The organism is Sphingobium sp. YR768 (genome assembly GCF_900111125.1).
GTDB lineage: Bacteria > Pseudomonadota > Alphaproteobacteria > Sphingomonadales > Sphingomonadaceae > Sphingobium.
On record NZ_FOGE01000001.1, the window covers coordinates 222,186 to 444,514 of the forward strand.

Annotated in this window: 230 protein-coding genes, 1 tRNA gene and 1 other annotated feature (2 of these 232 cut by a window edge); of the genes, 100 read left to right on the top strand and 131 right to left on the bottom strand. The window is 63.7% G+C overall.

Translation table 11 applies throughout. The features are described from left to right. Positions 1–435, top strand: partial view of a type I restriction endonuclease gene (locus BMX92_RS01075; RefSeq protein WP_093010601.1) — the final stretch only. 636 nt of this gene lie to the left of the window's left edge; the window shows 435 of its 1,071 coding nt (coding positions 637–1,071); its start codon lies beyond the left edge, outside the window; the stop codon is at positions 433–435. Between the two features lie 218 nt (positions 436–653). On the opposite strand, the gene BMX92_RS01080 is transcribed toward BMX92_RS01075, so the two are convergent. Next, positions 654–2,126, bottom strand: coding sequence for a SulP family inorganic anion transporter (locus BMX92_RS01080; RefSeq protein WP_093011273.1), 1,473 nt, complete (start codon positions 2,124–2,126; stop codon positions 654–656). Between the two features lie 70 nt (positions 2,127–2,196). Continuing rightward, positions 2,197–2,252, bottom strand: a sequence feature (sul1 is cis-regulatory element that is thought to sense ions involved in sulfur or methionine metabolism; They are found in Alphaproteobacteria). Between the two features lie 211 nt (positions 2,253–2,463). Beyond that, positions 2,464–3,336: a metallophosphoesterase family protein gene (locus BMX92_RS01085; RefSeq protein ID WP_093010603.1), complete on the bottom strand. Its 873-nt coding sequence runs from the start codon at positions 3,334–3,336 to the stop codon at positions 2,464–2,466. A gap of 69 nt (positions 3,337–3,405) precedes the next feature. On the opposite strand from BMX92_RS01085, the gene BMX92_RS01090 reads away from it, so the two are divergent. Further along, positions 3,406–4,299 carry a diacylglycerol/lipid kinase family protein gene (locus tag BMX92_RS01090; protein ID WP_093010605.1) on the top strand — a complete coding sequence of 298 codons (894 nt, stop codon included), beginning with the start codon at positions 3,406–3,408 and terminating at the stop codon, positions 4,297–4,299. Between the two features lie 94 nt (positions 4,300–4,393). Here the strand turns inward: BMX92_RS01090 and rpsI are convergent, their stop codons facing one another. From rpsI to BMX92_RS01110, 4 genes are all read right to left on the bottom strand, one after another. After that, positions 4,394–4,936: a 30S ribosomal protein S9 gene (gene rpsI, locus BMX92_RS01095; protein ID WP_093010607.1), complete on the bottom strand. Its 543-nt coding sequence runs from the start codon at positions 4,934–4,936 to the stop codon at positions 4,394–4,396. After that, a complete protein-coding gene (rplM, locus tag BMX92_RS01100) occupies positions 4,936–5,415 on the bottom strand; it encodes a 50S ribosomal protein L13 (RefSeq protein WP_084438944.1) in 480 nt (159 codons plus the stop codon). Before rplM ends, rpsI begins: the two co-directional genes overlap by 1 nt. Positions 5,416–5,562: 147 nt before the next feature. Beyond that, the gene (locus BMX92_RS01105) at positions 5,563–6,345 is read right to left on the bottom strand and encodes a hypothetical protein (protein WP_093010608.1); all 783 of its coding nucleotides are present in this window, start codon (positions 6,343–6,345) and stop codon (positions 5,563–5,565) included. Beyond that, the gene (locus BMX92_RS01110; protein ID WP_093010610.1) at positions 6,342–7,376 is read right to left on the bottom strand and encodes a COX15/CtaA family protein; all 1,035 of its coding nucleotides are present in this window, start codon (positions 7,374–7,376) and stop codon (positions 6,342–6,344) included. The genes BMX92_RS01105 and BMX92_RS01110 overlap by 4 nt, the downstream gene beginning before the upstream one ends. A gap of 137 nt (positions 7,377–7,513) precedes the next feature. On the opposite strand from BMX92_RS01110, the gene BMX92_RS01115 reads away from it, so the two are divergent. Beyond that, complete coding sequence (locus BMX92_RS01115) at positions 7,514–9,547, top strand: hybrid sensor histidine kinase/response regulator (protein ID WP_256213235.1); 2,034 nt, start codon at positions 7,514–7,516, stop codon at positions 9,545–9,547. A gap of 12 nt (positions 9,548–9,559) precedes the next feature. Here the strand turns inward: BMX92_RS01115 and BMX92_RS01120 are convergent, their stop codons facing one another. Then, positions 9,560–10,192, bottom strand: coding sequence for a 2-dehydro-3-deoxy-6-phosphogalactonate aldolase (locus BMX92_RS01120; protein ID WP_093010614.1), 633 nt, complete (start codon positions 10,190–10,192; stop codon positions 9,560–9,562). Beyond that, on the bottom strand, positions 10,189–11,094 hold the full coding sequence (locus tag BMX92_RS01125) for a 2-dehydro-3-deoxygalactonokinase (protein WP_093010616.1): 906 nt from the start codon (positions 11,092–11,094) through the stop codon (positions 10,189–10,191). Before BMX92_RS01125 ends, BMX92_RS01120 begins: the two co-directional genes overlap by 4 nt. A gap of 138 nt (positions 11,095–11,232) precedes the next feature. Here BMX92_RS01125 and BMX92_RS01130 point away from each other — a divergent pair, with 138 nt between their 5' ends. From BMX92_RS01130 to BMX92_RS01145, 4 genes are all read left to right on the top strand, one after another. Continuing rightward, a complete protein-coding gene (locus BMX92_RS01130) occupies positions 11,233–13,035 on the top strand; it encodes an IlvD/Edd family dehydratase (protein ID WP_093010618.1) in 1,803 nt (600 codons plus the stop codon). 169 nt (positions 13,036–13,204) lie between these two features. Beyond that, entirely contained in the window at positions 13,205–14,782 is a 1,578-nt protein-coding gene (locus BMX92_RS01135; RefSeq protein ID WP_093010620.1) for an aldehyde dehydrogenase (NADP(+)), read from the top strand. Then, positions 14,779–15,702, top strand: a complete 924-nt coding sequence (locus BMX92_RS01140) for a Gfo/Idh/MocA family protein (protein WP_093010622.1) — start codon at positions 14,779–14,781, stop codon at positions 15,700–15,702. The genes BMX92_RS01135 and BMX92_RS01140 overlap by 4 nt, the downstream gene beginning before the upstream one ends. 19 nt (positions 15,703–15,721) lie before the next feature. Then, positions 15,722–16,462 carry a FadR/GntR family transcriptional regulator gene (locus BMX92_RS01145; protein WP_093010624.1) on the top strand — a complete coding sequence of 247 codons (741 nt, stop codon included), beginning with the start codon at positions 15,722–15,724 and terminating at the stop codon, positions 16,460–16,462. 106 nt (positions 16,463–16,568) lie between these two features. Here the strand turns inward: BMX92_RS01145 and BMX92_RS01150 are convergent, their stop codons facing one another. From BMX92_RS01150 to BMX92_RS01165, 4 genes are read right to left on the bottom strand one after another with little or no spacing between them, the layout of a single operon-like run. After that, positions 16,569–17,258 carry an aspartate/glutamate racemase family protein gene (locus tag BMX92_RS01150; protein WP_093010626.1) on the bottom strand — a complete coding sequence of 230 codons (690 nt, stop codon included), beginning with the start codon at positions 17,256–17,258 and terminating at the stop codon, positions 16,569–16,571. 47 nt (positions 17,259–17,305) lie between these two features. Next, entirely contained in the window at positions 17,306–17,971 is a 666-nt protein-coding gene (locus tag BMX92_RS01155) for an NAD(P)(+) transhydrogenase (Re/Si-specific) subunit beta (RefSeq protein ID WP_093010628.1), read from the bottom strand. Continuing rightward, entirely contained in the window at positions 17,968–18,246 is a 279-nt protein-coding gene (locus BMX92_RS01160) for an NAD(P) transhydrogenase subunit alpha (protein WP_143066696.1), read from the bottom strand. The genes BMX92_RS01155 and BMX92_RS01160 overlap by 4 nt, the downstream gene beginning before the upstream one ends. Positions 18,247–18,271: 25 nt before the next feature. After that, entirely contained in the window at positions 18,272–18,379 is a 108-nt protein-coding gene (locus BMX92_RS01165) for an aa3-type cytochrome c oxidase subunit IV (RefSeq protein WP_177184892.1), read from the bottom strand. Between the two features lie 168 nt (positions 18,380–18,547). Between BMX92_RS01165 and BMX92_RS01170 the strand changes: the two genes are divergently transcribed. The 4 genes from BMX92_RS01170 (at position 18,548) to BMX92_RS26780 (ending at position 21,928) form a co-directional block, all read left to right on the top strand. Beyond that, on the top strand, positions 18,548–19,996 hold the full coding sequence (locus tag BMX92_RS01170) for a sigma-54-dependent transcriptional regulator (protein WP_093010634.1): 1,449 nt from the start codon (positions 18,548–18,550) through the stop codon (positions 19,994–19,996). 80 nt (positions 19,997–20,076) lie between these two features. Then, positions 20,077–20,703, top strand: coding sequence for a hypothetical protein (locus BMX92_RS01175; RefSeq protein WP_093010636.1), 627 nt, complete (start codon positions 20,077–20,079; stop codon positions 20,701–20,703). Positions 20,704–20,707: 4 nt separating this feature from the next. Then, positions 20,708–21,193 carry a GNAT family N-acetyltransferase gene (locus tag BMX92_RS01180; RefSeq protein ID WP_093010638.1) on the top strand — a complete coding sequence of 162 codons (486 nt, stop codon included), beginning with the start codon at positions 20,708–20,710 and terminating at the stop codon, positions 21,191–21,193. Between the two features lie 381 nt (positions 21,194–21,574). Beyond that, a complete protein-coding gene (locus BMX92_RS26780) occupies positions 21,575–21,928 on the top strand; it encodes a hypothetical protein (RefSeq protein WP_143066697.1) in 354 nt (117 codons plus the stop codon). Positions 21,929–22,081: 153 nt separating this feature from the next. Here BMX92_RS26780 and folP read toward each other — a convergent pair whose 3' ends face one another. Next, positions 22,082–23,209, bottom strand: a complete 1,128-nt coding sequence (folP, locus tag BMX92_RS01185) for a dihydropteroate synthase (protein WP_093010640.1) — start codon at positions 23,207–23,209, stop codon at positions 22,082–22,084. Between the two features lie 123 nt (positions 23,210–23,332). Next, complete coding sequence (locus BMX92_RS01190; RefSeq protein ID WP_093011276.1) at positions 23,333–24,460, bottom strand: site-specific DNA-methyltransferase; 1,128 nt, start codon at positions 24,458–24,460, stop codon at positions 23,333–23,335. Between the two features lie 289 nt (positions 24,461–24,749). Here BMX92_RS01190 and BMX92_RS01195 point away from each other — a divergent pair, with 289 nt between their 5' ends. Beyond that, positions 24,750–25,088 (top strand): ArsR/SmtB family transcription factor, encoded by a 339-nt coding sequence (locus BMX92_RS01195; protein WP_093010642.1) that lies wholly within the window; start codon positions 24,750–24,752, stop codon positions 25,086–25,088. 222 nt (positions 25,089–25,310) lie between these two features. On the opposite strand, the gene BMX92_RS01200 is transcribed toward BMX92_RS01195, so the two are convergent. Together BMX92_RS01200 and BMX92_RS01205 are read right to left on the bottom strand one after the other, a co-directional pair. Continuing rightward, positions 25,311–25,631 (bottom strand): hypothetical protein, encoded by a 321-nt coding sequence (locus BMX92_RS01200; RefSeq protein ID WP_093011279.1) that lies wholly within the window; start codon positions 25,629–25,631, stop codon positions 25,311–25,313. Between the two features lie 64 nt (positions 25,632–25,695). Next, a complete protein-coding gene (locus BMX92_RS01205) occupies positions 25,696–26,154 on the bottom strand; it encodes a hypothetical protein (RefSeq protein WP_093010644.1) in 459 nt (152 codons plus the stop codon). Positions 26,155–26,267: 113 nt separating this feature from the next. On the opposite strand from BMX92_RS01205, the gene betI reads away from it, so the two are divergent. The 3 genes from betI to ahpF all read left to right on the top strand — a co-directional run bounded on the left by betI (position 26,268) and on the right by ahpF (position 29,366). Further along, positions 26,268–26,906: a transcriptional regulator BetI gene (gene betI, locus BMX92_RS01210; RefSeq protein WP_093010646.1), complete on the top strand. Its 639-nt coding sequence runs from the start codon at positions 26,268–26,270 to the stop codon at positions 26,904–26,906. Positions 26,907–27,045: 139 nt separating this feature from the next. Next, positions 27,046–27,609, top strand: a complete 564-nt coding sequence (gene ahpC / locus BMX92_RS01215) for an alkyl hydroperoxide reductase subunit C (protein WP_093010648.1) — start codon at positions 27,046–27,048, stop codon at positions 27,607–27,609. Positions 27,610–27,785: 176 nt separating this feature from the next. Beyond that, the gene (ahpF, locus tag BMX92_RS01220; protein ID WP_093011282.1) at positions 27,786–29,366 is read left to right on the top strand and encodes an alkyl hydroperoxide reductase subunit F; all 1,581 of its coding nucleotides are present in this window, start codon (positions 27,786–27,788) and stop codon (positions 29,364–29,366) included. 42 nt (positions 29,367–29,408) lie between these two features. Here ahpF and BMX92_RS01225 read toward each other — a convergent pair whose 3' ends face one another. After that, positions 29,409–30,710 (bottom strand): MFS transporter, encoded by a 1,302-nt coding sequence (locus tag BMX92_RS01225; protein ID WP_256213236.1) that lies wholly within the window; start codon positions 30,708–30,710, stop codon positions 29,409–29,411. Between the two features lie 252 nt (positions 30,711–30,962). Here BMX92_RS01225 and BMX92_RS01230 point away from each other — a divergent pair, with 252 nt between their 5' ends. Continuing rightward, complete coding sequence (locus BMX92_RS01230) at positions 30,963–33,386, top strand: TonB-dependent receptor (protein WP_093010650.1); 2,424 nt, start codon at positions 30,963–30,965, stop codon at positions 33,384–33,386. A 51-nt stretch (positions 33,387–33,437) separates the two neighbouring features. Here BMX92_RS01230 and BMX92_RS01235 read toward each other — a convergent pair whose 3' ends face one another. Together BMX92_RS01235 and BMX92_RS01240 are read right to left on the bottom strand one after the other, a co-directional pair. Further along, positions 33,438–34,112: a L,D-transpeptidase family protein gene (locus BMX92_RS01235; protein ID WP_093010652.1), complete on the bottom strand. Its 675-nt coding sequence runs from the start codon at positions 34,110–34,112 to the stop codon at positions 33,438–33,440. 89 nt (positions 34,113–34,201) lie between these two features. Then, positions 34,202–35,083, bottom strand: coding sequence for a LysR family transcriptional regulator (locus BMX92_RS01240; RefSeq protein WP_093010654.1), 882 nt, complete (start codon positions 35,081–35,083; stop codon positions 34,202–34,204). A 220-nt stretch (positions 35,084–35,303) separates the two neighbouring features. Here BMX92_RS01240 and ilvD point away from each other — a divergent pair, with 220 nt between their 5' ends. Together ilvD and BMX92_RS01250 are read left to right on the top strand one after the other, a co-directional pair. Continuing rightward, on the top strand, positions 35,304–37,154 hold the full coding sequence (gene ilvD, locus BMX92_RS01245) for a dihydroxy-acid dehydratase (protein WP_093010656.1): 1,851 nt from the start codon (positions 35,304–35,306) through the stop codon (positions 37,152–37,154). 319 nt (positions 37,155–37,473) lie between these two features. Then, positions 37,474–38,574 carry a glycosyltransferase 61 family protein gene (locus BMX92_RS01250; protein ID WP_093010658.1) on the top strand — a complete coding sequence of 367 codons (1,101 nt, stop codon included), beginning with the start codon at positions 37,474–37,476 and terminating at the stop codon, positions 38,572–38,574. Between the two features lie 61 nt (positions 38,575–38,635). On the opposite strand, the gene BMX92_RS01255 is transcribed toward BMX92_RS01250, so the two are convergent. Further along, positions 38,636–39,898, bottom strand: coding sequence for a right-handed parallel beta-helix repeat-containing protein (locus tag BMX92_RS01255; protein WP_177184893.1), 1,263 nt, complete (start codon positions 39,896–39,898; stop codon positions 38,636–38,638). Positions 39,899–40,308: 410 nt separating this feature from the next. Between BMX92_RS01255 and BMX92_RS01260 the strand changes: the two genes are divergently transcribed. The 4 genes from BMX92_RS01260 to BMX92_RS01275 all read left to right on the top strand — a co-directional run bounded on the left by BMX92_RS01260 (position 40,309) and on the right by BMX92_RS01275 (position 44,848). Beyond that, positions 40,309–42,495, top strand: coding sequence for a penicillin acylase family protein (locus BMX92_RS01260; RefSeq protein WP_093010662.1), 2,187 nt, complete (start codon positions 40,309–40,311; stop codon positions 42,493–42,495). A gap of 47 nt (positions 42,496–42,542) precedes the next feature. Beyond that, positions 42,543–43,217 (top strand): glutathione S-transferase family protein, encoded by a 675-nt coding sequence (locus BMX92_RS01265; protein WP_093010664.1) that lies wholly within the window; start codon positions 42,543–42,545, stop codon positions 43,215–43,217. Positions 43,218–43,222: 5 nt separating this feature from the next. Next, positions 43,223–43,891: a hypothetical protein gene (locus BMX92_RS01270; RefSeq protein WP_093010666.1), complete on the top strand. Its 669-nt coding sequence runs from the start codon at positions 43,223–43,225 to the stop codon at positions 43,889–43,891. 108 nt (positions 43,892–43,999) lie between these two features. After that, positions 44,000–44,848, top strand: a complete 849-nt coding sequence (locus BMX92_RS01275) for a sulfite exporter TauE/SafE family protein (protein ID WP_093010668.1) — start codon at positions 44,000–44,002, stop codon at positions 44,846–44,848. A gap of 69 nt (positions 44,849–44,917) precedes the next feature. Here BMX92_RS01275 and ndk read toward each other — a convergent pair whose 3' ends face one another. From ndk to BMX92_RS01295, 3 genes are all read right to left on the bottom strand, one after another. After that, positions 44,918–45,340, bottom strand: a complete 423-nt coding sequence (gene ndk / locus BMX92_RS01280; protein ID WP_093010670.1) for a nucleoside-diphosphate kinase — start codon at positions 45,338–45,340, stop codon at positions 44,918–44,920. 991 nt (positions 45,341–46,331) lie between these two features. Then, the gene (locus tag BMX92_RS01290) at positions 46,332–46,769 is read right to left on the bottom strand and encodes a DNA polymerase III subunit chi (protein ID WP_093010674.1); all 438 of its coding nucleotides are present in this window, start codon (positions 46,767–46,769) and stop codon (positions 46,332–46,334) included. 81 nt (positions 46,770–46,850) lie between these two features. Next, complete coding sequence (locus BMX92_RS01295; RefSeq protein WP_093011288.1) at positions 46,851–48,296, bottom strand: leucyl aminopeptidase; 1,446 nt, start codon at positions 48,294–48,296, stop codon at positions 46,851–46,853. Between the two features lie 164 nt (positions 48,297–48,460). Here BMX92_RS01295 and BMX92_RS01300 point away from each other — a divergent pair, with 164 nt between their 5' ends. From BMX92_RS01300 to BMX92_RS01325, 6 genes are all read left to right on the top strand, one after another. Next, a complete protein-coding gene (locus BMX92_RS01300; protein WP_177184894.1) occupies positions 48,461–50,740 on the top strand; it encodes an LPS-assembly protein LptD in 2,280 nt (759 codons plus the stop codon). An 88-nt stretch (positions 50,741–50,828) separates the two neighbouring features. Continuing rightward, the gene (locus BMX92_RS01305; RefSeq protein WP_093010679.1) at positions 50,829–52,214 is read left to right on the top strand and encodes a peptidylprolyl isomerase; all 1,386 of its coding nucleotides are present in this window, start codon (positions 50,829–50,831) and stop codon (positions 52,212–52,214) included. Beyond that, the gene (gene pdxA, locus BMX92_RS01310) at positions 52,192–53,229 is read left to right on the top strand and encodes a 4-hydroxythreonine-4-phosphate dehydrogenase PdxA (protein ID WP_093010681.1); all 1,038 of its coding nucleotides are present in this window, start codon (positions 52,192–52,194) and stop codon (positions 53,227–53,229) included. The genes BMX92_RS01305 and pdxA overlap by 23 nt, the downstream gene beginning before the upstream one ends. Next, complete coding sequence (rsmA, locus tag BMX92_RS01315; protein WP_093010683.1) at positions 53,222–54,058, top strand: 16S rRNA (adenine(1518)-N(6)/adenine(1519)-N(6))-dimethyltransferase RsmA; 837 nt, start codon at positions 53,222–53,224, stop codon at positions 54,056–54,058. The genes pdxA and rsmA overlap by 8 nt, the downstream gene beginning before the upstream one ends. 25 nt (positions 54,059–54,083) lie before the next feature. Next, positions 54,084–54,632 carry a pseudouridine synthase gene (locus tag BMX92_RS01320; RefSeq protein ID WP_093010686.1) on the top strand — a complete coding sequence of 183 codons (549 nt, stop codon included), beginning with the start codon at positions 54,084–54,086 and terminating at the stop codon, positions 54,630–54,632. 138 nt (positions 54,633–54,770) lie between these two features. Next, on the top strand, positions 54,771–55,055 hold the full coding sequence (locus BMX92_RS01325; protein WP_093010688.1) for a hypothetical protein: 285 nt from the start codon (positions 54,771–54,773) through the stop codon (positions 55,053–55,055). Between the two features lie 373 nt (positions 55,056–55,428). On the opposite strand, the gene BMX92_RS01330 is transcribed toward BMX92_RS01325, so the two are convergent. The 10 genes from BMX92_RS01330 to ptsP all read right to left on the bottom strand — a co-directional run bounded on the left by BMX92_RS01330 (position 55,429) and on the right by ptsP (position 68,356). After that, positions 55,429–55,947, bottom strand: a complete 519-nt coding sequence (locus BMX92_RS01330; protein WP_093011291.1) for a tetratricopeptide repeat protein — start codon at positions 55,945–55,947, stop codon at positions 55,429–55,431. Between the two features lie 77 nt (positions 55,948–56,024). Continuing rightward, a complete protein-coding gene (locus tag BMX92_RS01335) occupies positions 56,025–57,200 on the bottom strand; it encodes an RsmB/NOP family class I SAM-dependent RNA methyltransferase (RefSeq protein WP_093010690.1) in 1,176 nt (391 codons plus the stop codon). 135 nt (positions 57,201–57,335) lie between these two features. Beyond that, positions 57,336–58,793: an IMP dehydrogenase gene (gene guaB / locus BMX92_RS01340; protein ID WP_093010692.1), complete on the bottom strand. Its 1,458-nt coding sequence runs from the start codon at positions 58,791–58,793 to the stop codon at positions 57,336–57,338. 160 nt (positions 58,794–58,953) lie between these two features. Continuing rightward, the gene (locus BMX92_RS01345; RefSeq protein WP_093010694.1) at positions 58,954–60,576 is read right to left on the bottom strand and encodes a family 43 glycosylhydrolase; all 1,623 of its coding nucleotides are present in this window, start codon (positions 60,574–60,576) and stop codon (positions 58,954–58,956) included. A gap of 173 nt (positions 60,577–60,749) precedes the next feature. Continuing rightward, positions 60,750–62,699: an ATP-dependent zinc metalloprotease FtsH gene (ftsH, locus tag BMX92_RS01350; RefSeq protein ID WP_093011293.1), complete on the bottom strand. Its 1,950-nt coding sequence runs from the start codon at positions 62,697–62,699 to the stop codon at positions 60,750–60,752. 82 nt (positions 62,700–62,781) lie between these two features. Further along, entirely contained in the window at positions 62,782–62,973 is a 192-nt protein-coding gene (locus BMX92_RS01355) for a hypothetical protein (protein WP_093010696.1), read from the bottom strand. Between the two features lie 147 nt (positions 62,974–63,120). Beyond that, a complete protein-coding gene (tilS, locus tag BMX92_RS01360; protein WP_093010698.1) occupies positions 63,121–64,065 on the bottom strand; it encodes a tRNA lysidine(34) synthetase TilS in 945 nt (314 codons plus the stop codon). After that, positions 64,056–64,982, bottom strand: a complete 927-nt coding sequence (locus BMX92_RS01365) for a YbgF trimerization domain-containing protein (protein ID WP_093010700.1) — start codon at positions 64,980–64,982, stop codon at positions 64,056–64,058. Before BMX92_RS01365 ends, tilS begins: the two co-directional genes overlap by 10 nt. Positions 64,983–65,057: 75 nt before the next feature. Next, positions 65,058–66,005: a helix-turn-helix domain-containing protein gene (locus BMX92_RS01370; protein ID WP_093010702.1), complete on the bottom strand. Its 948-nt coding sequence runs from the start codon at positions 66,003–66,005 to the stop codon at positions 65,058–65,060. Positions 66,006–66,079: 74 nt separating this feature from the next. Continuing rightward, positions 66,080–68,356: a phosphoenolpyruvate--protein phosphotransferase gene (ptsP, locus tag BMX92_RS01375; RefSeq protein ID WP_093010704.1), complete on the bottom strand. Its 2,277-nt coding sequence runs from the start codon at positions 68,354–68,356 to the stop codon at positions 66,080–66,082. A gap of 161 nt (positions 68,357–68,517) precedes the next feature. Between ptsP and BMX92_RS01380 the strand changes: the two genes are divergently transcribed. Both BMX92_RS01380 and BMX92_RS01385 read left to right on the top strand, forming a co-directional pair. After that, positions 68,518–69,675: a pyridoxal phosphate-dependent aminotransferase gene (locus BMX92_RS01380; protein WP_093010706.1), complete on the top strand. Its 1,158-nt coding sequence runs from the start codon at positions 68,518–68,520 to the stop codon at positions 69,673–69,675. A gap of 154 nt (positions 69,676–69,829) precedes the next feature. Beyond that, on the top strand, positions 69,830–70,996 hold the full coding sequence (locus BMX92_RS01385; RefSeq protein ID WP_093010708.1) for a pyridoxal phosphate-dependent aminotransferase: 1,167 nt from the start codon (positions 69,830–69,832) through the stop codon (positions 70,994–70,996). A 213-nt stretch (positions 70,997–71,209) separates the two neighbouring features. Here BMX92_RS01385 and BMX92_RS01390 read toward each other — a convergent pair whose 3' ends face one another. Next, positions 71,210–72,304 carry a hypothetical protein gene (locus BMX92_RS01390; RefSeq protein ID WP_093010710.1) on the bottom strand — a complete coding sequence of 365 codons (1,095 nt, stop codon included), beginning with the start codon at positions 72,302–72,304 and terminating at the stop codon, positions 71,210–71,212. 131 nt (positions 72,305–72,435) lie between these two features. Continuing rightward, positions 72,436–73,305: a LysR family transcriptional regulator gene (locus BMX92_RS01395; protein WP_256213237.1), complete on the bottom strand. Its 870-nt coding sequence runs from the start codon at positions 73,303–73,305 to the stop codon at positions 72,436–72,438. 93 nt (positions 73,306–73,398) lie between these two features. Between BMX92_RS01395 and BMX92_RS01400 the strand changes: the two genes are divergently transcribed. Then, entirely contained in the window at positions 73,399–74,847 is a 1,449-nt protein-coding gene (locus BMX92_RS01400) for an amidohydrolase family protein (protein ID WP_093010712.1), read from the top strand. A 248-nt stretch (positions 74,848–75,095) separates the two neighbouring features. Next, positions 75,096–76,364 (top strand): oligogalacturonate lyase family protein, encoded by a 1,269-nt coding sequence (locus BMX92_RS01405; protein WP_256213238.1) that lies wholly within the window; start codon positions 75,096–75,098, stop codon positions 76,362–76,364. A gap of 84 nt (positions 76,365–76,448) precedes the next feature. On the opposite strand, the gene BMX92_RS01410 is transcribed toward BMX92_RS01405, so the two are convergent. From BMX92_RS01410 to BMX92_RS01430, 5 genes are all read right to left on the bottom strand, one after another. Beyond that, the gene (locus BMX92_RS01410; RefSeq protein WP_093010714.1) at positions 76,449–76,916 is read right to left on the bottom strand and encodes an SRPBCC domain-containing protein; all 468 of its coding nucleotides are present in this window, start codon (positions 76,914–76,916) and stop codon (positions 76,449–76,451) included. Next, a complete protein-coding gene (locus tag BMX92_RS01415) occupies positions 76,913–77,419 on the bottom strand; it encodes a VOC family protein (protein WP_093010716.1) in 507 nt (168 codons plus the stop codon). The genes BMX92_RS01410 and BMX92_RS01415 overlap by 4 nt, the downstream gene beginning before the upstream one ends. After that, complete coding sequence (locus tag BMX92_RS01420) at positions 77,419–78,216, bottom strand: VOC family protein (protein ID WP_093010718.1); 798 nt, start codon at positions 78,214–78,216, stop codon at positions 77,419–77,421. Before BMX92_RS01420 ends, BMX92_RS01415 begins: the two co-directional genes overlap by 1 nt. A 112-nt stretch (positions 78,217–78,328) precedes the next feature. Further along, positions 78,329–78,691 (bottom strand): DUF1428 domain-containing protein, encoded by a 363-nt coding sequence (locus BMX92_RS01425; protein ID WP_093010720.1) that lies wholly within the window; start codon positions 78,689–78,691, stop codon positions 78,329–78,331. 23 nt (positions 78,692–78,714) lie between these two features. After that, positions 78,715–79,155 (bottom strand): VOC family protein, encoded by a 441-nt coding sequence (locus BMX92_RS01430; protein ID WP_093010722.1) that lies wholly within the window; start codon positions 79,153–79,155, stop codon positions 78,715–78,717. A gap of 111 nt (positions 79,156–79,266) precedes the next feature. Between BMX92_RS01430 and BMX92_RS01435 the strand changes: the two genes are divergently transcribed. Next, positions 79,267–79,950 carry a winged helix-turn-helix transcriptional regulator gene (locus BMX92_RS01435; protein ID WP_093010724.1) on the top strand — a complete coding sequence of 228 codons (684 nt, stop codon included), beginning with the start codon at positions 79,267–79,269 and terminating at the stop codon, positions 79,948–79,950. Here the strand turns inward: BMX92_RS01435 and BMX92_RS01440 are convergent. Further along, complete coding sequence (locus BMX92_RS01440; protein ID WP_093010726.1) at positions 79,925–80,245, bottom strand: DMT family transporter; 321 nt, start codon at positions 80,243–80,245, stop codon at positions 79,925–79,927. The genes BMX92_RS01435 and BMX92_RS01440 overlap by 26 nt on opposite strands. A 211-nt stretch (positions 80,246–80,456) precedes the next feature. Beyond that, entirely contained in the window at positions 80,457–81,197 is a 741-nt protein-coding gene (locus BMX92_RS01445; protein ID WP_093010728.1) for an SDR family oxidoreductase, read from the bottom strand. 98 nt (positions 81,198–81,295) lie between these two features. Here BMX92_RS01445 and BMX92_RS01450 point away from each other — a divergent pair, with 98 nt between their 5' ends. Next, positions 81,296–81,730 (top strand): winged helix-turn-helix transcriptional regulator, encoded by a 435-nt coding sequence (locus tag BMX92_RS01450; RefSeq protein ID WP_093010730.1) that lies wholly within the window; start codon positions 81,296–81,298, stop codon positions 81,728–81,730. Positions 81,731–81,733: 3 nt separating this feature from the next. Here BMX92_RS01450 and BMX92_RS01455 read toward each other — a convergent pair whose 3' ends face one another. From BMX92_RS01455 to BMX92_RS01465, 3 genes are all read right to left on the bottom strand, one after another. Continuing rightward, on the bottom strand, positions 81,734–82,630 hold the full coding sequence (locus BMX92_RS01455; RefSeq protein ID WP_093010732.1) for a hypothetical protein: 897 nt from the start codon (positions 82,628–82,630) through the stop codon (positions 81,734–81,736). 86 nt (positions 82,631–82,716) lie between these two features. Next, positions 82,717–83,730, bottom strand: a complete 1,014-nt coding sequence (locus BMX92_RS01460; protein ID WP_093010734.1) for an NAD(P)H-dependent flavin oxidoreductase — start codon at positions 83,728–83,730, stop codon at positions 82,717–82,719. A 305-nt stretch (positions 83,731–84,035) separates the two neighbouring features. Then, positions 84,036–85,301 (bottom strand): aspartate kinase, encoded by a 1,266-nt coding sequence (locus tag BMX92_RS01465; RefSeq protein ID WP_093010736.1) that lies wholly within the window; start codon positions 85,299–85,301, stop codon positions 84,036–84,038. 513 nt (positions 85,302–85,814) lie between these two features. On the opposite strand from BMX92_RS01465, the gene ubiG reads away from it, so the two are divergent. The 3 genes from ubiG (at position 85,815) to BMX92_RS01480 (ending at position 89,002) form a co-directional block, all read left to right on the top strand. Next, positions 85,815–86,549, top strand: coding sequence for a bifunctional 2-polyprenyl-6-hydroxyphenol methylase/3-demethylubiquinol 3-O-methyltransferase UbiG (ubiG, locus tag BMX92_RS01470; protein WP_093010738.1), 735 nt, complete (start codon positions 85,815–85,817; stop codon positions 86,547–86,549). 101 nt (positions 86,550–86,650) lie between these two features. Continuing rightward, a complete protein-coding gene (locus BMX92_RS01475; RefSeq protein ID WP_093010740.1) occupies positions 86,651–87,253 on the top strand; it encodes a YdeI/OmpD-associated family protein in 603 nt (200 codons plus the stop codon). A 174-nt stretch (positions 87,254–87,427) separates the two neighbouring features. Continuing rightward, positions 87,428–89,002, top strand: a complete 1,575-nt coding sequence (locus BMX92_RS01480; protein ID WP_093010742.1) for an ABC-F family ATP-binding cassette domain-containing protein — start codon at positions 87,428–87,430, stop codon at positions 89,000–89,002. Here BMX92_RS01480 and BMX92_RS01485 read toward each other — a convergent pair. From BMX92_RS01485 to BMX92_RS01495, 3 genes are read right to left on the bottom strand one after another with little or no spacing between them, the layout of a single operon-like run. After that, positions 88,996–90,522 carry a DHA2 family efflux MFS transporter permease subunit gene (locus tag BMX92_RS01485; protein WP_093010744.1) on the bottom strand — a complete coding sequence of 509 codons (1,527 nt, stop codon included), beginning with the start codon at positions 90,520–90,522 and terminating at the stop codon, positions 88,996–88,998. The genes BMX92_RS01480 and BMX92_RS01485 overlap by 7 nt on opposite strands. A 14-nt stretch (positions 90,523–90,536) precedes the next feature. Further along, entirely contained in the window at positions 90,537–91,673 is a 1,137-nt protein-coding gene (locus BMX92_RS01490) for an EmrA/EmrK family multidrug efflux transporter periplasmic adaptor subunit (protein WP_093010746.1), read from the bottom strand. Next, complete coding sequence (locus BMX92_RS01495) at positions 91,666–93,180, bottom strand: efflux transporter outer membrane subunit (RefSeq protein WP_093010748.1); 1,515 nt, start codon at positions 93,178–93,180, stop codon at positions 91,666–91,668. The genes BMX92_RS01490 and BMX92_RS01495 overlap by 8 nt, the downstream gene beginning before the upstream one ends. 89 nt (positions 93,181–93,269) lie before the next feature. Here BMX92_RS01495 and BMX92_RS01500 point away from each other — a divergent pair, with 89 nt between their 5' ends. Both BMX92_RS01500 and BMX92_RS01505 read left to right on the top strand, forming a co-directional pair. Continuing rightward, positions 93,270–93,941, top strand: coding sequence for a TetR/AcrR family transcriptional regulator (locus BMX92_RS01500; RefSeq protein ID WP_093010750.1), 672 nt, complete (start codon positions 93,270–93,272; stop codon positions 93,939–93,941). 53 nt (positions 93,942–93,994) lie between these two features. After that, positions 93,995–94,618, top strand: a complete 624-nt coding sequence (locus BMX92_RS01505) for a response regulator transcription factor (RefSeq protein WP_256213246.1) — start codon at positions 93,995–93,997, stop codon at positions 94,616–94,618. On the opposite strand, the gene BMX92_RS01510 is transcribed toward BMX92_RS01505, so the two are convergent. From BMX92_RS01510 to argH, 4 genes are read right to left on the bottom strand one after another with little or no spacing between them, the layout of a single operon-like run. Beyond that, complete coding sequence (locus BMX92_RS01510; RefSeq protein ID WP_093010754.1) at positions 94,604–95,356, bottom strand: precorrin-2 dehydrogenase/sirohydrochlorin ferrochelatase family protein; 753 nt, start codon at positions 95,354–95,356, stop codon at positions 94,604–94,606. The two genes, BMX92_RS01505 and BMX92_RS01510, sit on opposite strands and share 15 nt — an antisense overlap. Beyond that, a complete protein-coding gene (gene lysA / locus BMX92_RS01515) occupies positions 95,356–96,618 on the bottom strand; it encodes a diaminopimelate decarboxylase (RefSeq protein ID WP_093010756.1) in 1,263 nt (420 codons plus the stop codon). Before lysA ends, BMX92_RS01510 begins: the two co-directional genes overlap by 1 nt. 23 nt (positions 96,619–96,641) lie before the next feature. Beyond that, entirely contained in the window at positions 96,642–96,899 is a 258-nt protein-coding gene (locus tag BMX92_RS01520; RefSeq protein WP_093010758.1) for a hypothetical protein, read from the bottom strand. After that, complete coding sequence (argH, locus tag BMX92_RS01525) at positions 96,896–98,266, bottom strand: argininosuccinate lyase (RefSeq protein WP_093010760.1); 1,371 nt, start codon at positions 98,264–98,266, stop codon at positions 96,896–96,898. Before argH ends, BMX92_RS01520 begins: the two co-directional genes overlap by 4 nt. Before the next feature lie 43 nt (positions 98,267–98,309). On the opposite strand from argH, the gene BMX92_RS01530 reads away from it, so the two are divergent. From BMX92_RS01530 to BMX92_RS01565, 8 genes are all read left to right on the top strand, one after another. Further along, positions 98,310–98,891 carry a TlpA family protein disulfide reductase gene (locus tag BMX92_RS01530; protein WP_093010762.1) on the top strand — a complete coding sequence of 194 codons (582 nt, stop codon included), beginning with the start codon at positions 98,310–98,312 and terminating at the stop codon, positions 98,889–98,891. Between the two features lie 254 nt (positions 98,892–99,145). Continuing rightward, a complete protein-coding gene (locus tag BMX92_RS01535; protein ID WP_093010764.1) occupies positions 99,146–101,782 on the top strand; it encodes a TonB-dependent receptor plug domain-containing protein in 2,637 nt (878 codons plus the stop codon). 67 nt (positions 101,783–101,849) lie between these two features. Beyond that, positions 101,850–102,347: a RidA family protein gene (locus BMX92_RS01540; protein ID WP_093010766.1), complete on the top strand. Its 498-nt coding sequence runs from the start codon at positions 101,850–101,852 to the stop codon at positions 102,345–102,347. Between the two features lie 111 nt (positions 102,348–102,458). Then, complete coding sequence (locus BMX92_RS01545) at positions 102,459–104,045, top strand: flavin monoamine oxidase family protein (RefSeq protein WP_093010768.1); 1,587 nt, start codon at positions 102,459–102,461, stop codon at positions 104,043–104,045. A 2-nt stretch (positions 104,046–104,047) separates the two neighbouring features. After that, complete coding sequence (locus tag BMX92_RS01550; protein ID WP_093010770.1) at positions 104,048–104,446, top strand: c-type cytochrome; 399 nt, start codon at positions 104,048–104,050, stop codon at positions 104,444–104,446. Next, positions 104,443–105,573, top strand: a complete 1,131-nt coding sequence (locus BMX92_RS01555; protein WP_093010772.1) for an aminotransferase class I/II-fold pyridoxal phosphate-dependent enzyme — start codon at positions 104,443–104,445, stop codon at positions 105,571–105,573. The genes BMX92_RS01550 and BMX92_RS01555 overlap by 4 nt, the downstream gene beginning before the upstream one ends. Beyond that, entirely contained in the window at positions 105,570–106,829 is a 1,260-nt protein-coding gene (locus BMX92_RS01560) for an aminotransferase class V-fold PLP-dependent enzyme (RefSeq protein ID WP_093010774.1), read from the top strand. Before BMX92_RS01555 ends, BMX92_RS01560 begins: the two co-directional genes overlap by 4 nt. An 18-nt stretch (positions 106,830–106,847) precedes the next feature. After that, on the top strand, positions 106,848–107,279 hold the full coding sequence (locus tag BMX92_RS01565; protein ID WP_093010776.1) for a RidA family protein: 432 nt from the start codon (positions 106,848–106,850) through the stop codon (positions 107,277–107,279). A gap of 6 nt (positions 107,280–107,285) precedes the next feature. On the opposite strand, the gene BMX92_RS01570 is transcribed toward BMX92_RS01565, so the two are convergent. The 6 genes from BMX92_RS01570 to BMX92_RS01595 form a co-directional block, all read right to left on the bottom strand. After that, the gene (locus BMX92_RS01570) at positions 107,286–107,480 is read right to left on the bottom strand and encodes a Trm112 family protein (protein WP_093010778.1); all 195 of its coding nucleotides are present in this window, start codon (positions 107,478–107,480) and stop codon (positions 107,286–107,288) included. After that, complete coding sequence (locus BMX92_RS01575) at positions 107,477–108,091, bottom strand: LON peptidase substrate-binding domain-containing protein (RefSeq protein WP_093010780.1); 615 nt, start codon at positions 108,089–108,091, stop codon at positions 107,477–107,479. Before BMX92_RS01575 ends, BMX92_RS01570 begins: the two co-directional genes overlap by 4 nt. Before the next feature lie 5 nt (positions 108,092–108,096). Continuing rightward, the gene (locus BMX92_RS01580) at positions 108,097–109,008 is read right to left on the bottom strand and encodes a tetratricopeptide repeat protein (protein ID WP_093010782.1); all 912 of its coding nucleotides are present in this window, start codon (positions 109,006–109,008) and stop codon (positions 108,097–108,099) included. A 144-nt stretch (positions 109,009–109,152) separates the two neighbouring features. After that, positions 109,153–109,506 (bottom strand): DUF2141 domain-containing protein, encoded by a 354-nt coding sequence (locus BMX92_RS01585; protein ID WP_093011302.1) that lies wholly within the window; start codon positions 109,504–109,506, stop codon positions 109,153–109,155. Positions 109,507–109,580: 74 nt separating this feature from the next. After that, on the bottom strand, positions 109,581–110,309 hold the full coding sequence (locus BMX92_RS01590) for a sterol desaturase family protein (RefSeq protein ID WP_093010784.1): 729 nt from the start codon (positions 110,307–110,309) through the stop codon (positions 109,581–109,583). 166 nt (positions 110,310–110,475) lie between these two features. Then, entirely contained in the window at positions 110,476–111,366 is an 891-nt protein-coding gene (locus tag BMX92_RS01595; RefSeq protein ID WP_093010786.1) for a prephenate dehydratase, read from the bottom strand. 162 nt (positions 111,367–111,528) lie between these two features. Here BMX92_RS01595 and BMX92_RS01600 point away from each other — a divergent pair, with 162 nt between their 5' ends. Continuing rightward, positions 111,529–112,149 (top strand): c-type cytochrome, encoded by a 621-nt coding sequence (locus BMX92_RS01600; protein WP_093010788.1) that lies wholly within the window; start codon positions 111,529–111,531, stop codon positions 112,147–112,149. 6 nt (positions 112,150–112,155) lie between these two features. Beyond that, entirely contained in the window at positions 112,156–112,770 is a 615-nt protein-coding gene (locus BMX92_RS01605) for a GNAT family N-acetyltransferase (protein WP_218145726.1), read from the top strand. Positions 112,771–112,892: 122 nt separating this feature from the next. Here BMX92_RS01605 and BMX92_RS01610 read toward each other — a convergent pair whose 3' ends face one another. After that, positions 112,893–113,927, bottom strand: a complete 1,035-nt coding sequence (locus BMX92_RS01610; RefSeq protein WP_093011305.1) for a S66 peptidase family protein — start codon at positions 113,925–113,927, stop codon at positions 112,893–112,895. A gap of 14 nt (positions 113,928–113,941) precedes the next feature. Next, positions 113,942–114,385: a cupin domain-containing protein gene (locus BMX92_RS01615; protein WP_093011308.1), complete on the bottom strand. Its 444-nt coding sequence runs from the start codon at positions 114,383–114,385 to the stop codon at positions 113,942–113,944. 57 nt (positions 114,386–114,442) lie between these two features. Between BMX92_RS01615 and dapE the strand changes: the two genes are divergently transcribed. Beyond that, positions 114,443–115,582 (top strand): succinyl-diaminopimelate desuccinylase, encoded by a 1,140-nt coding sequence (gene dapE / locus BMX92_RS01620; protein ID WP_093010792.1) that lies wholly within the window; start codon positions 114,443–114,445, stop codon positions 115,580–115,582. Between the two features lie 1,216 nt (positions 115,583–116,798). Here the strand turns inward: dapE and BMX92_RS01625 are convergent. The 4 genes from BMX92_RS01625 to BMX92_RS01640 all read right to left on the bottom strand — a co-directional run bounded on the left by BMX92_RS01625 (position 116,799) and on the right by BMX92_RS01640 (position 121,052). Further along, positions 116,799–118,484: a putative bifunctional diguanylate cyclase/phosphodiesterase gene (locus BMX92_RS01625; protein WP_093010794.1), complete on the bottom strand. Its 1,686-nt coding sequence runs from the start codon at positions 118,482–118,484 to the stop codon at positions 116,799–116,801. Between the two features lie 101 nt (positions 118,485–118,585). Then, positions 118,586–119,134 (bottom strand): Smr/MutS family protein, encoded by a 549-nt coding sequence (locus BMX92_RS01630; RefSeq protein WP_093010796.1) that lies wholly within the window; start codon positions 119,132–119,134, stop codon positions 118,586–118,588. A 3-nt stretch (positions 119,135–119,137) separates the two neighbouring features. Next, a complete protein-coding gene (locus BMX92_RS01635) occupies positions 119,138–120,391 on the bottom strand; it encodes a murein transglycosylase A (RefSeq protein WP_093010798.1) in 1,254 nt (417 codons plus the stop codon). A gap of 7 nt (positions 120,392–120,398) precedes the next feature. Beyond that, positions 120,399–121,052 (bottom strand): Tim44/TimA family putative adaptor protein, encoded by a 654-nt coding sequence (locus BMX92_RS01640; RefSeq protein WP_093010800.1) that lies wholly within the window; start codon positions 121,050–121,052, stop codon positions 120,399–120,401. Between the two features lie 192 nt (positions 121,053–121,244). Here BMX92_RS01640 and secB point away from each other — a divergent pair, with 192 nt between their 5' ends. From secB to BMX92_RS01660, 4 genes are all read left to right on the top strand, one after another. Then, positions 121,245–121,745 (top strand): protein-export chaperone SecB, encoded by a 501-nt coding sequence (gene secB / locus BMX92_RS01645; protein WP_093010802.1) that lies wholly within the window; start codon positions 121,245–121,247, stop codon positions 121,743–121,745. A 153-nt stretch (positions 121,746–121,898) separates the two neighbouring features. After that, positions 121,899–123,488 carry a murein biosynthesis integral membrane protein MurJ gene (murJ, locus tag BMX92_RS01650; protein ID WP_093010803.1) on the top strand — a complete coding sequence of 530 codons (1,590 nt, stop codon included), beginning with the start codon at positions 121,899–121,901 and terminating at the stop codon, positions 123,486–123,488. A 17-nt stretch (positions 123,489–123,505) separates the two neighbouring features. After that, complete coding sequence (gene trpS, locus BMX92_RS01655) at positions 123,506–124,510, top strand: tryptophan--tRNA ligase (protein WP_093010805.1); 1,005 nt, start codon at positions 123,506–123,508, stop codon at positions 124,508–124,510. A 264-nt stretch (positions 124,511–124,774) separates the two neighbouring features. Next, a complete protein-coding gene (locus tag BMX92_RS01660) occupies positions 124,775–125,434 on the top strand; it encodes a DUF4136 domain-containing protein (RefSeq protein ID WP_093010807.1) in 660 nt (219 codons plus the stop codon). An 82-nt stretch (positions 125,435–125,516) separates the two neighbouring features. On the opposite strand, the gene BMX92_RS01665 is transcribed toward BMX92_RS01660, so the two are convergent. Continuing rightward, positions 125,517–126,836: a family 1 glycosylhydrolase gene (locus BMX92_RS01665; RefSeq protein WP_093010809.1), complete on the bottom strand. Its 1,320-nt coding sequence runs from the start codon at positions 126,834–126,836 to the stop codon at positions 125,517–125,519. Between the two features lie 217 nt (positions 126,837–127,053). On the opposite strand from BMX92_RS01665, the gene BMX92_RS01670 reads away from it, so the two are divergent. Next, positions 127,054–128,289, top strand: coding sequence for a dicarboxylate/amino acid:cation symporter (locus BMX92_RS01670; RefSeq protein WP_093010811.1), 1,236 nt, complete (start codon positions 127,054–127,056; stop codon positions 128,287–128,289). An 8-nt stretch (positions 128,290–128,297) separates the two neighbouring features. On the opposite strand, the gene BMX92_RS01675 is transcribed toward BMX92_RS01670, so the two are convergent. The 4 genes from BMX92_RS01675 to mutM form a co-directional block, all read right to left on the bottom strand. Further along, positions 128,298–128,906: a peptidylprolyl isomerase gene (locus BMX92_RS01675; RefSeq protein WP_093010813.1), complete on the bottom strand. Its 609-nt coding sequence runs from the start codon at positions 128,904–128,906 to the stop codon at positions 128,298–128,300. Between the two features lie 44 nt (positions 128,907–128,950). Continuing rightward, complete coding sequence (gene dnaA / locus BMX92_RS01680; protein WP_093010815.1) at positions 128,951–130,357, bottom strand: chromosomal replication initiator protein DnaA; 1,407 nt, start codon at positions 130,355–130,357, stop codon at positions 128,951–128,953. Between the two features lie 420 nt (positions 130,358–130,777). Further along, a complete protein-coding gene (rpsT, locus tag BMX92_RS01685) occupies positions 130,778–131,041 on the bottom strand; it encodes a 30S ribosomal protein S20 (protein ID WP_093010818.1) in 264 nt (87 codons plus the stop codon). 116 nt (positions 131,042–131,157) lie between these two features. Beyond that, positions 131,158–131,970 (bottom strand): bifunctional DNA-formamidopyrimidine glycosylase/DNA-(apurinic or apyrimidinic site) lyase, encoded by an 813-nt coding sequence (gene mutM / locus BMX92_RS01690; RefSeq protein ID WP_093011311.1) that lies wholly within the window; start codon positions 131,968–131,970, stop codon positions 131,158–131,160. 80 nt (positions 131,971–132,050) lie between these two features. On the opposite strand from mutM, the gene BMX92_RS01695 reads away from it, so the two are divergent. Genes BMX92_RS01695 through BMX92_RS01725 form a run of 7 tightly spaced genes read left to right on the top strand, consistent with a single transcriptional unit; the run spans position 132,051 to position 137,966 of the window. After that, positions 132,051–132,782, top strand: coding sequence for a class I SAM-dependent methyltransferase (locus tag BMX92_RS01695; protein ID WP_093010820.1), 732 nt, complete (start codon positions 132,051–132,053; stop codon positions 132,780–132,782). 7 nt (positions 132,783–132,789) lie between these two features. Next, positions 132,790–134,328: a 2-polyprenylphenol 6-hydroxylase gene (gene ubiB, locus BMX92_RS01700; RefSeq protein WP_093010822.1), complete on the top strand. Its 1,539-nt coding sequence runs from the start codon at positions 132,790–132,792 to the stop codon at positions 134,326–134,328. Then, positions 134,307–135,167, top strand: a complete 861-nt coding sequence (locus BMX92_RS01705; protein ID WP_218145723.1) for a nucleotidyltransferase domain-containing protein — start codon at positions 134,307–134,309, stop codon at positions 135,165–135,167. The genes ubiB and BMX92_RS01705 overlap by 22 nt, the downstream gene beginning before the upstream one ends. Continuing rightward, a complete protein-coding gene (gene coaBC / locus BMX92_RS01710) occupies positions 135,164–136,408 on the top strand; it encodes a bifunctional phosphopantothenoylcysteine decarboxylase/phosphopantothenate--cysteine ligase CoaBC (RefSeq protein ID WP_093010826.1) in 1,245 nt (414 codons plus the stop codon). Before BMX92_RS01705 ends, coaBC begins: the two co-directional genes overlap by 4 nt. Beyond that, positions 136,383–136,838 carry a dUTP diphosphatase gene (gene dut / locus BMX92_RS01715; RefSeq protein WP_093010828.1) on the top strand — a complete coding sequence of 152 codons (456 nt, stop codon included), beginning with the start codon at positions 136,383–136,385 and terminating at the stop codon, positions 136,836–136,838. Before coaBC ends, dut begins: the two co-directional genes overlap by 26 nt. Positions 136,839–136,842: 4 nt before the next feature. Further along, positions 136,843–137,613: a HesA/MoeB/ThiF family protein gene (locus BMX92_RS01720; protein WP_093010830.1), complete on the top strand. Its 771-nt coding sequence runs from the start codon at positions 136,843–136,845 to the stop codon at positions 137,611–137,613. Continuing rightward, entirely contained in the window at positions 137,601–137,966 is a 366-nt protein-coding gene (locus BMX92_RS01725; RefSeq protein ID WP_093010832.1) for a DsrE family protein, read from the top strand. Before BMX92_RS01720 ends, BMX92_RS01725 begins: the two co-directional genes overlap by 13 nt. Before the next feature lie 3 nt (positions 137,967–137,969). Here the strand turns inward: BMX92_RS01725 and BMX92_RS01730 are convergent, their stop codons facing one another. The 3 genes from BMX92_RS01730 to BMX92_RS01740 all read right to left on the bottom strand — a co-directional run bounded on the left by BMX92_RS01730 (position 137,970) and on the right by BMX92_RS01740 (position 139,005). Beyond that, positions 137,970–138,149, bottom strand: coding sequence for a hypothetical protein (locus BMX92_RS01730; RefSeq protein ID WP_143066699.1), 180 nt, complete (start codon positions 138,147–138,149; stop codon positions 137,970–137,972). A gap of 74 nt (positions 138,150–138,223) precedes the next feature. After that, the gene (locus BMX92_RS01735) at positions 138,224–138,415 is read right to left on the bottom strand and encodes a helix-turn-helix transcriptional regulator (protein ID WP_093011314.1); all 192 of its coding nucleotides are present in this window, start codon (positions 138,413–138,415) and stop codon (positions 138,224–138,226) included. Then, a complete protein-coding gene (locus BMX92_RS01740) occupies positions 138,412–139,005 on the bottom strand; it encodes a hypothetical protein (RefSeq protein WP_093010836.1) in 594 nt (197 codons plus the stop codon). The genes BMX92_RS01735 and BMX92_RS01740 overlap by 4 nt, the downstream gene beginning before the upstream one ends. Positions 139,006–139,104: 99 nt before the next feature. On the opposite strand from BMX92_RS01740, the gene BMX92_RS01745 reads away from it, so the two are divergent. Further along, positions 139,105–140,037: an IS1595 family transposase gene (locus BMX92_RS01745; RefSeq protein WP_093010838.1), complete on the top strand. Its 933-nt coding sequence runs from the start codon at positions 139,105–139,107 to the stop codon at positions 140,035–140,037. Between the two features lie 249 nt (positions 140,038–140,286). Here BMX92_RS01745 and BMX92_RS01750 read toward each other — a convergent pair whose 3' ends face one another. The 4 genes from BMX92_RS01750 to BMX92_RS01765 all read right to left on the bottom strand — a co-directional run bounded on the left by BMX92_RS01750 (position 140,287) and on the right by BMX92_RS01765 (position 142,724). Continuing rightward, complete coding sequence (locus BMX92_RS01750) at positions 140,287–140,532, bottom strand: hypothetical protein (RefSeq protein WP_093010840.1); 246 nt, start codon at positions 140,530–140,532, stop codon at positions 140,287–140,289. 14 nt (positions 140,533–140,546) lie between these two features. Beyond that, positions 140,547–140,870, bottom strand: a complete 324-nt coding sequence (locus tag BMX92_RS26790; RefSeq protein ID WP_143066700.1) for a hypothetical protein — start codon at positions 140,868–140,870, stop codon at positions 140,547–140,549. 594 nt (positions 140,871–141,464) lie between these two features. Continuing rightward, positions 141,465–142,142: a hypothetical protein gene (locus BMX92_RS26795; RefSeq protein ID WP_143066701.1), complete on the bottom strand. Its 678-nt coding sequence runs from the start codon at positions 142,140–142,142 to the stop codon at positions 141,465–141,467. Between the two features lie 147 nt (positions 142,143–142,289). Beyond that, the gene (locus BMX92_RS01765; RefSeq protein WP_093010846.1) at positions 142,290–142,724 is read right to left on the bottom strand and encodes an ExbD/TolR family protein; all 435 of its coding nucleotides are present in this window, start codon (positions 142,722–142,724) and stop codon (positions 142,290–142,292) included. 174 nt (positions 142,725–142,898) lie between these two features. Here BMX92_RS01765 and thrS point away from each other — a divergent pair, with 174 nt between their 5' ends. The 3 genes from thrS to infC all read left to right on the top strand — a co-directional run bounded on the left by thrS (position 142,899) and on the right by infC (position 145,870). Beyond that, positions 142,899–144,914 carry a threonine--tRNA ligase gene (thrS, locus tag BMX92_RS01770; protein ID WP_093010848.1) on the top strand — a complete coding sequence of 672 codons (2,016 nt, stop codon included), beginning with the start codon at positions 142,899–142,901 and terminating at the stop codon, positions 144,912–144,914. Next, positions 144,904–145,182, top strand: coding sequence for a hypothetical protein (locus BMX92_RS01775; protein ID WP_093010850.1), 279 nt, complete (start codon positions 144,904–144,906; stop codon positions 145,180–145,182). Before thrS ends, BMX92_RS01775 begins: the two co-directional genes overlap by 11 nt. A 154-nt stretch (positions 145,183–145,336) precedes the next feature. Further along, positions 145,337–145,870: a translation initiation factor IF-3 gene (gene infC, locus BMX92_RS01780; RefSeq protein ID WP_093010852.1), complete on the top strand. Its 534-nt coding sequence runs from the start codon at positions 145,337–145,339 to the stop codon at positions 145,868–145,870. A 99-nt stretch (positions 145,871–145,969) separates the two neighbouring features. Here the strand turns inward: infC and BMX92_RS01785 are convergent, their stop codons facing one another. After that, positions 145,970–146,842 carry a helix-turn-helix domain-containing protein gene (locus tag BMX92_RS01785; RefSeq protein WP_093010854.1) on the bottom strand — a complete coding sequence of 291 codons (873 nt, stop codon included), beginning with the start codon at positions 146,840–146,842 and terminating at the stop codon, positions 145,970–145,972. A 120-nt stretch (positions 146,843–146,962) separates the two neighbouring features. Here BMX92_RS01785 and BMX92_RS01790 point away from each other — a divergent pair, with 120 nt between their 5' ends. Next, on the top strand, positions 146,963–147,736 hold the full coding sequence (locus BMX92_RS01790; RefSeq protein ID WP_093010857.1) for an SDR family oxidoreductase: 774 nt from the start codon (positions 146,963–146,965) through the stop codon (positions 147,734–147,736). A 30-nt stretch (positions 147,737–147,766) separates the two neighbouring features. Here the strand turns inward: BMX92_RS01790 and BMX92_RS01795 are convergent, their stop codons facing one another. The 6 genes from BMX92_RS01795 to pabB all read right to left on the bottom strand — a co-directional run bounded on the left by BMX92_RS01795 (position 147,767) and on the right by pabB (position 153,270). Beyond that, entirely contained in the window at positions 147,767–148,882 is a 1,116-nt protein-coding gene (locus BMX92_RS01795; RefSeq protein WP_093010860.1) for a zinc-binding dehydrogenase, read from the bottom strand. A 67-nt stretch (positions 148,883–148,949) separates the two neighbouring features. Next, positions 148,950–149,624 carry a peptide-methionine (S)-S-oxide reductase MsrA gene (gene msrA, locus BMX92_RS01800; protein ID WP_371262264.1) on the bottom strand — a complete coding sequence of 225 codons (675 nt, stop codon included), beginning with the start codon at positions 149,622–149,624 and terminating at the stop codon, positions 148,950–148,952. Continuing rightward, positions 149,608–149,760, bottom strand: coding sequence for a hypothetical protein (locus BMX92_RS27240; protein WP_177184895.1), 153 nt, complete (start codon positions 149,758–149,760; stop codon positions 149,608–149,610). Before BMX92_RS27240 ends, msrA begins: the two co-directional genes overlap by 17 nt. Positions 149,761–150,056: 296 nt before the next feature. Further along, positions 150,057–151,259 (bottom strand): pyridoxal phosphate-dependent aminotransferase, encoded by a 1,203-nt coding sequence (locus BMX92_RS01805; RefSeq protein ID WP_093010863.1) that lies wholly within the window; start codon positions 151,257–151,259, stop codon positions 150,057–150,059. Between the two features lie 188 nt (positions 151,260–151,447). Continuing rightward, positions 151,448–152,071: an aminotransferase class IV gene (locus tag BMX92_RS01810; RefSeq protein ID WP_093010869.1), complete on the bottom strand. Its 624-nt coding sequence runs from the start codon at positions 152,069–152,071 to the stop codon at positions 151,448–151,450. Positions 152,072–152,079: 8 nt separating this feature from the next. After that, positions 152,080–153,270, bottom strand: coding sequence for an aminodeoxychorismate synthase component I (pabB, locus tag BMX92_RS01815; protein WP_093010872.1), 1,191 nt, complete (start codon positions 153,268–153,270; stop codon positions 152,080–152,082). Between the two features lie 92 nt (positions 153,271–153,362). Between pabB and BMX92_RS01820 the strand changes: the two genes are divergently transcribed. Beyond that, positions 153,363–153,740, top strand: coding sequence for a DUF983 domain-containing protein (locus tag BMX92_RS01820; RefSeq protein WP_093010875.1), 378 nt, complete (start codon positions 153,363–153,365; stop codon positions 153,738–153,740). Here BMX92_RS01820 and BMX92_RS01825 read toward each other — a convergent pair. Further along, entirely contained in the window at positions 153,737–154,180 is a 444-nt protein-coding gene (locus tag BMX92_RS01825; RefSeq protein WP_093011320.1) for an acyl-CoA thioesterase, read from the bottom strand. The genes BMX92_RS01820 and BMX92_RS01825 overlap by 4 nt on opposite strands. Before the next feature lie 190 nt (positions 154,181–154,370). On the opposite strand from BMX92_RS01825, the gene BMX92_RS01830 reads away from it, so the two are divergent. From BMX92_RS01830 to BMX92_RS01840, 3 genes are all read left to right on the top strand, one after another. Next, entirely contained in the window at positions 154,371–155,621 is a 1,251-nt protein-coding gene (locus BMX92_RS01830; RefSeq protein ID WP_093011323.1) for a YceI family protein, read from the top strand. Between the two features lie 134 nt (positions 155,622–155,755). Further along, positions 155,756–156,106, top strand: coding sequence for a Rap1a/Tai family immunity protein (locus BMX92_RS01835; protein ID WP_093010878.1), 351 nt, complete (start codon positions 155,756–155,758; stop codon positions 156,104–156,106). A gap of 142 nt (positions 156,107–156,248) precedes the next feature. Continuing rightward, positions 156,249–157,619, top strand: a complete 1,371-nt coding sequence (locus BMX92_RS01840) for a class II 3-deoxy-7-phosphoheptulonate synthase (protein ID WP_093010881.1) — start codon at positions 156,249–156,251, stop codon at positions 157,617–157,619. Between the two features lie 71 nt (positions 157,620–157,690). Here BMX92_RS01840 and BMX92_RS01845 read toward each other — a convergent pair whose 3' ends face one another. Then, complete coding sequence (locus tag BMX92_RS01845; RefSeq protein WP_093010884.1) at positions 157,691–158,029, bottom strand: DUF2322 family protein; 339 nt, start codon at positions 158,027–158,029, stop codon at positions 157,691–157,693. Between the two features lie 333 nt (positions 158,030–158,362). Between BMX92_RS01845 and BMX92_RS01850 the strand changes: the two genes are divergently transcribed. Beyond that, complete coding sequence (locus tag BMX92_RS01850) at positions 158,363–158,749, top strand: hypothetical protein (RefSeq protein WP_143066702.1); 387 nt, start codon at positions 158,363–158,365, stop codon at positions 158,747–158,749. Positions 158,750–159,174: 425 nt separating this feature from the next. Here the strand turns inward: BMX92_RS01850 and BMX92_RS01855 are convergent, their stop codons facing one another. After that, a complete protein-coding gene (locus BMX92_RS01855; RefSeq protein ID WP_093010890.1) occupies positions 159,175–159,960 on the bottom strand; it encodes a TerC family protein in 786 nt (261 codons plus the stop codon). A gap of 221 nt (positions 159,961–160,181) precedes the next feature. Here BMX92_RS01855 and BMX92_RS01860 point away from each other — a divergent pair, with 221 nt between their 5' ends. Together BMX92_RS01860 and BMX92_RS01865 are read left to right on the top strand one after the other, a co-directional pair. Beyond that, the gene (locus BMX92_RS01860) at positions 160,182–161,204 is read left to right on the top strand and encodes a class 1 fructose-bisphosphatase (protein WP_093010893.1); all 1,023 of its coding nucleotides are present in this window, start codon (positions 160,182–160,184) and stop codon (positions 161,202–161,204) included. A 372-nt stretch (positions 161,205–161,576) separates the two neighbouring features. After that, entirely contained in the window at positions 161,577–163,454 is a 1,878-nt protein-coding gene (locus BMX92_RS01865; protein ID WP_177184896.1) for an acyltransferase family protein, read from the top strand. Positions 163,455–163,457: 3 nt separating this feature from the next. Here BMX92_RS01865 and BMX92_RS01870 read toward each other — a convergent pair whose 3' ends face one another. Beyond that, on the bottom strand, positions 163,458–164,351 hold the full coding sequence (locus tag BMX92_RS01870) for an N-formylglutamate amidohydrolase (protein WP_093010896.1): 894 nt from the start codon (positions 164,349–164,351) through the stop codon (positions 163,458–163,460). A 141-nt stretch (positions 164,352–164,492) separates the two neighbouring features. Here BMX92_RS01870 and cpdR point away from each other — a divergent pair, with 141 nt between their 5' ends. Further along, positions 164,493–164,870: a cell cycle two-component system response regulator CpdR gene (gene cpdR, locus BMX92_RS01875; protein ID WP_093010899.1), complete on the top strand. Its 378-nt coding sequence runs from the start codon at positions 164,493–164,495 to the stop codon at positions 164,868–164,870. 21 nt (positions 164,871–164,891) lie between these two features. Here the strand turns inward: cpdR and BMX92_RS01880 are convergent, their stop codons facing one another. After that, positions 164,892–166,223 (bottom strand): dicarboxylate/amino acid:cation symporter, encoded by a 1,332-nt coding sequence (locus BMX92_RS01880; protein WP_093011329.1) that lies wholly within the window; start codon positions 166,221–166,223, stop codon positions 164,892–164,894. Positions 166,224–166,351: 128 nt separating this feature from the next. On the opposite strand from BMX92_RS01880, the gene BMX92_RS01885 reads away from it, so the two are divergent. Further along, positions 166,352–166,426 (top strand) — tRNA-Val (locus tag BMX92_RS01885). A gap of 73 nt (positions 166,427–166,499) precedes the next feature. On the opposite strand, the gene BMX92_RS27245 is transcribed toward BMX92_RS01885, so the two are convergent. Beyond that, on the bottom strand, positions 166,500–166,664 hold the full coding sequence (locus tag BMX92_RS27245) for a hypothetical protein (protein ID WP_177184897.1): 165 nt from the start codon (positions 166,662–166,664) through the stop codon (positions 166,500–166,502). A gap of 102 nt (positions 166,665–166,766) precedes the next feature. Between BMX92_RS27245 and BMX92_RS01890 the strand changes: the two genes are divergently transcribed. Continuing rightward, positions 166,767–167,402, top strand: a complete 636-nt coding sequence (locus tag BMX92_RS01890) for a 5'-methylthioadenosine/S-adenosylhomocysteine nucleosidase (protein ID WP_093010902.1) — start codon at positions 166,767–166,769, stop codon at positions 167,400–167,402. 3 nt (positions 167,403–167,405) lie between these two features. On the opposite strand, the gene BMX92_RS01895 is transcribed toward BMX92_RS01890, so the two are convergent. The 5 genes from BMX92_RS01895 to petA form a co-directional block, all read right to left on the bottom strand. After that, positions 167,406–168,443 carry an endonuclease/exonuclease/phosphatase family protein gene (locus BMX92_RS01895; protein WP_093010905.1) on the bottom strand — a complete coding sequence of 346 codons (1,038 nt, stop codon included), beginning with the start codon at positions 168,441–168,443 and terminating at the stop codon, positions 167,406–167,408. Between the two features lie 63 nt (positions 168,444–168,506). After that, positions 168,507–169,040 (bottom strand): adenine phosphoribosyltransferase, encoded by a 534-nt coding sequence (locus BMX92_RS01900; RefSeq protein ID WP_093011332.1) that lies wholly within the window; start codon positions 169,038–169,040, stop codon positions 168,507–168,509. Positions 169,041–169,112: 72 nt separating this feature from the next. After that, positions 169,113–169,961, bottom strand: coding sequence for a cytochrome c1 (locus BMX92_RS01905; RefSeq protein WP_093010908.1), 849 nt, complete (start codon positions 169,959–169,961; stop codon positions 169,113–169,115). A gap of 14 nt (positions 169,962–169,975) precedes the next feature. Further along, on the bottom strand, positions 169,976–171,268 hold the full coding sequence (locus BMX92_RS01910) for a cytochrome b (RefSeq protein ID WP_093010911.1): 1,293 nt from the start codon (positions 171,266–171,268) through the stop codon (positions 169,976–169,978). Positions 171,269–171,279: 11 nt separating this feature from the next. Further along, positions 171,280–171,846 carry a ubiquinol-cytochrome c reductase iron-sulfur subunit gene (petA, locus tag BMX92_RS01915; protein WP_093010914.1) on the bottom strand — a complete coding sequence of 189 codons (567 nt, stop codon included), beginning with the start codon at positions 171,844–171,846 and terminating at the stop codon, positions 171,280–171,282. A gap of 208 nt (positions 171,847–172,054) precedes the next feature. Here petA and BMX92_RS01920 point away from each other — a divergent pair, with 208 nt between their 5' ends. From BMX92_RS01920 to BMX92_RS01930, 3 genes are read left to right on the top strand one after another with little or no spacing between them, the layout of a single operon-like run. Then, positions 172,055–172,513 (top strand): tRNA (cytidine(34)-2'-O)-methyltransferase, encoded by a 459-nt coding sequence (locus tag BMX92_RS01920; RefSeq protein ID WP_093010917.1) that lies wholly within the window; start codon positions 172,055–172,057, stop codon positions 172,511–172,513. Further along, the gene (gene hemF, locus BMX92_RS01925; protein WP_093010920.1) at positions 172,510–173,394 is read left to right on the top strand and encodes an oxygen-dependent coproporphyrinogen oxidase; all 885 of its coding nucleotides are present in this window, start codon (positions 172,510–172,512) and stop codon (positions 173,392–173,394) included. The genes BMX92_RS01920 and hemF overlap by 4 nt, the downstream gene beginning before the upstream one ends. Continuing rightward, positions 173,394–173,978: a GNAT family N-acetyltransferase gene (locus BMX92_RS01930; RefSeq protein ID WP_093010923.1), complete on the top strand. Its 585-nt coding sequence runs from the start codon at positions 173,394–173,396 to the stop codon at positions 173,976–173,978. The genes hemF and BMX92_RS01930 overlap by 1 nt, the downstream gene beginning before the upstream one ends. Here BMX92_RS01930 and BMX92_RS01935 read toward each other — a convergent pair. Beyond that, positions 173,975–174,769 carry a hypothetical protein gene (locus BMX92_RS01935; RefSeq protein WP_143066703.1) on the bottom strand — a complete coding sequence of 265 codons (795 nt, stop codon included), beginning with the start codon at positions 174,767–174,769 and terminating at the stop codon, positions 173,975–173,977. The two genes, BMX92_RS01930 and BMX92_RS01935, sit on opposite strands and share 4 nt — an antisense overlap. A 77-nt stretch (positions 174,770–174,846) precedes the next feature. On the opposite strand from BMX92_RS01935, the gene lipB reads away from it, so the two are divergent. From lipB to BMX92_RS01950, 3 genes are all read left to right on the top strand, one after another. Continuing rightward, the gene (gene lipB / locus BMX92_RS01940; protein WP_093010929.1) at positions 174,847–175,548 is read left to right on the top strand and encodes a lipoyl(octanoyl) transferase LipB; all 702 of its coding nucleotides are present in this window, start codon (positions 174,847–174,849) and stop codon (positions 175,546–175,548) included. 62 nt (positions 175,549–175,610) lie between these two features. Further along, positions 175,611–175,892 carry a hypothetical protein gene (locus BMX92_RS01945; RefSeq protein ID WP_093011335.1) on the top strand — a complete coding sequence of 94 codons (282 nt, stop codon included), beginning with the start codon at positions 175,611–175,613 and terminating at the stop codon, positions 175,890–175,892. Between the two features lie 91 nt (positions 175,893–175,983). Beyond that, positions 175,984–176,676, top strand: coding sequence for a hypothetical protein (locus BMX92_RS01950; RefSeq protein WP_093010932.1), 693 nt, complete (start codon positions 175,984–175,986; stop codon positions 176,674–176,676). Positions 176,677–176,721: 45 nt separating this feature from the next. Here BMX92_RS01950 and queE read toward each other — a convergent pair whose 3' ends face one another. The 26 genes from queE to BMX92_RS27635 all read right to left on the bottom strand — a co-directional run bounded on the left by queE (position 176,722) and on the right by BMX92_RS27635 (position 198,895). Further along, complete coding sequence (queE, locus tag BMX92_RS01955; RefSeq protein ID WP_093010935.1) at positions 176,722–177,369, bottom strand: 7-carboxy-7-deazaguanine synthase; 648 nt, start codon at positions 177,367–177,369, stop codon at positions 176,722–176,724. Positions 177,370–177,382: 13 nt separating this feature from the next. After that, positions 177,383–178,075 (bottom strand): 7-cyano-7-deazaguanine synthase QueC, encoded by a 693-nt coding sequence (queC, locus tag BMX92_RS01960; RefSeq protein WP_093010938.1) that lies wholly within the window; start codon positions 178,073–178,075, stop codon positions 177,383–177,385. Between the two features lie 57 nt (positions 178,076–178,132). Continuing rightward, positions 178,133–178,552 carry a DUF3617 domain-containing protein gene (locus tag BMX92_RS01965; protein WP_093010941.1) on the bottom strand — a complete coding sequence of 140 codons (420 nt, stop codon included), beginning with the start codon at positions 178,550–178,552 and terminating at the stop codon, positions 178,133–178,135. A gap of 209 nt (positions 178,553–178,761) precedes the next feature. Continuing rightward, positions 178,762–179,670: an Hsp33 family molecular chaperone HslO gene (locus tag BMX92_RS01970; protein ID WP_256213239.1), complete on the bottom strand. Its 909-nt coding sequence runs from the start codon at positions 179,668–179,670 to the stop codon at positions 178,762–178,764. Positions 179,671–179,932: 262 nt separating this feature from the next. Next, entirely contained in the window at positions 179,933–180,859 is a 927-nt protein-coding gene (gene argF, locus BMX92_RS01975) for an ornithine carbamoyltransferase (RefSeq protein WP_093010947.1), read from the bottom strand. A gap of 117 nt (positions 180,860–180,976) precedes the next feature. Beyond that, positions 180,977–182,173: an aspartate aminotransferase family protein gene (locus BMX92_RS01980; RefSeq protein WP_093010950.1), complete on the bottom strand. Its 1,197-nt coding sequence runs from the start codon at positions 182,171–182,173 to the stop codon at positions 180,977–180,979. 155 nt (positions 182,174–182,328) lie between these two features. Further along, positions 182,329–182,727 carry a flagellar export chaperone FliS gene (gene fliS / locus BMX92_RS01985; protein ID WP_093010953.1) on the bottom strand — a complete coding sequence of 133 codons (399 nt, stop codon included), beginning with the start codon at positions 182,725–182,727 and terminating at the stop codon, positions 182,329–182,331. 18 nt (positions 182,728–182,745) lie between these two features. Next, a complete protein-coding gene (fliD, locus tag BMX92_RS01990; protein WP_093010955.1) occupies positions 182,746–184,161 on the bottom strand; it encodes a flagellar filament capping protein FliD in 1,416 nt (471 codons plus the stop codon). An 82-nt stretch (positions 184,162–184,243) separates the two neighbouring features. Further along, a complete protein-coding gene (locus tag BMX92_RS01995; RefSeq protein ID WP_093010958.1) occupies positions 184,244–184,696 on the bottom strand; it encodes a hypothetical protein in 453 nt (150 codons plus the stop codon). A 97-nt stretch (positions 184,697–184,793) separates the two neighbouring features. Then, complete coding sequence (gene flhB, locus BMX92_RS02000; RefSeq protein WP_093010961.1) at positions 184,794–185,930, bottom strand: flagellar type III secretion system protein FlhB; 1,137 nt, start codon at positions 185,928–185,930, stop codon at positions 184,794–184,796. 1 nt (position 185,931) lies between these two features. Next, positions 185,932–186,714, bottom strand: coding sequence for a flagellar biosynthetic protein FliR (gene fliR / locus BMX92_RS02005; RefSeq protein WP_093010964.1), 783 nt, complete (start codon positions 186,712–186,714; stop codon positions 185,932–185,934). After that, positions 186,711–186,983 carry a flagellar biosynthesis protein FliQ gene (fliQ, locus tag BMX92_RS02010; protein WP_093010967.1) on the bottom strand — a complete coding sequence of 91 codons (273 nt, stop codon included), beginning with the start codon at positions 186,981–186,983 and terminating at the stop codon, positions 186,711–186,713. The genes fliR and fliQ overlap by 4 nt, the downstream gene beginning before the upstream one ends. Before the next feature lie 132 nt (positions 186,984–187,115). Next, positions 187,116–187,886 (bottom strand): flagellar type III secretion system pore protein FliP, encoded by a 771-nt coding sequence (fliP, locus tag BMX92_RS02015; RefSeq protein ID WP_093010970.1) that lies wholly within the window; start codon positions 187,884–187,886, stop codon positions 187,116–187,118. 1 nt (position 187,887) lies between these two features. Next, positions 187,888–188,151, bottom strand: coding sequence for a FliO/MopB family protein (locus tag BMX92_RS02020; RefSeq protein WP_093010973.1), 264 nt, complete (start codon positions 188,149–188,151; stop codon positions 187,888–187,890). 73 nt (positions 188,152–188,224) lie between these two features. Next, positions 188,225–188,560, bottom strand: coding sequence for a flagellar motor switch protein FliN (gene fliN, locus BMX92_RS02025; protein WP_093010976.1), 336 nt, complete (start codon positions 188,558–188,560; stop codon positions 188,225–188,227). After that, positions 188,557–189,441, bottom strand: coding sequence for a flagellar motor switch protein FliM (locus BMX92_RS02030; RefSeq protein ID WP_093010979.1), 885 nt, complete (start codon positions 189,439–189,441; stop codon positions 188,557–188,559). The genes fliN and BMX92_RS02030 overlap by 4 nt, the downstream gene beginning before the upstream one ends. A gap of 111 nt (positions 189,442–189,552) precedes the next feature. Continuing rightward, positions 189,553–190,218 (bottom strand): flagellar basal body-associated FliL family protein, encoded by a 666-nt coding sequence (gene fliL, locus BMX92_RS02035; RefSeq protein WP_093010983.1) that lies wholly within the window; start codon positions 190,216–190,218, stop codon positions 189,553–189,555. 27 nt (positions 190,219–190,245) lie between these two features. Further along, a complete protein-coding gene (locus tag BMX92_RS02040; RefSeq protein WP_093010986.1) occupies positions 190,246–191,637 on the bottom strand; it encodes a hypothetical protein in 1,392 nt (463 codons plus the stop codon). After that, a complete protein-coding gene (locus tag BMX92_RS02045) occupies positions 191,634–192,065 on the bottom strand; it encodes a hypothetical protein (RefSeq protein WP_093010989.1) in 432 nt (143 codons plus the stop codon). The genes BMX92_RS02040 and BMX92_RS02045 overlap by 4 nt, the downstream gene beginning before the upstream one ends. Then, a complete protein-coding gene (locus tag BMX92_RS02050) occupies positions 192,062–193,390 on the bottom strand; it encodes a FliI/YscN family ATPase (protein ID WP_093010992.1) in 1,329 nt (442 codons plus the stop codon). Before BMX92_RS02050 ends, BMX92_RS02045 begins: the two co-directional genes overlap by 4 nt. Next, on the bottom strand, positions 193,387–194,046 hold the full coding sequence (locus tag BMX92_RS02055; RefSeq protein WP_093010995.1) for a FliH/SctL family protein: 660 nt from the start codon (positions 194,044–194,046) through the stop codon (positions 193,387–193,389). The genes BMX92_RS02050 and BMX92_RS02055 overlap by 4 nt, the downstream gene beginning before the upstream one ends. Then, a complete protein-coding gene (gene fliG, locus BMX92_RS02060; RefSeq protein WP_093010998.1) occupies positions 194,039–195,055 on the bottom strand; it encodes a flagellar motor switch protein FliG in 1,017 nt (338 codons plus the stop codon). The genes BMX92_RS02055 and fliG overlap by 8 nt, the downstream gene beginning before the upstream one ends. Next, complete coding sequence (gene fliF, locus BMX92_RS02065) at positions 195,048–196,817, bottom strand: flagellar basal-body MS-ring/collar protein FliF (RefSeq protein ID WP_093011001.1); 1,770 nt, start codon at positions 196,815–196,817, stop codon at positions 195,048–195,050. The genes fliG and fliF overlap by 8 nt, the downstream gene beginning before the upstream one ends. Positions 196,818–196,820: 3 nt before the next feature. Further along, positions 196,821–197,180 carry a flagellar hook-basal body complex protein FliE gene (fliE, locus tag BMX92_RS02070; protein ID WP_093011004.1) on the bottom strand — a complete coding sequence of 120 codons (360 nt, stop codon included), beginning with the start codon at positions 197,178–197,180 and terminating at the stop codon, positions 196,821–196,823. A 14-nt stretch (positions 197,181–197,194) separates the two neighbouring features. Next, complete coding sequence (locus tag BMX92_RS02075; RefSeq protein WP_093011007.1) at positions 197,195–198,499, bottom strand: sigma-54 interaction domain-containing protein; 1,305 nt, start codon at positions 198,497–198,499, stop codon at positions 197,195–197,197. A gap of 93 nt (positions 198,500–198,592) precedes the next feature. Beyond that, on the bottom strand, positions 198,593–198,895 hold the full coding sequence (locus tag BMX92_RS27635; protein WP_218145727.1) for a hypothetical protein: 303 nt from the start codon (positions 198,893–198,895) through the stop codon (positions 198,593–198,595). Between BMX92_RS27635 and BMX92_RS02080 the strand changes: the two genes are divergently transcribed. The 3 genes from BMX92_RS02080 (at position 198,813) to mdoH (ending at position 203,273) form a co-directional block, all read left to right on the top strand. After that, complete coding sequence (locus BMX92_RS02080; protein ID WP_093011010.1) at positions 198,813–199,619, top strand: flagellin N-terminal helical domain-containing protein; 807 nt, start codon at positions 198,813–198,815, stop codon at positions 199,617–199,619. The genes BMX92_RS27635 and BMX92_RS02080 overlap by 83 nt on opposite strands. Positions 199,620–199,833: 214 nt before the next feature. Then, positions 199,834–201,321 (top strand): glucan biosynthesis protein, encoded by a 1,488-nt coding sequence (locus BMX92_RS02085; protein WP_093011338.1) that lies wholly within the window; start codon positions 199,834–199,836, stop codon positions 201,319–201,321. A 65-nt stretch (positions 201,322–201,386) separates the two neighbouring features. Next, complete coding sequence (gene mdoH / locus BMX92_RS02090; protein WP_093011013.1) at positions 201,387–203,273, top strand: glucans biosynthesis glucosyltransferase MdoH; 1,887 nt, start codon at positions 201,387–201,389, stop codon at positions 203,271–203,273. Between the two features lie 296 nt (positions 203,274–203,569). Here the strand turns inward: mdoH and BMX92_RS02095 are convergent, their stop codons facing one another. From BMX92_RS02095 to BMX92_RS02130, 8 genes are all read right to left on the bottom strand, one after another. Further along, positions 203,570–204,301 carry a sigma-70 family RNA polymerase sigma factor gene (locus BMX92_RS02095; protein ID WP_093011016.1) on the bottom strand — a complete coding sequence of 244 codons (732 nt, stop codon included), beginning with the start codon at positions 204,299–204,301 and terminating at the stop codon, positions 203,570–203,572. Between the two features lie 14 nt (positions 204,302–204,315). Beyond that, complete coding sequence (gene flhA / locus BMX92_RS02100) at positions 204,316–206,436, bottom strand: flagellar biosynthesis protein FlhA (protein WP_093011019.1); 2,121 nt, start codon at positions 206,434–206,436, stop codon at positions 204,316–204,318. Between the two features lie 8 nt (positions 206,437–206,444). Then, positions 206,445–207,263 (bottom strand): flagellar biosynthesis protein FlgJ, encoded by an 819-nt coding sequence (locus BMX92_RS02105; protein ID WP_093011022.1) that lies wholly within the window; start codon positions 207,261–207,263, stop codon positions 206,445–206,447. A gap of 144 nt (positions 207,264–207,407) precedes the next feature. After that, positions 207,408–207,716: a hypothetical protein gene (locus tag BMX92_RS02110; RefSeq protein WP_093011025.1), complete on the bottom strand. Its 309-nt coding sequence runs from the start codon at positions 207,714–207,716 to the stop codon at positions 207,408–207,410. Positions 207,717–207,728: 12 nt separating this feature from the next. Next, positions 207,729–208,007 (bottom strand): flagellar biosynthesis anti-sigma factor FlgM, encoded by a 279-nt coding sequence (gene flgM / locus BMX92_RS02115; protein ID WP_093011028.1) that lies wholly within the window; start codon positions 208,005–208,007, stop codon positions 207,729–207,731. 46 nt (positions 208,008–208,053) lie between these two features. After that, positions 208,054–208,620 (bottom strand): flagella basal body P-ring formation protein FlgA, encoded by a 567-nt coding sequence (locus tag BMX92_RS02120; RefSeq protein WP_093011031.1) that lies wholly within the window; start codon positions 208,618–208,620, stop codon positions 208,054–208,056. Between the two features lie 65 nt (positions 208,621–208,685). Further along, positions 208,686–209,183: a flagellar motor protein MotB gene (locus BMX92_RS02125; protein WP_093011034.1), complete on the bottom strand. Its 498-nt coding sequence runs from the start codon at positions 209,181–209,183 to the stop codon at positions 208,686–208,688. Continuing rightward, a complete protein-coding gene (locus tag BMX92_RS02130; protein ID WP_093011037.1) occupies positions 209,180–209,848 on the bottom strand; it encodes a MotA/TolQ/ExbB proton channel family protein in 669 nt (222 codons plus the stop codon). The genes BMX92_RS02125 and BMX92_RS02130 overlap by 4 nt, the downstream gene beginning before the upstream one ends. A 255-nt stretch (positions 209,849–210,103) precedes the next feature. Between BMX92_RS02130 and flgB the strand changes: the two genes are divergently transcribed. From flgB to BMX92_RS02195, 13 genes are all read left to right on the top strand, one after another. After that, positions 210,104–210,472: a flagellar basal body rod protein FlgB gene (gene flgB / locus BMX92_RS02135; RefSeq protein ID WP_093011340.1), complete on the top strand. Its 369-nt coding sequence runs from the start codon at positions 210,104–210,106 to the stop codon at positions 210,470–210,472. Positions 210,473–210,474: 2 nt separating this feature from the next. Continuing rightward, on the top strand, positions 210,475–210,885 hold the full coding sequence (gene flgC, locus BMX92_RS02140; RefSeq protein ID WP_093011040.1) for a flagellar basal body rod protein FlgC: 411 nt from the start codon (positions 210,475–210,477) through the stop codon (positions 210,883–210,885). Then, entirely contained in the window at positions 210,882–211,541 is a 660-nt protein-coding gene (locus BMX92_RS02145) for a flagellar hook assembly protein FlgD (RefSeq protein WP_093011043.1), read from the top strand. Before flgC ends, BMX92_RS02145 begins: the two co-directional genes overlap by 4 nt. Positions 211,542–211,583: 42 nt before the next feature. After that, complete coding sequence (locus BMX92_RS02150) at positions 211,584–212,420, top strand: flagellar hook-basal body complex protein (RefSeq protein WP_093011046.1); 837 nt, start codon at positions 211,584–211,586, stop codon at positions 212,418–212,420. 29 nt (positions 212,421–212,449) lie between these two features. Continuing rightward, the gene (locus tag BMX92_RS02155; protein WP_093011049.1) at positions 212,450–213,193 is read left to right on the top strand and encodes a flagellar basal body rod protein FlgF; all 744 of its coding nucleotides are present in this window, start codon (positions 212,450–212,452) and stop codon (positions 213,191–213,193) included. Positions 213,194–213,273: 80 nt separating this feature from the next. After that, the gene (gene flgG / locus BMX92_RS02160) at positions 213,274–214,062 is read left to right on the top strand and encodes a flagellar basal-body rod protein FlgG (protein ID WP_093011343.1); all 789 of its coding nucleotides are present in this window, start codon (positions 213,274–213,276) and stop codon (positions 214,060–214,062) included. A gap of 8 nt (positions 214,063–214,070) precedes the next feature. Then, on the top strand, positions 214,071–214,754 hold the full coding sequence (locus tag BMX92_RS02165) for a flagellar basal body L-ring protein FlgH (RefSeq protein WP_093011346.1): 684 nt from the start codon (positions 214,071–214,073) through the stop codon (positions 214,752–214,754). A gap of 17 nt (positions 214,755–214,771) precedes the next feature. Then, positions 214,772–215,872, top strand: a complete 1,101-nt coding sequence (locus BMX92_RS02170) for a flagellar basal body P-ring protein FlgI (RefSeq protein ID WP_371262265.1) — start codon at positions 214,772–214,774, stop codon at positions 215,870–215,872. Further along, positions 215,872–216,201, top strand: a complete 330-nt coding sequence (locus tag BMX92_RS02175) for a rod-binding protein (RefSeq protein ID WP_093011055.1) — start codon at positions 215,872–215,874, stop codon at positions 216,199–216,201. The genes BMX92_RS02170 and BMX92_RS02175 overlap by 1 nt, the downstream gene beginning before the upstream one ends. Further along, positions 216,198–217,532, top strand: a complete 1,335-nt coding sequence (flgK, locus tag BMX92_RS02180; protein ID WP_093011058.1) for a flagellar hook-associated protein FlgK — start codon at positions 216,198–216,200, stop codon at positions 217,530–217,532. Before BMX92_RS02175 ends, flgK begins: the two co-directional genes overlap by 4 nt. Before the next feature lie 17 nt (positions 217,533–217,549). Further along, positions 217,550–218,395, top strand: a complete 846-nt coding sequence (locus BMX92_RS02185) for a flagellin (RefSeq protein WP_093011062.1) — start codon at positions 217,550–217,552, stop codon at positions 218,393–218,395. A gap of 120 nt (positions 218,396–218,515) precedes the next feature. Beyond that, positions 218,516–219,379, top strand: coding sequence for a flagellar motor stator protein MotA (gene motA, locus BMX92_RS02190; protein WP_093011065.1), 864 nt, complete (start codon positions 218,516–218,518; stop codon positions 219,377–219,379). Between the two features lie 3 nt (positions 219,380–219,382). Next, positions 219,383–220,435, top strand: a complete 1,053-nt coding sequence (locus BMX92_RS02195; protein WP_093011068.1) for a flagellar motor protein MotB — start codon at positions 219,383–219,385, stop codon at positions 220,433–220,435. Positions 220,436–220,619: 184 nt separating this feature from the next. Here the strand turns inward: BMX92_RS02195 and BMX92_RS02200 are convergent, their stop codons facing one another. Then, positions 220,620–221,507, bottom strand: coding sequence for a bestrophin family protein (locus BMX92_RS02200; RefSeq protein ID WP_093011071.1), 888 nt, complete (start codon positions 221,505–221,507; stop codon positions 220,620–220,622). 20 nt (positions 221,508–221,527) lie between these two features. Next, positions 221,528–221,764, bottom strand: coding sequence for a hypothetical protein (locus BMX92_RS02205; RefSeq protein WP_093011074.1), 237 nt, complete (start codon positions 221,762–221,764; stop codon positions 221,528–221,530). A gap of 226 nt (positions 221,765–221,990) precedes the next feature. Between BMX92_RS02205 and BMX92_RS02210 the strand changes: the two genes are divergently transcribed. Beyond that, positions 221,991–222,329 carry the beginning of a LysR family transcriptional regulator gene (locus BMX92_RS02210; RefSeq protein ID WP_093011077.1) on the top strand. 552 nt of this gene lie beyond the right edge of the window, so only the first 339 of its 891 coding nucleotides appear in the window; the start codon lies at positions 221,991–221,993; its stop codon lies off the right edge, out of view.

Here is a 222,329-nt window from a genome sequence, read left to right on the forward strand (position 1 = left end):
CGAATGATCCCCAATACGATTGGGTCCATCATTCGCGACCGCGTCAACGAACGGCTATCGTCCGCCCTCAACGCTTCTGCACCGGTAGCGGTGGCCCCCGAAAAAACTGACAGTTCCGTTCCGGAAGACGGCATTGTCACCACCCAGGAAGAATGGAGCGGCTTCCATATCGTGCAAGCGATCGCATCCCGTCTTATCGACCCCAAGCGGGTCGTCATTCGTGATAGCAAATCCTACTGCGCAATCCTGCTGGACGATAATAATCGGAAGACTGTCGCGCGCATGTGGTTCAATTCGCCGACGACCCGCTATTTTGGCACATTCCAAGGCAAAGATGAAACGCGACACCCTATGCCGGAACTGACAGGCATTTATCAGTTACTTCCTCAGATCGAAGCCCGGTTGCGTGAACTGGATGACAGCATCCCGGCATAGCGCCCCTTATGATCGCCGCATGGGTAGCCATGTTTTCGAGACTTGATATCCTACATGACTACATTTGATTACATCGGATACTCCATTAGCGACCATATACTGCCAAACCATCGCTCGTAATATAATTTCCAATATTTGTTCTGAAATGTCAGAATTTGCGGGAAATATGCGAAGTTAAGTGTACAATTTCCTATTTCACACACTCCTCACCCGCGCCGCTATCGCCCCACCCCCGGCGCCAGCCGGTCGACCAATATCGCGCTGGCGTCATTCAGGCCGATCACCTCCACCGTGATGCCGTGATGGCGCATCCGGGTGACGACGTCCTCCAGCGCGCCGACCGCCGTGATGTCCCATAAATGGCTGGCGGTCAGGTCGATCCGCACATGCCGGGCCGTGTCGCGCAGGTCGAACCGGTCGGCGAAGATATCGGCGCTGGCGAAGAAGATCTGGCCTGACACGCGGTAGGTCCGCCTGTCGCTCGCCGCGTCATAGCTTGCGCGCACATCCATCAGGCGCGTTACCTTGAACGCGAAGAAGACACCGCTCAGCAGCACGCCCACCGCGACGCCCGCCGACAGGTCATGCGTCGCCACCGTGACGATGACGGTGGCGACCATGACGATGCCCGACACTTTGGGATGACGGGCCAGATCGCGGACCGATCCCCAGGAAAAGGTGCTGATCGACACCATGATCATGATCGCCACCAGCGCCGCGACCGGCACCTGCGCGACCCATGGCCGCAGCGGCACCATCACCAGCAACAGGAAGACCGCCGCGACCAGCGTCGACAGGCGCCCGCGCCCGCCATAGCGTATATTGCCCACCGTCTGCCCGATCATCCCGCACCCCGCGATGCCCCCGAACAGGCCCGCCGCGACATTGGCCAGGCCGAGCCCAGTGCACTCCCGCGCCTTGGAACTGGTAGTTTCGGTCAGATCGTCCACCACGCTGGCGGTCATCATCGATTCCAGCAGGCCCACCGCCGCCATGGCCAGCGCATAGGGCGCGACGATGCGCAGCGTCTGCCAGTCGAACGGCACCATCGGCAGCGCGAAAGAGGGCAGCGAGGATGGCAGGCGGCCAAGATCGGCAATGGTGTGGATCGGCATCGGAAAGGCGATGCTGATACCGGTCAGCACCATTATGCAGATCAGCGGTGACGGGATGGCGGTGGTGATGCGCGGCGCCAGATAGATGATCGCCAGCCCGCCCGCGATCATCGCATAGCTGTGCCAGCTCACGTCCAGCATCTGCGGCACCTGGGCTGAAAAGATCAGAATGGCCAGCGCATTGACGAAGCCGGTCCGCACCGATCGCGACACGAAGCGCATCACCACGTCCAGCTTCATCAGGCCGAACGCAATCTGGAACAGCCCGGCCAGCACCGTGGCGGCGAGCAGATAGTGGAGCCCATGGGCATGGACCAGCGCCGCGGCGACCAGCGCGACCGATCCCGCCGCACCGGAGATCATGGCCGGACGGCCACCGGCAAAGGCGATGACGATCCCAATCATGAAGGATGCGAACAGGCCGACTTCGGGGTCGATCCCGGCGACGAAGGAAAAGGCGATGACTTCCGGGATCAGGGCAAAGGTGCCGACCATACCGGCGAGAATGTCGCGCCGGGCATTGGCCGCGCCGCTGAACCATTCGGCGCGATAGCGTGAAAGGGTGATGTTGTTCATGATGATGCGTAACCGACGATTGTCGCGGGGAAGGCCGCAGCGGGGCGCGGCAATATCACTGGGCGACATACGTTGTCCGGCGGATCGGCGGCCGGAATAGCCACCCGGAATTTCACCGGGTCCATACGAATGGCTGCTTCCCTAGCGATCCTGCATCCAAAGCACAATCGGCGCGGCTGCTGTCCTACGGAGAAGGGGACAGGATATTATGGCCGACGTTCTTTCCTATCGTCGGTCGCCACAACCCTGCCAACGCCCGTACGATAATTTCCAACATTTGTTCTTAAATGTCGAAACTTGCGGGAAATGTGCGAAGTTAAGCGCGCGATTTCCTATTTCACGCCCGCCGCGCCGCAGCCTCGCCAACGGTCGGCCCGTCCACCATATCGCGCGATGCCCAGCCCGCCTCGCCATGCCGATATTCGACATGGCTCGCCCGGCGGAAGGCCGCGCCGTCCCACACGATCACCTGTAATTCCATCTCGTTATTGCGCCGGACATGCAACCAGTTGAAGCTCTGCGGCTCTGCATTGCGCAGCCGGGTGGAAGTCGCCGTGCCCGCCTGTATCACCAGCGCGCCACCGCTATGCTCCACCATCTTCTGCGCGGCTTCCGCATAGGTCCGGTGGAAATGCCCCGCCAGCGCCACATGCACCCCCGCCTCGCACGCCGCCCGCACCGCATCCTCATGCTGCCCCACCGCCTCGCTCCATTCATTCCCCTTGCCGATCGGCATGGAAAAGAGCGGATGATGGGTCACGAGGATGCGGGTCTTGTCCGGCGGCACCCGGGCAAAGCGGTCGCGCAGCAGGTCCATCTGCGCATGGTTGATCCGCCCATCCTTGATCGTCAGCGACCGCGCGGTGTTCAGGCCCAGTATCGCGACCTCCCGATCCTCGTAAAAAGGGCAGAGGTCATGGCTGATATAGCGTTTGTAGCGATCGAGCGGCGCGCCGAAGCGCCGAACCACATCATAGAGCGGCACGTCATGATTGCCCGGCACGACCAGCGTCCTGAGCCCCGCCGCGCGCAGCCGACCCAGCCATCCTGCTGCCTGCTTGAACTGCTCGACCCGCGCCCGCTGCGTAAAATCGCCGCTGATCACGACCAGATCGGGCCGGCGCTCCTCCAGCCAGGCGGTGGCGGCATCCACGATCCGCTGATCATTGGCGCCAAAATGAATGTCGGAAAGATGCGCGATACGAGCCATGCCAAGGTAACGAATCCACGCGATATGGTTTCCCCCGGACCCGAATCCCTTTCGCGGAGTTATTGCGGCATGGAAACGAAACCGCTGCCCAAGGAAGCCATCCTCGTCGTCAACGCCCATAGCCGTCGCGGGCAGGATCTGTTCGCGCAGGCAAGGGACGGGCTGGAGGCCGCCGGCGTCCGCCTGATCGAGGCGCATGCGGTGGAAGAGCCGGAGAAGATGGCCGCCACCGTCCGCGCCGCCGTGGACAGCGGCGCGCCCATGGTCATCGTCGGCGGGGGCGATGGCTCCATGTCCGGCACGGTGGACGAACTGGTCGGCAAGGATATCGTCTTTGGCGTGCTGCCGCTCGGCACCGCGAACAGCTTCGCCCGCACGCTCGGCCTGCCGCTCGATCTGGACGGCGCGGTGAAGGCCATCGCCACCGGCCAACGCCGCCGCGTCGATCTGGGCATGATCGACCAGGATTATTTCGTCAACGCCGCGTCCCTGGGCCTGTCGCCCATGATCGGCCGTACCGTGCCGCACAAGCTGAAGCGCTATCTGGGGCGGATCGGCTATCTGCTCTGGGCGGTCAAATGCTCGGTCGGCTTCCGCGCCTTCCGCCTGACGATCGATGACGGCCAGAATGCCCGGCGGATGTGGTCGACGGAGGTCCGCATCCTCAACGGCCCCTATCATGGCGGGGTGGAGCTATCCGACAATGCTGCGGTCGATACCGGTGAAATCGTGGTGCAGGCAGTCGTCGGCCGCAGCAAGCCGCGCCTTGCCTGGGACTGGTACGCCAAATTCTTCAAACTGCGCGACCGCGACGCCCATACGGAGGAATTTCACGGCAAATCCTTCCGCATCGAAACCAAGCCCCGCCAGCGCATCTCCATCGACGGCGAAGTGCTGGCGAAAACGCCGGTAACGGTAAAAATCGCAGCGGGCGCGATCGAAGTGGCCGTGCCCGCCACTTAAGCCCCTCCCTTCAGGGGAGGGGCTTAAAGGATCGGCACAACAAAAAAGGGACCGGAAAACGGCCCCTTCTCTGTTTTCGATGTTCCGAAGAAACTTAGCGCTTCGAGAACTGGAAGCTCTTGCGCGCCTTCGCCTTGCCGTACTTCTTACGTTCGACAACGCGGCTGTCGCGGGTCAGGAAGCCTTCGGCCTTGACCGCGCTGCGCAGGGCAGGCTCATACTTGGTCAGCGCCTGGGCGATGCCATGCTTCACGGCGCCGGCCTGACCCGACAGACCACCACCCTTGACGGTAGCGATCACGTCATACTGACCTTCACGCTCGGTCACGCCGAACGGCTGGTTGATCACCAGACGCAGGGTCGGACGGGCAAAGTAGATTTCCTGATCGCGGCCGTTGACCGTGATCTTGCCGGTGCCGGGCTTCACCCACACGCGGGCCACGGCGTCCTTGCGGCGGCCGGTGGCATAGGCACGGCCGAGACCGTCGATTTCCTGGGCGCGCAGCGGCGCCGAGGGCTGAACCGGGGCGACGGGCGCGTCGACGGCATCCGAAACCGGAGCAGCGGCAACCGGAGCGGCAGCGGCTTCAGCGGCGATCGCCGCGAGGTCGGACAGAGACTGGCGGTTATCGGTCATTATGCACCCACCTTGTTCTTGCGGTTGCGCGACGCGAAGTCGAGCACTTCGGGGTTCTGGGCTTCATGGGCGTGCTCGGCGCCGGCGAAAATGCGCAGGTTGCGCATCTGCTGACGGCCCAGCGGACCACGGGGGATCATACGCTCGACGGCCTTTTCCAGGACACGCTCGGGGAAACGGCCTTCCAGAATCTTCTGGGGGGTGGTTTCCTTGATGCCACCGGCATAACCGGTGTGCTTGTAGTACACCTTGTCGGTCAGTTTGCGACCGGTAAACTTCACCTTGCCGGCGTTGATGATGATGACATTGTCACCGCAATCGACGTGGGGCGTGAAGCTGGTCTTGTGCTTGCCGCGCAGGATATTCGCGACAGTCGAAGCGAGGCGACCCACGACGAGGCCTTCGGCGTCGATCAGGATCCACTTCTTTTCGACCGTTGCCGGGGTTGCCGGCTTGGTGGTCTTCATCAGCGCCTTCATGGTGCCAATACTCCAGAATGAAAAAATGAAACCGGACGCCGTTGCCGACGTCCGGAAGTGGGGCGCTAATGACGACTGCACCCCGCGAAGTCAAGAGATTCGGCGCGTTTCACGACGGGTAAAATAATACCATGCTTGATGAGCGCCTCATTTGGCCGGAGTCAGGCTCCGGCTTTCGACCAATGGCTGGCCGCCCGCGATCAGGCTGCGCTCCTGATTTTCGACAAGGCCGGTGGTGCGCGAGAGATGATAGCGGATGGCCACCTGCACTCCCTCGCCCGCCAGCTTTTCCTCCAGAACCAGCCCATTGCCGTCCTGCTTGGCAACCGTCAGCATGCCCTCCACCGGCACCGGGCGGACCAGCGGCGATCCCGCGACGGTGCGGACGCCCCGGCCCGCGCCATCCTCGACATCGCTCGCGGCGAACAGGAAGAGCGGCTGCAACTCGCCCGCCAGCAGCGCCAGCCGTCCTTCCGGAGAGAGGCTGGCGAACAGCGCCTGCACATTTTTCGCCGCGCGCTGCCGGTCGCTGTTCCCGGCGGCCAGCATGGCGTCGACACCGGCCTGCACCTTCGCCCAGACCGCATCCAGATCATCGACGGCGACGATCTTGCCCGCCGCATTCAGCCGGAAGCGCATCGCGACGCCGATCAGCGGTTCCAGCGCGGCGCGATAGGGCACGGCCCCGGCGGTCGCCGCATCGGTGTCGATCGCGCGCAAGGTGGCGGTGACGCTATAGCCCTCCCCCGTCCGCTCGAAGCGCAGGTCGCGCGTGGCGGTAAAGGCGCTGACCTTGCCCGCGATCGGCCGATGCTGTTCTATCCGATAGACCAGCGCATGGTCGACCGGCGGCGCAAAGGGGACCGCGACAGTCCCGGCCGTTGCGGGCGCGGTAAGGGCGAACGATGCAAGGGCGAACAGCATTTTCATGACCGGCGACCGCCAATGGCATGGGCGCCCCATGCGGTAGCGGCCACGACCAGCGCCCCCACCGCCTGATGCAGCACGGCGAGCGGCAGGGCGATACCGCTGATGACGGTGGCGATGCCCAGCAATATCTGTGCGCCCAGTGCTGCCTGGATCGCGATCGATGCGCCGCGCTGCCCGGCCCGCTTCGCCCGGCGCGCCAGTATGAACAGGGCGACCGCAGCGACCCAGGCCCACCAGCGATGCAGGAAGTGGACGAGATAGGGATCGGACGAGATGGTCGCCCAGAGCGATCCCATCCAGCTAATCCCCTCCGGCACGAAATGATCGTTCATCAGCGGCCAGGTGCTGGAAACATAGCCCGCATCCAGCCCGGCGGTGAAGGCGCCCAGCATCAGTTGCACCATCAGCACCAGCAGCACGACCAGCGCGAAGGGGCGCAGCGTTGCGGGTTTCGCGCGTGAAGAGCGCGCCAGCGCGAGCAGGTCGAGCGCGGTCCAGATCAGCCCGCCGATGATGAACAGCGCGGTCAGCAGATGCACCGCCAGTCGGTAATGGCTGACATCGGTCCGCACCGACAGGCCGGACTTGACCATCCACCAGCCAATCGCCCCCTGCAACCCGCCCAGCGCCAGCAATGCAACCAGTCGCGGACCATAGCCCGCCGGAATGGCGCGCTTCCACGCGAACCAGATCAGCGGCAGCGCGAAAGCCACGCCGATCAGCCGCCCCAGCAGCCGGTGCATCCATTCCCAGAAGAAGATGAACTGGAAATCCGACAGGGTCATGCCCTGCCGCAACTGCTGATATTCCGGAATCCGCTGATAGAGGCGAAACGCCTCCATCCATTGATCGTGCGTCAGCGGCGGGATGGCGCCCGTAATCGGCTTCCACTGCGTGATCGACAGACCGGATTCGGTCAACCGGGTGATGCCCCCCACCACTACCATGCAAAAGACCAGAAAAGCCACGATCAGCAGCCAGCGGGCAATGGCGGCAGGCCGCGCGGAGCGGGAAAATGCGGTCGAACTCATGGCCCCGGTCCATGCGCCCAAGCCCTGTCCTTTTCAAGCCATCGGACATGGACAAAGGGTCCAAGGAAAGGTTAGCCGGGGATACAAAGATCAGCCGATGCGTATCTGACTGACAGGGTATGAAGCAGGATATGTCGATGACCAGTGCGCCAACAGGCACAGCCGCGATGATCGCCGCGCAGGGGCCACTGGGCGCCCTGACCGCCGCGATCGATGCGCCATCGCCGCTCGGCCCGGTCAATCAATGGTCGCCTGCGCTGATATCGACCGTGCGCATGATGCTGTCGTCCAAGGCTGAAATCGTGTTGTTCTGGGGCCCGGACTTCTGCGCTCTTTATAATGAAGCCTATGCCCCCACGATCGGCGACAAGCATCCCCACGTTCTGGGGCGGGCAGGTCGGGAGGGCTGGGCCGAATTATGGGACGATCTTGGCCCGTTGCTGCAATCCGTTCAGGAAACGGGCGAGACATTCCATGCCAAGGATCGGCAATTCTATATCGAACGGGATGGCGGACGCGGCGAGGACGTCTATTTCGACATCAGCTATTCACCTGTGTTCGAAGCCGACGGATCGATCGGTGGCGTGCTGTGCATCGTCAGTGAGACGACCAAGCGCGTATTGGCCGAGCGGGCCATGCTGGCCGACCGCAACCGGCTATGGGCGCTGGCCCACGATCCGTTCCTGATCGCCGACACGGCAGGCGTCTGGATCGCCGCCAGTCCGGCCTGGACGGACATATTGGGCTGGAGCGAAGAGGAATTGATCGGCCACACGTCGCAATGGATGGAGCATCCCGACGATGTGTCGGCCACCCGCGAGCGGATCGATGATCTGGCCCATGGCCAGCCAGTGCTGCGTTTCGACAACCGGTTTCGGGCGAAGGACGGCAGCTATCGAACGTTCAGTTGGACCGCGGTTCCCGAAGGCGACCTGATCTACTGCGTCGCTCGCGACGTGACCGAACATCGCGCCCATGCCCTCGCGCTGGCGGACGCAGAATCGGCGCTGCGCCAGGCGCAGAAGATGGAGACGCTGGGCCAGCTCACCGGCGGAGTCGCGCATGATTTCAACAATCTGCTCCAGATCGTGACCGGCAATCTGGACCTGCTCCAGCGCGCCCTGCCGGAAAGCGACGATCGGCTGCGGCGCATGGCGGACCGGGCCATGGCAGGAGCCGAACGCGCCGCAATCCTGACTCAGAGACTCCTGGCCTTTTCCCGCCGACAACCGCTTGATCCCCGCCCGATCGATCCTGCCCGCCTGATGGGCGCCATGTCCGATCTGCTGTTCCGGACATTGGGGGAAACCATTGCCGTCGAAACCATCGCAGCGCCCGACTGCTGGTCGATCGAGGTCGATGTCAACCAGATGGAAAATGCGTTGCTCAATCTGGCGGTCAATGCCCGCGACGCCATGCCGGATGGCGGACGCCTGACCATCGCCGTCGACAATGTCGCGATCGGAGCGGACGACCCCGACATCGGGCCGGGTCAATATGTTGCGATCACGGTCACCGATACGGGCGAGGGCATGGACGCCGATACGCTGGCGCATGCGATCGAGCCCTTCTTCACCACCAAGGAGGTCGGCCGTGGCACCGGGCTTGGCCTTTCCATGGTCTATGGCTTCATCAAACAGTCTGGCGGCCATGTCCGGGTTCAGTCCGCGCCCGGCCAGGGGACGCGCGTGTTGCTCTATCTGCCCCGCCATCATGGCTATGTCGCGGCGAATGAAGATGAAGCGCCCGACCGTGCCAGCACAGCCGTCGGCGGGCACGAAACCATCCTGCTGTGCGAGGATGACGACAATGTCCGCGCCTACTCGGTCGAGGTGCTGCGGGAACTGGGCTATCGGGTGATCCCGGCCATCGACGGCGCTGCGGCTTTAGCCGCGCTGGAAGCGACGGAGGAGCCGGTCGATCTTCTCTTCACCGATGTCGTCCTCCCCGGCGGCATGACCGGGGCCGATCTTGCTCACGCGGCCGCGCTCCACCAGCCGGGATTGCGGACGCTGTTCACCACTGGCTATGCGCGCGACGCGATTGTCCATCATGGCCGCTTGGACGCAGGCATCGACCTGTTGCCCAAACCCTTCAGCTACAGCGATTTGGCCGCCAAGGTCCGCGAAGTGCTGGACCGGCCCGAAGATGTCGCGCAACGAGCCAGCTGACGGCGTAAGGCTTCAGCCTCTGGTCGCCTTCCACGCGGCGACCAGATCGCGGCCGCGCTGGCCCACGATCGCCGCGTCATCCCCCGGCTTGTAGAGCGCGCCGCCCACGCCAATGCCCTCACAGCCACCGGCCAGCCATTCGCCGATCGTGTCCGCGCCCGTGCCGCCCACAGCCCAGACGCCGACATGTTTGGGCAGTACATCCTTGACCGCCTTCACATAGGCCGCGCCAAGCCGTGCGGCGGGGAACAATTTGATCCGCTTCGCGCCTGCGCCGATCGCAGCGAAGGCTTCGCTGGGAGTCATAAATCCGGGCAGCAATTCCAGCCCCAGTTCCGCGCCGCGCCGGATGACGTCGGGGTTGGTGTTGGGCGTCACCATGATCCGGCCGCCCGCCTGATGCAGCTGCTCCACCGCCTCGACGCTCAGCACCGTGCCGCCGCCGATCAGGGCGACGTCGCCAAAAGCAGCTTGCATGGCGGCAATGCTCTTGAGCGGCTCAGGCGAATTGAACGGCACTTCGAGGATACGGATGCCCGCTTCGACCAGCGCAGCGCTGACGTCCAGCGCTTCTTCCGGCTTGATGCCGCGCAGGATGGCGCAGACCGGCGGTGCGCCATCGGCCAGCAATTCGTCCAGGGTCATGCCGTCACTTCTCCCAAATATCCAAGCCCGGCGAGCGCGCAGGCATCGCCATCGATCGCCGCAGAGCCGACACCCTGCGCCTCCAGCGCCTGCGCATAGCGGGCAGAAAGCCGCTTGTCGCCGATCAGCAGCACGTCGACATCCTCGCCCAGGCTGGCGCGCACTTCAGCGACTTCGCACCCGATCAGCAAGCCGGACAAATAGCCTAGCGCCCAGTCGGCAGAACGCCCGGCACGCAGCCGCATCGCGCGCGCCGCGAACAGCGACTGTAACAGCTTGCCGACGCCCGCCTTTTCCAGCCCCTCGGCAAAGCCGGCGGCCTCTTCCGCAGTATCCGCCACCTCGACCTTCGGCCCAAGGGTCGACTGGTCGCGCAGCAGCGCGAACATCTCGCCAGTCGGTATCGTGCGGAAAGCGACGACACGACCATCCTCGACCAGCGACCATTTATTATGGGTGCCGGGCAGCACGATCAGATGCCGCCCCTGCGCCAGCGCAGGATCGCGCAGACAGGCGCCGAAAATCTGCGTTTCCTCGCCCCGCATCACATCGGGGATGCCGTCCGCGCCTTCGCAAGCCAAACCGGCCATGATCGCCAGCGGCGCGCCGCGCCAGTCGAAGCGGACCGCCGCCTGCCGCCATGTCGCGGCATCGGCCGGACAATCGGCATAGGGCGCCTCCACCCAGCCATCGCGCGCGCCGACCATGCCGCACAGAGTGATGGATTCGGGCGTTCCGTCCGCCAGCCAGGGCGCGATCGTGTCGGCAAAGGCGGCCTCCGCCGCCCGCCCGACCGCGCCGATTCCCGGCCCGTCGCGACGGGCGACGATCACCCCATTTTCCACCCGGAACAACCGCAGCCGACTTGTCCCCCAATCACCGATCACGGCATAATCGGTCATCGGGCACCTCTCCGAAGAAAATTTATGGTAGCGCTCACATTTCCCCACTTCGGGTTCTTGAAATTCTATTTGTATGAGTATATCAGGACGGTGAGCGCGTCAACGCGCCATGCCCTATTTTTGCGTCAGGATGCCCCGATGAGCGATTCGCCAAAGACTGCCCCCAAGCTGCGCAGCCGCGCCTGGTTCGATAATCCAGAGAATATCGACATGACCTCGCTCTATCTGGAGCGTTATCTGAACTTCGGCCTGTCTCTTGAGGAATTGCGCAGCGGCAAGCCGATTATCGGCATCGCCCAGACCGGCAGCGACCTGTCGCCCTGCAATCGCCATCATCTGGTGCTGGCCGAACGCATGCGCGAGGGCATTCGCGAAATGGGCGGCATCGCGCTGGAATTCCCGGTCCATCCGATTCAGGAAACCGGCAAGCGCCCGACCGCCGGTCTGGACCGCAACCTGGCCTATCTGGGCCTGGTCGAAGCCATGTACGGCTACCCGCTCGACGGCGTGATCCTGACCAGCGGCTGCGACAAGACCACCCCGGCGCTGCTGATGGCCGCCGCCACCGTCAACATCCCGGCGATCGCCTTGTCGGTCGGCCCGATGCTGAACGGCTGGCACAAGGGCGAGCGCACCGGTTCGGGCACCATCGTATGGCATGGCCGGCAGTTGCTGGCCGCCGGCAAGATCGACGATGAAGGATTCATCAAGCTGGTGGCGTCTTCCGCGCCCTCGACCGGTTTCTGCAACACCATGGGCACCGCCAGCACCATGAACGCGCTCGCCGAAGCGCTGGGCATGATGCTGCCCGGCAGCGCGGCGATCCCGGCCCCCTATCGCGACCGTCAGGAAGCGGCCTGGCGCACGGGCAAGCGCATCGTCGAAATGGTGCATGAGGATCTCAAGCCCTCCGACATCATGACGCTCGACGCATTCCACAACGCCATCGTCGCCAACTCGGCGATCGGCGGCTCCACCAACGCGCCGATCCATCTGGCCGCGATCGCCCGCCACATGGGCGTGGACCTGCCGCTCAAGGATTGGGAAACGGTCGGCCACAAGGTGCCTCTGCTGGTCAACATGCAGCCGGCCGGCGAATATCTGGGCGAGGATTATTACCGCGCCGGCGGCCTGCCCGCCGTGATCAGCCAGCTGATCGACCAGGGCCTGATCAAGGAAGGCGCAATGACCGTCAATGGCAAGACCATGGGCGAAAATTGCAAGGGCGTGGAGATCGAGGACGAAAAGGTCATCCGTCCGTTCAACCAGCCGCTGAAGGACGAAGCCGGCTTCCTGGTGCTGACCGGCAACCTGTTCGACGAAGCGGTCATGAAGACCAGCGTCATCAGCGAAGAATTCCGCATGCGCTATCTGTCGAACCCCGAGGATCCCGAAGCCTTTGAAGGCCCGGCAGTCGTGTTCGATGGCCCCGAAGACTATCACCACCGCATTGACGATCCGTCGGTCGGCATCACCGCCGACACGCTGATGTTCATGCGCGGCGCTGGCCCGATCGGCTATCCGGGCGCGGCGGAAGTCGTGAACATGCGTCCCCCGGCCTATCTGATCACCGAAGGCGTGTCGGCCCTGCCCTGCATCGGCGACGGTCGCCAGTCGGGCACGTCGGGCAGCCCGTCGATCCTGAACGCTTCACCCGAAGCGGCGGCGATGGGGGGCCTCGCTCTGCTGGAAACCGGCGACCGGGTCCGCATGGACCTGAAGAAGGGCGTCGTGAACGTCCTGATTTCCGACGAGGAACTGGAAGCACGTCGCGCCAAGCTGGTCGCCGAGGGCGGATTCAAATATCCGGCTTCGCAGACCCCCTGGCAGGAAATCCAGCGTTCGGTGGTCGGCCAGATGAACACCGGCGCGATCCTGGAAGGCGCGGAGAAATATCAGCGCATCGCCCAGACCATGGGCCTGCCGCGCGACAACCATTGATCGGGCACTAATCCGGCACTCAACCGTCAACGGCGCGTCATCAGAAAGGGGCAACAGGACATAATTTCCGTGCAGCCATGCTCGAAATCATATCCTGCCACCCCCATCTGACGCACGCGCCGTTCCGGCAAGATTTTCAAACCTTTCCACGACATTTCGGGAGATATCCATGTTTAACGGAGCCATTCTGGTCGGTGCCGCCGAGCGCACCGGCGGTGAGCCTTTCTTCGCGGTCGATCCTTCGACCGGCGCCAAGGGCGACGTCGCCTTCCACAACGCATCGACTGCCGATGTCGCCGATGCCTGCGCGCTGGCCGACAGCGCGTTCGAGAGCTTTTCGACCCTGTCGCCTGAAACCCGCGCGGCTTTCCTGGAAGCGGTTGCCGATCAGATCGTCGCCATCGGCGACCTGCTGATCACCACCGCCATGAGCGAAACCGGCCTGCCCCGTGGCCGTCTGGAAGGCGAACGGGGCCGCACCGTTGGCCAGTTGCGCCTGTTCGCCTCCTATGTCCGTCAGGGCGACTGGCTGGACGTCACCATCGACAAGGCGCTGCCGGAACGCGCGCCCCTGCCCCGCAGCGACCTGCGCCGCGTCAACCAGTCGGTCGGCCCGGTCGCCGTGTTCGGCGCGTCCAACTTCCCGCTCGCCTTCTCGGTTGCGGGTGGTGACACCGCATCGGCCTTCGCCGCCGGCAGCCCGGTCGTCGTGAAGGGCCACCCGGCTCACCCCGGCACCGGCGAACTGGTTGCCCGCGCCATCGCCGCCGCAGTCAAGGCCAGCGGCCTGCATGAAGGCGTCTTTTCCTACCTGCCCGGCACCACCAATGATCTGGGCGGCGCGCTGGTCGCCGATCCGCGCATCAAGGCGGTCGGCTTCACCGGTTCGCGCGGCGGCGGCATTGCGCTGATGAAGATCGCCGCCAACCGCGAAGAGCCGATCCCGGTCTATTCGGAAATGTCGTCGATCAACCCGGTCGTGCTGCTGCCGGGCGCTCTCGCGGCCCGCGCCGAAGCGCTGGGCACCGCCTTTGTCGGTTCGCTGAGCCTGTTCGCCGGCCAGTTCTGCACCAACCCCGGCATGGTGATCGCGCTCGACAGCCCCGATCTCGACCGCTTCGTCGCTTCGGCAGCGACGGCCCTGTCGGCCAATCAGCCCCATGTCATGCTGACGCCGGGCATCCACGCCGCCTATGAAAAGGGCGTCGAGGCGCTGGCCGGCGCGGAAGGCGTCACCACCGTCGCGCGCGGCGCGGAAGCCGAAGGCGTGAACCTGGCGCAGTCCGCCCTGTTCGCTACCAGCGGCGAGCAGTTCCGCACCAACCCGGCGCTGTCGCATGAGGTGTTCGGTTCCTCGTCGATCCTGGTGAAGTGCGCCACGATCGAGGAAGTGATCGCCACCATCGCCCAGATGGAAGGTCAGCTGACCGCCACGCTCCAGATGGACGCAAGCGACACCGACAATGCCGCCAAGCTGCTGCCGACCCTGTCCCGCAAGGTCGGCCGCGTGCTCGCCAATGGCTGGCCGACCGGCGTCGAAGTGACCCATGCCATGGTCCATGGCGGTCCCTTCCCGTCCACCTCGGACGGCCGCACCACCTCGGTCGGCACGCTGGCCATGATGCGCTTCCTGCGTCCGGTCTGCTATCAGGACGTGGTTGATGCCGTGCTGCCGCCCGCGCTTCAGGACGCCAATCCCTGGGGCCTGACGCGCCGCATGGAAGGCAAGCTGGAAGTGGCCGCCTGATGATCCGGGCAGGTCTCGTCGGACTCGGCAAGATCGCGCGCGACCAGCACCTGCCCGCGATCGAGAAGATCGATGGCATCGAGCTGGTCGCCGTCGCCAGCCGCAACGCGCAGGGCGAAGGGGTAAATAATTACCCCGACCTCGGCGCGATGCTGGCGGGCGAACCCGATCTGGATGCCGTCATCCTCTGCCAGCCGCCGCAGGTCCGCTATCATGCGGCCCGGCAGGCGCTGCTGGCGGGCAAGCATGTGTTCCTGGAAAAGCCGCCGGGCGCGACCGTGTCCGAAGTGGAGGCGTTGACCGCGCTGGCCAGGGCGCAGGGCGTGACGCTCTATGCCAGCTGGCACAGCCGCTACGCCGCCGCCGTGGCGCAGGCCAAGGCCTGGATCGCAGAGCGCAAAGTCGAGCGGATCGATATCCAGTGGCGCGAAGATGTGCGCCACTGGCATCCGGGTCAGCCCTGGATATGGGAAGCGGGCGGTTTCGGCGTGTTCGATCCGGGCATCAACGCCCTGTCGATCCTGACCGAGATTGTCGGCGAACCGATCACGGTGCTGTCGGCTTCGCTGGAAGTGCCGTCGAACAAGCAGGCGCCGATCGGCGCGACGCTTGAGCTGGCGACGACGTCGGGCGCGGCGATCGACACCGTGTTCGACTGGCGCCAGACCGGCCCCCAGACCTGGGACATTGCGGTCGACACCGACAAGGGCAGCCTGCTCCTGTCGGAGGGCGGCAATACGCTGCGTCTGGACGGTGAAGTGCAGATGAAGGCGCCGGACGAGGAATATCCGACCATGTACCGGCGTTTCGTCGGGCTGGTGGCGGACAAGGCGATCGACGCCGACACCGCGCCGCTGCGTCTGGTGGCCGATGCCTTCCTTTGCGGACGGCATTGCCCTACGGCTGCATTTGAGGACTGATATCAAAGGAAGAAGAGGCATGGGGAGCGCGCGCAAGGAAGGACCGTTCGGATCGGACGAGGGCGCGCTCCGCATCCATCAGGCGATCGCCCGCGATCTGGGCACCGCCATATTGACGGGCAAGTATAAGCCCGGCGACCTGTTCGAGGGCGAGATCGAGGCGTCCGAGCGGCTGGGCGTGTCACGCACCGCCTATCGCGAAGCGGTCCGCATTCTGATCGCGCGGGGGATGGTAGAAAGCCGCCCCAAGGCGGGCACCCGAGTCCTGCCGCGCAACCGCTGGAATGTTCTGGACCCCGAAATGCTCGCCTGGATGTTTGCGGGCGAGCCGGACCCGGATTTCATTCGCGATCTGTTCGAACTGCGCGGTGTGATCGAGCCGGCGGCGGCCGAGTTTGCTGCGCGCCGGCGCACCGATGAACAATTGGCGACCATGGATGCCGCGCTGGAGGAGATGGGCCGTTATGGCCTGTCGACGCCCGAAGGCCGCGCCGCCGACCAGCGTTTCCATCATGCGATATTGGCCGCCACCCGCAATGATGCCTTGTCCGCTCTCGCCAGTTCGGTCGGTGCAGCAGTGAGTTGGACCACCAAGTTCAAGCATCGCAAGAAGCTGATGCCGCGCGATCCCCTGCCCGACCATCGCGCCGTCTATCAGGCGATCGCCGCCCGCGACACGGCGGCGGCGCGCGCGACCATGGCCGAACTGCTGCGGCTGGCGCTGGCGGACATGGATATCGCCATTACCGAGCCGGGTTGATCCGGGGAACGCCGTGTTCCTGCGAAGGCAGGAACCCAGGCCCGCGCTTGCGATAATCCCCGCGTTCCGAACTGGGCTCCTGCTTTCGCAGGAGCACGTTCCGGCATCAGCCCAAGATAAAGTCCACGCCTGCCTTCGCATGTATGCCGGTGCAGTCGTGGATCGGCAGCACATTGGCCTTCACATCGACGATCATCTCCAGTTCGGTGCAGGCCAGCACCACGGCCTGCACATCTTCCTTGGCGATGTCGGTCAGTTCCGATTTCATATAGCGTTCGGATTCCTTGCTGACCTTGCCCAGGGTCAGTTCGTCATAGACGATGCGGTCGATCCGGTCGGCCAGTTCCATGTCGGCGGGCAACAGCGATACGCCATGGGCGACCAGACGCTGGCGGTAGAATTTTTCGGTCATGACATTGCGGGTGCCGATCAGCGCGGCCTTCTCGATCCCGTCGGCCTGCATCCTGTCACCCACCACTTCGGCGATGTGGATGATGGGAATGCCGACCTCTGCCTGCACCTGATCATAGACGCGATGCATGGAATTGGCGCAGATCAGGATGCTGCCGGCCCCGCCCTGCTCCAGCCGGCGAGCGGAAGCGATGAGTTGCCCGGCGGCGCAATCCCAATCCTGCTGCGTGGCGCAGCGGGCGACTTCGGCGAAATCCAGGCTGTCGATCAGCAGGGGGGCGCTATGCTGGCCGCCCAGCGCGCGATGCACCGCCTTGTTGATGATCTCATAATAGCGGGCGGTGGACGTCCAACTGAGACCACCGATAAGGCCGAGTTTGCGCATTGCTTCTCCAGGGGGCGCGGCCGGAACTGGCCGCTATCGCCCAAGGGTTAGGGCAGGCCCGGCGCGCGGGGCAAGCCCCCAGATGCCGCCGGTCCCATCTTCCTCACGCGCCAGCCCAGCGTCAGGCTGCCCGAGGCGGCGAGCGCACCGCCCATCACCATGGCGCTGTTGCCGATCGCAAGGCCCAGCATCGCCCCGGCCCCACCCGCGCCGGCGATGAGCCATAGCCGCACCAGCCCGTCGCCGATCCGCCCCGTCCAGCCCGCCAGCAAGGCCGCGAAGAGCTGGACCGCGCCGATCAGGCCGCCGATGATCGCACAGATCGCGGCAGCCCCCTCAAGATCGAATGGCCCGCGATTGCGCAGGATCGCCGCCGCCAGCGCCATCGCCGCCGCGCCCAGCAGGCCCAGACCAAGGCCGATCAGGATCGGCAAGACCGCCTGCGCGGCGCGACGGACCAGCAGCAAGCCGATGCCACCGCCGATGATGACCGCACCGACCATCTCCGGCAGGTTGACGACATCATGGCTGTAGACGGCGGCGGCGCAGGCCAGCACCAGACCAGCCAGCGCCAGCCGATTGCCGCGCCGCTGCGGGCTACGCATGGCGATAAGGAAGAGCAGGCCCGCCAGCAGATAGACGCCTGCCACGAAGGGCGACGGATCGACGCCATCGATCCGGATGCCCAGCAGAGCGGCGACCGGCCCGGTCATGGCGCGTCATCCTCCGCCTGATCCGGTTGCCACCCCTCGCCCGCGCCAAAGGCCAAAATGCCCGCGATACTGGCGCAGACCACAGCCAGCAACGCCAGATAGCGCGCGGCCACGCTGCCGGTTTCGGCGGCGGCGATCAGGGCGCCGACCAGAAGCACGGACGCCATTCCCGTACCCAACGTGGGCAGAAAATCGACGACCGCCCGCCGCGCGGCGAAGAAGCCAGCGGCGCAGGCGACAACGAACAGAGGCAGCAACGCGAGAGGAGCCGTCATCGGCGCGCTGCCCATGAAATCCAGATCAGGTGGAAATCAGCAGGACCACCAGCGCAGCCAGAGCGACGCTGACGATCGTGCCCCATTTCACGAAGCCGACAAAGCTCGCATAGGTCTGATCCGCAGCCTTCATATTCCCGTCCGACGCCATATCCTGTCCCCTGTTGCGGTGCTTATCCTGCCTCTCATATCCACTCGGCCCGCCCCCCTCAACCCGCGTGCCAAGAAAATGACAGTCGGTTAAGCCCACCTTTACCCGCGCGCCCTAGCATCGGTCCCCTGTTGCAGATGAGGGGTTTGAATGACGCGCGACGGCGTACCGATGCTGATGCTGATCGACGACGAGCCGGCCCAGAGGCGGCTGGTGTCGGTGCTGGCCGCGCGCGCGGGATGGCGCACGATCTTCGCGCCGGATGGCGAAACCGCCATTGCCACGCTCGGCACGCAGGACGGGATGCAACTGGATGCGATCGTGCTGGACCAGTGGAGCCCGGACTATGAGCCCTCTGGCCTGATTCGCGAAATTCATGCGCGCCGCCCCGCATTGCCGATCCTGATCCTGACGGCGCATAATAATGTCGCCGTCGCCGTGGAAGCGATGCGGGCGGGCGCCACCGATTATCTGTCCAAGCCGATTGCGCCGGAACGGCTGCTTGCCGCGCTCAACGCCACTTTGGTCGAAGGCGCCAGCGCGGGCGAATTGCGGCCTCTGACCGAAAAGATCACTGCCCCCCTCTCCTTCGAGGATGTCGTCGGTTCCGCGCCCCAGTTTCGCGCGGCGCTGGCCATCGCGGCAAAGGCGGCGCGCGCCCGTGTGCCCGTGCTGATCGAGGGGGAAAGCGGCGTCGGCAAGGATGTGATCGCCCGCGCCATCCATGCCGCCTCCCCCCGCCACAAGCAGGCGATGGTCACGGTCAATTGCGGCGCGATCCCCGCCAATCTGGTCGAATCGGAATTGTTCGGCCATGAACGCGGCGCCTTTACCGGGGCGTTCGAACGGCATGTCGGCAAATTCGCCAGCGCCGACATGGGCACCATCTTCCTGGACGAAGTCAGCGAAATGCCGCTCGACGCGCAGGTGAAGCTGCTATGCGTGTTGCAGGATGGCGAAGTGCAGCCGATCGGCGCACGGCGGCCGGCGCATGTCGATGTCCGCGTGATCGCCGCGACCAACAAGCGGCTGATCGAGGAGATCGAAGCGGGGCGCTTCCGTGAGGATCTCTATTATCGGCTGAATGTCGTGCAACTGACCGTGCCGCCGCTGCGCGAGCGGATGGGGGATATTCCCGCGCTCTGCCGCCATCTGCTCACCCGCATCGCGACCCAGCCGGGGCTGCGCGGGCTCGGCCTGACCGATGATGCGCTGGCGCTGCTGATGCAGCATGGCTGGCCGGGCAATGTCCGCCAGTTGCAGAACGCCCTGTTCCGCGCCGCTGTGCTGTGCGAGGGCGACGCCCTGACCGCGCAGGATTTCCCGCAGATTGCGGCCCAAATTCAGGCGCAGGGTTCGCAAACCGTCCACCCGCTGCGCCCCCGTGCTGCCTCCCAACCACATCGCGACGGGGCGGGCATCACCCTGTTCGAAGGGGACGGCCATGTCCGGCAACTGGCGGAGATCGAGGCGGACGTCATTCGCCTGGCCATCGGCCATTATCGCGGCCGGATGACGGAGGTCGCCCGGCGGCTGGGGATCGGCCGTTCGACCCTGTATCGCAAGCTGGCCGAACTGGGCATCGACAGCGCAGCTTAACCGGCGTCTGTTGTCGCACCGCCGCGCGATGTGATCGTGCGACGTTGAAATCCGGTGGCGGCTATGCTTTTGAATGAGGCATGAGACACGCCCCCCTCGCCTATTGCCTGCCCGTCCTGCTGCCAGTTCTGCTGATCGGAGCTTGTGGCCGCACCGAACCGGTGGGCGACTTGCCCAGTCAGGAGGAACTGGCGGCCGCCGCCAATGCCGCCGCGGCCAGCGCGCTGGCCAACCAGCAGGCCGAAGCGCAGGAACAGGCCGAGAATCGCAATTATGTGAATATGGCGCACGGCTTTTCCGTCACGCTGCCCGAAGGCTGGGTGATGGACAAGGCCGCCAGCAATGCCGAAGGCATCGTCTATCAGGACCCCGGCGCCGGGGCGGACGTGCGGGTTTTCTGGCAGAAGAATGACGGCGACCAGACGCTCCAGCAGATTGTCGAGGCGATCAACGACAGCGCCGAAGGGGTGGATGGCGATTTCGTCGGCGAGACGGAATATCGCGGCACCGCCAATGATGGCGAAGGCAATAATGTGTCGCTGCGCCTGCTCAAGCAGCCCGACGGATCGATCGTCACCGCGACCTTCGTCTATCCCGAAATGCTGAGCGAACAATATCAGGCCATGGCCGACACGGCGCTGGCCAGCCTGCGCCTGTTCACGCCGAAGGCCGAGGCGGAAGAGGCGGCGCCCAAGCCCGCCAACTGAACCGTTGGTCCGCATCGCCCCCTTCACGCCTGCCGACCAGCCGGCGATCCTGGACCTGATCCTGTCGATCCAGCGCGACGAATATGGCATCGCGATCAGCGCGGCGGACCAGCCGGACCTGATCGACATTGAGGGCTTCTATCTGCCGGGTGCGGGCGGCTTCTGGGTGGCGCATGAGGACGACCGGCTGGTCGGCACGATCGCGCTCAAGGATATTGGCGGGGGTCAGGCCGCGCTGCGCAAGATGTTCGTCGCGGCCAGCCACCGCGGCGCGGCGGCGGGTGTGGCGCAGGGACTGCTCGACACGCTGATCGCGGCGGCCGGGGCGCGGGGTCTGTCGCACATTTACCTCGGCACCACGGATCGCTTTCTGGCCGCGCATCGCTTCTATGAAAAGAACGGCTTTGCGCTGGTGCAGCCCGAAACCCTGCCGTCCGCCTTTCCCAGAATGGCCGTCGACAGCCGCTTTTATGCGCTGACCATCGCCTGACTGGCGGCAGCGGGGAAGGCCATGAAATAGGAAACGCGCCGCTTAACTTCGCATATGTCCCGCGGATTTTGACATTCCGGAACAAGAGTTGGACATTTTATTTCGCGGAGGGATGTGCTGCGAATGTTCGGGTGACACCCTAATGGAGGGTGCCGGAATAGGATACAGCGGCCTTGCCGGGGGAGGAAGTGCATAGATCCTAGATAGACGGTGGGCGCTGCCAACGCGATTCAGACGTCGCAAATTCATACGCTACAGAATTACCAACTCTGACCAAAATTAGACGGTCGGTCGTGGCTGAGACGTGATAAATTAACAGTCATCGAATGATCACTACATGCTATGTGGGCTATACAGTTCCTCAGAAATGACAGGACGACGATGGACTACAATGCACTGAGCGATTATTTAACATCTCTACAAAACAAACGTTCAGACAATATCACAATTGAATATGATGAGATAAAAGATCTTCAATATAACTTATACGATAGTTATGTTGACGCTATAGAATTTCCGATGAATCACCTCCGATATGGCGCAAATATAACTCGCGAAGAAGCTCACTCTTATTCCAGAATTCTATGCCGCCTGTTTTCGCCGTCCATGATTGAGCAACATTTGCCCGCCCACAGACGGGCAGCAGCCTATAGAGCTACATCAGAACTTGCCGCCGCTATGGAACGTGTCGCTGCTGGGAAGCGTGCGAGAAAGCTATTCGGCATTTTCGGATAATGTCGTTTGGCGGCTTAAGAGCCATCAGAGTGGGACAGTGCGCGACAAGCCCTGTCACTCTGACTAGATGCATGAAAGAGCCAGCCGGAAGGTTTCCTAAAGCCGCTCGAACCGTCGTTTCCAGCCCCATTATAGGCCAACCCCGCAACCCAATCAAACCGCGCTCAGCCCCGCATCGGCCAGGCCCCGCCACAGGTGCAGCGCCTGTACGCTTTCGCGGACATCATGCACGCGCACCATCTGGGCGCCCTGTTCCGCCGCGCGGAAGGCCAGGGCGACGGAGCCGCCCAGACGCTCCGCCGCCGGCGCTTCGTTGGACAGTGCGCCGATCAGGCGCTTGCGGCTGCCCGCGAAGAGCAGCGCGACGCCCAACCCCTGAAAGGTCGCGAGGCCGTTGACCAGCGCCAGATTGTCGGCCAGCGACTTGCCGAAGCCCAGCCCCGGATCGACCATGATCTTTTCACGCGGGATGCCCGCCGCCTCCGCCACCGCAATCCGGGCTTCGAGATGGTCGAATATATCGGCCACGACATCGCCATAGCCGCCCGGATTCGCATGGGGATCGTCACCGGCCGAGGGGGCGTGCATCAGGATGACCGGGCAACCGGCCGCCGCCACCACTTCCAGACTGCGGGGATCATGGGCCAGCGCGCTGACATCGTTGATGATTCTGGCCCCTGCGGCCAGCGCCGCCTCCATCACCGCCGCCTTGCGGGTGTCGACCGACACCGGCAGGCCCGAAGCCGCCAGCCGCTCGATCACGGGGACGATGCGGGCGATCTCATCCCCTTCCCAGACCTTGGGCGCCTTGGGCCGGGTCGATTCGCCGCCCACGTCGATCAGCGCGGCGCCGCCCGCCGCCATGGCGAAACCGGCGTCGGCCGCCGCCTGCGGATCGGCCATATGCTTGCCGCCGTCGGAGAAGCTGTCGGGCGTGACGTTCAGGATCGCCATCACCTGAGGCGCGTCGAAGCGGATGGTGCGATCGCCCAGATGGAGCGGCGGGCGGACGGCGGAGATATGGGCGGCCAGTTGCCGGGCGCGCCGGGCGAGCGGATCGGGCAGCGCGGCGATCGCGTCCTCGAACCCGGCGACCGGCACGGTGACGCGCGCGATCCGGCGGGCGCCGTCCAGCGCGGTCAGTTCATAGCCCTGAAACCAGAGCAGCCCGTTGGCCATCCGCGCCGCCGCGCCATCCGGCAGGCCGATCGGGCTCGGCACGAACCAGACGGGCTTGAGGTAGAGGCGGGCGTGGGGCGGGATGGTGGGCAAGAAGGACATCTTTATTCCCGTTCGCCCTGAGCGAAGTCGAAGGGCGGTGCTGAGCGAAGCGAAGCCGCTTCCCTTCGGTCGGCGGAAGGCTTCGACTTCGCTCAGCCCGAACGGAATTGCAAGTTTGTGCTTTTAGGGTTCGTTGGCGAGCAGGTAGGTCTGGCGCAGGCTGTCGATCGGCGCGAGTTTGCCGTCCACCTCGACATGCCAGAAGGTCCAGCCATTGCAGCTTGGCGCGCCTTGCAGGGTGGCGCCCATCTTGTGGATGGAGCCGCTGTCGGTGCCGACGCAGAGCGATCCGTCGGCGCGGACCACCGCCTGCCAGCGGCGCTTGCTGTCGGTCAGCACCGCGCCGGGGTTCAGATAGCCGGTTTCGACCAAAGTGCCGAAGGCGACCTTGGGCTGCTGACGCGCGGTCTGCATGATGGTGAGCGAGGATTCGTCGAGCGGCAGGGCGGCTTCGATGCGCTCCAGCGCGACTTCGATATAGTCCGGTTCGCGCTCAATGCCGATCCACTGACGGCCCAGGCGCTTGGCGACCGCGCCGGTGGTGCCGGTGCCGAAGAAGGGATCGAGCACCACATCGCCCGGCTTGGTGCAGGCGAGCATGACGCGATAGAGCAAAGCCTCGGGCTTTTGCGTCGGGTGCGCCTTGGTCCCGTTGCGCTTCAAGCGTTCCTGCCCGCTACAGATGGGCAGCACCCAGTCGGAGCGCATCTGCAACTCGTCATTGAGCGTCTTCATCGCTTTGTAGTTGAACGTATATTTGGCATCTTCGCCCTGGCTGGCCCAGATCAGCGTTTCGTGGGCGTTGGTGAAGCGGGTGCCCTTGAAATTGGGCATGGGGTTGGACTTGCGCCAGATGATGTCGTTCAGGATCCAGAAGCCTTCATCCTGGAGCGCGGTGCCGACGCGGAAGATATTGTGATAGCTGCCGATCACCCAGATGCTGCCATTGGGCTTGAGGATACGGCGCGCTTCGCGCAGCCATGCCTTGGTGAAGCGGTCATAGCTGCCCAGCGTGTCGAACTTGTCCCAGTCATTGTCGACCGCGTCCACCCGGCCGCCTTCGGGGCGGAACAGGTCGCCGCCCAACTGAAGGTTGTAGGGCGGATCGGCAAAGATCATGTCGATGCACGCATCGGGCAGCTTGGCCATTTCGGCGATGCAGTCGCCGCGCAGCAGGCGGTTCGCCTCGATCTCGACGGGCGCAATCGCCTTCTTCCGCCGCGGCGCTGCAACGCGCTCCATAACACCCATGATCTTGGCCCCCATTTCGTCTTGAGGAACTGCGATGAGTCCTCGGGAGTCCGGCGTCAAGATCAGCGACTTAGCCGTCGGGCTTCAGAAAAAGGTTAACAAGGGGCGGAACGAAGCGTGGACCCACAAGATGTAGAGTCGGTCGAGTCGCCACAGACTCCATATGGGGCGGTGTGACTCAAAAGACTCAGCGATGACAGGCCTGCGACTTTTTTTGGTTAACGCCGCTTTGGCACCATTTGGCGCACCGAAACTTGACCAATTCATAACCCGATGATTATGGGAACGCATGAATCAGTCCCTCTCCTCCCCCGACCATCAGTTGGCCACCGACGCCCTGTTCAAGGCCCTGTCCGACGGCACGCGCCGCGCCCTGCTGGAGGCGCTGGTGCGCGACGGCGAACAGAATGTGCAGACCCTGACCGACGGGTCGGGCGTATCCCAGCCGATGGTGTCGCGCCATCTGGCCAAGCTGAAGCGTGCCGGCCTTGTGACCGCGCGCCGCACCGGGCGCGAAACCTGGTATGCCGCGCGGGTGAAGGGGCTGGGTCCGGTGATCCAGTGGATGGCCGTGCATGGCGCGCTATGGTCGCAGCGCTTTACGGCGCTGGAGGGGCTGAGCGGGTAGAGGGCGCATCGTAGAGGATCGCGCCTCAACTATGATCCGCTCGCCCTGAGCCTGTCGAAGCCTGTCCTGAGCGCCTGCCTTGGCAGGCAGTCGAAGGGGGCTTTACTTCTTCCGAAGAAAGAGCAGGGCTTCGACAGGCTCAGCCCGAACGGAGTTTAAGTAATCTCGAACTGACAGGCGATGCCCTGATGTTTGAAAACCATCCCTCCGACGCCCGACGCCTCAATTGCCGTCGGCGTCGACCTCGAACGTGACCGGCTTGCCGCGGGAGGTGGGTTCCCATCCTGCCTCAAGAGCCGCGCGGATGCCGCGTGTGATGATCGCGTCGTTGATCTGGAGGCGGCCGGGTTTCAGCCCCTTTACCAGACGTTTGGGCGGAGGAAATTCCAGCAGGGCGCCGCGCTGCATATCCACCTGCATCAGCGCGACGACCATGCCCAGCCAGCCGTCAAAATCATTGCGCTGCGGTTCGCGCCGCAGTTCCCATTCATATTGGATGCCATCGACGGTCACGACACCGCAGAGCGTATTCACATGTTGCATGGCCGCGCCCATATCATGCTTCTGATCCCGTGCCACCCATGCGCATGCGCTTTGCGGCCTGTGCTTATCGGCAATAGCCCTCCTGCCCCGGCACGACGATCAGGCAGTCCTGCTTGCCAGCCAGATATTTGAAGCCCGTCTCGTCGCCAGTGCCGGGGCGGATCGCCAGATCCTTCCCGTCGCGGACGAATCGGATGGTCGATCCTTCGGCCACGCCCGGATAATCCCCCTGCCGGTCGAGATTATCCTTGTTGGTCAACGCATAATGGCCCGGCTTCCCGTCCTGTGCGGGCTGGATATCCAGGAAAAGCCCTTCCGGCCCGGTCCATTTTCCGACCCAGTCGTCCGTCGGCAGGCGCGCGTCCGCGACGCCATTGACCGGCGCCGCGTCGGCATCATCGACATTCTCGATCGTCGGCGCTGCCGCCATATTATTGGCCGTCGCCTGATTGTCCGTGCCTCTGGCGCATCCGGCCAGCAGCACAGGCAGAGCCAGCGGAATCAGAAGGGCGCGCATCATCATAACATCTCCTGAAGGGACTATTTCTATCGAAACCCCTTTCCCGCCCGGTTCGATCCCTTGTCACCTGCCTGTCATAGGCTCAAAGGGTGGCGTAGGGCGCCGGGGGGTACAGAATGACGCAGAAGCGGGAGAATAAAGTGGGCAGGACGCGCGAGCGGGCGCGCTTCGTGCGCGAGGCGGCGGATGTCCGGCGGCAGGCGCTGATCGAGGCGACGGCGCGATGCCTGGCCGAAAAGGGCGTTGGCGGCACATCGGTTCGTGCCATCTGCGCGCGCGCGGGCGTCTCGTCCGGCCTGCTGACCCATTATTTCGACGGTGTCGACGCACTGATCCTCGCCACTTATGCGGAGGTCGGTGCGAAAGTGTCGGCCGCGCTGGATGCGGCGATCGAGGCGGCCGGGGACGATCCGAAGGACCGGCTAAGCGCCTGCCTTCAGGCCAATTTCAAGGCGCCGATCCTGGACCCGGACCTGCTCGCCACCTGGATCGCCTTCTGGAGCCTGGTCAAGTCCGATGCGCAGATCGCCGCCGTCCATGCCGATGTCTATGGCGGATCGCGCGCGCAGATGGAAAGTCTGCTGCGCGCCGCTGCGCCGGCGATGAGCGAGGCGCAGGCGCGCATTGCGGCGATCAGCCTGACGGCGCTGGTCGATGGATTGTGGCTGGAACTCTGCCTCGACCGATCGGCCTTTTCGCCCGAAGAGGCGCAGGCGATGGTTGAGAAGGCAATGCGGCAGGCAATCGCCATATAAGTCGATCCGGTCGATCAATAGGATCGGCTGTGATCGCTTTTCTCACTTAACCCATCCGAGAAAACCAATTTCCCCCGAATCGTCCGCATCCCTACATGGGTCAGGCAACAGCAACCCCGTTAAAGGAACTGGACAGCCCATGGCTCTTATCAACACCCCCCTGAAGCCCTTCAAGGCGACCGCGTACAAGGAAGGCAAGTTCGTCGACGTTACCGATGCCGACGTGAAGGGCAAGTGGGCCGTATTCTTCTTCTATCCCGCCGACTTCACCTTCGTCTGCCCGACCGAACTGGAAGATCTGGCCGACATCTACCCGACCCTTCAGGGCATGGGCGTGGAAGTCTATTCGGTGTCGACCGACACCCATTTCTGCCACAAGGCCTGGCACGACACCTCGCCGGCGATCGGCAAGATCAACTATTTCATGCTGGGCGACCAGAACCACGACATTTCGAACCAGTTCGGCGTTCTGCGTGAAGGCGTTGGCCTGGCCGACCGTGGCACCTTCGTGCTCGATCCCGAAGGCGTGATCCAGCTGGTTGAAATCACCCCCGAGGGCGTGGGTCGCAACGCGGCCGAACTGCTGCGCAAGATCAAGGCGCTCCAGTACTGGACCAGCCATCCGGGCGAAGTCTGCCCCGCCAAGTGGGAAGAAGGCGAAGCCACCCTGGCGCCTTCGCTCGACCTGGTCGGCAAGATCTAAATAAAGTCCTGAGAAGGCCCCTGCCGGACCGGGTCGAGAATACTCCCCGGCCCGGCGGGGTTTTTATACCGAAATTCATCGCTATCTTTGACGCCGGGCCTTCGGGTCGCACCATCCCGGCGACTAGATAGTCGCGTGCCCCGCTGCGGCGCGCCAACCCCATGGAGAAGCACAAGATGTTGGACGCAAATCTCAAGGGCCAGTTGAAGGCCTATATGGCAAACATCACGCAGCCCATCGAGCTGGTGGCGTCGCTGGACGATGGCGCGAAGTCGCGCGAAATGAACGAATTGCTGACCGAGATCGCCGAACTGTCGGACAAGGTTTCGGTCGTGAGCGGTAACGACAAGCGCAGGCCCAGCTTCATGATCCGCCGCGTCGGCACGGATATCGGCGTGACCTTCGCGGGCCTACCGATGGGGCATGAATTCACCTCTCTGGTGCTGGCGCTGTTGCAGGTCGGCGGCCATCCGTCGAAGGCGGCGCAGGATCTGATCAGCCAAGTCAAGGATCTGGACGGCGATTTCGCGTTCGAAACCTATTTCTCGCTGTCGTGCCAGAACTGCCCCGACGTGGTGCAGGCGCTGAACCTGATGAGCGTACTCAATCCGCGGATCAGCCATGTCGCCATCGACGGCGGGCTGTTCAAGGATGAGGTGGATGCGCGCAAGGTGATGGCCGTGCCGACCATCTTCCTGAACGGCGAACCCTTTGGGCAGGGCCGGATGGAACTGGAACAGATCGTCGCCAAGATCGACAGCGGCGCCGAAGCGCGTGCCGCTGAAAAGATCAAAGCGCAGGATCCGTTCGAAGTGCTGGTGATCGGCGGCGGCCCCGCAGGCGCGGCATCGGCTATCTATGCGGCGCGCAAGGGCATCCGCACGGGTGTCGCTGCGGAGCGCTTTGGCGGTCAGGTGCTGGATACGATGGATATCGAGAATTTCATCTCGGTCAGCCGCACCGAAGGCCCCAAGCTGGCGTCGGCGCTGGAAGCGCACGTCAAGGACTATGATGTCGAGATCATGAACCTGCAAAAGGCGGCCAAGCTGATCCCGAGCAAGGTCGAGGGCGGCTATCATGAAGTCGTGCTGGAAAATGGCGCGTCGCTGAAGGGCCGCACCATCATCCTGTCGACCGGCGCGCGCTGGAGGCAGATGGGCGTGCCGGGCGAAGACGAATATCGCAACAAGGGCGTGGCTTACTGCCCGCATTGCGACGGCCCGCTGTTCAAGGGCAAGCGCGTGGCGGTGATCGGCGGCGGCAATAGCGGCGTCGAAGCAGCCATCGACCTGGCCGGCATCGTCGCTCATGTGACGCTGATCGAATATGACAGCCAGTTGCGGGCCGACGCGGTGTTGCAGCGCAAGCTCGCCAGCCTGCCGAACGTGAAGGTCATCACATCGGCGCTGACGACCAAGGTCGATGGCAATGGCGAGCGGGTGACGGGCCTGTCCTACAAGGACCGCAACCATGGCACCGAACATGATGTCGAACTGGAAGGCATTTTCGTCCAGATCGGTCTGGTGCCGAACACCGAATGGTTGCAGGACGCGATCGCTTTGTCGCCACGCGGCGAGATCGAGATCGATGCGCGCGGCGAAACCAGCCAGCCGGGCATCTTCGCGGCGGGCGACTGCACGACGGTTCCCTATAAGCAGATCGTGATCGCCATGGGTGCGGGATCGACGGCGGCCCTTTCCGCCTTCGACTATCTGATCCGCCTGCCCGCCAGCGAAGAGGCCGCGCAGGCGGCGTAAGGCATAAACCATGCGTTCCCCGGCGCAGGCCGGGGAACAGCCCTAAATCGGCCTGTCCTGTAACGAATCGGCAGATTTGCGTCTCCCCAACACGCTCGGCGCGGTTTCTGGCAGCAGCGCCAGCACCGGCAGCACGCAGAGCGCCACCACTGCGATCATAGCGCCCGGCGCCGGTGCCCAGCCGCTGCGTTCCACCAGAAGATGCGCCAGCCAGGGCGTCAGCCCGCCGAACAGCGCGGTGGCGCTGGTCGCGCCGAAGGCGAGGCCGCTCAGCCGCCCTTCTCCCGGAAATTGCTCTGCGGTGGCGACCGCCCCCACCGCGCTGACCGCCCCGCCCAGACAGGCGAGAACCACCGCGCCGGCCAGCGCCATGGCAAAGGCCCCCTGCATCATCGCAAACATCAGCATGGGTAGCGTCATGCCCGCCAGCGCGAGCCCCACCAGTACCGGCCGTCGCCCTATGCGGTCGCTCAGCCAGCCGGTGAGCGGCGTCACCATGATCACGGCCAATGCCGCCAGCGTCGCCAGCCATAGCGCATCCGCCTCCCCCGTGGTCCCCATGGCGGACAGGAAAGCGGGGACATAGGTGATGCCGACATAATAGCTGATCGATCCCAGCGCCGAAATCGCGAACCCCCGGCCGATCGCAGCGCGATGATGGCGGAGGCTGTAGCGCAGCGGATTTTGCGGGATCGTGGCTTCCGCCCGCTGGCGGAGAAAATCGGGCGTCTCCTCCATGGTCGATCGCGCCAGCAGGATCACCCCGGCCAGCGCCGCTCCGACCCAAAAGGGAATGCGCCATCCCCATGCCGCCAGCGCGGCTTCATCCAGCGAGGCGACGACGATCGCCGAAACGCCCGCCGCCAGCAGTGCGCCCACCTCGCTCGCCGCCGACGCCAGCGACGTCACCAGACCACGCCGCTCGGCCCGCGAACCTTCCAGCAGATAGGCGACAACGCCGGTATATTCGCCGCCGACGGAGAAGGCCATCAGACAGCGCAGCCCGATCATCAGCCATCCCGCCATCGGCCCGACCTGCGCATAAGTGGGCAGCATGGCCGTCGCCAGCATCGCCGCCGTCATCATACCCATCGACAGCAGCATGGCCCGCCGCCGCCCGTGGCGATCGCCGATATGGCCGAAGATGATCGCGCCGACCGGACGCATCAGATAGGCGATGGCAAAGCCCGCCAGCGCATCGCCCAGTCCGACCGCGCCACCGCCAAAGAAAGTGCGGGACAATAAAGTCGCAAGATAGAGATAGAGGGTGAAATCATACCATTCGACAATGGTGGACAGGCCCGCGATCAACAGCGACCGGTTGGACATGCGATCGGCCAGCATCGGCCCTCCTTCTCTGCTCGTCGCGGCATCGACGCGCATCGTGCCGGAAAAGCGGCGCCAGTCCAACCACGCATCGGCGCAGGAATCGCATCACCCGCTGCCCGCTACGCCATGCACCGCGATCCGACCGAGAGAAATGTACTAAATTGTAACCGGCCGGACATTCATTGCTAACGCCTCGCAATGAATATTGCATAATCTGGCAATCATTCGCATTAGCGCCCTGAGAAAAGACTGATTCAGGGAGTTTCCATGTCAAAATCCGCCCATGCGTCGAAGCTGACGCCCACTTTCCTCGCACTGAGCTGCGTCGGCATGGTGTCGATGCCGCTGGCTGCCGCCGCACAGGAGCAGGGTGCCGGCGAAGGCCAGAAGCTGGGTTCGGTGACCGTCACCGACAGCGCGATCGACGAGCAGGGCTATAAGGTCGACAAGCCTTCCTCCCCCAAATATACCGCGCCGCTGCTGGACACGCCCAAGAGCGTGACCGTCATTCCCGCGCAGCTGATCAAGGACACCGCCGCCGCGTCGCTGACCGAAGCGCTGCGCACCGTGCCGGGCATCACGCTGGGCGCTGGTGAAGGCGGCAATCCGCTGGGCGACCGCCCGTTCATCCGCGGCATGGATTCGCAGGCCAGCACCTATCTGGACGGCGTGCGCGACGTCGGCGCGCAGAGCCGCGAAGTCTTCGCGGTCGAGCAGATCGAAGTCGTCAAGGGTTCGGACAGCAGCATGGGCGGTCGCGGCAATGCCGGCGGCTCCATCAATCTGGTCACCAAGGCGCCGACGGCGGATCGCTTCGTCGCGGCCACCGGCGCGCTGGGCAATGCCGATTACAAGCGCGCGACGATCGACATCAACCAGTCGATCAACGATTTCGTCGGTGTGCGCCTGAACGCCATGTGGCATGATCAGGATGTCGCCGGTCGCGACGCCATCTGGTCGAAGCGCTGGGGCGTCGCGCCCTCGATCAAGCTGGGCCTTGATGGCCCCACCAGCCTGACCATCAGCTATTATCATCTCGAAACCGACGAGCTGCCGGATTCGGGCATCCCCTATCTCTATACCATCAACAACGCCCCCACCGGCGTGACCGAAACCGGTCCGGCCAAGAGCTACACTAATTCCGCCGGCGAGACGGTGTCGGTTCCGCGCGGCGCCTATTATGGTCTGGCCGATCGCGATTTCCGCAAGACCAATGTCGACAACCTGACCTTCCGCTTCGAACATCAGTTCGACGGCAATGTCACCCTGCGCAACACCAGCCGGTACGGCACCAGCAAGCAGGGCTATGTCTGGACCCAGCCCGACGACAGCCAGGGCAATGTCGCCAATGGTCAGGTGTGGCGCCGCATCAACAGCCGCTACAGCGAAACCTGGGGCCTGCTGAACCAGACCGACCTGTCGGGCGAATTCACCATCGGCGGCATCAAGAACAGCTTCGCCGCCAGCGCGGAATTCAGCGAAGAAGTCGCCTGGAACGGCAGCTATGTAAACTCGACGGGCGGAACGATTGCCACCGGCACGTCCTTCACCGTATTGGAAGGCGGACGTTGTGGTGCGGCATCGACCGCGCTTTACAATTGCACCAGCCTGACCGATCCCAATCCCTACGACCCTTGGGTCAGCTATCTGAATGATAAGTCATCGGTCGAAGCGCCGATTACGCTGAGCGCCCAGAAGACCTGGACCAAGTCGGCCACCACGACCAAGTCGGCGTCCTTCTTCGACACGATCAGCTTCAGCGATGCGCTGTTGCTGAATATCGGCGGCCGTTACGATCGCTATGAAACGACGGTCACGCCGGGCCTTGCCCTGGCATCGACCGCGAACCGCGTCAGCTACAAGCGCACCGACGACCTGTGGACCTATAATGTCGGCCTGGTCTTCAAGCCCGCGTCGAACGGCAGCATCTATGTGTCGACCGCGACCGCCGCGACGCCTCCGGGTGCTTTCCTGGCCAATGGTTCGGAGGGCAATGCGCTCAACACCTCGTCGCAAGCGCTGACCGACGCGCTGAAGGTGGAAAAGACCAAATCCTATGAAGTCGGCACCAAGTGGAACCTGCTGAACGACAGCCTGGCGCTGACGCTGGCCGCATTCCGCACGGAAACGAAGAATGCCCGCGCTACCGACGCCAATGGCACGGTCAGCTTCATCGGTGAACGGCGCATCCACGGCATCGAATTCAGCTTCAACGGCAATATCACGCCGGAATGGAATGTCTTCGGCGGTTACACCTATATGGACTCGGAAATCGTCGACGGCGGCTATACCGCGACGTCGGGCGTCTATGCGCCGGCCGCGACCACCGGCAAGCGCTTCCCCAACACGCCCAAGCACAGCCTGACGACCTTCACCAATTACAAGATCATCCCTGCCTTCACCGTGGGCGGCGGCGCGATCTATATGGGCAAGGTCTATGGCGGCTATGCAGACACCCGGTCGGTCAACAGCAGTGGCGAAGTCGTCATCGGCAAGACCCTTGCCCGTATGGTGCCCAGCTACTGGCGCTTTGACGGCAACGCCTCCTACAGCTTCAGCGACGCGATCCAGTTGCAGGTCAACGTCCAGAACGTGCTGAACAAGCGCTATTATGACAAGGCCTATAGCTCGCATTATGCGAACCAGGCGGCGGGTCGCACGGCCATCGCCACGCTGAACATCAAATATTGATGATGGATCAGGGGGCTGCCAACCGCAGCCCCCTTTTCTATCTAGTGGATATCAGGGGTGCGAGAGGCGTAGCCCGAAAATCGCCGGATCGATTTCCAGCATCGGCACGCCGTCCTGTTCGGCATCGGGCGGCGCGATCATGCCAGATCCCCTACCGGTCCCGAAACTCACCACCGCGCTGCCGGGATCGCTCAGCACCAGCGGATCGAGCTTCAGCGCCGCCGTCAGCCGCGCCTGCGTCACTTCGACCAGCGTGCCCATCCGGGTAAGCGTGAAGAGCTGGCGGGCGAAGGCATAGGGCAGACGGATGCAGCCATGGCTGGCCGGATAGCCCGGATTATGCCCGGCATGCAGCGCAATCCCGTCCCAGGTCAGGCGCTGCATGAATGGCATGGGCGCATTGCTGTACAGGTTGGAGCGGTGCCATTCCCGCTTTTGCAGGATCGGATAGGCGCCGGTCGGGGTGCGATGCCCCTTCATGCCCGTAGAGACGCTGGCGATGCCGATCAGCCGGTCGCCGCGATAGACATGGACGCGCTGTTTTTCGATGCTGACGATCATGTAGAGCGGACCGTCGCTGCCGCCCTCCTCCAGCCAGCGATAGCCGCCCGGCGCCAGTGCAGCGTCCGCCAGCATATCCGCCGCGCCAGCAGACGACGCGGAGAGCAATCCGGCCGCGAGCCCAAGGGCTAACAGGCGCAAGGGCGGGAGGCGGAAAACATGCATAATGCTTTCTTAACCATGCAAAGCAGCAGCGCCAGCCCCGTTTCGGGCACGGGCTGTCCGGTCCCGCCTTGGGACAATATTTGCGCGGATCAGTCCTGCGTCAGCGATCGGATCAGCGCTGCGGTCACGCCATAGGTGGCGGTGGCGCGCAGGCGTGCGGCATCGGCATGGGGCGCCACCAGCAGGCCGATGGTGCGGGTCAGGGTGAAGCCCGCCAGGTCCGGCATGGATATCCCCGACTGGGCGAAGCAGGCGGGCATCACCGTCACACCCAGCCCCGCCCGCACCAGCGCCAGCGCTCGATCGTCATTCGCGGTCTTGGCGGCGAAGAAGGGGCGCACGCCGCGCGCGGTGAAATGACGGCTGGTATCGGCCAGCGCCTCACAATTGCGGCGCGCGATCATCACATTGTCGGCCAGCGCCTCCGCCGGCACGGAGGAGGTGGCGGCCAGCGGGTGATCCAGACTGAGCGCCAACCGATAGGCTTCATCGAACAGGGGTTCGGCGACAAAGCGATCATCCTCCGTTCGCACCAGCGTCAGCGCCAGATCGATCCGCCCGCGCGCCAGCCGGTCGATCAGGTCGCGTTCGCGTGCTTCGACAAATTCGACCCGCTCCGTCGCCGCATGGGGGCGCAGCGCGCGCGCCAGCGCTTCATGCCAGGCGGTGGGGATGGTCGTCAGCATGCCCAGCCGGATCGTCGCCTGCGCATCCTGCCCATGGACCGATCGTTCAGCCTGATTGAATTCCGCCTCGATCCGCCGGGCGTGGACGGCGAAGCGGGCGCCGGCGGGCGTCAGTTCGACGCGCCGGTTGCTGCGTTCGAACAGGGCCGTGCCCAGCGACCGTTCCAGCTTGGCGATGCCGACCGACAGGGTCGGTTGCGATACATGGCATTGCGCCGCCGCCCGGGAGAAATTGCCATGGTCGACCACGGCCAGAAAATAGCGGATGGGATAGCGATCGATCATAGAGAATATCTATGGCGGTATAGAGTCTGTTTGGGAATGCGCCTTTGGCGCATCCGCGCGGGCAATGCCGCTTGCGCTGGCCCACGCGCCGGAATGTCGGGCGAGTGCGATAATCGGACGCAAGAAAATGACGCAATGCATCCAAAAAAGGAATAATATGTTTCAAAGCCCGGTTCCCGGCTGTAGAGGGACCGCGAATATTCCCTGAAGGACCTGAGTCATGCCTGCCTATCGTTCCCGTACCACCACCCACGGCCGCAACATGGCGGGCGCTCGTGGCCTCTGGCGTGCGACGGGCATGAAGGACGAGGATTTCGGCAAGCCGATCATCGCCATCGCCAACAGCTTTACCCAGTTCGTGCCCGGTCATGTCCACCTGAAGGATCTGGGCCAGCTGGTCGCGCGCGAGATCGAGGCCGCGGGCGGCGTCGCCAAGGAATTCAACACCATCGCGGTCGATGACGGCATCGCCATGGGCCATGGCGGCATGCTCTATTCGCTGCCCAGCCGCGACCTGATCGCCGACAGCGTCGAATATATGGTCAACGCCCATTGCGCCGACGCGATCGTGTGCATCTCCAACTGCGACAAGATCACGCCCGGCATGTTGATGGCCGCGATGCGCCTCAACATCCCCGTCGTCTTCGTGTCGGGCGGGCCGATGGAAGCGGGCAAGGCGACCGTGCGCGGCAAGAAGGTCGCGCTCGATCTGGTCGACGCGATGGTCGTCGCCGCCGACGAAAATTACACCGATGAAGAAGTGAAGACCATCGAACGGTCCGCCTGCCCCACCTGCGGCAGCTGTTCGGGCATGTTCACCGCCAATTCGATGAACTGCCTGACCGAAGCTTTGGGCCTGTCGCTGCCGGGCAATGGTTCGACGCTGGCCACCCATAGCGATCGCGAGCGGCTGTTCCGCGAGGCGGGGCATCTGATCGTCGACATCACCAAGCGCTATTATGAGCAGGATGACGAGAGCGTCCTGCCGCGCAACATCGCCAATTTCGCCGCGTTCGAAAATGCGATGAGCCTGGATATCGCCATGGGTGGCTCCTCCAACACGGTGCTGCATCTGCTGGCCGCCGCGTTCGAAGGCGGCATCGACTTCACCATGGCGGATATCGACCGGCTGTCGCGCCGCGTGCCCTGCCTGTGCAAGGTCGCACCGGCCAAGAATGACGTCCATATGGAGGATGTCCACCGCGCAGGCGGCATCATGGCGATTTTGGGCGAACTGGAGCGTGGCGGCCTGATCGATGGATCGCTGCCGACCGTGCATGCGCCGACCATGTCGGCCGCGCTCGCCCGCTGGGATATTGGCCGCACCAATAGCGAGGAAGTGCGCAACTTTTATCGCGCAGCGCCCGGTGGCGTGCCGACACAGACCGCCTTCAGCCAGTCCGAGCGCTGGGAAGAGCTGGACACCGACCGTGAAAAGGGTGTGATCCGCTCTGTTGAGCATGCCTTTTCCAAGGATGGCGGCATCGCCGTGCTCTATGGCAATCTGGCGCCCGAAGGCTGCATCGTGAAGACGGCGGGCGTAGATGAGAGCATCTTGGTCTTCCACGGCACGGCGCGCGTCTATGAAAGCCAGGATGCGGCGGTCGCCGGTATCCTTGGCAATGAGGTGAAGGCGAACGACGTCGTCGTCATACGCTATGAAGGGCCCAAGGGTGGCCCAGGTATGCAGGAAATGCTGTACCCGACCAGTTACCTCAAGTCGAAGGGGCTGGGCAAAGCCTGCGCGCTGATCACCGACGGGCGCTTTTCCGGCGGCACGTCGGGCCTGTCGATCGGTCACGTCTCGCCCGAAGCGGCCGAGGGCGGCATGATCGCGCTGGTCCAGACGGGAGACCCGATCGTCATCGATATCCCTGCCCGCGTCATCAAGGTCGATCTGGACGACGCGCTGCTGGCCGAACGCCGCGCCGAGATGGAAGCGCGCGGGGCCAAGGCGTGGAAACCCTTCGGCCGCAAGCGCGAAGTCTCCCCGGCCCTGCGCGCCTATGCCGCGATGACCACCAACGCCGCCAAGGGCGCGGTGCGCGACGTCAGCCAGATCGAACGCTGATCCCGGAAGGGCGGCGGCCTGTGCCGTCGCCTTCCCCTAAAATGGCTTTGTTGCGTCACAAGGTGATGGCTTCCGTTTTGGCCCGCCTATGATGTTGCGCTGAAGCGGCACGGGGACGCTGAAAGTGTGGTTTATACCAACATGTGCGCTGCAATCCTCAATCGGTTCTTAGAGATCAGAATGCCCAACACCGTCAGAACGGCGTAATAATGACAAGTGATTAGAAGATTGACCTTCCTAGGCGCTATGTGACAAGGCCGTTGACAGTCCATGTAACACGTCTACAATCCTTATTAATTTCAGCATTATAGGCTTTTTGATGATCTCTCACGATGGATTCAATGGCCGCGCTGTCATCGAAATGGTTCATAATGCAATTGTTTGCCCCCTCGTGACGCTGGAGACAGCAAAGAGCAGGGGTGAACTCGGGACATTCGATGGCGGGGTCTATTTCCCGGACGGCCGGATTTGCGATACTGGCGTACAGGTAAAGGGGCGTTTCAGGAATGTCACAGCGCCACTTTCCATTGCAGACGTCAAGACGAAAATGGCTGGAAAGCATATTTTTGGCGGGCTGTTGCATGGTTGGCATTTTGGTCATTTCGTGACTGAGAGCATTGCGCGACTTTGGGCCATTCGCGAGCTTGAAGGCGACTATGAATCACTGGTCTTCTACGATCGCCATCTCGGTCGAACGCCACCCAATTTCGCTGCTGCTTTTATCAAGTCTTTAGGATGGCATGGCCCCATCACTATCGTGGCTGAGCCGACACAATTCGAATTGCTGGCAGTGCCATCGCAGATTTGCGATGTGCCGACGGGCTATGCCAATGGCCATCCCATGGTGCGCAGGCTGTTTGACCCGTTGAAGTCCCAGCCTCTAGACGGCCCCGAGAAGATTTACGTGTCCCGATCCAAACTCGGTCACTCCAAGGGCGGCTTCTTTCTGGAGGAGAACATCGAGGCAAATCTGATCGCCGAGGGCTATGAGATTGTGCACCCTCAGGAACTGAGCATCGCGGAGCAATTTCGTCTTTACCGGTCAGCGAAAAAAATCGTCGCTGCAGAAGGCTCACCGGTTCATCTGATGTCCTATGCGTGCGAACCCGATCAGGACATATTCGTCATCTGGCGACGTGGCGTGCATTCTATCTATCTGCGATTGATGGAATCCTTCGGCGGGCCCGACATAAAAAATCCCTCCTGCATAGACCGGCTGATCTATCCGAACGACGGTAGCGACTATCTCAAGGCCAGAAGCGTGATTGATTTCGCCAAGCTGCGCGATCTGCTTGTAAATCGCGGGTTTATTTCTGGGGAACGATGGTCGAGTCCTCAAGGGGATATGCTAGAGGCCATGGTTGAGAAAGCGCTGCGGCCCAGAGGCGGCATGACATTCTCGCAGCGCGCTTTTCGCTGATAGCGGAAGGCTTCGCCAGAAAGGCGCGGTCCCGGATATGATACCGGCCCGCGCCCGACTATCATTCAGGATTGGTCAATTGGGGGGCAAGGCGCGCTCTCATATTCTTGTTCCCGTTGATCACATTGCCTGAGGAGGCGGCTGTTCGGTTCGGCACTTTGGCAAGGAAGGTCCACATCACGCCACCATCCGAACCATCGCCCTGGCTGTGCTTGGGCTGGACCGTACCAGACTCCCCGCCATCGGTGGACAGATAGATGGCGCCATTGCTGTAAATATAGCTTTTCGGTTTATAACGGGCCGCTGGCTTCCATGCCTGATAGCCCCACCGGGCACGCACGCCATAATTTTGCGTCATTCGGGCCTGATTGTCATCCGTCACATTGTTGATGACGGTGTTATTCTGTCCGGCACCGCCATATCCGCCCATGACATTGATGCCCGATGCAGTCGCTCCACACCTTGGCTTGTAATATTTGTAGGTCGGAACAAGGCATTGGCCATTATTCTTGGTTGTGTTGCGCGTGATCAGGTTGTTGGAGCCAAAGACGCCGATCCCGCTGAAGGCGCAACCGATGGCCTCATTATTCTGCACCACGCTGTTACTTCCGCTCATGGAAAAGCAGTTGTCGCCGGTTCCGCTGGCGCGGTTGCCTGTCCAAGTGATGTGGTGCGTGGAATAAGTGGCGCCCAACAGTTCCAGTCCGTTACTGGTCGTCCAGTTTCCCCTCGCCAGAACATCATGGGATCCTCCGTTGATGGAAACCCCGAACGCCGCGTTATTCTGAAAATGGTTGTCGAGAATGCTGATCTGGGAGGACTCTGCGCCTATGATGATGGCGGAATTCGAACTATTTTCCCATGTCCCATTCTGGATCAGACCTTTGCTGGCACCGTAAAATACGAAGGACCCCGCATTCTTCGCGCCCCCGCCGATCCATTGGAAGCCTTCCGACGACGATCGGCCGGCGCCTGCACCGCGACCTTGCCCATCGAACAAACATCCTCGGATGGTGGTGCGCGGCGCTGACGAATTGACGAACCGGCCCGAGGTCGCGACTGACTGGATAATGGTACCGCGATCGCAGATGAGCGCTGCGTCAGCGCCGCTGACCTGAATCTCTCCGGAAACGCGATAAGGCTTCCCGGTATTCGGCATTCTGACCTGTTGCCCCTTCCCGAAGCTGTTCCGAAGAATTTCGGTATAATCGGTCGTGGGAGACGTCTGGGGCAGCAGTTTGAGGATATTCACCGGCTCGCGCGCCTGTGCGCCGGACCCGAGGAGCATGGCTCCCAAAGCGAGCATTGCATAAGGCTTCACCATTTCAACTCCTGCCGCCATCAGTTGCTGATAACGGTTAAACGAGGCGTAAGGTTGCGCCAGCCAGCCCCGTTATCAAGCCTTGGGCATGTTGTGGTGTCAGGCTCTGGCGGTCAACGAGATGCGGGCCTTTGATCGGGCATCCGCCCCAGAGGATTCGTCTATCATCCTGTTGTGCGACACATGCCCGCTTCGGCATATATGCCGGCAGCACAGACCGTGCCGTTCGATTATCCACCATCCGCTCATTGAAGGTTCATCCAGACGCCCTATATAGGTCTTGTCACTTGTCACTTCTTCCCCCCTTTGGAGTGACACCTCCCTGAACCTTGGCCCCGCCGTGCAGCTTTTGCTCCGGCGGGGTTACTTTTATCCCGCTGGCGCGGGCGGCGCTTCCGGTCTAGCGATGGGCCATGAAGCCCCTTCGCACGCTGTCGCTCCTCGCCGCCCCGCTCCTCTTCATCCAGCCGGTTCTGGCCCAGTCTGACCCCATGCCCGACCCCATGGCCGGATGGCGCACGCAGGCGGCCCGCGTGAGTATCGTCCGAGACGACTGGGGCATCGCCCATATCCATGGGAAAAGCGATGCAGATGCGGTGTTCGGCATGATCTATGCCCAGGCGGAGGATGATTTCCCCCGGATCGAGGCCAATTATCTGACTGCGCTGGGCCGCACCGCCGAAGCGGAGGGGGCAGCCGCCCTATGGCAGGATCTGCGCGCACGGCTCTATATGGACCCAGCCAAGCTGCAAGCGGACTATGCCGCCAGCCCCGTATGGCTGAAGCGGTTGATGACCGCCTGGGCCGACGGGCTGAACTATTATCTGGCGACCCACCCGCAGGTGAAGCCGCGCGTGATCACCCGATTCGAACCCTGGATGGCGCTCAGTTTCACCGAGGGCAGCATCGGCGGCGATATCGAGCGCATTCCGCTCGATGATCTCAAGACTTTCTATGCCGGCCCCGGCGGCCCGGCGATCGCCATGGCGGACCCGGACCCGGAACCGCGCGGATCGAACGGCTTCGCCATTGCCCCGAAGAAGAGCGCCAGCGGCCATGCGCTGCTGTGGATCAATCCGCACACCAGCTTCTTCTTCCGGTCCGAATTGCAGATGCGCAGCGATGCCGGACTGAACACATATGGCGCGGCGACCTGGGGCCAGTTCTTCATCTATCAGGGCTTCAACGAAAGCGCGGGATGGATGCACACGTCCAGCACGGTCGATGCGGTCGACGAATTTCTGGAAAGCGTCACCCGCCATGACGATGGATCGCTGACCTATCGCTATGGCACGCAGGACCGGCCGGTGAAGAGCAGCGACATCACCCTGTCCTATCGCACCGAGAGTGGCGAGATGGCGCAGCGCCGCTTCACCACCTATGCCACCCATCATGGCCCGGTCATCGGCCAGAAGGATGGCAAATGGATCGCCTTCGCCATGATGGACAAGCCGATCGCGGCGCTGGAGCAATCCTATCTGCGCACCAAGGCGCAGGATTATGCCCAGTTCCTGAAGGTCGCGCAGCGCAAGGCCAATTCGTCCAACAATACGATCTTCGCCGACGCGAAGGGGACGATCGCCTATCTCCATCCGCAATTTATCCCGCTGCGCGACGACCGGTTCGATTATCGCAAGCCCGTCGACGGCAGCGATCCGGCGACCGACTGGAAGGGGCTGACGCCGATCGACAAGGTGCCGCATCTGCTGAACCCGGCGGGCGGCTGGATCCAGAATACCAATAACTGGCCATGGTCCGCGGCGGGCAAGGATAGCCAGAAAGCATCCGACTTCCCCCGCTACATGGATATGGTGGGCGAAAATCCCCGTGGCGACCATGCTGTCATGCTGCTGGAGAAGGGGCAGGGATTCACGCTGGACACGCTGACCACTGCCGCCTTTGATTCCTTCCAGCCTGCCTTTGCGCGGTGGGTGCCGGACCTTGTGCACGACTGGGATGCGCTGCCTGCTACCGCCCCTCTCAAGGCGAAACTGGCCGAACCCGTCGCGGCGCTGCGGGGTTGGGATTATCGCTGGAGCCTGGAATCGATCGCCAACAGTCTCGCCTGCCTGTGGGCCGAGGATTTGCGGCAGTGGACGCTGACGCAGAAGGCGGACGACGACCAGACCCTCTATGATCGGATGAATGCCACGCCGTCCGCCGAACGGCTGCGCCTGCTGTCCGGCGTGATCGACCGGATGCAGAAGGATTTCGGCGGCTGGCGCACGCCCTGGGGCCAGATCAACCGCTATCAGCGGCTGACCGGCGCAATCACCCAGGATTTCACCGATGAGGGCGCCAGCCTGCCCGTGCCCTTCCCGTCCGCGCGCTGGGGATCGCTCGCCTCCTTCGGCGCGAAACCCTATCCCGGCACCAAGCGCTGGTATGGCACCAGCGGCAACAGCTTTCTGGCGGCGGTGGAATTCGGCAAGCGGGTGGAAGCGAAGGCGATCAGCGTCGGCGGCGAAAGCGGCGATCCCGCTTCCCCCCATTTCAACGACCAGACGCAGCGCTATATCGACGGGCAATTGCGCCCCGTCTATTTCCACGCCGACGAACTGGCCGGCCATGTCGCGCGGACATATCGGCCGGGAGAATGACCGACAGGCTCTCGACACCGGCTTCCTGCCCCGTCTAAGACTATGCCATGATGAAGCTCTTTATCGGTAACAAGGCCTATTCGAGCTGGTCGCTGCGCGGCTGGCTGGCATGCAAGCTTTCGGGCCTGCCTTTCGAGGAAGTGGTCGTCCCCCTCTATGACGAGGCATGGGAGAAGCGGCGCGAAGGCGACGAGTTCGCCCCCTCCTCCGGCAAGGTGCCGATCCTGTGGGATGGCGATGACATCGTCGTCTGGGACAGCCTGGCCATCGTCGAATATCTGAATGAGAAGACGGACAAGGAAGCATTCTGGCCGACCGATCCGGCCGCACGCGCCATGGCCCGGTCGATGGCGGCCGAAATGCACAGCAGCTTCGCCGCGCTGCGCCGCGAGCACAGCATGAACATCCGGCAAATCTATCCCGCCGTGCCGCCGTCCGAGGGCGTGGCGCAGGATATTGGCCGCATCATGCAGCTTTGGGCACAGGCCCGTGCCCGTCATGGCGGCGATGGCGAATTCCTGTTCGGCCAGTTCAGCGCGGTGGACGTGATGTTCGCGCCGGTCGTCACCCGCTTCATCACCTATCAATTGCCGGTCGCCCGCTTTGCCGAAGCCTATATGGCCGCGATCATCGCCCATCCATGGATGCAGGAATGGATCGGCGGCGCGCAGGCGGAAGATTGGGTGATCGACCGGTTCGAAGCCCCGCCCCAGCCGGTATAATCCGCATGAGCGACACGCCCGACAGCCCGACACCGGAAAGCCCCAAGCCTGAAAGCCCCAAGGAAGCGCGCGCGGCCGAAGCTGCCGCCATTCGCCGCCGCTGGATCACGCTGGGCGAGGTCATCGCCGTGCTGGCGGTGTCGATTTCCGCCCTGACTTTGTATCTCAACTGGTCGGACAAGCGGGACGAGCGCGCCGACAAGGCATCGGAAAGCCGCAAGGCATCGAGCCGCGCGTCCGCGCTGGTGCTGAATGCGCAGACGGTGAAGGATGACCGGATCGTCCTGAAACCCACCGATCCCGACCAGATCATCCAGAGCCAGACCATAGCCTTCCCCCGCGCGCTGGGCGTTGACCCGGTCGACACCACCGGCGATCCGCGCATCGAGGCGGGCTGGTTCGCCGACCCGCTCAAGAAGGCACGGGCGAAGGCGAAGCTCCCCGACGACAGCGTGGGCGACGAGCGACTGCCGGTGGCGATCACCACCCGCTTCGTGGTCGGCGGCGATGCCTATGAGAATGTCGCCCTCTATGACATCGGCTATGGCATAGCCGGGCGCTGGATCGCGGGACACAGCCTGTCGCTGCGCGGCCTTTCGCGCGTCGAAACGGTGAAGGCCAGCAACGCCCAGGCGCGGATCGACGCGCGCTGGGCGCGGCTGAGCCAGAAATAGCCCAAGCCCTGCTTCACCCCCTGAAACCCGAAACCCGCTTGTCTTGGCGGCCGCAACCGGCTGGAAGACCGGACGCAGGGTTGGGACAATAAGGATAAGACGCGCATCATGAATCTGATGGCATCGATCGACTTGTTTCACGCGATCGCCGGCCTGCTGGTCGGCCTGCTGGTGGGCGTGACCGGGGTTGGCGGCGGATCGCTGATGACGCCGCTGCTGGTGCTGATGTTCGGCGTCAGCGCGAAAACGGCGGTCGGGACCGACCTGCTGTTCGCGGCGATTACCAAGATCGTCGGATCGACAGTCCATAGTCAGCGCGACACGATCGAATGGCCGATCGTGCGGCGCATGGCTGCGGGCAGCATTCCGGCTGCCATCGTCACGCTGCTGATATTGGGCTGGATCGGCGACATCGGCAAATCCAGCGAACATATCATTCTCTATTCGCTGGCGAGCCTGCTCGCCGTGACCTCGGCGGCTGTCATCGGTCGCAAATGGCTGTTCCGCCATCGCGGTGACCTGGGCGCCAGTCATTCCCACGCCGCCATCCTCTATGGCACGACGGGGCTTGGCGCGCTGATCGGCGCAGCGGTGTCGCTCTCATCAGTCGGCGCGGGCGCGATCGGGGTGACGGTGCTGCTGTTCCTCTATCCCCGCCTGCCGGTGGCGCGCATCGTGGGATCGGACATCGCCCATGCCGTGCCGCTGGCGCTGATCGCGGGCGCCGGCCACTGGCTGATGGGCGACGTCAACGCCGTGCTGCTGATGAACCTGCTGATCGGATCGATACCCGGCGTGATCGTCGGCAGCTATATGTCGTCCCATGCGCCGGACAAGGTGTTGCAACCGCTGCTGGCCGCCGTGCTGGCGGTGAGTTCGTGGCAGCTTTTCGTGAAGGCGCGGACGCCCGATCCGGTCAAGGTAGAGGCCCCCGCACCAGCCCAGCCTCACCCCTGACCCAAAGAAAAAGCCCGGCCGCTCCATGGGGAGCGCCGGGCCTTTTTCATCCGTCAGGATGATCGGCTATCAGCCGACGATTTCTTCCGGCTTGAAGAAATAGGCGATTTCGATCGCAGCATTTTCTTCGCTGTCCGAACCATGGACCGAATTGGCTTCGATCGATTCGGCCAGTTCCTTGCGGATGGTGCCGGCGTCGGCATTGGCGGGGTTGGTGGCGCCCATGATGTCGCGGTTGCGCTTCACGGCGTCTTCGCCTTCCAGAACCTGGACGACGACCGGGCCGGAAATCATGAAGGCGACCAGATCGGCGAAGAAGGGGCGTTCCTTATGAACGGCATAGAAGCCTTCGGCCTGTTCGCGGCTCATGCGGATGCGCTTGGAAGCGACGATGCGCAGACCGGCTTCCTCCAGCATCTTGGCGACCGCGCCGGTCAGGTTGCGACGGGTCGCGTCGGGCTTGATGATCGAGAAAGTGCGCGTGACGGCCATGGCCCTCAATACTCCAGATGGTGGGAAATAAAGTTGCGCGCCCTTTAGACGCGGGCGGGCCGGGCCGCAAGAGGCTTAACCGTGCGGGGGCGGAGTGGGATTGAGGGAGGAGATAGGGCGGCGGCCGTGGGTGGGAGTGTTTCACACCGTCATCCCCGCGCCCCGAAGGGCGGCCGCAGGCCAACGCGGGGATCCATCTCTCGCCTTTTCCCCTGCTGCCAGGTTCGGAGATGGGTTCCCGCTTTCGCGGGAATGACGAAGTTGGGTGGTTAGCTGCCGTTCCGCCATCGGCGCACAATGACGTTTACAATGGCCCTTGATCCGAGACCTACAGCCGCAATACTAAGTGCCGCCCCGACGAAAACTAGCCCGTCGGGAATGCAATCGAGCTGATTTTCTGGCGCGCATTGGCCTAAAGAGACGATAAGGAAGGCTTCGCTAAGGAGGGGCACGGCGGCAACGATCGCCAAACCGCATCCCAGCTTGCCACCAATGCTTCTGCCACTTTCGTAAGCTCGGCGCTTCATCGCGTTACAATAGGCCAACGGCGAACTTCCGCAACTGGTCGCCGGCTGCCTGACCGAATTTCAGAGGATGACGCCTTGACGATAAGCCAGCTTCGCGTTGCCGAAAATGCGCGTGCCGCGCCGGGTAACATCAAGGCTGATTTGCTCGCGTTCAATTCGCGTCATCAGCACTCCAACGCAATCATACTCTCCCAAGCCGATATCCCGGCTCGTCTCGACATGGAGAGCCAAGCGAACAGGATCAGGTCCGTAGTTTCGCACTATGGCGTCGTCGCCATAAAAGCGCTTGATGGTGTCCGTTATAAATGATGCCTCAACGGCACTGACCGGGGCTGGAGCAACTGGCGGCATGGGAGAATGAGAGGCGGGCATAATCCCAACATAACGGATAGGAGAATGTCCGCAATCGGGTCCAAATAACTGACACCTTAACAGCCAACTTTGGTCGAAACCAACCCGCCCGCTTAAGGCCCCTGCACCCATTTGCGGCCTTCCTGCCGCCAGAAGCGGGGTTCGACGCCGTCCGCCTTGCTGAGCGCGCGCCAGCTCGACCGTGCCCCGTCGATCGTGTCGGCGTCGAAGAAATAGAAGGCGCGCTCGAAGTCCAGTGCTTCCTCCCGCCAGATGCCGTCGGCCAGCGCGATGTGGGCCGCGCCGTTGAGGGCCACGCATTGCCCGCTCAGCAGGATCGGCTGATGCGCCTCCCCGCCCTCGCCCGTCCGGCCATGGGCCAGGAAGCTTTCGGGCGGGCCGGCCCACAGGCCTTGCGAAATCCGCTCCAGCCGTTCGGGCTCCTGCGCCACCACCAGCAGGCGCGCGCCCATGCCCAGGATGCGGCCCGCAATGGCGGGCAGCACCTGATCCACGGGATCGCGGCTAAGCTGATAGAAGTCGACCTGCATGGGCGGAGCCTTGGTTGAAGGAGTGGCGCGTTCCTGCGCAGGGCGGAACTGGGCTCCTGCCTTCGCAGGAGCACCGATCCCTTACGCCTCGAACTTGTCCGCGACCAGACGGTCGATCAGGCGCACGCCATAGCCGGTTGCGCCCTTGTCCCAGGTGCCGCCGGGCTTGTCGGACCAGACCATGCCGGCAATGTCGAGATGCGCCCATTTCACGCCCTCTTCGACGAAGCGCTTGATGAACTGGGCGGCGGTGATCGATCCGGCGAAACGGCCGCCGATATTCTTCATGTCGGCGATCGGGCTGTCGATCAGCTTGTCATAGGCGGCCGACAGCGGGAAGCGCCACAACTGGTCGCCGGTCGCCTTGCCCGCCGCGATCAGATCGTCGGCAAGGCCATCGTCATTGGCGAAGAGGCCGCCATATTGATCGCCCAGCGCCACGATCATCGCGCCGGTCAGCGTCGCCAGATCGATCACGACCTCCGGCTGATAGGTGCGCTGCGCCCAGGTCAGCGCGTCGCACAGCACCAGACGGCCTTCGGCGTCGGTGTTCAGCACTTCGATCGTCTGGCCCGACATGGAGGTCACGATGTCGCCGGGGCGCTGGGCATTGCCGTCCGGCATATTCTCCACCAGCCCGCAAATGCCCACGACATGCGCCTTCGCCTTGCGCCCGGCCAGCGCCTTCATCGCGCCGGCGACGGCGCCCGCGCCGCCCATGTCCCACTTCATGTCTTCCATACCGGCGGCCGGCTTGATCGAGATGCCCCCGGTGTCGAAGGTCACGCCCTTGCCGACGAAGACGACGGGCTTTTCAGATGCGCCATTGGTGCCGTCCCATTCCAGCGCCAGCAGACGGGCTTCGCGCACCGAGCCCTGCGCCACGCCGAGCAGCGATCCCATGCCCAGCGCTTCCATCGCCGCCTTGTCCAGCACGGTGATCTTGATGCCCAGCGCTTCGAGCGGGCGGCAGCGTTCGACGAAGCTTTCGGGATAGAGGATGTTCGCCGGTTCCGACACCAGTTCGCGGGTGAAGGCCACGCCCTCGGCGATCGCCGCTTCCTTCGCCCAGGCGGCGTCCGCGCCGGTCGCGACCAGCGTCAGCGTCTTGAGCGTCGGCTTGGCCTTTTCGGGCTGGCGGGTGCGGTAGGTGTCGATGCGCCAGCCGCGCAGGCGTGCGCCGAAGGCCAGCCGGGCGGCCTGTTCGCCGGTCGCGCCGCCGAAAAACTCGACGGCGGCATGAACCGCCCCGCTGGTCGATAGCTTGGCGGTCAGCGCGGCGCCGGCCTTTTCATAATCCTGCTCGCCGGCCGACCCCACGCCCAGCAGCAGCACGCGCAGCGTCTTGCCGCCTTCTTCCACGAAGCTCTCGAAGCTCGTCCCGGTTTCGCCCGTGAAGCGCGACGCGGCAGCCCCCGCCGCCAGCGTCGGCGCGGCGGCCAGCGGCAGCGCATCGAATCCGCCCTTGGGCACGATGAAGGCCAGAGTATCGGCATCGGGGCGGGTCGGGCTGAACTGGATATCCATCGGGGCTATGCTTCCTCTTATCTTGATCGGCGGGAAAACCGCCTTCTTGCCTGTCAGATAGTGCGGCTTTCCCCGTCTGGCAAAGCCGTTCGACCGATTTTGCATGGCCATGGATGCAGCGGGCGATTGCGGACCGGCCCGCTGTGCGATAGGCGAGATGTCCGATGCGCCCGTCTATAAGGCCCGACCGCTTGCGAAACACCCTGTTCCTTCTTTCCTTCCGCGCCGCATTGCTGGGCGGCGCCGCGCTCGCGGCCAGCCAGTCCGCACTGGCGCAACAGCTTAACGAGCCGCAGACCCCGATCAGCGCGCCCGACGCGCCCGTCCCCGACAATGAGGATGAAATCGGCTTTGCCGCCGACGCGCTGCAATATGACAGCAACAACGAAGTCGTCACCGCGACCGGCAATGTCCAGTTGCTGCGCGACGGCAATCGCCTGCGCGCCGACAAGGTCGTGTGGGATCGCAACAGCGGCAAGGTGGAGGCGCAGGGCAATGTCTCCGTCATCGATCCCGAAGGCAACACCGCCTATGGCGACCGATTCGACGTGACCGACACGCTGAAGGACGGCGCGGTCGACAATATGCTGCTGGTGCTCCAGTCGGGCGGTCGACTGGCGTCGCAAAAGGGGGAGCGGGTCAACGGCGTCTATACGCTGCACCATGCCTCCTATACCGGCTGCACGGTCGAGGGCGGCGATGGCTGCCCCAAGGAACCGACCTGGCAGATCAACGCCGTACGCGTCATCTATGACCCGGTGCGGCAGCGCGTGACGTACAAGAACGCCAATATCGAACTGTTCGGCCTGCCGCTGATCCCGCTGCCCGGCCTGTCTCATCCGGTCGGCGATGGCGGCGCCAGCGGCCTGCTGGTGCCCAATCTGCGCTATGACCGCAACAATGGCTTCGAAGCGGCGCTACCCTATTATTTCAAGCTGGCGCCCAATCGCGACCTGACCGTCACGCCGCATGTCTATACCGAAACGCTGCCGATGCTGGAGACGACCTATCGGCACCTGACCGATCGGGGCGCCTATCAGATCACCGGCTATGTCACCCATGGCCGGCGCGTGGGCATTGGCGACACCGATACGACGACCGCCAATACCGAAAAGGATATTCGCGGCTATCTGGATGCCAGCGGCAAGCTGCAACTGTCGCCGGAATGGAGCATCGACGGGTCGATTCGGGCCGTGACCGACCGCACCTTCCTGCGCCGCTACGATATCAGCCGCGAAGACCGGCTGCGCTCGACCATCGGCGCGCAGCGCATGGATGACGACAGCTATCTGTCGATTCGTGGCTGGGTGGTGCAAACGCTGCGTACAGGCGATTCGCAGGGGCAGACCCCGATCGCCCTGCCGGTCGTCGATTATCGCAAGCGCATCAAGGACCCGTTGCTGGGCGGCGTGCTGCAATTGCAGGCGAACACACTGGCCATCACCCGCACCCATGGGCAGGACACGCAGCGCGCCTTTGCCGCGGCCGAATGGAATTTGCGCACGCTGACGGGGATGGGTCAGGAAGTGACCTTCACCGGCTATCTGCGCGGCGACCTCTATCATAGCGGCGACAATGATCTGACGTCCGTCGCCAGCTATGCCGGCAGTCCGGGCTGGCAGACGCGCGGTATCGCCGCCGCCGCCGTAGACATGCGCTGGCCGTTCGTGGGTGAAGCCTTTGGCGGCGTGCAGCGCATTGCCCCGCGCGTCCAGATCGTGGCGTCGCCCCATATCGCCAACCTGTCGCTGCCCAATGAGGATGCGCGCGCGGTCGATCTGGAGGACAGCAATCTCTTCGCGCTCAACCGCTTCGCCGGTTATGACCGCTATGAGGATAGCTCGCGCATCACCTACGGGCTGGAATATAGCCTCGACCTGCCCAATTTCTCGCTACAGAGCAATGTCGGCCAGAGCTATCGCCTCGACAGCCGGGAAAGCATCCTGCCCGATGGCACCGGCCTGTCCGATCGCACGTCCGACATCGTCGGCCGCACGACGATCCGCTACAAGGATTTCATCAGCTTCACCCATCGTTTCCGGCTGGACAAGGACAATCTGTCCGTCCGCCGCAACGAGATCGACGCCACCGTCGGCAGCAAGAACACCTATGTGATGGCGGGCTATCTCCGCCTGAACCGCGACGTGATTTCGGGACTGGAAGATTTGCAGGATCGCGAGGAACTGCGCCTGGGCGGCCGGGTGCAATTCGCGCATTTCTGGTCCGTGTTCGGATCGACCGTCATCGACCTGACCGATGCGCGGGAAGACCCGATCAGCGTGTCGGACGGATATCAGCCGGTGCGCCATCGGCTGGGCATCGCCTATGAGGATGATTGCCTGACGCTGGGCTTCACCTGGCGGCGCGACTATCAGACCAATGGCGACGCGCGGAAGGGAAATGGCTTCGCGCTACGTCTAGCTTTCCGTAATATTGGCATATAAGGGTCACGCATCCCGTGTTCCCTGTCAGGGCTGGTTAAGGCGGACCGGCGCATCACGCGCCGTACCGTATTGGAGATTTTTGCCGACGATGCTGTCTGTCGTTCCCTCGCCCAACCGCCTGTCGCATGGCGTTCGTTCGGGCCTGCGCACCCTGCTTCTGTCCTCGGCGCTGCTCAGCGCCGTCGCCCAGCCTGTCCTGGCACAGACGGTCGGCGACGATGACGGCGTCGGGGCGCAGCAGCTCAACCTGCCCAAGGACGTCACCGTTTTTGGCAAGAGCGACCCCAATGTCCGCAAGGCGACCGCGATCGTCAACGGCCGCATCATCACCGGCACCGACATTGACCAGCGGCTTGCGCTGATCATCACCGCCAATGGCGGCAAGGTGGCGGATGACGAGAAGGAGCGGCTGCGCGTGCAGGTGCTGCGCAACCTGATCGACGAAACGCTGCAAATTCAGGAAGCCGCCGCCAACGACATCAAGATCGACCCGGCAGAGGTCAACCAGAGCTATGAGCGGGTGGCGAGCAATTTCCGCCAGTCGCCGGCCCAGTTCGACGGCTATCTGCGCGAAAAGGGCAGCTCGGCCGCCAGCATCAAGCGCCAGATCGAAGGCGAACTGGCCTGGAGCCGACTGCAACGCCGTAATATTCAGCCCTTCGTCAACGTGTCGGAGGACGAAGTGAAGTCGGTGGTCGACCGGCTGAACGCGGCCAAGGGTGCCGATGAATTCCGCCTCGGCGAAATCTATCTGTCGGCCACGCCGGAAAATCGCGAACAGATCGTCGCCAACGCCCGCAACATCATCGAACAGATTCAGAAGGGCGGCAGCTTCCAGGCCTATGCCCGGCAATTCTCCGAAGCGTCGACCGCTGCGGTCGGCGGTGATCTGGGCTGGATCAAGCCGGGGCAGTTGCCGAGCGAACTGGCGACGGCCGCCGCAGACATGCAGGTCGGCCAGATTGCCGGCCCAATCGAAACCGTGGGCGGCGTGTCGATCATCTATGTGATGGACAAGCGCAAGGTGCTGACCGCCGATCCGCGCGATTCGCTGCTCAGCCTGAAGCAATTGTCGGTCCTCTTCCCGCAGGGCACGAGCAAGGAGACGGCCAGCGCCAAGGCCGCCGCCTTCGCCGCCGCGGTCAAGGAGATCAAGGGTTGCGGCCAGGCGAATGAGATTGGCGGAAAGATCGGCGCCGATGTCGTCGACAATGACAATGTGAAGATCCGTGACCTGCCGCCGCAGTTGCAGGACATTCTGCTGAACCTTCAGGTCGGCGAAACCACGCCGCCCTTCGGCTCCATCACCGATGGCGTGCGCGTGCTGGTGGTCTGCGGCCGCGACGATCCGGCATCGGCCAATGCGCCCAATCCGGACCAGATCATGGCCCAGTTGGAAGAAGAACGGGTCAACAAGCGCGCCCGCATCTACCTGCGCGATCTGCGACGCGATGCCATCATCGAATATAACTGACACCGGCGCGCCGGATCGAACCGATCTGGCGCCCTTCGCCGTCTCGCTGGGCGATCCGGCGGGCATCGGGCCGGAAATCGTCGCAAAGAGCTGGGTGATGCGCGAAGCGCGCGGCCTCCCGACTTTCTTTGCGGTCGGCGACATTGCTTCGCTGCGCGCGGTCTGGCTTGGCCCGATCCAGACGATCAGTTCGCCCGAGGAAGCCGCCCATGTCTTCGGCAACGCCCTGCCCTGTCTTCAGGTGGCCGAAGCGGGTGAGATCGTGCCGGGCAGCCCCAGCATCGATGGCGCACGCACCGCATTTCAGGCGCTGGAAGTCGCGGTCGGCCTCGCCCGGTCCGGATCGGCGGCCGGCATCGTCACCGCGCCGGTGGGCAAGGAACAACTGTACGGCGTGGGCTTCACCCATCCGGGCCAGACCGAATTCGTGGCGGAACGCTGTGGCGTGGCGCCGCATAATGCGGTGATGATGCTGGCGGGGCCTTCGCTGAAGGTCGTGCCGATCACCATCCACATCGCGCTGGCAGATGTGTCGAGCGTGCTGACCATCGACCTGATCCGCGCCCGTGCGATGACCACGGCCAAGGGATTGCAGCGCAATTTCGGCATCGCCCGCCCGCGCCTCGCCGTCGCCGGGTTAAACCCGCATGCGGGCGAAAATGGCGCGCTGGGCCGCGAAGAGATCGACGTGATCCGACCGGCGATCGAACTGCTGCGCGCCGATGGGCTGGACATTGTCGGTCCGCTGGCGGCCGATGGCATGTTCCACGCCCGCGCCCGCGAAACCTATGACGCGGCGCTGTGCATGTATCATGATCAGGCGCTGATCCCGATCAAGACGCTGAATTTCGACGATGGCGTCAACATCACGCTGGGCCTGCCGATCGTGCGCACCTCACCCGATCATGGCACCGCCTTCGGCATTGCCGGCACCGACAGCGCCAATCCGGGCGCCATGATCGCCGCGCTCAAGATGGCAGCCGAAGCGGCCCGCGCCCGCATCGCTCATGGCTGATACCCGCCCCTCTTTGCCGCCGCTGCGCGACGTGATCGCGCGCCATGGCCTGGCCGCCAGCAAGGCGCTTGGCCAGAATTTCCTGCTCGACGAACAATTGCTCGATCGCATCGCCGCCATTCCCGGCCCGCTGAAGGACGCCCCCGCGTTCGAGGTCGGCCCCGGCCCCGGCGGCCTGACCCGCGCCATCCTGCGCGCGGGCGCCCGTCTGGTGGCGGTGGAGCGCGACCATCGCTGCCTGCCCGCGCTGGCCGAACTGACCGAAGCCTTCCCCGATCAGCTTCGCGTCATTTCCGGCGATGCGATGGAGGTGGACGCCCATGGCGAAGCGGGCGCGGGCGCGCATATCATCGCCAACCTGCCCTATAATGTCGGCACGCCCCTGCTGGTCGGCTGGCTGTCGGCTGACTGGGCGCCGCTGCCCTGGTGGAACAGCCTGACCTTGATGTTCCAAATGGAGGTGGCCGAGCGCATCGTGGCGAAGCCGGGCACCGACCATTATGGACGCCTCGCCATACTGTCCCAGTGGCGCAGCGATGCGCGTATCGCGATGAAAGTGCATCGCAGCGCCTTCACCCCGCCGCCCAAGGTCATGTCGGCCGTGGTCCACATCACGCCCAAGCCTGCGCCAGACGGCGTGCAACTGAAGTTTCTGGAGCGCCTGACCGCCGCCGCCTTCGGCCAGCGGCGCAAGATGATGCGCCAGAGCCTCAAGGGCCTGCCCGGTGCGCTGGAGGCGCTGGAAAGCCTGGGCATCGACCCGCAACGGCGCGCGGAGACGGTGAGCGTCGAGGAATTCGTCGCTATTGCGCGGATATTGAGCCAGTGACGGCGGACAGAGGCGCGGCCAGCCCATGTCCCGCCTGATCCTGTTCAACAAGCCCTATGACATGCTGTCCCAGTTCACCGACCGGGGCAGCGAAACGACGCGCGCGACCCTGTCGGACTGCATTTCCATCCCCGGCGTCTATCCGGCGGGGCGGCTGGATCGGGACAGCGAGGGCCTGTTGCTGCTGACCGATGACGGCCGCCTGCAATCGCGCATCGCCGATCCCAAGTTCAAGACGGCCAAAACCTATCTGGTGCAGGTGGAAGGCGAGATTGGCGAGGAGGCTCTCACGGCGCTGCGACGCGGCGTGCAGTTGAAGGACGGCCTCACCCGCCCGGCCGAGGCCGAACGCATCGCTACCCCTGATCTGTGGCCGCGCGATCCCCCGATCCGCGTGCGCAAGAGCGTGCCCGATGGCTGGATCAGCCTCACCATCCGCGAAGGCCGCAACAGGCAGGTACGGCGCATGACCGCTGCCGTGGGCCATCCCACGCTGCGGCTGGTGCGCTGGCGTATCGGCGACTGGACGCTGGAGGGCATCGCGCCGGGCGAATGGCGCGAGGTGCGGGTTTAGGGCGGGGAGCGACCAATGGTGATCGTTCCGCAAGATAATCCTGATTCTTGAAACCGGCCATTCATTCAGAAGGCAGGTAGAAGGCCGAATGCCGAGCGGACGTTGCGCTCTTTGGAATTTTGGGGAACGATATTCAGTATGACCGCAACCAAGATCACCACCCTCGATGACGGCTCGTCAGTTCTTGAAGCCTTCGACTACCGTTCTGAGTTCGCGTTTGATGATTTCGCATCATGGATCGCCGATACGCTCATTATCAATCCCATTTCTGGCGAGATTGGGGACGATACGGAACCTTTCAACTTCGAGTGGAGCGGCTCCGTTTTCAAAGCTGATTGGAACGATCAACATGGATGCTTCATCGCATTAGCGGATGGCCCGAATGAGGCGCTTAGACAGATACAGAGCGCTTTATCCTTCTGACGGACGGCAAATGTATACGTCCGTTGATGAGCGGATTGTTGCCTAACGATTTTTCCGTGCATCGTCCGCTATCGCCGGTCATCACTTCAAAAGCCAACCGTCCCCAATCCACCCATAGCGGACCTTATTCCCCCTCCCGTAAACGGGAGGGGGTTAGGGGGTGGGCTGGCGCTGGGTTGCAAATGCCCACCCCGCTGCGACTAAATTCGCTGCGCTCATTAAGTCTCGCCGCCCCTCCCGCCTGCGGTAGGGGCAATAAAAGCGTGACCTGCGCCAATCATCCAAATCCGGCATTTGTCGGCACTGGGATGGGTCCACGCTACTTAAAAAGTAAGATTCCGGCGCAGCCCTCTCTCTCCGCCTCAAGCCCCGATCAGGGCTTTTCGACCGGCGCGGCCTTGGGCTCCGGCGCAGCGGTCTTGTCGGTCATCGCGACGGCGGGTGGGCCTTTCTGGATCGCGGCGGCGAGTTTGCCGACCGGGGCGCAATCGCCCTTGCACAGGGCCTGCGCCTTGGCGAGGACATCCTTGGCGCTCGTCACGGCGCCCTTTTCCATCATCGCTTCGCCCTGTCCGGACAGGGCCGCGATATCGGTCGGGTCGAGCAGCAGCGCTTCCTTGTAGAGGCGGATCGCCTTGCCCTGAAGCCCCTGGGCGCGCGCCACTTCGGCCAGTTCGACATAGGCCGTGCGGTTGCGCGGATCGATGACCAGTGCGCTTTCCAGCGCATCGGTGGCCCCATCCAGATTGCCGGCCCGGCGTGCGGCCTCCCCAGCCTTCTGCCATTCCACCGATTGCGGACTGATCTGACTGTCGGGCTTCTGGCTCAGCCCCACGCTCGACACGGTGGTCAGAACGACGGCAAGGGCGATCGAGGCAGGGGTGAAACGCATCATTATCTCCAGCCATGTTTCAGGCGCTGATTCCACGCAATAGTCGCGATTTTGCGCGCCTTTGTCCATGGTCTGTTTCAAGTCCCCCGCTTGAGCCGCGCGAAGTAGAAGCCGTCGCTGCCATCATGCGCCGGCGTCAGCAACAGCCCCGCCCCATGCCGGCGCCCCACCGGCAGGTCGATCGGGTCCGCCACCCAACCGGCATGGCGCGCGAGGAAGGCGTCCGCCTGATCGCGCCCCTCCCGGTCCGTCAGGGCACAGGTAGCATAGAGCAGCACGCCATCGGGCGCCAGCAGCGGCGCGGCGAAATCGAGGATGCGGGCCTGCTCCGCGACGAGCCGGTCCAGCCGCTCCGGCGTCAACCGCCAGCGCGCCTCCGGATTGCGACGCCATGTGCCCGTGCCGGAGCAAGGCGCATCGACCAGCACGATGTCCGCCTGCCCCTTCAGGCTGTCCAGCGCCCGCGCTTCATGGCTCTGGTCCAGCAGCAGCGTTTCGATGAAGGTCGCCCCCGCCCGCTCGGCCCGTGGCCCCAGCCGCGCGAGGCGCGACCGGATCGTGTCGGCGGCGATCAAAGTCCCCTTGCCCGCCATGGCGGCGGCCAGCGCCAGCGTCTTGCCACCTGCGCCCGCGCACAGATCCACGACGGTCATGCCCGGCTGCGCGCCGCAGGCCTGCACGATGAACTGGCTGCCGGCATCCTGCACCTCGACCAGACCCTGTTTCCAGGCGATATTCTGTTCGATCGGGAAGCCTTCGGGCAGGCGGCGGCCCTGCGCAAGCCCGGCGATGGGATCGGCATCGGGCAACAGCGCAGCGAAATCGGCCGGCGTCCCTTTGAGCGCATTGACCCGCAGGTCGACCGGGGCACGGCCGAGAAGCGCGTCCTGCTCCACCGGCGATGCCAGCCAGGGCATCAGCCAAGCGGGCACGGCGCCCGGCGCCGCGCCTGGCTCGCCCGGTGCTATCGGTTCGGGCGCATGGGCGCTGCCATCGAACAGGGCGGCGATTTCGGGCAGGTCGTGCGCCAGCCCGACCATCGCCATCCGCCCGTCATCGGGCCGTTCGGCCGCGCGGCGAATCGCGCGATAGACATGGTCGCGCACCGCCCGCCGGTCCCGCGAGCCGGCATAGCGGCGGTCCTTGAAGTAGCGGGCGATCAGCGTGTCGGCGGCGGGGCCGCCGTCACGAGCGGACGCGATAATCGCATCGAGCAGTTCGATCGCCGCCTGAATACGAGCCGATGGGGTCATATCCTCCCCCGCAGGGGGAGGGTGGTGGAGGGGACGGGCGGCAGGCGCAGCGTCAGGAGAGGCTGCGCCAAGCGGCGCGCCCCCTCCACCACTGGCTGCGCCAGCGGTCCCCCTCCCCGTACCGGGAAGGAATGATTAACGGGTCGGATAATTGGGCGCTTCCCGCGTGATCGTCACATCATGGACATGACTTTCGGACAGGCCCGCATTGGTGATCTGCACGAAACGCGCGCGTTCCTGCAAATCCTTGATCGTGGCGCTGCCGGTATAGCCCATCGCGGCCTTCACGCCGCCGACCAGCTGGTGGATAACATCCTTGGCCGGGCCCTTGAACGGCACCTGACCTTCGATCCCTTCGGGGACCAGCTTCATCTGGTCCTTGATGTCCGCCTGGAAATAACGGTCAGCGCTGCCGCGCGCCATCGCGCCGACGCTGCCCATGCCGCGATAGCTCTTATAGGCGCGGCCCTGATACAGGAAGGTTTCGCCCGGCGCTTCGGCCGTACCCGCCAGCAGCGAGCCGACCATGACGCAGCCTGCGCCCGCCGCGAGCGCCTTCGCCACGTCGCCCGACGTGCGCAGGCCGCCATCGGCGATCACCGGCACGCCATGCTTCGCGGCTTCTTCCGCGGAATCCATCACGGCGGTCAGCTGCGGCACGCCCACGCCCGCGACGACACGGGTGGTGCAGATGGAGCCGGGGCCGATGCCGACCTTCACGCAGTCCGCGCCCGCGCCGATCAGCGCCTTGGTCGCTTCGGCGGTGGCGACGTTGCCCGCGACCACCTGCACATGGTTGGACAGCTTCTTCACCGCTTCCACAGCGACCGCGACCTGACGGCTATGGCCATGGGCGGTGTCGATGACGATCAGGTCGCACTCCGCGTCGATCAGCGCCTTGCTGCGCTCCAGCCCCTTCTCGCCCACGGTGGAGGCGGCGGCGACGCGCAGGCGGCCGGTGCCGTCCTTGGTCGCCTGCGGATAGGTGACGGCCTTTTCGATATCCTTGACGGTGATCAGGCCGACGCAATGATAGGCGTCATCCACCACCAGCAGCTTTTCGATGCGGCGCTGGTGCAGCAGGCGCTGCGCCTCTTCCTGACCGACGCCGACCTTGACCGTGGCCAGATTGTCCTTGGTCATCAGTTCGCTGACCGGCTGGTTGGGGTTTTCGGCAAAGCGGGTGTCGCGATGGGTCAGGATGCCGACCAGCTTGCCGCTCTGCTCCACGACCGGAATGCCGCTGATCTTGTGTCGCTGCATCAGCATCTGCGCATCGGCCAGCGTGGCGCTGGGCAGGATGGTGATGGGATTGACGACCATGCCGCTTTCGAAGCGCTTGACCGCGCGCACCGCATCGGCCTGTTCCTCGACCGTCAGATTGCGATGCAGCACGCCGATGCCGCCCAGCTGCGCCATGACGATCGCCATGTCGGCCTCCGTCACCGTGTCCATGGCGGACGACAGGATCGGAATGTTCAGCTTGATCGCCTTGGTGACATAGGTGGACGTGTCCGCCTGGCTGGGCAGCACATCGGATTCGGCGGGCTGCAACAGCACGTCGTCAAAGGTGAGGCCAAGGCGGATGTCCATGGAAAAAGCCACTTTCTTCTATGCGGACCGGACGGAGGAGAAACCGATCGCTGGGGATTTGTGGCGGCCCATGTAACCACTCCGGCGCCAAACGGCCAGACCCCTTGGGGATTTTGTTTACGCCTTTCTTGTCATCCCGATCCCGGCAGCCAGCCTGTCGCTACGCCCCCTGCCCATCCCGTCCGCGATAGAGCAAATTGGAAAAGCGCGCCTGCCCGTTGCCCGACACAAACAGCGCCGGGCGCAGGCTCAGGAAACCATCCGCCAGATTGTGATTATAGCTCGACACTTCATAGGAAATGATCTTGCGCCACGCCTTGCCGGCGCCGCGAATATAGAAGCTGGCGACATTATCGTCATTGACGACCCGCAGTGAAAAGCGGCTGCCCACAGCCGGTCCGGGCGGCGGATAGCCCTGTTCCTGCCCGACCTTGTAATTGTGCAGCGCGCCCGCATCCGATCCCAGGCCGACAAAATATCGGGCGTTGTAGAAGAGAAGAAGCCCTGCCTGCGCGCCGCCCTCCAGTTCGACATCGACACGCACTTCATAGGAGCGGTCCCCGGCGATGAAGGCCAGCGGCGAGGATTCCGCCGGCCCCTTCCCCTGCGCCTTCAACGTCAGCGCGCCATCCTTGAAAGCAACGCGATCAAGATAGTCCGCGCCGGGCGCAAAGAAGGCCAGTCGGCTCCCCATGTCGTCCGGCTTGAACGGACCGGACAGGGCAAGCCCCGGTCGGTCGGCGCGCCGGGCCGCCGGCATGGGCAGCGCCGCCGACAGGTCACCGCCGGTCATGCGCGGCCAGCCATCCGCATCCCAGACGAACGGTTCCAGCAGCATCTGCCGCCCCAGCGTGCGATAGCCATTTTCATAGCCATGATAGGCCAGCCACCAATCACCCGCTGGTCCCTGAACCGCCGTGCCATGGCCACGCGACCACCAGGATTCGTCGGCGCGCGCCGTCCGCACGATCGGGTTATGCGGGCAATTTTCCCAAGGACCGTTGATCGATCGGGATCGGGCGACGATCACCATATGGCTGGTCGGCGGCCCCGCCGTACCGCCTTGCCCGGAAAACAGATAGAACCAGCCGTCACGACGCAGTATCTTGGGGCCTTCCAGCGCCACCCCCTCGATGATCCAGTCCTCCGGGATCGGCCAGCCCGCATAAACCTGCTCGACCGCCCCCTCCCGGCGCAGCCCGTCATCGCTGATCCGCACCCGCGCGCCACCGTTCAGGAACAGATAGCGTTTGCCATCCTCGCCCACCGCATGGCCGGGGTCGATATAGCCCTTGATGTCCATGTCGACGGGCTCGCTCCACGGCCCCTCCATCCGGTCGGCATGGACGACGAAAATCTTGCAGGGAATGGCCGGCCCTGCTTCAAAACTGGGATCGGCCGGGTTGAACACCGGAATATAGATGAAATAGCGGCCGTCATGTTTCGCGATGTCCAGCGCCCAGACGGAGCCGAGCGGCACGGTCAGCGCTGGCCCCACCGGCCGCCAGTTCACCAGATCGCGCGAATGCCAGATCACGACCGCCGGGAAATAGTCGAAGGAAGAGAAGGTTGCCCAATAATCGGCGCCATCCTTCAATATGTTGGGATCAGGCCGATCCCCCGACAGAACCGGGTTCAGGAAGCGCCCATTGCCCAGGTCCGCCAGCCGCTCACCTTCGGCACCACGGCGCCAGACCGGACTGGTGGCACAAACCTCCGCCGCCTTTGCCTCACCCAGCCCCGGCATAGCCAGCCCGGCCGTCGAAGCCAGTCCCAGGAACATCGCGTCACGCCGGGAATGGACCAAGAAATTTCCCCTAAAATTTGTCTGTAGTAGCCCCTGCTTTTGATCCGCCCGCCGTCACAACACAATGACCTGAAACGTAAAAAGGGCCACAAACGAAAAGGGGGCGCGGCCATCACGGCCACGCCCCCATTTTTCGCCTGTCCTGCGCCTTATGCGCCGGCCGGGGTCGGATCGCCGAACGGCCCCTTGCGCTTGCGCGTGCGGGGGATGGAGGAGCCTGCCGCCGGGATCACCGAAGGCTTGATCGTGGTGCCGTCGTCGCGGGTGATCTCGCCCTTGTCGAGCAGGGTCTTGATCTCTTCGCCGCTCAGCGTCTCATATTCCAGCATGGCGTTGGCGAGCAGGTGCAACTGGTCCTCATGGCCCTTGAGCAATTCCTGCGCGCGGGCATAGCCCTGCTCCACCAGAGCGCGGATTTCGGCATCGATCAGCTTGGCCGTCTCATCCGACATATGGACGCGCTGGCTCTGCGAATAGCCAAGGAAAGTCTCGCCCTGCTGCTCTTCATATTGCAGCGGACCCAGCTTGTCGGACATGCCCCACTGGGTCACCATGTCGCGCGCCAGTTTGGTGGCGTACTGGATGTCGCCCGAAGCGCCGCTCGACACCTTGTCGTATCCGAAGATGATTTCCTCGGCCACGCGGCCACCCATGGCGACGGCCATGTTCGCGTGCATCTTGTCGCGATGATAGCTGTAGCTGTCCCGTTCCGGCAGGCGCATCACCATGCCCAGCGCACGGCCGCGCGGGATTATCGTCGCCTTGTGGATCGGGTCGGACGCCGGCTCATGGACCGACACGATGGCATGGCCCGCCTCATGATAGGCGGTCATTTTCTTCTCGTCGTCGGTCATGACCATGGAGCGGCGTTCCGCGCCCATCATTACCTTGTCCTTGGCCGATTCAAACTCGTCCATCGCGACCAGCCGCTTGCCACGCCGGGCGGCGGTGAGCGCCGCTTCGTTGACGAGGTTGGCGAGGTCCGCGCCGGAAAAGCCCGGCGTGCCGCGCGCAATGGTGCGCGGATTGACGTCCGGCGCCAGCGGCACCTTCTTCATATGGACGGCCAGAATCTTCTCGCGACCCTCGATGTCGGGACGGGGCACCACGACCTGACGGTCGAAGCGACCCGGACGCAGCAGTGCGGGGTCCAGCACGTCGGGGCGGTTGGTGGCGGCAACGATGATGATGCCTTCATTGGCCTCGAAGCCGTCCATTTCGACCAGCAGCTGGTTCAGCGTCTGCTCGCGCTCGTCATTGCCATTGCCCAGGCCCGCGCCACGATGGCGGCCGACCGCATCGATTTCGTCGATGAAGACGATGCAGGGCGCGTTCTTCTTGGCCTGTTCGAACATGTCGCGCACGCGGCTTGCGCCCACGCCCACGAACATTTCGACAAAGTCGGAACCGGAGATGGTGAAGAAGGGCACGCCCGCCTCCCCCGCGATGGCGCGGGCCAGCAGCGTCTTGCCGGTGCCGGGCGAACCGACCAGCAGAGCGCCCTTGGGGATCTTGCCGCCCAGACGCGCGAACTTGCTCGGGTCCTTCAGGAACTCGACGATTTCCTGCAATTCCTCGCGTGCTTCGTCGATGCCGGCAACGTCATCGAACGTCACCTTGCCATGCTTTTCGGTCAGCAGCTTGGCCTTGGACTTGCCAAAACCCATCGCGCCGCCCGCGCCGCCGCCCTTCTGCATCTGGCGCAGCACGAAGAAGGCGATGCCCAGGATCAGCAGGAACGGCAGCGACTGGAACAGCAGATATTGCCAGAAGCTGGGCTGCTCTTCGGCCTGACCGCTATATTTGACATTATAGTCGTCCAGCATCTTGGTCAGGCCCGGATCATTGACCGGGATGGTGGTGAATTTCTGTCCGCTAGTGAGCGTGCCGCTGATCTTGTCGGCGGCGATGGCCACGTCCTTGACCTGGCCTTCCTGCACCTTCGAACGGAATTCGGAATAAGCGACGCCCGAGCCGGCCGTGGAAGCCGTGCGGGTTTCGAACAGCGATACGAACAACAACAGGGCGACGATCACGCCAGCCCAGATCATCGCACTTTTCATCCAGGGATTGCCCTGCGGGTCTTTCTCGTCGTTCATCATCACTCTCTTTCGCCAGCCAAGATAGGGCACGCCCGCAAAATCGCAAGCGAAGGCGGCGATATGTGTATGTTTAGGGCCCTCAGGCCCCGAGCAACCCGCTCAGCCCGACATAGCCCAGCGCCAGCGCCAGTCCCGCCGACAGGCCGCACAGCAGATAGCCCATATAAAGCAGCAGCGGCGGATGCGGCTTCGCCAGCTTCCTGTTCCGCTGCGCTGCTGAAAGAATGACGCTGGCCAGCAAGCCATAGGTCAGCGCTGCAAATTCCACCATGGTCCGATATTCCCCGTAAATTATGCAGGCCGATTAACCATAAGGCGGGTTAAGAAAATATCATTGCAGCGCAGCAAAGCGGCGAATCGTGGGAGTTCAGCGGCCGCCCGTGGAACCTTTCCGTAACGATATTTTGGCGTGCGTTCGTCAGCGACGTGGAGGCGCGGCGCGCAAGGTCCAATGCACCCCGCCCTTCAACAGCCAGTCACCCAGACTCGCCTGTCGCCCCGCCATCGCTTCGGCCATCGCCCGGTCCAGGCTGTCGCCGCGTGGCGACGGCGCCTTCGCCAGCGTCAGCATATGCAGAACCAACCGACGCAGATATTCGCGCGGCAGGTCGGTGCGATCCAGTCGCCATTCCGCGCCTTCCGCCCGGACGTGATCGGCCGCCAGCGTGGCGACGGTCCAGTCGAGCGCCGCCTCCGCCTCCGCCAGTGCGGCCGCGCTGCGGGCCGCCGCCTCCGGATCGAGCCAGTGCGCATCCGCCAGCGCAAGGCGCATCGCCGCCCGGTCGAAACGGGGATCGGCATTGGACGGATCATGGACATGCGGCAGGCCTTCCGCCGCCGCCAGCGCCTGAAGCATCGGCTTGCGCATGCCCAATAGTGGCCGGACCACCCGCCCGGAACGGCCGCGCACCCCCGCCAGCCCACCGACCCCTGCGCCCCGGTTGAGCCGCATCAGCAGGGTTTCGATCTGATCATCGGCATGATGCGCGGTCATGATCCAGTCGATGCCGCGATCAGCGCGCCAGGCCTCGATCACCCGATAGCGCATCGTCCGTGCCCAGGCCTGAACATTGCCCTCCAGCGGCGCGTCGGGGATCAGCGTGGCGTGATCGATCCCGTGGCCCGCGCACCAGCGCGCGACCATCGCCGCTTCTTGCGCAGACTCCTTGCGCAACTGATGATCCACAGTGACGGCCGCGACCCGCTCCGGAAAGGCCTGCACCGCGAGGAAAAGCAACGCCATGCTGTCCGGCCCGCCCGACACGGCCACGCCAAAGCGCGCCGCCGGATCATGTCCGACCAGCGCCTGCGTCGCCGCGATCAGCCGCGCCTTCAGCGCCGCGCTATCCTTGCTTAGCTGCACTTCGCCTTGACGCGGCCCTTGTCCATCATGCCGCGCAGGCTGGAGGACAGATTGTCGCCATAGACCTGCTCCAGTTCCTCATAGACCTTGCAGGCGTCGGTCGGCTTCTTGAGCTGGATCAGGGCTTCGCCCAGATAGGTCAGGCTGTCGGGCGCACGTTCGCCGCGCGGGCGCTTCTGGTAATTTTCATAGAAGGCGACCGAGGCGAGCGCCGGCTTGCCATCGTCCAAATAGGCGCGACCCAGCAGATTCTGCGCCTTGCTGGCCACCGAACTGCTGCCATATTTGTCGACCGTCGCCTTCAACTGAGCCTGCGCTTCAGGGTAGAATTTCGCGTCCCACAGACGGAAGCCATAATTATAGGCGTCGCTGGCCGCATCCGATGTGCTGGGCCGTTCGATCGCGGCGACGGCCGCCTTGCGTTCGTCGCTGGCCGGGGCGGGCGCTGCCGGCTTGGGCGCGGCGGGCTTCGCGGCCGTCGGCTTGGCGGCAACAGGCGCTGCGGCGGGATCGACGGCGACGGGCGCGGACACGCTGGGCCGGGGTGCGGTTTCAGCCTGGGCCAAACGCGCGTCGGTATCCGCCTTGTAGCGGTTGAAGGACTCTTCAAGCTGACGCAGCTTGTAGCTATTTTCTTCCGTCTGCCCGGTAATGGCGGCCAGTTGCGATTCCAGCGCCCCGACCCGTGCGGTCAGGTCCGAAATCGGCGTGCCCGACGGCGTACCCGGCATCACGGTCGGCGCGGCGGGGCGCGTAATCTCCGCCTCCAGCGGCGTACCGGCCGGGAATACCTTGCGCTGTACGGCGCGCATTTCCTTTTCCAGCCGGTCCACCCGACCTTCGACAGATGACTGTGCGATGGCCGGTGAGGCGACCGCCATCAGGACGGCCGTTGTGGCAAAAAGGGCGTTACGCATGATGATCCCCGACTAACTTTGTCGCCTTAACCATAAGGCGTAATTTTCCGCGGTAAAGCGCGACGTGTGGCGGGTTCAACCGGCGGTCGGCTGAACGCTGCCCGCCCCGGCTCCGCCCGGTGCAGGCGCAACCGGCGCAGCCTGCGGCACCGGACTGTTCAGCGTGGGCGTACCGGTGGCGGGCGACCGGCGCGGAGCCGGGCGCGATGCCGGTGCAGCGGGTTCGGGCGCCGCCGCCGGAGCGGTCCCCCGCGCCAGCAGCGCTTCGGCGTTTACCGGCACATCGGCGATGGTGCGGTCTGCCGCGCCCAGCGGCGGGATCGGCTTGCCACCGACCGTCACGGACAGCGCCTGCGGACGGCCGGTCAGGATCATCGGCCCTTTTGCGGCGGGCGGCAGGGTGAAGCTCTCGCCCTTCTTCATCAGCCCGTCCTTCAGCCGTTCGCCCGCTTCGTCATAGATGCGCAGCCACACATCATCGACAGCGGTGAAGACGACCGGCTGGGCAGCTGCCGGAACCGGCGCGGCGCCGGTGGGACGCGCGGCAGCGGGCGCCGCCTGTTCCTGTGCGATTTCCTCGCCGGTCGGCGGCGTCAGCAACTGGGTGCGCCAGATGGTGTAGCCTGCGATCAGCAGCACGACGATCGCCGCCACCACCCAGGCCAGCCGACGCGGCGGCACACGCGCCGGATCGACCGGCTCGAAAGCCTCATACCGATTGGCCCCGATATCGCTGGCATGGACGCCATGACGCACCTCGGCGGCGATCGCCACCTCGTCCAGATCGACGGCGCGCGCATAAGCACGCGCAAAACCAACGGCATAGGGAATGCCCGGCAGCGCGGCATAATCGTCCCGCTCCACCGCCTCCAGCTGGCGCTGCGCGATCCGGGTACGGGTCGCGACATCCTGAATCGAAAGACCCTGCGCTTCCCGCGCCGCACGCAACTTTGCGCCCGGCGTAGTGAGCTGCGCTTCCGGCACGCTATCCGCGCCGGTATCCAGTTGATTTTCTTCTGCCATGCTGCTCCGCGACCTTTTGGGCTGCGCCTTGTCTCACTGTGGGACGGGCCTTGTCAACGCCGCGTCCCGGCAATTCAGCTCAGTTCGATATTCCGCTCGACAGCCCATTGGGTCAGGGGCGTGCGGATATCCGTCACCCCGCCGTCCAGCCATTCGCGCATCATATCCTGCAATTGCTGCGCGTCGATCGCTCGGATCATCGCCTTGACCGGCCCTACCGACGCCGGCGTGATCGACAGGCGACGGATGCCAAGGCCGATCAGCGCCATCGCCTCCAGCGTGCGCCCGCCCATTTCGCCGCAGACACCGACGGGCACCTGATGCGCCACGCACGCCTTCACCACCCGGTCGAGGAACCGCAGGATCGCGATGCTCAGCCAGTCATAGCGTTCGGCCAGCTTGGGATGCGCCCGGTCGGCGGCGAACAGGAACTGGGTCAGGTCATTGGTGCCGATCGACAGGAAATCGACGCGCGGCAACAATATGTCCAGCACCTCGGCCAATGCCGGCACTTCCAGCATCGCGCCATATTTGACCGCGATCGGCAGCTTCTTCTTCTGCGACTGCAACCATTCGCGCTGATGCTCCACCAGCGCGCGCGCCTGTTCATATTCCCATGGCTCCGACACCATCGGGAACATGATGTTCAGCACCTTGCCCGCGCTACCCTCCAGCAACGCGCGCGCCTGCACCTTCATCAGCGCGTCGCGATCCAGCGCCAGCCGCAGCGCGCGCCAGCCCATCGCCGGATTATCCTCCAGCTCCTCGTCGCCATCCCGCGTCATATAGGGCAGCGCCTTGTCGCCGCCGATATCGACCGTGCGGAAGATCACCGGGCGGTCGCCTGCCGCGTCCAGCACATCCTTGTACAGGCGCTGCTGCTTTTCCCGCTGCGGCAGGGTGGCCGACACCAGAAACTGGAATTCGGTGCGGAACAGGCCGATGCCGTCGGCGCCAACGATATCCAGCGCCTGCGCATCCTCGCGCAGGCCCGCATTGACCATCAGTTCCACCCGCTGCCCATCGGTCGTGACCGAAGGCAGATCGCGCATCGCGGCAAATTCGGCCCGACGCTTCTGGGTTACGTGCAATTTGCTCTCAAACGCCTCGTCCATGTCGGCGCTAGGACGGATCAAAAGCGTGTTTTCCGCGACATCCATCAAAATAAGGTCGCCCTCATTCAGCTGATGCCGCACATCGCGCACCCGGCCCAGCACCGGCACGCCCATGGCGCGCGCGACGATGGTGACATGGGCCGTCAGCGACCCCTCCTCCAATATGACACCCCGCAGCCGCCGCCGGTCATATTCCAGCAGTTCCGCCGGCCCCAGATTTCGCGCGATCAGGATGGCGTCCTGCCGCAATCCCATCGTCGCCGCCGTACCCAGTTGCCCGGACACGATGCGGAGCAGGCGGTTCGCCATATCCTCCAGATCGTGCATCCGGTCCTGCAACAGCGCGTCGTCAATCTGCCGCATCCGCATCCGGGTGCGTTGCTGCACATGCTCGATCGCCGCCTCGGCGGTCAGTCCGCTGTCGATTGCCTCGTTGATCCGACGTATCCAGCCTTCGTCATAGGCGAACATCTTGTAGGTTTCGAGCACCTCCTGATGCTCGCCCTCGGTGCCGAACTCGGCCGCGCCGGTCATCCGGTCGATCTGCTCGCGCATCTTGGCAAAGGCGGAAATGACGCGCGCCCGTTCCGCCTCCGTATCCTCGGCCACCGTATGCTCGACATGGATGCGCGGCTGATGGAACACCGCATGGCCTCGCGCCATGCCCATCACCAGTTGCAGGCCGTGCAGCATCGTCGTGCTGGTGTCGGCCACGCGCGAATCCGCCGGGCCGTCATCGGCCAGCTCGGCATGGGCGATCAGTTCGGACAGCACCATGGCGACCGTCTGCAACGCCTCAATCTCGACCTCTTCATATTTGCGCGGATCAGCATGCTGCACGCACAACACGCCGATGGCGCGTTCCCGCCGCACGATCGGCACGCCCGCGAAACTGTGGAACAGTTCCTCCCCGGTTTCAGGGCGATAGGAAAAGTCGGGATGCGCCGCTGCCTCGTCCAGGTTCATCACCTCGACATTGGTAGCGATCAGGCCGACCAGCCCTTCCCCCATCGCCATGCGGGTGACATGCACCGCTTCCTGCTTCAGCCCGCGCGTCGCGAACAGCTCCAGCACGCCCTCGCGCACCAGATAGATGGAGCAGACCTCGCTCGACAGCGATTCGCCGATAATCTCCACCACCTTGTTCAGTTTCGCCTGCGCGCTGGTGCGCGCGGCCATCACTTCCTGAAGGCGGACGAGGATCTGACGGGCGGCGGCGGCGGGGGAGCTTGGCATATTTGTTGCGCTATCAGATTGATGCGCCCACTTCCAAGGCGTTTCCTATTATCCGCGCCGCAATATTGTTGAGCAGAGCTTATTTGCATGGCGGGAACAATCTGTACAATCGTTCAACGGAACGAACGGGCCTCCATCGGCCCGGCAGGGAGAAATGGGACATGGCCACGCAACTCGACTCCGATTTTAAACAGGATCTCGCCGAACGGGGCTATTCGCGCCGTCAGATGGCGAAGGCCGCCGCCCTGCTGGGCGCAGCCGCCGCGACCATCCGCGTCACCGGCGCCGCCGCGCAGCAGGCGGCCAAGGCTGTCGCCGGGGCTGTGCGCATCGGCGCCAATGAATGCTGGACCGGCCCCTTCCCCGTCGCTGCCGAAGCTGCCTTCAAACTGGTGAAGGAAGGCAATCGCTACGAACCGGACAATGAGCATCAGAAGCTGTTCGACGCCGTCGCTTCGGTCGAGGGGATTCCCGCCGATCGCGTCGTCGCCTGGCCCGGTTCGTCCGATCCGCTGAGCCGCGTCGCCGTCGCCTATGCCTCCCCCACGCGCGGCATCGTCACCGCCGATCCGACCTATGAAGCCATCTGGCGCACTGCCGACTGGCTGGGCGCGAAGGTGACGAAGGTGCCGCTGACCAGCGATTACGCCCATGATGTGAAGGCGATGTTGGCAGCCGATCCCAATGCCGGCGTCTATTATATCTGTTCGCCCAATAACCCGACCGGCACCGTCACGCCGGTCGCCGACATCGAATGGCTGGCCAATAACAAGCCCAAGGACGCGATCCTGGTCGTCGACGAAGCCTATATCCACTGGGTCGACGGCCCCAATGCCGCCAAGCTCGCCGCCACCCGCGACGACGTGCTGATCCTGCGCACTTTCTCGAAACTGTTCGGCATGGCCGGCATGCGCCTCGGCCTGACCTTCGGCGCGCCCAGCTTGCTGGAAAAGATGATGCGCTATGACGGCGGACAGGTGACCGGCATGCTGCCGATGACCGCCGTCGCCTGCGGCACCGCCTCCGTCACGCAGGCCGCACTGATCAAGGCCCGCCGCGCCGAAATGAACGCCGCCCGCGAAAAGGCGGTCAGCCATCTGACGACCAAGGGGATCAAGGTCATCCCCGGCAGCCAAGCGAACATGTTCATGATCGACTGGGGCAAGCCCGCCAAGCCGATGCTGGACGCGCTGCTGGCGCAGAATGTCCAGATCGGTCGCAGCTGGCCGATCTGGCCCAATGTCTCGCGCGTGTCCGTCGGATCGATGAAGGAAATGGAGGCGTTCAACGCCGCCATCGACAAGGTGTGGAAGGCCTGATGTCTTTGCGGGATGCGCCGGAAGAGGCGCGGGCCGGTGCCGTAAAATTTTCCGCAGGAAAATAAAAAACAACGGGCGGCGCATTGCGGAAATGCGCCGCCCTTTCGTCTTCCCCCATGTGATTTGAACCGATTTTCAGACGGGGACGGAAGACATGACCATGATGCTGAACAAGGATGCTCAGGAAGACCTGATCGAGCGCGGCTATTCGCGCCGTCAGTTGGGCGAAGTCGCCGCGCTGCTGGGCGCCGGCGTTGCCGCCAGCTCGCTGCTGGGTGGCGCTGCCATGGCGCAGCAGCAGGCTGCACGCGGCGTCAAGGGTGCGGTGCGCATCGGCTCCAACGAATGCTGGACCGGCCCCTTCCCCTCGGGCGTGCAGGCCGCCGCCGAAGCCGCTTCGTTCGGCAACTGGTACGACCCGGACAACTATAAGGGCGACCTAATCACCACCGTCGCCGCCGTCGAAGGCATCCCCGAAGCGCAGGTCATGCCCTGGCCGGGTTCGGGCGGCCCGCTGGTCAGCATCGTCGCGGCCTATTGCTCGCCCACCAAGGGCCTGGTCACTGCCGACCCGACCTTCGAATCCGCCTGGCGCACCGCCGATTACATGAAGGCACCCATTGCCAAGGCGCCCCAAGCGATCGGCAAGGGTCATGACGTGAAGGCGATGCTGGCCGCCAACCCGAACGCCGGCCTCTATTATATCTGCACGCCGAACAACCCGACCGGCACCATCACGCCGCTGGCCGACATCAAGTGGCTGCTGGACAACAAGCCGGCCGACGCCATGCTGCTGGTCGACGAAGCCTATATCCACTTCTCCGAAGCCCCCAGCGCCGCTTCGCTGATCGGCAACCGCAAGGACATCATTGTCATGCGGACCTTCTCGAAGCTGTTCGGCATGGCCGGCGTCCGCCTCGGCCTGACCTTCGCCGATCCCGAAGTGCAGAAGCGCATCTCGCTGTTCGGCCCCTCGGCCGGCGGCCTGGCGATCACCGCCATGCATTGCGGCAATGCGGTCTACAAGGAAGCCGCTCTCATCAAGGCGCGCCGCAATGAAATGATCGGCAACCGCGACGAAACCATCGCATGGCTGGCCAAGAAGGGCCTGGAAGTCCATCCCGGCAGCCAGGCGAACATGTTCATGGTCGACTGGAAGAAGCCGGCCAAGGAGATGCAGGCCGCGCTGATGGCCACCCCGGAAAAGGTGCAGATCGGCCGCAACTGGCCCATCTGGCCCAACGTCTCGCGCGTGACCGTCGGTTCCGCCGACGACATGGCCAAGTTCCGCGCCGCCGTGGACAAGGTCTACAAGGCGTAAAACGTCTCTCACTGTCACGAAGGAAGGGCGTCCGGGCAACCGGGCGCCCTTTTTATTGGCTATCGGCCCACGGCACCGATCTCGACACTCTTCGAGCCGCCCTAGCCGGAGATGAGTTTACCTTGATCCGTTCGTTTCGAGCGAAGTCGAGAAACGCTCGCACTGCGCTCGAAACGAGCGGAGGTGATTGGACAGACCTGATGCCAACTCGCTCTAAAAGCCGTTCAGGCTGTCGGGCAGCGTCTCGGTCGGCGGCGTGCCATAGCCATTATTAGCCGCCTTCGCCGCGCCCAGCCGATTGAGCGCGTCCGCCGTCCCGGCCCGGATACGCTGGATGCGATCGTCCGTCATCACACTGTCGTCCGACAGCAGCCGTGCCGACGCTTGCAGACTGTCGGCGCTCGTCACCTGACGAAAATAGAAATCCGGCGGGAATCCACGTTCGGATGCGGCATTCTCGATCAGCGCGGCGGCCCAGTCGAACCCGATGCATTGGTCGAAATCGCGGGCCATATGCGACACAGCCAGCCGGTTGTGGCAGTCGCGGCTGTAATCGGCCGCGCCGGTCATTCCAGTTGCGGTATAGACGCGATCAAATTCGCTGACCGCCGTCTGGAGATCGGCATCGTCCAGTGCCGGGATGACCGATGCGGCCGGCGTTTCCATGCCCATGGGCGGCTGCGCAGATGCGTCATAGGCAGGCGCATCGTTGATCGGCTCCGGCGTATCATAGGCGGTCGCCGCCGCATCGGGCCGGTCCATATGGTCGATCGCGTAGACGATCACCATCCCCACAACCCAGAATAGCAGCAGATAGACGACCGGCTTGCGCAGGCGGCGGAGCAGCCGGCCGACATGCCACCAGCCATTCTGCCCGCCCGTCTTGCGCCCGGCACTGGCGGTCCGGGCGACATGCGGCGTCGGCCGGGCCGAGGGGCGGGCGCCCGGATCGAACACCTCCTCATATTCGCCCTCGATAATGCCGTCATCTTCGACCGGGCGCCGGCGCGCCCGCCGTGCCATGTTGAGCGGAATGATCGCCATCAGCGACGCGATCACCAGTCCGGCGATCGCGGGCAACAGGAAGGCCAGCCCCGGTGCGACGAACAGCAGTGCGAAGAACCAGTGCCATCCCCAGACATTCTTGGCGCACAGGAAGGCCGCAATGGTCAGCGGCAGGGTGAAGCGGAAATAGAGGCACAGGCCGATGATGAACAGGGCGCCCAGCACGCCCAGATATGTTTCCAACCCCTGCAGGGATGCGACGACCTGCGCCACGGCATAAAGCGCGATGAATATCCCCGGCATCGATCCCCCTGACGCTTGTCCTGCCCCGCATGCAGCGGGCCTGCCCTCATCTGCGGCCAGCCCGCCATAGCCGCCGATAATCACGATTTCCTAAATTTATCCATGGCTTTCGCGAAATAGGGCAATGGAATTCACACGGTTGATATCAGCCCCGTCGCCCGCGCCCGCAGCACCGCGATCATCTCCCGCCCCAATTCGGCCAGCGCGCCCTCTCCTTCCCGCGCATAGAGCGCCACTTGCATCGGCGCGACCGCGCCCAGATCGAAACGCCGTGCCAGCCCTGCCTCGCTCACTCCCGCCAGCGGCAGCAACGACACGCCCACCCCCGCCGCCACGGCCGCGACCACGCTCTGTAAGCTGCTGCCGGAAAAGGCGACGAACCAGCGCCGCCCCTCCCGCTCCAGTTGCGCGAACATCTCTTCGCGATACAGGCCGCCCGCCGGGAAACAGACCAGCGGCAGCGCCTCTTCCGCCATCGCCTCCGCGCCAGCCGCGGCGAACCAGCCCAGCGGTTCGGCAAAAGCCGCGCGACAATCCGGTCCGGCGACAGCCTCCTTCACGATGACGATATCGAACTCCCCCTGCCGGTATCGCGCGGCCAGATCGCGGCTCAAGCCCGTGGTCGCGTCCAGCCGGACATGCCGGTGCGCCCGCGCAAAGGCGGCAAAGGCCTGCGCCATTGCGCCCGTCGCCAGATCCTCCGGCAGGCCGATCGAGATCGCCGCCGTCCCCGCCGGATCGCGCAGCAACAGCGCGGCGTCTTCACTCAGCAGCAGGATGCGCCGGGCATGACCGATCAGCCGCTCGCCCATCGCCGTCAGCCCCACCGGCCGCGCCGACCGGTCGACCAGCGCATGCCCCGCCATTTCCTCCAGCCGGGCCAGTTGCTGGCTGATGGTCGACTGGGTCATGTTCAGCCGCTCGGCCGCGCGGGTGAAATTGCCGCTGTCGGCGATGGCGACAAAGGCGCGCAGCAGGCGGGGATCGAACATGGCAGCCATTATCAATCCGAATGATAATCATTCCAACATCTAATTTGCGCATGATCATGCATCCCTTATGATCGCGCCTTTCCCACGGAGCGCGCGCCGACGATGAAGAGACTGCTGGCCACCACCCTGCCCCTGATCGCGCTCATCGCTGCCCCTGCGCGCGCCGCGCCGCAGCAGGGCGACATGATGATCCGCCATGTCTCGGTCATCGATGTCGAACATGGCCGCGCCAATGCCGATCAGGCCGTCGTCCTGCGCGGCGCGGATATCGTCGCGGTCGGCCCGGACAAGGCGATAGCCAAGGCGTGGCGGGCAACCGGCGCGATCGAGGGCAAGGGCCGCTTCCTCATCCCCGCACTATGGGACATGCACGTCCATTTCGGCGGCGGCCGGGACCTGATCGAGGAGAATAAGGCGCTCCTCCCCCTCTATGTCGCCCATGGCATCACCACCATCCGCGACTGTTCCGGCGACCTGCCCGACAATGTCCTGCAATGGCGCCACGACATCGCCAGCGGCAGCCTGTTCGGCCCGCGCCTGCTCACCTCCGGCGCGAAGATCGAGGGGATCGCCCCTGTCTGGAAGGGCACGATCGAAGTCGGCAGCAAGGCCGATGTGGACGCCGCCATCACCCGGCTGCAACAGCGCGACCATGTCGACTTCGTGAAGATCACAGACAGCACGTTGAAGCCCGACCTGTTCCTCTATGCCGTATCACAGGCGAAGGCGCATGGCCTGCGCAGTTCGGGCCATATCCCGATGGCGCTGACCGTCGGGCAGGCGGTGGATGCGGGCATCAGTTCGATCGAGCATCTCGACTATGCCTATAAGGCGGGCGTGAAGGATGAGGCCGCCATTGCCGCCGATTTCGCCGCCGGCCGCATCGACCGGGCGGAAGCCAATCGCCGCCTCGACAGCGGTTTCGACAGCGACACCGCCATGGCCGCCTATCGCAATTTCGCCGCGAAAAATGTGTTCGTCACGCCGACGCTCAACGGCAGCCGCATCCTGACCTATCTCGATCGCGATGCCCATGCGAACGATCCCTATCTCGCCTATATCGGGCCGAAGCTGCGCAAGACCTATGACTGGCGCATCCAGCGCGCCGCAGGGGCCGACGCCGCCGCCATCGCCGCGCGCCACGATCATTTCGAACGCATGGCCGCCATATTGCCGCTGCTGCAACAGGCTGGCGTCACGATCATCGCCGGCACCGACGCAGGCTTCCTCAACAGCTTCAACTATCCCGGCATCGGCCTGCATGACGAATTGTCGCTGTTCGTGAAGGAGGGGCTCACCCCGGCCCAGGCGCTCTCCGCCGCCACCCGCGCCGGCCCCGCCTGGTTCGGCCAGCTCGACCGCTATGGCAGCGTGGAGGCGGGCAAGGCCGCCGACCTCGTCCTGCTCGACCGTAATCCGTTGCAGGATATCGAGGCCACCCGCGCCATCGCCACCGTCGTCATGCGCGGCAAAAGCTATGACCGCGCCGCGCTGGACGTCATGCTGGCCGACACGAAGGCCAAGGTCGCGAACTGGAACAAGACGCCCTGAAACGCTGCCGTTTCGCGTCGTCCAGCACTGCGCCATGATTTGAACCGTGACGTTCGGTTCCCCGGCGCAGGCCGGGGTCCAGTGCCACGCAAGGGGCTGGACCCCGGCCTGCGCCGGGGAACGCCAGATATGTGTCGATGTCTGCGCACAATGCCATTGTCCGCGCCAAGCAAAATGCTATCCCTTCGATTGCATCAATTTCCACCATGCGTTACCACGTTCCACAAAATGGATATGTGGAGACGAAGATGCGTGGAAAAGGGCTGACCTTGATGGGCGTTTTGCCGCTGCTGGTCGCGGCGGCCCCGGCACCTCAACCAGCCAGCTGGATCGACACCACCGGCCACCGCATCGTCCGCGTCGATGATCGCCCCGGCAATTACGGCCTCTATTTCAACTATAACCCGTTCACCCCGGACGGGAAGCGGATGATCTACCTGACGCCGGAGGGCATCCGCGTTGCCGACACCAGCAACTGGACCACGAAGCTGGTGCTGAAGGAAAAGATCGACCGGTTGCTCTTCGTCGGCAATCGCGCGCCGGTCGCCTATTACAGCACCAGTCCGATCGGCAATGAAGCCGCCTCCACCATCTGGTCGGTCGATCTCGACACCGGCCAGCGCCGCCGCATCGCCGACCTTCCGGGTGGCCGCATCGCGTCGATCAATGCCGACGATACGCTGCTCGCCGGCCATCGCGAGCTAGCCCCGCCGCCCGCCGCCATCGCCGCGCAGGGCAATCGCGATCCGAAAACCGGCTCCCCCACCTATGCCGCCAATGGCCCGGACGGAAAGCCCCTGCCCTTCGCCGTCGCCAAGGAACAATGGATGGCCAAGCGCCTCGCCGCCGGGGTGCCGATGGAAATCTTCACCATCGACATCCGCACCGGCGAACGCAAAACCGTAACCCAGTCGAACGACTGGCTGAACCATGTCCTTTTCTCGCCATCGGACCCGACCCTCCTATCCTATTGCCATGAAGGACCGTGGCAGAAGGTTGACCGCATCTGGACCATCCGCACCGACGGCAGCCAGAAGACGAAAGTGCATCAGCGCACATTTCAGGGCGAAATCGCCGGCCATGAATATTGGGCGCCGGACGGCCGCACCATCTGGTATGACCTCATCCAGCCGATGGGCGTACGCTGGCTCGCCAGCCTCGACGTAGTGAGCGGCAAGCGCATCTGGTACAGACTGGGCGAAGGGCAAGGCAGCTATCATTACAGCTCCTCGCCGGACAACCGCCTCTTTTCCGGCGACGGCAATGATGAGGGGAAATATATCAGCCTCTTCCATACCCGCGCCGACACCAATCCGCGCGTGCCCGATACGCTGGACGGCGACAGGCTGATCGCGGCCGGCGACCTGCAGACCGAGCGGCTCGCCGACCTGTCGAAACAGGATTATACGCTGGAACCCAACCAGCATTTCACCCCCGACGGCAAATGGCTGGTCTACCGCGCGAATGTGGAGGGCAAGCCGGCCATCTATGCGGTGGAAGTGGCGAAAGCGCAGTAACAAAGCGACGTGCTCCTGCGAAGGCAGGAGCCCAGTTCAGACCGTGGGACTGGGCTCCTGCCTTCGCAGGAGCACATTGTAGCGTCAGGCGCTCGCGGCCGAGGTCTCACACAAGGCTTTGAATTGCGCCATCATCTGGTCCCAGCCGGGATGGAAGCCCATTTCCTCATGCCGGGCCTTCGCCTCCACGTCCCAATGGCGGGCGGTGGCGGTGAAGCGTGTGCCTTCACCCTCATCCTCGAACCGCCAGAGCGCGGTCATGAAAGGCGTCTGCGGCACCCAGCCCGACGCATAAGCATCGGTCGTCACCGCCAGTGCGTTCGGCACCACTTCCAGAAACACGCCCTCCATCGGCCCGGTTTCCTCGCCATCGGGGCCGAACATCTGCACCGCGCTCCGCCCGCCGGGGCGCAGATCCTGTTCGATCACCTCGGCCCGCCAGGGCTTGGGGCAGAACCATTCCTCCTTCAGGTCGACCCACACTTTCCAGCATATGTCACGCGGCGCGGCGATATGGCAGGTGACCGACAGTTCTTGGCTTTCGCTGCTCATGCTATTTCCCCCTTGGCCGCTTTCCCTTCGAAGGCCGCCTGCATCGCGGCGGTGTCCAGCTTCCGCATGGTCATCATCACGCCCATCATCCGGGCGATCCCCTCGCGGTCGTCGGTCTTGTAATTGTCCATGATCTGCCGCGTCACCAATTGCCAGCAAAGGCCATATTTGTCCGTAACCCAACCGCACGGCCCATCCTTGCCGCCATCGGCGGTCAGCGCGTCGAAATAGCGGTCCAGTTCCGCCTGATCCGCGCAGGCGACGGACAATGACACCGCCTCATCGAACTGAAATTGCGGACCGCCGTTCAGCGCCTGATAGCTTTGCCCGAAGAGTGAAAACTCGACCAGCAGCACGCTGCCACCCGGCAACGGCGAAGGCGGCGGATTGTCCTGCGGATAATAGCTGACATGGTCGATCGATCCGCCAAAGACGGACACATAATATTGCGCCGCCTCCAACCCATTGCCGTCGAACCAGAGACAGGGGGTGATCTTGTCCATCACGCCGCCCCCTTCATGCCCACCAGAGCGAACATAGCGCCCTGCGGATCGGTCGCCTGAATGATCCAGCCGCCGCCCGGCACCTCCATGGGGCCGTTCAGCACCGTGCCGCCGCCCGCCTTCACCTTCTCCACCGCGACATCGATATCGCCGACGACGAAGTAGAAGAGCCAGGCGGGTCGCGGCATTTCCTTGGGCAACGGCATGATGCCGCCCGTCATATCCTGAAAATCGCTGCCGCCGCTCTGGGACACAAGCTGGTAGCTGCCCATCTCGCCCATATCCATGGCGTCGCCCGTCGTCCAACCGAACTGGCCAGTGTAGAAGGCCAGATCCTTGCCGAAGTCACCGGCATAAAGTTCATGCCAGCCGACATGCCCCGGCGCCATCGGCGGCGGACCATCCATGCCGTCGGGACTGGAGCCCTTCAGCAGCATGAACACCGCGCCGCCCGGATCGGCCATCACCACAAAACGGCCGACGCCGGGTATATCCTCCGCCGCCCGCATCACCTTGCCACCGGCCGCACTCAGTCGCTCCGCGTCCGCATCGACATCTGCCGAACCGACATAGCCGCCCCACCAGGGCGTCATGCCACAATCCTTCGCCTCAGCCGGGATCGCCATGACCCCGCCTAGCGGCCCGGCGCTGCCCGACACGACATGATAGGGCTCGCCCAAATCGCCGCCAAAGGGCGCGTTGGTCCAGCCGACCACATCGCCATAAAAAGCCAGCGCCGCTTCGGGATCGCTGGTCATCAATTCATACCAGAAGAATTTGCCGCTAAAGTCGGTCATGATGTTTCTCCTGAAAAAGGGGGCAGGTGTCGTGCTCCTGCGAACGCAGGAGCCCAGGGTCGAACCAAGTGCCCTACATCCCGGGCTCCGGCCTTCGCCGGAGCACGACCTTCTAAGCCTTCGCGTCCAGCAGCACCTCGAACCCGCCATAAATCAGCCGCGCGCCGATGAAGGGCATGTCCTCGCCCTCCTTGGGCTGCATGCGTTCATCCTTCATGACTTTTTCGGCCCCGGCATCGCGGGTTTCCTTGTCAGGCCATTCGATCCAGGAAAAGACGACTTCCTCATCTTCCTCCGCGATCACGGCTGTTCGGAAGTCGTTGACCTTGCCCGGCTTGATATCGTTCGCCCAGCATTCCACCACGCGCAGCGCGCCATATTCGATGAAGATCGGCGCGGCATAGGCCGCGACCTCACGATAGCGTTCCTTGTTGCCCTTGGGCACCGGGATCACGAAACCGTCCATATAGGCCATTTTCTCTCTCCTCTTCGGCTTGCTTATGCTTCGGCGGGCTGACCGGCCGCCATCATCGCCTCCATATCCATCCACATCACTTCCCAGATATGGCCGTCCAGATCGGCGAAGTTGCGGCCGAACATGAAGCCATGATCCTGCCGGGGGTTGGGTTCGCTGCCGCCCGCCGCCAGCGCCTTGTCCACCGTCGCATTCACCGCGTCGCGGCTCGTCTCGCTCAAACACAGCAGCACCTGGGCGGTTTCATGCGCATCGGGAATGGCGCGCGGGGTGAAGCTGCGGAACCGGTCATGGGTCAGCAGCATGACATGGATCGTCTCGGAGAATGTCAGCATCTGCGCATTGTCGTCAGCGAAATCCCGGTTCGGCACCGCGCCGACCGCTTCATAGAAAGCTATCGCGGCGGGCAAGTCACTGACCGGCAGGTTGACGAAAATCATCTTCGGAGCGGGTTCATTGGCCATCACGCTTCTCCTCTGAATTTTCAGGCGATCGCATGATCCTGCGACTCACCGCTTGAACTTTGTGCGCCCGATGATTATTTTCTGCAACAGTTAAGTTAGAAAAGATAACTAATGAGTCAGAAACGCGCCTATCAGGACGGATGCGCCGTCGCTCACGCCCTCGACATCATCGGCGATCGCTGGGCGATGCCGATCATGCGCGAACTGATGCTGGGGCCAAAGCGCTTCACCGATCTGCGCGCCGGTCTGCCCGGAATCAGCGCCAATGTGCTGACGCAAAGGCTGGAGGAACTGGAAGCCTCCAGCATCCTGATCCGTCGCCGCCTGCCCCCGCCCGCCGCCAGCCAGATTTACGAACTGACCGATTGGGGCCGCGAGTCGGAAATATTGTTTCAGGTGCTGGGCCGCTGGGCCTGCCGATCGCCCACGATGCAGCCGGGCAAGCCGATGAGTCCGGTGTCGGTGGTCCTGTCGATGCGCACGATGATCGACCGCAGCCGCATCGGCGATCTCGATGCCACGATCGGCTTCCGCTTCGGCGAGGAAGAATTTCGCGCCACGCTCGGGGAGGGCAACTTCCTGATCGACCGGGGCGACGTGGCCGGTGCGGACACGATCCTGCGCGGCGACCAGAATGCGCTGGTCGCGGTCCTCTATGGCGGCGCGCGCTATGCCGACATGGCGGGCGCCCTGACGGTGGAGGGAGACACGGCACTGGCCGAACATTTCGCCACGCTCTTCCCCCTGCCCCCCAAGGCGCCCGATATGGTCAACCCTGCGCAGACAGCTTCATAAGCACCAGACCGCACAGGATCAGCCCGGCCGCCACAAGCCGCGCCGGGCTGATCGCCTCGCCCAGAAAAGCGACCCCCACCGCGAACGCGCCCAGGGCGCCGATCCCCGTCCAGATCATATAGGCCGTGCCCAGCGGCAGGCTGCGCATCGCCAGCGACAGCAGGCCGAAACTGGCGATCATTGCACCCAGCGTGATCAGGCTGGGGATCAGTCGCGTGAACCCCTGCGACTGTTTCATCGCAAAGGCCCAGATGATTTCCAGCAGACCGGCAAAAAATAACGCAATCCAGGCCATGACGGCTCTCCTTCAAGAGAGCCGGGCCGTCCCGGACTTGAAACCCGCGCGATGCAGGGGAGGACGTGGCCTCGCTTGTCGGGAAGACAGATAGGCCTGCCCTATACAGGAGGCAAGCCCAGCAATCACCGTGCTCCTGCGAAAGCAGGAGCCCAGTGTCGAACGATGTGCCCAGCATTCTGGGCTCCTGCTTTCGCAGGAGCACTGATACTCAATGCCCTCCGTTCAGCATCCCGAACACCTGCGCGAATTCGCCGCGCTTCGTGGCTTCACTCAGGAACTTCACCCGCTCGACATGGATTTCGTCCGGCGTCGGTTCCTGCCGCAGCAGCGCCATGGTTTCGGCGATGAAGCCCGCCAGCGGCATCATCTGGTCATTTTCGGCATGGCCGGGCATCAAGTCGGTCTGCACGCCGGGCGGCACGATCTCGACCACGTCCACGCTGGTCGCCTTCAACTGTTCGCGCAGCGCGATCGACCAGCCATGGATCGCCGCCTTGGTCGCGCTATAGGTCGGCGTCGCCGCCAGCGGGACGAAAGCCAGCCCCGACGACACGGTCAGGATCGTCGACGCCGCCTGCGCCTCCAGATGCGGCAGCAGCGCATGGGCCAGCCGTATCGGACCTAGCAGATTGGTCGCCACCGTGGCTTCGGCGATGGCCAGGTCGATCTTTTCCTCCGCCACCATGATCCCGGCGTTCAGCAATATGGCGTCGAGCGACGGGAAATCCGCGACCAGCTTCGCCGCGAAGGCGATGATCGCCGCCGGATCTTCCATGTCGAGCGTCATTGCCGCCATGCCGGGATGCGCCGCCACGACTGCGTCCAGCGCCGCCTGCCGCCGCCCGGCGATGATCACCTGATTGCCCGCGGCATGGAATTCATGCGCCAGCGCCGCGCCGATGCCCGATCCGCCGCCGGTGATGAGGATGGTGTTGCCTGCATTTTTCATGGGGAAGCTCCTTCAATTGGCTTGAAAGGCAATTTAGACCTATACTCTCTTTTGGAAAGTAGGCACCGTAAAGTGCCGTAGTCACCCTAAGGTAAGAAATGGCAAATCCGCTCGAAACCCGCTTTCACGACGCCGATATTGCGCAGGCAGAGCATTATCTGGCGCATGAACCGCCCACCGATATCGACCCGCGCATCGAACGACTCGTCAACGATCTGATCGGCCGCATCGCCGACAAATGGACGTTGCTGGTGCTGGAACTGCTGGAGGAGAAGGGCACGCTGCGCTTCACCGAAATCGGCCGACAGGTGGAGGGCATCAGCCAGAAGATGCTGACCCAGACGCTGCGCCAGATGGAGCGGGACGGCCTGCTGACCCGCACCGTCCATCCGGTGGTGCCGCCGCGCGTCGATTATGCGCTGACCCCGCTCGGCAACAGCCTGAGCGCCGCCTTTTGCGGCGTCTGGGTCTGGGCCGAACGCAATCTGGAGACGGTGGAAGCCGCGCGCGCCAATTTCGACGCGCGCGACTGATCGTTACTGGTCGGACGTGGTCGGCACAGGCTGCACCACCAGCTTGGGCACGCTATTGTCCGGCAGCGTGCGCGCGACATCGGGCGGCCCCGCCATCGCCCCAGCCGCCACAGGTGCGGGAGCTGGCGCAGCGGCCGACGGCGGCGCCATATTCTGCACCGCGCTGGTCGAACTGGGCTGCCATCCTTCCGGCGGCACTTCGGCCGGCGGGCGCGGTGGCGGCGGCAGCGGCGTGGGCGACACCACGACCGTCACCGTCCCGCCAAAGCGCGACTGCCATTCCGCCAGCCGCCGCAGATAATCGGCATAGGCGGCGTAAAATTCCTGATAGGGCTTTTCCAGCTCTTTGAGCGCCTGGGGCGCATAGGCCAGAAGCTGATCCGACGGCATCGTCATGATCTTGGCCCCCACCGCGACCGCGACCGGGCAGAAGCCCTTGATCACCGGCGGCAGGGCGAAGAAATTATAGACGACCGTATTGAGCTGCTCGCGCGATCCCACGCCCGACCGGCCAAAGGCCACCCGATAGTTGCGATCCACAGCCGCATTGGCGGCATTCAGGATCGGCTTATGGACGGCCAATATCTGGTTATACTGGGTGCGCGCGGTATCGCCGAACCGGTCGCAATTGAGCGCCGCGACGTTCAGCGCCATGCGCACATGCCACAGCGCCGTGTTCGACGTGATGCCCTTATTGGGCGTCAGATAATCGCCGCTTTCATCCTGGGTCGGCAGCGACATATTGTCGGCCGCCTGATTTGGCGGCACCGGACGCACGGTGGGCACCACCGGCGGCGGCGGGGTCGGCGGCGGTGGCGGCGGCTTTGGCGTCGAACAGGCAGCCAGAACCGCCAGCGACACCAGGGAAATCCGGCCATAGAAACGGCGGGTTGCGGACATCAATTTCTCCGATGGAACTCTGCCCCGGTCATGCCGGGCATTAGGGCCAGAGGAAATATGCCTTATGCTCCGTTCACCGCAAGCCTTCAGGCGGCTCGCCGCTCCAAAGCGGTTGCGGCCTGCGCCATCAGCTCGGCGATGATGTCGGCGACCGGCTCTTCCTTCGTCACCATGCCGACCGACTGGCCCGCCATCAGCGATCCGCCCTCCACATCGCCGTCGATCACCGCCTTGCGCAGCGCGCCGGCCCAATAATGTTCGATCTGGAGCTGCGCCTCCATCATGTCGACTGCACCGCTGTCCAGCAGATTGGCGACTTCGCGCTGCTTGGCGGTGAAGGCTTCGGTGCCCGCATTTTTGAGCGCGCGCACGGGGATGACCGGCAGGCGCGGGTCGATCTGCACGCTGGCGATCGCATCGCGGGCCGACGCGCGGAAGAAGGCTTTCTTGAACGCCGGATGGGCGATGCTCTCGCTCGCGCAGGCGAAACGGGTGCCCAACTGCACGCCGGCCGCGCCCATTTCCAGATAGGCGGCGATCGCCTCGCCCCGGCCGATGCCGCCAGCCACGAAGACGGGCACCTGCTCTGCCATCTCCGGCAGGATTTCCTGCGCCAGCACGCTGGTCGCCACCGGACCGATATGGCCACCCGCTTCCATGCCTTCCACCACCAGCGCGTCGACGCCCGATCGCACCAGCTTTTTGGCCAGCGCCAGCGCCGGAGCGAAACAGATCAGCTTCGCGCCCTTCTGCTTGATCGCTTCGATGCTGCCCTTGGGTGGAAGGCCACCGGCCAGCACGACATGGCTGACATCATGCTTCGCGCATATGTCGATCAGGTCGAACAGTTGCGGATGCATGGTGATCAGGTTCACGCCGAACGGCTTGCGCGTCAGCGCCTTGGTCGCGGCGATTTCCTTGTCCAGCAACTCAGGCGTCATCGCGCCACAGGCGATCACGCCGAAGCCACCGGCATTGGAAATCGCCGACACGAGGTTGCGCTCGCTGACCCAGCTCATCGCCCCGCACAGGATCGCGCTCTCGCACCCGAAAAATTCGGTGCCGCGAGCCATCAGGGAAGCGAGTTTGGCGGTGGTCATACATTCAGCCTTCAAGAATCAAAAAGCATCCCCGAACGCGATGTCCGGGGATGGTAAAGAGAGTCACATGACTTTCTGCAATCCGCCTTTGCGGGGATAACGCCGAAAGTAAAGAGCAACCCGGCTTGATCGATATTTGGCTCAGGCCGAGCCGAAAATGGTATCTTTCGAGAACCTCGGGCCGAGTCACGTGCCTCGGCCCGACGCAGCGTGCTTAAAGCACGTGAGCACCGGAAGCGCAGAAAGTTGAAACGAGGCACGTGACTCATTTCAACGTTTGCAGGCCGGCCTGAGCCAAATAGCGATTAAGCCGCCGGAGCGTCCAGACCATAAGCGGTGTGCAGAACGCGGACGGCCAGTTCCGTCTCGTCCTCGTCGATCAGCACCGAGACCTTGATCTCGCTGGTGGATATGGCTTCGATATTGATGCCGCGTTCGGCCAGCGTCTTGAACATGGTGGCGGCGACGCCCGGATGGCTCCGCATGCCCACGCCCACGACGCTGATCTTGGCGACCTGGGTGTCAGTGATGATCCGGCGGAAACCGATCTCTTCCTTCAGCCCCTCCAGAATGTCGACGCTGCGGGCGAGGTCCGCGCGCGGCACGGTGAAGGTGACGTCCGTCTCCTCCTTCTCCTTGCTGTCATTCTGGATGATCATGTCGACGTTGATCGCCGCATCGGCCAGCGGGCCGAAGATGCTGGCGACGGCGCCCGGCTTGTCGGGGACGCGGGTGACGATGATCTTCGCCTCATTCTTGTCATGGGCGATGCCGGTGATGAGCTGACGTTCCATCTTCGTTTCCTTGAGCTTGGCTTCCAGTTCCTCGTCGCTCACGATCAGCGTGCCGGGGAGGTCGTCCTGGGTGGGATCATCGAAGGAAGAAAGCACCTGTACGACGACGCCTTCCTTCATGGCGAGGCCGACCGACCGGGTCTGGAGCACCTTGGCGCCGACCGAGGCCAGTTCCAGCATTTCCTCATAGGTGACGAGGTCCAGCTTGCGGGCACGGGCGACGATGCGCGGGTCGGTGGTGTAGACGCCGTCGACGTCGGTATAGATGTCGCAGCGATCGGCCTTCACCGCCGCCGCCACGGCGACCGCCGACGTATCCGAACCGCCCCGGCCCAGCGTCGACACGCGGCCATCGGCCATCATGCCCTGGAAGCCGGGGATTACGGCAACCTGCCCCGAACCCATCGCCTGGAGCAGCGCGCCGGTGTCGATCTTTTCCACGCGCGCCTTGGCATGCGCCTCGACCGTGCGGATCGGCAATTGCCAGCCCAGCCAGGACCGCGCGTCCACGCCCATGGCCTTCAGCGTCATGGCCAGCAGGCCGCTGGTGATCTGTTCGCCGGCGGCGACCACGACATCATATTCAGCCGGATCGTAGAGGGCGGAGGCTTCCTTGCAGAAACCGACCAGACGGTCCGTCTCGCCCGCCATGGCCGACACGACGACGGCGACTTCATGCCCCTGTTCGACGACATGTTTGACGCGCGCCGCCACGTTGCGAATTCGCTCCATCCCCGCCATGGAGGTGCCGCCGAATTTCATCACGATGCGCGCCATTTGCTTGTCGAACCTATTCCAGTTTATGAAACAATATGTCCCAAAGGGGCAAAACGGCGCTCCTATTAGCAGCCGCGACGGATATGGCAAGCAATCCTGCCCCCGTTCGGCACCGCCCCTGCCTATCCCCCTTCCAATGTTGGATTTCCTCTGATCTATACTGTCCCATGACAGCCTGTTTCATCCCTTCCGCCATAGCCGCCAAGCCGATCGGAACTGCCGCGCCCCTGTCGCTTGCCCGTCGCGCTTCAGGTGCGTCGGGGGAGCGTGGCAGTGACCCGATGCCAACGCCCTGTGCCGCGTTACAGATGCGCAGGTGGCGCGTCGCAGAGGCGTTATGATGGCGTTTTGCTCCAATAAGCCCGACGACGGTGTGAACTTCGGCCATGTCGCAAAGGATGCGCCTTCAGACAGGCCCCTTCCGGGGCCAGAAGGCTGCTATAATGGTTCCGGATCATGACCCGATGGTCTAGGGACGATCCGGGCCGCGATGCCCGCAGACCAAGGTGCAAGATGACGGATACAGCCACAGCCACGATCGACCCGAAGGAAGCCGCCCATTTCGGCGCCATGGCCGCCGACTGGTGGGACCCCAACGGCTCCAGCGCGATGTTGCACAAGCTGAACCCGGTACGGCTGCGCTATATCCGCGCTGCGATCGACCGGCACTGGCCCGGCAGCGAACAGGCCTTCCGTCCGCTTGGCGGCAAGCGCGCGCTGGATGTCGGCTGCGGTGCGGGCCTGCTGACCGAACCGCTGGCGCGCCTTGGCGCCACCGTCACTGGCCTCGACGCCGCGCCGGAAAATATCGCCGCGGCGCAGGCCCATGCGCAGGGCCAGCATCTGACCATCGACTATCGCGCCACCCCGGTCGAGGATATGGCCGATACCGGCTATGATCTGGTCACATCGATGGAAGTGATCGAACATGTCGCCGATCCCGCCGCCTTTATCGCCGCGCTGGCCGCGAAACTGGCGCCGGATGGCCTGATGATCCTCTCCACGCCCAACCGCACGCCGCTGTCCCGCCTCGCCATGATCACCATCGGCGAAAGCGTAGGCGGTATCCCCAAGGGCACGCATGACTGGCAGAAGTTCATCACGCCCGAAGAACTGACCGCGCTGCTGGAACAGGCCGGGCTGGAAGTGACCGACAGCATCGGCCTCAGCTTCGATCCCGGCCGGGGCTTCACCTTGTCGGCCAACACCGCGATCAACTATCTGCTGACCGCACGGCACAAGAGCTGATCTGCGTGTTCCTGCGAAAGCAGGAACCCAGGGTTTTGCGGACAGCGCTTGCCGCTCTGGGCTCCACATTTCGCAGGAGCACTATATGAGAGGGACGGGACATGACCGACGAGTCCACGAAGGTCGATGCCTATATCGCCGCGCAGGCCGATTTCGCCCGGCCGATCCTCACCCATTTCCGCGCCCTCGTCCATGCCGCCCGGCCCGGCGTGACTGAAGCGATCAAATGGGGCTTCCCCCATTTCATCCATGGCACCAAGAATCTCGCCTCCATGGCCGCCTTCAAAAGCCATGCCGCGATCGGCTTCTGGTATAGCGAGGATCAGACGGAGGCGCGCAGGGAACAGGGCGGCATGGGCCATCTGGGCAAGATCGCCAGCCTGTCCGACCTGCCTCCGGACGAGGAACTGCGCGCCATGCTGGACCGCGCCGTCGCCATGATCGACGCAGGCGCCAAGCCGCAATGGATGGAACGGCGCCAGCCGCGCGCCGCGCTGCCCATTCCCCCGGCGCTGACCGAGGCGATCGCAGCCAATCCGGCAGCGCAAGCCGTCTGGTCCGCCTTCCCGCCCGGCAAGGTCCGCGACTATGCCGAGTGGATCGGCGAGGCGAAGACCGACGCCACCCGCGACAAGCGCATCGCCCAGGCGGTCGACTGGATTGCGGAAGGCAAGGGCCGCAACTGGAAATATGAAAAGCGCTGAATCAGGCGCGACAAGACACAAGGCCTGACTTCACAATAGGCTATCCGCCGCGCCCCTGCTCCGCTATGCTGGCCGACATCGCGCGCCCACGGGCGCTATTCTGAAGGAACGCCGCCATGGACATCAACCTGAACGCTCAGCCCCTCCGCTCTGCCTTCAGGAAAGTTTTCGTCCATGCCTGCCATTCTTCTTTCCAGCCTCTCCTGGTCCGCGCCTGACGGCACCGCCGTCCTTTCCGGCCTCGACTTCGGCTTTACGTCCGAACGCATCGGCCTGATCGGCCGCAACGGCGTCGGCAAATCCACTCTGCTCGCGCTGATGGCGGGAGAGCGCCAGCCTTCGGCCGGGCGCGTCCAAATCGATGGCACTGTCGCAACGCTGCGCCAATCCCCTTTGCCGGATCAGACGATCGCCGACCTGTTCGGCGTCGCCCCGGCCCTCGCCCTGCTCGATCAGGCCGAAGCCGGCACCGCCACCATGGCCGAACTGGAGCAATGCGACTGGACCCTGCCCGCCAGACTGGCGGACGCATTGGCGGAGGCCGGCCTCACCGCCGATCTCATGACACCCCTCACCCATCTGTCCGGCGGCCAGCGCACCCGTGCCGCTCTGGCGGCCTGTGTCTTCGCGCAACCCGACTGGCTGCTGCTGGACGAACCGACCAATCATTTGGATGCCGAAGGGCGGGAAGCCGTCACCGCCCTGCTGAAACGCTGGCGCGGCGGCGCGATCGTGGTCAGTCACGACCGCGCTCTGCTGGACATCATGGATGCCATCGCCGAACTGACCAGCCTTGGCATCGCCCGCTATGGCGGCAATTGGTCGGCCTATCGCGCACGCAAGGATGTGGAACTGGCAGCGGCGCAGGATAGGCTCGACCATGCCGAGCGGCAGGCCTCCACCATCGCCCGCAAGACACAGATAGCCACCGAACGGCAGCAGCGCCGCGACGGCGCAGGCGCACGGCAGGCGGCGAAGGGGGGCTTGCCCCGCATTTTGCTGGGCAAGCGCAAGGAACAGGCGGAACGATCCGGCGGGGACGCCGCCCGTCGCAACGACCAGCAACGTCAACAGGCGCAGGAGACTATCGCAGAGGCGCGCGGCAAGATCGAGATTTTGGCGCCGCTGACCGTCACCTTGCCATCGGCCAATATCCCTTCCAGCCGGACCTTGCTGCGGCTGGAGGGCGTCACGGCTGGCCATGATCCCGCTCATCCGGTTCTTCGCGACCTGAGCCTGACGATCACCGGCCCCGAACGGATCGCCATCACCGGTCCCAACGGCGCGGGGAAATCGACGCTGCTGCATCTGATCGCCGGTCAGATCGCGCCGTTCATCGGACAGGTCCACCAGCCCGAAAACAGCGCCCTGCTGGATCAGGAGGCGAGCCTGCTCGACGGGGAAAACAGCATCGCCGACAATTTCGCCCGGCTGCATCCGGGCGCGACACGCAACGCCATTCACGCAGCCCTGGCGCGTTTCCGGTTCCGGGCGGACCTGGCGCTACAACGGGTCGCGACGCTGAGCGGCGGGCAAAAATTGCGCGCCGCTCTGGCCTGCGTGCTGGGCGGCGACACGGTGCCGCCGCTGCTGCTGCTGGACGAACCGACCAACCATCTCGACCTCGATTCGATCGCCGCGATCGAGCAGGGACTGGCCGCCTATGACGGCGCCCTGATCGTGGTCAGCCACGACAGCGCCTTCCTCGACGCCATCGGCATCACCCGGCGCATCCCTCTACCTCAATGAGCGGCAGAGGTATCCACATTGGCGCGCGGTCTGGGCGCGATCCACACGATCACGGCCGCGGCGAACAGAATGATCGCCGATATGAAGAAGACATGATCGACCGCGATCACGGTGGCTTCCTGTTCGACCAGGTTCGAAATCGTCTGCCGCGCCTGTTCCACCGAGAAACCCAGGTTGGTCAGCACTGACTGGGTCTGGTCGGGTTGCAGAACGGATGCCATTTCGCTGCGCGACACGCGCTGGGAATCGCCCCATTCCGTCAGCACCAGCGACGTCGCGATCGCCGTCGCCATGGTCCGCACGAAATTCTGCAAGCCAGCCGCGGACGCCGTTTCGCTCGGCAGGACCGATCCCAGCGTCAGCGTGGTCAAAGGAATGAAGAAGAAGGGCAAAGCAAAGCCCTGGACGAATTGCGGAATGATCATGGTCCCGAAATCGACGCCGCTGGTCCAATGTGCCCGCACCAGCGACATGATGCCGATCCACGCCACCGCGCAGGAAATCAGCAGCCGCGCGTCGACCTTCGTCATCATCCTGGCGGCGATCGGTGCGGTGAACAGGGCCGCCATCGCCGTCATCGCCGTCACGATGCCGGCCCATGTCGCGGTATAGCCCATCGACATCTGCAACCATTGCGGGATGACGACGATACTGGCGAAATAGGAACCGAAACAGAGCGACAAGGTGAACAGGCCAGAGCTGAAACCGACATGGCGGAATACGCGGAGATCGACCACCGGATGTTCCTCGGTCAATTCCCAGATGACGAACACGAGGAAACCAATAAAGGCCATCAGCGCCAGCGCCACGATCATCGGATCGGCGAACCAGTCATGATCGCGCCCGATATCCAGCATGATCTGAAGACAGCCGATCCAGAAGACCAGCAGGAACAGGCCGACCTTGTCGATCGGGATCTTCGCCGTATCCGTCTCCACCGGCCGCAGCAGCGCCTGCGCGGCGAACACGCACAGCGCCGCGATCGGCAGGTTGATGAAGAAGATCCAGTGCCAGCTCCAATTGTCGCTGATATAGCCGCCGACGATCGGGCCAAGCGCCGGCCCCATCAGCGTCGTCATCGCCCATAGCCCCATGGCGCGCCCGCGCGTTTCGGGCGGGAATATCCGCATCAGCAGCGTTTGCGACATGGGCATGATCGGCCCGCCGCAAATGCCCTGACCAATGCGGCAGGCGACCAGCATCGTCAGCGTGCTGGACAGGCCACACAGCACCGAGAAAAGGCCAAAGCCGATCATCGACAGCGTGAACATGCGCACCACGCCGAACCGCATCGCCAGCCATCCGGTCAACGGCACACAGATGGCCTCGGCCACGGCATAGGATGTAATGATCCATGTGCCCTGATCGGGCGAAATGCCCAGATTGCCAGCGATATGCGGGACGGACACGTTGGCGATCGTCAGGTCCAGCACAACCATCAGGTTGCTCAGCGCCAGAACAAGCCCCGCCAGCGTCCGGCTGCGCGGGGAAAGCCTTGAGAAGATATCGTCGCCAGCCATCGCCGGGGCGCCCCTTATTTTTCGCTCAGGTCGATCTCGACGTCCATGGACAATCCGACACGCAGCGGATGCGCAGCCAGTTCCTTGGGGTCGAGCGCGATGCGCAGCGGCAGGCGCTGCACGATCTTGATCCAGTTGCCGGTCGCATTCTGCGCGGGGATCAGGGACAGGGACGAACCCGTGCCGCCGGAAAAGCCGACGACCTTGCCATGATAGACGACATCGCCGCCATAGAGGTCGGACGTCACGGTTGCGGGCATGCCGACCTTCACGTCACGCAACTGGCGTTCCTTGAAATTCGCGTCGACATAGAGATGGCCGAGCGGAACGATCGTCATGATCGAATTGCCCTGCGCCACGCGCTGGCCCACCTGCACCTGCCGCTTGGTGATCACGCCGTCGATCGGCGCGCGGATGATGCTGCGATCCAGATCCAGCTTCGCCGAATCCAGCTTCGCCTGTGCCGCCATCACCGCCGGATCGGTATCGATGGTCGATCCGCGCACCAGCGCATCATTGGCTTCCAGCTGACCGGTGGCGGCGCCACGGGTCGCCTGCGCCGTCTGGACGCCGGCACGGGCCAGATCGAGCGCCGCCTTCGCAGAGGCATAGCCCTTGCGCGCGGTGGTGACTTCATCACCGGACACAGCGCCGTCATTCACCAGCGCCTCGCGGCGTTGCAGGTCGATCCGGGCCTTGTCGAAATCCGCCTGCGCGGTGGCGAGCTGCGCGCGCGCCTGCACGATATCCGCGCCACGTGCGTCGACCTGCGCAGCGAGCGACTGGCTGGTCGCCTGCATCTGGCGGAAGCGGCGACGCGCATCGGCCAGATCAGCCTCCGCCTGCGCCACGGCGATCTGGGCATTGGTCGGGTCCAGCTTGACCAGAACATCGCCCTTCTTGACGGCCTGCGTATCGCTGACCAGCACCTCGATGGCCTGGGCAGAGATCAGCGGCGTCACCTGCGCCATTTCCGCATTCACATAGGCGTTATCGGTGCCGACATGATTGCGGCCGACCAGCAGATACCAGGCGCCCCATAGCAGCCCGACGACGATCACGACCACCGCCAGACGGATCAGCCATGTCTTGCGCGCCGACTGACGCTCTTCCTGCTTCGCTTCGGTGGTTTCGAGGGCGGCGTCAGCCATGCGGTTGATCCTTGGAGAGGGGTTCGCCGGCGGTGAAACCACCACCCAGCGCACGGATAAGGGCAATATCGGTGGAGAAGGCGCTGGCTTCCAGCCCCGCCAGTTGCTGACGCGCAGCCAGCAACTGATCCTCGACATTCAGCACGTCGAGATAGGTGGAAAGCCCGCCCTTGTAGCGTTTCTGCGCGATGGCATAGGCATCTTCCGACGCCGTGACCGCCGCCTTCGCATCGGTCACGCGCAGGTCCAGCGTCTTGCGGGTGGTGACGGCGTCAGCCACCTCCTGATACGCGCCCAGCACGGCCTTGTCATAAGAAGCGACCGCTTCGTCATAGGTCGCACGCGCGCCACGATATTGCGCGCGCAGCGCCCCGCCATGGAAAATCGGCAGGCTGATCGCCGGCCCCGCATTGCCGAAGATCGAATCCTTCGAAAACAGCGTGTCGGTGAAGGGCCGGTTCGTACCGTTGATCGTGTTGCCAGCGAAGATCGCATCATAGCCGAGAGACTGCACGCCGATCAGCGCGCTCAGTCGCACCGCCGGATAGAAATCGGCGCGCGCCACCTTAATCTTGCTTGCCGCCGCTTCCGCGCGGGCCAGCGCAGCGGCGACATCGGGGCGGCGGGCAACCAGATTGGTCGTCACATCCGCCGGCAGGCCCAGCGGCGCCAGCGCGCCGATCTTCGGCCGGGTGATGGAAAGGCCACGATCCGGCCCTGCGCCGATCAGCGCGGCAATCTGATGCTGGCGCAGTTCGATCGCCATCTTTGCACCGGCCAGCTGCGCCTTGGCAGACGACACGGTGGCGTCGGCCTGACGCACGCTGCCTTGTGTTTCCAGACCATTTTGCCGCCGGTCGGCCACCAGCTTCTGGCTGGCCAGCCGCAGGTCCAGCGTCCGCTGGGCGATTTCCGCATCGTCATGCAGACGGGCGAGGTCGGCATAGGCATCGGCGATTGCCGTGGCGAGCACCAGCCGCGCCTGCTGCGTATCGATCGTTGCGGCGCGCGCTTCGGAAGTTGCCGCCGCCAGCGACGCCTTGTTCTTGCCCCACAAGTCCAAGTCAAAGCCAAGATCCAGCGCCAGACGGCCCGTGCCCAGCCAGCCCTTCGGCACGAAAGCCGAGGGCGTGCCCATATTATAGCTCTGCTTGGTCGCCGCTGCGCTACTCTCGGCATCGACAGTCGGCAGCAGCGCTGCACCCGCCTGCCGCTGCATGGCCATGGCGCTGCGGAAACGGGCATCGGCCATCGCCACGTCGGGGGACGCGCGCAGACCTTCCTCGATCAACTGATCGAGTTGCGGATCACCATAGGCCTTCCACCAGCCATCACCGGGCCAGGCGGCCGGCGCAGCGGCAAGACTGCTGCTGGCGGCGACACTCTGGGCCGACCGCATTTCGGGTTTCGGCCCCAGATCGGGCACCGCCGCGCAGGCAGACAGGATCAGGATAGATGAGGCCACGCCTCCCATGCGGGTGGCCAGGGCAAAGCGACTCAAGGACATATCAAACCGTACCACCTAGTATGAAAATCGCCATTGCGCCCGCTGCAAAGCCTTGTCAACAAAATTAGCGTACTCTATGGTACGTTTTTATGACAGAGCCGCCGCCCCCTCCGATTCCCAGCAAAAGGGAAGCCCGTCGACAGGACCGGCGCGACACGATCCTGAATGTGGCGCAATGCTATTTTCTGGAACATGGCTATGCGGGAACCAGCATGTCCGGCATCGCCGCCGAACTGGGTGGCTCCAAAGGGACGCTCTGGAATTACTTCCCGTCCAAGCCCGCGCTCTTCTCTGCCGTGCTCGACCGGGTGGCAAAGGCCTATCGCGCGCGACTTTCCCAATTGCTTGATCCGGGCAATGCGCTGGAACCGACCTTGCGTGCCGCCTGCCTCAGCCTGCTGACCAAGGTGACATCTCCCGAAGCGATCGCCCTGCATCGGCTGATCGTGGCGGAAGGACGGCGCTTCCCGGAACTGGCGCAGATTTTCTTTGACCTGGCCCCCATGAATACCCGGCTACTGCTGGCGGACTTTCTGTTCGGCGCCATGCAGCGCGGCCAGTTGCGACAGGCTGACCCTGTGGATGCCGCCCGCGCGCTGATGTCGCTGACCATGTCGAACAGCCATCACCAAATGCTCATGGGGCAGATCGAGCAACCCGATCCGTCGCAACTCGAAGCAGATGTCCACTTCGCCGTCGACCTGTTCCTGCGCGCATACGGCATCCATGATGCAGGCGATCCGGCGAACGCCCGCCATTAACCATTTCTTTGCGCGCCGATCCTATCCTTCCTCCGTCAAGAAGGTGGGACATGATTCAGTTCTTCAAGCGTAACCGGAGCCGTCATCCCGACTCGTTGGGTAAGGTTGAAAATGTGCAACCGCAGCGGCGGCTGCGCCTGTTGCTGGTGGATGAAAACCCGACCGCGCGCGCCGTGATCGCCCGCCGCCTTTCGCATCTCAATTATGATATCGTGCTGGCCGAAAATGGCTTTATCGCCCTCACCCTGTTGGTGACGCGCCCGGTCGACGCCATATTGATCGACATGGACCTGACCATGTTGCCCGCCGTGGCGACGATGCAGAAGATTCGCGCCGCCAATCTGGCCGGCAATTCCTGTTTCGTGATGATCGCCGGCCGGCTCGACGGCCAGTCGACGATCGAAGCGCTGGAAGCAGGCGCGGACGACCATGTCGTGAAGCCTTTCGACTTCGATGTCCTCGACGCCCGCTTGCGGCACCTGTGCCATCGCGCCGACGCGATGGGCGCCCTCACCCGCCATAATGCCGATCTGGACGCCCGTATTGCGCGCCGGGCGGTGGAACTGGGCGAAACCCGCGAAACCCTGCGCGAATTGCAGGCGGACCGGGCGCGACTGGTGTCCTCGATCCAGGCGTTGCAGGATGAAGTGACGCGGCTCCAGTCAGCCCCGGCTTAACCAGACCGAAAGCCCCTCCGCCGATTCCACTGGCGGCGCCTCCGCAGCGATCCGCGCCGCATCGGCACGGGCGCGGTCCAATATCGCGTCAGGCGTGCCCGACGGATAATAGACGCGATCGGCCAGCGCCAGCATGCGCGCATCCCTGATCGTCAAATCATCGGGATCGTCCGATCGCAACCGGACATGATGGACAGCGTCAGCCGCACCATCCGATCCCGCCGCCAGCCAAGTATCGACATCGGGATCGCTGCCCAGCGGATCGATCACGCCGCCGGGCGCCAGACCCTGCGCGATCGCCCGACGCCTTTGCCCCGCATCCGGCCATAGCCGCCGCAGGTCCGGCCGGGCCGTGAACAAATGGCGGGCGAGCGATCCAATATGCTGGGGCAGCATCGCCTCCAGCCTTTGCCGCAAGGCCGCCGCCAGTCCCGCCGACGCGCCGCCGGTGCCGATCGCGATCAGCACCGGATCGCGATCCACGATCGCAGGCAGGGTGAAATCGCACAGGGCCGGCCGGTCGGTCGCGTTCACCAGAACGCCGCGCGCCTTCAATCGGGCCACCACCGCCTCGTCGCCATCCGACACGATGGCGATGCGCGCCTCCCCATCATCCTCGCCGACGATGATCGCGCCCGCCCGCTCCAGCAGGCGGCGCTTGGCATCCGCCGCCTCGCCCGCACCGGTCAGGATGACCGGCCTGCCCGTCAGCAACAGGAAGACGGGCAGGCTCTGCATCAGGCGACCCAGTCGGGAATGATGTCCGCATCGATCAGCGCCTGGACCGGCGGCCGCTCCCGCACCACCGCCCATTTGTCGCCCGACACCAGCACTTCGGGCGTCAGCGGGCGGCTATTATAGGTGCCAGCCATGGTCGCGCCATAGGCGCCTGCCGTCATGAAGGCGACCAGATCGCCGGCCTTCACCACATCCATGTCGCGATGCATGGCGAAAGTATCGCCGGTTTCGCAGACCGGTCCCACGACATTGGCTGTTTCGCGCACACCGGCTGGCTTTACCGCGCGGATATCATGCCAGGCATCATAGAGGCTGGGCCGCATCAGATCGTTCATGGCCGCATCGACGATGACGAAGGGCGCCTGCGCGCCCTGCTTCACCCGCACCACGCGCGACAGCAGCACGCCCGCATTGCCCACGATCACCCGGCCCGGCTCGAACATCAGCCGCACCGGCCAGCCCTGCGTCACCCGCGTAACCATCGCGCCATAATCGGCGGGGCTGGGCGGCAAAGGCTGCGAGGGATCATAGGGCACGCCAAGGCCACCGCCCAGATCGGCGGTGCGAATGTCATGGCCCGCCGCGCGCAGTTCCGTGATCAGCGCACCAACCTTGATGAAGGCGGCCTCCAGCGGCGCAAGATCGGTCAACTGGCTGCCGATATGCACGGCGACGCCCTGCACATCCAGACCGGGCAGATCACGCGCGGCGGCATAGCTTTCCAGTGCGCGGGCATAGGGTATGCCGAACTTGTTTTCCGACTTGCCGGTCGAAATCTTGGCATGGGTGCCAGCATCGACATCGGGGTTGATGCGATAGGCGACCGGCGCCTTCTTCCCCATCGACACTGCCACTTGCGACAGCATTTCGGCTTCCGGCTCGCTTTCCAGATTAAACTGGTAGATGCCCTGTTCCAGCGCGATCCGCATTTCATCGGCGGTCTTACCGACCCCGGAAAAGACGATGCGGTTAGCCGGGATACCGGCAGCCACCGCGCGCAGCAATTCGCCGCCCGACACCACATCCGCGCCCAGCCCCAGCTTCGCCAGCGTCGCCAGCACGGCGGCGTTGGGATTGGCCTTGACCGCAAAGGCGATCAGCGGGTCGGCCAGCGCGCTCAGCCCTTCACGGAATACGGCAACATGGCGTTCCAGCGTCGCGGTCGAATAAATATAGACGGGCGTGCCGACCGCCTGCGCGATCGCATCCATCGGCACCTGCTCCACCTGCATGGCGCCGTCGACATAGGTGAAATGATCCAAGGTCTGTTCCTGTAAACTGAAACTTATTGCGGCTGCCGTTCGGGCGGCAGATCGAAACCGTCATCGTCGCGTTTTCGCGACTGGGTCAGCAATTCCACGTTCCGCTCTGGCCGGGCCTGGATGGAAGGCTGCATCAGTTGCGCCGCGGTCGGCGCCGTTGCCGCGCCGTTCGGCACGGCCGGCAGGCTCTGCCCCTTCAGCGGCTTGAGCGGCTGACGCCCGCCACAGGCCGTCAGCGCCAATGCCACCAACGCCAGACCGGCAAGCGTCCGCTTCTTCATGCGCCCAGTTCCTTCCTGGCATCTGCGATCCGCGCCCGCACCTGCGACGGCGCGGTGCCACCATGGCTTTGACGGCTGGCCACAGACGCATCGACTGTCAGCACCGCATAGACCCGATCGTCGATCCGCGCATCAATCTCTTTGAGCGTCGCCAGCGGCAACTGGTCGAGCGGCACCGCCGCCGCCTCGGCCGCTGCCACGGCGCGGCCGGTGATATGATGCGCCTCGCGGAAGGGAATGCCGCCTTCCCGCACCAGCCAGTCGGCAAGGTCCGTGGCGGTGGCAAAGCCGCTTTCGGCCAGCCCCCGCATCCGGTCGGTGCGGAAGGTCACCGTCTCGATCATGCCGGTCATCGCCGCGATCGACAGGCCCAGCAGGTCATGCGCCTCGAACACCGGCGGCTTGTCGTCCTGCATATCCTTGGAATAAGCGAGCGGCAGGCCCTTCATCGTCACGCACAGCGCGTTCATGCAGCCCATGATCCGCCCGGCATGGCCGCGCACCAGTTCGGCCGCATCCGGATTGCGCTTCTGCGGCATGATCGAGCTGCCGGTCGAATAGGCGTCGGGCAGCTTCACGAAGCCGAAGGGCTGACTGGCCCAGATGATGAATTCCTCTGCCAGCCGCGACAGGTGCAACGACGCCTGCGTCGCCGCCATCAGATAATCGAGCGCGAAGTCTCGGTCCGATACGCTGTCCAGGCTATTGTCGGTCGGCTTGGCAAAGCCCAGCGCCGCCGCCGTCATGTGGCGATCGGTCGGGAAGCCCGTCCCGGCCAGCGCCGCCGCACCCAGCGGGCATTCGTCCGCCCGCGCCCGCGCATCGGCAAAGCGGCTGCGATCGCGCCGCACCATTTCATAATAAGCCATCAGATGGTGGCCCAGCGTCACCGGCTGCGCCGATTGCAGATGAGTGAAGCCCGGCATCACCGCATCGGCATGCTCTTCCGCCCGCGCCACCAGCGCATGCTGGAGGCCGAGCAGTCCCGCCTCGACCTCATCGATGGCGTCGCGCACCCACAGACGGAAATCGGTCGCCACCTGATCATTGCGGCTGCGCGCGGTGTGCAGCCGCCCCGCCGCCGGGCCGATCAGTTCGGCCAGCCGCGATTCCGTGACCATATGGATATCTTCCAGGTCCAGATTCACCGGCACGCCGTTCGATTCATATTCGGCAGCGATAGTATCGAGTCCGGCGGAAATCACGTTCGCATCATCCTGCGAAACGATACTTTGTTGGGCCAGCATCGCGACATGCGCCTTGGACCCGGCGATATCCTGTTTCCACAATCGCTTGTCGAAGGGGATGGAGGCATTTATCTCACGCATGATCGATGCCGGGCCGGCCGCGAACCGGCCACCCCACATGCTGTTGGAGCCCTTCCCAGTGATCTCTTCTTCACGCGCGCTAATGATACTGCTCCTGCCTGCCGCTCTGGCGGCCTGCGATAGGCAATCCCCGCCCCCGGAGCAAGCCAATGCCGCCACCAGCGGCGAAGTCGCACCGGCATCGGGTGAGGCCGGCAAGGACAGCGCCTTCAACTATAGACTGGACCGCAGCAAGGCCGGCACGCCCGCGCCCGATTTCGCTTTTCTCGATCCGGATGGTGGCGAAAAGACACTGAAGGATTTTGCCGGCAAGCCGATGCTGGTCAATCTCTGGGCGACATGGTGCACGCCCTGTGTCGCGGAAATGCCCACGCTGGATCGGATCGCGGCGACCTATGGCCCCAAGGGTCTGGCCGTGCTCACCATATCGCAGGATAATCAGGGCCTGAAGGCGGTGAAGCCCTTCTTCGCCAAGCATAACCTGCCGCACCTGAAAGGCTGGGCCGACCCCGAAACCGAATTCGGCTTTAGCTACGCCACCGGCCTTCTTCCCACAACGGTCATCTATGATGCGCAGGGCAAGGAAATGGTGCGCGTGATCGGCGCGATGGATTGGGAAGGGCCTGAAGCCAAGGCGCTGATCGATGCTGCGATGCAATCCTGAACATAATTTGAAACTGCCAAAACGAATGAAGATAAAAAATCCGCCATGCCAGGCGATTGCAAAATGGCTTGCCTACGATACACAATCGTCAGTTGCACCATTACGCACATTGCCAATATCCTACCCTGATTTTCGTTAGAAATAATTGAGAAATATTGCACATTTGATTCAATTTTTTGCAGTGCGGTAGAGGATTTCACAGAACCGTTCGTCGTCCCCCCTTGTCATCGATAATGCATAAACAGGGGGCATGAATGACACGACTGTCCGCACTCAAACTTTCACTTATCCTCGCTTCGTCCTGGTCCGCTTGTGCGGTCGCACAAGAAGCACCGCAGGAACCACAGGCCGATCAGGGCGGCGACATCATCGTCACCGGCACGCGCGCCGTCGGCATTTCGGCGGCCGAATCGGCCGCACCGGTACAGGTGCTGAGCGAAGAAGCCATCAGCCATGTCGGCCAGCCAAATCTCAACCAGGTTCTGACCCAGATGGTGCCGGGCTTCACCGCCCAGACGCAGGGCACCGACCTGTCCAGCTTCTCGCTGTCGGCCCGCCTGCGCGGCCTGTCGCCCAACCACACGCTGGTCCTGGTCAATGGCAAGCGCCGCCACGGCAACGCCATTCTTCAGGTCATCTCCGGCGCGTTCCAGGGTTCGGCCGCGCCCAGCATCGACGTCATACCGCCCGACGCCATCTCCCGCGTCGAAGTCTTGCAGGAAGGCGCAGCGGCCGTTTACGGCACCGACGCGATCGCAGGCGTCCTCAACTTCATCCTGAAGGACCAGACCGACGGCGGCACGTTCAAGGTCACCGGCGGCCAATATTATGACAGCGAGGGCGAACTGTTCTCCGCTTCGGGCAATGTCGGCTTCAAGCTGGGCGAGGACGGTTACTTCAACCTGACCCTGTTCCACCGCCGCCAGGATTATACCACCGTCGGCAAGGGTCAGGTGCTCGTCACCAAGCAGGACGGCACGCTTCAGCCCAACGCACCGGCCCAATGGTCCAACCTCGCCGGCGACGCGCTGTCGGGCATCAATGGCGGCCAGCCCAAGACGAACCTGAACGTCGCCTTCTACAATATGGGCTATGATTTCGGCGGCGTCGAACTCTACAGTTTCGGCGACTATAGCCGCCGCGAAGGCTGGGCCAAGCAAGGCTACCGCCATCCCAAGCGCATCTGCTATGAAACCGGCAACACCGGCGGCAGCGTCACCCCGGCCGCCTATGATCCCGGCATCTGCTATGGCAACACCGGCGTCGTCGGCATGGTACCGCTCCAGCACGTGATCGAAAACGAATATAGCATCACGGTCGGTGCCAAGGGCGAATTCGGCGGCGGCTGGAACTATGACGTCAGCGGCACCTATGGCGCGCAAAAGGACGACATCTGGACGGAAAGCTCGGCGCATCGCGAAATCTGGCAGGAAAGCTACCAGAACCAGCTCAACGGCATTGGCACGGCGAACACGCCCAGCAGCGCCTATGACGGCGGCTTCAAGCTGGCCCAGACCACGCTGACCACCGACATCCGCAAGGAATTCGACGTTGGCATGGCGGCGCCGCTCACGCTGGCCTTCGGTGGTGAATATCGCAAGGATGAATATGAAATCATCGCCGGCGATTCCATCTCCACCTACAAAACCGGCGTTCAGTCCTTCCCTGGTTACAAGGCGAGCGACGCAGGCAAGTTCGATCGCAGTTCCAAGGCAGGTTATGTCAACCTGATCGCCAAGCCGATCGACGGCTGGAGCGTCGATCTTGCGGGCCGTTACGAAGATTATACCGATTTCGGCGACACGCTGATCGGCAAGATCACGACCCGCTACGACTTCTCGGACGCCTTCGCCATCCGCGGCACCGCCAGCACCGGCTTCCGCGCACCGACGCTTCAGGAACAGAAATATTCGACCATCAACGTCGGCCCGACCAGCGCCGTCGCACAGCTGCCGGCCGGCACCCCTGCCGCCGCGCTGCTGGGCTTCGGTCCGCTCGGTCCGGAAAAGTCGAAGAATTTCTCGGCCGGCTTCGTCGTTCGTCCAGTGCCGAAGCTTGCGATCACGGTCGATGGCTATCTTATCAAGATCAAGGATCGCATCACCGGCACCGCGGCCCGCAACGCCGTCCTCAACGGCGTAGCACAGCCCGGCGGCGCGGACATTCTGAACGCCCTGAATGCGGCGGGCATCGTCCTCGATAGCGCCCTCTTCACCAGCGGCACGATCGGCGTGCAGAGCTTCACCAACGGCGTCGATACCCGCACCTGGGGCATCGACTTCTCGGCTAGCTATCCTGTCGCGCTGGACTTCGGTTCACTCAACCTGTCGCTGACCGCCAACTATAACAAGACGAAGATCACCAACAACAAGCTGGGCTATCCGCTGTTCAACGCCGCATCGGAAAGCAATATCGAACGCGCCAATCCGGACTATAAGGTGGTCGCCAACGCCCTGTTCAAGAGCGGCCGCTTCGGCCTGAACCTGCGCGAAACCTTCTACGGCAAGACCAGCGTCTTGGTGCGTCCGGCTTTCACCTCCTCTGCCAACGGGTCTGTCATCATCCCGGACGGCGGTTTCCTGATCGCCGACGGCGCGCTGGTCAATGGGGTGAACGCTAACCAGCTTTACTTCAACGGGGTAGCCAAGGCAGCAGCCATTACCGACCTGGAAGTGAATTACGACTTCACCGACAATGTGACCTTCTCGCTGGGCGCCAACAACCTGTTCAACAAGAAGCCGGAAATCCCCAAGCTGCTCAAGGGCGTGGTCGTTCCGACCGGCGTATCGCCCTATGAAAATGGCTCTGGCTCCTACAGCGCCTCCTACGGCCACAGCGCCTACAGCACTTCGGGCGGTTACTATTACGCCCGCATCGACTTCAAGTTCTAAGCGAAGTCACGAAGGAAGGGTCGGTCCGGCAAGGACCGGCCCTTCATTTTTTAGAAGGGGGATAGCCATGAAAGCAGCGATTGCCGCATTGACTCTGGCCGCCATGGCCACCGGTTCGGCAGTGGGATCGGCTTCGGCCGCGACCGTCGAACACAAGCAGGCGCCCGGCGCCATGATCGCCAGCGCCGCCATCGTGCCGCCCGGCAGCACTTTTTATTATCTGTCCGGCGCTACCGCCGCGCCGATCAACCCGGCCGACACTGACAGCGCGGATGCATTTGGCGATACCGAGGTGCAGGCCATGTCCATCTTCACCAAGATGAAGGCGCAACTGGCCGAAATGGGCCTGACCATGGGCGACGTCGTCAAGCTGACCGTCTTCCTCGTCGGCGATCCCAAGCAGGGTGGGAAGATGGACCGGGACGGCCTGACCCGCGCCTACAAGAAATTCTTCGGCACCGCCGAACAGCCCAACCTGCCGACCCGATCGGCGTTTCAGATTTCCGCGCTCGCGCGGCCGCAGCAACTGATCGAGATTGAAGGCGTCGCGGCCAAAGCCCCCTGAGCCGTTCGGGTCGCACCGACGGACGAAGACAAGACAGGGGCCATAACGGCAGGGAATTGGGGGCGAGACCCCTGCCGCCACACTACTCGCCCGTAAAAACGGGAAGCCAGCATGACAGACAGCACAGCACCCAGCCGTCGCGACCTTTTAACCATGATCGGCAAGGTCGGCGGCGCTGCGGCCATGTATCAGGCGATGACCGCGCTTGGCCATGCCGCCGAAACCCAGTTCACCGGCCCGCCGGTGCTGAGCGGCGCGAAGCCCGGTGCCTCCGTCATCGTGCTGGGTGCGGGTCTGGCCGGCATGGCCGCCGCCTATGAGCTGCAAAAGGCCGGCTATGCGGTCAAGATACTGGAATTTCAGGATCGCCCCGGCGGCCGCAACTATTCGCTGCGCGGCGGCGATAGCTTCACCGAAAGCGACGGCACGGTGCAGAAGGTGCAGTTCGCGCCCGGCAACTATATCAACCCCGGCCCCTGGCGCATCCCGCATCATCACAAGGCGCTGCTCCATTATTGCCGCCAGTTCGGCGTCGCGCTGGAACCCTTCATCCAGCTCAACCATAATGGCTTCATCCATTCTTCCGAAGCCTTTGGCGGCAAGCCGATGCGCTACAAGGAAGTCGCAACCGACTTCAAGGGCCACACGTCCGAACTGCTGGCCAAGGCGGTGAGCGCCAAGGCGCTGGACGACAAGCTGTCTGCCGAGGACAAGGAAAAGCTGATGGAAGCGCTCCGCAACTGGGGCGTGCTCGACAAGAATCTGGCCTATACCAGCAGCCTCAAAGTGTCCGCCCAGCGCGGCTATGATCAGGCGCCCGGCGGCGGCCGCAATGGCGCGCCCACCCCGTCGCAGATCGCAAAATTGCAGGACGTGCTGGACCCGCAGGTCTGGACCGCCATGTCCTTCTATTTCAGCTATGTGATGCAGACGACGATGTTTCAGCCGGTCGGCGGCATGGACATGATCGGCAAGGCCTTCGCGAAGAAGATCGGCAAGATCATCACCTATAATGCCAAGGCGACGAAGGTCGCTCAGTCGGACAAGGGCGTGACGGTCAGCTACAAGGATGTCGCGACCGGCCAGATGCATGATGTCAGCGCCGACTGGTGCGTCTGCACCATTCCGCTGTCGATCATCAGCCAGGTCGATATGCAGGTTTCCCCGGCGCTCAAGGCCGCGATGAAGGCCGTGCCCTATGGCGGCCATGCGAAGATCGGCATGGAATTCAAGCGCCGCTTCTGGGAGGAAGACGACAATATCTATGGCGGTCACAGCTTCACCGACCAGACGATTACCCAGCTTTCCTACCCCAATGACAAGATGTTCGGACAAGGCCCGGCGGTGTTGCTCGGCGCGTTCGCCCGTGGGCTTGCCGGGTTCCAGATCGCCAGCATGACGCCGGAACAGCGCATCGAAACCGCGCTGAAACAGGGGGAAGTCTTCCATCCCCAATATCGCAAGGAGTTCCTCAGCGGCGTGTCCGTGCCATGGACCCGCGTACCGTGGATTTTGGGCTGCACGTCCGAATGGAGCGAGGAAAACCGCAAGGCGCATTACAAGAATCTGGTCGCGCTCGACAATCGCGTCGTTCTGGCCGGTGAACATGCCAGCTATTATGGCGGCTGGATGGAAGGGTCGATCCTGTCGGGCATCGACGCGATCACCCAGATTCACGAACGCGCGCAGGCGGCATAGAGATGCGCGGCACGATCCTTCGCCTCGGTCTGCTGACCGTGCTGGCCGCCGCGCCCGCTCTGGCGGATTCGCCCGGCGGCAGGCCCGCCAAGGTCGCGCTGCCCGACGGGGAACAGGTCTATAATCAGATCTGCGCCGCCTGCCATCTGGACAAGGCGCAGGGCTCGCCCGACGGCACCGTCCCTGCCCTTGCCCATAATGCCAAGCTGGCCGACCCGGATTATCCCGTCACCGTAGTCATGAAGGGTCAGGGCGGCATGCCCTGGTTTTCCGAAATGCTCACCCCAGCGCAGGTCGCCTCGGTCGTCGGCTACGTCCGCACCCATTTCGACAATGCTTATCCCGAACCGATCAGCGAAGCGGACGTGAAGCGCATCGCCGCAAAAGGAAGCGAAGAATGACGGATACCAGCTTCTCCCGTCGCATGCTGATGCGCGGCGCCATCGCGGCGGCCGGAGCGGCCAGCGCCGCCCCGGCCCTCGCCCAGCGCGGGCGCAAGGCCGCCCTGCCCGAAGACCCGGCCGGCATGGTGTCCACGCTGACCGACGCGGTCTATATCAACAGCAACGAAAATCCGCTCGGCCCCTGCGCGGCTGCGCTGGAGGCGTTGAACGGCCTCGACAAGCTGTCCGGCCGCTATGGCATGGCCTTCGCCGCGCAACTGGAGCGGCTGTTCGCCCGGCAGAATGGCCTGACGCCCGAACAGGTGCAGGTCCATCCCGGCTCCTATATGACGCTGCGCTCGGTGGCCCTGACCTATTCGTCACAGGACCGGCCGATCGCCTTTTTCGAACCGACCTTCGACAGCGGCTTTATGGGCAAAGGGAACAAGGTCGTGACCAGCGCCGTCCCCATCCCTCTGTCCGGCGATTTTCGCGGCGACCTGCGCCAGATGCTCGCCGCCGCGCCCAATGCCGGCGTCTATTATATCTGCAATCCCAACAACCCGACCGGCCTCATCACGCCCCGCGCCGACATCGAATGGCTGCTCGCCAACAAACCGGCCGGATCGGTGCTGCTGATCGACGAAGCCTATATCCATTTCAGCGACGCACCGTCCTGCCTCGATCTGGTAGCCAAGGGCGCGGACGTGCTGGTCACGCGCACCTTCTCGAAAATCTATGGCCTTGCGGGCCTGCGCTGCGGCCTCATCGCCGGGCGGAAGGATCTGCTCGACGGCATGGCCGATTATGGCGTCAACATCACGCCCATGCCCGCCGTCGTCGCCGCCGAAGCCAGCCTGCTCGACCCCAGATTGCTGCCGGATCGCAAGGCCTATAACAAGGCTGTGCGCGACGACCTATTCGCCTGGCTGGACCAGCGCGGCATCCGCTATCTGCCCAGCGAAGGCAGTTTCGCGATGATCCATGTCGGCCGCTCCGGCGCAGATGTCACCGCCGCGCTCGCCAGTCAGAAAATCTTCATCGGCGGCGCGCGCAAACATATGGACGACTGGGTCCGCGTCTCCTTCGGCACGCCGGCGGAAATGCAGGCGTTCAAACTCGCCTTCGCGAAAGTCATGGCATGACCCTGTCCCGCCGGCAGGCGCTGGGCGCGGCGATCGCGATCCCACTGGCGGCGCAGGCCGCCCGCGCGGTGACTACCCCGCCCAGCCTGCCGGACCGGACCAGCTTCGCGCCCACCCCCATCGCCTATCTGGACAGCGCCTCCACCCACCCGATCAGCCTGGGCGCTCGGGCGGCGATGGACGCCTATGTCGCGGGCCGCACGCTCGATCCCGCCGCCGCCGCGCGCAAGCCGGTGGATCGCGCCGCCACCATCGCCAAATTCGCCCGACTGGTGAACGCCGACCCCAACGAAGTCTGCTGGGTGCAATCGACCACCATGGGCGAACAGGCGGTGCTCCGTGCGCTAGGCTTCCCGCATCAGGGCGGCCGCATCGTCACCGACACCCTGCATTTCTATGCCGGCTTCCCCATGTATCAGGAACTGGCCAAGCAGGGCGTCGATGTCCACTGGGTGCAGGCCCGCGACGGCCGCATCGCCATGGAGGATATGGCCAAAGCCATCACGCCCGGCACGAAACTGGTCAGCCTCTCGCTCGTCTCCACCTATAATGGCTTCCAGCATGATCTGAAGGCCGTCTGCGATCTGGCCCATTCGGCCGGCGCGCTGGTTTATGCCGACATCATCCACGCCGCCGGGGCTGTCCCGGTCGATCTGCATGGCAGCGGCGTCGATTTCGCCGCCTGCGCCACCTATAAATGGCTGATGGGCGATTTTGGCCTCGGCTTCCTCTACGCCCGGCGCGGCGTGCTGGACAATCTGCCGCTCGCCGATTTCGGCTATTATGGCTTTGCCGCCCCCGGCGCGCCGCCGGGCATCGGCCTGTCGCCGCCGGCCACCCATATCTATCCCATGGACCCGCCGGGCGACACGCCGGTCAGCTACAGCATCCGCCCCGGCACGCTCGGCCATTTCGGCACCGGCACCTATGCGCAGGCGGTGGTTGCCGCGATCGACCATGGGCTCGACCATATCGGCGCGCTTGGCGTTCCTGCGATCCAGAGCCATGCCCAGAGCCTGATCGGCGAATTGCGACAGGGGCTGACCGGAAAGGGCTATCGCCTGATCACCCCGCCCGGCACCACCACGCCCATCCTGACCGCGCTACTGCCCGATGCGAAGGATCGCCTTGCCGACCCGTTGGCCAAGGCGCAGGTCCGTATTTCGCTGCACGACCATCATTTCCGCATCTCGCCATCGATCTTCAACGATGCGACAGATGTCCGCCGCCTGCTCGACGCCCTGCCTCGCGCCTGATTAATGGGAGACTATCCGATGAAGCGCCTTCTTGCCGCCGCCCTGTTGCTGGGCGCCACGCCTGCTCTGGCCCAGCCCGCCACCGCGCCGCAGCCCCTGCCGGCCAAACTGCCCTTTTCGCCCTCGATCCGGGTGGGCGACATCCTCTTTATGTCGGGCCAGATCGGCCAGGTGCCCGAAGGGATGGACAAGCATAAGGAAGGGTTCGACGCCGCCGTCAAAGGCGCGATGGATTCGATCGGCAAGATATTGGCGACCAATGGCCTGGACTATGGCCATGTCGTCAAATGCACGGTGATGCTGGCCGACATGGCCGACTGGCCGCGCTTCAACGCCGCCTATGTCCCCTATTTCGAAGGCAAGCGCCTGCCGACCCGCAGCGCCTTTGGCGCCAGCGGCCTGGCATTGGGCGCACCACTGGAAGTGGAGTGTATCGCCGCGTTCAAATAAGCCCTGTTAAAGGGGCGCGGCCTCCCGCAGGACCAGCACCGGCACGCCATCGCGAACCGGAAAGACCAGTCCTGCGGCATCAGACAGCAGCGCCTGTCGCACCGCGTCCCACCGCAGGGGCGTGCGCGTGACCGGGCAGACCAGTTTCGCCAACAGCCACGGGTCTATCGGCGCTGCGGCTTCTATCGTCGCATCACTCATTGCATCGTCGTCCCGCCGTCGCGCTCGATACGGCCGACGATCTGCATCAACTGGATGATCCGGTCGGCCCGTTCGGACAGCGTATCGGCCTCCAGCAAGGTCTGCTTGGCCGCCGGATCGAAGGGGGCGATCTGTGCGATGCCGTTGACCAGCGCGGTGTCATCCAGCCGCGACACCGCCGTCCAGTCCACGACATAGCCCAGCGCATCGGCGAAGCGCCGCGATTCCTGCTCCAGCGCGGCGCGCTCCACGGCGTGCAGCACTTCATCTTCCTGCGGCGCCTGCTCGACATCCGCCTCGATCTGGCGGAACTGGGTCGATACCGGCAACTCCCGCACCAGCCGGAACCGCGCCAGACCGGTCAGGATGATGTTGAACCGGCCATCCTCCAGCGCCTCGATATGGCTGACATGCCCCAGACAGCCGACATCGAACAGCGGTGGCACAGGCCCACCACCGCGCGGCTGGATCATCCCGATCCGCCGGTCCCGCGCCATCACGTCATGGATCAGCGCCCGATAGCGCGGCTCGAAGATATGCAGCGGCAATTCCATGCCCGGCAGCAGCAAGGCGCCGGACAGGGGGAATATGGAGATACGCGCGATCGGCACGGTCTTTACGAGAACAGGATCTGCGACAGCTTGCGCCGCTGCGCCGAAACCCAGGGATCTTCCAGCCCGACGGCCTCGAAAATCTTGAGCAATTGCGCCCGCGCAGCGCCATCATTCCAGGCCCGGTCGCGCCGCACGATCTCCAGCAGCGCCTCGGCCGCCGCGTCGCGATCCCCATTGGACATCAGCCCGCCGGCCAGTTCGAAACGCGCTTCATGATCGTCAGGGTCGGCGGCGACCTTCGCCTCGATGCCCGACAGGTCGGCAACCGGCTTCGCATCACGGGCCAGTGCGATGGCGGCGCGTGCCTGATCGATCGCGCCATGCTTGGCCACATCGTCGGGCAGCGCGGCGATCACCGCTTCGGCCTCGTCCAACTGTCCCAGCGCGACCAGCGCGCGGGCCAGCCCGGACACGACCTCGACATTGTCCGGCACCATTTCGGCGATCTGGCTGAACACCGACAAAGCACGATCATTCTCGCCGCCCGCCAGCATTTCCTCCCCCATGGCGATCAGCGGGGCGATTTCCTGCAACTGCGCCTTTTCATCCGATTCGATCGGCAATTGGGACAGAAGCTGGTCCAGATACTGCTTCAACTGCCCTTCGGTGCGCGCCTGGCTCAGGTCCGCGACCGGCTGGCCCTGAAATACGGCATAGACGGTCGGTATGGACTGCACGCGGAACTGGCTGGCGATGAAGCCATTCTCGTCGACATTGACCTTCACCAGCTTGACGCCCTTGGGCGCATATTCCTCGCACACCTTCTCGATCACCGGGGTGAGCTGCTTGCAGGGGCCGCACCATTCGGCCCAGAAGTCGACGATCACCAGGCTGGTGCGCGACGGATCGACCACATCGCGGCGAAACGCCTCTACCGCCGCCTTGTCGGCCTCGCTCAATCCCAGGGTCGCCACGCTCTAATCTCCTGCTGTCCATGCGGGTTCGCCCGCCACATAGACGGCAATATGGGGCGCGTCACCCTCCCGGTGCAAGGGAAAGGGTTCAGAAGCTATAGCCGACGCCGATCGCGCCCGCTCATTGGAAAGGCAGCCATGCGATCAGAGGAAATATTTGAGCCTGATCGCCTGCTCTACCGGGGCGCCGGCAATCGCAAAACTGGACGATTTGAAACTCGGCGCGCCAAAGCGGATCGCGGGATTGCGGGAAAACCCCACCCCTTCGCGCGGGATGCCGGCAAAAGTGTCCAGCTTCCCATTGCCATTTTCGTCGTGAATAATGGCAATAGCATAGGTGCCGGGCATGGCCTGCCCCAGCGTCACCGTTCCGCCTTTGGCAGGAACGATGAAATGCCGCTTGTCGGGGTCTTTGTTGCAATCGGGAAAATGGTCGGCCGATCGGGTGACGCACACCAATATCTGCCCCTTGGTCGAACGCAGCCCGTCGATCGCCATGGTCAGCGACTGGGGCTGCCCGGCCGACGCGGCACCGATCGAAAGAAACGCTGCCACCGCCAATAAACTATGCTTCACGTACGCCCTTTCGAAAAATCGCCAAGCCCCCGGTCCGTACCGCACAGGCGATCCCAGACGCGGAAATACAGGCCGTAATTGCAGGCATAGAGATCATGGTGCCGCTGATGATGGCTGGCCGTGATCAGCCAGCCGCCCAGCGGGCCGCGCACCAACCAACGCGGAAACATTTCCCAACCCATATGGTTACTCACACCCATGACGGTCATGATCGTCAGCACCAGTCCCAGCGCGCCGACATGGATGGGGATCAGGAAAACCAGCGCCGGGATGACGATGGCGCCGGTCAGCGCCTCCCAGGGATGGAAACTCATCGCCGCCCAGGCCGTGGGCGGGCGGCTGGCATGATGGACGGCATGGGCAATGCGGAACAGGCGGGGCCGGTGCATCCAGCGATGCGTCCAGTAGAACCATGTGTCATGCGCCGCCAGATAGAACAGAACCGACACAGGAAGCCACCACAGCGGATAACTGTCCACATCGCTGTATATTTTGGTCCAGCCCCGCGCTTGCCAGCCCCAGGCGACAACGCCGGCGGGCACGCCATAGATCAGCGCCGACAGCAGCGACCAGGCGATTTCCCGGCTCATCTGCCGCTCCAGCCCCTTGTAAAGGCCCGGCTGGCGAATGCGCGTGGCCAGCGCAAAGCCGCCACTCGCCAGCAGGTAGCGGACACCGACGATGGCCGTCATCGCCAGAGCAGACAGAAGGATCGCTGCGATCATGGAACGGCTATAGCCTTTGTCCGGCAGAATTGGTCGAGATTTCGTCCAGACGGAGCCGAAAAGCGTGATTTTCGAGTACCGGAGCGCAGCGTACTTAAAGTACGTGAGCACCGGAACGCAGAAAAGCGCGCTTTGCAGGCCCGTATGGGCGGAAGCTCGGCCAATTCTAAGTACGCGGTCGTGCCTGACGATAGCTACCCAGCTGCCGCACCCATTTGGTGTGGAATTCCAGTTCCGCCAGCGCGCGATCGACGGCGGGATCGCCCGGCATGCCTTCGATATCGCAATAAAATTCGGTCGCCGCAAAACTCGCACCACGCTGGTAGCTTTCCAGCTTGGTCATATTGACCCCGTTGGTCGCAAAGCCGCCCATCGCTTTGTAAAGGGCGGCGGGCACATTCTTCACTTCGAACAGGAATGTCGTCATCACCGGGCCGACATTGGCGGTCGGCACCTTGGGATCGCGCGCCAGCACCAGGAAGCGCGTCATATTGTCGTCGCTATCCTCGATATTTTCCGCGACCAGACGCAGGCCATAGATTTCCGCCGCCAGATAGGGCGCGATCGCCCCTTCGCCCGGAATCTTCTTTTCCGCCACCAGCGCCGCCGCGCCTGCGGTATCGGCATAGGCGACCGGCTGGATGCCACGTTCGCGCAAATAATGGCGGCACTGGCCCAATGCCTGCGGATGGCTGATCGCGCTCTTCACAGGCGCGGTATCCGGCGCCATCAGGCAATGGCGAATCCGCAGAAAATATTCGTCGACGATCGACAAGCCCGATTCGGGCAGCAGGAAATGCATGTCCGCCACACGCCCGTGCAGGCTGTTTTCGATCGGAATGATCGCGCGGTCCGCTTGGCCATTGCGCACCGCATCGATCGCGTCTTCGAACGCAAAACAGGGCAAAGGCACGCAGTCGGGCGCATATCCCAGCGCCGCCAGATGGGAGTTGGCGCCCGGCGCGCCCTGATAGGCGACGGCGCGGGCCGGATTGGCGGCAGCCTTTGCAGCAAGGTCGGCAACAATGGCGCGAGCGGGGGCGGGATAATTTTCCATGGACGTGCGCGCGCTTAGGATTTCCGCCCGAAACACGCAAGCGTTCGCATGCAATAGGGATGAACCCGGCTTGCGCCACCGCGTGTCCCCGATTATGGCAACGGTCAAGAGGGGGCGCGACTGACAGTCTCCAGAACAATAAACTAAGGGAAGTCGAGCGAGATGGGCGATCGTTTCAATACCGTAGCGGGCTGGGCTTTGTTTGCGGGGATCATCGCCCTTGGCGGTGCGATCGTCAGTTCGAAATATTTCCATGACGAACGGCCCGAAAAGATGGGCTATGCGATCGAAGGCGTCGAAGCGGAAGGCGAAGGCGCCGCCAGCGGCCCCAGCCTGAACAGCCTGCTCGCCAGCGCGGACGTTGCCGCGGGTGAGAAGGTCTTCGCCAAATGCGCGGCCTGCCACACCGTCAATCAGGGCGGCGCAAACGGCATCGGCCCCAACCTCTACGCCACGGTCGGCGAAGCCATCGGTCAGGGCAAGGGCGGTTTCGCCTTCTCCGAAGCGCTCAAGAGCAAGGGCGGCGAGTGGAGCTTCGAAAATCTCGATCACTGGCTCAAGAGCCCGCGTGAATTCGCCCCCGGCACCAAGATGACCTTTGCGGGCCTGGGCAATCCGGCCGACCGCGCCAACCTGATCGCCTGGCTCAATACACAGGGTTCCAACCTGCCGCTGCCCGCCGCCGATGCGGCCCCGGCGGCCGAAGGCGACAATGCAGCGGCGGGCACTGCCAGCAACGCGGCCGAAGCCCCGGCGGAAAATGCCGCCAACGCCAGCGAGTAAGCGGCGATCCCGGACGCAATCCGGATCGAGGATCTCACGGGCGCGGCGCTGGTCGCCGCGCTCGATGCTCTGGCGGACCTGCGCATCGCCGTCTTTCGGGCCTTCCCCTATCTCTATGAAGGCACACGCGCCTATGAGCGCGACTATCTGACCGCCTATGCCGACAGCCCCGGCGCGCTCATCGTCGGGGCCTTTGCCGGCGATCAACTGGTCGGCGCCGCCACCGCCGCGCCGATGGCCGACCATGCCGCCGAATTTGCCGCACCATTCGAAGCGCGGGGCATCGATATCGGCCGGGTCTATTATTTCGGCGAATCGGTGCTGCTGCCCGAATGGCGCGGCCATGGCGTGGGCCACGCCTTTTTCGACCGGCGGGAGGCGAAGGCGCGGGAACACGGCTTTGCCATGGCCAGCTTCTGCGCCGTCATCCGCCCGGCCGACCACCCTGCCCGCCCCACCGATTACAGCCCCCTCGACCCTTTCTGGCGCAAGCGCGGCTTTGCGCCGGTCGACGGGCTGACCACCCGCTTTGTCTGGCGCGATGTCGGCGCGGCGCAGGACAGCGACCATGACATGCAATTCTGGATCAAGCCGCTGGCCTTAGCATCAAGCCTTAACTAAAACCCGTTCGGGCTGAGCCTGTCGAAGCCCTGTCCTGTTCTTAGAAAAGTGAAACCCTTCGACAGGCTCAGGGCGAACGGATACATAAGTGACCCAGATTTCTCGCACGTTTCTGTAAAGCCCTAGACTACGGCCGGTTCCAACAGGCGGATCGTCCCCGCGCTCGCGTCCATTTCCGCCTGCACGCCGATCGGCAGGCAATATTGGTCCGCGACATGGCCGAACTGGCCGCCCTGAAAGGCAGGAATGCCCAGTGGTTCCAGATGCTGTTGCAGCACTTCCGACAGGGTGAAGCCGCCATAGCTGGCCCCCGCCGCGCCGCAATCGGTGCACTGGCCGAACGCCACGCCCTTGAGCTTGCCAAGCACTCCGGCGAGCTTCAACTGCGTCAGCATCCGGTCGATGCGATAGGGCTGCTCGCCAATATCCTCGATAAACAGGATCGCACCGGTAAAATCGGGCAACCAGGGCGTCCCCATCAGCGCCGCCAGCACGGTCAGGTTGCCGCCCAGCAACCGCCCGCGCGCCACGCCGGGGCGGAAGGTGCGAATGCGCCCGATACGCTGCGCCAGCCGATCCTCATGCCCCTGCGGATTGGCGAAGGTCGGCGTGCCCGCATCGAAGGCGACAGCCCGAAAGGCGTCCCAGCTATATTGGCCCCAGCGGCTCGACGCGACCGGGCCGTGAATCGTGGTGAAGCCCGCCTTGGCGGCGAAGGCCAGATGCAGGGCGGTAATGTCCGAATAGCCGATCAGCAGCTTGGGATTCTTGCGGATCGTCGCAAAATCCAGCAGCGGCAATAGGCGCGCGCAGCCCCATCCGCCGCGCACCGCGAACACCGCCCGCACATCCGGATCAGCGAACATCGCATTGACGTCCGCCGCGCGATCCGCGTCCGTCCCCGCCAGATAGCCATAGCGGTTCGCCAGATGCGGCGCATCCTTGGGCTTCAGCCCCATCGCCCTGATCGTGTCGCGCACCAGATCGAGGTCGAAGGCGTCATCGGTAAAGCCCGCCGGTTCGATCAGGCCGACCGTGTCGCCTTCCCGCAACCGGGGCGGCCGCACCAGCCCCGGCGTTGCCGCCATAGCCGGCATCCACGCCGCCGCCAGCATCGCGCCCAGCCCCATCATCCATCCGCGCCGGTCTGCCTGCATCATCGTCTGCATCGTCAATAGTCGCTCCCATCCTTGTGGCGGTAGGCGCCGCCCGACCAGAGAAGGTCGATATCCGAATAATGGCAATCCCCGGCCGGGGGCCGACCGAAGGCCAGAAAGACGCAATCCGCATCGCCCTCGTTCAGCAGATGATGACCATTGGGCTCGCCCTTGGGGAAAGCCGCCATGTCGCCGGGCGCAAGCGGCGTACGCGCGCCCTCCTCCACCAGCACCGCCCGCCCGGCCAGCAGGACGAGAAATTCATCCTCATCTTCATGCCAGTGGCGGTGCGAGGATGCCGCGCCGGGCTTCAGCACGACATGGCTGACACCGAAATCGCTGAGGCCACTCGCCGGCCCCAGCCTGCGCACCCACCGCCCGGCGACGATGGCCGCATGATCGCCCGGATATCCGGTGCCGTTGCTCTGAACGATGCCATCCAGATCGATTCGGGGCATGGGCTGGTCCTCCTTCTGCCGCTGGCCAAGGGCGCTGGCTTTCGCTAACGCCACGGGATGAGCATGACCAGCAGCAATAATGATGTGGTGGCCCTGGCGCAGCGCCTGCTCGCCTGCCCCTCCGTCACCCCCGCGACCGGCCCCGTCTTCGCTGAGATGGAAGCGATGCTGGCGCCGTTGGGCTTTACCGTCGACCGCTTTGTCGTGGGTGAAGCGCCCGACGGTCCGGTCGAAAATCTGCTGGCATGGCGCACCACGGGCGCGGGGCCGCATTTCGCCTTTGCCGGGCATCTGGACGTGGTGCCGCCGGGTCCGGGCTGGGCCAGCGATCCCTTTGCGCCGGAGATTCGCGGCGACCTGCTCTACGGACGCGGGGCGGTGGACATGAAGGGATCGATCGCCGCTTTCGTCGCGGCGCTGGCCGACCTGCCCGACGATCTGCCCGGCACGATCAGCCTGATCATCACCGGGGATGAGGAAGGCCCGGCCGTCTATGGCACGCTGGCGCTGATGGACCGGATGGCGGCGCGCGAATTGCGCCCGGACATGTGCCTGGTCGGCGAGCCGACATCGTCCCAGCGACTGGGCGACGTGGTGAAGATCGGCCGGCGCGGGTCGGTGAATATGTGGATCAAAGTATCCGGATCGCAGGGCCATGTCGCCTATCCCCATCTGGCCGACAATCCGATCCCGAAGCTGGTGCGCATCCTGACGGCGATCGAGGCGGAAGTGCTGGACGAAGGGACCGACTGGTTCCAGCCCAGCAATATCGAGATCACCGATCTGGACGTCGGCAATGCCGCCCATAATGTGATCCCCGGCGCGGCGACCGCGCGCATTTCGATCCGCTTCAACGATCAGCATAGCGGCGCATCGCTGATCGAGCGGATCAAGGCGATCGCCGCGACCGAAGGCGGCACGGTGGAAGCGCGGATCAGCGGCGAATCCTTCCTGACCCAGCCGGGCGCCTTCAGCGACCTGATCAGCGGCGCCATCCGCGACGTGACCGGCATCGACACCGAATTGTCGACCACCGGCGGCACGTCCGACGCGCGCTTCCTCTCGCGCCTGTGCCCGGTGGCGGAATTCGGCCTCAACAACGCCACCATGCACAAGCTGGACGAAGCGGTCGCGGTGCAGGACCTGCGCGATTTGCAGCGCATCTATGCGCTGGTGCTGGAACGCGCGCTGGGCTGACCGGCGGCGCACCGGACGCGACAGGCCGAAGTTCACAGTGTCGTCGGGCTGTGTGACGCGAAATGCACCTTTCACGCGCCCGCCAAGCGTCAGGAACGCACCTGTCACGCCACACTAGCCGGGGTGGATGCGCCATCGCGACGCGCCTGCGACGCGCCACATAGGCCACAGTAACGCGCCATCTGCGCGACGGGGCGGGCGTGGGAGTGCGAGAGGAAGCCGACGCTTTCATCCCGCAGGATAGATCAGAGAATTTCCAACATGGAAAGGCTGCTGGAGCAGGGTGAGCTATGACGGGAGGCTATGGGCGAGCGCGATCAGTTTTTGCCGTTCGGCTTGCCATCTGTATTTCTCGAAGTCGGCCCTTAATTGTCGACAGGAAATACCTACCCCATGATGCAAGCATGTTAAGGAGGTCGATGCCGACTATACCGCAGGTTTGAACCTGTCTCCGGTAACTTATTCATAATTCAATGTGGATAGCATCGCGCAATGAGTATTTCTTTGTTCAGGCGCTTTGCCCTCTTACCAATCTCATTGTGGCTGATATCCCTTGTGCTTCCAGCCGCTGGTTGGGGCAAAGGAGAGATGGGACCAGGATGGCAAATCCTCCTTTTAGGCTGGATGGGCTTACTCAATGCACAATTCGGATGGGTCGCAAACATAGCATTTGCTTGCTCCATTCCTCCTATCATGAGTGATCGGCAGCCGTCATCGACAGGTCAATTCGTCCTCAGCCTCGCTCTCGCGCTTCCTACTTTACAAGCGCTTTTTTGGTCGAAGGTCCACACCGATCAAGGCGACTATGCAGTCGAAGTTGGGGTCGGATACTATGTGTGGCTATTAGCAATGTTTATTCAGATAATCTTTCTGAATGCGGCACGACGTAGCCCGGATGCGTAACGTCCGTGCGTCTAACCTATGAAATTTATTCAGATGCTAAACGCCTGCATTCGCAGTTTGAACTCCAAAGCAGCCATTCCGCAATCCACCCAACTCCGTCATTCCCGCGCAGGCGGGAACCCATCTCCCAACCTGTCAGCGAGGGGGAAAGGCGAGAGATGGATCCCCGCCTTCGCGGGGATGACGGTGGATATGGAGATGACGGGGGATATGAGGGGCGCCCTCACTCGATCGCCACTTCGAATATGACATGTACAGGGCTTGAGCTGAACAAAGCATCTAACGGGAAGGCAACGCCTCCCCGGCCTACTCCCTACCCCGCATCCCGGGCCAGCAGCGCTGGCTGGCCGCCGAACTGCGCCAGATAATCCTGCTCCCCCGTGGGGCGTGCCAGATGATAACCCTGGAACAGGGTACAGCCGATGATGCGCAGCACGTCCATCTGCGCCTCGCTCTCTATCCCTTCGACCACCACTTCCATGCCCAGCCCCTGGATCAGGCCGACGACGGCGGAACAGATGGTGCGCGCCTCGGCCGAAGTGGCGATGTCGCGGACCAGGCTGCGGTCGATCTTCACCCGGTCGACCGGCAATTCCTTCAGGCGCGACAGGTTGGAATAGCCGGTGCCGAAATCGTCTATGGCGATGCGCACGCCATCCTTTCGCAACCCGCGCAACTGCTCCAGCACGCGCGGCTCCATGTCCATCACCAGCGATTCGGTGATTTCCAGTTCCAGCATGGTCGGCGGCGCGGCGTGGGTGGCGATGGCGTGGCGCAGGCGCAGGAAGAAATCGGCCTGGCCCAGTTCGCGGGTCGAAATATTGATCGCGATCCGCTGGCTGATCCCGGCCTGCGACCAGCGGGCGGCGGTCTGGCACACGCGGCCCATCACCCAGTCGCCCAGCGCGACGATGGTGCCGCTCTCCTCCGCGATCGGCACGAAGGCGCCGGGCATGACCAGATCGCGCTGCGGATGCGCCCAGCGCACCAGCGCTTCGGCGGAAACGGCGCGGCCGCTGGCCACATCGATCTGCGGCTGGAATTCCAGCAGAAACTCGTCCCGTTCCAGACCGCGCAGCAGTTCGCGCTCCAGCTCCGCCCGGTCTTCCGCTTCCAGCGCAAGTTGGTCGGTATAGATTTCGGTGCGGCCGCGCCCCTGATGCTTGGCATGATACATGGCGATATCGGCCGCGCGCAGCAATTCGGTCAGACTGTCCCCATGATCGGGGCAACAGGCGATGCCGATCGACGCGCCGAGATCGACATGCTGGCTGCCAAGATCGAACCGCTCGCCCAGCGCGAACTGGATGGCGCGCGCGATTCGCTGCGCCGCCGCCAGTCCCGACAGATGCGGGAAGAACATGGTGAATTCGTCGCCGGCCAGCCGCCCGATAACCCCGTCGCCGCCACCGGCGCTGACCTGCGCCATTACGACTTCGCGCAGGCGGCCGGCGACGCGCGCCAGCAACTGGTCGCCCGCCGCATGGCCCAGCGTGTCATTGACCGCCTTGAACCCGTCCAGATCGATGAAGAGGAGCGCCCCTATGCCATCGGCAGGCCGCTCCGCCAGCAGCCGCTCCACCTGTCGGCAGAAGCTGGTGCGGTTGGCAAGGCCGGTAATCTGGTCGAACAGCGCCAACGCCTGAACATGGTCCAGATTGGTGCGAACCTGGCTGAACAGGCTTTCCATCGCCACCGACAGGTCCGGCAATTCCTGCCCGATGTCGCCGGGCACCGGCGATTGCAGGTCGCCATGGGCGGCGGACAGCAGACGTTCGGTCGCGGCGTCGATGGCGGTCGCGGTCGTGGCGATGGTGCGCCGGGCCGACGCCCAGCTCATCGTGCCGCATAAAATGGCGATGATCAGCGATCGACCGACCTGTTCCAGATCATCTTCCTGCCCCGGCGTATAGCCCAGCACCAGCGACAGGATGAAGACCAGCGCCCCTGCGGCACAGGCGAAGGCAGCGGCGCGGCTTTTCAACGTCACGCCCCGCATGTGCCTCCCTGCCCCCGCTGTCGGCCCCGATGCGGGACGCCCGATCAGCGGGATATGAAGGACGGTGGTTAAGAAAGGGTCAGCACGGGCGGCGAAAACGCCTATTTCTTGCGGCGCAGGATCAGATAGAGCGCGCCCGTGCCGCCATGGCGCGGATGGGCGACGCGGACGCTGGCGATGCGGTCGGCATAGGGGCTGGTTTCCAGCCAGTGGCCGATTTCGCCGCGGATCGCGCCGCGCCGGGCCTCGCCCCCGCTGGCGGCGGCCTTGGGCGGTTTTCCGGTGACGACCAGCAGCACGCGCGCACCCTGCGCCAGCGCGGCGGACAGCGCATGGTTAAGACGCGCATGAGCCGCCGACAGGCTGTGCCCGTGCAGGTCGATGCTCATTTCCGGGATGATCGCGCCGCTACGGATGCGCCGCTCCCAGCCATTGTCGAGCATCGCGGCGGGCGCTCTTTGCGGCGGCGCAGCGACCGGGCCGGGGGGCGGGACCGTTAACCTTTTCTTGGCCGGCGTCGGCAACGGCGCGACTGGCAGAGGCGCGTGGCGCAGGGACGGCATCGGCACGGGCGCACGGATCGGCCGCACCGAACGGGTCAGCGCGGTCCAGAGCGCCTCTTCCTCGACAGACAGGCGCCGCCGGACCATGGATCAGGGCTTGGCGAGGCGCGCGGCCGATCCGATCGGCAGCAGAATAAGCGCACTGCCCCGCGCCGACATGCCCCCGGCAATGCCACGCGCACGGGCGCCCGCGCCCCAGAAGCTGTCGAACCGATTCGCGCCCTTGATCGCGCCGCCGGTATCCTGCGCGATCCAGATGCCGTTGGGCTCGCTCCGGTCGAGCGAGAGCAGCACCGGCGCGCCCAGCGGGATGAATTTCGGGTCGGCCGCAACGGTGGCTTCGGGCGTGACGGGCACACCCAGCGCGCCGAGCGGACCCGCGCCGGTCAGTTCGCGGAAGAAGACGAAGCTCTTATTCTCGTTCATGATTCCCGCGCCCTCGACCGGGTGGGCGCGCAGATATTGCATGATGTCCTGCATCGACCCGGCCTGAATCAGGCCACGATCCTTCATCAGCTTGCCGATGCCGGTATAGTCGCGGCCATTCTGCCCGTCATAGCCGATGCGCATGACACCGCCGCCGGGCAGGTTCAGCCGGCCGCTGCCCTGCACCTGAAGGAAAAAGAATTCGACCGGATCGGCGGCATAGGCCAGTTCGAGGCCGCGCCCGGCGAGCGTACCCGCCACGATCTGACTGCGTTCGTCATAGGGGACGAACTTGCTGCCCTGCACCTTGCCCCGGATCGACTTGCCCTTGAGCGCATCGTTGAACTGGCCGAGGTCGACATCGATCAGGTCGGTCGGGCGGCGATAGATGGGGACGGCATAGCCGGGCTGCTGGGTGCGCGAACCGGCGATTTCCGGCTCATAATAGCCGGTGACGAAGGCGGTGCCGTCACCGACCTGCACCGCTTCGAAATAGCGGGCGAAAAATTCGGCGGCGGAGGCTTCGGGCCAGCTGGAGGCTGCGGCGCAGCTATTGTTCCAGTCGGACCCGCGCGTCAGGCCGCTCTGGTCGGCGCGGCGCATCAGCGTGGGGCAGGACAGGCGGAAGGCCTGAAGCGCCAGACGGGCGCGCTCGCCCGAAGGCATGAGGCTGGCGATATCCGGCCCGCGCGTCACGCCCATGCCAGCCGCCGTGCTCTTGTCGAACGCGGGGTCGGCAGGAAGATCGACCGGCAAGGTGGGACGCGGCGTGGCGGGCACGGGGCGGGTCGCGCCCTCCCCCGACGGCGCGGGACGCGGCGTCGATGGCCCACCGGCAGAGGGCGGAATGACGCCACCCGCGCAGGCGGACAGCAGCAACGCCGCAAGCAGTGCGGCTCCCGACTGGCGACGCATCATGCTGCGATCATGCTTCGTCGGTTTCGCTGAGCTTCCAGTTGGGATCGGCGCTGCGCATGTCGCGGCTGAAGGTCCAGATATCCTTGGTGCCGATGGCGTCAGTCAGCGATCCGGCGATCACCATGCCATCCTTGTCGCGGGTCACGGCGGAAATATCCGCTTCGAACCGCAGGGTGACTTCGGCGATCCGGCCGTTGATCGAGGCTTCGAGGATCTGCGCTTTTTCGATGCGCACCAGACGATTGTCGAGCACATGGCCATCGGCTTCACGGGCCGCGATCGCTTCTTCGAAGGAGCCCAGCACATCGGCGTCGCACAACCAGGCCAGTTCTTCGCGATCACCGCGCCAGAAGGCTTCCAGCACCATCTTGTAGGCGCTCTTTGCGCCTTCCACGAACTGCGGCACGTCGAAATTGCGATCGGCGGCGATCAGCGCGCGCACGCCGGTTTCGGCACCCGGCGCGATCAGCCCTTCGGCCAGTCGAACCGAATCGCCGCTATTCTGCCCGACGGGGGCGGGCTGAAGTACTGTAACCTTGGGCCGGTCCTCGGCCGGACGCAGCGCGGGCTCCTGCTCATGCCCCGTGCGCTTGCCAAGGACAGAGTAAAGCCGAAGCGCCAGAAAACCGGCAATCATGGCGAGGATTACGATCACATACACGGAAGGCTATACCCTTTTCGTGGGACAATGTTCCGGCCAACATAGGCATGTTTGCGCGCAACTTCAAATAGAGGCTTGCCCTTAACCGTCCTGCGCCGCCATTGCTCCACCCTGCGCGCCCTGCTAAGCGCGCTGATCGAGATATCCGGGGCCTGATCGCCGCCGGATCAGCAAGGAAAGTCAAGGAAGAGCATGGCCGACGAAGCGGATCACATCACCACCAACATCGGCAATGGCGCCGACACCGCGCCGCAGATCGCCCTGATCAGCCAATATGTGAAGGATCTGTCGTTCGAAAACCCGAACGCTCCGGCTGTCTACCAGTGGCAGGACCAGCCGCAGATCGACGTGCAGTTCAACATCGGCGCCGAGCGCGTGGGTGACGAAGTGCTGGAAATCGCGCTGAAGATCGAAGTGAAGGCCGTGGCGCCGCAAGGCACCGCCTTTGCCGCCGAACTGCTCTATGCCGCCCTGTTCGGCATGCGCAACGTGCCCGAAGAGCAGATCCAGCCCTTCATGCTGGCTGAAGCCCCGCGCCTGATCTTCCCCTTCGCCCGCCGCGTGCTGGCCGATGCGATTCGCGATGGCGGCTTCCCGCCGCTGCTGCTGGACCCGATCGATTTCGGCGCGCTGTATCTTCAGCAGGCCGAGCAGATGGAAGTGACCGCAGGCGAGCCGGCCGGCCACGCCTGATTATATACGCAAAACCGTTCGTGCTGAGTAGGGACTGAGCTTGCCGAAGGCCCGTATCGAAGCATCCGTGCAACTGTCCTTCGATACGCCACTTCGACTTCGCTCAGTGGCTACTCAGGACGAGCGGATTTTGCTTATCAAAAGGCTTTGGTCATGAAACTGATCAAAGCCCTCGGCTCCGTCGGGGGCCTCACCCTCGCCAGCCGCGTCCTAGCGCTGGTGCGCGATTCGCTGGCGGCGCGCTATGTCGGCGCGGGCTTCGCGTCGGACGCTTTCAACGGCGTCGCCTTCCGCCTGCCCAACATGTTTCGCGCGCTCTTTGCCGAAGGCGCCTTTTCCGCCGCCTTCATCCCGCTGTTCAACAAGAAGGCAGCGGGCGAAGGCGGATTACCCGCGGGGTATGACTTTGCCGAGCGGGCGCTGGCGGTGCTGCTGCCGGTCCTGATCCTGTTCACCGTCCTCCTGATCGCCGCGGCCTGGCCGATCACCTGGGCATTATCGGGCGGTTTTTCGCGGCAGAACCCGACGGCGGAGCAATTTGCCTTCGCCGTCACTTTGTCGCGCATCACCATTCCCTATCTGGCGCTGATCAGCCTTGCCTCGCTGCTGGGCGGAATCCTCAATTCGCTCGACAAATTCTGGGTCAATGCCGCCGCCCCCATCCTGCTGAACGTCGCGATGATCGCGGGCCTGTGGTTCTTCCACGGCGCCGACGAATATGAGACGGCGCGGGTACAGGCCATGTCGGTGACGATCGGCGGCGCGCTGCAACTGCTGTGGCTGATCTGGGCCTGCAAGCGCGCGGGCGTATCGATGAAGCTGAAGCGGCCGCGCCTGGATGACGACGTGCGCGAATTGCTGCGCAAGATTTTGCCCGCCGCCGCCGGCGCGGGCGCGTCACAGATCAACCTGCTGATCTCCACTGCCCTGTCGGGCTGGCTGCTCGCCTCCGGCTCCATCACCTATATCTATTATGCGGATCGCTTGAATCAGCTGCCGCTGGGGCTGATCGGCATCGGCCTTGGCACCATCCTCCTCTCCACCATTTCGCGCATGCTGTCCAAGGGGCAGGAGGCGGAGGCGATGGAGACGCAGAATCGCGGCATCGAACTGGCGCTGTTCCTGACCCTGCCCGCGACCGTCGCCTTCCTGACCGTGGCCGAACCGATCGTGCGCGGGCTGTTTCAATATGGCCGCTTTACCGCGCAGGATGCGCAGGCTTGCGGCTGGGCGCTGTCTGCCTTTTCGATCGGCCTGCCCTCCTACGTGCTCGTGAAGGTGCTGACGCCCGGCTATTATGCGCGGGGCGACACCAAGACCCCGGTGCGCTACGCGATGCTGTCGATCGCGATCAACATCGTGGGCAATCTGCTGCTGATCCCCGCGCTGGCGCCATTGGGCATCGGCCATGTCGGTCCGCCGCTGGCGACGGCCCTGTCCTCCAGCGTCAATGTGATGATGCTCTACACGACGCTGGTGGCGCGTGGCCATTTCGCGATGGACGCGCAACTCAAGCGCCGCCTGCCACGGCTGGCGGCCGCCGCCATCGTCATGGGCGGAGCGCTTTGGGCGGGCAAAGGACTGTTCGATCCCTGGCTGACGGGCGCGATGGCGCAACGCTATGTGGCGCTCAGCCTGCTGGTCGGGGCGGGCATAGTGCTTTACGGGCTGGCATCCATCGTCACCGGAGCCTATCGGCTGTCCGACATCAAGGCGCTGATGCGCCGCAAAAGTGCAACCTGAAGAAGAAGAGAAGTATAATGCGCGTCCTCTCCGGCATCCAGCCCACCGGCAATCTGCACCTTGGCAACTACCTCGGCGCGATCCGCAACTGGGTGCGCATGCAGGATGAGATGGACGATCAGAGTCAGTGCTTCTTCTTCCTCGCCGACATGCACAGCATCACCGTGCATGAGGGGCGCGAGCAGCGCATCCGCAATGTCCGCGACATGGCCGCCGCGCTGGTCGCCGCCGGGATCGATCCGGACCGCAGCGTGCTGTTCAATCAGGCGCGCGTCCCCGCCCATGCGGAGCTGTGCTGGTTGCTGAACGGCACGGCGCGGATCGGCTGGCTCAACCGCATGACCCAGTTCAAGGACAAGGTGGGCAAGGACCGCGAAGGCGCGTCGATCGGCCTGTTCGTCTATCCGGTGCTGCAAGCCGCCGACATCCTGCTCTATAACGCGACCCATGTGCCGGTGGGCGAGGACCAGAAGCAACATCTGGAACTGTGCCGTGATATCGCGACCAAGTTCAATACCGACTTCGGCGTCGACCTTTTCACCCTGCCCGCCCCGATCATCCCCAAGGAATCGGCGCGGATCATGTCGCTGCGCGACGGTACGGCGAAAATGTCGAAGTCCGACCCCAGCGACATGAGCCGCATCAACCTGACCGACGATGACGACGCGATCATGGCGAAGGTGAAGAAGGCGAAGAGCGATCAGGAAATGCTGCCCGAAACGGCCGAGGGCCTGACGGGCCGTCCCGAAGCCAGCAATCTGATCGGCATCCTGGCGACGCTGACCGGGCGGACGACCGACGCAGTCTGCGCCGAATTTGCGGGCAAGGGCTTTGGCGCGTTCAAGCCGGCGCTGGGCGAAGTGCTGGTCGAAACGCTGCGCCCGATTCGCGAACGTTTCCTGGAGTTGCGCACCGACGATGCGGCGCTCGACGCGATCCTGGACAAGGGCGCGGCCAAGGCGAAGGCAGCGGCCGAACCGACCCTGCGTGCCGCCTATGACGCCATGGGTCTGATGCGCTAACGCGCGGGGGGTCTGATGCGCTGACGCGCGGGGGGTCTGATACGTTGACCCGTACTGATGCATGAAAGCAACAGGGCCGCCCGAAAGGACGGCCCTTTTTTTGTCGGACGACGGAATAGCCGCACTCGCGTCGTCGTATCTGCGAGAACATGGTTCTGCGCCCGTTCGATGGGTTCGTGCGTTCAAACGATGTTCAGTTGCGTTCTGCTATCGCAGGGCGCTAATAAGGACTCAGGCGCATCGCCTGATACAGGACGTAAAAACATGGCTCGTTTCAACAAGATCGGTCTGTTCGCAGCGCCTGCCCTGGCGCTGGTGGCATTGTCGGGCTGCACCACTGGCTTTAAGGCCGATGTCGCTCGTTTCCAGCAATTGCCCGCACCCGCAGGCCAAAGCTATACCGTCGTCGCCGACGATCCCAAGCTGGCGGGCGGTCTCGAATTCGCCCATTATGCCGATATGGTCGGGCAGCGCCTGGCGCAGACCGGTTATGTCGCCGCCAGCGACCCGGCCCGCGCCGACCTGATCGTGCGCGTCTCTTATGATGTCGACAATGGTCGCGAAAAGGTCCGCTCGACCGGAGGCTTCGGCGGTGGTTATGGCGGATGGGGTGGTCCGTGGGGCGGCGGCTTTGGCGGTCGCTGGGGTCGTCCCTGGGGCTATGGCTTCTATGATCCCTGGCTGTTCGGCGGCGCCGGTTATAACGACGTGTCGAGCTACACCGTCTACACCAGCGATCTCAGCATGAAGATCGACCGCGCAGCCGACAATCGCCGCCTGTTCGAAGGCAAGGCGAGCGCCCAGTCGCTGTCGAACAAGCTGACCTATCTGGTGCCGAACCTGATCGACGTGATGTTCACCAACTTCCCCGGCCAGAGCGGGGAAAGCGTGAAGGTGACGCTGCCGCCTGAAAAGAAGAGCTGACGGCAAGTTCGCACGGCATGAAAAAGCCCGGCGCTCCATGGGCGCCGGGCTTTTTCGTTGGGCGGATGGTCGCACCCGTTGCTTACACCGCGTTCTTTCGCGCGATCGCCCCCAATATGGCGGCACTGGGCTTGGGCGTCCGCGCGAAGGTCGTGCGGTCCAGACTGTGCAGCCCGAATTTTGGACCATAGCCAAACACCCATTCGAAATTGTCGACCAGCGACCAGTGGATATAGCCCTTCACCGGCACGCCTTCATCCATAGCCTTCTTCAATTCGGTGAGGGCTGCGGGAATCAGGCGGGCGCGAATCCGGTCGTCACTGGCATTGACCCCATGTTCGGTCACGATCACCGGCACGCCGCTAACCTGATGGGCATAGCGCACCGCGCCAGCCAGCGAAGCCGGATAGACTTCCGATCCCGCGTCATTCACTTCGACGCCCTTGGGCGGAGGCAAACGCCCTTTGTCGTCCCACAGCGACCGTTCATAATTTTGCACGCCAACGAAATCATTGCCCCGCGCCGCCAGCAGCCATGGTTCATAGAGTTTCCGGCGCATCGCATCGCGGATGCTGCTGCGCCCCACAGGCTGATCGTCGATGATCGCCAGGCTTACCCCGACCGGCAGGTCGGACCGCACCGCCTTGATCGCCGCGCGCGCCGCCTTGTGCGCGGCCAGCATATTGGCCGTCGTGGTCGGCACATCCTCGATCCACAGCGCATTGCCGGCCTGAAACTTCGCCACGCCATGGGCCTTCGCCGCAGCGGCCTGCATAGCCCGATCGGCATCCATCAACTTGTCGCCGATGCCGGGCGGCAGCACGATGTCCAACAGTCCGGTCAGGTTCGGCTCATTCAGGGTCAGCGCATGGCTGATCCCGCCCGCCAGATGCCGTGCCGCCCGGTTGCAATAGCGGGCGAAGAGATCCGGCGACTGCGGATTAGCCCAGCCGCCCTGCGCCGCGAACCAGGCCGGCGTCGAAAAATGGTTGAAGGTGACGACCGGCTCCAGCCCGCGCGCCCGGCAGCCTTCAATCATCGCCTTATAATGATCGAGCATGGCGACCGAAAATTCGCCCTGCGCCGGTTCGATTCGCGCCCATTCCAGACTGAACCGATAGCTGTTGAGGCCCATGGCCTTCACCAAATCCATGTCGGTCGGCCACAGGACGAAGCTGTTGGCCGCATCGCCCGAGGATTCGACATAGACGCTGGGTTTGCTGTGCTCCATCACCCAGATGTCGCTGTTGATATTATTGCCCTCGACCTGATGCCCGGCCGTGGCGGCGCCCCACAGGAAGCCCTTGGGGAAAGCCGGATCAACCCCTGCCTTCTTCGCCGCAAGGGCGGGTGCGGCGGCGCTGGCCGCGACGGCCGCCAGCAAGGTTCGACGATCCAGCATATCCTTCTCCCTGTCCGATCCGGATCTATGGTGATCCACTATTTTCAGAACTATTATTCTTAATCTAAAACAACAAGGCGGAAGAATGGGAATCGTCTGGCACCAGTTGCCCGACACCGGGCAGCGCATCATTTTTCGCTGTTCCATCAAGGGGGATAGCGGATAGCCTGCCGCGACCCGTTGCCTTTCAGGCAAGCCTTAGAGGAAAGTCCGCCGCATGTCCCTGACCGTCCGTATCCTGATCGCCCTTGTGCTGGGGCTGGGCTGCGGCATCGCCCTGGCCGAAATGGGCGGGGCATGGGAGGCCGATGTCGTCGCGGTGGCGCAACCGATCGGCAAGGCCTGGCTGGGCGGGCTTCAGATGCCACTGATCCCGTTGATCTTCGCTCTGCTCGTCACCGGCATTACCCAGGCGGCCACGACCGCGCGGACCAATGGCATGGCCGGGCGCGCGATCGGCCTCTTCGCCATCCTGCTGGTCGCCTCCGCCGCCGTCGCCGCGCTGGTCGGCCCGCTGATGCTGCATTTCTGGCCCGTTCCAACGGGAGCCGTCGGGGCGCTGGCGGGCTCTGGCCCGATCGCGGAAGTGCCGGACGTGCGCCCGTCGGCCGAATGGCTGCTGGGCTTCATTCCGGTGAACCCGCTCAAGTCGGCAAGCGAGGGGCAGGTGGTCGCCGTCGTCCTGTTCGCGCTGATCTTTGGCTTTGCCGTCACCCGCATCGCGCAGGAACGCCGCGCAATGCTGACCGATTTTTTTCAGGCGCTGGCGGACGCACTGCTGGTCGTGGTCGGCTGGGTCTTGTGGCTGGCGCCGCTTGGCGTGTTCGCGCTGGCACTGGTCGCGGGCGCACGCTCCGGCCTCGCGACGGCGGGCGCGCTGCTCCATTATATCGGCTTCATCGTGCTGATCTGCGTCGTGGTGACGCTGCTGGTCTATCCGCTGGTGATGATCGCGGGGCGAATCGCCCCCGGCCGCTTCATCCGCGCCGCGATCCCCGCGCAGGCCATCGCCTTCTCGACCCAAAGCTCGATCGCTTCGCTGCCCGCGATGATTCAGGCCTGTGACGGGCCGCTCTCTGTGCGAGAAACGACGCGCAGCATCGTGCTACCGCTCGCCATCTCGCTGTTCCGGATCACCAGCCCGCCCGCCAATCTGGGCGTCGCCCTCTATGTGGCGGCAATGAACGGCGTGGTGCTCGGCCCGACGCAACTGATCATGGGGGTGCTGGTCGCCGCCATCGTCAGTCTGGCGGCGGTGGGCCTGCCCAGCCAGATCACCTTCTTCACCACCACCGGCCCCATCTGCCTCGCCATGGGCGTGCCGGTCGAGGCGCTGCCGCTGTTGCTGGCGGTCGAAACCGTGCCCGACATTTTCCGCACCGTCGGCAATGTCACCGCTGACATGGCGACGGCGCGGATCGTAGATCAGACTGGCGGTCCATCAACGCAGTAATCTGACGTTTAGGGCGCCCGCCGCGCCGTGACGATCTTCACCGGGCTTTCCAGCATCTGCCCCTTCATCACGCCCTCCCCCGCCGTCGGGGATTTCGGGGCGATCAGAATGGCCTTCGCCACATCCAGCCCCTCGACCACATGGGCGAAGACGGCAAAGCCGACATTGTCGCCGGGTGCGTCGGGATGCGCATCCATCGCGGGCATCTTGCCCAGCACGATGAAGAAGTCGCCCGTCGCGCTGCCCGGCGCATAGCGGGCCATCGACAGCGCGCCATCATCATGGGCAAGGCCGGTCTGGGTCGTGGGTTCATGCTTGATCGGCGGCAGGATGCGCTTGGGGTCATTCTGCGCCCCGCCCTGGACGAAGCCATAATCAGGTGCGCCGACGCCGCGATAAAATTGCGCGCCGTCCAGCCGCTTCTGATCGACATATTTGAGGAAATTGCCGCCGGTGATCGGCGCCTTGTCGGCATGGACCGCGATCACGATCCGTCCCTTGTCCGTTTCCAGCGCCACCCGCACATCGCCGGGCGGTGGAGGCGCCGCCGGGGACTGGGCCGCAGCGGGCGAAAGGGTGAGCAGGGCGAGGAGCGCTAGGGCAATCTGGCGAATCATGCCGCCAGCCTAATCGCTCCTGCCGTCAACGCCAGAGGCGGCGTTCAGCCTTCCAGCAGACGCTGCAAGGCGCGGACGTCGGCATCCATGTCGGGATTGCTTTCGCGCAGCGCCTCGATCGTTTTCACGGCATGGATCACCGTGCTATGATCGCGTCCGCCAAAGATACGGCCGATTTCCGGCAGCGAACGCGGCGTCATCTTCTTGGCGAGATACATGGCGACCTGACGCGGCCGGGCGACGGCGCGCGCACGACGTTTGGAGCGCATTTCGGACGGGTCGATCTTGAAATGGGCGGCGCAGGCCTTCTGGATTTCGTCCACGGTCAGGCGGCGGGCATTGGCGCGCACCGTATCGGCCAGCATCTGCTGCGCAAAGTCGAGATCGATCGAGCGGCCGGTCAACTGGCCATAGGCGACCAGCTTGTTGAAGGCGCCCTCCAGTTCGCGCACGTTCGACCGGATCGAGCGAGCGAGGAAATCGATCACCGCGTCGGGCACGGGCGGATCGCCCGCGACCAGCCGCTTCGATTCGAGGATCGCGAGGCGCAGGTCGAGGCCGGCCGGCTGAATATCGGCAACCAGGCCACCGGCCAGACGCGACAGGATACGCGCGTCGATCGATTCGAGCAGTTGCGGCGCCCGGTCGGCGGTGACGACGATGCGCGCACCGCTATCGATCAGGTCGTTGATCGTGTGAAGAAACTCCTCCTGCGTCGATCCCTTGCCCGCGATGAACTGGATATCGTCGATCAGCAGCAGGCGAGCGGCACGCAGCCGGCCCTTGAACGCCATCGTCTCATTGGCGCGCATCGCATTCACGAATTCCATCATGAAGCGTTCGGCCGACATGTAGAGCACCGGCTCCGAGGGCGAATGGCCGGAGAAGGCCGCCGCGATCGAATGCAGCAGATGCGTCTTGCCCTGCCCCGTGCCGCCATGGATGAACAGCGGGGTAAAGCGCGGCTGCGCCTCGCCTGCCATCGCCTGCGCAGCGGAGAAGGCCAGACGGTTGGTGTCGCCGACGATGAAGTCGGCAAAGCCATGGCGCGGCAGGAAGTTGGAGGCGATGACCGTGGGGGCAGCCTCGGCGGGCAAAGCCGCCTCGACATGCACGACTTCCAGCAGGCGAGGGCCGGTGGCGTCTGGCGCCCGGCGCAGGCGCACTTCGCGCACGCCGACCGACGCACTACGCCACGCCATACGCAGGCGGTCGCCAAACTGACCGGACACGAAATTGGCGCTGAAGTCGCTGGCAACCAGCAGGTCCAGCGTCTGCGAATCGGCGCAATAGTCGCCCAGCCGCACAGGCTTGAGCCACTGGTCGAACATGCGCGCGCCAACGTCGCGACGCAGGCCCGAGCGGATGGCCGTCCAGGCGGATTCCAGGCCCATATCTGCCTGGCTTACCTGTCCATCCTGCCAACCTACCACGCGAACATTATCCTTCATTCTTGCCGACCCACTAAATCTATGCCCCCCGTTTTCGGGCAGGAAAACTCGACGCAAGGAACCTTCCCCGGAAACGCCCCCGTTTCCCGAGTTCCTTGCGACAAATGATCTCACATGACGGCCGCTGAGGTGATTCGACGGCGACCGGATTTCAAAAATAGACGGGGCTGCGCGACCGGATCAAGGGCAGCCCGGTTCAAAAAAGTGAAATAAAGCCGTTGACTCGGCAAACCGACGGGAATCGAGGGAAAAGGAAATTATCTTGTTAAAACAACGTATTATTCACAGACATTTATACCGCAGTGCGTCGAATCGCGGGAAATCCGTCGTTACACAAGAGTTACCGATTCGTGAACAAACGACAAAAGGCCCGCTCCGGTAATCCGGAGCGGGCCTTGTACGCTGTCAGGCGTCAAAGGGTCAGGCGATAGCGCCGACAGCCTTCGTCAGACGGCCGAACTTGCGAGCGGCAGTGTTCTTGTGCAGCACGCCGCGGGCAACGCCACGGGCCAGTTCGGGCTGAACGGCCTGAAGGGCGGTGGCGGCGACATCCTTGTCGCCGGCGGTGATGGCGGCTTCCACCTTCTTCACCAGGGTGCGGATCCGGCTGATGCGGGCGCCATTGATTGCGGCGCGACGCTCGTTGCGGCGGATGCGCTTCTTGGCTTGCGGCGTATTGGCCATTCTATTCCTCGGTTCTCGTCAAATCTCGGGAAGAGGCCCGCCGAAATGCCGACATGCCTCGTGAAGGAGCGCCCCTTACAGGGGATAAAGGCAGGCGTCAACCGCCCGGACCCGCGCTATTTCTGGCATTTCGGGCAGAAGAAGGTGGATCTGCCGCCATCGACTCGGCGCTGCACCGTGCCGCCGCACAGGCAAGGCTGACCTTCGCGGCCATAGACGCGCCATTGTTTGGAAAAATAACCCAGCTCGCCATCCGGCCGCGCATAATCGCGCAGTGTGGAGCCACCCGCGACGATCGCGGCGGTCAGCACCTCCCGAATCGCCTCCACCAGCAGGGCGAGTCGCGGCCGACCGATCTTCCCCGCCGCCCGAGTCGGCGCGATGCCCGCCATGTTGAGCGCTTCGCAGACATAGATATTGCCCAGCCCCGCGACGATCCGCTGGTCCAGCAATGCCGCCTTGATCGACGTCCCCTTGCCCTGGAGCGCGGCGGCCAGCATCGCGACGTCGAAATCCGGCCCCAGCGGCTCCGGCCCCATACGGGTGAAGGGCGAATAAGCCGCCCAAGCCTCCGACCGCACCAGATCGATCGATCCGAAACGGCGTGGGTCATTGAGCGAAAGAAGGTGCCCGCTGCCTGTTTCGATCAGCAGATGGTCATGCGCCCCGATTTCTGTGGGATCGATTCGCCAGCGCCCCGACATGCCGAGGTGAAAGATCATCATGTCGCCGCGATCGGTTTCGATAAGGCCATATTTGGCGCGGCGCGACAGGCCCGTCACCCGCGCGCCGGTCATCCGCTGGCGCAGGTCCACCGGGATCGGCCAGCGCAGGTCCGCACGGCGCGGCTCGACCCGCGTCAGCACGCTATCCTGCAACACGGACCGCAGGCCCGCGACGGTGGTTTCGACTTCGGGAAGCTCAGGCATGATCCGCATCTAGTTATCAGCAGGCAGAATAACCAGCTTCATGGCTGGAACAGCGCTGCATCTATGTCTAGAGGGCTATCATGAGCGAAACAGCATCTTTCGGGTATCGCGACGTCGATGCCGCTGAAAAGGCGGGCATGGTCCGCGAAGTCTTCTCCAATGTGGCGGCCAAATATGACCTGATGAACGACGCCATGTCGGGCGGCGCGCATCGATTGTGGAAGGACCAGTTCGTGCGCCGGGTGAAACCGCGTGCCGGCGAACAGATTCTCGACATGGCGGGCGGCACCGGCGACATCGCATTCCGCATGCACAAGCATGGCGCGCATGTCACCGTGTCGGACATCAATCCCGAAATGCTGGCCGTGGGCGTCGAGCGGGCGCAGAAGAAGGGTCTCGATGGCCTGATCTGGTCCGAACAAAATGCCGAGACGCTGACCTTTCGCGATCGGGAATTCGACGCCTATACGATCGCCTTCGGCATCCGCAACGTGACGCATATCGATCAGGCGCTGCGCGAAGCCAATCGCGTGCTGAAGTTCGGCGGCCGCTTTTTCTGCCTGGAATTTTCGACCACCACATGGCCGGGCTTTTCCGACGTCTATGACGTCTATTCGCACAAGCTGGTGCCGCATCTGGGCAAGCTGTTCGCCAATGATGCCGACAGCTATCGCTATCTGATCGAATCGATCCGCCGCTTCCCGCCGATGCCGAAATTCGAAAGCATGATCCGCGAGGCCGGATTCGTGAATATAAAGGTGGAGCCGATCCTGGGCGGGCTGGTCGCGATCCATTCGGGCTGGAAGATCTGAAGCCCGCATGACCGCCCACATCACGCATATCTGGCGCCTCCTGAAATGGGGCCGCACCTTGGCGCGGCATGGCGCGCTGACGGGGATCGAACGCGATCCGCTGACGCCCGGCCCGGTCCGCCGTCTGGTACGGATCGCCCGCTTCGGCGCGCGCGTGCCCAAGCAACCCCGCTATGCCGACGCTTTCCAGTCGATCGGCCCGGCCGCGATCAAGCTGGGCCAGACGCTCGCCACCCGGCCCGATCTGGTCGGCGATCATGCCGCGAACGATCTGCTGCGCTTGCAGGACGCCCTGCCCCCCGTGCCGTTCGAGACGATCCGGGCGCAGATCGAATCCAGCTTCGGCCGTCCGCTGGAGCAGGTCTATAGCCGTTTCGACGAAGTGCCGGTCGGCGCCGCCTCCATCGCGCAGGTGCATCGCGCCGTCACGACCGATGGGCGCGACGTCGCGGTCAAGGTGATCCGCCCCGGCGTGATCGACAAGTTCAACCGCGACATCCAGACCTATGAATGGGCCGCCGCCCATGTCGAGATGCTGGGCGGCGAGATCGCGCGGCTACGCCCGCGCCTCGTCATCGCCAATATGAAGCGCTGGACGGCGCGCGAACTGGATTTGCGCCGCGAAGCCGCCTCCGCTTCCGAACTGGCCGAGGCGATGGAGGCGATGCCCGGCTATTGCATCCCCACCATCGACTGGGACCGTACGACCGGCAAGGTCATGACGATGGAGTGGATCGACGGGATCAAGATTTCCGATCGCGACGCCCTGATCGCGGCGGGCCATGATGTGAAGGATCTGGCCGCCCGCCTCGTCAACGCCTTCCTGCGGCAGGCCATTGCCGAGGGATTCTTCCACGCCGACATGCATCAGGGGAATCTGTTCGTGAAGGCCAATGGCGATATCGTCGCGATCGATTTCGGCATCATGGGCCGGATCGACCGGCGCGCGCGCATGTGGCTGGCGGAGATTCTCTATGGCCTGATCACCGGCAATTATAAGCGCGTCGCGGAAATCCACTTCGAGGCGCAATATGTGCCCGCCCATCATAATGTCGCCGAGTTCGCGACCGCCCTCCGCGCGGTGGGCGAACCGATGCGCGGCAAGCCGGTGCGCGAACTCTCGGTCGGCGGGATGCTGGATGGGCTGTTCGCCATCACCCGCGATTTCGACATGCAGACCCAGCCGCATCTGCTGCTGCTGCAAAAGACGATGGTGATGGTGGAGGGCGTGGCGACCGCGCTCGACCCCGACATCAACCTGTGGGAAACGAGCGGCCCCTATGTGAAGAACTGGCTGCGCGACGAACTGGGACCGGAGGCGAAGGTCGCCGACGCGCTGATCGAGAATATGCGCACGCTCCAGCGGCTGCCGGGACTGATCAGACGGATCGAGGATGCCTTCCCCGAAAAGGGCGGCGCCCCGCCCCCGCCGCCGCTGGGCGAGGTCAAGCTGATCCGCATGGGCGGCGGCTGGCGCTATTCGCTGGTGGCGGCGATCGCGGCGGCGGCCGGGGCTGGCGCTATGTGGCTGAGTTCCGCTATCTGAGTACGATGGACAATGATATCCGAACCATTCCCTTCAGCTTTGTCGCGGAAACGGTAAGCCAGATCGACGCCCGGCTTGATGCGATCGAAACCAATGATCGCGTGGTCATAAGCTGGGCTATCGAAAGCGGCAGTCGGGCGTGGGGCTTCCCCTCGCCCGACAGCGACTATGACTGTCGCTTCCTGTTCGTCAGGCGGGAGGATGACTATCTGTCACCATGGATTCGGCGTGACGTCATAGAAACGCCGCTTGAAGGCGATCTGGACGTGAATGGCTGGGATCTGGCGAAGGCCATCAAATTGCTGCTCAAGGGCAATGCCGTCGTGATCGAATGGCTGATGTCGCCCATAGCCTATCGCGGCGACCCCTGGATGCGGGACACGCTGCTCGATCTTGCCACCCGGTTCACGGATCGCGATGCTGTTGCGCGCCATTATGTGCATCTGGGCGAAGGCCAGCGGAGAAGCTATTTTTCCGACGACAAGGATGTGGCGCTGAAGAAGCTCTTCTATGCCCTGCGACCGGCCGCCGCGCTGCGATGGATGCGCCTCCATGCGGACCAGCGTGTCGCGCCGATGCATTTTCCGACGCTTATGGCGCAATGCGAACCGCCGTCTGATGTCATGCAAATTGCATCGGACCTGATCGCGCTGAAGGCGACATCGAAGGAAATGGGCAGCGCGCCGCTGCCCGCCGCCGTCAAGAATTTTGTCGATAGTGAATTCGCTACGGCTCGCGAAATCTTTGCCCCGCGCAGCAAGACATTGGACGCTGCGGCCAAAGAAGCGGCGGAAGCGCTTTTCCGGACGGCTATACGCCGATATGCACCGAGGCCATGACCCAGCGCGTCCTCCTCATCGTCTCGGGCGGCATTGCAGCCTATAAGTCGCTCGAACTGGTGCGGTTGCTGCGCAAGCGCGGCATTGCCGTGCGGGCGGTACTGACGCAGAGCGCGGCGCAGTTCGTGACGCCGCTGTCGCTGGGCGTACTGACCGAGGATCAGGTTTATGAGGATCTGTTCGACCTGAAGGCCGAGCGCGAGATCGGGCATATCCAACTCAGCCGTCAGGCCGATCTGGTGGTCGTCGCGCCCGCGACCGCCAATATCCTCGCCAGGATGGCGAACGGGATCGCCGACGATCTGGCGACCACCCTGCTGCTCGCCACCGACAAGCCGGTGCTGGCCGTCCCCGCGATGAATGTGCGCATGTGGCATCACAAGGCGACACAGCGGAACCTGCACCAACTGCGGGCCGATGGCGTGCATGTGATGGAGCCGGATGACGGCGCGATGGCCTGCGGAGAGTTTGGGAAGGGCCGCCTGCCTGAACCGGAAGCCATTGCGACGGAAATCGCGCGCCTGCTCGCCTTGCCTCTTCCTGTCGATATGCTGTCGGATCAGCCTGATTTTGCGGGAGATGCCCGGCCGCTAGCAGGCCGTCATATCCTGATCACCGCCGGGCCGACGCAGGAGCCGATCGACCCGGTGCGCTACATCGCCAATCGATCGTCCGGCAAGCAGGGCTTTGCCATCGCCGCCGCCGCCGCGCGGGCCGGTGCGCGGGTGACTTTGGTCGCCGGGCCGGTCCATCTGCTCACGCCTGCCGGGGTCGATCGCGTCGACGTGGAAACCGCGCGCCAGATGCTGGCCGCCGTCGAAAGCGCCCTGCCCGCCGACGCGGCGATCATGGTCGCCGCCGTGGCCGACTGGCGCACCGCCGACGCCGCCGACCAGAAGCTGAAGAAGGACGGATCGGGCCAGCCCGCCCCGCTGACGCTGGTCGAAAATCCCGACATCCTCGCGACGCTCGGCCATCATCCGCAGCGCCCCGCCCTGCTGATCGGCTTCGCCGCCGAAACGCAGCAGATCGCCGACCATGCCCGCGCCAAGCTGGCAAGGAAGGGCGCGGACTGGATCGTCGCCAATGACGTGTCCGGAGACGTGATGGGCGGCGACGCCAATAGCGTCCAGATCGTCACCACCGCCGGCATCGAAACATGGCCGACCCTGCCCAAGGGGGAAGTCGCCGACAAACTCATTGAAAAGGTTGCCAATGCCCTCTCCTCTCGCCCCGATTGATATCCAGCTCAAGCGCCTGCCCCATGGCGAGGGTCTGCCGGTGCCCGCTTATGCCACCGCCCATGCAGCGGGTATGGACGTGGTGTCGGCGGAGGACATGGTGCTGCATCCGGGCGGGCGCCATCCGGTGGCGACCGGCTTTGCCCTGGCAATCCCCGATGGCTATGAAATTCAGGTCCGCCCCCGGTCCGGCCTGGCGCTCAAACATGGCATCACCCTGCCCAACACGCCCGGCACCATCGACGCCGATTATCGCGGGGAACTGAAGGTGCTGCTGATCAATCATGGCGACCAGCCCTTCCCGATCAAGCGCGGCGACCGCATCGCCCAGTTGGTCGTGGCGCCGGTGCAGCTTGCCAGCTTCGTGGAAGTCGATAGTCTCGACGACACCGCCCGGGGACAGGGCGGTTTCGGTTCGACAGGAGTGTGACGCGATGACGATGCTGAGCGACGACCAGCTTGAGCGCTACGCCCGGCATATCGTCCTCAAAGAGATTGGCGGCGCGGGTCAGGCGCGGTTGCTATCCGCCGATGTGGCAGTGATCGGTGCGGGCGGCATCGGCAGCCCGGCAATCCTCTACCTCGCCGCTGCCGGCGTCGGCACGATCCGCGTGATCGACGATGACGCGGTCGCCCTGTCCAACCTTCAGCGACAGATTCTGTTCGGCACGTCCGATATCGGTGCACCCAAAGCGGAAGCGGCGATGGCCGCGGTGGCGCGGCTGAACCCCGATATCAAGCTGATCCCGATCAACGCCCGGATCAATGCCGACAATGCCGACCTGATCCTGCGCGAAGCCGATATCGTGCTGGACGGCTGCGACAATTTCGACACCCGTCTGGTCGTGGCGGATGCCGCGCAACGGCTGCGCATCCCGCTGGTATCGGCGGCGGTCGGGCCGTTCGAAGGACAGCTTGCCACCTATCGTGGCTGGGAAAAGGACAAGCCCTGCTATCGCTGCCTGGTCGGCGCGCCGCAGGATGCGCCCGAACGCAATTGCGCCGAAACCGGCGTGATCGGCGCGCTGACCGGCACGATCGGCAGCCTCGCCGCGCTGGAGGTGATCCGCGCGCTGGTGCCGTTCGGCGCCGACATGGCGGGACGGTTGCTGATCGCCGACCTGCTCTCCATGCGCTTCCGCACGATCGACGTGGCGAAGGACCCCGGCTGCATTGGTTGTGCTGCGTTACTATGCGCCCCTTAAGGATCATCGTCGCCACGGCGGATGCGGAGCGGCTGCGCGGCGCGCTGGTGCTGGCGGCGGCGCAGGCGGCGCTGGGCGGGGACGCGACGCTGTTCCTGCAACTCGATGCCGTCGCCCTGCTGCGCCTGCCCGTCACCGCCCCCCGCGACGAAGCGCATCAGGCCGCCGGATTGCCCTCCATCGCGGCCCTGATCGAGGATGCGCTGGCGCTGGGGGTCGCGATCATCGCCTGCCAGAGCGGGATGGCGCTGGCAGGGCTGTCGGCCGACATGCTGCCTGCGGGGATCGAGACGGGCGGCCCGGTCGCTTTCCTTCAGCAGACCGACGACGACGCCCGGCTGCTATTCGTCTGAAGCTTAACGAATGATCGGCAGATAATGCCACATCTGGCGCGGCGCATCGGCACCGGGCGTGGCCCGCGCCACTGCATCGGGCAGGCTGTCAGTGCGCAATATGGGCAACAGGCCAATATGGGCCGCGCCCCAGAAGGCCGCATAGCAGAGCAGCGCGCTCAGCGCATAACGCATCGCCTTCATCCTGCCTGCCTCCATTTCCGCCGGGGAAATTATCCGTAATGCCCCCGCCGGGCAAGGGCCACGCCCGGACAGGCTCAATCGCACAGGAAAATCGCCTCGATCGTCAAGCCGAACAGGTCGGCAATGCGGAAGGCCAGCGGCAGCGAGGGATCATATTTGCCCGTCTCGATCGCATTGACGCTCTGGCGCGAGATGCCCAGTTGCGCCGCCAGATCGCTTTGGCTCCAGTCGCGTTCCGCGCGCAGCACCTTCAACCGGTTCTTCATCGCCGCCCCCATGGCAGGATGCCCGCCACGATCAAGCCGATATTCCAGAGGATGAAGGCCCACCAGGCCGGTGCATGCGGGGCAAGGCCCGAACTTTCCAGAAAACCCCAGACCGTTGACACCACCAGCAGAAATCCGGTCGCGATCAGCGCCCGCCGGACATGCAGCATCCGCTGATATTCGTCGCTTTCCTCGACGAACAGTCGCCCCATCGCCCAGATGAAGCCGATCAGCGGCAAAGCGGGCAGGATCGCGATCGCCACTGCCAGCGCCCCCTGCGGCGCCAGCCCGCGTTGCAGGTTGATCGCGGCGATCAGAAACAGCGCATAGACGATCCAGAGCGGGATCAGCCGCCGCATATAGCGCATCATGGCCGGCGTCGCATTGCCCGTCAGCCTTATGTACCGGCGCGATTCCCATCCCATCCACAGCAATGCGGCGAAGCCGGGAATGAGCAAGGGCAGCTTGGCATTGCCGGTCAGTTGCAAGACGGTCGCCACCGGCCCCGCGCCGAACATCAGCAGACAGAAAAGCACAACGGCCAGGCCAAGCCGCCAGGGCGCGGGATATGTCATGTCGTCGGTTGCCATGAGCGGCGTCCTTCCTTGATGATGTCAAGGACGCTGGCGTTATTATACTTGACGTACCCACGCAAAACAGCCATATATGCTCCATAAGGAGTTAGATCGATGGTTTCCGCCCTGTCCGCCAAGCATTTCCACGATGAAGAAGCGGCCTACGCTTACGTTGAAGCGCGTATCTGGCCTGAGGGTCCGGTTTGCCCGCACTGTGGCGGAGTGGAACGCATTGGAAAGATGGGTGGCAAATCCACCCGCATTGGAGCCTACAAGTGCTACCAGTGCCGCAAGCCCTTCACCGTGAAGATCGGCACCATCTTTGAGGCTAGTCACGTGCCTATGCATATCTGGCTTCAAGCGATGTATCTCATTGCAGGCTCCAAAAAGGGCGTTTCCAGCAATCAACTCCACCGCATTCTTGGCGTGACACTCAAAACCGCTTGGTTCATGTCGCATCGCATCCGTGAAGCGATGCAGCAGGGCGGGCCGCTTATGGGGCAAGGCGGTGGCGTCGTAGAGGCCGACGAAACCTTTATTGGCCGCGATCCCGATGCACCACCGTCGCGCATGGCTATCCGCAACATGATGCAGGTCGTATCGCTTATCGACCGTGAGACCGGACGCGCGTCTTCCATCGTCTTTACCGGCGATATGAGTGCAGCATCCATCGGCCCCGTGCTTGCGGGAAAGCTATCGCCAGATGCGCATCTCATGACGGACGAGGCTAAGCACTACAAACTGCCCGGCAAGGGTTATGCCGCGCACAGCAGCGTTGCGCATGGCCGTGGGGAGTATGTGAACGCCGATAACGCGGCGATCCACAGCAATACCGTGGAAGGCTATTTCAGCATCTTCAAGCGCGGCATGCGTGGTATTTATCAACACTGCCAGAAGAAGCACTTGCATCGCTATCTGGCGGAATTCGATTTCCGGTACAGCCACCGTGTTGCTCTTGGGTATAATGACAACGACCGTGCCAATGTGTTATTGTCGGGCGTCATCGGCAAACGCCTGACGTACAAGAGGACTAACGCAGGGTTGTAATCCTAGTGCCGAAGCAAAAACAGGAATTGACGCAGGAAGAGCAAAGCAAGCGGTTCCGCGACGAGGTGGAGCGCATGGTTGCCGCTGGCGAACTAAATCCCATAGAGGCAGATTCAGCTTTTGAGTTTTTGGTTCGTAATTCTGCTACCCCTAGAAAGTAGGCAGCATATGGTGTATGCTGCCTGAGTTATGGATATGCAAAACAAATCAAATTGGATCGATCCCGAAGAATTTGAAGCGCGTATTCTTTTACTCGCTCAAACCGCCATCGATAACCCTAAAGGTGGGAGGAACCGGGGTTTTTTGCCTCAGAACCTTGGCAGTAAGATCAAGTATATATTTAGCGTATGGAATAGAATCTAATTTTGAAGATTCATCATCAACGTAGTTTGCTAACTCTTCCCTTAAAAGCAATCCTCTCTTTTCAAGGGCTTCCCCAATAGCGTTAGCTATAAAAATTTGCGCAGTCACAATGTCGGTTTCTTTGAAATCCATACCAAACCCTCCATCTAAATAGGAATGCCTGCCTTGCCGCATTCCTCCCTTTGGACATTCTTCCAGACATAATAGCCGGAATTATCTTGCGCTTGCAGATATGCGGCCACCACCAGCCCGGCTTGCACGCATCTATCAATGCCGGAACCGTTGGTTTCTACAATGCGATATTGCGCAACAGCGTCGCTGGCGACCTGATCACGAATATTGGCCAACTGCACAGGCGGTGCCAAGAAATCATATCCGAACGGAACCGCGCCCGTCCTAAAGGCCAGCGTGCCAAGTACGGCTAACGCCAAAAATCCGCCCGTAACCGCCGCAGCGGTATCACTTCTCATGGGTCAAAACCCCGCGCTCAATGCCCGTCCGAAGCCGGGCGGTTGGTCGCGTGCGAGCGCGAGCAGCACGCCTCCCGTATTCACGCGAGGGCGCTCTTTTATTCCGGGAGCCACCCGACAAAGGGATGACTCGCGCTCAGCACGCAATGTGCGTCAATCCTCACGACCAAGATCGGAATGACGGCGGCAGGCTAGGATATAAGGAATGTCTTGTCCATGATTCTGGATGGAGCTTGCTGCCCCGCAGAGGATCATGTATTGGTGGAGACGTCGGGGATCGGACCCGAGAGGACGCGGATAGGAAGCCAGCGCTCGACGCCAGTCCGCCCCCGGCCATAGGATAGATTATCCACGTCAGGCCCGCCGCGCTCCTGCCCATACAGGCGTTTGGCGGGCCTTCTCTTACCCAGCATCGCCCGTGGATGTGACGTGCTGGCAAATCCCTTGATAGCATGAGCGTTTCGGGCCTCCGTTGTTGATGGAGGCCCTTATCGACCGACTGGAATTGCTCAGCAATGAGCGCATGTGTCGTTCATTTAAAATGTTGATAGAACTAGATAATTAATAGCACGCATAATAGCGCACATTGGCGTGCTATTTCTTTTGGCGACCTGCACGACCAACTCTTTTGTATCTGCCTTTTATCAATTCGCGGGCATCGCGATTGGCCACATATTCAAACCCATCCTCAAATCGCATGTCTCTGGCTATCTCTATCGTACTTAGGCCGCGAGCATGCATTTCGTCCGCCTTCGCCAAAATGGCGTCACGACTTGGAGGATTTCCTCTTTTGAAAGTCGGGGCACGTTCTGAAGGAGTCGGAGGTGGGGCGGGATGCCCGTAGCGTTCGATTAGAATTTTATTGATGTAGGCGGCCCAATCTGACTTTTTGATCCATAGCGGCCTGCCTTCAAGGTAGCCTTTTGGATGGGAGCCTGTGATATACGCCCCCGACTTAATCATTCTATTATCAAGGGAAGGAACAGAATAGGAGTCAACCTGCTCATCTGTATCTTTGGTTCTTACCCACAAAGGGCAATGGCGATACAAGATAGCGGACCTGACATATGCTTGAGCTATTTCATCCAAGGCTGATCGCCTTAGCCAATCATCATCGGCATCACTCGGATCAAGCGTCTTCATTTGCGAAATAAGTTGCCTGTCTAGGTTCGTGAAAGGCCGCTGTTCAAAAATCCTGTAGAGTTCATGGAAGCAATCATTCAGGCGTATGGCGTCAGCGACAGCAATCCCGAAATCACGTATATCATCCATTCCAGCAACATACTGATTGACGGCCTTGCGTCACCCGATTCCATCGCGGGGTATGCGAAGTATAATAACGCCAGGACGCTTTACCTTCGCCACAAAGAGAGAGTCAAGCTTACTTTACACATAAGCAAGCAAGCTTGACCTTCCCGATCAGAATGCGCCGTATCGCTCATTCCCGACGAAGCCCATATTGCTGACGCCCGACCGCTTGATGTCAGCCAGCACCTCATCGACCGTAACATAGCGGGCCGCCGCGTCCGGCTCGAACTGGAGTTCCGGCTCGACCGGAGTCCGCATCGAGGCGGCCAGATATTGGCGAAGGGTCAGCCGATCGACTGCCGCCCCGTTCCAGCGGATCACGCCATCCGCGCCAATCGTCACCTTGTTCTTTACCGGGTCCATCCGAATCGGCAGTTCCTGCGCCTGTGCCGGCAGGTCGACCGCCACGCTATGCGTCTGGATCGGGATGGTGATGATGAACATGATGAGAAGCACCAGCATCACATCGATCAGCGGTGTCGTGTTCAGATCGGAAATGGGCGTCCCCTGATCGCCCGATTGGGGTGTAGCAAAGCGCAAAGCCATACGTCCCTCCTGATGCTGAAATATGATATATCAGTACATGGATGATGCGCCGCATGCAGCATCTTGGCAAGAGGGGTTCTATTGACAGGACCGACCGCCCATTTAAGGGGAAGGCGCGGCATTTCAGCCCGCACAACCTGACATTTCAACAGAAAGACTCCCCCCGTGTCCGCCATGCTCAAGATCACCCTGCCCGATGGTTCCGTGCGCGAAGTCGCGCCCGGCACTACCCCGGCGGATATTGCAGCGGCGATCGGGCCGGGTCTGGCGAAAGCCGCCATTGCCGCGCGCGTCGACGGCGAACTGCGCGATATCGGCCGCCCGCTGGAACAGGATTCGCAGCTTGCCCTCGTGACCGCGAAGGATGAAGCCGACGCGCTGGAACTGGCGCGGCACGACTTCGCGCATGTGCTGGCCGAAGCGGTGCAGAGCCTGTTCCCCGGCACGCAGATCACCTTCGGCCCGGCGACGGACGACGGCTTCTATTATGACGTGATGGCGCCCGCTGATCGTCAACGCGGGCCGTTTAATGACAACGACCTTCCCGCCATCGAAGAAAAAATGCGCGAGATCATCCGTGCGGACAAACCTCTGGTACGCGAGGTTTGGAACCGGGCTGACCTTATCGCGCGCTGGGAAGAGCAGGGCGAGACGTTCAAGGCAGAATGGGCCGCCGAATTGCCCGAAGGCGAGGACTTGACCATCTACTGGTCCGGCCAGCCAAACAGTGCAGGCGCATGGATGGACATGTGTCGCGGTCCACATCTGTCCTCCACCGGCAAGCTCGACCCACAAGCTTTCAAGCTCATGCGTGTCTCAGGTGCCTATTGGCGCGGTGATCAAAAGAATGCGCAATTGACGCGCATCTACGGCACCGGCTGGCTCAACAAGAAGCAGTTGGCCGAGCATCTGACGCGCCTCGAAGAAGCGGGCAAGCGGGACCATCGCAAGCTGGGCGCGGAAATGGACCTGTTCCACCTTCAGCAGGAAGCGCATGGCAGCGTGTTCTGGCACCCCAAGGGCTACCTCATCTGGCGCGAGCTGGAAGCCTATATGCGCCGCGCCATCGATGACGCGGGCTATCGCGAGGTGAAGACGCCGCAGGTGATGGATGCGCGCCAGTGGGAAACGTCCGGCCATTGGGGCAAATATCGCGAGAATATGTTCGTGATCCCCGACGAAGTGCCGAACGTGGAGGATGAAGGCCCGCTGGTGTCGGATGACGCCGACTGGATGGCGCTCAAGCCCATGAACTGCCCGGCGCATATCCTGATCTTCAAGCAGGGGATCAAAAGCTATCGCGACCTGCCGCTGCGCTTCTACGAAAATGGCTGCTGCCACCGCAACGAGCCGCATGGCGCGCTGCACGGCCTGATGCGCGTGCGCCAGTTCACGCAGGACGACGCCCATATCTTCTGCCGCGAGGATCAGATCGTCGAGGAAGTCCGCGCCTTCTGCGCGCTGGCCGACCGCATCTACAAGGATTTCGGCTTCACTTACTCGATCAAGCTCGCCCTGCGCCCCGAAAAGCGCTTCGGCACCGAAGAGATGTGGGACAAGGCCGAAGAGGAACTGCGCAACGCGGTCGCCGCCGCCGGCCTCAACACGCCGGAATTTGGCTGGGAAGAATTGCCGGGCGAAGGCGCCTTCTACGCGCCCAAGCTGGAATGGCATCTGACCGACGCGATCGGCCGCACCTGGCAGGTCGGCACCATCCAGTCGGACCGCGTGCTGCCCGACCGACTCGACGCAAGCTATGTCGGCGAGGATGGCGAACGCCACCGCCCCGTCATGCTCCACCGCGCCATTTTCGGCAGCTATGAACGCTTCATCGGCATCCTGATCGAACATTATGCGGGCAAATTCCCACTGTGGCTGGCCCCGGTGCAGGCCGTCGTCGCGACTATCGTGTCCGACGCGGACGACTATGCGAAGGCCGCCGTCGAGAAGCTGCGCGCGGCCGGCATCCGTGCCGAAATCGACGTCCGCAACGAGAAGATCAACTATAAGGTGCGCGAACATAGCCTCGGGAAAGTGCCGAATTTGCTGGTCGTCGGCCGCCGCGAGGCGGAAGAAGGCACGGTCGCGCTGCGCGAACTGGGCAAGGAAGGGCAGAGCTTCCTTTCGCTGGACGACGTGATCGAACGTCTTGCGAAGGAGGCCCGCGCGCCGGATTTGCGTGGCCTATAATCAAGATCAGCCGGGCAGCGCGGCCTTTACCGCCGCGCTGCTCCTGATCGCCATCGAGACCACTCTCTGGTCTATCGCCGCCACCATATTTCATCATCATCTTCCTGGCTCGCCGCCGACATTTTCTCTTTTCTTCAGTGGCATTGCCTTGATGATTGGCCTGACCCTGCTGCGTCGGCGATGGCCCAGAATAGCGCTGGCCATTGCAGCCCTTATCGCCGCCGCGCCTTTTCTGGCGATTTTGCTGCCACTGTTCCTTGACATCTAAGCCGGCAATGCCGACATGCATTGAGGCAGAAATGCCGCAAGGGTGCGTGATTCCGTTACGACGGAGGCACGCACCCCTTTCGGCTTTGCATAAAAGCCGCTAAGAGCCGTCCGTTTTTGAAACGACCATAGGAGATACTGCTATACGTCCCCCGATGATGCGCCGCCCGCTGGCGCCGCCGCCGAAGTCTGGCCCCCGCTATAACGAATTCATCAACGTGCCCAAGGTGCGCGTGATCGATGATGAAGGCGAAAATCTCGGTGTGATGTTTACGCAGGAGGCGATCGAGCAGGCCTATGAGATCGGCCTCGATCTCGTGGAAGTCTCGCCGAACGCCGATCCGCCGGTCTGCAAGTTCCTGGACATCGGCAAGTTCAAGTACGAAGCCCAGAAAAAGGCGAATATCGCCCGCAAGACCCAGAAGACGCAGGAACTCAAAGAGATCAAGATGCGTCCGAACATCGACGATCATGACTATGATACGAAGATGAAGAAGGTCCATGACTTCATTGGCGAAGGCGACAAGGTGAAGATCACCCTGCGTTTCCGCGGCCGCGAACTCAGCCACCAGCAACTGGGCATGAACCTGCTCCAGCGCGTGGCCGAAAACGTCCAGGAAATCGCCAAGGTCGAAGCCTATCCCCGCATGGAAGGCCGCCAGATGCTTATGGTGCTCGCGCCGAAATAAGGCTGCGACATCGGATGAATTTTCGAAAAGGGCGGCGCCATCAGGCGCCGCCCTTTTTCTTTTCCCGGCCAGTGCGGGACCGAGCCGCCAATCTTTCCGTCAGACGCTCCTTCCGCCAATCGCGCGATAGCGGGATGGCGGCACGCCGAAATGGCGCGCAAAGGCGGTGGAGAAATGGCTGGGCGTGGCAAAGCCCAGTTGCAGGGCGATGTCCGTCACCGGGCGCGTAGTCGCCAACATCTGACGCGCCGCCTCCTCCAGACGCATGGTCAGCACATAATGCCAGGGCGTGGCGCCAAAGGCCTGCCGGAAGGCATCGGTGAAGCGGCGGACATCCATGCCGACCAGCGCCGCCAGCGATGCCAGATTATGCCGCCCATCCAACTGATCCCGGATCGCTGCCGACAACAGCGCGCGGTCCGCCTGCGACAATGCCCCATCGCTGCCGCTTCGCCCCTGGCGGCCATAAAGGTCCATCATGTGCAGCTTCAGCGCTTCGGCCATGGCATGCAGCGCCATGACCGCCAGATCATCGTCCGGTCGCGCCATCAGGTCGGCCATGCGCGTCGCGGCGGCATGAATGAAAGGATCGCGATGCCCGACCCGCGCATTGAACGACGCATCCTTGAGGCATGACGTGGGCAGGCGAAATTCCACGAAGCGCGCATGATCGCCCTGCGCCAGCGCGGCATAGCGGCATTGCGCCGGGATCATCCATATGTCACCCGCCGCCGGTAAAGTCCGGCCAGATGGCCCTTGCGAAAATTCGCACTCCATCCGGTCGAGCCGTCCGCCCAGATGCACGACGATGCTGTGATGCGCTTCCTCGAAACACCAGTCGGTCGCCTGCGCCAGCGTCTCGGTCGCGGACACGATGCCCAGCGCCCCGACCTCCGTCTGCCGCCGTTCCACGATCGCGCGGCTCAGCAAGGGCCGTTTGCCATCCCAGACGCGGAGCTCGCTATCGTTCACCGACTCTCCTGCGCAAAGAGTTTGCGCCAGATTAAGCAAATTCGCCGGAATGCGGAAGCGGGCATGTTTTACGACCGATAAACTGACAGCCCATCATCCAGACAGAAGGACGGAGCTGCCATGACGGACCATCAAATCGCGGGAAAAACGGTGCTGATCGCGGGCGGCGGCAAGAATCTGGGCGGCCTGATCGCCCGCGATCTCGCGACCCAGGGCGCCGCTGCCGTCGCCATCCACTATAACAGCCCCGCCTCCGCCGCCGAAGCCGCAGAAACGGTCGCAGCGGTCCGGGCAACGGGCGCGCAGGCCGAAGCCTTTCAGGCCGACCTGACCTCCGCCGCGGCCGTGGAGAAATTGTTCGCCGATACCGCCGCCGCCCTCGGCAACCCGCACATCGCCATCAACACGGTGGGCAAGGTGCTGAAAAAGCCCTTCACCGAGATCAGCGAAGCCGAATATGACGAAATGAGCGCGGTGAATGCCAAAAGCGCCTTTTTCTTCCTGCGCGAAGCGGGCAAGCATGTGCAGGATAATGGCAAAATCTGTACGCTGGTGACGTCGCTGCTGGGCGCCTACACGCCCTTCTACGCCGCCTATGCCGGCACCAAGGCGCCGGTCGAACATTTCACCCGCGCAGCATCCAAGGAATTTGGCGCACGCGGCATTTCCGTCACCGCGATCGGCCCCGGCCCGATGGACACGTCCTTCTTCTATCCGGCTGAAGGCGAAGAAGCCGTCGCCTATCATCGCTCGGCCGCCGCCCTATCGCCCTTCTCCAAGACCGGGCTGACCGACATCAAGGATATCGTGCCCTGGATCCGGATGCTGGTGTCGGACGGCTGGTGGATGACCGGGCAGACCATCCTGGTCAATGGCGGCTACACCACCAAGTAAAACGGAGGGGGCATCATGCCCCCTCACCCCCTAACCGTTGGGCAGGATCAGATATTTTTCGCCCGTGCGGCGGGCGTTATAGGCCAAAACCGCCTCCCGGCTCAGCGCGTCCTTGAGCGAAATGCGCGCCTTATAGGAGCTGGCGAAGGTCGTGGTCAGATTGTCGCGCACCCGCTGGCGCATCCGTTCTGCCGTCTCCGCCCCGGCGCGCTGGAGGAAAGGGAAGAGCAGCCAGCCACCCACGCTCCAGCCGAACCCGAAACTGCGGGTGATGACCGTGGGCGCCGTGTCGAGCGCACCATAGATATAGGCCTGCTTCAGCACGTCGGAGCCGTAGCGGCTATAGGCCGCGCCCTTGCTGGCGGCGCGTTCCATGGCGTCCAGTATCTGCCCGACCAGCGTGCCGCCGCCGATCGCATCAAAAGCGATGGTCGCGCCCGTCGCCTCGATCGCATCGCGCAGCACCTCGGCGAAATCCGCCTGCGAACTGTCCAGCACATAGTCCGCGCCCAAGGCCCGAAGCGTTTCCGCCTGCGCCGGACTGCGGACGATATTGACCAGCGGAACGCCATCTTCCTGACAAATGCGCACCAGCATCTGCCCCAGATTGGAGGCGGCAGCGGTATGAACGATCGCCTTGTGCCCTTGCGCTCGCGCGGTTTCGACAAAGCCCAGCGCCGTCAGCGGATTGACGAAGGCGGACGCGCCCTCCTCCGCACTTGCCCCGTCCGGCAAGGGCAGCACGGACCGGGCATCGACCAACCGATATTGCGCGAACATTCCGCCCGGCACACAGGCGACCCGCTGGCCCAGCAGCGCCCGCGCCTCGGCCGCGTCGCCCGCCGCGATCACCGTCCCCGCGCCTTCATTGCCGACCGGCATCGCCTCGCCGATTCGCGCCGCCATGGCCCGCACCGCCGCGTCGGGCATCTGCGCCACGATCCGCCCGTCGCCATAATCGGCATTGGCGACATCGGCCGGGCCGAACAACAGCCCCAGATCGGACGGATTGATCGGCGCCGCCTCGACCCGGATCAGTATCTCATGGCCGGTGGGCGGCGGCAGGCTTTCCTCGACCAGTTCGACGGTCAACCGGCCATCCTGCGCCAATGCGGTCATGATCTTGAGGCCGCGCGTTTCGCCCATGGCAATGCTCCTTATGCTGTTGCGGACATCAGGTAGGCACGCCGGCGCCAATGGCAAGCGCGGCGGATCAGGCCGACGGCTTTTCCCGGTAGAGCGCCGGGAACATCGTCTTGAGCGCCGCGATCTTCGGCTTGTCCCAACGCATGATATAAGGATGCCAGGGGTTTTTGCGGGCGAAATCCTGATGGTCGGCCGCTGCATCCTGAAAGCCGGTAAAAGCCTCCACCCGCGTCACGATCGGGTCGCGCCACAGGCCGGACTTGCCCAGTTGCGCCAGATAGGCGCGGGCCGCCCTATCCTGCTCTGCATTCAGCGGGAACAGCGCGCTGCGATATTGGGTGCCGCTGTCGGGGCGCTGATAATATAGCGTGGTCGGATCGGCCACGACCGAGAAGAAGATGCGCAGCAATGTGCCATAGCTGACCTGCGCGGGATCATAAGTCACCCGGACCGACTCGGCAAAGCCGGTGTCGCCCTCGCTCACCGTCTCATAATCGACCCGGCGATCGCGCGGACCACCGGCAAAGCCGGAGACGGCGAGATGGACACCTTTGACATGGGAGAAGACCCCCTCCACGCCCCAATAGCAGCCGCCGGCAAAAATGGCGGTTTCCAGCTTGCGGGTCGGCGCGGCGTCTATCGCAGGAACCGGCGCCAGCAGGGGCGATTGGGCATGTGCGGGGAAAGCGGCGGCAAGCGCCGCGAGAAAGAATAGGGTAAGGGCCTTAGAGCGCCGCACCATGGCTCTGGGTCGCCGCAACAGCGGTGGAGCCGAACATCGGCGGCTCTTCGGGCTGAAGCATGAACATGCCGACAGCGCCGATCGCAAACCCGCCCAGAAAGCGCAGGAACAGGTCGGATTTCAGAAACGCCATCATGGCAAACGCCTTTCTACCTTCTACTGCCGGTCCTACCGGCTATGCGGCTACCTTCATGCGCCTTGCCCCTGACTGAACGGCCGGCCCTGCGTGAGCGGGTTTCGACCAATGTGGGCAGGAGAGCGACGAACGCAGCCTCTTATTCAGTTTCTTTGTGCAACGGGCATATAGAGCGCCCGGCGACAATCGCAAGACGGTGCGGCGCGAAAAAGACCGTTTCCATTTTTTGATCTGACAGAAAAACCGGCGCTTTCACGCCGGTCTTCCCTATGTCGCAACCGCGAAGTTGCGCGTGCTTATTTCAGCGCGGCGCAGGCTTCCTGAATCCGCGTGCAGGCCTTCTTCAGCACCTCGTCCGAGGTGGCGTAGCTGATGCGGAAGGCCGGCGACAGGCCGAAGGCAGCGCCATGCACCGCGGCAACCTTGGCCTCATCCAGGAAATAACCGATCAGCGTTTCGTCGCTGTCGATCAGCACGCCCTTGGGCGTGGTCTTGCCGATTACGCCGCTGGCGTCGGGATAGACGTAGAAGGCCCCTTCGGGCGTCGGACAGTCGAGGCCCGGCGCGTCGTTCAGCATGGCGACCACCATGTCGCGGCGCTTCTTGAACACGGCGTTGCGGTCTTCCAGGAAGTCCTGCGGGCCGGTCAGCGCGGCGACGGCGGCGGCCTGGCTGATCGAGCAGGGGTTGCTGGTCGACTGCGATTGCAGCTTGCTCATCGCCTTGATGATCCATTCGGGGCCACCGGCAAAACCGATGCGCCAGCCGGTCATGGAGAAGGCCTTGGAACAGCCATTGACCGTCAGCGTGCGGTCATAGAGTTCCGGGCAGACTTGCGCGATGGTGGCGAAGGGGGTCGATGCGTACCAGACATGCTCATACATATCGTCGGTCATCACCAGCACATGCGGGTGACGCAGCAGCACATCGGCCAGCGCCTTCAGCTCATCGGCCGAATAGGCCGCGCCCGAGGGGTTGGACGGCGAATTGAGCATCACCCACTTGGTGCGCGGCGTGATCGCGGCTTCCAGCTGGGCGGCGGTAATCTTGTACCCCTGCGACGCCGGGCCTTCGATAAAGACCGGCTTGCCGCCCGCGAAATTCACGATGTCGGGATAGCTGACCCAATAGGGCGCCGGGATGATGACTTCATCGCCTGCATCGACGGTCGCGACCAGCGCGTTGAACAAAGTGTGCTTGCCGCCCGAATTGACGCTGATCTCGCTGCGCTTGTAGATCAGGCCATTGTCGCGCTTGAACTTGAAGGCGACCGCTTCCTTGACGTCGGCGGTGCCGTCCACGTCGGTATAACGGGTCAGATTCTTGCGAATGGCTTCAATGCCCGCCTCTTTGACGAAATCGGGCGTATCAAAATCGGGTTCGCCAGCGGAGAGGCCAATAACGTCCACACCTTCGGCTTTGAGCGCGTTCACGCGGGCGCTCATGGCGAGCGTGGCGGACGGCTGGATGCGACCGAGGGCAGCGGAAGTCTGGCTCATGATAATAATCTTTCTCCAGAGCGATTTCGAAGCAGGTATAAACTGCCTGCTGGCTTGGAAATCGCGACCAAAAACAATAAATCCCCGAGGCCCGCACGATTAGCGGACGCGGCGTCCCTTAGTGCGCAACGGACGATCCGGCAACCAGCCAGATGGGCGTTAATGGCTTTACGGCAGAATTGGAGTGGCTATCGCGCCAGCGTGGCGGCGACCATCCCCCGCGCGGCATTGCCGATGAAGAAGCCGTTCTCCAGATCATAGGGGCGCAGGTCGCCCTCCACCGCCTCACCCATGTCGATCAGGCTCTGGCGTAATATGCCGGGCAAAATCCCGCGCGAGAGCGGCGGTGTCACCAGCTTGTCCCCCCGCTCGACGAAAAGGGACGAAAAACAGCCCTCGGTCAGATAGCCCTGCGCGTCGATCAGCAGCACCTCATAGGTGCCGCCACGCCGCAGCGCATCCTTGTACAGGCTGCGGTCGGTGGTCTTGTGCAGCAGGCGCGGATCCTGCGCGGGCGCATGGCGCGGCACTGCGGCGACCTTCATGATCGCGTCGGGCCAGGCCAGATGATCGCGCACCTCGATCGCCACCGATCCCCGGCGCGACACCATCAGCCGCACCCGACTGCGTTCGCGCAGGCGGAAGGTCGCGGCCTGCAATTCATTGCGGACATCGTGACGATCGAAGCTGAAGCCCAGCGCCTGCGCACTCGCCTTCATCCGGGTCAGATGCAGGTCCAGCAAGCGAACGCCTTCGAGCGGATCGAAAGCCATGGTTTCCAGCAGGTCGAACCGTCCGTCAGCCAATGCCATGGAAAACTTCAAGCTCCAGCGTGCGATGCGTCAACAACGGACAGGAAGCGGCCCTTCGCCAGGCATTCGGCCCATTCGGAATCGCCTTCCGAATCCGCGACAACGCCCGAACCCAGGCCAAGCCGCCCGGTCCCTGCCCCCTCTTCGACGCAAATGGTGCGAATGGCAACATTGAAGGCGGCGTCCCCTTCCGGATCGATCCAGCCCATCGCGCCGGTGTAGACGCCGCGTGAGTGGGGTTCGACCGCGTCGATAATCTCCATCGCCCGCACCTTGGGCGCGCCGGTGATCGATCCGCACGGGAAGAGTATGCGCAGCACATCGACCGGCGACAGGCCGGGCAGAATGCGCGCGCGCACCGTCGACACCAGTTGATGCACGGTGGGATAGGTTTCGACCTTGAACAGGTCCGGCACGGTGACGCTCCCCGCGCAGGACACGCGCGACAGGTCGTTGCGCAACAAGTCGACGATCATCAGATTTTCCGCCCGCTGCTTGGCGTCGCTTGCCAGCCATCGCGCCTGCGCTTCATCCTGCGCCGCGTCGGCCGCGCGGGTTGCCGTACCCTTCATCGGCCGCGCGGTGAGCTGGCCGCGCACCTGCGTAAAGAAGAGTTCGGGCGAAAAGGACAAGATCGTCTGCGTGCCCGTCCGCATGATCCCGCCATAGCCCGCCGCCGCGCGGGGCCGGATCGCGGCATAGAGCGCCATCGGATCGCCTGCGATATCGACGTCGCAGGGGAAGGTCAGGTTGACCTGATAAATGTCGCCCGCCCGGATATAATCCTGCACCTGATCGAAGGCGGCATGATAGGCCGCCTCGTCCACCAGCGGCCTTAGCGGACCGACGGAGGCGCCGGACGGATCGGGCAGCATCGCGGGCAAATCGTCCGGTGCGATCAGCCTGACGCCTTCATAGAGGCCGAACCACAGCAGCGGCTGCCTATTGCCGCCGCGCCGCTGCGCGATCGGCGCCAGCCGCTCTTCCAGCGCCAGCCCCGCCTCATAAGCCATATAGCCCGCCACATGCAGGCCATCCTCGCGCGCATCGGCCAGCCGGTCGAGCGCGGGCTGCACCTCCGCCATGGTCTGCGCCGCGATGATCCCCACCGGATCGCGATAGAGCCGCGCATGCGCCGCGCCCTGCGCACGTGCATCGTCGAACAGGCAGAAGATTTCGTCGGGACCGGGCAGGCGCATGGCGCTTCTTAACAATCTTTACGATCAGCGAAAGGAAATAGGCGCGCGATGCTCTGTTGCGCGCAGGCAGCCGACCCCCTAGCCCCGATCCCATGACCGATCCCGCCCCGCATCCAGACCGCCCGATCGGCCCGGCCATCGCCCATGGGCTGCGCGGCCGCTGCCCGGCCTGTGGCGAGGGGCGGATGTTCGCGCGCTTCCTGAAAACCGCATCCGCCTGCCCGCATTGCGGCCAGTCGCTGGACGGGCATCAGGCGGACGACTTCCCCGCCTATATCGTGATCCTGCTCCTGGGGCATATTCTCTTGCCCTTGATGATAGAGGTGAATGCGGCCTTCGCCATCCCGATGGGCTGGCAGGCGGTGATCTGGCCGACTTTGGCGATCCTGCTGGCAGCCGCGCTGATCCAGCCGGTCAAGGGCGGGGTCATCGCCTTTCAGTGGAGCCGACGGATGGCCGGTTTTCGTTAGGCCGTTTCGGGCATCCGCAGGAAGTTCAGTTCCATCGCCTCGCGCAGCGTATCGTCAATCGACCGGCGCCCTTCGGCCCCGTGCGTGACGACCGTGGTGTCGCAGGTGGCGACGCACACGCCCTTCTGGAACCCGGCCGAGCTGATGGTCCAGCTCGTGCGACCGATATGGCCGATCGCGCAATGCACCTCGAACGGATAGGGGAAATGCGATTCCTCCACGAAGTTCAGGTTCACATTGGCCACCAGCCAGCGCACGCCCTGTTCCTGCGGATGACGGCCCATATGATGGTGGAACCGGATGCGCGCGGTTTCGAAAATGCCGGAAATCGCCACATTATTGATGTGGCCCATGGTATCCAGATCCTGGAACCGCGTGTCGATGCTGGTCACGAAGCGATAGGCTTCGGGGTTCAGACGCCAGGATTCGGGTTTGGCCATGTCCTGTTTTCCTTTGGAATTTTCTGTCACATTGCCATAGCCATCATGGCCAACGATGCAATTGGTCGCAGAAAAATGACGAAACTGCGGCCTTTTGGACACATGAGCAACAATGCGTTTCGACTTGTGAGCATGGACAGCATCGTGCGCCAGACTTAATTTCGCCCGCGACATGACCCAAGGATATCCCATGCCGCAGCGTTACAGCCTCGCCGCCATCATTTTGCACTGGGCGATCGCCGCCCTGCTCGCCTTCCAGATCGCCGTTGGTTGGGCGCTGGAGGGGCTGGGCGCGCATGGCTTCCACCTCTATCAATGGCACAAATCGGTTGGCATGCTGATCCTGGCGCTGACCGTCGCCCGCATCGCCATCCGCTACTGGAAACCCCGCCCAGCCAAGCTGGAAGGCGGCTGGCAGGGCGCGCTCGCCTCCGCCGTGCATGTCGGCCTCTATGCCTTCATGCTGGGCGCGCCGCTGACCGGATGGGCGCTGGTGTCGACCGCGAAGGTGAAGGTGCCGACCCTGCTCTTCGGCCTGCTGCCTTTGCCGCATCTGCCGCTGCCCGCCTCCGTCCATGCGCTGGCGGAAAATGGCCATGGCCTGATCGCCTGGCTGGGCATCGCCCTGTTCCTGCTCCATGTCGCGGGTGCGCTGCGCCACCATGTCCTGATGGGCGATGGCCTGATCTGGCGGATGGTGCCGGGCCGGTCGCCCGCGCTGCTGATCGCTTTGCCCGCGCTCATCCTGCTGGGCTTCGTCGCCGGCCGCGCAATCCTGCCTGCACCACAGGCGCCTGCCGCGCCAGCGCCTGCCCCGCAAGACGACGAAGTCGACAATCAGGTCGCCAACACCGCCGAAGCGGAAGCGGTCAACGCCACCGTCCCGGCCGACAATGCCGTCGCCAACGCAACGCAAGCGACCGTCGCCGAAGAGGAGCCCATCGGCCCTCCCCCCGCCTGGACCGTGCAACCCGGCGGCCGCATCGGCTTTTCGGTCGGCAATGATGGCGACACGATCAGCGGCAGCTTTTCCAAATGGACCGCGCAGATCGCCATGGACCCGGACCATCCCGCCAGCGCCGCGATCAAGGTGACGATCGACATGGCATCGGCCAGCGTGGGCGACGCCTATAAGGACGGCATGCTGCCCGGCGACGAATTTTTCGGCAGCGCCGCCCACCCCACCGCCACCTTCACCGCCAGCGGTGCGGAAGCGACCGGCGCGAACAGCTATCGCGCCCGCGGCACCCTGACGCTCAAGGGCGTGTCGAAGCCGCAGACCATCCGCTTCACCCTGTCCGGCAAGGATACCAGCCGCACGGTGACGGGCAGCGCCACCGTCGCCCGCAGCGCCTTTGACGTCGGCAATGGCGACAGCAGCACCGGCCTCACCCCGCAGGTCGCCGTCACCTTCAGCTTCATGGCGAAGCGGAAGGATTGAGCCAGGCCGACTAGGTGCTCCTGCGAAAGCAGGAGCCAAGGGTCGAACGCATCACCCTGCATCCTGGACTCCTGCTTTCGCAGGAGCACTATGATAGGCGTCGATCGCCCGGCAACGACTGGATACTATAATAGATGCGCCTGCTCCTCCTCTCCGCCGCTCTGGTCATCGCCACCACCCCCGCCCCGATCGCGGCGCAGGCGTTCATGTTCGAAACCGGCGCCACCCTGCTCGCCAAATGCCGCCACAAGGCGCCTGAATATGCGCTCGCCTGCACCGCTTACATCGTCGGCGTGGTGGACGGCATTCGCAAGGACATGTTCATCGGCCGCGCCCGCCCGGTCTGCTGGCCCGACCGCATGAGCGCCGACGACGCCCGGCGCACCGTGATCGCCTATCTGGAGCGCTGGCCCGATCAGCGCAGCGGCCCCGCCTCCGTCCTCGTCAGCGTTTCGCTCAACGAACGCTGGCCCTGTCAGAAGTAAGCGCCGGATATTCAGCGGATCGATCAGGCTGATCGGGACAAATCATTGCGCGCAGCGGCCACCAAACCGCTATAAACTTGCCTTGGCCACCGCGAAAGCGTAGGTGCGCCCCCTATTTTATCAGATGCGAAGGAGACTCGACGTGGCGGCGAAGTGGACGCCGGAAAGCTGGCGGGAGCATAAGGGCATCCAGATGCCCTTTTATCGGGATGCAGACGCTCTGGCGTCGGTAGAGGCCCAGCTTGGCCAGTTTCCGCCCCTCGTCTTTGCGGGCGAGGCACGGAATCTGAAGGCGGATCTCGCCAGGGTCGTGACCGGCGAGGCTTTCCTGCTGCAAGGCGGCGACTGTGCGGAGAGCTTCGCGGAGTTCCATCCGAACAACATCCGCGACACCTTCCGCGTGCTGCTCCAGATGGCGGTGGTCCTGACTTTCGCGTCGAAGCTGCCGGTGGTGAAGGTCGGCCGCATGGCGGGCCAGTTCGCCAAGCCCCGCTCGGCCGATACCGAGACGATCGGCGGCGTGGAACTGCCCAGCTATCGCGGCGACAATGTCAACGACATCGCCTTCACGGCCGAAGCGCGCGAACCGAACCCGCAGCGCATGGTGCAGGCCTATAACCAGTCGGCGGCGACGCTCAATCTGGTGCGCGCCTTCTCGACCGGCGGCTATGCGTCGCTGGATCGCGTCCATGGCTGGATGCTCGATTTCATGGGCCGCTCGCCCTGGGCCGCGAAGTTCGAAGCGATGGCCGACCAGATCGGCCAGGCGCTCGACTTCATGCGCGCCTGTGGCCTGGACGCGGAATCTGTGCCGCAGCTTGGCGGCACCAGCTTCTACACCAGCCACGAAGCGCTGCTGCTGCCGTTCGAACAGGCGCTGACCCGTCAGGATAGCCTGACCGGCGACTGGTACGACACGTCGGCGCACATGCTGTGGATCGGCGACCGCACCCGCTTCGAAGGGTCGGCCCATGTCGAATATCTGCGCGGCATCGGCAACCCGATCGGCCTGAAGTGCGGCCCCAGCCTGGAGCCGGACGCGCTGCTGCGCCTGCTCGACACGCTGAACCCGAAGCGGGAAGCCGGGCGCATCACGCTCATCACCCGCTATGGCCATGACAAGATCGAGGCCGGCCTGCCCAAGCTGGTGCGCGCGGTGATGCGGGAAGGTCATCCGGTCATCTGGTCCTGCGACCCGATGCACGGCAATGTCATCAAGGCGGCCAATGGTTACAAGACCCGGCCGTTCGACCGCATCCTGGCCGAAGTGCGCGGCTTCTTCGCCGTGCACCGTGCGGAAGGCAGCTTCGGCGGCGGCATCCATGCGGAAATGACCGGACAGAATGTGACGGAGTGCACCGGTGGCGCCATCGCGATCACCGACGAAGGCCTGGCCGATCGCTACCACACCCATTGCGATCCGCGCCTCAACGCGGCGCAGAGCCTCGAACTCGCTTTCCTGCTTGCGGAAATGCTGAACGAGGAACTGAAGGAACGCCGCGCCGCGGCGTGATCGACATAGCCTACACAAAAGGGGGCGGGATCGCATGATCCCGCCCCCTTTTTCGTTTCAGGCCCGCCGGATCAGGCGGCGACCACCGCGATAGCCAGCGCCTCGCCGCCGTCCGCGATGGCGATCAGCCGATCGACATTGGGATGCGCACCCGGGCGGTTGCGGGCATCGGGCACATGTTCGGCGAACACTTCCAGCCCATGCGCGGCCGCCACCCTGTCCAGCGCGCCGAACTGCTGCGCCAGATAATGATAGAGCGCCAGCGATCCCTGCTTGCCCGGCTGGTTCTCGATCGTGGCGACGATCGTCCCGGCGGCATCGATCAGGTCGATGCGCTGCAACCCGTCGATCGGCGGCAAAAGCTGAAGGTTATCCTTGAAACTGGCGGTGGGCTGGATCGATGCCGACATAGATGATGGTCCTGCGTTGATGGTCGCGCCGGCCTGTCGCATCTTCCGGGACAGGGTGCAATCAACCACATTTCCATGACTACCAGGATGGGTGGTTAGCAAACGCATCATCCCTACACCGTCATCCCCGCGCAGGCGGCATCCATCTCTCGCCCCTTCACCTTGTTGAGAGGTTGGGAGATGGGTTCCCGCCTGCGCGGGAATGACGAAAATGGGTGGGGAGCAGACTATCGGATTTCAGGTGCAAAGACGCATAAAGCTGTCATGACGCGAGGAGAGATTCTTCGGTGATGCTGAAGAACATCTAAGATCGCACTTGCCATGGGGGACAGAATGCGTGCGAAGAAAGCGATTGTCGGGTGGCTAGGAGACATTCTGCTAAGCTCGAATGCAGGCGCTACATCTGCCACTACGCCGATGATGTTGATGTGCGAAATCACCAAATCCGATGCGCCGGCGTCACTCTATTCGATGGAGGTTACGCTTGACGAGGAAGCCAGAACCGCAGCTTTTGTTACCCTGTCCTCGAAACCTTATAAGTCACCAAAGTTTGCCGCTGAGTTCGATGCCGCAGAGATTAGATTTGTGGAAACGCTTACTGACTGGATGAAGACTTTATTTGTAATTGACCGAAAATCCTTGGCTTTGAAAAGGATCAGCAGCTTCAGCGGAACGATTTACAAAAGCGAAGGTCAGTGCACGCTTATAACAGCTCATTGAGTGTCTACTGATCGTTGGATTCGGTCACCAACACGTCACTTAAACCATCTGTTGGAATGGCGGCTTTCGGCACTGGCGGAGGGGCAACGAATGTCCTTGCGTGGTCGCCTCCAGACCGTCTGCTGCCCGCTCCTCATCCCAGATCCAACACACTTTCCATGTTGGATAATCTCTGATCTATCCTGATCGATGGAACAACCACCACCCTGCACGTCCACCCGCCGCGAAAGGCAACGCGCCACTGTCGCACGGCAGGCCCGTCACTGGCGCATGGCCGTGACCCTCATGCTATCCCATGTGACGCTTCGGGGGCGCTTCGCAGGCGCGTTGCGAGCGCTTCGGGAACGCTTCAGCCCCAAAACAGCCGACGACAGTGTGAACTTTGGGCCGTGACCCTGCCGCCTCTCGTCAGGCAGCCTCCCGCCCTATTCCGCGGCCTTGCGCGCCTGCGCCCGGCGGGCAAAGATGTTGAGGCATTCCACCAGCGTCGAGAACGCCATCGCCGCGTAGATATAGCCCTTGGGCACATGCACGCCGAAACCGTCGGCGATCAGCACCGCGCCGATCATCAGCAGGAAGCCCAGCGCCAGCATCACCACGGTCGGGTTGCGGGCGATGAAGTTGGCGAGCGGGTCGGCGGCGATCAGCATCACCGTCACCGCCACGATCACGGCAATATACATGACCGCCAGATTGTCCGTCATGCCCACCGCCGTCAGGATCGAATCGAGCGAAAAAATCATGTCGAGCAGGATGATCTGCACGATCGCGGCGCCGAAACCGATCGTCGCCACGCCCTTCTTGCCCAGCACGCCGTCACCCGGCGCCGGATCGACGCTGTGATGGATTTCCCTGGTCGCCTTCCAGATCAGGAACAGGCCGCCGCCGATCAGGATCATGTCGCGCCAGGAAAATTGCGTTTCGAAGGTCGGCGCACCATGCATGTCCAGCGGCCCGGAAAAGCCCAGATCGAACACCGGCTGGGTCAGTCCCACGATCCACGCGATCATCGACAGCAGCACCAACCGCATCGCCAGCGCCAGGCCGATGCCGATCTTGCGCGCCTTGGGCCGCTGCGCTTCGGGCAGCTTGTTGGTCAGGATGGAGATGAAGACGAGATTGTCGATGCCCAGCACCACCTCCATCACCACCAGCGCGATCAGCGCGGCAAGGGCTGTAGGGTCGGTGAAAGCGGTAATCAGACTGTCCATGATGCTCCTCTTATGCCGCCGTTCGGCACGGCTGCGCAACAGGGAGCAGGCCGCCGGGTTCCGCCATACATGCTTTGTAACATGACAACGCTAACAAGAGACAGCGGTACGTCGCGTCCGGCTGGACTAGGGCTTTCCAGTCCCTTAGCGAAGATGCGGCATCCTCTTTTCCGATCCGGCCGCCCGGCCGCGATCCCCGATCCTTTCGCGAAAGGCGTTTCATGGCTAGAACCACCCTCACCCGCTTCCTGATCGAACAGCAGCGCGAACATAATGCCCTGCCCGGCGAACTGCGCCTGCTGATCGAAACCGTCGCCCGCGCCTGCAAGACGATCAGCCATGCCGTCGGCAAGGGCGCGCTGGGTGAGGTGCTGGGCAGCCTGACCAGTGAGAATGTCCAGGGCGAGGTGCAGAAGAAGCTGGACGTGATCGCCAATGAATTGCTGCTCGACGCCAATGAATGGGGCGGGCATCTGGCGGCGATGGCGTCGGAAGAGATGGAGACGCTCTATCCCATCCCCAACCGCTATCCCAAGGGCGAATATCTGATGCTGTTCGATCCGATCGACGGGTCCAGCAATATCGATGTCGACCTGTCGGTCGGCACCATCTTCTCGGTGCTCAAGGCGCCCGAAGGCTGCGCCGGGCGCGATGTGACGGAGGAGGATTTCCTTCAGAATGGCCGTCAGCAGGTGGCCGCCGGCTATGCCATCTACGGACCGCAAACGATTTTGGTGCTCAGCGTCGGCACCGGCGTCTATGAATTCACGCTGGACCGCGAAGTCGGCAGCTGGGTCATGACCGATCCGGACATGAAGATGCCGCAGGGCAAGTGCGAATTCGCGATCAACATGTCCAACCGCCGCCAATGGTCGCCGGCCATCACCCGCTATGTCGAAGAGCGCGTAACCGGCGCAGCAGGCCCCTGCGGCAAGGATTATAATATGCGCTGGACCGCCTCCATGGTGGCGGACGTCCACCGCATCCTGAAGCGCGGCGGCATCTTCCTCTATCCCTATGATCACCGCACGCCGGGCAAGGCCAAGCTGCGCCTGATGTATGAAGCCAATCCGATGAGCTATCTGATCGAACAGGCCGGCGGCGCGTCGAGCGACGGCTTCATGCCGATCATGGACCTCCCCGCCAAGGCGCTGCATCAGCGCGTCGGCGTGGTGCTGGGCGACACGGCGGAAGTCGAAGCGGTCGTCGCCTATGGTCGCGAGATGGAAGCGCTGGCGAACTGATTAAAGAAGTTGGGGGAGAGCGCCGATAAAAGCGCTCGATCCCCCAGCCATATCCCACCTGCCGGTCTTACCGGCGGCTCCTCTCCAGAAACTTTTTTATTGGCGGGACATCAGCGCGGATTTTCTAGCGCATCGAAACGACAAAAAAAAGGCTGATCCGAAGACCAGCCTGAAAGTTTTTAGGAGAGGATGCCTGAAAGGCACAGTCCTTTTGTCCTGCGGGGCGGATTTTCGCAAATGCGAAGGACGAAACCATGGTTGCACGAGACGCAACCGGCTTTGCCGAAGGCGCCATAAGAGCAATGGGTGGCGCATGATCCGAGTCGCAGGGACATAAAGCAAATGTCAGGGCTTTGGCGCTAGGCCAGCGACATGCACGGACCGGCCACCCCCAGCACCAGCCAGATTCGCTATCGGCGCGACATTGACGGGCTGCGGGCGCTCGCCATCCTGCCGGTGCTGCTGTTCCATGCGCATGTGCCGGGCTTTTCGGGCGGCTATGTCGGGGTCGACATCTTCTTCGCCATATCCGGCTATCTGATCACCGGCATCATCGCCCGCGAAGTAGATGAGGGCCGCTTCTCTCTGGCCCGCTTCTACGAACGCCGGTTCCGCCGGATCATGCCGGCGCTGGCGCTGATGATCCTGATCGTGCTGGCCGCTGCGGCCCTCCTCTATCTTCCCGGCGATCTGGAGGGCGTGCCGCGATCCGCACTGGCGGCCACGCTATTCGCTTCCAACCTCTGGTTCTTCACCGACACCGGCTATTTCTCCGGCGGCGCCGATGTGAAACCGCTGCTCCACACATGGTCGCTGGCGGTGGAGGAGCAATATTATATCGGCTTCCCGATCCTGCTGATGCTGCTGGCCCGCTTCGCCCCGCACTGGCGCAAGGCGGTGGTGGCGGGGATCGCCGCCGGATCGCTGATCCTTGCCATCGCGATGCAGCGCGACACCAGCGGCTTCACCTTCTACCTGCTGCCGACCCGCGCATGGGAATTATTCGCCGGCGCGCTGCTGGCGCTGGGCGCCCTCCCGCCGATCCGGCCCCGCTGGATGCGCGAACTGATCGCCTGGGGCGGCGTGCTGGCCATCGCCTGCGCCGTCACCCTCTATGATCGCAACACCCTCTTCCCCGGCCTCACCGCCCTGCCGCCAGTGTTGGGCGCGGCGGCGCTGATCCATGCCGCGCCGGGCACCAGCATGGCGCGGCTGCTGGCGCTGCCGCCACTGGTCGGGGTCGGCCTCATTTCCTACTCGCTCTATCTGTGGCACTGGCCGCTGATCGTCTTCACCGAATATGCGACCGACATGCCGCTGTCCGGCGCAACGCGAATCCTGGTGATCGTCGCCGCTCTGGCCGCCGCGATCCTGTCCTGGCGCTTCGTCGAGCGGCCGTTCCGCGACTCCCGACGACTGCCGGCACGCGCCATCTTCCGTTTCACCGGGACGGCCATGGCCCTGCTCTGCATCCTGTCGCTGGCGCTGATGGCGATGGGCGGCTGGCCTGCCCGCTTCACGCCGCAGGTGCTGGCGCAAATGGCGGGACAGGCGGATTTCGCCCCGACCCGCAAGCAATGCCATGACAATTTCATGCGCGACGCAAAGCCCTGCATATTGGGCGCCGACGTCCGCCCCGATGCGATGCTGTGGGGCGACAGCCATGGTGTGGAACTGGCCTATGCTTTGTCCGTGCGGGCAAAGGCACAGGGCCGCTCCCTGATAGAACGCACCACATCCAGTTGCCCGCCCGTGCTGGACTATGAGGCCAAAGACCCGCGCTGCGCCGCCGCCAACCGCGCCACCTTCGACGCAATCCGCGCCGATCCCGGCATCAGGCGCATCTATCTGGCCGCCTTTTGGGCCAATGGCGATTTCGATCGCCCCACCTTCGTCGCGCAACTCGACAGCACCATAGCCGCGCTACGCGCGCAGGGACGACAGGTCGTGCTGATCGGCCCGGTGCCACCTCAGCCCTTCGACGTGCCACGCCATCTGGCCCATCTGGCGCAGGCCGGACGGATGCATCAGGCACAGGGCGTAGCACGCAGCGTCGTGGAGCAACGCACGACGCATCTGCGCGCCGCCTTCGCCCGTTGGCAAAGGCTGGGCGTGCCGCTGATCGACACGCTCGCCGCGCTATGCGACGCACGCTACTGCGCGATCGAACGCAACGGCAAGCCGCTCTATTTCGATTCCCATCATCTGAGCGTAGCGGGCGCGACGCTGGTGGCCGCGCGGGACAACTGACCCTTATTCCGCCGCCAGCGCATAGTCGGCGCGCGGCAATTCCGCCGCCAGCGCTTGCGCGATATTGCTGACCAGCGCCTGCATCCTCGCCACGCCCGGCCCCGGTCGCTCCAGCGCCACGTCCAGATAGAGGCTGCGGTCGATCTCGATCTGGATCGCATGCATGCCCTGCTCCGGCCGGCCATGGCGATCCACCATATGATCGCCGGCATAGGGACTGTTCTGCGCCACGCTGAAGCCATGGCTTTCGGCAATATCGGTCGCCAACATCATCAACCGGGTCGACGCGCTGCGCCCGAACCGATCGCCCAGCACCAGCGCCGGTGCCGATTGCCCCGCTGCGGGCGGCGGCAAGGGCGGCATGGAATGCAGGTCGATCAGGATCGCATGACCATGCGCCTGCCGCGCTGCGGTCATCAGGCGCGCGACCGCGGCATGATAGGGACGATGCAGTTCCTCGACCCTACGCACCGCCTCCGCCCAGAGCATGGGCCGTTGCCATAACTCATGGGCGCCCGGCATGCGACGCGGGAACAGCCCCAGCCCGCCACGCAGCTTGACGCTGGTCTGCAAGGGCACATTGCGCGGCAGATCGGCGATCATGGCGGGATCGATCTCCCGCTCATGCCGGTTAAGGTCGATCATCGCGCGCGGCGACCGCGCGACAAGAACGGAAAATCCGTCCGCAATCAGAGGATGCGCCAGCAGATCGACCCAACGATCCTCCAGCCGACGCAGCATCTGCGGCTGCACCCGCGCTGCCGCGAAGAGATCGTCGGGATAGTCCCGCCCTGCATGGGGCACGGACAATATGACCGGCTGGTCGGGCACAACCGGGCCATAAAGATCGAAAACAGTCTCGGTCAGGGTCGGGGAACGCGGCGCGGGATGGTCCAATGCGGCTCCTTTCACCGGCGCGCAAAAAAGCCTTGCTCGGCTGGATAATATTTACACCTTGTCGCATATAAGCGGGCCACGCGCCACCCCGTTGGCGGCGCGCAATTCGGCGAATCAGCCGCATGGGACTGTGTAGGGGCAATGGTTCGCATATTATTGGCGGAAGATGATGAGAGCATGCGGGTCTATCTCGCCCGCGCGCTCGAACGATCGGGTTATGAGGTGGTGTCGGCCGCAACCGGCATGGAAGCCTTGCCGCATATCAACAGCGATCGGTTCGATCTGCTGCTGACGGACATCGTTATGCCGGAAATGGACGGCATCGAACTGGCGCAGCACGCCGCGCAGGTCGCGCCAGACATGCGGATCATGTTCATCACCGGTTTTGCCGCCGTGACGCTGAAAGCCGGCAAGGCCGTGCCGCAGGCAAAGGTGCTGTCCAAGCCCTTCCACCTGCGCGATCTGGTGCTGGAGGTCGAACGCATGTTCGGCAGCGAAAGCGTGTCGGGCCTGAGCTGACAGGCCCGATCGGGCGGGCCCTCAGTCAGCCACCACTTCTTCCATATCCGGCGTCGGATCGAGCGGGCGCCCTGCCATCGCGGCGTTGAGCCGTTCGCGATCCAGGCCCTTTTCCCAGGCCGACACCACGATCGTCGCCACCGCATTGCCGATGAAGTTGGTCAACGCCCGAACTTCGCTCATGAAGCGGTCGACGCCCAATATCAGCGTCATCCCCGCCACCGGCACCGACGGCACGATCGACAATGTCGCCGCCAGGGTGATGAAGCCCGCGCCGGTCACGCCAGCCGCCCCCTTGGACGAAATCATCGCCACCAGCAGCAGCAAAATCTGCTGCTCCAAAGTCAGATGCACATTGCAGGCCTGCGCAATGAAAAGCGCCGCCAACGTCATATAGATGTTGGTGCCGTCCAGATTGAAGCTGTAGCCGGTCGGCACGACCAGCCCGACCACCGACTTGCGGCAACCGGCCCGCTCCATCTTCTCGATCAGGCTGGGCAGCGCCGCCTCGGACGAAGACGTGCCCAGCACCAGCAGCAATTCCGTTTTCAGATAGCGTATCAGGTGCAGGATATTGAACCCGGCGAACCAGCCCACCGTCCCCAACACCACCAGCACGAACAAAAGCGCTGTCAGGTAGAAGGTCGCAACCAGCCCGGCGAGATTGGCAAGCGTACCGACGCCATATTCGCCGATAGTGAAGGCCATCGCGCCAAAAGCGCCGATCGGCGCCGCCTTCATCAGGAAAGCGACCAGCTTGAACACCGCATGGCTCGCCGATTCGAGCACAGCCATCAACGGATCGGCCTTTTCCCCCACCATGGTCATCGCGATGCCGAACAGGATCGCCACGAACAGCACCTGAAGGATATTCCCGTCCGCCACCGCCGACACCATGGTCGATGGGATGATGCCCATCAGGAAGCCCGTCAGCGTCCGCTCATGCGCCTGATGCGCATAATCGGCGACCCTGCCGGCATCCAGCGTCGCGGGATCGATGTTGAGGCCTGCCCCCGGCTGCACGACATTGGCGACGATCAGACCGACAACCAGCGCGAGCGTCGAGAAGGTCAGGAAATAGCCGAAGGCCTTGGCCGTGACCCGGCCGATCGCGCCCAGTTCCTTCATGCCCGCGATGCCGGTGACGATCGTCAGAAAGATGACCGGCGCGATGATCATCTTCACCAGCTTGATGAAGGCTTCACCCAGCGGTTTCAGCTGCTTGCCAGCATCCGGCCAGAAGTGGCCGATCAGCACACCCAGGGCGATCGCTATGAGAACCTGAACATAGAGCTGGCGATAAAAAGGCAACCGTGGCGCCGTTTCAACCGGCGAAGATGGCGTTGGCAGCATGGATGTCGGCGTCCCCTGTTTGCGCCGCAGCATATGGCCGACCCATGTCCTGTCCAGAAGAATATCGGCATGAATCAATTTCCTGCTTGCGCGAGTCACCGACCCCCGTTATTGGCCCCCTCCACGGCGGGCGTGTAGCTCAGTGGTAGAGCACTGTGTTGACATCGCAGGGGTCGCAAGTTCAATCCTTGCCACGCCCACCATGACAAAGCCCGTCGCTTCAAATGAAGCGGCGGGCTTTCTCTTTTCCAACATTTCAGCGCTGCGGTTGACCGCCTATCCGTTTGCCATGCGGCCCGTGATGATGCGCAGCTTGCGACAGGCTTCGCGCTTACCCGACAGCGCGCGCTCCACCTTGGCCCAGGCCTCTATATCGGCAGCGGTGATGCAATCTTCATCGGTCGAACGAATGTGGAGGGGCTGGATGATGGGAGCACGCATGGTCAACTCTTGGGACTTGAAGGGGTCTCGACTATAGCGCGGCGGCGTGTCAGGAGCATGTCCTCGACATTACAGACAGGCAATACAACCAAGGGACAGGCGATGACGGCGACGTGCGAGCGAATCGGAGGCAGGCGCGTCCTCTTCGTCATGGCCGTGGAGGCCGAATATGGGCCGCACCTGCGCGCCCGCTTCTCGCCCCTGCTGACCGGCGTGGGGCCCGTGGAAGCCGCGCTTGTCACCGGCATGGCGCTTCAGGACCTGGCTCGAAGGGGCGACCTGCCCGATCTGGTCGTCAGCTTGGGGTCAGCCGGATCGCGGGCCTGTCCGCTCGGCGAGATATATCAGATATCCAGCGTTTCCTGGCGGGACATGGATGCGTCCCGCCTTGGCTTTACCAAGGGCGTCACGCCTCTGACCGATCATCCGGTCGACCTACCCCTCGTCACCCCCCTGCCCCTGCCGCTGGCACGCCTGTCGACCGGCGCGAATGTGGTCGGCGGAGAGGAATATGGCGCCATCGACGCGGATATGGTCGACATGGAGACATTCGCGGTCGCGCGAGCCTGTTCGCGATTCGACGTCCCTCTGATGGGCCTGCGCGGCGTATCGGACGGACCGGGCGAACTGGACCATATCGATAGCTGGACCGCCCTGCTGGGCCTGCTGGACGAGCGACTGGCGGCGGCCGTAGATCTGTTGCCGGACGCACTAGGCAGCATCGCCAGCGCCGCCTGATCGTCAGCAACCACCCGGCTGCGACACCGTGCCCTTGGGCCAGGACAGCTGGTAGGTGACCAGAAAGCCGTCATGATCCGACAATTCGGGACCGCTTGGCCCGCCGTCGAACATCGCTTCCACCCGGATCGGCCGAACCGCGACCCGGTCGCCGGGCCAGAAAAATTGCAGATCCTGCGTATCCATCCACGGCTCGTCGCCATCCCAGGACATGCGGACATCGCAGGCGGACGCCGGATCGGCGCAAACCCGGTGCACCAGATTGAGCGACTGGTAGCGGGAGAAATTCTCCCAGCGCGGTTCGGAATGGCGCATGTTGAAATCGCCGCCGAAGATGACGGGATAGGCATCATCATGGGTGCGATCGATGAAGGCCGACGCCTCCAGCGACTGGCGATCATGCGCGGCCAGATTGCGGGGACCGGGCGCGCGCGACGCGCCCCGGCTGTTCATATGGGTGTCGTAGATATCGATCGGCGTCGGCACGCCCGGCACGGCGATCCGAGCGAGGACTATCCCCTTATTGGCCAGACAATCGATCCCCGCACAGGACCGGCGGCCATAAGCATGCATGTCGACATCGACGATCGGATAGCGGGAAGCGATGGCAAGACCGCTGCCGGTGAAATGCAGGCCGATCTCACCCCGCTTGATATGCGATTTGCCCGGTAGCGTGTCCCGCGTCACGCCCTTCGCGCGAGTCGTGCGGCGCGGTCCGGTCACGATCGCGGGATAGCCGGTGGCGGCCACCGCCTTCTTGGCGGCGCCGCTGAACATCTCCTGAAACAGGATGATGTCAGGCGCCTGTCCCGCAACACGCAGGGCAGACAGGCGATCGCCGATGGCGCGCAGCGACGCCGCGCGCCCGGAACGGGCGGGCCAGCCCAGACCCTCGATATTATAGGTCAGCACCGTCAGCCTGGTCGTGACCCGATCCGCATCCGCGCTGACGGACAGGACAGGCGGATGCACTGCATCACAACTGGCCGATCGCAAGGGCAAGGGCGTGGCGCAACCTGTCGCCAGCAGCGTGAGCGCCATTGCGGCGGCGGCAGGCAAAGGGACAATCGTCGGCACAGCCTTCCCCCCACTACTTCTTCGGCGCTATTCGCCCTCGAACGCCATGATCGCCCGCGCCGCGATGCCTTCGGCCTTCAGCGCGGCCATACCGCCTAGATCCGGCAGGTCTATCGCGAATAGAGCCAGCAGGACGCTCGCTCCCTGCTCACGCAGCAGTTGCGCGGCCGCGACCGCCGTACCGCCCGTGGCGATCAGATCATCGACCAGAATGACCCGGCGCCCCTGTGGCACCTGCCCTTCATGCATCTCCAGCCTGTCGGTGCCATATTCCAGGCAATAATCGATGCCGACCGTCTTGCCGGGCAGCTTGCCCGCCTTGCGCACGGGCACGAACCCCTTACCCAGCGCGATCGCCAGCGCCGCGCCCAGAATGAAGCCGCGCGCCTCGATCCCCACGATCAGGTCGGGATCGAGCGGCCGGGCGATATCGGCCAGTTGCGCCGTCAGGTCGCGCAGCCCCTCGCCATCGGCCAGCAAGGTGGTGATGTCGCGAAACTGGATGCCCGGCTTGGGAAAGTCGGGGATGGTGCGGACGAGGTCGGTCAGATCGCTGCTCATGCGCGCCTCCATAGAGAAAGGGCGCGGCTTCCTCAAGAAACCGCGCCCCTCATCTCGTCGATAAGAAGGAGGTCAGGCCGCCTTCTTCTTGTCCGCCCAGATATTCTTGTAGGACATATAGGCCAGACCCGTGGCGATCAGCAGGAAGATGATCGTCGCCAGCCCCGCCGCACGGCGATTCTCCAGCTTCGGTTCGGCCGTCCATGTCAGGAAGGCCGACACGTCCTGCGCCATCTGGTCCACGGTCGGATTGGTGCCATCACTATAGGTCACCTGCCCGTCCGCCGACAGCGGCGGCGCCATCGCCAGATTCAGGTTGGCGAAATAGGGGTTATAATGCAGCCCCTCCGGCGTCTTGGAATCCGGGAACTTCTTGAGCAGTTCGGCCGGCTGTTCCTGGAACCCGGTCAGCAGCGAATAGACATAGGCGGTGCCATGGTGGCGTGCCTTGGTCATCAGCGACAGATCCGGCGGGATCGCATTATTGTTCGCCGCCGCCGCCGCGACATTGTTCGCGAAGGGCTTGGGGAAATGATCGGCCGGAACCGGATCGCGCGTTGCCGGCTCGCCCGTCGCCGGGTCGACCGATGGCGTCTTGATCGCCCATTGCTTGGCGATCGCCTTCACTTCCGCCTCATTATAGCCGAGCGCTTCCAGATCGCGGAAAGCGACGAACTTCAGGCTGTGGCAGGCCGAACAGACTTCCTTGAACACCTGGAAGCCGCGCTGGAGCTGCCGCTGGTCATATTTGCCGAAGGGCCCGTCGAACGAGAAGGACACATGTTTGGGGGCCAGGTGGAATTCATGCTCCACCGTCTTGGCCGGCGGTTCCGTCACGTAGGAATAGGCGCCCACGAGGAAGGAAACGAACAGCCAGCCGGCGAAGAAGAGGCCGACGAGAAATGCGCCGATGCGAACCATAGCTGTCTACCCCTTTATTCGGCCGGGACCGCGGCGGTTTCGCCGTCAGCCTTGGCATATTTGGCCAGCACCGATTCGGTGATCGATCCGGGCAGCGGCAGCGGCTTTTCGAAACGCGCGATCAGCGGCAGGATGATCAGGAAATGCGCGAAATAATAACCCGCGAAAAGCTGCGAGATCATCACATAGGGTTCTTCCGCCGGAGCACCGCCGCAATAACCCAGGACCAGCACGTCGATGATCAGGATCCAGAAGAATTTCCGGAACATCGGGCGATAATGGCCAGACCGCACCGGCGACGTGTCGAGCCAGGGCAGGAAGAAGAGCAGCAGGATCGATGCGAACATCGCCAGCACGCCCAGCAGCTTGGCCGGCACGAAGAAGAAGTCGACGGTGAAGGCGCGCAGGATCGCGTAGAAGGGCCAGAAATACCATTCGGGCACGATATGCGCGGGCGTCGAAAGCGGGTTCGCTTCGATATAATTGTCCGGATGCCCCAGATAATTGGGCGCAAAGAACAAAACGGCCGTAAACAGGATCAGGAAGACGCCGACGCCGAACCCGTCCTTCGCGGTGTAATAGGGATGGAAAGGCACGGTGTCCTGCGGCCCCTGCACTTCCACGCCGGTCGGGTTGGAAGAGCCGGGAATATGCAGCGCCCAGATATGCAGGATGATGACCCCCGCAATCACGAAAGGCAGCAGGAAGTGCAGCGAAAAGAAGCGGTTCAGCGAAGCGTTGCCGGGGGCGAAACCACCCAGCAGCCAGGTCTGGATCGGTTCGCCCACCACGGGTATCGCGCCGAACAGACCGGTGATCACCTTCGCACCCCAATAGCTCATCTGCCCCCAGGGGAGCACATAGCCCATGAAGGCGGTCGCCATCATGAGGAGGAAGATGACGAGGCCCAGCAGCCACACCATTTCGCGCGGCGCCTTGTAGCTACCGAAATAGAGGCCGCGGAAAATGTGGAGATAGACCACGATGAAGAAGAAGCTGGCGCCGTTGGCGTGCGCATAGCGCATCAGCCAGCCGGCGTTGACGTCGCGCATCGTCTGTTCGACGGTGCTGAAGGCGACCAGATCATTGGCGCCATAATGCATCGCCATGATGACGCCGGTGACGATCTGGATCACCAGCGCCACGCCGGCGAGCACGCCGAAATTCCAGAAATAATTGAGGTTGCGCGGCACCGGATAGCCCGCGCCGATCGCGTTATAGACGAGGCGCGGCAGCGGCAGCTTCTCGTCGACCCACTGCATCAGCGGATGCTTGGGGGTATAATGTTCGGCCCATGGAAAGCTCATGTTCGTCCCCCTCAACCCACAAGAATGGCAGTGTCGGAAGTGAAGCTGAACTTCGGCACTTCCAGGTTCTTGGGGGCAGGCCCCTTACGGATGCGGGCCGCCGTGTCGTAGGACGATCCGTGGCAGGGGCAGAAATAACCGCCAAATTCACCGCGATTCTCGCCTTCGCCGGCACCGAGCGGAACGCAGCCCAGATGGGTGCAGACGCCCATGGTGATCAACCACTGCTTCTTGCCGTCGACCGTGCGTTCCTCCAGCGTCTGCGGATCGCGCAGCGTGGACGGATCGACCTTGTCGGCTTCGGCGATTTCGGCGGGGGTCAATTGCCGCACGAACAGCGGCTGGGACCGGAATGTGGTCTTGATCGCCTGACCCGGCTGGATCGCGGACAAATCCACTTCGGTCGAGGCCAGTGCCAGCACATCGGCGCTGGGGTTCATCTGGTCGATCAGCGGCAGGGCAACGACGACAGCGCCGACCCCTGCAAAGCTCACCGCAGCGATGTTGATGAAATCGCGGCGGCGTACCCCTTCTCCGCCGGATAGACTTTGGCCGTCAGAATGCTCTACGCTCGCCATGCACCTCTACCCTTGCAAGACTTCCCTGTACACGCCGGGACGCCCTTAACGGCCCTGTTTATCTAGGGATTTGGGATTTCAGCCTGTGACTGCTCCCGCCTTCCCCCCGGCGTGTTCGAAGGGGTGATAACCGGACTGCGCCGCCTTTGCCAGTCGCAATATTACCTAGCCTGTTGCAAATGCTCCTAATGGACTATGGCGCTGCGCCATGCGTATCGCCCTTTATCAACCGGAAATCGCGGGCAATGTCGGTGCAATATTGCGCCTCGCGGCCTGTTTGTCTGTGCCCGTCGACATCATCATGCCGACCGGGTTCGCCTTTTCGGACGCCCGCCTCAAGCGCGCGGCGATGGATTATGGAGAGTCGGCCGACGTGACCCGCCATGCCAATTTCGCGGCTTTCGACGCCCTGCGCCAGTCGCAGGGCCGCCGTTTGCTGCTGATGAGCGCCCATGCCTCACAGCGCCTGCCCGATGTGCAGTTCCGCGACGACGATATCCTGCTGATGGGATCGGAAAGCGCGGGCGTGCCGGACGATGTGCGCGATCTGGCCGATATCCGCGTCCGCATTCCGATGGCGCCGGGCTTCCGGTCCTTGAACATCGCCGTGTCCACTGGCATCGCCGTCGCCGAAGCCCTGCGCCAGACCGGAAAGTTTCCTGCATGACCAATCCGATTCCTACCGTGCCCTTCGTTCTGGATGCCCGGCAGCAGGCGGCGCGGACATGGTTCGAATCGCTGCGGAACCGCATCTGCGCCGAGTTCGAGGCGATCGAGCGGGAAGCGGGCAGCGACGCCCGTTTCGACTTCACCGCCTGGGACCGGGAGGCTGATGGCCAGGCGCCCGGCGAAGGCGGTGGCGGCGTGCGCGGCGTGATGAAGGGCAAGGTCTTCGAGAAGGTCGGCGTGAATGTGTCGACCGTGGGCGGCGAATTTGCCCCCGGCTTTGCCCAGACGATTCATGGCGCGGCGGACAATCCTGCCTTTTTCGCGACCGGGATCAGCCTGGTCGCGCATATGGCCAATCCGCATGTGCCCGCCGTCCACATGAACACCCGCTATCTGGTGACGACCAAATGCTGGTTCGGCGGCGGCGCGGACCTCAATCCGCCGCTGCCCCGCGACGAGGATACGGCGCATTTCCATGCTGTGCTGAAGGCCGCCTGCGACGGGCATGAGGCGGACTATTATCCGCGCTTCAAAAAATGGGCGGACGACTATTTCTTCATCCCCCACCGCAATGTGCATCGCGGCGTAGGCGGCATTTTCTACGATCATCTCGAATGCACGGACGATGCCGCGTTCGACGCGCATTTCGCCTTCACCCGCGCTGTCGGCGACGCCTTCCTCGCCGCCTTCCCGCCTATCGTGCGCCGCCGCATGGGCGACGCTTGGACGGACGCCGACTATCGCACGATGCTGGAATGGCGCGGGCGCTATGCCGAATTCAATCTGGTGCATGATCGCGGAACCTTGTTCGGCCTCAAGACCGGCGGCAATATCGACGCGATCCTTATGAGCCTGCCGCCCATGGCGAGCTGGAGCTGATGCCGTTCATCCCCATCGAGCCCGGCATGGTGGCGACGGTCGTCACCCATCTGGAGATGCGCGAAAAGCCCCGGCCAGCGCCCATCCCGCCCGCGCCGTTGCGGCTGGTGCCGTGGAAGACGCCCGATCTTGCCGCCTATCGCACCCTGTTCCGGCGCGTCGGGGAGCCATGGCTCTGGTTTTCCCGCCTCGTCATGCGCGATGCCGACCTTCAGGCCATTCTTCATGACCCAGCGGTGGAGGTCTATGCCGTCACCGATCCACGCGGCACCGAAGTCGGCCTGCTGGAACTGGATTTCCGGTCACTGCCGAACTGCGAACTCAGCTTCTTCGGCCTTGTGCCTGAACTCAACGGCAAGGGGCTGGGCCGCTGGCTGATGGCACAGGCCAAATCCCTCGCCTGGCGCAAAGGCGTGGAGCGTTTCTGGGTCCACACCTGCACGCTGGATAGCCCGGCGGCGCTGGGCTTCTATCAGAAGTCCGGATTTACGCCCTATGGCCGGGAGATCGAGACGTTCGCCGACCCGCGACTGGCCGGCGTGCTGCCGCGCGACGCCGCCCCGCATGTGCCGCTGCTGGGTTAGGGTTTCACGCCTTCCAGCTGACGATAGATGCGCGCCGTCAGCACCATCAGATAGACGTTGAGAATACCCGAAGCCAGCGCGACCACCAGATCGGTGATCGCCCGGCCGCTATCCTTGCCCAGCAACAGCGTGCCGACCACGCCGATAGCGGCCTGAACGGCAAACTGGATGATGAAGATCAGCACCATCGAAATTACGAGGAAGACGATCATCCGGCCGGCCTGCCCCCGCGTCAGCGCCAGCGCTTCCCGCAAGGAGGCGATTACGCCGGAGCGGCGGTCGATGATCACGGCGCTGAGCGGCACCAGTCGCGCGCTGGCATAGAGAATCACCCCCGTCATCAGCAGGATGGACAGTTGGACACCCACCCCCTTGCCGATGGCGACAGCCAGCAGCCCACCGACCATAGCCACCAGGAAAATGGCCATCAGCAGGGCAAGCCCGACGATCGCCGATGCCCCCACCAGCACGCCGAGGCGCGACAGGGCAAGACGGATCGCCTCCCCCACGCTGATCCCCGGTCGCAGCGCCAGCGCATAGACGGACAGGGAACCGATCAGCATGACGATCGCGCCGACGATCACGCCCAGACTGACCGATGCGGGAAGCGGCGGCAGCGACTCCAGCGTCTGGCCGGGCTGCAACTGCATATAATTGGCCGGGATCATCTGCTGGACGATGGCCAGCGGCACCGACAGGAACAGCAGCGCTACCGGAAAGAGCAGATGCCCTTCCCGCTTGATGAAGGCCAGGCTTTCTTCCCATGCCTTGCCGATCGACATTGTCGTCATATCTTTCGCCTGATCTCTGTCCGGAAAATGCGGGCCGAGCCTTGATCGCTCGCCCAGTCCAAGTCAAGGAAGCGTCCATGCCCGATCCGATCCTTCAGCCCTTCCCCGCTTCCGTCGAATGGCGGGTGGACACCGCCCCGGTCGACTATCCCACCGCCCTTGCCGATATGGAGGCGCGCGCCAGCGCCATCCATGACGGGGAGGCGCAGGAACGGGTATGGCTGATCGAACATCCGCCGCTCTACACGGCGGGCACCAGCGCCGATCCGGCCGAACTGCTCGATCCGCGCTTCCCGGTCCATGCGGCCGGCCGTGGCGGTCGCTACACCTATCATGGGCCGGGACAACGGATCGGCTATCTCAACATCGACCTGCGCGAACGGGGCAAGGATGTCCGCAATTTCGTCCATCATCTCGAAGGCTGGATGATCGCGGCGCTGGGCGATCTGGGCATCGCCGCCCGCCGCGCCGAAGGACGCATCGGCATCTGGACCGACGATCGGCAGGGGCGGGAGGCGAAGATCGGCGCGCTCGGCATTCGCGTGCGGCGCTGGATCACGCTCCATGGCTTTGCGATCAATGTCGACCCCGACCTGTCCCATTTCGGGGGCATCGTGCCGTGCGGCATCAGCGAGTTCCCGGTCACCAGCATCGCGGCGCTGGGCGGTGACACGTCCATGGCGACGCTGGATGCTGCGCTCAAGGCCCATTTTCCCGCCTTTCTCAGTCGCTTGGCCCGTTGCGGCACGGGGGTTGAGCAATGCGAAACAGGCGGCTAGGGTCGCGCCTTCTTTTCGCCGGGCGGGGGCTGCCGGGCATGACCGCTTTCAAGGAGACCCGGATGCGTCATATCTTTGCCGTCGCGTTGCTCGCCGCCAGCCTTGCCGCCTGTAGCCAAAAGGATGAGAGCGGCAACAAGGTGCAGATGAAGGACATGGAAGTGGTGGATGGCACCGCGACCGACGCCATGACCGATCTGGATGGCGTGCAGAGCGAAGGCACCACCGTCGCCCTGCCCAGCGATAATGCCGCCACCGGCAACAGCGCGGCCAAGCCTGCGAGCGAGAAGCCGACCGCTGAAAAGCCCGCCGGTGAAGATGCCGAAGTGCTGGCCGATCAGTAAGAATGTTCAGCGGCGATACAGCCGTCCGACAGGAAAAGACGGCGTTGGAAGATTGCGCCCTGCGCGCGATATTTCCGGAGAGGCGATAGTGATGATGTTCCGTTCCCCCCTGCGCCCCATGATGGCGGCTTTGGCATTGGCGACCCTGCCTCTGGCTGCCCAGCCTGCCGCCGCGCAATTTTTCTGGTCGCCGCCCGACTTCAGCACCCCGCCGCTGACCGACGCGGCCGCGGCGACCGCCATGGGATTGCCGGGCGCGACCGCCGGAGAAATCAAGGCGGGCCTTGCCTGGAACCTGCGCGCCGCGCTGAATGTCGCCGCGCTGCAATGCGATTTCGAACGCACGCTGCTGACCACCGGCAATTATAACGAGGTGATCGCCCATCATGACGCCGAACTGGACGCGGCGCAGGTAACGATGCTCGGCTATTTCCAGCGCACGGCTGGCAAGGGCAAACCCGGCCAGTCCGCATGGGACATGTATAATACCCGCATCTATTCCAGCTATTCGACGGTGCAGGCGCAGAAGGGCTTTTGCCAGACCGCCGCCCAGGTCGGACAGGACGCCATATTTGCCGATCGCGGCACGCTGGCCGATGTGGCGCGCAAGGGGCTGGGATCGATCAAGAAGTCGACCATCGCGGCTGGCGAGCAATTTTACGGCACGCCCGGCTATGACTACAGCCTCGCCATGCCCTCCTTCGATCCGAAATGCTGGAAGAAGGGCGTGCTGGAACCCGCCTGCCATCAGGCATGGAATAACAAGGTCGGCGTGAAGCCCTGATATGACATGCATTTCCGGCGGGTCGTTACCCGACCGCCGGAAATCTCAGCGCAATCCCAGATATTTATGCGCCTGTACCGTCAGTCGCCATTGCGGCCGGTCCATGACCAGCGCGATCGCGGCGCGGACATTATCCTGTGCATGGGCATCGTCCAGCGGCTGGATCAGATGATGGTCGAACGCCCAGTCGGCCATCCCATCGACATCCGCCAGACTATGGCCCATGCCCGGCTGCGGCCAGACCAGCTTCAATTCATGCCCGAACCGCTGCACCACATCGCTGCCCGCCTTGGGACTGATGCAGATCCAGTCGATCTTCGGATGCGCCGGCAGGGTGCCATTGCTTTCGATCGCAATGGTGAAGCCGCGTTCATGCAGGGCATCGACCAGCGCATCGTCAATCTGCAACATCGGCTCGCCGCCGGTGAGCACGATATAGCGGCCATCCGCCCGGTCGCCCCAAAAGCCAAGCGCAGCATCCGCCAACGCCGCCGCATCAGCGAATTTGCCGCCGCCCAGCCCATCCGTGCCGACGAAATCCGTGTCGCAAAACTGGCAGATTGCCTTTTCCCGGTCCTGCTCTCGCCCGGTCCACAAATTGCAGCCGGCAAAGCGCAGGAAGACGGCGCGCCGTCCCGCCTGAACCCCTTCCCCCTGAAGGGTCAGGAACATTTCCTTGACCGCATAGCTCATGACAATCGCCTGTTCAGGGCCGCGTCGCGTAGACGGTGGGATCGGGCAGGCCCGCTTCCTCATAGCCTTTCGACCGCAGGCGACAACTGTCGCACAGGCCGCAATGCTTGCCGTCCGGCGTGGGATCATAGCAGGACCAACTCAGCCCCGTATCCAGTCCCAGCCGATAGGCTTCCCGCACGATGTCGGCTTTGCTCATATATTGCAGCGGCGTGTTGATGCGGATCGGATGGCCTTCCACTCCCGCCTTGGTCGCCAGAGTCGCCATCTTCTGGAAGGCGTCGATAAATTCCGGGCGGCAATCGGGATAGCCGGAATAATCGAGCGCATTCACGCCGATGAAGATATCGCTCGCCCCGGCCACTTCGGCCAGCCCCAGCGTCAGCGACAGGAAGATGGTGTTGCGCGCCGGGACATAGGTGATCGGAATATCGGGACCGACGCCATCCTTGGGCACGGCGATATCCGCCGTCAGGGCCGATCCGCCGAACGCCGTCAGATCGAGCGGCAGGACGATATGCCGGATCGCATTGAGCGATTCGGCCACGCGCGCCGCCGCGCTCAGCTCGACACGATGCCGCTGATTATAGTCGATCGACAGGGCCAGCACATGATAGCCGGCCTCACGCGCCAAACCGCCTGCGACGAGAGAATCGAGGCCGCCCGAAAGCAGCACGACAGCGAATTTTCCAGCATTGGCAACCATCGGATCGCGCTACCCCTCGGAACGCTCTAGCGCAAGTCGCTGTGCGGATCGCGGCAATCAGCCACAGGCGCCTACGCGCCGCCCTTCGGCGGCAAAGGCGAAGGGCGCGCCATCAGCGATACCCTGCGACCGGATCTGCACCAGATGGGTCGTTTCGATGCGCAGGTCGGTACGCCCGTTACCGGCCGCCGCACAATCATAGGTGACGGACACCGCATTGGGCGCATCGGCCACGGTGAAGCTGCGGCAAAGCGCGGCGCCGTGGCGCACCTGTAGCAATTGCCGCAAATCGGTGACGCACAGCTTGCGGGTTTCCGCGCCGTCGCCTCGGTCACGCAATTCCCACTCGCCCGGCTCCAGCGTGCGCAGAGCCACAGGCCCCGGCGCGTTCGCCGCACCCGGAACCGCTGCCGCAACGGTAGTCGCCATCATAAAAGCCGCCGCAGCGCATAGCTGCCGCAGTTTGGTCCTGCTCATATCCAGCTCATTCGCCAAAAGCCGCCGCCCCTGCGGCCGCGACTGTTCAAGTCTTGCCTGCCAGCCAATTACGGCGATTTCATAACCTAAAAGCTGCGATCCGCCTCAATTACAAATATCGTTAGCGCTCGTTTGGAAATGCGCCTCTGGCGCATCCGCATCGGCATCGAAAATACGCTCTTCCGCGCATTTTCGAAACAAACAGCCAATCAATGGGTCGCGAAACTGTCCAGCGCGAGCGGAAAAATGCGCGAGCAAAAGGCGCAATCCACGCCGATCACGCCCTGATCATCCGCCATCTCGGCACGATCCTCGACAGAAAAGCGGCCGATCACGTCGCGAATATGGGTCAGGTCGCATCGGCATCCCTTGGCCATCGCGACCGATTCGGTCACGCGCACTTCCTCTTCCTCATGGAACAGACGCCACAATATGTCCGTCAGCGGCAAGGCAGGATCGGTCAGTTCTTCGGGCTTCAGCGTTTCGGCCAGCACCTGCACATGCTCCCATTCGGGATGATCATGCCGCACATGCAGCCGCTCGCGCCCAACTTCTCCCTCCGGCAGATGCTGGAGCAGCAGGCCGGCCGCGATGCAGCCCTCCCCCGCCTCATGGCGGGTGGCGATGCGGATCACGCTGGGGATCTGTTCGGACTGGAAGAAATAATGTTCGGCGGCATCGGCCAGCGACTGGCCTTCCAGCGGCACGATCCCCTGATAGCGTTCGCCCGTCACCGCCTGATCGAAGGTGATCGCCAGATAGCCCTTGCCGAACAGGCCGAACAGCGACGGATCAGGGCCCATCTCCGCCAGCCGGTCGGCATCGAACTTGGCATAGCCGCGCAGATCGCCATCCTTATAGTCAGCTACCAGCAGGCTGACGACGCCATGTTCGGTCTGCGCCTGAAGGGTCAGTTGCCCGTCCGCCTGCTTGAGGGTGCTGCCCAGCAAGGCTGCCAGCACCAGCGCCGACGCCAGCAGCCGCTCCACCGGCGGCGGATAGGCATGGGCGGCCAGCACCTGATCCAGCACCGGCCCCAGCCGCACGAGGCGACCGCGCGCGTGGCGCGACGGGATGGTGAAGCCAAGGGCCAGGTCAAGATCGGCGGCAGATGTCAATTCACAGCTCCGGTCGTCCGGCACGCACAGCGCCGGACCAAGATTGGGCATCCAGCAATATGGACGGGCCGCCTAGTGGATTGATTTTGACATTTGCATCCCCCGGCGGCTGGGATGGGTCTGCAAATGTCAAAATCGTAAAATCCACTAGGATCAAATATTTCTAGTGGTCCGAACAGATTCTGACATTCGTGTGCCACATGGCTTCAAGCCATGTCGAATGTCAGAATCGGACCACTAGATAGGAAGCCCGCCCAAAAACTCAACCAAGCCGCCCCAGCGCCCAGAGCAGCACGGATTTCTGGGCATGGATGCGGTTTTCCGCCTCATCCCAGATCAGCGATTGCGGGCCATCGATCACCGCCTCCACCACTTCCTCGCCGCGATGCGCGGGCAGACAGTGGAGGAATTTGGCGTCCGCCTTGGCCCCCGCCATCAGCGCGGGCGTCACCTGATAGGGCATCATCGCCGCCAGCTTTTCTTCCGCATGGGACTGGCCCATCGAAATCCAGGTGTCGGTGACGACAACGTCAGCACCGGCCGCCGCCTGCGCGGCATCGCGGGTCAGGGTGATGGTAGATCCGGCCGCACGCGCCGCATCGGCAAAGGCCGGATCGGGATCATAGCCTTCGGGAATGCCCATGCGCACGTCGAACTTCATGAGGCCGGCCGCCTCGACGATCGAATGCAGGACATTATTGCCATCCCCCAGCCAGGCCCACTGGCTGCCGGGCAAGGCCAGACCATGTTCGACCACGGTCAACAGGTCGGCGACGATCTGGCAGGGATGCGACAGGTCGGTCAGGCCGTTGATCACCGGAACGGTCGCATAATGCGCCATTTCCTCGATCTTGGCATGATCGTCGGTGCGGATCATGATGACGTCGGCCATGCGGCTGAGCACCCGCGCCGTGTCGGCAATCGTCTCGCCACGGCCCAACTGGCTGGTCGCCCCGTCCAGGATCAGCGACGTGCCGCCAAGCTGGCGGATCGCCATGTCGAAGCTGACACGGGTGCGCGTCGAATTCTTCTCGAAGATCATCGCCAGCGTATGGCCGGCGAGCGGCGCATCGGCGTCCACCCAGCCCTTGGGCTTGCCTGCCCGTGCGGCCTTCCGGTCGATGGCATCGGCAATCATGGCGGCGATCGCATCGCCACCTGCGTCGGAAAGATTCAGGAAATGCTTCATGGGTTTCCCCTTTTCTCCATCCTCCGTTCGGTTCGAGTAGCCTTCGAGCGAAGTCGAGAAGGCGTATCGAGAACGGTTCTCGACAAGCTCGAACCGAACGGAATTTAGAGGAGTGTCTTAGGCCGCCTGCGCTGCCGAGAAACTCCGCGCGCCGGCGGAAATCTTCTCGATGCATTCGGCGATATGGCTTTCGTCGATGACGAGCGGCGGCAGCACGCGCAGCACATTCTGCCCTGCCGACACCGTCAGCAAACCATGATGATCGCGCAGATGCCCAACGAAGCTACGGGCGTCAAAGCCCTCCTTCAGCTTGACGCCCAGCATCAGGCCCATGCCGCGCACATCCTCGAACATCTCGTCATGATTGGGGATGAGCTGCTCCAGCGCCGCACGCAGCCGCGCGCCCATCGCCTTCACATGGTCCAGGAAGCCGTCTGCCAGCACTTCCTCGATCACGGCCAGGCCGACCGCCATGGCCAGCGGATTGCCGCCATAGGTGGTGCCATGGGTGCCGAAGACCATGCCCTTAGCCGCTTCTTCGGTGGCAAGGCAGGCGCCCAGCGGGAAGCCCGCGCCAATACCCTTGGCCACCGCCATGATGTCCGGCGTCACGCCATATTGCTCGTGCGCGAAAAAGGTGCCGGTCCGGGCATAGCCGCACTGCACTTCATCCAGCACCAGCAGCAGGCCATGCTCGTCGCACGCCTTGCGCAGGCCGGCCATGAATTCCTGCGTCGCGGGCGTCACGCCGCCTTCGCCCTGCACCGGCTCCAGCAGGAAGCCGGCCGTATTGTCATCGATTTGCGCCAGCGCGGCGTCCAGATCGTTGAAGGGCACGACCGAGAAGCCCGGCAGCAGCGGTTCGAAACCGTCCCGCATCTTGGGCTGGCTGGTCGCGGAAATCGCGCCCAGCGTCCGGCCGTGAAAGGCATTGTCGAAGCTGATCAGTTTGTGCCGGTGCGCTTGCCCATTGGCATAATGATAGCGACGCGCCGTCTTGATCGCGCATTCAACCGCTTCGGCGCCCGAATTGGTGAAGAAGACGGTGTCGGCGAACGTATTGTCGACCAGCTTCTGCGCGAATTGCTCACCCAGCGGCATGCCGTACAGGTTCGACACATGCATCAGCGTCGCGGCCTGATCGGCGATCGTCTTGACCAGCCTGGGATGGCCATGACCGAGCAGATTGACAGCAATACCTGCCGCGAAATCAAGATAGCGCTCCCCGCGCTCTCCGATCAGATAGCAGCCCTCGCCTCGCACCGGGCGAACATCACACCGGGGGTAAACGGGCATGAGCGGCGAAATCGACATGGGCCTTCCCTTTCTGGGCTGATGATGCGCGTCCGATGCGCATTGGTCATAACGCAAAAAGGCGACCCCCGCCGGGCCGCCCTTTTGCGAGCACCGCCTATACAGACGGCCTTATGGTCGCGCAACCCCGCCCCACAGGCGGGATGCTGTTGGAATCAGCGTCCGATCTGCCCCCATGCGTCGGCGATTTCCTCGATCATGGCGCGGGCCTGATCGACCGGCGCGGCCGTCCGTTCCTTGACGCCCACCAGCAGCAGACGACGCGCCTCACGATAGATCTGGGACAGACCGACAGCGACATCGCCGCCCTTGTCATAATCCAGGCTGGATTCCAGCGCGAACAGGATCGACATGGCGCGTGCCTGCTTGTCCGACACCTTCATCCGGTCGCCCTGACGCTCGGCCAACGCCGCCGCTTCCAGCGACAGCAGCAATTCGTCGAACAAGATCTTGACCAGCCCGTGGGGCGTGGCGCTTTCGGTACGGCTGCCCGAATGGACCGCTGCATAACGCCGCGCCGCCGCACCACCTGCATAACCCTGATTGTAGAACATTGTCTGCAAAGTCCCTGATTAACTGTCGCTATTGTTCCAGGCCTCGATCTGCTGATCGAGATAGCTCTGGGTTGCCTTGAGCGCGGTTAGGCGCGTTTCCATCGCCGAATAGATGGCCGTCAGATGCTCCTCATAATTGGTCATCTGCTCGTCCAGCTTTTCAAGCTGTTCGGTATATTGCGTGGCCAGCTTGTCGTAGCGCTCCTGCGCCAGCTTCATCGGGCCATCATCTTTTTCGATATTGTCGCGGACGGTGTCCATGAGCTTGGCCAGACCCGGACTTGCCGTCGTCGACGTCTTGGGATTGACCATGTTGGTCACGCCTTCCGGGTCAGCCTCCAGAGCAGCGGCCAGACGATCCGTATCCAGCGTCAGCGTGCCATCGCGATTGGTGCTCACGCCGATGTCGGCCAGCGTCTTGTAGGTGCCGGTCGCACTAAGCTGCGTCGAGGTCAGCGCCGCAAGCTGGCGCTTCATGTCGCGCACGCTCGACACGCCGTTCAGCACGCCGGCGCTGGATGAATCCGCGCCGGTCGCCGTCGCGGTATTCAGCGCCTTCATCAATGTGTTGTACGCGCTGACATATTCCTTGAGCAGGTCGGCAAGACCGGCGGTCGGCTGCGTCATCGACAGGGTGACGGTCGATCCGCTCGAAACCTTGTTCAGGTCGATCCGCAGATAGTCGATCGCATCGTCGATCGTGTTGCTGGCATATTCATAGGCCACGCCGTCCAGCGTGATCTTCGCATTTTGCGGCGCCGACGTGCTGCTCATCGTGCTGCTGTCGGTGCCGCTCCAGCCCAGATTGGCGAGTACGCTGCCGCTATCAGTGGCGGTGGTGGAAATGCTGAAATCATTGGCCGCACCGGTTTCGCCCTTGAAGACGAGACGAGTGCCGTTCGCATCGGTGACGACGCGGGCGGTCACACCGCTATTCGCCGAATTGATGGCGGATGCCAGGCCGGAATAGCTGTTGTTGGTGGAATCGATGGTGATCGTGGTCGATTCACCCGAAGCCGTCGTGATCGTGAAGCTGCCCGTGCCGACCGCCGTGCTGCTGGTGGCGCCCGCGGCGCTGCTGGACGACAGCACGCGCGCCGTGGCGAGTTGATCGACGGTAAGCTGAGCGGGCAGACCGGACGGCGTGCCGCCGCTCAGCAGGCTGACGGAGGCGATGCTGGTGTCGTTGGAACTGGGCGAGCCGGTATATTCCGCACCGGACAGGACTTGGGTCAGAGCGTCGGCAAAAGTATCGAGCGAACTGATCGCCGACGCGAGCGCGGAAATACGCGACGTGTTCAGCGTCTGGTTGCTGGTGATCGCCGATTGCTTCGGCTGACGGGTCGCACTCACCAGGCTGGACACGAGCGCCGCCGTATCGATGCCCGATCCTGCGCCCAGGCTGGTCAAGATGCTGCTGCCTACCGAAGTCATGGACCGTCCTTTCAAGAGGGTAGAACGGCGGTAGCGAGAAGACCTTTAGGAAAGATTTTCAGCTTGGAAAATCGGGCGAAAATCAGGAAATCGAGGTCGCCTGCTCCACCATGGCCCGCGACAGATGGGCCTGCGCCGCATGGCTGTAGGACGCGCGCTCGACGATCCGCTTGGCCACCGCCTCCGCATGCTCCACCGCTTCCTTGCTGGCGGGCAACAGGGGGACGATCACGATCGGCTTGGGGATCATCGCCTGAATCGCGTCGGCGGCATCGGCAACGCCACCATTGCCCGCATTCAGGTCGGACAATATGTCGGCGATGCGGGCATGGACTTCCACATATTCGGCGATGCTGGCCAGATCCTGGTCCACGTCGGCGACATCCTGCTTCGCCGCAGCCGCGCGCGAATCCGGATTGGGCGCGTCGCTCGCGCGACCCGCCGTGACAGGTTGAACGGCCTGCGCCGGTGCAGACGCGCGAACGACCGTCCGGTCGACCGGCGACAATTCCGCACGGGATATATATTCATCCATGACGCACACCTTAAATGCGTCCCCATGAACCAATTACGGATGGGTGGACCTAAACTTTAATTCACTATGCGATTTTTTTGTAACGCCTTGTCGCGCTTTACATTTTTTTACCGTCGGCGTCGAAACGCAGGTCTTCGGGCACGGTGATGAACGGCCGGTCGAGTTCGCTCGCCATCCGGTTTTCCACGCGGAAGACGAAGGCCAGCACCGTCGCGACCGCCATGTAGAGGCCTTCATTTACGATCTGCCCGGCGCGCGAGGTGAAGTAGATGGCACGGGCTAGATCGGGATATTGCAGCACCGTGACGCCATTCGTATCCGCCAGTTCGCGGATAGCCGCCGCGATCGCATCGCATCCACGCGCCACCACCAGCGGCGCCGCATCCTGCCCCGGCCGATAGCGCAGCGCGACCGCGAAATGGGTCGGATTGGTGATGATGACCGTCGCTTCCGCCACCGCCTTGCGCGTCGATCCGCTCAGCACCTCAAACTGCTTGCGGCGGATATGGCCTTTCAGTTCGGGCGAGCCTTCGCTTTCCTTATGCTCGTCCTTGATGTCCTGCTTGCTCATGCCCAGCCGCTTTGCGCGCTGGAACATCTGCGCCGGCACGTCGATCCCGGCAATCAGGAACAGCCCGCCCGCCATGACCAGGCAGGTAAAGATGAAGATATTGCCCAGATCGGCCATGGCCGGCGCGATCCCCGCCTTGCCCAGCCCGACAATCTCGGTCAGCCGGTCCCAGATCAGCCAGCCGCCGATGCTGCCGAGCAGGCCGACCTTGGCGATCGATTTCACCAGTTCGATCAGCCCCTGCATCCCGAAAATGCGTTTCAGACCCGCCAGCGGATTGAGCTTTTCCGGCTTGGGCGCGAAAGCACCGGGCCGAAAGCCGAGCGATCCGAGCAGAGCCGGCGCCGCGATCGCGGCGAGGAAGGTCGCCAGCATGACGCCAGCCACCGGCAGGGCAATGCCCTTGAGCAGTTCGAAGCCCCGGTCCACCGGCGAGAAATCGACGATATCGTCGCGCTTGAACCGCAGCCCTTCGACCAGCATGTTCGACAGCGCGTCGATTAGCGACGGACCGGTGACGGCAATGCAGCCGATGCCCGCCATCACCACCAGCGCCGTACCCAATTCGCGCGACTGGAGGATATCGCCCTTCTTGGCGGCATCCTGCAATTTCTTCTGTGTCGGCTTTTCGGTCTTTTCGCCGCCCTCATTGCCGCCGGCCATATCAGCGACCCTCCGAAATGGAGCGGGCCTGTTCCAGCCCGGCCTTGAGCGACGCGGTCAGGCCCTCCGCCAGGATCGGCACGGCGACGGCGAGCAGCACCAGTCCCGCCATCATCGCCACAGGCATGCCGACGGCAAACAGATTGAGCGCCGGCGCCGCGCGCGACAGCATCCCCATCACGATCTGCACCAGCACCAGAGCGAAGGCGACTGGCAGGGCGACCGTAACCCCGGCCCCCAGCAGCGAACCGCCAAATTCGATCAGATGCCAGATCGTGTCGTTGGAAATCAGGCCCGCACCCGGCGGAATGGCGACATAGCTTTGCACCAGAAAGCTGATCAGCAGCAGATGGCCGTCCATGCCCAGCAGCAGGAAGGTGGCGAGGATCGACAGGAAGGTGCCGAGCACCTGCGTCGACTGGCCCGATGCGGGATCGACCATCGCGGCGAAATTGAGGCCCATGGCCGTGCCGATCGTCTCCCCCGCGACGAAGGCGGCGGCGTAACCGATCTGCACGGCGAACCCCATCGCCATGCCCGCCAGAACTTCGCCCGCGACCAGCATAACGCCTTCGAAACTCGCGACGCCATCATGCGGCAACTGAATCGTGACGCTGTTGAGCGCGGCAAGGCCAAGCGCCAGCGACAGTATCAGGCGAAGCTGGAGCGGCACACCCGGCGCACCGAAGACCGGCGCAGCAATGAAGGCCGCACCCGGCCGGATCATCGCGATCAGCCAGATCCACAATTGCGTTTCGACGCCGGTGAAACCGGGCGCGATCATTGCAGCAGGTCCGGAATCCGCTCGAAGATTTCGCGGGTAAAGTCGGCGATCAGCACCATGATCGATCCGCCGAACAGGGTCAGCATCGCGCCCACGACCAATATCTTGGGAATGAAGCTCAACGTCTGTTCGTTGATCGACGTCGCCGCCTGCACCATGCCGATGATCAGGCCCGCGATCAGCGCCGGGATCAGGATGGGCGCAGCCGCCAGCGCCGTGATCCACAGCGCCTGCTGGGCCAGCCCCATGAAGAAATCGGCGTTTTCCATGTCAGGATATCCAAAATCCGTTCGGGCTGAGCGAAGTCGAAGCCGTCTGCCGAGCGAAGGCGAGGCCGGAACCTTCGCTCCGCTCCGGCGGGCCCTTCGACAGGCTCAGGGCGAACGGACGTAAAAGTCCCGTCATGTCGCGAATGACCCCGCCAGCGATCCCATGGTCAGCGCCCATCCATCCACCAGCACGAACAGCAACAGCTTGAACGGCATGGAGATGATGGTGGGAGACAACATCATCATGCCCAGCGCCATCAGGGTCGACGCGACGACAAGGTCGATGATCAGGAACGGCAGAAAGATCATGAAGCCGATCTGGAACGCCGTCTTGAGTTCGCTGGTCACGAAGGCCGGCAGCAGGATCGAGAAGGGAATGTCGGCGGGTGTACGGAAAGCAGGCGCCTCTGCCAGATTCTGGAACAGCTTCAGGTCGCTTTCGCGAGTCTGCTTGGTCATGAAGCCATGCAGCACCTTGCCCGACCGGCCGACCGCTTCCTCGATGCTGATCTGACCCTTGCCATAGGGATCGAAGGCCTGCGCGTTGATCGTGTCGATCGCCGGACGCATCACGAACAGCGACAGGAACAGGGCGAGGCCCACCAGCACCTGATTGGGCGGCGTCTGTTGCAGGCCCAGCGCCTGCCGCAGCAGCGACAGAACGATGATGATGCGGGTGAAGCTGGTCATCATGAGCACCAGCGACGGCAACACCGTCAGCAGGCTCATCAGGATCAGGATTTGCAGGGACAGCGACATCGAACGGCCGTCGCCCGAAATCTGGCCCATCGCCCGGCTCAGCGCCCCGCCATTATCTACGGGGGCCGTGGGCACGGCCTGCGCCAGTGCCGGTTCCACCAATGCAAGTCCGGCAGCGATCAGCACGCCGCCGATCAGCAGCATCCTACCGCGCACGATAGGGGTCGCCTTCCGCGATCTTCTCGATCCGGCCGCGGGTCACGGCGACCAATATCTTCTTGCCCTCAAATTCCACCACGGCCAGCTTGCCGAAGGCGCCCATCGGCAGCGCTTCGAGCAGCTTGAGCGAGCGATCTCCCTGCCCTGCCATCATGCCGGGCTGATATTTGCGCCACAGCCACAGCGCGCCAAAGGCCATGCCGCCCACCAGCGGCAGCAGGATCAGCAGTTTGACGAAATACCAGAACATGGATGCCTGCCCGCGACTATGGTTAATATCCGCCTGCGTTCCGCCGTTTCCGGCCCGAACGCAAGCGCAAAAATCAGCCGCGCCGCTCGATGCCGGCCAGCCGATTCTCGGTCGCGGCGATATCGACGATGCGGATGCCATAGCGACCGTTGACCGTCACGACCTCGCCCTTGGCGATCAGCGCGCCATTGACCATGATGTCGAGCAGATCGTCGGCCTGCCGGTCCAGTTCCACGATGCTGCCTTCGGCCAGATCCATGACCTCCGCCAGCCGCAGCGACGTCGACCCGACTTCCACCGACATGCGCACCGGAATGTCGGCCAGCAGCTTGAACTGGCGATTATTGTTCATCCGGCTGACCGGGTCTTCGATCCGGTCCATCCGGGGGGCTTCGCTCATGTCGCTCATTGATCGGGTTCCTGTGCAAGCTTTTCAATCTGGAAGGCGGCGCGCCCATCCTGTTCGCCGATCGTACCATGCGCGACGATGCGGTTGCCGACGATCAGCGGCAGCGATCGGCCGATGGTCACCGGAATGACGTCCCCGACCTTCAATTCCATCAGGTCGGCAAGGGAGAGATTGGGCCGCGCCAGCACGGTGCGCGCGGGCATGCGAATGTCGCGCATCCGGCGAGCGATGCGCGCCTGCCAGACGGGATCTCGATGCTCCTCGTCGGTCGGCATGTTGGTGCCGGTCAGCGCCTCGATCACGCGTAGCGCGGACAGGGGGAACAGCAGGTCGATCGGCCATTCCTGATCGCGGGTGATGGACACGATGAAGCGCTGCAACACCATCTGGTCGCCGGGCTGCGCAGCGGCGGCATAGCCGACCGCGCTTTCGCGCAGGATCAGCCCCTGTTCCAGCGGCAATATATCGGTCCAGGTTTCGACCATCCGGGCGGTGATGGTGTCGGCAAGCCGGGCGATCAGCCGGTCTTCGGTCGGCGTGAATTCGCCGCGCGTGGGCAGCGGGCGATTGCCGATGCCACCATAGAAACAGTCGACAAGGGTCGAGATCATCGCCGCGTCCATGCGCAGCAGCATCTGCCCCTTCAGCGGCAGCAGGCGATAGATGGACAGGCTGCAAAAGGCGGGCACTTCCGCCGTCCACGCCCCGAATTCGAGCACGCGGGTATCCTGCGCCGTCACCAGCGGGCGCACGCCGGCGATCGGTTCGATCAACGCACGAATACGCCGGCCGAGCTTTTCGCCCAGCCGGTCCAGCCCCGACAGCATGATCGGCGCCTGCGTTTCCCCGCGCCCGAAGGCGTAGGCCTTTACGTCCGTCATCTTGGTCCCCTGCCCGCATCAGGTCAGGGGACATCCCGACCCTGTTCAGGCAGGACCATAAATAACGAAAATGGTAAAATTCAGGTTAATAGGCCCCGGTTGCGGGCTGGCTTACTGGATCACGAAGTTCGTGAAATAGACATTATCGACGCCGCCATAGCCTGTCTTTTCCTTCAGAACCGCGTTTACGATATCGCGAATTTTCTTCTGGAGCATCTGCTTGCCCTGCGGCGTGTCGAGCACTTCCTGCGGCTGCTGCGCCAGCATCATCAGCACCTGGCTACGGATCGGCATTTCATGCTGCTTGATCGCGGCAATCACGCGATAGTCATAATAGGTCGACACCGCGACGGTGATCTGGGCGAAGGCGTCCGTGTCCGACATGTTGGACGTGAAGGGCGCCTGAAGCTGGAAATAGGTCGCCTGATAGGCCGACGGATTGGCCGGGGTCGGCAGGTCCATGCCCTTGCCGGGCGCATACCCCGCAGACACGACATGATCGCCACCGGCAGCATGGCCGCCGCCCTCGCCACCACCGCCGCCACCTTCACCGGCCCAGCCATGGGCTGTGGCGATCGCCTGCGCATCCTCACCAGCCAGAACCAGCACGGGCTTGTTGGGATCTTCCTTCGGACCTTCGGCCTTCGGGCTGAAGAAGCCAGCGGCATAAAGCCCGCCCGCCGCGCCCGCACCGCCCAGAGCAACACCGACGACCAGCAACAGGATCATCTTCATGCCCCCGCCCTTCTTCTTCTTGGCCTTCGGCTCATCGCTCATTGCATGGTTCCCCCAGGAAAGCGTCCGTCACGCAAAGCGTGCGCGCGGCAAGTCGCCGGACATGTCGGCGGCCTGTTCATGGTTAAGAACGACCCCGTCGCCACTTCCTTTAAGATCCGATGCGATATTTTCGCGCGATTGTCCCCTGCCCTGCATATGCGACTGGGCGGAGGACTGCCCCATCCCTTGACCTTGGCCCTGACCCTGCCAGCCAGCGGCCTGCCCCTGCTGTTGGGACGAGGTCTGGTTGCCGGTGGAATCCGCGCGCGCGGCCTCCGCGACATGCGGCGCACGCTCGATTTTCACTTCGCTGATCCGCACGGCGGACAGGCCCGCGTCCAGTTTGAGCCGGTCGCTATCCTGCCGCAGCGCCAGTTCCGCCAACTCGGTCGCGACCGTCAGACTGACTGCGGTGCCGTTAGTTCCCTGACGGATATCGACCTGAATCGGCCCCAGATGATCGGCGTTGATCTGAAACCGGCCCTGCGCGCCATTGGCCGACAGCCCGGCTATGTCGCGCGCCAGTCCATCGATCCACTGCCCCGATACGCCCATATCGACCACCTGCGCACCAAGGCTGGCCGACAGGTCGACGGTCGGCATGGTGGCCGTGGGCTGAGCCAACGTCGCTTGTGGTGCGACCGGCGCAGCCGTGCCGCCCTGCGTCAGGTTGGACAATAGGGCAGCGGGCGCACCGGCATCGGCTGACGCGGTCGCCTCTACAGTGTCATTCGCAGCACTTTCCTTCGCGCGCGGCGACCGAACGGTCATATGATCGCGCACCATCTGCAACAGCGACAGCGGTTGGAACTTGCCCGCCTTGGCAGGCTCCTTCGCCTCGGCCGTCTGCGCCGTCGTCACCGCCTGTGCTGCGACTGGCGCGGCGTTCGCGGTTTCACCCTGCGCCGCTTCAACGAGCGATGCAGATTGCGCTATCCCTTGCGGGATATTCGCCATCATCGCCGGTTGGATAGGCGGCGTTGGGGCGAGCGCTACAGGCGCCTGCGCATCATCATCCGCAGCAGCATCCGTCGTCGCGACCTCAGCCTCGTCATTCGTCTGCGCCACATCCTCTTCTGCCTCGACAGGCAGAGCAACTGTCATGTCAGGCACCGCCGCCTCTTTTGCAGCGACAGGCTTTCCCGATGTGTCGACCGGCAACTCTTCGGCAGGCGCGACGATCGCACCGGGGCGGGACGCCAGCGCAGCCGCCACGTCCTGCGTCGGCTTTGCCTCGCTCGCGACGGTCGATGCCGATGACTTCGACGGCGCGCTGGCGTCGGTCGTCCGCGCATCCGCCTTGCGCATCATCCCGGCAAAATCGCTCCGCGACGGCGTGGATGCGCCAGTGGCACTGGCGGTCCCTGCCGTCGCAGCGGCAGGAAAGAGTTTCGCCCGCAGGCTGGTCAATAACGTCATGATCCGTTGTCCTGCGACCTTTGCATCCGGCGATAGCGCGGCAGCGCCGCCAGCTTGTTCTCGCGCCATTCCTCCAGTTCCGCGCGGGCGCGTTCCTTCAGGCGACTGGCGATTTCCTTCTCGCGATTGGCGGCGATGGTCAGGCCCTCATGTGCCTCCACCTTCTTCTTCGCGTCGTACAATGCGCCATCGAGCTGCCGCCCGGCCTGTTCCAGCCGGGTCGCCAGTTCCTGCATCGCCGCGAAGGATGCGCCATTGGCCAGCCCTTCCGTCTCGAACAGTTCCTTGCGGACCTTGCCGAGGCGCTCGATATTATAGGCGATGCCATTGGCCTCGTCCCGCGCACGCGCCGTTTCGGCCACGGCCATGGCGTGCTGGACATGGCGTACGCGGAGCACGCGCTGGCGGCGTCCTACCAGCCCCTTCATGCCCCGAACCCGGCAATCAGCGCAGCAGCGCTGGTATCAAGGTCGATCCGGCTCTTCTGATCCTGCCGAATGAAGTCCAGTATCTCCTGACGGCGACGAACCGCTTCATCGATCACCGGATCATTGCCGGGGCGATAGGCGCCCATCAGGATCAGGTCGCGATTTTCCTCATAGGCGGCCCAGAGGCGGCGATAGCCCGCGGCGGCGATACGATGTTCGTCCGGCACCACGTCGGCCATGACGCGCGACAGCGACTTGCCGATATCGATCGCCGGGAAGATCGCCTGTTCCGACAGGCTGCGCGACAGCACGAAATGCCCGTCGACAATGGCGCGGGCGGCGTCGACGATCGGATCGTCGGTATCGTCGCCATCGGCCAGAACGGTATAGAGCGCGGTGATCGATCCGCCGCTACGGGAATCGACACCGGCGCGCTCCACCAGACGCGGGATCAGCGCCAGCGCCGAGGGCGGATAGCCCTTCATCGCCGGCGGTTCGCCCAGCGCCAGCCCGATTTCGCGCTGCGCATGGGCGCAGCGGGTCAGGCTGTCGATCAGCAGCAGCACCTTCTTGCCACGGGCGCGATAATATTCGGCAATCGCAGTCGCGCGCGCGGCCGCGCGCAGGCGCAGCACAGGCGGATGATCGGCCGGCACGGCAACGACGATGCTCTTGTGCATCGCGTGCTTCAGCTTGGTTTCCAGAAAATCGCTGACTTCGCGACCGCGTTCGCCGATCAGGCCGACGACGACGATATCCGCTTCGGCGCCCGCGATCATCTGGCCCATCAGCACGGACTTGCCGACGCCCGAACCGGCGATGATGGCGATACGCTGGCCCCGCCCGGCGGTCAGCAGCGCGTTGACCGCGCGCACACCCAGATCGAAGGCTTCGGTAACACGGCCCCGATCGAGCACATTGCCCTTCACGCCGTTGAGCGGCCAGGTGCCGCCAGCGATGATCGGCCCCTTGCGGTCGAGCGGCTGGCCCATGGCGTCGACCACCCGGCCGATCAGCCCATCGCCCACCTGCACCATGTTCGCCTGACTGTCCGGCTCGACCCGAATGCCATTTTCCAGCGGCGCGTCGGCGTCCAGCGGAACCAGCAGGGTGCGATCACCCCGAAAGCCGACGACTTCGGCGCGGCAGACCGATCCGTCGCTTGCCAGCACGCGCGCACCCGAACCGATCGGACGGCGGAAGCCGGTGACTTCCAGCATACCCGCATCATGGCTGACCAGCCGACCCACATGGCGCGGCTGGCGGTTCTGCACCTGCAAATGATCGAACAGCGTTTCCGCCTGCGCCAGCGCAGCGCGGATCATGCCTTACCCTCCATGTCGTCCATCAAGGCGCGCAGGCGGGACAGGCGCACATCCGGGCCATCCTCGACCCAGCCGTCAGCGGTTTCCAGCCGCACGCAGCCACGCTGCATGCTCTTGTCCGCAATCATCGGCACGCCGATCGCTTCATTTTTCAGCAAATCCGCATCATCGGGATGCAAATGCAACGCGCTCTTGTCCTGATTGCTCTCGATGAAGGCGGCGACGGTGTCGCAGCGCTGTAGCAGCCGCTCCATATCGATTTCGACTTCGCCGACAATCTGTTCGACCAGCCGGACCACGGTGGCGGACAACATGGTGGACAGCATGCCACTAGGCGCGGGCGCCAGCAGTTCCAGCGCTTCGGTCAGGCGATTGCGCGTTTCAGCGTCAGCGGCACAGGCCTGCGCGGTGATGCGCGATCCCTCGTCAAACCCCTGGGTGAAGGCCTCCATGCGGGCCTCCTCCATCAGGTCGATGCCGGCATTGGGGTCTTCTTCCTCCAGCGCTGCTTCCATCGCGGCGCGGACCGTGGCGGTCTGCTGCGCAGGCAGCGCGGTGTAGAGACTGCGAAAACCGCCGCTTTCCGCCGGACGAAAACCGGCGACCGCAACCGGCGCAAAATCCTGAACCGCTTCGGCACCCCAAATCTTAGACAAAGTCGTTGCCCTTCCCGCCGAGCATGATGGTGCCGGCGTCGGCCATGCGACGCGCGGTGGCGATGATCAGCTTCTGCGCGTCGATCACTTCGGCCAGGCGGATCGGCCCGCGTTCCTCGATCTCGTCGGCAATCGCCTGCGCGGCGCGGGCGGACATGCAGCTAAAGATCTTGCCCTTCAGCATGTCGGTCGTGCCCTTGAGCGCCACCACCAGCACCTGGCTGTCGACTGTGCGCATCAGCGTGCCCAGATTCTTATCATCCATGTCGATCAGGTTATCGAAGACGAACATTTCCTCTTCGATGGTCTGGGCGATCATCTTGTCGCGCTTGGCGACGGCCTTCATGATCCGCTGCTCATTATCCTTGCGGACATTGTTCATGATCGCAGCCGCTTCGACCGTGCCGCCGCGCTGCGACGCCGCGCCCTGCTTGCTGACCGGACCGCGCAGCAGCAACTGCTCCAGATCCTCCAGCGCCTCATTCGACACCGGGCCAAGCGTGGCGATGCGATAGACGATCTCTTCCTGATATTCGGACGGCAGCAATTGCAGCACGTCGGCGGCGACCGGCGCCTCCAGATGCGCCAGGACGATCGCCATGATCTGCGGATGCTCCGATTCGATCAGGACTGCAATTTCCTTGGCATCCATCCACTTCAGCATTTCCAGCTGGGTGGAGCGGGTCGGCGGCGTGATGCGCGCCAGGATGGTTTCGGCGCGTTCCTCGCCCAATGCCTTGGTCATCGCGCCGCGAATATGGCGGGTCGCGCCATAGCCGATGGTGGTGCGCTTCTTCGCCTTGGTCACGAAATGATCGAGCGCCTCGTTCACTTCTTCGGGGTCGACATCCTGCACGTCATACATGGCGTAACCAAGCTGGCGGACTTCTTCCGGCTCCAGTCGCGACAGGATCTGGGCGGCCTCATCCTCGTTGAACAGCATCAGCAGGACGGCGGCGGCGGCGCTGCCCTTGAGCGCCTCGGGACGGCCGGGGACGATCTCAGGCATTTTCCTTTTCCTTCTTTGCGTCGCGCAGCAGGTCGCGGACGACCAGCGCGGCACGATCCGGGTCCTGTTTCACGAAATTGCGGATCAGGTCGGCGCGCTGGACATAGTCATAGGTGGAAGAAATCATGTCGAGCGTGACCGGGGCGTCAGGATCGGCGGGCGCTGGCACGGCCGCCTGCTTGTTCAGTTCGCCCGAAATCTCCAGGCCGATGCGCTCGCCATTGGCGCCACTCGCCCCGGCAGCGGCGTCCGTCAGCGCAGCAGGCACTTGCGGCGCAGCGCGGCGCTTGAGCAGCGGGCGGCCAATGCCGAAGACCAGCAGCAGGACGACCAGCAGCGCAGACACATTGCGCACCAGCGGCGACATCCAGTCCGCTTCATACCAGGGGGCGACCGCTTCCTGCGGCTTGACGAAGCTGCGAGAGGAGAGCGCCACCACGTCGCCGCGCGTCTGGTCGAAACCGACGGCGCCCTTCACCAATGCTTCCAGAGCGGCGATTTCCTGTGCCGAGCGCGGCTTGCCATCCGCGCCATTGTCGAGCGCCACGGCAACCGACAGGCGCTTGACGGTGCCGATCGCATCCTTGGTCACGGACACTTCCCGGCCCAGTTCGAAGCTGCGGTTGAAGGTTTCTTCGGTCTTCATCAGCGGATTGGGCGGCGTGCCAGGCTGCTGCTGCGCCGTCTGCCCCTGCTGCACCGCCTGACCATTGGGATTGGTCTGGGTGACAGTGGGGTTGACCGGCGCCTGATTGCTGATCGCGCCGGGAATGCCGCTGGCTTCACCCGTGCCCTGACCGCGCGGGTCCGATGCCCAGGTGCCCTGTTCGGTGCGCAGCCGGGCTTCATCCTGCGGATAGGTTTCGCGGGTGGCTTGACGCTCGGCGAAATTCAGTTCGGCATGGACTTCGGTGGAGAAATTGCCGTCGCCCAAAATCGGCGTCAGCAGCGCGATCACGGACTGGCGATAGCGATCCTCCATCTTGCCCTGAATGGCGAGTTGGCGGTCGTCGGCGGCATTGCCGTCATTATTGCTGAGCAGCCGGCCATTCTGGTCGACCACCGAAATATCCTCCGGATTGAGTTCCGGAATGGACGAGGCGACGAGGTGGACGATCGCGCTCACCTGCGCATCGGTCAGCGTCCGGCCCTGCGACAGGCGCAGCATCACTGATGCCGACGGCTTGGTCCGGTCGCGCAGGAACACGCTGGGCGCTTCCACGGCCAGATGCACCTTGGCGGTTTCGACGCTGTCGATGGCCTCGATCGTGCGGGCAAGGTCCGTTTCGCGGGCCGAACGCAGCTTTTCATTCTCGACCGCGCGGCTGGCCCCCATCGGCAGGCTGTCGATCATGCTGTTGCCGTCGGGCGCGCTCTTGGGCAGGCCCTGCGCGGCGAGCATCATCTTCGCCTTGAAATAATCGCCTTCGCCCACGGTCATCGCGCCGCTGCTGTCGAAGTCGTACTTGATGCCGCTCTGGTCCAGCACCTGCGCGACGGCCGACTTGTCGGCATCCGGCAGGGCACGGAACAGATCGCGCTGCGGCGGTTCGCGCAGCGCCATCCAGGCCATGCCGGCAACCGCGACGGTGCCGAGCAGGCCCAGCAGCGGCAGGCTCTTCGCCACGGCGGGCTGCTTGATGAAGCCGGTGAAGCGCGCCTTGAGCGCGTCGAAGCCCTTGGCCCCGCCCCCGAAGGAGGAACCGGCGGGCAGAGCAGGCGCTGCGGCGCCGACATTGGTGCTGAGTGCGTTCTCGCTCATGGTTTAGACCGGCATGCTCATAATGTCCTTATAGGCGGACAGGAGTTTATTGCGGACTTGCAGGGTCGCCTCGAAACTGACCGACGCCTGTTGCTTGGCCAGCATGACGGCGGCGATATCCGTGGTTTCCCCGCGCTCGAACGCAGCGGCGGCTTCGCCGGCCTGATTTTGCAGGCCGTTGACTTGATTGAGCGCGCTGTTGAGCGCTTCGGTGAAACCACCGGGCTGCGTGCCCTGCGTGGCGCCCGCGCCCGTCGCCCCGCCGACATTGCCGGTCGAGGAAACATCACGCAGGGCGGCATTTTTTTGCAGGATGGCGTTGCGGATCGCCATCACGCTGTCGGTGGGAGAAATTCCGGTCATGCCCTATCTTCCCCTCAAGCCGCAGCCAGCTCGCGCATCTCGGCGAGCCGATAGCGCAGCGTGCGTTCGGAAATGCCCAGCTTGCGGGCGGCGGCGGCGCGATGGCCGTCGGTTTCGCGCAGGGCGATGCGGATCGCCTCCAGCTTGGAGTGGCGCGCCACATCGCGCAGGCGGATCGGCTCGGCCGGAATGACCAGTTCGACCGGCGCGACGATCGGCTGCACGATCGGTTGCGACGATGCCTGAACCGGCAGCACCGCGATCTGCGGGGCCGACCCCAGATGCAGGTCGCCCCCCTCGATCCGGTCGCCGTCACGCAGCACCAGAGCGCGCTGAAGCACATTGCCCAGTTCGCGGGCGTTGCCCGGCCAGCCATGCGCGCTCATCTTGTCGAGCGCGGCGGCGGTCGGCCAGACGAACCCACCCTTGCCCATATCCTGCAAGCGCAGCAGCATGGCGGCGGCAATGGCGCTGATGTCGCCACGGCGCTCGGCCAGCGGACGCAGTTCCAGCGGCATGACGTTCAGACGCCAGTAGAGATCTTCGCGGAAGCGGCCAGCGGCGACTTCCTCGGCCAGGTTGCGGTTGCAGGCGGCAATAACGCGCACATTGACCGGCACCGGATGAGTCGCCCCGACGGGAAGAACTTCGCCTTCCTGCAAGGCGCGCAGCAGCTTGGCCTGGAGCGCCAGCGGCAGTTCGGCGATTTCGTCGAGCAGCAGCGTGCCGCCGTCCGCCGCCTGAAACAGGCCTTCCGATGCATTGGAAGCGCCGGTGAAGCTGCCCTTCTTGTGGCCGAACAGCATTGCTTCCATCATGGTTTCGGGCAGCGCTGCGCAGTTGACGGCAATGAAGTCATGCCCGTTGCGACCCGACTGGGCGTGCAGGAAGCGCGCCATGCCTTCCTTGCCGGTGCCGGTGTCGCCCTGGATCAGGACCGTCGCATCGCTGCGGGCGACCCGGCCAGCCAGCGTCATCAGACGCGCGCTGCTGCTGTCGCCGATCGCGGGAACCGAAACGGGACGCGCGAGTTCAGCAATCAGGGCAAAGGCAAAGCCCATGTCCGCGATGCCAAAAGCGACGCGCGCAGGCAGGCCGTTAGCAGCGGCAACCAGAGACGGCGCACCGTCGATCAGGTTGATCAATATGTCGCGATGGGTGGCATCACCAATCTCGGTTGCCAGTAAAACCCGACGACTATCCTTTTCTCGCGGGCTGGCGGCATCCACGATCCGTACCGCATAAAGCGCATTCTCGAGCCAGTGCTGCAACCCGGGAACGAGCGCGCAGACGCCACGGCTCACGTCAAGTGATGACATGAACAAAACCCCACATTTTGGCCGGCTTGTACCCCCGTACGCCCCAGTCCCCTTCGATGGTTAATATTTACCGCCGATGTGGTTATCAGATGGTTAATGCCGGTTGCCGCCTGCCGCAGACCGGCAATTTTTTTCCGCCGGAACCGGCAAATTGCCCGGCTTCTGTTTTACGCGCGCGCGTAAGAGGCTGGCGATAGGGTATTTTTCGAAAAAATGATGGCCGGCGCTAAAAGCCTGCGGCACCCCGCCGTTATCCCCTTTCGAGGCCGCAAGCGTCTGATGACAGCGACCTGATGAACGGAAAGGGAATATCATGACTGTTATCGGAACCAACACTGCGGCGCTGCGCTCGGCCAATGCTTCGTCTTCGGCTACCAAGGCTCTCAGCACCGCCATGGAACGTCTGTCGACCGGCAAGCGCATCAACAGCGCCAAGGACGATGCCGCCGGCCTCGCCATCGCTTCGAGCATGACCGCCCAGATCAAGGGCATGACCCAGGGCGTCCGCAACGCCAATGACGGCATTTCGCTGGCGCAAACGGCGGAAGGCGCGCTCGGCGAAGTCAGCAACATGTTGCAGCGTATGCGTGAACTGACCGTCCAGTCGCTGAACGGCACCAACGACGACGACGCCAAGGCAAACATCCAGGCGGAAGTTGCCCAGCTCCAGACGCAGATCACCGACACGCTGACCAACACGGAATTCAACGGCACCAAGCTGTTCGCTTCGGACCAGACCATCTCGATCCAGGCCGGCGCCAACGCCACCGACAAGGTCGACATCGAACTGACCGACGTGCTGACCGGCATGGCCGGCGCACTGGCCGTTGACGCTTCCGCGCCGACCGACGCCGACCTGACCACCTTCGACGATGCGCTGAAATCGATCGCCACGTCGCGGGCCGATCTCGGTGCGGTGCAGAACCGCCTCGAATCGACGGTCAACAACCTGACCAACAACATCACCAACCTGACGGACGCCAAGAGCCGCATCGAAGACGCCGACTTCTCGGCCGAAACGACCGCCTTGGCCAAGCAGCAGATCCTGAGCCAGGCGTCGACCGCGATGCTGGCCCAGGCCAACCAGAGCCAGCAGGGCGTGCTGAAGCTGATCGGCTAAGCCCCAACGAGATTGGCGGGCTGAGGTCATGGTCACCTGACAGTCCGCCAATGTGACCCCCGGCGCATCAACAGTCCCCACCGCGCCGGGGGTTCACACCTTCGATCGAACGACCAACTATATCGAAGCCTCCGTCCCCCCGGGCGGAGGCTTCTTTGCGCCTCCATGGATACAAGGCTTGGCTCGACCGTTCACGCCGTCCATGATGACGTCCATGACCCAGATAGACCGGCGCGCGATGATCGCCGCCACCGGCGCAGCCCTCCTCTTCCCCGACATGCTCTTGGCCCAGACGAAGGCGACCGCCTTCTCCTGGGAAAAGCTGGTCGCGCTGGCGCAGGGGCAAGCGCGCGCGCCCTATCGGGAGACGCCGCTCCATCCCGGCGCGGCGAAGGTGGACTATGACGCGCTGCATGGCGCGCGCTTCCGCGACGATCGCACCTTGTGGGGCGATTTGCCCGGCGACACCGGCATCCGCTTCTTCCCCTTGTCGGCCAATGCCGCGCAACCGGTTTCGATCGCGATCGTGGAGAAGGGCCGCGCCACGCCGCTCCGCTATGACCCGACCATGTTCGATGCGCCTGCCGGCAATGCCGTCGCCGCGCTGGGGCCGGATGCTGGCTTTGCCGGCTTCCGCATCATGAATGCAAAGCGGGACGGCGACTGGCTGTCCTTCCTTGGCTCCAGCTATTTCCGCGCGCCCAGCCCGCAGAAACAGTTCGGCCTGTCCGCCCGCGCCATCGCCATCAACACCAGCCTGCCGGGCAAAGAAGAATTTCCCCGCTTCACCCATTTCTGGCTGGAACGCACCGGCGCCAGCAACGTCACCGTCTATGCCCTGATGGACGGCGCATCGATCACCGGCGCCTATCGCTTCGTCAGCAGCCTGGGACCGGATGGTGTGCGGCAGGATGTCACCGCCGCCCTCTTCCCGCGCCGACCGATCGAGGAACTGGGGCTGATGCCGATGACCAGCATGTTCTGGTATGATCAGGCCAATCGCACGCAGGGCACGGACTGGCGGCCGGAAATCCATGACAGCGATCTGCTGTCCATCGCCAGCGCCGACGGCAATGTGCACGCCCGCCCCATCGTCAATCCGTCCGCCCCGCATTTCAGCGCCTTCAAGGAAGTCAGTCCCAAGGGGTTCGGCCTGCTGCAACGCGACCGCAATTTCGATCATTATCAGGATGATGGCGTCTTCTACGACCGTCGCCCTTCGCTTTGGGCGACGCCGACCAACCCGCTGGGCGCCGGACAGGTGCGGCTTTACGCCTTCCCCACGGACAGCGAATATACCGACAATGTCGCCGGCTACTGGACCCCCGAGGCCACGCCCCGACCCGGCGCCCGGATCGATGTCGGCTACCGGCTCGACTGGACGGCGGCGCGTGCCCCTGCCTCCTCCAGCCTCGCCATTGTCGAAAATGTCTGGCGCGGGCGCGGCGACAAGCCTGACGCCGACCGGCTGGTGATCGATTTCGCGGGCGTGTCGGGCGACGGCAAACCGGATATCTGGGCCGATGTCAGCGGCGGCATGCTCCTCAAACAGGCCGGTTATCCGGTGCTGGGTCAGGACCGGCTGTTCCGCGTGGTGCTCGACATAGCGCGAAATCAGGGGAAAACGGCCGATATTCGCCTGCAATTGCGCCGCGGCAATCGTGCATTCAGCGAATATGTGCATTATGCGCTCGGCGCGTGAAGGGAACCCTCTGGCCAAAGAGGGGTTCTGACGCCTTGGGATAGTAGCAAGCGGGTCTGATCAGCATGGAACAGGGAAGCGCACGGCCGGCGGGGCCGGGTGGCGAAGATGAGCCATTGAAACGGGCCTTCGAACGGGTTCCGCCCGAAAGCCCGCTCGCCATGCCGGAGCAGGATTTCTCCACCGCCCCGCCGCCGGTCGCACGGCGGCGCTTCAATATCGACCTGTGGGCACGGCGCCTGCTGGTCGTCCTGCTGGCGCTGATCCCCGCCGCGATGGCCGCGCATGAAATGCGCCGGTCGATCGGCCTCGATGGCATCGATCCGCTGGAGGGCGTCTATCTCACCCTCTTCATTTCCCTCTTCGCCTGGATCGCCTTCGGCTTTGCGACCGCCACCATTGGCTTCCTGCTACTGACCGTCGGCAAGGGCCGCAGCGTCACGCCCCGTCCGCTGCGCGCATCCGAACCGCTGCGCGGCAAGACTGCCATCCTCCTTCCGGTCTGTAACGAGGATTTTCTGGGCGTGCTGGGCCGCCTGTCGATCATGGAGCGCTCTCTGGCGCAGGTGATGGGCGGCGAACGGTTCGAATTTTTCATCCTGTCCGACTCCAACCCGGAAAATGGCGAGCATGAACGCGGCGCCTATCTGGAAATGCGCGGCTCTTTCTCCCGCCCCGTCCATTATCGTCGCCGCGCGCTCAATATCGGGCGCAAGCCGGGCAATATCGCCGAATGGGTGCAGCGTTTCGGCGGCGGCTACGACTATATGGTCGTGCTGGACGCCGACAGCGTGATGAGCGGCCAGACCATGGCCCGCCTTGCCGCCGATATGGAGCGGCATCCCCATGTCGGCCTGATCCAGACCGTCCCCACCGTGATGGGCGCAGCCACCCTCTTCGCCCGCTGGCAGCAATTTGCCAGCCGCCTGTTCGGCCCGATCTCCGCCGCCGGCATGATCTGGTGGGCCGGGTCCGAAGGCATGTTCTGGGGCCATAACGCCATCGTGCGCGTGCGCGCTTTTGCCCAGAGTTGCGGCCTGCCCGAACTGCCCGGCCGCGCGCCCTTTGGCGGCCATATCATGAGCCATGACATGCTGGAGGCGGCGCTGCTGCGTCGTCGCGGATGGGATGTGCATATGGTGACGGCCGAAGACAGTTTCGAGGAATTTCCGCCTTCCATGCCTGACGTCTTCACCCGCGATCGCCGCTGGTGCCAGGGCAATATCCAGCATGTTCCCTTGCTGGTGAAGATCGCCGGCCTGCATCCGGTCAGCCGTTTCCAGTTGCTGGTGGGCGCCAGCGCCTATTGCACCTCGCCCATGTGGCTGGCGCTGATATTGGTGGTGCTGGGCGGCGCGGCCAGCGGCTTCTGGCCACCCGCCGCCATCCTGCCGTCGGGCGGGCTGCTGGCGGTGACGGCCGTGCTGCTGTTCGGGCCGAAAATCCTGTCGATCCTCTGGGCCATGGCGGACCCGGCGCGCCGCATCGGCTTTGGCGGCGCGGCGCGCATGACGCGCGGCGTGATCGCCGACGTGCTGCTGTCTATCCTGATGGCCCCGGTCGCGATGCTGACCCAGACTATCAACCTGTTCGGCATCCTGATGGGCCGCAAGAGCAGCTGGAACGGCCAGACCCGCGACCGCGACGGCATGGCCATCACCAGCGCGATCTGGCTGTTCAAATGGCATCTGCTGCTGGGTGTTGGCCTGACCTTGCTGGCGATCCGGGCCGGCGCATTGGGCTGGACCCTGCCGGTGGTCGTGGGCCTGTTCGCCGCGCCCGTGCTTGCGGCGATCACCGCGCGAAAGGATCTGGGGCGCAAGGCGGAAGAAAGCGGCCTGTTTCAGGTTGCCGATCCGTGGTGGCGGACACAGGGCTATCGCCCGCTGCGCTTCCGCTGGCCCACGAGCGCCGGTCGACGCTCAAGCCGCCTGCCTGCCAACGACGAATGAGGGACAGGCCATCGCTGTCCTACCAGCCGCCCCTCCACTACATTGCAAATGCCGGCTGACGCTCACCTTCCCCTCGACATTAAATTTCCAACATTTGTCCGAAAATGTCGAAACTTACGGGAAATATGCGAAGTTAAGCGACGAATATCCTATTGACGACCAGCGGCTAGAGCCGGGTGCTCTAAACAAAATCCGTTCGTCCTGAGCCTGTCGAAGGACGCGCGCAACGTCCTTCGACAGGCTCAGGACGAACGGAGACTGGGCGCTTCCAATTTAACGAACGACATTCCAGACGATCAATCGTTCCAGTCGCGCAGCTTTTCCCGCAGCTTGTCGAGCGCAGCCTTCTTGATCTGGCAGACCCGCGCCGCGCCGATATCCAGCGTGTGGCCGATTTCCTCCAGATTCAGTTCCTCGACGAAATAGAGTTGCAGCACCATCGCCTCGCGCTGGGGCAATTCGCCGATACAGGCGGCCAGCGCCTTCTTCAGCGATTCGCGCTCCATCACATCGTCGGCGCGATCCTCGACATCGGCGAACCACATGGACTGGTCCGAATAGACTTCGTCCATGCTGGTATGCTGCACCATCTCGACACTGTCGGCGACCTCGCGATAGGCAGCGGGCTCCAGCCCCATCTCCACCGACATTTCCGCCTCGGTCGGCAGGCGGCCGAGCTTCTGCTCCAGCGCGTTCCGCACCTTGCCCAGTTGCTTGCGCCTGGTCATGGCGGACCGGCACAAGGTCGCCTGCCTGCGCAGATGATCGATCATCGCGCCGCGCACGCGCAACTGCGCATAGGCGGCAAAGCCCAGCCCGCGATCCTCAAAGCTGTTGGCGGCCTCGACCAGCGCGACCATGCCGATCTGGAGCAGGTCTTCGACTTCGATCGCGCTCGATACGCGACCATGGACGTGCCAGGCGATCTTGCGCACCAGCGGCATATATTGCCGGGCCAGCCGTTCCGGGCTGTTTGCGCCGGGCTTGGCATAGGTATGGGCGCCAACCGTGATCTTGTTCATATACATGGCTCAGCCTTTCCTCAGGCCACTCGTTCGCGCTGCGGCAGCGGGTCATGGCGCGGCGCAGGTCGGGATTCGCTTCCTACCACCGCAACCACTTCCACTCCCTTACCGTCGGGGATTTCCAGGAAGGACAGCACCGGCGTTTCGGGCAAATGCGGCTTGAACAGGCGGGCCAGCGCCCGGCGCGCGACCGGCGAGGTGACGATGGCGAAATTGCGGGCCTGCCCCAGCATCGGCCGGGCGGCATGCACCACCGATTCGACGATGCGGTTGGCAAGGCTGGGTTCGATCGGATGCTTGGCATCGCCCGCAACCCGCATGGCCTGCGCCAGCATCGCTTCCAGATCGCCGTCCAGCGTGATGACCGGCAGCGGCATCTTCACCGGGACCAGGCCCTGAATGATGAGCGCGCCAATGCGCTGACGCACCGCTTCGACAAGTTGCTCCGGCGTCATGTCCGGGCGGGCTCCATCGACCATCGCCTCGCAAATGCGGCGGAAGTCCTTGAGCGCAATGCCTTCGGACAGCAGTGCACGGCAAAGCCCGCTGATCTGCGTCAGGCTCAGCAGGCCGGGCGTCAGCCCTTCCACCAGCTGCGGCGCGGCGTCCTTCAGATTGTCGAGCAGCTTGCGGGCTTCGTCCAGGCCGAACATTTCGGCCGCGTTCATCGCGATCAGCTGGTTGAGGTGCGTGGCGACCACCGTCGGCGGATCGACCACCGTATAGCCAGCCACCACGGCTTCGCTGCGCTTGGCCTGCGAAATCCACACCGCGTCCAGCCCGAAGGTCGGATCTTTCGCCGCGCGGCCCTGCACCGTGCCCTCCAGCGCGCCACTGTCGAGCGCGAGCAGATCGTCGGGCCAGATTTCATCTTCACCCACCACGACACCGGCAATGGTGATGCGATACTGGTTGGGCTCCAGCGCCAGATTATCCTTCACGCGGACCATCGGCACGACAAAGCCCAGTTCCTTGGACAGCTGGCGACGAATACCGGTGATCCGGGCCATCAGCGGCGCGCCCTTGCGCTCATCCACCAGCCCGATCAGGCCATAACCGATCTCCAGTCCCAGCACGGCGCCGTCCGACACATCGTCCCACTCGATCAGCGCCGGGTTGGGCGCGGGCGGCAGAGGCGCCGGTTCGGCAGCCTTCTTCTGCTTGGCGGCACGCAATTGCCAGGCGATGCCGCCCGCAACCGCCGCGGCCGGCAGGATGATCATGTGCGGCATGCCCGGCAGGACGCCCAGAAAGCCCAGAATGGCGGCAACCGGAATCCACGCCTTGCCCGTGCCGAACTGGCCGGCGATCTGACCGGACAGGTCGCCTTCGCTCTTGACGCGGGTGACGATGGAGGCCGCTGCAATCGACAGCAGCAGCGCAGGAATCTGCGCCACCAGCGCGTCGCCGATCGCCAGAATGATATAGGTCTGGGCCGCTTCACCGATCGCCAGCCCATGGCTGACCACGCCCAGGATGATGCCGCCGATGATGTTGATCACCAGAATCAGGATGCCCGCGACCGCATCCCCCTTCACGAACTTGCTGGCGCCGTCCATCGAGCCGTAGAAGTCCGCCTCGGTCGCGACTTCCTGACGGCGGATCTTGGCTTCTTCGGGCGTCATCAGGCCGGCATTGAGATCGGCGTCGATCGCCATCTGCTTGCCGGGCAAGGCGTCCAGGGTGAAGCGCGCCGACACTTCGGACACGCGGCCCGCGCCCTTGGTGATGACCACCAGGTTGATGATCATCAGGATCGCGAAGACGAAGATACCGACGACATAGTCGCCGCCGATCAGGAAGTGACCAAAGGCCTCGATCACCTGACCTGCCGCATCCGCGCCCTCATGCCCCTGCACCAGCACGACGCGGGTCGACGCGACGTTCAGCGCCAGCCGCAGCAGGGTCGCGAACAACAGCACCGTCGGGAAGCTGGAAAAGTCGAGCGGCTTGGCGGCATTCAGCGCTACCATCAGCACGGCAAGGCTGATCATGATATTGGTGATGAAACCGATATCCAGCATGACCGCCGGCACCGGCACCATCATGAACACAACGACCATCAATGTCGCGAACGGCAGCACGGCGCCCTTGACGGCGCTCATCCAGATTTTCGCTTTGACTTGGGCAGGGGACATTCTGGCCGTTACCTTCCGAGGGTGGCAAGCATGAGATAGGCGAGACGCGCCGTCTGCGGTTGCGGCTTGACCATGATGTCAGGCTGCTCGCTCAGGCGCTGGGTTTCGATCCGCACATAATCGGCGGGCTGCACCGTCTTCGCCCCGCTGGGCAAAGATGTGTCGGCATATTGGGTGGGACCGCCAAGGCTGTCCGAACTCCTCTGGAGCTTGGCAGCGAAGCGATCGCGAATTTCGGAGAAGCTGCGGGCATTGCCCTGCTTGTCGTAGAAGATCGAACGGTTGGCGCGCGCCGCCGCCGGGAACAGCGATGCGGCCGTGGCGTCGGGCGCTCGATCATGCACCGACAGGAATTTGGATGCCCCGCCCACGCCCAGAAAATGGGCGAGATAGAGATCGACCGGTTCGGCCTCGCGGCCCAGCTTCGATTCCAGATAGGCCTTGTTGTCGGCGGCATGTTCGGCCGCCATGACGGAGGCCGTTTCAGGATGCTTGCGCAGGTCCAGTATCTGCTGGCGCAATTCGGGGTCGGACACGGTGTAGCGGCCGTTGCTGCCCCGGCTGATCGCATCAGCGGCCCAGCCCAGGCCATATTCGGCGCCATGCTTGTCGACAACGGCGAGCCAGCTCTGATCGATGAACTGATAAAGGCCGGTGGCGGACGATGTCGCCGCGCGCGCCGTGGGATTGAGGCTGGATTCGATCTTCGCCTGACCCAGCAGATAGCTGAAGTCCACGCCGGTACGACGGCTCGCCATCGCAATCGCGTTGGTCACGCGATTGCCGGTCGATCCCGACGTTGCCGATATGTCTGCGAAAGCCGACACTGAACCCAAATCCTCACTTTGCTAGCGAGGACATTAGAGCAAGGCTTGTGCCAATATTTGGTTAACGCGGCCGCAAGAAAATGGAGGCAGCACAACGAAAAACGGCGCCCGCAGGCGCCGCTTTAGGATTAACCAAAGAAATTTTCAGCGGCCGTAGGTCAAGGGAGCCGCCCGCGCACCATGCGCCGCCAGGATCGACAGACGCTGGCTGCTATGATCAGCCAGCAGGCTGACTCGTATCCGCGCGCTTTCCAGCAGCGGCATCATCGCGCTCAGCCGCTCGACCACAGCCGGTTCGGATCGCCAGGCGCCGATCGCCCTCACAGCGGAAGCCGCGTGGCTGACGCGATTGCTGGCGGTTTCGATGGCCACCGCATCGCTGCTGCCCAGAACATCGCGGAGATCCTCGAACGCATCGAACAGATCATCCAGCGCAGCAAGACCGAGCGGCATTATGGCTATTCCTTATGCGGCGGATGGCAGGTCGAGTTCGACCATGCGATCGGCAATGGCATTGGCATCGACCGGGTAGTTGCCCGAAGCGATGGCGGACTTGATCGCGGCGATACGGTCCATGTCGACCGGCGCGCCTTCGGCGGCCATGCGTGCAGCAGGACTGGCCGAAGCCGACGCGGAAGCAGCCGTCGTCGATCCGGTAGCCGTGGACGCGCGGGTCTTGCCACCTTCTCGCAGGCTGGTCGCGCCGATCGCGCTGCTGATGCTCTGGCCCACAGAGTTGATCATTGGGTAAAATCCTTCACTCGTCCCTCAGACCCTATAACGGACAAGTTCAAAAACTATTAAATCCCGGAATGCGCACAACCCCCATTTCCACGACTTGGGCGAAAATCGGCGCACTTTTCTTGTCTTCGCGCACCCGGATCGTCTCGCCCATGGCGCCATCTTCGTCGGCGACCATCATCCGCGAGACGCTGAAAGCCGAATTTCCGGCCAAGAGTTGGACGGGATCGCCCTTGCGCACGACATTGTCCTTCGGCGCAACCGGCGCAGCGCGGGTAAAGCGATTGGCGGCCGCATGGCCCGGCAACGGACCCGAAGCGGCGGCCGACGCGCCCGCCACCAGCGGTACGCGGATACGCCAGCCCAGCGCCGCACATTGCACCATCGCCGCGCCGAATATCGGGCCTTCGACGGTCGGCGTCGCCGGACAGGCCGCCAGCCGCAACCGGCGATCGACCGGCGCAGCGGGGCCGCCCGGTTCGCCCAGATTGGCGCCCACGGTCATCGCCACCAGGCTGTCGATACGGTCGAGATTCTCGAATTTCTGCTGCGCCGCTGCGGGCTGGACGTTCGTCAGCGCGGCGGCGGCGAGAAGGATGGACGATACTCGAAACACGGCTTGTCTCCTGATGAGGCGGACAGTCTATCCCGTGATTTCAGCAATATCCGTGCCAACCGGGGTCAGTTGGCTTTCAACGGCGCCGGTGCGATGCGGATCACCTGCCCCTGCCCGCTCTTGCCATCGGCCTGATCCAGGCCGCGAATCGACAGTCGTCCCTGCGCGATGCCATCCGCCCGCAGCGCCCTTGCGACGGCACCCAGACGGGCGGCGGCCAGATCCCATTCGTCGAAGCGCTGACGCGACGGATCGGTGCCATGACTGCGAATTTCCACGCCACCGGCATCCCTGTCGAAACGGCGCGCTACGGCGGATAGACGCGCCCTGCCCGCCTGCGTCAACAATGCCTCACCCGGTGCGAAGAGTTGGGCAGCGGGCAGTTCCACGCCCTGCGCCATGGCCCGGCCGCCAAATTGCTGGCTGACCTGCGCCAGCATGGCGTCACGACGCGATCCGCTAGCCTGAAGCAGCACGAAGAAGGCGAGCAGCAGCAACAGCAGGTCGGCGAAACTCACCGCCCAGCGATTGCGCCGACCGATCGCGGCGGAAGGAGCGATCATGCGACCTCCCGGATGGATGCGCGGCGCAGCGGGGCGTTTTCCCGCCGTGCGATCGCCAGCATCCGGTCCGCCGCTTCCCGCTGCCAGGCCAGTTCCCGTTCGGACAGGTCGGCAAGGCGGGCGGCAATCGGCGCGGCGATGATATTGGCGATGACCACGCCATAGAAGGTGGTGAGAAGGGCCAGCGCCATGGACGGCCCAAGCGCGGCAGGATCGTCCATCGCGGCAAACATGCCGACCAGCCCGACGATCGTACCGGCCATGCCCAGCGCGGGCGCAGCGTCGGCGATAGACAGCCAGACCTTGTGCACGGCGCCATGGCGCTGCGTCCGGTCGGCCAGGGTCTGGACCACCCAAAGCTCGAACATGTCGGTACGGTCGCAATTGGCGAGCTTACGCGCGGCTTCGGTCAGGAAGGGACTGGCAGTCTTCACCCGGTCGGTGCAGGACAGGCCCCGCAACTGCGCCACCTGATCGATCTTCAGCATTGCGGCCCGCGCCGCATCGCGATCCCGAGAGGGATCGGCGGTAAATAGCGGCCGCAATGCCGATAGGGCCCGACCCATCGACCCGGCGCCATTTTGGAACAGGGCCACCAGCGCGATCCCTGCCAGCATGGCCAGCAAGGTCAGCGGATCGAACAAATGGCCGAAAATCGCTATCATGAAAGCCCTGGTCCCTTGCCGTCTCTTCTGTCGTCTCGTCGCCCGGCGGCAACGCCCTGCCGCCGACCGGCAAAAAATTGCCGCCCTTGCCGCCTCTCCCTGCAAGCCCCCTGTTTCCGGGAGATTTCAGCACCATCCTGCGTCACCCACGCAAAATGGCACGGCTCTTGCTGATATCAGGCTGGATCACCCGCAGGAGACGCCATCAGGCTTCAGAACGGCGGGGGGATCAAAACCTTTAGGGCAAAGATGAGCATGTCGGTCGAAGACAATCTGTTCGGGATACATGGAAAGGCGCTGGCGCTTCGTTCGCAGCGCCTGTCCCTGCTCGCGTCGAACATCGCCAACGCCTCCACGCCCAATTACAAGGCCCGCGACATCGATTTCGAGGCGGCGCTAAAGGAAGCGACCAGCCAGACCGGCAAGTCGGCCACCGACGTATCGCAGGCCGTAGACGATGCCATGGGCTATCGCGTGCCGCTGCAACCCAGCCTGGACGGCAACACCGTCGAACTGAGCACCGAACAGACTTTGTTCGCCGAAAATGCGGTCAAATATCGCACCACCCTGTCCTTTCTGGAGGGCCGTATCAACACCATCAACCGCGCGCTGAAGGGAGAATGAGCATGAGCGGCTCAAGCCCCATGAACATTTTCGACATTGCCGGGCGCGCCATGAGCGCGCAGCTCGTGCGTCTGAACACCACCGCTTCCAACATGGCCAATGCCGGCAATGTCACCGGCAGCGCGGCGGAAGCCTATCGCGCGATCAAACCCGTGTTCGAATCCGTGACCGACAGCCCCGGCGTTTCGACCGTAAAGGTCAAGAATGTCGTGACCAGCAGCGCGGAGCCGACCAAGCGGCACGATCCCAACCATCCGCTGGCCGACGCCAATGGCGATGTCTGGGAATCCGCCGTCGATAGCAATGCGGAGATGGTCGACATGATCGAGACCGCCCGCATGTACCAGAATAACGTGCAGGTGCTCAACACCGCCAAATCCCTGATGCTGGAAACCATAAGGATCGGCAAATGACGACGACCTCCACCGTCACCGACAGCGCGGGCCTTTCGGTCTATAATCCCACCGCGACGACCGGCACCGGCAAGTCGGAAATGGGCCAGTCCGATTTCCTGACGCTGCTGACCGCGCAGATGCAATATCAGGACCCGTTCGAGCCGGTCGACAATAGCGAAATGGTGTCGCAGATGGCGACCATCACCAATTCGAGCGGCATCGCGGAGATGAACTCCACGCTCAAATCGCTGGCGTCGGAACTCACCGGCACGCGCCTTGGCGATGCGGCAAGCTGGATCGGCAAGTCGATGCTGGTCCAGAGCAATGTCGCGGTGCCTGACAGCGGCGGCTATTATGCGGGGCAGATCACCCTGTCGTCCGCCAGCGACGCGGTCAGCGTCGATCTGGTCGATGGCGACGGCAATGTCGTCAAGACGATCGATCTGGGCGCACAGAGCGCCGGCGATGTCAGTTTCTACTGGGATGGCAAGGACGACACGGGCGAAACCGCGTCGACATCCTCGCTGCAAGTGAAGGTCAACGGCGGCACGACCAGCAAGGTCGCGACCTGGGCCACGATCGCCGCCGTCCAGTCACCCGCCGACGGTTCCTCCTCCAAACTCATCACCGCGCTCGGCAGCTACAGCCCGTCCGACGCGATCAGCCTGATGTAATTTTCACTACCCACATATCCTTTTCACCCAAGGAGCAACGCCATGTCCTTCTACACCTCGCTATCGGGCCTCAAGGCCGCGCAGACCGACCTTTCCGCCATCTCCAACAACGTCGCCAACGTCGGGTCGACCGGCTTCAAGAAGAGCACGGTTGCCTTCGGCGACATCTTCGCGGCCGCGCCGATGCAGACCACCAACAAGACCGCCGGTCAGGGCGTTCGGGTGCAGGGCGTGAACCAGCAATTCACCCAGGGCACGATCGAAACCACCGACAAGACGCTGGATCTGGCGATCACCGGCGAAGGCTATTTCACCGTCAAGGGTGAGGATGGCACCATCAGCTATACCCGCAACGGCGCGATGGCGGTGGACGACGATCGCTATGTGGTCGACACCACCGGATCGCGCATTCAGGTTTTCGCGGTCGATGCCGACACCGGCGCGCAGACCACGACCGCCAGTTCGACGGCTGACCTGGTCGACCTCCAGATCCCCACCACCTACAAGGGCGAGGAAACCGGCGCACAGCTGACCAGCGTCGGCGTGGGCAAGGATGGTCTGGTTTCGGCCGTCTATGCCGACGGCAGCACCGTCTATCTGGGTCAGGTCGCCATGGCATCCTTCAACAATCAGGAAGGCCTGCGGCAGGAGGGCGACGCCCATTGGAGTTCGACCGCTGACAGCGGCACCCCCATTTTGGGCACCGCCAATCAGGGCATGTATGGCGCGATCAGCTCGGGGTCACTGGAACATTCCAACGTCGACATCACCGAGGAACTGGTGGCGCTGATCTCTGCCCAGCGCAATTTCCAGGCGAACAGCAAGGCGATCGAGGCAGCGAACACGCTGACAACGACTATCGTCAACCTGCGCACCTAAGCATAGCCACGGGATAGGATAGTCAGCCCATGGACCGGCTCGTCAATACGGCACTTACGGCAATGCGCGGCGCGATGGCGCGGCAGGCGTCGATTTCGAACAATCTCGCCAACGCCAATACCGTCGGCTTTCGCGCCGAAATCGCCAATGCCGAGACGCGCTGGATCAAGGGCGACACGTTCGATACCCGGGCGCAGGCTTCGGAACAGGTGATCGCCGCCGACATGGCGCAGGGGGCGGTCACCGAAACCGGCAATCCGCTGGACGTGGCCCTGAATGGCGACGCCTTGCTCGCCGTTCAGGCCGCGGACGGCAGTGAAGCCTATACACGCCGCGGTGACCTTAAAGTATCCGAAAGCGGGCTGTTGACCACCGGAGACGGCCTGCCCGTGCTGGGCGAAGGCGGTCCCATCACCCTGCCGCAGATGGACAGCGTGTCGATCGCGGCGGACGGCAGCATCTGGGGCGTGCCGCTTGGCGGTGATCCCGCCAATCCGCAGCAGGTCGACAAGCTGAAACTGGTCAATGCCGCCGGCTCCAGCATCGCCAAGGGCACGGATGGCCTGTTCCGCGAAGTGAATGGCGGCGCTTTGCCCGGCGATCCGCTCGCCACCGTGACAGCGGGATCGATCGAAGGATCGAACGTCAATTCCACCCAGGCGCTGGTCCAGATGATCGAAGCGAGCCGGGCGTGGGAAACGCAGATCAAGATGATCGATACCGCCAAGCAGCTGGACGATGGCGGCGCTTCGCTGATGCGCCTCGACAGCTGAGGCAGATGGTTAATATTGGCACGCATCTTGCTGTGTCTGACGCATAAGCATCCCTAGGGACGCCGCACGGAGATTGAATGATGACCAACGCCGCCCTTCATGTCGCCCGCACCGGCCTTGACGCGCAGAACACGAAGATGCGCGTGATCGCCAACAATCTGGCGAACGTCAACACGACCGGGTTCAAGAAGGACCGGGCCGATTTCGAGACGCTGGCCTATCAGCAGATCGTGCAGGCCGGCGCCAACTCCGACAGCCAGAACAAATTCGCCACCGGCCTGAACCTGGGATCGGGCGTGACTTTGCAGGGCACCAGCAAGATGAACACGCAGGGCACCTTGCAGGAGACCGGCAATGCGCTGGACATGGCGATCGAGGGATCGGGCTATTTCCAGGTGCAGCAGGCCGACGGGACCATAGCCTATACCCGCGCCGGCAATTTCAGCGTGACCGCCGAGGGCACCGTCGTCACCAGCGACGGCCTGCAACTCATTCCGCAAATCACCGTGCCGCAGGGCGCGACCGCCGTGACCGTGGGCAATGACGGCACCGTATCTGCCACCTTGCAAGGCGAAAGCGAAGCGTCCCAGCTGGGCCAGATCGAACTGGCGAGCTTCATGAACCCGGCCGGGCTTCAGTCGGTCGGTGGCAACCTGCTGGTCGAAACCGCCGCCAGCGGCACGCCGCAGGTCGGCACCGCCGGCCTTGAAGGGCGCGGCCTGATCCGGTCGGGCAATCTGGAAACGTCCAACGTCAACATCGTCGAGGAGCTGGTCGACATGATCGAAACCCAGCGCGCCTACGAGGTCAACAGCAAGATGATCAAGGCGACCGACGAAATGCTGCAATACGCCAACCAGAATATGTGATCGGATTGATGCGTCTCTCCCTCGCCCTCATCGCCGCCGTGTCGCTCATCGCGCTTGCCGCCTCGCCTGTCGAAGCCGCCAAGCAGAAGAAGCGCGACATCGAGCGCGAACTTTATGCGCCGACCGTCGTCGCGCAGCCCGCCGCGCCGTCGGCCAATGGATCGATCTTCCAGACGTCGGTCGGCTATACCCCGCTGACCAGCGGCGCGCGCGCGACCAGCGTGGGTGACATCATCACCATCATCCTGGTCGAACGGACGCAGGCAACCAAGAGCAACAGCGCCGACACCAATCGCAGCGGATCGGTGGGCCTGACCCCGCCGACAACCGGCATCATGTCGAAGCTGTTTTCGGCCAGCGACGTGTCGATGGGCGGCGCCAACACCTTCGCCGGCAAGGGCGCCGCGACCCAGTCCAACGCGCTGACCGGCGAGATCACCGTGACGATCGCGCAGGTCTATCCCAATGGCACCATGCTGGTGCGTGGCGAAAAGGCGCTGACGCTCAATCGCGGCGACGAATATATCCAGATCAGCGGCCTCGTCCGTCAGGCTGATATCAGCCCGGACAATCGCATCGCCTCCACCCGCGTCGCCGACGCCAAGATCATCTACAAGGGCAAGGGCGAGATCGCCAATGCCAGCCGTCAGGGCTGGCTCCAGCGCTTCTTCTCGGCGATCAGCCCCTTCTGATGGAGATCCGGACCGCCATGATCCGCCTGTTCCGCTTCCTCCTGCCCATGCTGGCGCTGGCCGCGGCGCCGGCTGCCCATGCCGAACGGGTCAAGGATCTCGGCACCTTTCAGGGCGTCCGCCCCAACCAGCTGACCGGCTATGGCATCGTCGTGGGTCTGGCCGGCACCGGCGACGACAGCATCGAATATGCGACGCAGGGCATGAAGGGCGTGGTATCGCGCTTCGGCCTGACGCTGCCGAACAACATCAATCCCGCGCTGAAGAATGCGGCGGCCGTGCTGGTGACGGCCGACCTGCCCGCCTTCGCCAAGCCCGGCCAGCGGCTGGACGTGACCGTGTCGGCGCTGGGCAAGGCCAAGTCACTGCGCGGCGGCACGCTGATCATGACCCCGCTGCGCGGCGCGGACAATGAAATCTACGCCATGTCGCAGGGCAATCTGGCCGTGGGCGGTCTGGGCGTCTCCGGCGCCGATGGCAGCCAGGTGTCGGTCAACATCCCCTCGGCCGGGCGCATTCCGGAAGGCGCGACGGTCGAACGGGCGGTCGCCACCGGTTTCGACACCGCGCCGACCCTGACCTTCAATCTGGCCGAAGCGGACCTGACGACCGCGCTGCGTGTCGCCGACGGCATCAACAAGACCTTCGGCGATCGCCGCGCCCGCGCGGTCGACGCCGTGTCGGTCGCGATCGACGCTGCCCCCGGCGCGGAAGACCGCATCATGATGATGGGCATGATCGAGAATATCGAGGTCACGCCCGCCGATGCGCCCGCCCGCGTCATCGTCAACGCCCGTACCGGCACCGTCGTCATCAACGGCGCGGTGCGCATCCATCCGGCCGCCGTCGCCCATGGCAAATTGACCGTCAGCGTCAATGAAAGCCCGCGCGTCGTGCAGCCCGCGCCCTTCAGTCAGGGCCAGACCGCGACCGAACAATCGAGCAGCATCAGCATCGACCAGGAAAAGAAACCTATGGTTAATTTTAAAGGTGGGGCGTCGCTGGCCGATATTGTGAAGGCGGTCAACGCCATCGGGGCATCCCCGGCGGACATGGTCGCGATCCTGGAAGCGCTGAAACAGGCGGGCGCGATGAAAGCGGAACTGGTGGTATTGTGATGCAGCTATCGAATATTTCCGCAACGGGCAGCCAGCCCGCCACGGCCGAAACGAAGGCATCGCTGCAAAAGGCGGCGCAGCAGTTCGAGGCGGTGTTCCTGCGCCAGATGATCGGCGCGATGCGCTCGGCCAGTCTGGCCGAAGGGATTGATGAATCCAGCGCCACCCAGCAGTTTCGCGACATGGCCGACGCCCGCACCGCCGACGCCATGGCCACCAAAGGCGCGATGGGCATTGCCGAATTGCTGATGAAGCAGTTTGGCGATCGGGTGAAGGACAGCCCCGCAGCAACATCGACTGACGGTTCGGCCACGGCGGCAGGCGCATGAGCGACCTCTTCACCATCGGCGCTTCGGGCACCAAGGCCTATCGCACGGCGATGGCCGCCATTTCCGAGAATATCGCCAATTCCAGCACAGCCGGCTATGCCCGCCGCACGGTGACGACCGCCGAGTCCGGTTCCTCCACCGCGACGATGGCAACCTATACTTCCGTCGGCAATTTCGGCGGGACCTATGTGTCGAGCGTCAATCGTTCGACCGACCCCTATCTGGACGCCAGTGTACGATCGACCGCCACGGCACTGGGCAGCGCGGCCGCGCGCCAACGCTGGCTGGCCGATAGCGAAACCGCGCTGAACGACACCAGCACCGGCGTCGGTCAGTTGATGACGACCATGTACCAGAATATCGACAAGCTGGCCGCCAGCCCCAGCGACACGTCGCTGCGCGTGACCACGCTGGACAGCATCAGCCGCGTCGCCCAGTCCTTCAACCAGACCGCTGCCGATCTGGAAAATGTGTCGAGCGGGATCGCGACCGAAGCCCAGTCTTCGGTCGATACCGTCAATCAGGCGCTCAAATCGCTGGCCGACATCAACAACAGCCTGCTGCGCGCGCAGCCGGGCACGTCAGCCTATGCGCAGTTGCTCGATAGCCGCGATGCCGCGCTGGATACCATCTCCTCCAACGTCAACGTCACGATCAGCTTCGGCGCGCATGACAGTGCGGAAATCAGCCTGGGAGGACAGACGCTACTGAGCGGCACCACCGCCACCAGCCTGGCAGTTGCGGCCAATGAGGACGGGACGCTGGCATTCAGTCTGGCGGACGGCACAGCCATCGCCACGCCCGCCAGCGGTACGCTGGGGGGCCTCGCTTCAGCGGCAAGCACCGTGGCGGATCGCCGTTCGGAACTGGACGATCTGGCCGCACAATTCGTGACCAACCTCAACGACTGGCACGCACAGGGCCTGACCGATGGCGATGTCGCCGGCGGCGCTTTGCTGTCGGGCACGACCGCCGCGACGATCAGTGCGGTCATGACCGACCCCACCCAGTTCGCCACCAAATCATCGGACGGCACGCTCAACGGCAATCTGCTGACGGTGACTTCGGTGCTGCGCGGCAGCGGCAGCGTGGAAAATGGCTGGACGGCGCTGATCGCCGGCAACGCCGCCTTGCTGTCGTCGACCAAGGCCGAATATGAAACGGCGACCAGCCGGAACGACCAGGCCGTCGCCGCCCGCGAAGCGGTGAGCGGCGTCGATCTGGACACGGAAGCGGCCGACCTGTTGCGTGTGCAACAGGCCTATTCGGGCTGCGCCAAGATTTTGCAGGTGGCCAAGGAAACCATGCAATCCATCCTCGACATCATGTGACGCGAAGGGACTGATCCATGGTAGCCATCACCACCAAGACGCTCTTCGCCGAAATCCGCCGCCAGCAGCAGCTGTCGAAAAGCATCGCCGAGGGCCAGACCGCCATCTCCACTGGCATTACGCTGAACAAGGCGTCGGACAATGCGCTCGCCTGGGTGCAGGTGTCGGATGTCGGCCGGGCGCAGGCCCAGCAGGCAGCATGGCAGACCAATGTCAGCTATGGCACGACCCGGGCCGGCAATGCCGAAGCCAATCTTTCGGAAATCAACAATCTGCTGATCCGCGCGCAGGAACTGGTGACGTCGGCCCGCAACGGATCGCTGAACGACACCAGCCGCGCCGCGATCGTCGAGGAAATGTCGACCATCCGCACCACGGTCGGCGAATTGCTGAATCAGACGGATTATCAGGGCGTGTCGGTGTTCGACGACAAGCAGAGCGTCTTGGTGCCAGTCAGCCGGGGCCTCAATCTGGCCGTCGTCGGCACCAAGCAGGAGGTGTCGGAGGGCATCGACGTCAACGGCACCGACATGTCGCTCGACGACATATTGGCGCAGAGCATTGCCGCCATCGAAAGCGGCGACGATAGCACCATCGCCACATCGCTGGAGGGCGTGCAGGCCGCGCAGAGCCATATCACCGTCGAGCAGGCCAAGCAGGGTGTACGCAGCGACCGGCTGGAAACCATCGGCAATCGCCTGACCGTGGTGGATACCGACCTGACCGAGCGGCGGGCGGATCTGGAGTCGACCAATCTGGCCGACGTGATCTCGCGCGTGCAGTCTCAACTGCTCCAGCTGGAAGCGGCACAGACGACCTATGCGCGGATCAACCAGCAGTCACTGTTCGACCTGATCAAATAAGCGGGAAAAAGGCAGGGCATCCTAAACCGGATGCTAACCAGGCCGTATTAACCATCAGACACGCATCCTTTGTGATGCGGCATCGGCCTGGACCTGCGGGTCATTATTTCGGGGATAAGCATGTTTCCAATCATCGGCCTGGTCGTCCTGCTCGGCATGGTGTTCGGCGGCTTCGTCTTCACCGGCGGCGACATCGGCCCCGTCCTTCACGCCCTTCCGCATGAAATGCTGATCATCGGCGGCGCCGCCGTCGGCGCGCTGATCATCGGCAATTCGGGCGCGGACCTGAAGGCGCTGGGCGGCGGTCTGGGCAAGGTGTTCAAGGGGCCGCAATATAAGAAGCAGGATTTCCTCGACTGCATCTTCCTCGTCAGCAAGCTGATGAAGACGCTGCGGGTCGAAGGCCCGGTGGCGCTGGAGCCCCACATCGAAGATCCGGGTACATCGCCCATCTTCGGCGAATATCCCAGGCTGATGAAGGACAAGACGCTGATCCACCTGATCAGCGACACGCTGCGCTTGGTCGTGGTGTCGTCCGGCACGCTCGATCCCCATGCGGTCGAGGACGTGATGGACAACAGCCTGAAGACCCATCACCACGAAGCGCTGAAACCCGCCGACAATCTTCAGGGGCTGGCCGACGCGCTGCCCGCGCTGGGTATCGTCGCGGCGGTGCTGGGCGTGGTGAAGACCATGGGATCGATCGACCAGCCGCCTTCGGTGCTGGGTGCGATGATCGGTTCGGCGCTGGTCGGCACCTTCCTGGGCGTGTTGCTGGCCTATGGCATGGTCAACCCGTTCGCCAATCGCTGCCGCGCGGTGATCGAGCAGGACGGGGCGATCTATCATGTGGTCAAGCAGATCATCATCGCCTCGCTGCACGGCCACCCGCAGCCGCTGGTGATCGAGGCCGCGCGCTCCAGCCTGATCCACGCCAACCAGCCCGGCTTTGCCGAGGTGTTCGACGGCATGCGGAACAAATAAGCCATGGCGGAGAAGAAGCGCGGCGCGAACGAGCCTGAACCCAGGCCGATCATCGTCAAGAAGATCATCGTCGAAGGGCATGGCGGCCATCATGGCGGCGCCTGGAAGGTGGCCTATGCCGACTTCGTGACGGCGATGATGGCCTTCTTCCTGCTGATGTGGCTACTGGGCGCGACCACGGAAAAGCAGCGCAAGGCGCTGGCCGACTATTTCACGCCCACGCTGGTCGAACTGAAGATGGCGTCGGCCGGCTCCACTGGGTTGCTGGGCGGCGACAGCATGATGGCGAAGGAAAATTACCCGACCACTGGCGGTCAGGGCACCTTGTCCATCACCATCCCGCGCGATTCCACCGGCACCAAGGATCAGGGCGGCAAGGCGATGCGCGCCGCCGACCGGCAGAAATTCGAATCGATCAAGAAGCAGCTGGAAGAGCGGATGAACCGCAAGGGGCTGGCGAAGCTGCGCAAGAATGTGCGCTTCACCGAAACCCGCGAAGGGCTGCGCATCGACCTGATCGACGAAGCGGACTTTGCCATGTTCCGGTCCGGCACCGACCAGCTGGTGCCTGAAGCCCGCGCGCTGATCGGCGAAGTGTCGCAGGCGTTGCAGACCATGCCCAACCCGCTGATCGTGCGTGGTCATACCGACGGCCTGCCCTATGCGTCGGGCCGGACCATGAACAACTGGATGCTGTCATCCGCCCGCGCCGAATCGACGCGTCAGGCGCTGAGCCAGACCGGTATTCCCAATGACCGCTTTGCCCGGATCGAAGGGGTCGCCGACCGCGAGCCGTTCATCAAGACGGACGTCTATGACCCGCGCAACCGGCGCATGTCGATCATCCTGGGCTGGACCCGGGGTGGCGGCAGCGGCGATGCGGACCCGGACATGGACGAGGAGACCAAGGCCGCGATCCAGGAACGGGACGATCCCGCCCGCGTTGCCCAGACGCAGGCGCAGAAGCTGGACATGGGCGGCACCGGCCTGCCCAACGGCGCGCAACTGGTCAATCCCACGGCCCCCGGCACATCGAGCAAGCCTGGCAAGCATTGATCGAAGACAGGGCGGTGTTGGATATCACCGCCTTAACTTCGCATATTTCCCGCAAGTTTTGACATTTCCGTACAAGAGACGGAAATTATCTTACCATACCCTCCTGCGCCTGATGGATTTTATCAAAGGCGGCAAGCGTAGGACATGAAGGGGTCGGACGACCGCCCTGCCCCCCTCTCCTATCCTACCAGAGGACGCCGTCGACCGGCTCGACCGGCGGCGGTGCGGGCAGGCCGATCGCCTGATTGAGATCGCCCTCGATCGTCGTGGTGATGGCGTTGAGCGGCAGGTCGTGGACATCATTCCCGAACGGATCGACCAGATCGTCGCCGATTTGCAGGACCGCCAGGAACATGAAGCCCGCCGCCGCCGACCCGACCGGGGTCGCCATGCCCAGCGTTTCGACCAGCCCGACCGGCAGCAGGATGCAGAAGAGCCGGGTGAAATATTTGGGGAAGGCGCGATATTGGGCGGGCAACGGCGTGTTCTTGATCCGCTCCATGCCGCCCTGCGCATTGGACATGTCGACCAGCAGCCCTTCGACCCGGCTTTGCTGGATGGTGTCGATCCAGCCCCGATGGACGGCATCCATCAGCATCCGGTCCGACCCGTCGAGCAGGCCGTTGGCGGGATTGCGCCGCTCCAGCGCCTCCAGCGGTTCCTCGGTTTCCAGCACGCGCCGCACGTCGGGCGCCGGGTCCTGCCGCCGCAACTGGCAGCGCAGGGCATGAACATAGGCGACATGGCGCTTGACCAATGTCACGCCCATGGCGCGCGCTTCGGGGGTATCGGGCAGATAGGCCAGCACGGTCCGTGCGAAGCTACGCGAGACATTGACCATCGCGCCCCAGAGGATGCGGCCTTCCCACCAGCGCGAATAGGCGCTGTTGACGCGGAAGCCCAGCACCAGCGCCAGAGCGGTGCCGAAGATGGTGAGCGGCAGCGCAGGCGCCTTGAACGGCGACATATAGTAAAAAATGGTGACCGCCAGATCCCAGAAGAAGAGCGCGATCAGCGCGCTCCACGCTTTCTGGAAACTCTGCCGGATGCGCGGGGATCGACCAACGATCATGACAGGAATCTATTGGAGGCTCAGAGGGCGTCGCCGCCCTCTTCGTCCAACTTCAGCCAGGCGTGGCGCAGCGCGAGGCCGCCGACGATGCCCACGATTTTGAGCAGCGTGGCATGCAGCGTCGGGGTGCTGTCCGCCAGGGCGAAGCCCAGGCAGATGAGGCAGAGCAGCATCGCCGCATAGACCGGCAGCGCTTCGATATCATTCCAGGCGATCGGCGGATCAGCCTTGGCACGGGGTGGGTTCAGCATCGGCATCGGGGGAAACTCCGAACGGGGGACCAGGGGATTTCCCGTGAAAATGATGCGTTGCGAAACGGGACGTCAACGCGATGTACAGGATGCAAGCCAAGGTTGCGTTCTGCGGAAGTGCGAAAGAAAAGCTTACAAAAGCGTCGTTTTTGAGAGACGCAGCAACAAAAACATGCGCGTGTGCAACAGCCTTCCTATTGCACCGCAGCATCACGCCCCTAGCTTTTGAAGCATGGCTGACCGTTTTGCAGAGATCGAATCCTTCGTGAAGATCGCCGAATCGGGCACCCTGTCCGAAGCGGCGAAAAGGCTGGGCCTGTCGCTGGCCGCGACCAGCCGGCGGCTATCGCAACTGGAGCAGCGGCTGGGCGTAATGCTGATCCGCCGCAACAGCCGACACCTGTCGCTGACCGACGAAGGCAATATTCTTTACGAGCGGGCGGGACAGGCCCTGACGGCCATTGACGATGTCGAAACCGATGTGATGCGGCGCGCGACCGAAGCGGCCGGGCCGTTGCGGGTAGTGACGACGATCGGCGCTGCACGGATGCGCCTTGCGCCGCTCTTTCGC

What these genes read in the sequence shown, in the direction of transcription:
- BMX92_RS01080 (WP_093011273.1), bottom strand. Translation starts at nt 2,126, where the DNA reads ATGAACAACATCACCCTTTCACGCTATCGCGCCGAATGGTTCAGCGGC.
- BMX92_RS01085 (WP_093010603.1), bottom strand. Translation starts at nt 3,336, where the DNA reads ATGGCTCGTATCGCGCATCTTTCCGACATTCATTTTGGCGCCAATGAT.
- BMX92_RS01090 (WP_093010605.1), top strand. Translation starts at nt 3,406, where the DNA reads ATGGAAACGAAACCGCTGCCCAAGGAAGCCATCCTCGTCGTCAACGCC.
- rpsI (WP_093010607.1), bottom strand. Translation starts at nt 4,936, where the DNA reads ATGACCGATAACCGCCAGTCTCTGTCCGACCTCGCGGCGATCGCCGCT.
- rplM (WP_084438944.1), bottom strand. Translation starts at nt 5,415, where the DNA reads ATGAAGGCGCTGATGAAGACCACCAAGCCGGCAACCCCGGCAACGGTC.
- BMX92_RS01105 (WP_093010608.1), bottom strand. Translation starts at nt 6,345, where the DNA reads ATGAAAATGCTGTTCGCCCTTGCATCGTTCGCCCTTACCGCGCCCGCA.
- BMX92_RS01110 (WP_093010610.1), bottom strand. Translation starts at nt 7,376, where the DNA reads ATGAGTTCGACCGCATTTTCCCGCTCCGCGCGGCCTGCCGCCATTGCC.
- BMX92_RS01115 (WP_256213235.1), top strand. Translation starts at nt 7,514, where the DNA reads ATGACCAGTGCGCCAACAGGCACAGCCGCGATGATCGCCGCGCAGGGG.
- BMX92_RS01120 (WP_093010614.1), bottom strand. Translation starts at nt 10,192, where the DNA reads ATGACCCTGGACGAATTGCTGGCCGATGGCGCACCGCCGGTCTGCGCC.
- BMX92_RS01125 (WP_093010616.1), bottom strand. Translation starts at nt 11,094, where the DNA reads ATGACCGATTATGCCGTGATCGGTGATTGGGGGACAAGTCGGCTGCGG.
- BMX92_RS01130 (WP_093010618.1), top strand. Translation starts at nt 11,233, where the DNA reads ATGAGCGATTCGCCAAAGACTGCCCCCAAGCTGCGCAGCCGCGCCTGG.
- BMX92_RS01135 (WP_093010620.1), top strand. Translation starts at nt 13,205, where the DNA reads ATGTTTAACGGAGCCATTCTGGTCGGTGCCGCCGAGCGCACCGGCGGT.
- BMX92_RS01145 (WP_093010624.1), top strand. Translation starts at nt 15,722, where the DNA reads ATGGGGAGCGCGCGCAAGGAAGGACCGTTCGGATCGGACGAGGGCGCG.
- BMX92_RS01150 (WP_093010626.1), bottom strand. Translation starts at nt 17,258, where the DNA reads ATGCGCAAACTCGGCCTTATCGGTGGTCTCAGTTGGACGTCCACCGCC.
- BMX92_RS01155 (WP_093010628.1), bottom strand. Translation starts at nt 17,971, where the DNA reads ATGACCGGGCCGGTCGCCGCTCTGCTGGGCATCCGGATCGATGGCGTC.
- BMX92_RS01160 (WP_143066696.1), bottom strand. Translation starts at nt 18,246, where the DNA reads ATGACGGCTCCTCTCGCGTTGCTGCCTCTGTTCGTTGTCGCCTGCGCC.
- BMX92_RS01165 (WP_177184892.1), bottom strand. Translation starts at nt 18,379, where the DNA reads ATGAAGGCTGCGGATCAGACCTATGCGAGCTTTGTCGGCTTCGTGAAA.
- BMX92_RS01170 (WP_093010634.1), top strand. Translation starts at nt 18,548, where the DNA reads ATGACGCGCGACGGCGTACCGATGCTGATGCTGATCGACGACGAGCCG.
- BMX92_RS01175 (WP_093010636.1), top strand. Translation starts at nt 20,077, where the DNA reads ATGAGACACGCCCCCCTCGCCTATTGCCTGCCCGTCCTGCTGCCAGTT.
- BMX92_RS26780 (WP_143066697.1), top strand. Translation starts at nt 21,575, where the DNA reads ATGGACTACAATGCACTGAGCGATTATTTAACATCTCTACAAAACAAA.
- folP (WP_093010640.1), bottom strand. Translation starts at nt 23,209, where the DNA reads ATGTCCTTCTTGCCCACCATCCCGCCCCACGCCCGCCTCTACCTCAAG.
- BMX92_RS01190 (WP_093011276.1), bottom strand. Translation starts at nt 24,460, where the DNA reads ATGGGTGTTATGGAGCGCGTTGCAGCGCCGCGGCGGAAGAAGGCGATT.
- BMX92_RS01195 (WP_093010642.1), top strand. Translation starts at nt 24,750, where the DNA reads ATGAATCAGTCCCTCTCCTCCCCCGACCATCAGTTGGCCACCGACGCC.
- BMX92_RS01200 (WP_093011279.1), bottom strand. Translation starts at nt 25,631, where the DNA reads ATGCAACATGTGAATACGCTCTGCGGTGTCGTGACCGTCGATGGCATC.
- BMX92_RS01205 (WP_093010644.1), bottom strand. Translation starts at nt 26,154, where the DNA reads ATGATGATGCGCGCCCTTCTGATTCCGCTGGCTCTGCCTGTGCTGCTG.
- betI (WP_093010646.1), top strand. Translation starts at nt 26,268, where the DNA reads ATGACGCAGAAGCGGGAGAATAAAGTGGGCAGGACGCGCGAGCGGGCG.
- ahpC (WP_093010648.1), top strand. Translation starts at nt 27,046, where the DNA reads ATGGCTCTTATCAACACCCCCCTGAAGCCCTTCAAGGCGACCGCGTAC.
- ahpF (WP_093011282.1), top strand. Translation starts at nt 27,786, where the DNA reads ATGTTGGACGCAAATCTCAAGGGCCAGTTGAAGGCCTATATGGCAAAC.
- BMX92_RS01225 (WP_256213236.1), bottom strand. Translation starts at nt 30,710, where the DNA reads ATGCTGGCCGATCGCATGTCCAACCGGTCGCTGTTGATCGCGGGCCTG.
- BMX92_RS01230 (WP_093010650.1), top strand. Translation starts at nt 30,963, where the DNA reads ATGTCAAAATCCGCCCATGCGTCGAAGCTGACGCCCACTTTCCTCGCA.
- BMX92_RS01235 (WP_093010652.1), bottom strand. Translation starts at nt 34,112, where the DNA reads ATGCATGTTTTCCGCCTCCCGCCCTTGCGCCTGTTAGCCCTTGGGCTC.
- BMX92_RS01240 (WP_093010654.1), bottom strand. Translation starts at nt 35,083, where the DNA reads ATGATCGATCGCTATCCCATCCGCTATTTTCTGGCCGTGGTCGACCAT.
- ilvD (WP_093010656.1), top strand. Translation starts at nt 35,304, where the DNA reads ATGCCTGCCTATCGTTCCCGTACCACCACCCACGGCCGCAACATGGCG.
- BMX92_RS01250 (WP_093010658.1), top strand. Translation starts at nt 37,474, where the DNA reads ATGATCTCTCACGATGGATTCAATGGCCGCGCTGTCATCGAAATGGTT.
- BMX92_RS01255 (WP_177184893.1), bottom strand. Translation starts at nt 39,898, where the DNA reads ATGGTGAAGCCTTATGCAATGCTCGCTTTGGGAGCCATGCTCCTCGGG.
- BMX92_RS01260 (WP_093010662.1), top strand. Translation starts at nt 40,309, where the DNA reads ATGAAGCCCCTTCGCACGCTGTCGCTCCTCGCCGCCCCGCTCCTCTTC.
- BMX92_RS01265 (WP_093010664.1), top strand. Translation starts at nt 42,543, where the DNA reads ATGATGAAGCTCTTTATCGGTAACAAGGCCTATTCGAGCTGGTCGCTG.
- BMX92_RS01270 (WP_093010666.1), top strand. Translation starts at nt 43,223, where the DNA reads ATGAGCGACACGCCCGACAGCCCGACACCGGAAAGCCCCAAGCCTGAA.
- BMX92_RS01275 (WP_093010668.1), top strand. Translation starts at nt 44,000, where the DNA reads ATGAATCTGATGGCATCGATCGACTTGTTTCACGCGATCGCCGGCCTG.
- ndk (WP_093010670.1), bottom strand. Translation starts at nt 45,340, where the DNA reads ATGGCCGTCACGCGCACTTTCTCGATCATCAAGCCCGACGCGACCCGT.
- BMX92_RS01290 (WP_093010674.1), bottom strand. Translation starts at nt 46,769, where the DNA reads ATGCAGGTCGACTTCTATCAGCTTAGCCGCGATCCCGTGGATCAGGTG.
- BMX92_RS01295 (WP_093011288.1), bottom strand. Translation starts at nt 48,296, where the DNA reads ATGGATATCCAGTTCAGCCCGACCCGCCCCGATGCCGATACTCTGGCC.
- BMX92_RS01300 (WP_177184894.1), top strand. Translation starts at nt 48,461, where the DNA reads ATGCGCCCGTCTATAAGGCCCGACCGCTTGCGAAACACCCTGTTCCTT.
- BMX92_RS01305 (WP_093010679.1), top strand. Translation starts at nt 50,829, where the DNA reads ATGCTGTCTGTCGTTCCCTCGCCCAACCGCCTGTCGCATGGCGTTCGT.
- pdxA (WP_093010681.1), top strand. Translation starts at nt 52,192, where the DNA reads ATGCCATCATCGAATATAACTGACACCGGCGCGCCGGATCGAACCGAT.
- rsmA (WP_093010683.1), top strand. Translation starts at nt 53,222, where the DNA reads ATGGCTGATACCCGCCCCTCTTTGCCGCCGCTGCGCGACGTGATCGCG.
- BMX92_RS01320 (WP_093010686.1), top strand. Translation starts at nt 54,084, where the DNA reads ATGTCCCGCCTGATCCTGTTCAACAAGCCCTATGACATGCTGTCCCAG.
- BMX92_RS01325 (WP_093010688.1), top strand. Translation starts at nt 54,771, where the DNA reads ATGACCGCAACCAAGATCACCACCCTCGATGACGGCTCGTCAGTTCTT.
- BMX92_RS01330 (WP_093011291.1), bottom strand. Translation starts at nt 55,947, where the DNA reads ATGCGTTTCACCCCTGCCTCGATCGCCCTTGCCGTCGTTCTGACCACC.
- BMX92_RS01335 (WP_093010690.1), bottom strand. Translation starts at nt 57,200, where the DNA reads ATGACCCCATCGGCTCGTATTCAGGCGGCGATCGAACTGCTCGATGCG.
- guaB (WP_093010692.1), bottom strand. Translation starts at nt 58,793, where the DNA reads ATGGACATCCGCCTTGGCCTCACCTTTGACGACGTGCTGTTGCAGCCC.
- BMX92_RS01345 (WP_093010694.1), bottom strand. Translation starts at nt 60,576, where the DNA reads ATGTTCCTGGGACTGGCTTCGACGGCCGGGCTGGCTATGCCGGGGCTG.
- ftsH (WP_093011293.1), bottom strand. Translation starts at nt 62,699, where the DNA reads ATGAACGACGAGAAAGACCCGCAGGGCAATCCCTGGATGAAAAGTGCG.
- BMX92_RS01355 (WP_093010696.1), bottom strand. Translation starts at nt 62,973, where the DNA reads ATGGTGGAATTTGCAGCGCTGACCTATGGCTTGCTGGCCAGCGTCATT.
- BMX92_RS01365 (WP_093010700.1), bottom strand. Translation starts at nt 64,982, where the DNA reads ATGCGTAACGCCCTTTTTGCCACAACGGCCGTCCTGATGGCGGTCGCC.
- BMX92_RS01370 (WP_093010702.1), bottom strand. Translation starts at nt 66,005, where the DNA reads ATGGCAGAAGAAAATCAACTGGATACCGGCGCGGATAGCGTGCCGGAA.
- ptsP (WP_093010704.1), bottom strand. Translation starts at nt 68,356, where the DNA reads ATGCCAAGCTCCCCCGCCGCCGCCGCCCGTCAGATCCTCGTCCGCCTT.
- BMX92_RS01380 (WP_093010706.1), top strand. Translation starts at nt 68,518, where the DNA reads ATGGCCACGCAACTCGACTCCGATTTTAAACAGGATCTCGCCGAACGG.
- BMX92_RS01385 (WP_093010708.1), top strand. Translation starts at nt 69,830, where the DNA reads ATGACCATGATGCTGAACAAGGATGCTCAGGAAGACCTGATCGAGCGC.
- BMX92_RS01390 (WP_093010710.1), bottom strand. Translation starts at nt 72,304, where the DNA reads ATGCCGGGGATATTCATCGCGCTTTATGCCGTGGCGCAGGTCGTCGCA.
- BMX92_RS01395 (WP_256213237.1), bottom strand. Translation starts at nt 73,305, where the DNA reads ATGGCTGCCATGTTCGATCCCCGCCTGCTGCGCGCCTTTGTCGCCATC.
- BMX92_RS01400 (WP_093010712.1), top strand. Translation starts at nt 73,399, where the DNA reads ATGAAGAGACTGCTGGCCACCACCCTGCCCCTGATCGCGCTCATCGCT.
- BMX92_RS01405 (WP_256213238.1), top strand. Translation starts at nt 75,096, where the DNA reads ATGCGTGGAAAAGGGCTGACCTTGATGGGCGTTTTGCCGCTGCTGGTC.
- BMX92_RS01410 (WP_093010714.1), bottom strand. Translation starts at nt 76,916, where the DNA reads ATGAGCAGCGAAAGCCAAGAACTGTCGGTCACCTGCCATATCGCCGCG.
- BMX92_RS01415 (WP_093010716.1), bottom strand. Translation starts at nt 77,419, where the DNA reads ATGGACAAGATCACCCCCTGTCTCTGGTTCGACGGCAATGGGTTGGAG.
- BMX92_RS01420 (WP_093010718.1), bottom strand. Translation starts at nt 78,216, where the DNA reads ATGACCGACTTTAGCGGCAAATTCTTCTGGTATGAATTGATGACCAGC.
- BMX92_RS01425 (WP_093010720.1), bottom strand. Translation starts at nt 78,691, where the DNA reads ATGGCCTATATGGACGGTTTCGTGATCCCGGTGCCCAAGGGCAACAAG.
- BMX92_RS01430 (WP_093010722.1), bottom strand. Translation starts at nt 79,155, where the DNA reads ATGGCCAATGAACCCGCTCCGAAGATGATTTTCGTCAACCTGCCGGTC.
- BMX92_RS01435 (WP_093010724.1), top strand. Translation starts at nt 79,267, where the DNA reads ATGAGTCAGAAACGCGCCTATCAGGACGGATGCGCCGTCGCTCACGCC.
- BMX92_RS01440 (WP_093010726.1), bottom strand. Translation starts at nt 80,245, where the DNA reads ATGGCCTGGATTGCGTTATTTTTTGCCGGTCTGCTGGAAATCATCTGG.
- BMX92_RS01445 (WP_093010728.1), bottom strand. Translation starts at nt 81,197, where the DNA reads ATGAAAAATGCAGGCAACACCATCCTCATCACCGGCGGCGGATCGGGC.
- BMX92_RS01450 (WP_093010730.1), top strand. Translation starts at nt 81,296, where the DNA reads ATGGCAAATCCGCTCGAAACCCGCTTTCACGACGCCGATATTGCGCAG.
- BMX92_RS01455 (WP_093010732.1), bottom strand. Translation starts at nt 82,630, where the DNA reads ATGTCCGCAACCCGCCGTTTCTATGGCCGGATTTCCCTGGTGTCGCTG.
- BMX92_RS01460 (WP_093010734.1), bottom strand. Translation starts at nt 83,730, where the DNA reads ATGACCACCGCCAAACTCGCTTCCCTGATGGCTCGCGGCACCGAATTT.
- BMX92_RS01465 (WP_093010736.1), bottom strand. Translation starts at nt 85,301, where the DNA reads ATGGCGCGCATCGTGATGAAATTCGGCGGCACCTCCATGGCGGGGATG.
- ubiG (WP_093010738.1), top strand. Translation starts at nt 85,815, where the DNA reads ATGACGGATACAGCCACAGCCACGATCGACCCGAAGGAAGCCGCCCAT.
- BMX92_RS01475 (WP_093010740.1), top strand. Translation starts at nt 86,651, where the DNA reads ATGACCGACGAGTCCACGAAGGTCGATGCCTATATCGCCGCGCAGGCC.
- BMX92_RS01480 (WP_093010742.1), top strand. Translation starts at nt 87,428, where the DNA reads ATGCCTGCCATTCTTCTTTCCAGCCTCTCCTGGTCCGCGCCTGACGGC.
- BMX92_RS01485 (WP_093010744.1), bottom strand. Translation starts at nt 90,522, where the DNA reads ATGGCTGGCGACGATATCTTCTCAAGGCTTTCCCCGCGCAGCCGGACG.
- BMX92_RS01490 (WP_093010746.1), bottom strand. Translation starts at nt 91,673, where the DNA reads ATGGCTGACGCCGCCCTCGAAACCACCGAAGCGAAGCAGGAAGAGCGT.
- BMX92_RS01495 (WP_093010748.1), bottom strand. Translation starts at nt 93,180, where the DNA reads ATGTCCTTGAGTCGCTTTGCCCTGGCCACCCGCATGGGAGGCGTGGCC.
- BMX92_RS01500 (WP_093010750.1), top strand. Translation starts at nt 93,270, where the DNA reads ATGACAGAGCCGCCGCCCCCTCCGATTCCCAGCAAAAGGGAAGCCCGT.
- BMX92_RS01510 (WP_093010754.1), bottom strand. Translation starts at nt 95,356, where the DNA reads ATGCAGAGCCTGCCCGTCTTCCTGTTGCTGACGGGCAGGCCGGTCATC.
- BMX92_RS01520 (WP_093010758.1), bottom strand. Translation starts at nt 96,899, where the DNA reads ATGAAGAAGCGGACGCTTGCCGGTCTGGCGTTGGTGGCATTGGCGCTG.
- argH (WP_093010760.1), bottom strand. Translation starts at nt 98,266, where the DNA reads ATGTGGGGTGGCCGGTTCGCGGCCGGCCCGGCATCGATCATGCGTGAG.
- BMX92_RS01530 (WP_093010762.1), top strand. Translation starts at nt 98,310, where the DNA reads ATGATACTGCTCCTGCCTGCCGCTCTGGCGGCCTGCGATAGGCAATCC.
- BMX92_RS01535 (WP_093010764.1), top strand. Translation starts at nt 99,146, where the DNA reads ATGACACGACTGTCCGCACTCAAACTTTCACTTATCCTCGCTTCGTCC.
- BMX92_RS01540 (WP_093010766.1), top strand. Translation starts at nt 101,850, where the DNA reads ATGAAAGCAGCGATTGCCGCATTGACTCTGGCCGCCATGGCCACCGGT.
- BMX92_RS01545 (WP_093010768.1), top strand. Translation starts at nt 102,459, where the DNA reads ATGACAGACAGCACAGCACCCAGCCGTCGCGACCTTTTAACCATGATC.
- BMX92_RS01550 (WP_093010770.1), top strand. Translation starts at nt 104,048, where the DNA reads ATGCGCGGCACGATCCTTCGCCTCGGTCTGCTGACCGTGCTGGCCGCC.
- BMX92_RS01555 (WP_093010772.1), top strand. Translation starts at nt 104,443, where the DNA reads ATGACGGATACCAGCTTCTCCCGTCGCATGCTGATGCGCGGCGCCATC.
- BMX92_RS01560 (WP_093010774.1), top strand. Translation starts at nt 105,570, where the DNA reads ATGACCCTGTCCCGCCGGCAGGCGCTGGGCGCGGCGATCGCGATCCCA.
- BMX92_RS01565 (WP_093010776.1), top strand. Translation starts at nt 106,848, where the DNA reads ATGAAGCGCCTTCTTGCCGCCGCCCTGTTGCTGGGCGCCACGCCTGCT.
- BMX92_RS01570 (WP_093010778.1), bottom strand. Translation starts at nt 107,480, where the DNA reads ATGAGTGATGCGACGATAGAAGCCGCAGCGCCGATAGACCCGTGGCTG.
- BMX92_RS01585 (WP_093011302.1), bottom strand. Translation starts at nt 109,506, where the DNA reads ATGGCGATCGACGGGCTGCGTTCGACCAAGGGGCAGATATTGGTGTGC.
- BMX92_RS01590 (WP_093010784.1), bottom strand. Translation starts at nt 110,309, where the DNA reads ATGATCGCAGCGATCCTTCTGTCTGCTCTGGCGATGACGGCCATCGTC.
- BMX92_RS01595 (WP_093010786.1), bottom strand. Translation starts at nt 111,366, where the DNA reads ATGGAAAATTATCCCGCCCCCGCTCGCGCCATTGTTGCCGACCTTGCT.
- BMX92_RS01600 (WP_093010788.1), top strand. Translation starts at nt 111,529, where the DNA reads ATGGGCGATCGTTTCAATACCGTAGCGGGCTGGGCTTTGTTTGCGGGG.
- BMX92_RS01610 (WP_093011305.1), bottom strand. Translation starts at nt 113,927, where the DNA reads ATGCAGGCAGACCGGCGCGGATGGATGATGGGGCTGGGCGCGATGCTG.
- BMX92_RS01615 (WP_093011308.1), bottom strand. Translation starts at nt 114,385, where the DNA reads ATGCCCCGAATCGATCTGGATGGCATCGTTCAGAGCAACGGCACCGGA.
- dapE (WP_093010792.1), top strand. Translation starts at nt 114,443, where the DNA reads ATGAGCATGACCAGCAGCAATAATGATGTGGTGGCCCTGGCGCAGCGC.
- BMX92_RS01625 (WP_093010794.1), bottom strand. Translation starts at nt 118,484, where the DNA reads ATGCGGGGCGTGACGTTGAAAAGCCGCGCCGCTGCCTTCGCCTGTGCC.
- BMX92_RS01630 (WP_093010796.1), bottom strand. Translation starts at nt 119,134, where the DNA reads ATGGTCCGGCGGCGCCTGTCTGTCGAGGAAGAGGCGCTCTGGACCGCG.
- BMX92_RS01635 (WP_093010798.1), bottom strand. Translation starts at nt 120,391, where the DNA reads ATGATGCGTCGCCAGTCGGGAGCCGCACTGCTTGCGGCGTTGCTGCTG.
- secB (WP_093010802.1), top strand. Translation starts at nt 121,245, where the DNA reads ATGGCCGACGAAGCGGATCACATCACCACCAACATCGGCAATGGCGCC.
- murJ (WP_093010803.1), top strand. Translation starts at nt 121,899, where the DNA reads ATGAAACTGATCAAAGCCCTCGGCTCCGTCGGGGGCCTCACCCTCGCC.
- trpS (WP_093010805.1), top strand. Translation starts at nt 123,506, where the DNA reads ATGCGCGTCCTCTCCGGCATCCAGCCCACCGGCAATCTGCACCTTGGC.
- BMX92_RS01660 (WP_093010807.1), top strand. Translation starts at nt 124,775, where the DNA reads ATGGCTCGTTTCAACAAGATCGGTCTGTTCGCAGCGCCTGCCCTGGCG.
- BMX92_RS01665 (WP_093010809.1), bottom strand. Translation starts at nt 126,836, where the DNA reads ATGCTGGATCGTCGAACCTTGCTGGCGGCCGTCGCGGCCAGCGCCGCC.
- BMX92_RS01670 (WP_093010811.1), top strand. Translation starts at nt 127,054, where the DNA reads ATGTCCCTGACCGTCCGTATCCTGATCGCCCTTGTGCTGGGGCTGGGC.
- BMX92_RS01675 (WP_093010813.1), bottom strand. Translation starts at nt 128,906, where the DNA reads ATGATTCGCCAGATTGCCCTAGCGCTCCTCGCCCTGCTCACCCTTTCG.
- dnaA (WP_093010815.1), bottom strand. Translation starts at nt 130,357, where the DNA reads ATGAAGGATAATGTTCGCGTGGTAGGTTGGCAGGATGGACAGGTAAGC.
- rpsT (WP_093010818.1), bottom strand. Translation starts at nt 131,041, where the DNA reads ATGGCCAATACGCCGCAAGCCAAGAAGCGCATCCGCCGCAACGAGCGT.
- mutM (WP_093011311.1), bottom strand. Translation starts at nt 131,970, where the DNA reads ATGCCTGAGCTTCCCGAAGTCGAAACCACCGTCGCGGGCCTGCGGTCC.
- BMX92_RS01695 (WP_093010820.1), top strand. Translation starts at nt 132,051, where the DNA reads ATGAGCGAAACAGCATCTTTCGGGTATCGCGACGTCGATGCCGCTGAA.
- ubiB (WP_093010822.1), top strand. Translation starts at nt 132,790, where the DNA reads ATGACCGCCCACATCACGCATATCTGGCGCCTCCTGAAATGGGGCCGC.
- coaBC (WP_093010826.1), top strand. Translation starts at nt 135,164, where the DNA reads ATGACCCAGCGCGTCCTCCTCATCGTCTCGGGCGGCATTGCAGCCTAT.
- dut (WP_093010828.1), top strand. Translation starts at nt 136,383, where the DNA reads ATGCCCTCTCCTCTCGCCCCGATTGATATCCAGCTCAAGCGCCTGCCC.
- BMX92_RS01720 (WP_093010830.1), top strand. Translation starts at nt 136,843, where the DNA reads ATGACGATGCTGAGCGACGACCAGCTTGAGCGCTACGCCCGGCATATC.
- BMX92_RS01725 (WP_093010832.1), top strand. Translation starts at nt 137,601, where the DNA reads ATGCGCCCCTTAAGGATCATCGTCGCCACGGCGGATGCGGAGCGGCTG.
- BMX92_RS01730 (WP_143066699.1), bottom strand. Translation starts at nt 138,149, where the DNA reads ATGAAGGCGATGCGTTATGCGCTGAGCGCGCTGCTCTGCTATGCGGCC.
- BMX92_RS01735 (WP_093011314.1), bottom strand. Translation starts at nt 138,415, where the DNA reads ATGAAGAACCGGTTGAAGGTGCTGCGCGCGGAACGCGACTGGAGCCAA.
- BMX92_RS01740 (WP_093010836.1), bottom strand. Translation starts at nt 139,005, where the DNA reads ATGGCAACCGACGACATGACATATCCCGCGCCCTGGCGGCTTGGCCTG.
- BMX92_RS01745 (WP_093010838.1), top strand. Translation starts at nt 139,105, where the DNA reads ATGGTTTCCGCCCTGTCCGCCAAGCATTTCCACGATGAAGAAGCGGCC.
- BMX92_RS01750 (WP_093010840.1), bottom strand. Translation starts at nt 140,532, where the DNA reads ATGGATTTCAAAGAAACCGACATTGTGACTGCGCAAATTTTTATAGCT.
- BMX92_RS26790 (WP_143066700.1), bottom strand. Translation starts at nt 140,870, where the DNA reads ATGAGAAGTGATACCGCTGCGGCGGTTACGGGCGGATTTTTGGCGTTA.
- BMX92_RS26795 (WP_143066701.1), bottom strand. Translation starts at nt 142,142, where the DNA reads ATGGATGATATACGTGATTTCGGGATTGCTGTCGCTGACGCCATACGC.
- BMX92_RS01765 (WP_093010846.1), bottom strand. Translation starts at nt 142,724, where the DNA reads ATGGCTTTGCGCTTTGCTACACCCCAATCGGGCGATCAGGGGACGCCC.
- thrS (WP_093010848.1), top strand. Translation starts at nt 142,899, where the DNA reads ATGCTCAAGATCACCCTGCCCGATGGTTCCGTGCGCGAAGTCGCGCCC.
- infC (WP_093010852.1), top strand. Translation starts at nt 145,337, where the DNA reads ATGATGCGCCGCCCGCTGGCGCCGCCGCCGAAGTCTGGCCCCCGCTAT.
- BMX92_RS01790 (WP_093010857.1), top strand. Translation starts at nt 146,963, where the DNA reads ATGACGGACCATCAAATCGCGGGAAAAACGGTGCTGATCGCGGGCGGC.
- BMX92_RS01795 (WP_093010860.1), bottom strand. Translation starts at nt 148,882, where the DNA reads ATGGGCGAAACGCGCGGCCTCAAGATCATGACCGCATTGGCGCAGGAT.
- msrA (WP_371262264.1), bottom strand. Translation starts at nt 149,624, where the DNA reads ATGGTGCGGCGCTCTAAGGCCCTTACCCTATTCTTTCTCGCGGCGCTT.
- BMX92_RS27240 (WP_177184895.1), bottom strand. Translation starts at nt 149,760, where the DNA reads ATGATGGCGTTTCTGAAATCCGACCTGTTCCTGCGCTTTCTGGGCGGG.
- BMX92_RS01805 (WP_093010863.1), bottom strand. Translation starts at nt 151,259, where the DNA reads ATGAGCCAGACTTCCGCTGCCCTCGGTCGCATCCAGCCGTCCGCCACG.
- BMX92_RS01810 (WP_093010869.1), bottom strand. Translation starts at nt 152,071, where the DNA reads ATGGCATTGGCTGACGGACGGTTCGACCTGCTGGAAACCATGGCTTTC.
- pabB (WP_093010872.1), bottom strand. Translation starts at nt 153,270, where the DNA reads ATGCGCCTGCCCGGTCCCGACGAAATCTTCTGCCTGTTCGACGATGCA.
- BMX92_RS01820 (WP_093010875.1), top strand. Translation starts at nt 153,363, where the DNA reads ATGACCGATCCCGCCCCGCATCCAGACCGCCCGATCGGCCCGGCCATC.
- BMX92_RS01825 (WP_093011320.1), bottom strand. Translation starts at nt 154,180, where the DNA reads ATGGCCAAACCCGAATCCTGGCGTCTGAACCCCGAAGCCTATCGCTTC.
- BMX92_RS01830 (WP_093011323.1), top strand. Translation starts at nt 154,371, where the DNA reads ATGCCGCAGCGTTACAGCCTCGCCGCCATCATTTTGCACTGGGCGATC.
- BMX92_RS01835 (WP_093010878.1), top strand. Translation starts at nt 155,756, where the DNA reads ATGCGCCTGCTCCTCCTCTCCGCCGCTCTGGTCATCGCCACCACCCCC.
- BMX92_RS01845 (WP_093010884.1), bottom strand. Translation starts at nt 158,029, where the DNA reads ATGTCGGCATCGATCCAGCCCACCGCCAGTTTCAAGGATAACCTTCAG.
- BMX92_RS01850 (WP_143066702.1), top strand. Translation starts at nt 158,363, where the DNA reads ATGCGTGCGAAGAAAGCGATTGTCGGGTGGCTAGGAGACATTCTGCTA.
- BMX92_RS01855 (WP_093010890.1), bottom strand. Translation starts at nt 159,960, where the DNA reads ATGGACAGTCTGATTACCGCTTTCACCGACCCTACAGCCCTTGCCGCG.
- BMX92_RS01860 (WP_093010893.1), top strand. Translation starts at nt 160,182, where the DNA reads ATGGCTAGAACCACCCTCACCCGCTTCCTGATCGAACAGCAGCGCGAA.
- BMX92_RS01865 (WP_177184896.1), top strand. Translation starts at nt 161,577, where the DNA reads ATGCACGGACCGGCCACCCCCAGCACCAGCCAGATTCGCTATCGGCGC.
- cpdR (WP_093010899.1), top strand. Translation starts at nt 164,493, where the DNA reads ATGGTTCGCATATTATTGGCGGAAGATGATGAGAGCATGCGGGTCTAT.
- BMX92_RS01880 (WP_093011329.1), bottom strand. Translation starts at nt 166,223, where the DNA reads ATGCTGCCAACGCCATCTTCGCCGGTTGAAACGGCGCCACGGTTGCCT.
- BMX92_RS27245 (WP_177184897.1), bottom strand. Translation starts at nt 166,664, where the DNA reads ATGCGTGCTCCCATCATCCAGCCCCTCCACATTCGTTCGACCGATGAA.
- BMX92_RS01890 (WP_093010902.1), top strand. Translation starts at nt 166,767, where the DNA reads ATGACGGCGACGTGCGAGCGAATCGGAGGCAGGCGCGTCCTCTTCGTC.
- BMX92_RS01895 (WP_093010905.1), bottom strand. Translation starts at nt 168,443, where the DNA reads ATGGCGCTCACGCTGCTGGCGACAGGTTGCGCCACGCCCTTGCCCTTG.
- BMX92_RS01900 (WP_093011332.1), bottom strand. Translation starts at nt 169,040, where the DNA reads ATGAGCAGCGATCTGACCGACCTCGTCCGCACCATCCCCGACTTTCCC.
- BMX92_RS01905 (WP_093010908.1), bottom strand. Translation starts at nt 169,961, where the DNA reads ATGGTTCGCATCGGCGCATTTCTCGTCGGCCTCTTCTTCGCCGGCTGG.
- BMX92_RS01910 (WP_093010911.1), bottom strand. Translation starts at nt 171,268, where the DNA reads ATGAGCTTTCCATGGGCCGAACATTATACCCCCAAGCATCCGCTGATG.
- petA (WP_093010914.1), bottom strand. Translation starts at nt 171,846, where the DNA reads ATGGCGAGCGTAGAGCATTCTGACGGCCAAAGTCTATCCGGCGGAGAA.
- BMX92_RS01920 (WP_093010917.1), top strand. Translation starts at nt 172,055, where the DNA reads ATGCGTATCGCCCTTTATCAACCGGAAATCGCGGGCAATGTCGGTGCA.
- hemF (WP_093010920.1), top strand. Translation starts at nt 172,510, where the DNA reads ATGACCAATCCGATTCCTACCGTGCCCTTCGTTCTGGATGCCCGGCAG.
- BMX92_RS01930 (WP_093010923.1), top strand. Translation starts at nt 173,394, where the DNA reads ATGCCGTTCATCCCCATCGAGCCCGGCATGGTGGCGACGGTCGTCACC.
- BMX92_RS01935 (WP_143066703.1), bottom strand. Translation starts at nt 174,769, where the DNA reads ATGACGACAATGTCGATCGGCAAGGCATGGGAAGAAAGCCTGGCCTTC.
- lipB (WP_093010929.1), top strand. Translation starts at nt 174,847, where the DNA reads ATGCCCGATCCGATCCTTCAGCCCTTCCCCGCTTCCGTCGAATGGCGG.
- BMX92_RS01945 (WP_093011335.1), top strand. Translation starts at nt 175,611, where the DNA reads ATGCGTCATATCTTTGCCGTCGCGTTGCTCGCCGCCAGCCTTGCCGCC.
- BMX92_RS01950 (WP_093010932.1), top strand. Translation starts at nt 175,984, where the DNA reads ATGATGTTCCGTTCCCCCCTGCGCCCCATGATGGCGGCTTTGGCATTG.
- queE (WP_093010935.1), bottom strand. Translation starts at nt 177,369, where the DNA reads ATGAGCTATGCGGTCAAGGAAATGTTCCTGACCCTTCAGGGGGAAGGG.
- queC (WP_093010938.1), bottom strand. Translation starts at nt 178,075, where the DNA reads ATGGTTGCCAATGCTGGAAAATTCGCTGTCGTGCTGCTTTCGGGCGGC.
- BMX92_RS01965 (WP_093010941.1), bottom strand. Translation starts at nt 178,552, where the DNA reads ATGAGCAGGACCAAACTGCGGCAGCTATGCGCTGCGGCGGCTTTTATG.
- argF (WP_093010947.1), bottom strand. Translation starts at nt 180,859, where the DNA reads ATGAAGCATTTCCTGAATCTTTCCGACGCAGGTGGCGATGCGATCGCC.
- BMX92_RS01980 (WP_093010950.1), bottom strand. Translation starts at nt 182,173, where the DNA reads ATGTCGATTTCGCCGCTCATGCCCGTTTACCCCCGGTGTGATGTTCGC.
- fliS (WP_093010953.1), bottom strand. Translation starts at nt 182,727, where the DNA reads ATGTTCTACAATCAGGGTTATGCAGGTGGTGCGGCGGCGCGGCGTTAT.
- fliD (WP_093010955.1), bottom strand. Translation starts at nt 184,161, where the DNA reads ATGACTTCGGTAGGCAGCAGCATCTTGACCAGCCTGGGCGCAGGATCG.
- BMX92_RS01995 (WP_093010958.1), bottom strand. Translation starts at nt 184,696, where the DNA reads ATGGATGAATATATATCCCGTGCGGAATTGTCGCCGGTCGACCGGACG.
- flhB (WP_093010961.1), bottom strand. Translation starts at nt 185,930, where the DNA reads ATGGCCGGCGGCAATGAGGGCGGCGAAAAGACCGAAAAGCCGACACAG.
- fliR (WP_093010964.1), bottom strand. Translation starts at nt 186,714, where the DNA reads ATGATCGCGCCCGGTTTCACCGGCGTCGAAACGCAATTGTGGATCTGG.
- fliQ (WP_093010967.1), bottom strand. Translation starts at nt 186,983, where the DNA reads ATGGAAAACGCCGATTTCTTCATGGGGCTGGCCCAGCAGGCGCTGTGG.
- fliP (WP_093010970.1), bottom strand. Translation starts at nt 187,886, where the DNA reads ATGCTGCTGATCGGCGGCGTGCTGATCGCTGCCGGACTTGCATTGGTG.
- BMX92_RS02020 (WP_093010973.1), bottom strand. Translation starts at nt 188,151, where the DNA reads ATGTTCTGGTATTTCGTCAAACTGCTGATCCTGCTGCCGCTGGTGGGC.
- fliN (WP_093010976.1), bottom strand. Translation starts at nt 188,560, where the DNA reads ATGAGCGACATGAGCGAAGCCCCCCGGATGGACCGGATCGAAGACCCG.
- BMX92_RS02030 (WP_093010979.1), bottom strand. Translation starts at nt 189,441, where the DNA reads ATGACGGACGTAAAGGCCTACGCCTTCGGGCGCGGGGAAACGCAGGCG.
- fliL (WP_093010983.1), bottom strand. Translation starts at nt 190,218, where the DNA reads ATGAGCGATGAGCCGAAGGCCAAGAAGAAGAAGGGCGGGGGCATGAAG.
- BMX92_RS02040 (WP_093010986.1), bottom strand. Translation starts at nt 191,637, where the DNA reads ATGACGTTATTGACCAGCCTGCGGGCGAAACTCTTTCCTGCCGCTGCG.
- BMX92_RS02045 (WP_093010989.1), bottom strand. Translation starts at nt 192,065, where the DNA reads ATGAAGGGGCTGGTAGGACGCCGCCAGCGCGTGCTCCGCGTACGCCAT.
- BMX92_RS02050 (WP_093010992.1), bottom strand. Translation starts at nt 193,390, where the DNA reads ATGATCCGCGCTGCGCTGGCGCAGGCGGAAACGCTGTTCGATCATTTG.
- fliG (WP_093010998.1), bottom strand. Translation starts at nt 195,055, where the DNA reads ATGCCTGAGATCGTCCCCGGCCGTCCCGAGGCGCTCAAGGGCAGCGCC.
- fliF (WP_093011001.1), bottom strand. Translation starts at nt 196,817, where the DNA reads ATGAGCGAGAACGCACTCAGCACCAATGTCGGCGCCGCAGCGCCTGCT.
- fliE (WP_093011004.1), bottom strand. Translation starts at nt 197,180, where the DNA reads ATGACCGGAATTTCTCCCACCGACAGCGTGATGGCGATCCGCAACGCC.
- BMX92_RS02075 (WP_093011007.1), bottom strand. Translation starts at nt 198,499, where the DNA reads ATGTCATCACTTGACGTGAGCCGTGGCGTCTGCGCGCTCGTTCCCGGG.
- BMX92_RS02080 (WP_093011010.1), top strand. Translation starts at nt 198,813, where the DNA reads ATGACTGTTATCGGAACCAACACTGCGGCGCTGCGCTCGGCCAATGCT.
- BMX92_RS27635 (WP_218145727.1), bottom strand. Translation starts at nt 198,895, where the DNA reads ATGGCGGTGCTGAGAGCCTTGGTAGCCGAAGACGAAGCATTGGCCGAG.
- BMX92_RS02085 (WP_093011338.1), top strand. Translation starts at nt 199,834, where the DNA reads ATGACCCAGATAGACCGGCGCGCGATGATCGCCGCCACCGGCGCAGCC.
- mdoH (WP_093011013.1), top strand. Translation starts at nt 201,387, where the DNA reads ATGGAACAGGGAAGCGCACGGCCGGCGGGGCCGGGTGGCGAAGATGAG.
- BMX92_RS02095 (WP_093011016.1), bottom strand. Translation starts at nt 204,301, where the DNA reads ATGTATATGAACAAGATCACGGTTGGCGCCCATACCTATGCCAAGCCC.
- flhA (WP_093011019.1), bottom strand. Translation starts at nt 206,436, where the DNA reads ATGTCCCCTGCCCAAGTCAAAGCGAAAATCTGGATGAGCGCCGTCAAG.
- BMX92_RS02110 (WP_093011025.1), bottom strand. Translation starts at nt 207,716, where the DNA reads ATGCCGCTCGGTCTTGCTGCGCTGGATGATCTGTTCGATGCGTTCGAG.
- flgM (WP_093011028.1), bottom strand. Translation starts at nt 208,007, where the DNA reads ATGATCAACTCTGTGGGCCAGAGCATCAGCAGCGCGATCGGCGCGACC.
- BMX92_RS02125 (WP_093011034.1), bottom strand. Translation starts at nt 209,183, where the DNA reads ATGATCGCTCCTTCCGCCGCGATCGGTCGGCGCAATCGCTGGGCGGTG.
- BMX92_RS02130 (WP_093011037.1), bottom strand. Translation starts at nt 209,848, where the DNA reads ATGATAGCGATTTTCGGCCATTTGTTCGATCCGCTGACCTTGCTGGCC.
- flgB (WP_093011340.1), top strand. Translation starts at nt 210,104, where the DNA reads ATGTCGGTCGAAGACAATCTGTTCGGGATACATGGAAAGGCGCTGGCG.
- flgC (WP_093011040.1), top strand. Translation starts at nt 210,475, where the DNA reads ATGAGCGGCTCAAGCCCCATGAACATTTTCGACATTGCCGGGCGCGCC.
- BMX92_RS02145 (WP_093011043.1), top strand. Translation starts at nt 210,882, where the DNA reads ATGACGACGACCTCCACCGTCACCGACAGCGCGGGCCTTTCGGTCTAT.
- BMX92_RS02150 (WP_093011046.1), top strand. Translation starts at nt 211,584, where the DNA reads ATGTCCTTCTACACCTCGCTATCGGGCCTCAAGGCCGCGCAGACCGAC.
- BMX92_RS02155 (WP_093011049.1), top strand. Translation starts at nt 212,450, where the DNA reads ATGGACCGGCTCGTCAATACGGCACTTACGGCAATGCGCGGCGCGATG.
- flgG (WP_093011343.1), top strand. Translation starts at nt 213,274, where the DNA reads ATGACCAACGCCGCCCTTCATGTCGCCCGCACCGGCCTTGACGCGCAG.
- BMX92_RS02165 (WP_093011346.1), top strand. Translation starts at nt 214,071, where the DNA reads ATGCGTCTCTCCCTCGCCCTCATCGCCGCCGTGTCGCTCATCGCGCTT.
- BMX92_RS02170 (WP_371262265.1), top strand. Translation starts at nt 214,772, where the DNA reads ATGATCCGCCTGTTCCGCTTCCTCCTGCCCATGCTGGCGCTGGCCGCG.
- BMX92_RS02175 (WP_093011055.1), top strand. Translation starts at nt 215,872, where the DNA reads ATGCAGCTATCGAATATTTCCGCAACGGGCAGCCAGCCCGCCACGGCC.
- flgK (WP_093011058.1), top strand. Translation starts at nt 216,198, where the DNA reads ATGAGCGACCTCTTCACCATCGGCGCTTCGGGCACCAAGGCCTATCGC.
- BMX92_RS02185 (WP_093011062.1), top strand. Translation starts at nt 217,550, where the DNA reads ATGGTAGCCATCACCACCAAGACGCTCTTCGCCGAAATCCGCCGCCAG.
- motA (WP_093011065.1), top strand. Translation starts at nt 218,516, where the DNA reads ATGTTTCCAATCATCGGCCTGGTCGTCCTGCTCGGCATGGTGTTCGGC.
- BMX92_RS02195 (WP_093011068.1), top strand. Translation starts at nt 219,383, where the DNA reads ATGGCGGAGAAGAAGCGCGGCGCGAACGAGCCTGAACCCAGGCCGATC.
- BMX92_RS02200 (WP_093011071.1), bottom strand. Translation starts at nt 221,507, where the DNA reads ATGATCGTTGGTCGATCCCCGCGCATCCGGCAGAGTTTCCAGAAAGCG.
- BMX92_RS02205 (WP_093011074.1), bottom strand. Translation starts at nt 221,764, where the DNA reads ATGCCGATGCTGAACCCACCCCGTGCCAAGGCTGATCCGCCGATCGCC.